General features: G+C 54.2%; 230 protein-coding genes, 3 tRNA genes, 6 pseudogenes and 1 riboswitch (2 of these 240 only partly in view). Of the genes and pseudogenes, 100 read left to right on the forward strand and 139 right to left on the reverse strand.

What is annotated here, in order from left to right:
- The 4 genes from EBC_RS14985 to EBC_RS15000 form a co-directional block, all read right to left on the reverse strand.
- A protein-coding gene (locus EBC_RS14985) for a hypothetical protein (RefSeq protein WP_013202665.1) crosses the window boundary here: on the reverse strand, positions 1-216 show its 5' portion. The gene continues 81 nt to the left of window position 1, outside the view; only the first 216 of its 297 coding nucleotides appear in the window; its start codon is at positions 214-216; its stop codon lies off the left edge, out of view.
- Entirely contained in the window at positions 213-557 is a 345-nt protein-coding gene (locus tag EBC_RS14990) for a DUF7940 domain-containing protein (protein WP_013202666.1), read from the reverse strand. Before EBC_RS14990 ends, EBC_RS14985 begins: the two co-directional genes overlap by 4 nt.
- Entirely contained in the window at positions 554-1021 is a 468-nt protein-coding gene (locus EBC_RS14995) for a glycoside hydrolase family protein (RefSeq protein WP_013202667.1), read from the reverse strand. Before EBC_RS14995 ends, EBC_RS14990 begins: the two co-directional genes overlap by 4 nt.
- Before the next feature lie 152 nt (positions 1022-1173).
- Entirely contained in the window at positions 1174-1539 is a 366-nt protein-coding gene (locus EBC_RS15000; RefSeq protein WP_013202668.1) for an antiterminator Q family protein, read from the reverse strand.
- A 199-nt stretch (positions 1540-1738) separates the two neighbouring features.
- Here EBC_RS15000 and EBC_RS15005 point away from each other — a divergent pair, with 199 nt between their 5' ends.
- Complete coding sequence (locus EBC_RS15005; protein WP_231853665.1) at positions 1739-2458, forward strand: LexA family transcriptional regulator; 720 nt, start codon at positions 1739-1741, stop codon at positions 2456-2458.
- Positions 2459-2849: 391 nt separating this feature from the next.
- Positions 2850-3029 carry a hypothetical protein gene (locus EBC_RS25800; RefSeq protein ID WP_157868025.1) on the forward strand — a complete coding sequence of 60 codons (180 nt, stop codon included), beginning with the start codon at positions 2850-2852 and terminating at the stop codon, positions 3027-3029.
- A 234-nt stretch (positions 3030-3263) separates the two neighbouring features.
- On the opposite strand, the gene ymcF is transcribed toward EBC_RS25800, so the two are convergent.
- Both ymcF and fliE read right to left on the reverse strand, forming a co-directional pair.
- A complete protein-coding gene (gene ymcF, locus EBC_RS26405; protein ID WP_422570432.1) occupies positions 3264-3425 on the reverse strand; it encodes a cold shock small protein YmcF in 162 nt (53 codons plus the stop codon).
- 158 nt (positions 3426-3583) lie between these two features.
- Positions 3584-3895 (reverse strand): flagellar hook-basal body complex protein FliE, encoded by a 312-nt coding sequence (fliE, locus tag EBC_RS15010; protein WP_013202671.1) that lies wholly within the window; start codon positions 3893-3895, stop codon positions 3584-3586.
- 238 nt (positions 3896-4133) lie between these two features.
- On the opposite strand from fliE, the gene fliF reads away from it, so the two are divergent.
- The 15 genes from fliF (at position 4134) to EBC_RS15085 (ending at position 18149) form a co-directional block, all read left to right on the forward strand.
- The gene (fliF, locus tag EBC_RS15015; protein ID WP_013202673.1) at positions 4134-5864 is read left to right on the forward strand and encodes a flagellar basal-body MS-ring/collar protein FliF; all 1731 of its coding nucleotides are present in this window, start codon (positions 4134-4136) and stop codon (positions 5862-5864) included.
- Positions 5861-6853, forward strand: coding sequence for a flagellar motor switch protein FliG (fliG, locus tag EBC_RS15020; protein WP_013202674.1), 993 nt, complete (start codon positions 5861-5863; stop codon positions 6851-6853). The genes fliF and fliG overlap by 4 nt, the downstream gene beginning before the upstream one ends.
- Positions 6846-7535: a flagellar assembly protein FliH gene (fliH, locus tag EBC_RS15025; protein WP_013202675.1), complete on the forward strand. Its 690-nt coding sequence runs from the start codon at positions 6846-6848 to the stop codon at positions 7533-7535. The genes fliG and fliH overlap by 8 nt, the downstream gene beginning before the upstream one ends.
- A complete protein-coding gene (gene fliI / locus EBC_RS15030; RefSeq protein WP_013202676.1) occupies positions 7535-8893 on the forward strand; it encodes a flagellar protein export ATPase FliI in 1359 nt (452 codons plus the stop codon). Before fliH ends, fliI begins: the two co-directional genes overlap by 1 nt.
- Positions 8894-8935: 42 nt before the next feature.
- Positions 8936-9382: a flagellar export protein FliJ gene (fliJ, locus tag EBC_RS15035; protein ID WP_013202677.1), complete on the forward strand. Its 447-nt coding sequence runs from the start codon at positions 8936-8938 to the stop codon at positions 9380-9382.
- The gene (locus EBC_RS15040) at positions 9379-10686 is read left to right on the forward strand and encodes a flagellar hook-length control protein FliK (RefSeq protein ID WP_013202678.1); all 1308 of its coding nucleotides are present in this window, start codon (positions 9379-9381) and stop codon (positions 10684-10686) included. The genes fliJ and EBC_RS15040 overlap by 4 nt, the downstream gene beginning before the upstream one ends.
- Before the next feature lie 150 nt (positions 10687-10836).
- Positions 10837-11316, forward strand: a complete 480-nt coding sequence (fliL, locus tag EBC_RS15045) for a flagellar basal body-associated protein FliL (protein ID WP_013202679.1) — start codon at positions 10837-10839, stop codon at positions 11314-11316.
- 5 nt (positions 11317-11321) lie between these two features.
- Complete coding sequence (gene fliM, locus EBC_RS15050; RefSeq protein WP_013202680.1) at positions 11322-12329, forward strand: flagellar motor switch protein FliM; 1008 nt, start codon at positions 11322-11324, stop codon at positions 12327-12329.
- Complete coding sequence (fliN, locus tag EBC_RS15055; protein WP_013202681.1) at positions 12322-12723, forward strand: flagellar motor switch protein FliN; 402 nt, start codon at positions 12322-12324, stop codon at positions 12721-12723. The genes fliM and fliN overlap by 8 nt, the downstream gene beginning before the upstream one ends.
- Positions 12724-13119, forward strand: a complete 396-nt coding sequence (fliO, locus tag EBC_RS15060) for a flagellar biosynthetic protein FliO (RefSeq protein ID WP_013202682.1) — start codon at positions 12724-12726, stop codon at positions 13117-13119. It abuts the gene before it with no gap.
- The gene (gene fliP, locus EBC_RS15065) at positions 13119-13853 is read left to right on the forward strand and encodes a flagellar type III secretion system pore protein FliP (RefSeq protein WP_013202683.1); all 735 of its coding nucleotides are present in this window, start codon (positions 13119-13121) and stop codon (positions 13851-13853) included. The genes fliO and fliP overlap by 1 nt, the downstream gene beginning before the upstream one ends.
- Before the next feature lie 81 nt (positions 13854-13934).
- On the forward strand, positions 13935-14204 hold the full coding sequence (gene fliQ / locus EBC_RS15070; RefSeq protein WP_013202684.1) for a flagellar biosynthesis protein FliQ: 270 nt from the start codon (positions 13935-13937) through the stop codon (positions 14202-14204).
- A complete protein-coding gene (gene fliR, locus EBC_RS15075; RefSeq protein WP_013202685.1) occupies positions 14204-14989 on the forward strand; it encodes a flagellar biosynthetic protein FliR in 786 nt (261 codons plus the stop codon). The genes fliQ and fliR overlap by 1 nt, the downstream gene beginning before the upstream one ends.
- Before the next feature lie 652 nt (positions 14990-15641).
- On the forward strand, positions 15642-16277 hold the full coding sequence (rcsA, locus tag EBC_RS15080; protein WP_013202686.1) for a transcriptional regulator RcsA: 636 nt from the start codon (positions 15642-15644) through the stop codon (positions 16275-16277).
- Positions 16278-16445: 168 nt separating this feature from the next.
- A complete protein-coding gene (locus EBC_RS15085; RefSeq protein WP_013202687.1) occupies positions 16446-18149 on the forward strand; it encodes a methyl-accepting chemotaxis protein in 1704 nt (567 codons plus the stop codon).
- A gap of 91 nt (positions 18150-18240) precedes the next feature.
- Here the strand turns inward: EBC_RS15085 and dsrB are convergent, their stop codons facing one another.
- Both dsrB and EBC_RS24825 read right to left on the reverse strand, forming a co-directional pair.
- Positions 18241-18435 (reverse strand): protein DsrB, encoded by a 195-nt coding sequence (dsrB, locus tag EBC_RS15090; protein ID WP_013202688.1) that lies wholly within the window; start codon positions 18433-18435, stop codon positions 18241-18243.
- Between the two features lie 65 nt (positions 18436-18500).
- Entirely contained in the window at positions 18501-18659 is a 159-nt protein-coding gene (locus EBC_RS24825) for a YqaE/Pmp3 family membrane protein (RefSeq protein ID WP_013202689.1), read from the reverse strand.
- Between the two features lie 330 nt (positions 18660-18989).
- On the opposite strand from EBC_RS24825, the gene yodD reads away from it, so the two are divergent.
- The 3 genes from yodD (at position 18990) to EBC_RS15110 (ending at position 21656) form a co-directional block, all read left to right on the forward strand.
- Positions 18990-19223 carry a YodD family peroxide/acid resistance protein gene (yodD, locus tag EBC_RS15100; protein ID WP_013202690.1) on the forward strand — a complete coding sequence of 78 codons (234 nt, stop codon included), beginning with the start codon at positions 18990-18992 and terminating at the stop codon, positions 19221-19223.
- Between the two features lie 366 nt (positions 19224-19589).
- Entirely contained in the window at positions 19590-20393 is an 804-nt protein-coding gene (locus EBC_RS15105) for a mannosyl-3-phosphoglycerate phosphatase-related protein (RefSeq protein ID WP_013202691.1), read from the forward strand.
- Positions 20394-20435: 42 nt separating this feature from the next.
- Positions 20436-21656 (forward strand): glycosyltransferase family protein, encoded by a 1221-nt coding sequence (locus tag EBC_RS15110; protein WP_013202692.1) that lies wholly within the window; start codon positions 20436-20438, stop codon positions 21654-21656.
- Between the two features lie 74 nt (positions 21657-21730).
- On the opposite strand, the gene EBC_RS15115 is transcribed toward EBC_RS15110, so the two are convergent.
- From EBC_RS15115 to EBC_RS15125, 4 genes are all read right to left on the reverse strand, one after another.
- Positions 21731-21910 carry a YodC family protein gene (locus tag EBC_RS15115; RefSeq protein WP_013202693.1) on the reverse strand — a complete coding sequence of 60 codons (180 nt, stop codon included), beginning with the start codon at positions 21908-21910 and terminating at the stop codon, positions 21731-21733.
- Between the two features lie 186 nt (positions 21911-22096).
- The gene (locus tag EBC_RS26245) at positions 22097-22228 is read right to left on the reverse strand and encodes a hypothetical protein (RefSeq protein WP_013202694.1); all 132 of its coding nucleotides are present in this window, start codon (positions 22226-22228) and stop codon (positions 22097-22099) included.
- A gap of 37 nt (positions 22229-22265) precedes the next feature.
- Positions 22266-23177, reverse strand: coding sequence for a DUF808 domain-containing protein (locus EBC_RS15120; RefSeq protein WP_013202695.1), 912 nt, complete (start codon positions 23175-23177; stop codon positions 22266-22268).
- A gap of 14 nt (positions 23178-23191) precedes the next feature.
- The gene (locus EBC_RS15125; RefSeq protein ID WP_013202696.1) at positions 23192-23464 is read right to left on the reverse strand and encodes a hypothetical protein; all 273 of its coding nucleotides are present in this window, start codon (positions 23462-23464) and stop codon (positions 23192-23194) included.
- A 172-nt stretch (positions 23465-23636) separates the two neighbouring features.
- On the opposite strand from EBC_RS15125, the gene yedA reads away from it, so the two are divergent.
- On the forward strand, positions 23637-24554 hold the full coding sequence (gene yedA / locus EBC_RS15130) for a drug/metabolite exporter YedA (protein WP_013202697.1): 918 nt from the start codon (positions 23637-23639) through the stop codon (positions 24552-24554).
- 8 nt (positions 24555-24562) lie between these two features.
- On the opposite strand, the gene EBC_RS15135 is transcribed toward yedA, so the two are convergent.
- The 4 genes from EBC_RS15135 to EBC_RS15150 all read right to left on the reverse strand — a co-directional run bounded on the left by EBC_RS15135 (position 24563) and on the right by EBC_RS15150 (position 27730).
- On the reverse strand, positions 24563-25030 hold the full coding sequence (locus EBC_RS15135) for a very short patch repair endonuclease (RefSeq protein ID WP_013202698.1): 468 nt from the start codon (positions 25028-25030) through the stop codon (positions 24563-24565).
- Positions 25031-25083: 53 nt separating this feature from the next.
- The gene (locus tag EBC_RS15140) at positions 25084-26484 is read right to left on the reverse strand and encodes a DNA cytosine methyltransferase (protein WP_013202699.1); all 1401 of its coding nucleotides are present in this window, start codon (positions 26482-26484) and stop codon (positions 25084-25086) included.
- A 219-nt stretch (positions 26485-26703) separates the two neighbouring features.
- Positions 26704-26952 (reverse strand): hypothetical protein, encoded by a 249-nt coding sequence (locus EBC_RS15145; protein WP_013202700.1) that lies wholly within the window; start codon positions 26950-26952, stop codon positions 26704-26706.
- An 82-nt stretch (positions 26953-27034) separates the two neighbouring features.
- Positions 27035-27730: a phosphohydrolase gene (locus EBC_RS15150; protein ID WP_013202701.1), complete on the reverse strand. Its 696-nt coding sequence runs from the start codon at positions 27728-27730 to the stop codon at positions 27035-27037.
- 606 nt (positions 27731-28336) lie between these two features.
- Here EBC_RS15150 and EBC_RS15155 point away from each other — a divergent pair.
- The 3 genes from EBC_RS15155 (at position 28337) to EBC_RS15165 (ending at position 30154) form a co-directional block, all read left to right on the forward strand.
- Positions 28337-28999, forward strand: coding sequence for a hypothetical protein (locus EBC_RS15155; RefSeq protein ID WP_013202703.1), 663 nt, complete (start codon positions 28337-28339; stop codon positions 28997-28999).
- A gap of 186 nt (positions 29000-29185) precedes the next feature.
- Entirely contained in the window at positions 29186-29977 is a 792-nt protein-coding gene (mtfA, locus tag EBC_RS15160; protein ID WP_013202704.1) for a DgsA anti-repressor MtfA, read from the forward strand.
- 101 nt (positions 29978-30078) lie between these two features.
- A tRNA-Asn gene (locus EBC_RS15165) sits at positions 30079-30154 on the forward strand.
- 83 nt (positions 30155-30237) lie between these two features.
- On the opposite strand, the pseudogene EBC_RS26335 reads toward EBC_RS15165, so the two are convergent.
- The 6 genes and pseudogenes from EBC_RS26335 to EBC_RS15190 all read right to left on the reverse strand — a co-directional run.
- Positions 30238-30504 (reverse strand): annotated as a pseudogene (locus EBC_RS26335) (zincin-like metallopeptidase domain-containing protein); the annotation flags it as partial.
- Between the two features lie 129 nt (positions 30505-30633).
- Positions 30634-31794: pseudogene (locus EBC_RS15175) on the reverse strand (IS30 family transposase).
- Between the two features lie 118 nt (positions 31795-31912).
- Positions 31913-32070: pseudogene (locus EBC_RS25150) on the reverse strand (transposase); the annotation flags it as partial.
- 102 nt (positions 32071-32172) lie between these two features.
- Entirely contained in the window at positions 32173-32988 is an 816-nt protein-coding gene (locus EBC_RS26165; protein ID WP_013202707.1) for an HD domain-containing protein, read from the reverse strand.
- 138 nt (positions 32989-33126) lie between these two features.
- The gene (locus EBC_RS26170; RefSeq protein WP_013202708.1) at positions 33127-33723 is read right to left on the reverse strand and encodes an HD domain-containing protein; all 597 of its coding nucleotides are present in this window, start codon (positions 33721-33723) and stop codon (positions 33127-33129) included.
- Positions 33724-34152: 429 nt separating this feature from the next.
- Positions 34153-40029: a DUF3320 domain-containing protein gene (locus EBC_RS15190; RefSeq protein WP_013202709.1), complete on the reverse strand. Its 5877-nt coding sequence runs from the start codon at positions 40027-40029 to the stop codon at positions 34153-34155.
- Between the two features lie 656 nt (positions 40030-40685).
- Here EBC_RS15190 and EBC_RS25490 point away from each other — a divergent pair.
- A pseudogene (locus EBC_RS25490) lies at positions 40686-41798 on the forward strand (IS3 family transposase).
- Positions 41799-41937: 139 nt separating this feature from the next.
- Here EBC_RS25490 and EBC_RS15205 read toward each other — a convergent pair.
- The 3 genes from EBC_RS15205 to EBC_RS15215 form a co-directional block, all read right to left on the reverse strand.
- The gene (locus EBC_RS15205; RefSeq protein WP_041692038.1) at positions 41938-42759 is read right to left on the reverse strand and encodes a hypothetical protein; all 822 of its coding nucleotides are present in this window, start codon (positions 42757-42759) and stop codon (positions 41938-41940) included.
- A gap of 483 nt (positions 42760-43242) precedes the next feature.
- A complete protein-coding gene (locus tag EBC_RS15210) occupies positions 43243-43488 on the reverse strand; it encodes a DUF2543 family protein (RefSeq protein WP_013202714.1) in 246 nt (81 codons plus the stop codon).
- 103 nt (positions 43489-43591) lie between these two features.
- Positions 43592-44074: a cold-shock protein gene (locus tag EBC_RS15215; protein WP_013202715.1), complete on the reverse strand. Its 483-nt coding sequence runs from the start codon at positions 44072-44074 to the stop codon at positions 43592-43594.
- 201 nt (positions 44075-44275) lie between these two features.
- Between EBC_RS15215 and EBC_RS15220 the strand changes: the two are divergent.
- Positions 44276-44973 (forward strand): annotated as a pseudogene (locus tag EBC_RS15220) (RluA family pseudouridine synthase).
- Positions 44974-45195: 222 nt separating this feature from the next.
- Positions 45196-45624 carry a putative T6SS immunity periplasmic lipoprotein gene (locus EBC_RS15225; protein ID WP_041692344.1) on the forward strand — a complete coding sequence of 143 codons (429 nt, stop codon included), beginning with the start codon at positions 45196-45198 and terminating at the stop codon, positions 45622-45624.
- Positions 45625-45740: 116 nt separating this feature from the next.
- Here EBC_RS15225 and EBC_RS15230 read toward each other — a convergent pair whose 3' ends face one another.
- The 3 genes from EBC_RS15230 to EBC_RS15240 form a co-directional block, all read right to left on the reverse strand.
- Positions 45741-46280 carry a DUF2058 domain-containing protein gene (locus tag EBC_RS15230; RefSeq protein ID WP_013202717.1) on the reverse strand — a complete coding sequence of 180 codons (540 nt, stop codon included), beginning with the start codon at positions 46278-46280 and terminating at the stop codon, positions 45741-45743.
- Positions 46281-46415: 135 nt separating this feature from the next.
- Entirely contained in the window at positions 46416-47282 is an 867-nt protein-coding gene (locus tag EBC_RS15235) for a hypothetical protein (protein WP_041692039.1), read from the reverse strand.
- Positions 47283-47299: 17 nt separating this feature from the next.
- Positions 47300-47782, reverse strand: coding sequence for an Hcp family type VI secretion system effector (locus EBC_RS15240; protein ID WP_013202719.1), 483 nt, complete (start codon positions 47780-47782; stop codon positions 47300-47302).
- Between the two features lie 302 nt (positions 47783-48084).
- Between EBC_RS15240 and yajD the strand changes: the two genes are divergently transcribed.
- The 3 genes from yajD (at position 48085) to EBC_RS15255 (ending at position 50762) form a co-directional block, all read left to right on the forward strand.
- Complete coding sequence (gene yajD / locus EBC_RS15245) at positions 48085-48432, forward strand: HNH nuclease YajD (RefSeq protein WP_013202720.1); 348 nt, start codon at positions 48085-48087, stop codon at positions 48430-48432.
- Positions 48433-48726: 294 nt separating this feature from the next.
- Positions 48727-49704: a DUF1852 domain-containing protein gene (locus EBC_RS15250; RefSeq protein ID WP_013202721.1), complete on the forward strand. Its 978-nt coding sequence runs from the start codon at positions 48727-48729 to the stop codon at positions 49702-49704.
- Between the two features lie 29 nt (positions 49705-49733).
- Positions 49734-50762 carry a methionine synthase gene (locus EBC_RS15255; protein ID WP_013202722.1) on the forward strand — a complete coding sequence of 343 codons (1029 nt, stop codon included), beginning with the start codon at positions 49734-49736 and terminating at the stop codon, positions 50760-50762.
- A 137-nt stretch (positions 50763-50899) separates the two neighbouring features.
- Here EBC_RS15255 and EBC_RS15260 read toward each other — a convergent pair whose 3' ends face one another.
- From EBC_RS15260 to EBC_RS15275, 4 genes are all read right to left on the reverse strand, one after another.
- A complete protein-coding gene (locus EBC_RS15260) occupies positions 50900-51880 on the reverse strand; it encodes an isopenicillin N synthase family dioxygenase (RefSeq protein WP_013202723.1) in 981 nt (326 codons plus the stop codon).
- 27 nt (positions 51881-51907) lie between these two features.
- Positions 51908-53335, reverse strand: coding sequence for an amidohydrolase family protein (locus EBC_RS15265; RefSeq protein WP_013202724.1), 1428 nt, complete (start codon positions 53333-53335; stop codon positions 51908-51910).
- Between the two features lie 11 nt (positions 53336-53346).
- Positions 53347-54285 carry an ABC transporter substrate-binding protein gene (locus EBC_RS15270; RefSeq protein ID WP_013202725.1) on the reverse strand — a complete coding sequence of 313 codons (939 nt, stop codon included), beginning with the start codon at positions 54283-54285 and terminating at the stop codon, positions 53347-53349.
- 302 nt (positions 54286-54587) lie between these two features.
- Positions 54588-55508 (reverse strand): LysR family transcriptional regulator, encoded by a 921-nt coding sequence (locus tag EBC_RS15275; RefSeq protein WP_013202726.1) that lies wholly within the window; start codon positions 55506-55508, stop codon positions 54588-54590.
- A gap of 146 nt (positions 55509-55654) precedes the next feature.
- Between EBC_RS15275 and EBC_RS15280 the strand changes: the two genes are divergently transcribed.
- The 18 genes from EBC_RS15280 (at position 55655) to EBC_RS15370 (ending at position 73447) form a co-directional block, all read left to right on the forward strand.
- A complete protein-coding gene (locus EBC_RS15280; protein ID WP_013202727.1) occupies positions 55655-56623 on the forward strand; it encodes a PDR/VanB family oxidoreductase in 969 nt (322 codons plus the stop codon).
- Positions 56620-57909 carry an amidohydrolase family protein gene (locus EBC_RS15285; RefSeq protein ID WP_013202728.1) on the forward strand — a complete coding sequence of 430 codons (1290 nt, stop codon included), beginning with the start codon at positions 56620-56622 and terminating at the stop codon, positions 57907-57909. The genes EBC_RS15280 and EBC_RS15285 overlap by 4 nt, the downstream gene beginning before the upstream one ends.
- Positions 57899-58369, forward strand: coding sequence for a RidA family protein (locus tag EBC_RS15290; protein WP_013202729.1), 471 nt, complete (start codon positions 57899-57901; stop codon positions 58367-58369). The genes EBC_RS15285 and EBC_RS15290 overlap by 11 nt, the downstream gene beginning before the upstream one ends.
- A gap of 21 nt (positions 58370-58390) precedes the next feature.
- Complete coding sequence (locus EBC_RS15295) at positions 58391-59272, forward strand: creatininase family protein (protein ID WP_013202730.1); 882 nt, start codon at positions 58391-58393, stop codon at positions 59270-59272.
- A 13-nt stretch (positions 59273-59285) separates the two neighbouring features.
- A complete protein-coding gene (locus tag EBC_RS15300) occupies positions 59286-60269 on the forward strand; it encodes an ABC transporter substrate-binding protein (protein WP_013202731.1) in 984 nt (327 codons plus the stop codon).
- Positions 60266-61093 carry an ABC transporter ATP-binding protein gene (locus EBC_RS15305; protein ID WP_013202732.1) on the forward strand — a complete coding sequence of 276 codons (828 nt, stop codon included), beginning with the start codon at positions 60266-60268 and terminating at the stop codon, positions 61091-61093. Before EBC_RS15300 ends, EBC_RS15305 begins: the two co-directional genes overlap by 4 nt.
- Before the next feature lie 3 nt (positions 61094-61096).
- Entirely contained in the window at positions 61097-61912 is an 816-nt protein-coding gene (locus tag EBC_RS15310; protein ID WP_013202733.1) for an ABC transporter permease, read from the forward strand.
- 30 nt (positions 61913-61942) lie between these two features.
- Entirely contained in the window at positions 61943-63343 is a 1401-nt protein-coding gene (locus EBC_RS15315; RefSeq protein ID WP_013202734.1) for an FAD-binding oxidoreductase, read from the forward strand.
- Between the two features lie 153 nt (positions 63344-63496).
- Entirely contained in the window at positions 63497-64771 is a 1275-nt protein-coding gene (locus EBC_RS15320) for an OprD family porin (protein WP_013202735.1), read from the forward strand.
- 118 nt (positions 64772-64889) lie between these two features.
- Positions 64890-64994, forward strand: a riboswitch (TPP riboswitch).
- A gap of 65 nt (positions 64995-65059) precedes the next feature.
- Positions 65060-65755, forward strand: a complete 696-nt coding sequence (tenA, locus tag EBC_RS15325; protein ID WP_013202736.1) for a thiaminase II — start codon at positions 65060-65062, stop codon at positions 65753-65755.
- Complete coding sequence (locus EBC_RS15330; RefSeq protein WP_013202737.1) at positions 65752-66501, forward strand: ABC transporter ATP-binding protein; 750 nt, start codon at positions 65752-65754, stop codon at positions 66499-66501. The genes tenA and EBC_RS15330 overlap by 4 nt, the downstream gene beginning before the upstream one ends.
- Complete coding sequence (locus EBC_RS15335; protein ID WP_013202738.1) at positions 66498-67265, forward strand: ABC transporter permease; 768 nt, start codon at positions 66498-66500, stop codon at positions 67263-67265. The genes EBC_RS15330 and EBC_RS15335 overlap by 4 nt, the downstream gene beginning before the upstream one ends.
- Before the next feature lie 25 nt (positions 67266-67290).
- On the forward strand, positions 67291-68226 hold the full coding sequence (locus EBC_RS15340; protein WP_013202739.1) for an ABC transporter substrate-binding protein: 936 nt from the start codon (positions 67291-67293) through the stop codon (positions 68224-68226).
- Between the two features lie 200 nt (positions 68227-68426).
- Positions 68427-69188: a hypothetical protein gene (locus tag EBC_RS15345; RefSeq protein ID WP_013202740.1), complete on the forward strand. Its 762-nt coding sequence runs from the start codon at positions 68427-68429 to the stop codon at positions 69186-69188.
- Between the two features lie 230 nt (positions 69189-69418).
- Positions 69419-70054 (forward strand): TetR/AcrR family transcriptional regulator, encoded by a 636-nt coding sequence (locus EBC_RS15350; protein WP_013202741.1) that lies wholly within the window; start codon positions 69419-69421, stop codon positions 70052-70054.
- Positions 70055-70223: 169 nt separating this feature from the next.
- Complete coding sequence (locus tag EBC_RS15355; protein WP_013202742.1) at positions 70224-71603, forward strand: D-arabinono-1,4-lactone oxidase; 1380 nt, start codon at positions 70224-70226, stop codon at positions 71601-71603.
- Between the two features lie 17 nt (positions 71604-71620).
- Entirely contained in the window at positions 71621-72442 is an 822-nt protein-coding gene (locus EBC_RS15360) for a glycosyltransferase family 8 protein (protein WP_013202743.1), read from the forward strand.
- A gap of 522 nt (positions 72443-72964) precedes the next feature.
- Positions 72965-73447 carry a glutathione peroxidase gene (locus EBC_RS15370; protein WP_041692042.1) on the forward strand — a complete coding sequence of 161 codons (483 nt, stop codon included), beginning with the start codon at positions 72965-72967 and terminating at the stop codon, positions 73445-73447.
- A gap of 113 nt (positions 73448-73560) precedes the next feature.
- Here EBC_RS15370 and EBC_RS15375 read toward each other — a convergent pair whose 3' ends face one another.
- Entirely contained in the window at positions 73561-74496 is a 936-nt protein-coding gene (locus tag EBC_RS15375) for an aromatic alcohol reductase (RefSeq protein ID WP_013202745.1), read from the reverse strand.
- 85 nt (positions 74497-74581) lie between these two features.
- On the opposite strand from EBC_RS15375, the gene EBC_RS15380 reads away from it, so the two are divergent.
- On the forward strand, positions 74582-74983 hold the full coding sequence (locus EBC_RS15380) for a winged helix-turn-helix transcriptional regulator (RefSeq protein WP_013202746.1): 402 nt from the start codon (positions 74582-74584) through the stop codon (positions 74981-74983).
- A 186-nt stretch (positions 74984-75169) separates the two neighbouring features.
- Here the strand turns inward: EBC_RS15380 and EBC_RS15385 are convergent, their stop codons facing one another.
- Positions 75170-75682 carry an NUDIX hydrolase gene (locus tag EBC_RS15385; RefSeq protein WP_081461040.1) on the reverse strand — a complete coding sequence of 171 codons (513 nt, stop codon included), beginning with the start codon at positions 75680-75682 and terminating at the stop codon, positions 75170-75172.
- Positions 75683-75911: 229 nt separating this feature from the next.
- On the opposite strand from EBC_RS15385, the gene EBC_RS15390 reads away from it, so the two are divergent.
- Both EBC_RS15390 and EBC_RS26175 read left to right on the forward strand, forming a co-directional pair.
- Positions 75912-77144, forward strand: a complete 1233-nt coding sequence (locus tag EBC_RS15390) for an MFS transporter (RefSeq protein WP_013202748.1) — start codon at positions 75912-75914, stop codon at positions 77142-77144.
- Position 77145: 1 nt separating this feature from the next.
- Positions 77146-77355 carry a DUF6434 domain-containing protein gene (locus tag EBC_RS26175; protein WP_071822120.1) on the forward strand — a complete coding sequence of 70 codons (210 nt, stop codon included), beginning with the start codon at positions 77146-77148 and terminating at the stop codon, positions 77353-77355.
- 75 nt (positions 77356-77430) lie between these two features.
- Here EBC_RS26175 and EBC_RS15400 read toward each other — a convergent pair whose 3' ends face one another.
- The gene (locus EBC_RS15400) at positions 77431-78342 is read right to left on the reverse strand and encodes an alpha/beta fold hydrolase (RefSeq protein ID WP_013202749.1); all 912 of its coding nucleotides are present in this window, start codon (positions 78340-78342) and stop codon (positions 77431-77433) included.
- 284 nt (positions 78343-78626) lie between these two features.
- On the opposite strand from EBC_RS15400, the gene EBC_RS25165 reads away from it, so the two are divergent.
- Both EBC_RS25165 and EBC_RS15405 read left to right on the forward strand, forming a co-directional pair.
- The gene (locus tag EBC_RS25165; protein WP_071822121.1) at positions 78627-78836 is read left to right on the forward strand and encodes a DUF6434 domain-containing protein; all 210 of its coding nucleotides are present in this window, start codon (positions 78627-78629) and stop codon (positions 78834-78836) included.
- A 144-nt stretch (positions 78837-78980) separates the two neighbouring features.
- Positions 78981-79898: an arginase family protein gene (locus EBC_RS15405; protein ID WP_013202750.1), complete on the forward strand. Its 918-nt coding sequence runs from the start codon at positions 78981-78983 to the stop codon at positions 79896-79898.
- Between the two features lie 173 nt (positions 79899-80071).
- Here the strand turns inward: EBC_RS15405 and EBC_RS15410 are convergent, their stop codons facing one another.
- Complete coding sequence (locus EBC_RS15410; protein WP_013202751.1) at positions 80072-80275, reverse strand: hypothetical protein; 204 nt, start codon at positions 80273-80275, stop codon at positions 80072-80074.
- 533 nt (positions 80276-80808) lie between these two features.
- Here EBC_RS15410 and EBC_RS15415 point away from each other — a divergent pair.
- A complete protein-coding gene (locus EBC_RS15415) occupies positions 80809-81204 on the forward strand; it encodes a hypothetical protein (RefSeq protein ID WP_157868026.1) in 396 nt (131 codons plus the stop codon).
- A 120-nt stretch (positions 81205-81324) separates the two neighbouring features.
- On the opposite strand, the gene EBC_RS15420 is transcribed toward EBC_RS15415, so the two are convergent.
- A complete protein-coding gene (locus EBC_RS15420; protein ID WP_013202753.1) occupies positions 81325-81954 on the reverse strand; it encodes a LysE family translocator in 630 nt (209 codons plus the stop codon).
- A gap of 130 nt (positions 81955-82084) precedes the next feature.
- Here EBC_RS15420 and vapB point away from each other — a divergent pair, with 130 nt between their 5' ends.
- Together vapB and EBC_RS15430 are read left to right on the forward strand one after the other, a co-directional pair.
- Positions 82085-82303, forward strand: coding sequence for a type II toxin-antitoxin system VapB family antitoxin (gene vapB / locus EBC_RS15425; protein ID WP_013202754.1), 219 nt, complete (start codon positions 82085-82087; stop codon positions 82301-82303).
- A 384-nt stretch (positions 82304-82687) separates the two neighbouring features.
- Positions 82688-83305, forward strand: coding sequence for a dTMP kinase (locus EBC_RS15430; protein ID WP_013202756.1), 618 nt, complete (start codon positions 82688-82690; stop codon positions 83303-83305).
- 25 nt (positions 83306-83330) lie between these two features.
- On the opposite strand, the gene EBC_RS15435 is transcribed toward EBC_RS15430, so the two are convergent.
- Entirely contained in the window at positions 83331-83801 is a 471-nt protein-coding gene (locus EBC_RS15435; protein WP_041692348.1) for a winged helix-turn-helix transcriptional regulator, read from the reverse strand.
- A 125-nt stretch (positions 83802-83926) separates the two neighbouring features.
- Here EBC_RS15435 and EBC_RS15440 point away from each other — a divergent pair, with 125 nt between their 5' ends.
- Positions 83927-85138, forward strand: a complete 1212-nt coding sequence (locus EBC_RS15440) for an MFS transporter (RefSeq protein ID WP_041692045.1) — start codon at positions 83927-83929, stop codon at positions 85136-85138.
- Positions 85135-86043, forward strand: coding sequence for an EamA family transporter (locus EBC_RS15445; protein ID WP_013202759.1), 909 nt, complete (start codon positions 85135-85137; stop codon positions 86041-86043). Before EBC_RS15440 ends, EBC_RS15445 begins: the two co-directional genes overlap by 4 nt.
- A 20-nt stretch (positions 86044-86063) precedes the next feature.
- On the opposite strand, the gene EBC_RS15450 is transcribed toward EBC_RS15445, so the two are convergent.
- Positions 86064-87248, reverse strand: a complete 1185-nt coding sequence (locus tag EBC_RS15450; RefSeq protein ID WP_013202760.1) for an MFS transporter — start codon at positions 87246-87248, stop codon at positions 86064-86066.
- Positions 87245-87379, reverse strand: a complete 135-nt coding sequence (locus EBC_RS26250) for a hypothetical protein (protein WP_269446429.1) — start codon at positions 87377-87379, stop codon at positions 87245-87247. Before EBC_RS26250 ends, EBC_RS15450 begins: the two co-directional genes overlap by 4 nt.
- Before the next feature lie 114 nt (positions 87380-87493).
- Here EBC_RS26250 and EBC_RS15455 point away from each other — a divergent pair, with 114 nt between their 5' ends.
- Positions 87494-88396, forward strand: coding sequence for a LysR family transcriptional regulator (locus EBC_RS15455; protein WP_013202761.1), 903 nt, complete (start codon positions 87494-87496; stop codon positions 88394-88396).
- 90 nt (positions 88397-88486) lie between these two features.
- Here EBC_RS15455 and phnE (EBC_RS15460) read toward each other — a convergent pair whose 3' ends face one another.
- The 13 genes from phnE (EBC_RS15460) to phnF form a co-directional block, all read right to left on the reverse strand.
- Positions 88487-89368 (reverse strand): phosphonate ABC transporter, permease protein PhnE, encoded by an 882-nt coding sequence (phnE, locus tag EBC_RS15460; protein ID WP_013202762.1) that lies wholly within the window; start codon positions 89366-89368, stop codon positions 88487-88489.
- Positions 89365-90234: a phosphonate ABC transporter, permease protein PhnE gene (gene phnE / locus EBC_RS15465; RefSeq protein ID WP_013202763.1), complete on the reverse strand. Its 870-nt coding sequence runs from the start codon at positions 90232-90234 to the stop codon at positions 89365-89367. Before phnE (EBC_RS15465) ends, phnE (EBC_RS15460) begins: the two co-directional genes overlap by 4 nt.
- Before the next feature lie 60 nt (positions 90235-90294).
- On the reverse strand, positions 90295-91221 hold the full coding sequence (gene phnD, locus EBC_RS15470) for a phosphonate ABC transporter substrate-binding protein (RefSeq protein ID WP_013202764.1): 927 nt from the start codon (positions 91219-91221) through the stop codon (positions 90295-90297).
- A 26-nt stretch (positions 91222-91247) separates the two neighbouring features.
- Positions 91248-92081 (reverse strand): phosphonate ABC transporter ATP-binding protein, encoded by an 834-nt coding sequence (gene phnC / locus EBC_RS15475; RefSeq protein ID WP_013202765.1) that lies wholly within the window; start codon positions 92079-92081, stop codon positions 91248-91250.
- Positions 92082-92219: 138 nt separating this feature from the next.
- Positions 92220-92759 carry a ribose 1,5-bisphosphokinase gene (gene phnN, locus EBC_RS15480; RefSeq protein ID WP_013202766.1) on the reverse strand — a complete coding sequence of 180 codons (540 nt, stop codon included), beginning with the start codon at positions 92757-92759 and terminating at the stop codon, positions 92220-92222.
- Positions 92759-93895, reverse strand: a complete 1137-nt coding sequence (gene phnM, locus EBC_RS15485) for an alpha-D-ribose 1-methylphosphonate 5-triphosphate diphosphatase (RefSeq protein ID WP_013202767.1) — start codon at positions 93893-93895, stop codon at positions 92759-92761. Before phnM ends, phnN begins: the two co-directional genes overlap by 1 nt.
- On the reverse strand, positions 93892-94593 hold the full coding sequence (gene phnL, locus EBC_RS15490) for a phosphonate C-P lyase system protein PhnL (protein ID WP_013202768.1): 702 nt from the start codon (positions 94591-94593) through the stop codon (positions 93892-93894). The genes phnM and phnL overlap by 4 nt, the downstream gene beginning before the upstream one ends.
- Positions 94594-94607: 14 nt before the next feature.
- The gene (phnK, locus tag EBC_RS15495) at positions 94608-95369 is read right to left on the reverse strand and encodes a phosphonate C-P lyase system protein PhnK (protein ID WP_013202769.1); all 762 of its coding nucleotides are present in this window, start codon (positions 95367-95369) and stop codon (positions 94608-94610) included.
- Positions 95366-96211 (reverse strand): alpha-D-ribose 1-methylphosphonate 5-phosphate C-P-lyase PhnJ, encoded by an 846-nt coding sequence (locus tag EBC_RS15500; protein ID WP_013202770.1) that lies wholly within the window; start codon positions 96209-96211, stop codon positions 95366-95368. The genes phnK and EBC_RS15500 overlap by 4 nt, the downstream gene beginning before the upstream one ends.
- Positions 96204-97277: a carbon-phosphorus lyase complex subunit PhnI gene (locus EBC_RS15505; protein WP_013202771.1), complete on the reverse strand. Its 1074-nt coding sequence runs from the start codon at positions 97275-97277 to the stop codon at positions 96204-96206. Before EBC_RS15505 ends, EBC_RS15500 begins: the two co-directional genes overlap by 8 nt.
- Positions 97277-97852: a phosphonate C-P lyase system protein PhnH gene (phnH, locus tag EBC_RS15510; protein ID WP_013202772.1), complete on the reverse strand. Its 576-nt coding sequence runs from the start codon at positions 97850-97852 to the stop codon at positions 97277-97279. Before phnH ends, EBC_RS15505 begins: the two co-directional genes overlap by 1 nt.
- On the reverse strand, positions 97852-98298 hold the full coding sequence (phnG, locus tag EBC_RS15515) for a phosphonate C-P lyase system protein PhnG (protein WP_013202773.1): 447 nt from the start codon (positions 98296-98298) through the stop codon (positions 97852-97854). Before phnG ends, phnH begins: the two co-directional genes overlap by 1 nt.
- A complete protein-coding gene (gene phnF / locus EBC_RS15520) occupies positions 98299-99015 on the reverse strand; it encodes a phosphonate metabolism transcriptional regulator PhnF (protein ID WP_013202774.1) in 717 nt (238 codons plus the stop codon).
- 573 nt (positions 99016-99588) lie between these two features.
- Here phnF and EBC_RS15525 point away from each other — a divergent pair.
- Positions 99589-100119 (forward strand): hypothetical protein, encoded by a 531-nt coding sequence (locus EBC_RS15525; protein WP_013202775.1) that lies wholly within the window; start codon positions 99589-99591, stop codon positions 100117-100119.
- A 69-nt stretch (positions 100120-100188) separates the two neighbouring features.
- Here EBC_RS15525 and EBC_RS15530 read toward each other — a convergent pair whose 3' ends face one another.
- Positions 100189-101142: a GlxA family transcriptional regulator gene (locus EBC_RS15530; protein WP_013202776.1), complete on the reverse strand. Its 954-nt coding sequence runs from the start codon at positions 101140-101142 to the stop codon at positions 100189-100191.
- Between the two features lie 142 nt (positions 101143-101284).
- Here EBC_RS15530 and EBC_RS15535 point away from each other — a divergent pair, with 142 nt between their 5' ends.
- The 3 genes from EBC_RS15535 to EBC_RS15545 all read left to right on the forward strand — a co-directional run bounded on the left by EBC_RS15535 (position 101285) and on the right by EBC_RS15545 (position 103221).
- Positions 101285-101974: a cysteine hydrolase family protein gene (locus EBC_RS15535; protein ID WP_013202777.1), complete on the forward strand. Its 690-nt coding sequence runs from the start codon at positions 101285-101287 to the stop codon at positions 101972-101974.
- A 275-nt stretch (positions 101975-102249) separates the two neighbouring features.
- Positions 102250-102726 (forward strand): YciE/YciF ferroxidase family protein, encoded by a 477-nt coding sequence (locus tag EBC_RS15540; RefSeq protein WP_013202778.1) that lies wholly within the window; start codon positions 102250-102252, stop codon positions 102724-102726.
- Between the two features lie 195 nt (positions 102727-102921).
- Entirely contained in the window at positions 102922-103221 is a 300-nt protein-coding gene (locus EBC_RS15545) for a HigA family addiction module antitoxin (protein WP_013202779.1), read from the forward strand.
- Positions 103222-103290: 69 nt separating this feature from the next.
- Here EBC_RS15545 and EBC_RS15550 read toward each other — a convergent pair whose 3' ends face one another.
- Positions 103291-103890, reverse strand: a complete 600-nt coding sequence (locus EBC_RS15550) for a hypothetical protein (RefSeq protein ID WP_013202780.1) — start codon at positions 103888-103890, stop codon at positions 103291-103293.
- 255 nt (positions 103891-104145) lie between these two features.
- Positions 104146-104271 (reverse strand): hypothetical protein, encoded by a 126-nt coding sequence (locus EBC_RS26255; protein WP_013202782.1) that lies wholly within the window; start codon positions 104269-104271, stop codon positions 104146-104148.
- 569 nt (positions 104272-104840) lie between these two features.
- Here EBC_RS26255 and EBC_RS15555 point away from each other — a divergent pair.
- From EBC_RS15555 to EBC_RS15570, 4 genes are all read left to right on the forward strand, one after another.
- Positions 104841-105155: a hypothetical protein gene (locus EBC_RS15555; protein WP_041692047.1), complete on the forward strand. Its 315-nt coding sequence runs from the start codon at positions 104841-104843 to the stop codon at positions 105153-105155.
- Between the two features lie 277 nt (positions 105156-105432).
- A complete protein-coding gene (gene ycgZ / locus EBC_RS15560) occupies positions 105433-105678 on the forward strand; it encodes a regulatory protein YcgZ (RefSeq protein ID WP_013202784.1) in 246 nt (81 codons plus the stop codon).
- Positions 105679-105858: 180 nt separating this feature from the next.
- A complete protein-coding gene (locus EBC_RS15565) occupies positions 105859-106155 on the forward strand; it encodes a hypothetical protein (RefSeq protein ID WP_013202785.1) in 297 nt (98 codons plus the stop codon).
- A 69-nt stretch (positions 106156-106224) separates the two neighbouring features.
- Complete coding sequence (locus tag EBC_RS15570; protein ID WP_013202786.1) at positions 106225-106473, forward strand: biofilm/acid-resistance regulator YmgB/AriR; 249 nt, start codon at positions 106225-106227, stop codon at positions 106471-106473.
- 200 nt (positions 106474-106673) lie between these two features.
- On the opposite strand, the gene EBC_RS15575 is transcribed toward EBC_RS15570, so the two are convergent.
- The 4 genes from EBC_RS15575 to EBC_RS15590 form a co-directional block, all read right to left on the reverse strand.
- Entirely contained in the window at positions 106674-106877 is a 204-nt protein-coding gene (locus EBC_RS15575; RefSeq protein WP_134824454.1) for a hypothetical protein, read from the reverse strand.
- 259 nt (positions 106878-107136) lie between these two features.
- Positions 107137-107367, reverse strand: coding sequence for a hypothetical protein (locus tag EBC_RS15580; protein WP_013202788.1), 231 nt, complete (start codon positions 107365-107367; stop codon positions 107137-107139).
- 164 nt (positions 107368-107531) lie between these two features.
- The gene (locus tag EBC_RS15585; RefSeq protein WP_013202789.1) at positions 107532-107867 is read right to left on the reverse strand and encodes a nuclear transport factor 2 family protein; all 336 of its coding nucleotides are present in this window, start codon (positions 107865-107867) and stop codon (positions 107532-107534) included.
- Positions 107868-107955: 88 nt separating this feature from the next.
- Entirely contained in the window at positions 107956-110643 is a 2688-nt protein-coding gene (locus EBC_RS15590) for a cation-transporting P-type ATPase (protein ID WP_013202790.1), read from the reverse strand.
- A gap of 831 nt (positions 110644-111474) precedes the next feature.
- Here EBC_RS15590 and EBC_RS15595 point away from each other — a divergent pair.
- From EBC_RS15595 to EBC_RS15605, 3 genes are read left to right on the forward strand one after another with little or no spacing between them, the layout of a single operon-like run.
- Positions 111475-112470: an efflux RND transporter periplasmic adaptor subunit gene (locus EBC_RS15595; RefSeq protein ID WP_013202792.1), complete on the forward strand. Its 996-nt coding sequence runs from the start codon at positions 111475-111477 to the stop codon at positions 112468-112470.
- Positions 112470-115532 carry an efflux RND transporter permease subunit gene (locus EBC_RS15600; protein ID WP_013202793.1) on the forward strand — a complete coding sequence of 1021 codons (3063 nt, stop codon included), beginning with the start codon at positions 112470-112472 and terminating at the stop codon, positions 115530-115532. Before EBC_RS15595 ends, EBC_RS15600 begins: the two co-directional genes overlap by 1 nt.
- On the forward strand, positions 115529-116494 hold the full coding sequence (locus tag EBC_RS15605; protein ID WP_013202794.1) for an acyltransferase: 966 nt from the start codon (positions 115529-115531) through the stop codon (positions 116492-116494). Before EBC_RS15600 ends, EBC_RS15605 begins: the two co-directional genes overlap by 4 nt.
- Positions 116495-116496: 2 nt before the next feature.
- On the opposite strand, the gene pagP is transcribed toward EBC_RS15605, so the two are convergent.
- Entirely contained in the window at positions 116497-117054 is a 558-nt protein-coding gene (pagP, locus tag EBC_RS15610; RefSeq protein WP_013202795.1) for a lipid IV(A) palmitoyltransferase PagP, read from the reverse strand.
- 151 nt (positions 117055-117205) lie between these two features.
- On the opposite strand from pagP, the gene EBC_RS15615 reads away from it, so the two are divergent.
- The gene (locus EBC_RS15615; RefSeq protein WP_013202796.1) at positions 117206-118216 is read left to right on the forward strand and encodes an AI-2E family transporter; all 1011 of its coding nucleotides are present in this window, start codon (positions 117206-117208) and stop codon (positions 118214-118216) included.
- A gap of 76 nt (positions 118217-118292) precedes the next feature.
- Here EBC_RS15615 and EBC_RS15620 read toward each other — a convergent pair whose 3' ends face one another.
- Together EBC_RS15620 and EBC_RS15625 are read right to left on the reverse strand one after the other, a co-directional pair.
- On the reverse strand, positions 118293-119384 hold the full coding sequence (locus EBC_RS15620; RefSeq protein WP_013202797.1) for a mechanosensitive ion channel family protein: 1092 nt from the start codon (positions 119382-119384) through the stop codon (positions 118293-118295).
- A gap of 149 nt (positions 119385-119533) precedes the next feature.
- A complete protein-coding gene (locus EBC_RS15625; protein WP_013202798.1) occupies positions 119534-120442 on the reverse strand; it encodes a LysR family transcriptional regulator in 909 nt (302 codons plus the stop codon).
- Between the two features lie 111 nt (positions 120443-120553).
- Between EBC_RS15625 and EBC_RS15630 the strand changes: the two genes are divergently transcribed.
- On the forward strand, positions 120554-121768 hold the full coding sequence (locus EBC_RS15630) for an MFS transporter (protein ID WP_013202799.1): 1215 nt from the start codon (positions 120554-120556) through the stop codon (positions 121766-121768).
- A gap of 68 nt (positions 121769-121836) precedes the next feature.
- Here EBC_RS15630 and EBC_RS15635 read toward each other — a convergent pair whose 3' ends face one another.
- Entirely contained in the window at positions 121837-122772 is a 936-nt protein-coding gene (locus EBC_RS15635; RefSeq protein ID WP_013202800.1) for a LysR family transcriptional regulator, read from the reverse strand.
- A gap of 97 nt (positions 122773-122869) precedes the next feature.
- On the opposite strand from EBC_RS15635, the gene EBC_RS15640 reads away from it, so the two are divergent.
- Complete coding sequence (locus tag EBC_RS15640) at positions 122870-123304, forward strand: DMT family transporter (protein WP_013202801.1); 435 nt, start codon at positions 122870-122872, stop codon at positions 123302-123304.
- A 9-nt stretch (positions 123305-123313) separates the two neighbouring features.
- Complete coding sequence (locus tag EBC_RS15645; protein ID WP_013202802.1) at positions 123314-123805, forward strand: DMT family transporter; 492 nt, start codon at positions 123314-123316, stop codon at positions 123803-123805.
- A 117-nt stretch (positions 123806-123922) separates the two neighbouring features.
- On the opposite strand, the gene EBC_RS15650 is transcribed toward EBC_RS15645, so the two are convergent.
- A complete protein-coding gene (locus EBC_RS15650; protein WP_013202803.1) occupies positions 123923-124561 on the reverse strand; it encodes an NAD(P)H-dependent oxidoreductase in 639 nt (212 codons plus the stop codon).
- A gap of 128 nt (positions 124562-124689) precedes the next feature.
- On the opposite strand from EBC_RS15650, the pseudogene EBC_RS26180 reads away from it, so the two are divergent.
- A pseudogene (locus EBC_RS26180) lies at positions 124690-124950 on the forward strand (ISNCY family transposase); the annotation flags it as partial.
- A 181-nt stretch (positions 124951-125131) separates the two neighbouring features.
- On the opposite strand, the gene EBC_RS15655 reads toward EBC_RS26180, so the two are convergent.
- From EBC_RS15655 to EBC_RS15670, 3 genes are all read right to left on the reverse strand, one after another.
- Positions 125132-126306 (reverse strand): IS3 family transposase gene (locus EBC_RS15655; protein ID WP_157868027.1). Its coding sequence is split into 2 segments (ribosomal slippage): positions 125132-126048 and positions 126048-126306, totalling 1176 coding nucleotides; the frame shifts between segments, so codons are not numbered across the junction.
- Positions 126307-126427: 121 nt separating this feature from the next.
- Positions 126428-126829: a nuclear transport factor 2 family protein gene (locus EBC_RS15665; protein ID WP_331426419.1), complete on the reverse strand. Its 402-nt coding sequence runs from the start codon at positions 126827-126829 to the stop codon at positions 126428-126430.
- A gap of 131 nt (positions 126830-126960) precedes the next feature.
- Complete coding sequence (locus EBC_RS15670) at positions 126961-127575, reverse strand: TetR/AcrR family transcriptional regulator (protein WP_013202806.1); 615 nt, start codon at positions 127573-127575, stop codon at positions 126961-126963.
- 54 nt (positions 127576-127629) lie between these two features.
- Between EBC_RS15670 and EBC_RS15675 the strand changes: the two genes are divergently transcribed.
- Both EBC_RS15675 and EBC_RS15680 read left to right on the forward strand, forming a co-directional pair.
- On the forward strand, positions 127630-128526 hold the full coding sequence (locus tag EBC_RS15675; RefSeq protein WP_013202807.1) for a DMT family transporter: 897 nt from the start codon (positions 127630-127632) through the stop codon (positions 128524-128526).
- Between the two features lie 917 nt (positions 128527-129443).
- Positions 129444-129896 (forward strand): GNAT family N-acetyltransferase, encoded by a 453-nt coding sequence (locus EBC_RS15680; protein ID WP_013202809.1) that lies wholly within the window; start codon positions 129444-129446, stop codon positions 129894-129896.
- A 220-nt stretch (positions 129897-130116) separates the two neighbouring features.
- On the opposite strand, the gene EBC_RS15685 is transcribed toward EBC_RS15680, so the two are convergent.
- From EBC_RS15685 to EBC_RS15700, 4 genes are all read right to left on the reverse strand, one after another.
- The gene (locus EBC_RS15685) at positions 130117-131070 is read right to left on the reverse strand and encodes a nuclear transport factor 2 family protein (protein ID WP_013202810.1); all 954 of its coding nucleotides are present in this window, start codon (positions 131068-131070) and stop codon (positions 130117-130119) included.
- Between the two features lie 108 nt (positions 131071-131178).
- Complete coding sequence (locus EBC_RS15690; protein ID WP_013202811.1) at positions 131179-131505, reverse strand: EthD family reductase; 327 nt, start codon at positions 131503-131505, stop codon at positions 131179-131181.
- Between the two features lie 152 nt (positions 131506-131657).
- Positions 131658-132746: an alkene reductase gene (locus EBC_RS15695; protein WP_013202812.1), complete on the reverse strand. Its 1089-nt coding sequence runs from the start codon at positions 132744-132746 to the stop codon at positions 131658-131660.
- 5 nt (positions 132747-132751) lie between these two features.
- Positions 132752-133747: an LLM class flavin-dependent oxidoreductase gene (locus tag EBC_RS15700; RefSeq protein ID WP_041692051.1), complete on the reverse strand. Its 996-nt coding sequence runs from the start codon at positions 133745-133747 to the stop codon at positions 132752-132754.
- A gap of 228 nt (positions 133748-133975) precedes the next feature.
- Between EBC_RS15700 and EBC_RS15705 the strand changes: the two genes are divergently transcribed.
- Together EBC_RS15705 and EBC_RS15710 are read left to right on the forward strand one after the other, a co-directional pair.
- A complete protein-coding gene (locus EBC_RS15705; RefSeq protein WP_041692052.1) occupies positions 133976-134710 on the forward strand; it encodes a hypothetical protein in 735 nt (244 codons plus the stop codon).
- A 22-nt stretch (positions 134711-134732) separates the two neighbouring features.
- Positions 134733-135644, forward strand: coding sequence for a LysR family transcriptional regulator (locus EBC_RS15710; RefSeq protein WP_013202815.1), 912 nt, complete (start codon positions 134733-134735; stop codon positions 135642-135644).
- An 8-nt stretch (positions 135645-135652) separates the two neighbouring features.
- Here the strand turns inward: EBC_RS15710 and EBC_RS15715 are convergent, their stop codons facing one another.
- The 14 genes from EBC_RS15715 to EBC_RS15780 all read right to left on the reverse strand — a co-directional run bounded on the left by EBC_RS15715 (position 135653) and on the right by EBC_RS15780 (position 150009).
- The gene (locus tag EBC_RS15715) at positions 135653-136762 is read right to left on the reverse strand and encodes an alkene reductase (RefSeq protein ID WP_013202816.1); all 1110 of its coding nucleotides are present in this window, start codon (positions 136760-136762) and stop codon (positions 135653-135655) included.
- Positions 136763-136886: 124 nt separating this feature from the next.
- A complete protein-coding gene (locus EBC_RS15720; protein WP_013202817.1) occupies positions 136887-138065 on the reverse strand; it encodes an MFS transporter in 1179 nt (392 codons plus the stop codon).
- A 234-nt stretch (positions 138066-138299) separates the two neighbouring features.
- Positions 138300-139460 (reverse strand): IS30 family transposase, encoded by a 1161-nt coding sequence (locus tag EBC_RS15725; protein ID WP_013199948.1) that lies wholly within the window; start codon positions 139458-139460, stop codon positions 138300-138302.
- A gap of 273 nt (positions 139461-139733) precedes the next feature.
- Complete coding sequence (locus EBC_RS15730; RefSeq protein WP_013202818.1) at positions 139734-140225, reverse strand: GNAT family N-acetyltransferase; 492 nt, start codon at positions 140223-140225, stop codon at positions 139734-139736.
- A complete protein-coding gene (locus EBC_RS15735) occupies positions 140213-140479 on the reverse strand; it encodes a type II toxin-antitoxin system TacA family antitoxin (protein WP_013202819.1) in 267 nt (88 codons plus the stop codon). Before EBC_RS15735 ends, EBC_RS15730 begins: the two co-directional genes overlap by 13 nt.
- 204 nt (positions 140480-140683) lie before the next feature.
- The gene (locus EBC_RS15740; protein ID WP_013202820.1) at positions 140684-141754 is read right to left on the reverse strand and encodes an iron-containing alcohol dehydrogenase family protein; all 1071 of its coding nucleotides are present in this window, start codon (positions 141752-141754) and stop codon (positions 140684-140686) included.
- Positions 141755-141772: 18 nt separating this feature from the next.
- Positions 141773-142441: a methionine ABC transporter permease gene (locus EBC_RS15745; protein ID WP_041692053.1), complete on the reverse strand. Its 669-nt coding sequence runs from the start codon at positions 142439-142441 to the stop codon at positions 141773-141775.
- Positions 142429-143217 carry a methionine ABC transporter ATP-binding protein gene (locus tag EBC_RS15750; protein ID WP_013202822.1) on the reverse strand — a complete coding sequence of 263 codons (789 nt, stop codon included), beginning with the start codon at positions 143215-143217 and terminating at the stop codon, positions 142429-142431. The genes EBC_RS15745 and EBC_RS15750 overlap by 13 nt, the downstream gene beginning before the upstream one ends.
- A complete protein-coding gene (locus EBC_RS15755) occupies positions 143210-144013 on the reverse strand; it encodes a MetQ/NlpA family ABC transporter substrate-binding protein (RefSeq protein WP_013202823.1) in 804 nt (267 codons plus the stop codon). Before EBC_RS15755 ends, EBC_RS15750 begins: the two co-directional genes overlap by 8 nt.
- Before the next feature lie 16 nt (positions 144014-144029).
- Complete coding sequence (locus tag EBC_RS15760) at positions 144030-145052, reverse strand: isopenicillin N synthase family dioxygenase (RefSeq protein ID WP_013202824.1); 1023 nt, start codon at positions 145050-145052, stop codon at positions 144030-144032.
- A 135-nt stretch (positions 145053-145187) separates the two neighbouring features.
- The gene (locus tag EBC_RS15765) at positions 145188-147503 is read right to left on the reverse strand and encodes a molybdopterin-dependent oxidoreductase (RefSeq protein ID WP_013202825.1); all 2316 of its coding nucleotides are present in this window, start codon (positions 147501-147503) and stop codon (positions 145188-145190) included.
- A gap of 7 nt (positions 147504-147510) precedes the next feature.
- Complete coding sequence (locus EBC_RS15770; RefSeq protein WP_013202826.1) at positions 147511-148179, reverse strand: methionine ABC transporter permease; 669 nt, start codon at positions 148177-148179, stop codon at positions 147511-147513.
- Positions 148172-149197: a methionine ABC transporter ATP-binding protein gene (locus EBC_RS15775; RefSeq protein WP_013202827.1), complete on the reverse strand. Its 1026-nt coding sequence runs from the start codon at positions 149195-149197 to the stop codon at positions 148172-148174. Before EBC_RS15775 ends, EBC_RS15770 begins: the two co-directional genes overlap by 8 nt.
- Entirely contained in the window at positions 149194-150009 is an 816-nt protein-coding gene (locus EBC_RS15780) for a MetQ/NlpA family ABC transporter substrate-binding protein (RefSeq protein ID WP_013202828.1), read from the reverse strand. Before EBC_RS15780 ends, EBC_RS15775 begins: the two co-directional genes overlap by 4 nt.
- Positions 150010-150249: 240 nt before the next feature.
- Here EBC_RS15780 and EBC_RS15785 point away from each other — a divergent pair, with 240 nt between their 5' ends.
- The gene (locus EBC_RS15785) at positions 150250-151431 is read left to right on the forward strand and encodes an aminotransferase class I/II-fold pyridoxal phosphate-dependent enzyme (RefSeq protein WP_013202829.1); all 1182 of its coding nucleotides are present in this window, start codon (positions 150250-150252) and stop codon (positions 151429-151431) included.
- 63 nt (positions 151432-151494) lie between these two features.
- On the opposite strand, the gene EBC_RS15790 is transcribed toward EBC_RS15785, so the two are convergent.
- The 8 genes from EBC_RS15790 to EBC_RS15825 form a co-directional block, all read right to left on the reverse strand.
- Positions 151495-152340, reverse strand: a complete 846-nt coding sequence (locus EBC_RS15790; protein WP_013202830.1) for an oxidoreductase — start codon at positions 152338-152340, stop codon at positions 151495-151497.
- A 201-nt stretch (positions 152341-152541) separates the two neighbouring features.
- Positions 152542-153468, reverse strand: a complete 927-nt coding sequence (locus EBC_RS15795) for a 2-hydroxyacid dehydrogenase (RefSeq protein WP_013202831.1) — start codon at positions 153466-153468, stop codon at positions 152542-152544.
- Positions 153468-154310, reverse strand: a complete 843-nt coding sequence (locus tag EBC_RS15800) for a GNAT family N-acetyltransferase (RefSeq protein WP_013202832.1) — start codon at positions 154308-154310, stop codon at positions 153468-153470. Before EBC_RS15800 ends, EBC_RS15795 begins: the two co-directional genes overlap by 1 nt.
- A 109-nt stretch (positions 154311-154419) precedes the next feature.
- The gene (gene cbl / locus EBC_RS15805) at positions 154420-155376 is read right to left on the reverse strand and encodes an HTH-type transcriptional regulator Cbl (RefSeq protein ID WP_013202833.1); all 957 of its coding nucleotides are present in this window, start codon (positions 155374-155376) and stop codon (positions 154420-154422) included.
- Between the two features lie 139 nt (positions 155377-155515).
- The gene (gene nac / locus EBC_RS15810; RefSeq protein ID WP_013202834.1) at positions 155516-156433 is read right to left on the reverse strand and encodes a nitrogen assimilation transcriptional regulator NAC; all 918 of its coding nucleotides are present in this window, start codon (positions 156431-156433) and stop codon (positions 155516-155518) included.
- Between the two features lie 335 nt (positions 156434-156768).
- The gene (locus EBC_RS15815; protein ID WP_041692054.1) at positions 156769-157800 is read right to left on the reverse strand and encodes an ABC transporter permease; all 1032 of its coding nucleotides are present in this window, start codon (positions 157798-157800) and stop codon (positions 156769-156771) included.
- A 17-nt stretch (positions 157801-157817) separates the two neighbouring features.
- On the reverse strand, positions 157818-159302 hold the full coding sequence (locus EBC_RS15820; RefSeq protein WP_013202836.1) for a sugar ABC transporter ATP-binding protein: 1485 nt from the start codon (positions 159300-159302) through the stop codon (positions 157818-157820).
- Between the two features lie 22 nt (positions 159303-159324).
- On the reverse strand, positions 159325-160248 hold the full coding sequence (locus EBC_RS15825; RefSeq protein ID WP_013202837.1) for a sugar ABC transporter substrate-binding protein: 924 nt from the start codon (positions 160246-160248) through the stop codon (positions 159325-159327).
- A 507-nt stretch (positions 160249-160755) separates the two neighbouring features.
- Here EBC_RS15825 and EBC_RS15830 point away from each other — a divergent pair.
- Positions 160756-160831, forward strand: a tRNA-Asn gene (locus EBC_RS15830).
- Positions 160832-160947: 116 nt separating this feature from the next.
- Here EBC_RS15830 and EBC_RS15835 read toward each other — a convergent pair.
- The 16 genes from EBC_RS15835 to EBC_RS15910 form a co-directional block, all read right to left on the reverse strand.
- Positions 160948-162930 (reverse strand): hydantoinase B/oxoprolinase family protein, encoded by a 1983-nt coding sequence (locus EBC_RS15835; protein ID WP_013202838.1) that lies wholly within the window; start codon positions 162928-162930, stop codon positions 160948-160950.
- A complete protein-coding gene (locus EBC_RS15840; RefSeq protein WP_013202839.1) occupies positions 162920-164980 on the reverse strand; it encodes a hydantoinase/oxoprolinase family protein in 2061 nt (686 codons plus the stop codon). The genes EBC_RS15835 and EBC_RS15840 overlap by 11 nt, the downstream gene beginning before the upstream one ends.
- Positions 164977-165447 carry a GNAT family N-acetyltransferase gene (locus EBC_RS15845; protein WP_013202840.1) on the reverse strand — a complete coding sequence of 157 codons (471 nt, stop codon included), beginning with the start codon at positions 165445-165447 and terminating at the stop codon, positions 164977-164979. The genes EBC_RS15840 and EBC_RS15845 overlap by 4 nt, the downstream gene beginning before the upstream one ends.
- A gap of 245 nt (positions 165448-165692) precedes the next feature.
- Positions 165693-166199: an Lrp/AsnC family transcriptional regulator gene (locus tag EBC_RS15850; RefSeq protein ID WP_013202841.1), complete on the reverse strand. Its 507-nt coding sequence runs from the start codon at positions 166197-166199 to the stop codon at positions 165693-165695.
- Between the two features lie 131 nt (positions 166200-166330).
- Positions 166331-167647, reverse strand: a complete 1317-nt coding sequence (gene gabT, locus EBC_RS15855; RefSeq protein WP_013202842.1) for a 4-aminobutyrate--2-oxoglutarate transaminase — start codon at positions 167645-167647, stop codon at positions 166331-166333.
- A 239-nt stretch (positions 167648-167886) separates the two neighbouring features.
- A complete protein-coding gene (locus tag EBC_RS15860) occupies positions 167887-168813 on the reverse strand; it encodes a 2-hydroxyacid dehydrogenase (protein WP_013202843.1) in 927 nt (308 codons plus the stop codon).
- On the reverse strand, positions 168813-169661 hold the full coding sequence (locus tag EBC_RS15865) for a GNAT family N-acetyltransferase (protein ID WP_013202844.1): 849 nt from the start codon (positions 169659-169661) through the stop codon (positions 168813-168815). Before EBC_RS15865 ends, EBC_RS15860 begins: the two co-directional genes overlap by 1 nt.
- Before the next feature lie 9 nt (positions 169662-169670).
- The gene (locus EBC_RS15870) at positions 169671-171002 is read right to left on the reverse strand and encodes an NAD(P)/FAD-dependent oxidoreductase (RefSeq protein WP_013202845.1); all 1332 of its coding nucleotides are present in this window, start codon (positions 171000-171002) and stop codon (positions 169671-169673) included.
- A gap of 107 nt (positions 171003-171109) precedes the next feature.
- Positions 171110-172774 (reverse strand): ABC transporter ATP-binding protein, encoded by a 1665-nt coding sequence (locus EBC_RS15875; RefSeq protein ID WP_013202846.1) that lies wholly within the window; start codon positions 172772-172774, stop codon positions 171110-171112.
- Positions 172771-173625 (reverse strand): ABC transporter permease, encoded by an 855-nt coding sequence (locus EBC_RS15880; protein ID WP_013202847.1) that lies wholly within the window; start codon positions 173623-173625, stop codon positions 172771-172773. Before EBC_RS15880 ends, EBC_RS15875 begins: the two co-directional genes overlap by 4 nt.
- The gene (locus EBC_RS15885; protein ID WP_013202848.1) at positions 173625-174578 is read right to left on the reverse strand and encodes an ABC transporter permease; all 954 of its coding nucleotides are present in this window, start codon (positions 174576-174578) and stop codon (positions 173625-173627) included. The genes EBC_RS15880 and EBC_RS15885 overlap by 1 nt, the downstream gene beginning before the upstream one ends.
- A gap of 28 nt (positions 174579-174606) precedes the next feature.
- Entirely contained in the window at positions 174607-176211 is a 1605-nt protein-coding gene (locus tag EBC_RS15890; RefSeq protein WP_013202849.1) for an ABC transporter substrate-binding protein, read from the reverse strand.
- Between the two features lie 157 nt (positions 176212-176368).
- The gene (locus tag EBC_RS15895; RefSeq protein ID WP_013202850.1) at positions 176369-177646 is read right to left on the reverse strand and encodes an NAD(P)/FAD-dependent oxidoreductase; all 1278 of its coding nucleotides are present in this window, start codon (positions 177644-177646) and stop codon (positions 176369-176371) included.
- A 19-nt stretch (positions 177647-177665) separates the two neighbouring features.
- Positions 177666-178334, reverse strand: a complete 669-nt coding sequence (locus tag EBC_RS15900; RefSeq protein ID WP_013202851.1) for a haloacid dehalogenase type II — start codon at positions 178332-178334, stop codon at positions 177666-177668.
- A 44-nt stretch (positions 178335-178378) separates the two neighbouring features.
- Positions 178379-179848 carry an aldehyde dehydrogenase family protein gene (locus EBC_RS15905; RefSeq protein ID WP_013202852.1) on the reverse strand — a complete coding sequence of 490 codons (1470 nt, stop codon included), beginning with the start codon at positions 179846-179848 and terminating at the stop codon, positions 178379-178381.
- A 356-nt stretch (positions 179849-180204) separates the two neighbouring features.
- A complete protein-coding gene (locus EBC_RS15910; RefSeq protein ID WP_013202853.1) occupies positions 180205-181662 on the reverse strand; it encodes an NAD-dependent succinate-semialdehyde dehydrogenase in 1458 nt (485 codons plus the stop codon).
- Positions 181663-181829: 167 nt separating this feature from the next.
- Here EBC_RS15910 and EBC_RS15915 point away from each other — a divergent pair, with 167 nt between their 5' ends.
- On the forward strand, positions 181830-182333 hold the full coding sequence (locus EBC_RS15915) for a GNAT family N-acetyltransferase (RefSeq protein ID WP_013202854.1): 504 nt from the start codon (positions 181830-181832) through the stop codon (positions 182331-182333).
- A gap of 168 nt (positions 182334-182501) precedes the next feature.
- Positions 182502-183239, forward strand: a complete 738-nt coding sequence (locus EBC_RS15920) for a metallophosphoesterase (RefSeq protein ID WP_041692055.1) — start codon at positions 182502-182504, stop codon at positions 183237-183239.
- 246 nt (positions 183240-183485) lie between these two features.
- On the opposite strand, the gene EBC_RS15925 is transcribed toward EBC_RS15920, so the two are convergent.
- Both EBC_RS15925 and EBC_RS15930 read right to left on the reverse strand, forming a co-directional pair.
- Positions 183486-183953: a GNAT family N-acetyltransferase gene (locus EBC_RS15925; protein WP_013202855.1), complete on the reverse strand. Its 468-nt coding sequence runs from the start codon at positions 183951-183953 to the stop codon at positions 183486-183488.
- 152 nt (positions 183954-184105) lie between these two features.
- Positions 184106-185020: a LysR family transcriptional regulator gene (locus EBC_RS15930; RefSeq protein WP_013202856.1), complete on the reverse strand. Its 915-nt coding sequence runs from the start codon at positions 185018-185020 to the stop codon at positions 184106-184108.
- 121 nt (positions 185021-185141) lie between these two features.
- On the opposite strand from EBC_RS15930, the gene EBC_RS15935 reads away from it, so the two are divergent.
- Together EBC_RS15935 and EBC_RS15940 are read left to right on the forward strand one after the other, a co-directional pair.
- Positions 185142-186071 (forward strand): alpha/beta hydrolase, encoded by a 930-nt coding sequence (locus EBC_RS15935; protein WP_013202857.1) that lies wholly within the window; start codon positions 185142-185144, stop codon positions 186069-186071.
- A 233-nt stretch (positions 186072-186304) separates the two neighbouring features.
- Positions 186305-186901, forward strand: a complete 597-nt coding sequence (locus EBC_RS15940) for a DUF1349 domain-containing protein (RefSeq protein WP_013202858.1) — start codon at positions 186305-186307, stop codon at positions 186899-186901.
- Positions 186902-187060: 159 nt separating this feature from the next.
- Here the strand turns inward: EBC_RS15940 and EBC_RS15945 are convergent, their stop codons facing one another.
- The 6 genes from EBC_RS15945 to EBC_RS15970 form a co-directional block, all read right to left on the reverse strand.
- Positions 187061-187537: a nuclear transport factor 2 family protein gene (locus EBC_RS15945; RefSeq protein WP_013202859.1), complete on the reverse strand. Its 477-nt coding sequence runs from the start codon at positions 187535-187537 to the stop codon at positions 187061-187063.
- Between the two features lie 59 nt (positions 187538-187596).
- A complete protein-coding gene (locus tag EBC_RS15950; RefSeq protein WP_041692354.1) occupies positions 187597-188166 on the reverse strand; it encodes a TetR/AcrR family transcriptional regulator in 570 nt (189 codons plus the stop codon).
- Positions 188167-188251: 85 nt separating this feature from the next.
- Positions 188252-188995, reverse strand: a complete 744-nt coding sequence (locus tag EBC_RS15955) for an SDR family oxidoreductase (RefSeq protein ID WP_013202861.1) — start codon at positions 188993-188995, stop codon at positions 188252-188254.
- A gap of 57 nt (positions 188996-189052) precedes the next feature.
- Positions 189053-190156 (reverse strand): alkene reductase, encoded by a 1104-nt coding sequence (locus EBC_RS15960; RefSeq protein ID WP_013202862.1) that lies wholly within the window; start codon positions 190154-190156, stop codon positions 189053-189055.
- Positions 190157-190209: 53 nt separating this feature from the next.
- Positions 190210-190791, reverse strand: coding sequence for a TetR/AcrR family transcriptional regulator (locus tag EBC_RS15965; RefSeq protein WP_013202863.1), 582 nt, complete (start codon positions 190789-190791; stop codon positions 190210-190212).
- Between the two features lie 64 nt (positions 190792-190855).
- Positions 190856-191497: a TetR/AcrR family transcriptional regulator gene (locus EBC_RS15970; protein ID WP_013202864.1), complete on the reverse strand. Its 642-nt coding sequence runs from the start codon at positions 191495-191497 to the stop codon at positions 190856-190858.
- A gap of 233 nt (positions 191498-191730) precedes the next feature.
- Here EBC_RS15970 and EBC_RS15975 point away from each other — a divergent pair, with 233 nt between their 5' ends.
- Positions 191731-192114, forward strand: coding sequence for a nuclear transport factor 2 family protein (locus EBC_RS15975; RefSeq protein WP_013202866.1), 384 nt, complete (start codon positions 191731-191733; stop codon positions 192112-192114).
- Between the two features lie 291 nt (positions 192115-192405).
- Here EBC_RS15975 and EBC_RS15980 read toward each other — a convergent pair whose 3' ends face one another.
- Entirely contained in the window at positions 192406-193293 is an 888-nt protein-coding gene (locus EBC_RS15980; protein ID WP_041692356.1) for a LysR family transcriptional regulator, read from the reverse strand.
- 158 nt (positions 193294-193451) lie between these two features.
- On the opposite strand from EBC_RS15980, the gene EBC_RS15985 reads away from it, so the two are divergent.
- On the forward strand, positions 193452-194549 hold the full coding sequence (locus tag EBC_RS15985; protein ID WP_013202868.1) for an NADH:flavin oxidoreductase: 1098 nt from the start codon (positions 193452-193454) through the stop codon (positions 194547-194549).
- A 229-nt stretch (positions 194550-194778) separates the two neighbouring features.
- Positions 194779-195231 carry a GNAT family N-acetyltransferase gene (locus EBC_RS15990; protein ID WP_013202869.1) on the forward strand — a complete coding sequence of 151 codons (453 nt, stop codon included), beginning with the start codon at positions 194779-194781 and terminating at the stop codon, positions 195229-195231.
- Positions 195232-195301: 70 nt separating this feature from the next.
- On the opposite strand, the gene EBC_RS15995 is transcribed toward EBC_RS15990, so the two are convergent.
- On the reverse strand, positions 195302-196318 hold the full coding sequence (locus EBC_RS15995) for an NADP-dependent oxidoreductase (protein WP_041692057.1): 1017 nt from the start codon (positions 196316-196318) through the stop codon (positions 195302-195304).
- 89 nt (positions 196319-196407) lie between these two features.
- Between EBC_RS15995 and EBC_RS16000 the strand changes: the two genes are divergently transcribed.
- Entirely contained in the window at positions 196408-197310 is a 903-nt protein-coding gene (locus EBC_RS16000; RefSeq protein ID WP_013202871.1) for a LysR family transcriptional regulator, read from the forward strand.
- A gap of 111 nt (positions 197311-197421) precedes the next feature.
- Here the strand turns inward: EBC_RS16000 and EBC_RS16005 are convergent, their stop codons facing one another.
- The 4 genes from EBC_RS16005 to EBC_RS16020 all read right to left on the reverse strand — a co-directional run bounded on the left by EBC_RS16005 (position 197422) and on the right by EBC_RS16020 (position 199981).
- The gene (locus EBC_RS16005; protein ID WP_013202872.1) at positions 197422-198162 is read right to left on the reverse strand and encodes an SDR family oxidoreductase; all 741 of its coding nucleotides are present in this window, start codon (positions 198160-198162) and stop codon (positions 197422-197424) included.
- 168 nt (positions 198163-198330) lie between these two features.
- Complete coding sequence (locus EBC_RS16010; protein ID WP_013202873.1) at positions 198331-198819, reverse strand: type II toxin-antitoxin system YhaV family toxin; 489 nt, start codon at positions 198817-198819, stop codon at positions 198331-198333.
- A gap of 25 nt (positions 198820-198844) precedes the next feature.
- Positions 198845-199183 (reverse strand): type II toxin-antitoxin system PrlF family antitoxin, encoded by a 339-nt coding sequence (locus EBC_RS16015; protein ID WP_013202874.1) that lies wholly within the window; start codon positions 199181-199183, stop codon positions 198845-198847.
- A gap of 150 nt (positions 199184-199333) precedes the next feature.
- Complete coding sequence (locus EBC_RS16020) at positions 199334-199981, reverse strand: DUF1028 domain-containing protein (RefSeq protein ID WP_013202875.1); 648 nt, start codon at positions 199979-199981, stop codon at positions 199334-199336.
- Between the two features lie 121 nt (positions 199982-200102).
- On the opposite strand from EBC_RS16020, the gene EBC_RS16025 reads away from it, so the two are divergent.
- The 6 genes from EBC_RS16025 to EBC_RS16050 all read left to right on the forward strand — a co-directional run bounded on the left by EBC_RS16025 (position 200103) and on the right by EBC_RS16050 (position 207568).
- On the forward strand, positions 200103-201689 hold the full coding sequence (locus EBC_RS16025; protein WP_013202876.1) for an ABC transporter substrate-binding protein: 1587 nt from the start codon (positions 200103-200105) through the stop codon (positions 201687-201689).
- A gap of 20 nt (positions 201690-201709) precedes the next feature.
- Positions 201710-202657 (forward strand): ABC transporter permease, encoded by a 948-nt coding sequence (locus EBC_RS16030; protein ID WP_013202877.1) that lies wholly within the window; start codon positions 201710-201712, stop codon positions 202655-202657.
- Positions 202654-204435 (forward strand): dipeptide/oligopeptide/nickel ABC transporter permease/ATP-binding protein, encoded by a 1782-nt coding sequence (locus tag EBC_RS16035; RefSeq protein WP_013202878.1) that lies wholly within the window; start codon positions 202654-202656, stop codon positions 204433-204435. Before EBC_RS16030 ends, EBC_RS16035 begins: the two co-directional genes overlap by 4 nt.
- Positions 204435-205208, forward strand: coding sequence for an ATP-binding cassette domain-containing protein (locus EBC_RS16040; protein ID WP_013202879.1), 774 nt, complete (start codon positions 204435-204437; stop codon positions 205206-205208). Before EBC_RS16035 ends, EBC_RS16040 begins: the two co-directional genes overlap by 1 nt.
- Before the next feature lie 13 nt (positions 205209-205221).
- The gene (locus EBC_RS16045) at positions 205222-206007 is read left to right on the forward strand and encodes a FadR/GntR family transcriptional regulator (RefSeq protein ID WP_013202880.1); all 786 of its coding nucleotides are present in this window, start codon (positions 205222-205224) and stop codon (positions 206005-206007) included.
- 100 nt (positions 206008-206107) lie between these two features.
- The gene (locus EBC_RS16050; protein WP_013202881.1) at positions 206108-207568 is read left to right on the forward strand and encodes an AMP nucleosidase; all 1461 of its coding nucleotides are present in this window, start codon (positions 206108-206110) and stop codon (positions 207566-207568) included.
- Positions 207569-207699: 131 nt separating this feature from the next.
- On the opposite strand, the gene EBC_RS16055 is transcribed toward EBC_RS16050, so the two are convergent.
- The 6 genes from EBC_RS16055 to fusA form a co-directional block, all read right to left on the reverse strand.
- The gene (locus EBC_RS16055; RefSeq protein WP_013202883.1) at positions 207700-208416 is read right to left on the reverse strand and encodes an ABC transporter ATP-binding protein; all 717 of its coding nucleotides are present in this window, start codon (positions 208414-208416) and stop codon (positions 207700-207702) included.
- Positions 208413-209288 (reverse strand): ATP-binding cassette domain-containing protein, encoded by an 876-nt coding sequence (locus tag EBC_RS16060; RefSeq protein WP_013202884.1) that lies wholly within the window; start codon positions 209286-209288, stop codon positions 208413-208415. The genes EBC_RS16055 and EBC_RS16060 overlap by 4 nt, the downstream gene beginning before the upstream one ends.
- A complete protein-coding gene (gene livM, locus EBC_RS16065) occupies positions 209285-210571 on the reverse strand; it encodes a high-affinity branched-chain amino acid ABC transporter permease LivM (RefSeq protein ID WP_041692058.1) in 1287 nt (428 codons plus the stop codon). Before livM ends, EBC_RS16060 begins: the two co-directional genes overlap by 4 nt.
- 10 nt (positions 210572-210581) lie before the next feature.
- On the reverse strand, positions 210582-211496 hold the full coding sequence (locus tag EBC_RS16070) for an ABC transporter permease subunit (RefSeq protein WP_013202886.1): 915 nt from the start codon (positions 211494-211496) through the stop codon (positions 210582-210584).
- A gap of 103 nt (positions 211497-211599) precedes the next feature.
- Complete coding sequence (locus EBC_RS16075) at positions 211600-212715, reverse strand: branched-chain amino acid ABC transporter substrate-binding protein (RefSeq protein WP_013202887.1); 1116 nt, start codon at positions 212713-212715, stop codon at positions 211600-211602.
- 433 nt (positions 212716-213148) lie between these two features.
- Positions 213149-215254, reverse strand: a complete 2106-nt coding sequence (fusA, locus tag EBC_RS16080; protein WP_013202888.1) for an elongation factor G — start codon at positions 215252-215254, stop codon at positions 213149-213151.
- A 221-nt stretch (positions 215255-215475) separates the two neighbouring features.
- Between fusA and EBC_RS16085 the strand changes: the two genes are divergently transcribed.
- Complete coding sequence (locus EBC_RS16085) at positions 215476-215784, forward strand: ArsR/SmtB family transcription factor (RefSeq protein WP_013202889.1); 309 nt, start codon at positions 215476-215478, stop codon at positions 215782-215784.
- A gap of 189 nt (positions 215785-215973) precedes the next feature.
- On the opposite strand, the gene EBC_RS16090 is transcribed toward EBC_RS16085, so the two are convergent.
- Complete coding sequence (locus EBC_RS16090; protein WP_013202890.1) at positions 215974-217095, reverse strand: Gfo/Idh/MocA family protein; 1122 nt, start codon at positions 217093-217095, stop codon at positions 215974-215976.
- 291 nt (positions 217096-217386) lie between these two features.
- Between EBC_RS16090 and EBC_RS16095 the strand changes: the two genes are divergently transcribed.
- Positions 217387-217462, forward strand: a tRNA-Asn gene (locus tag EBC_RS16095).
- A 54-nt stretch (positions 217463-217516) separates the two neighbouring features.
- Here EBC_RS16095 and EBC_RS16100 read toward each other — a convergent pair.
- From EBC_RS16100 to EBC_RS16125, 6 genes are all read right to left on the reverse strand, one after another.
- On the reverse strand, positions 217517-217849 hold the full coding sequence (locus tag EBC_RS16100; protein ID WP_013202891.1) for a type II toxin-antitoxin system PemK/MazF family toxin: 333 nt from the start codon (positions 217847-217849) through the stop codon (positions 217517-217519).
- Complete coding sequence (locus tag EBC_RS16105) at positions 217850-218107, reverse strand: AbrB/MazE/SpoVT family DNA-binding domain-containing protein (RefSeq protein WP_013202892.1); 258 nt, start codon at positions 218105-218107, stop codon at positions 217850-217852.
- 260 nt (positions 218108-218367) lie between these two features.
- Positions 218368-219024, reverse strand: a complete 657-nt coding sequence (locus EBC_RS16110) for a DUF998 domain-containing protein (protein WP_013202894.1) — start codon at positions 219022-219024, stop codon at positions 218368-218370.
- 13 nt (positions 219025-219037) lie between these two features.
- Positions 219038-219919, reverse strand: coding sequence for a siderophore-interacting protein (locus EBC_RS16115; protein WP_013202895.1), 882 nt, complete (start codon positions 219917-219919; stop codon positions 219038-219040).
- Between the two features lie 152 nt (positions 219920-220071).
- Entirely contained in the window at positions 220072-221301 is a 1230-nt protein-coding gene (locus EBC_RS16120; RefSeq protein ID WP_013202896.1) for an MFS transporter, read from the reverse strand.
- Positions 221302-221329: 28 nt separating this feature from the next.
- Positions 221330-222766 (reverse strand): EmmdR/YeeO family multidrug/toxin efflux MATE transporter, encoded by a 1437-nt coding sequence (locus EBC_RS16125; protein ID WP_013202897.1) that lies wholly within the window; start codon positions 222764-222766, stop codon positions 221330-221332.
- 173 nt (positions 222767-222939) lie between these two features.
- Between EBC_RS16125 and EBC_RS16130 the strand changes: the two genes are divergently transcribed.
- Positions 222940-224010 (forward strand): LacI family DNA-binding transcriptional regulator, encoded by a 1071-nt coding sequence (locus EBC_RS16130; protein WP_013202898.1) that lies wholly within the window; start codon positions 222940-222942, stop codon positions 224008-224010.
- A 28-nt stretch (positions 224011-224038) separates the two neighbouring features.
- On the opposite strand, the gene EBC_RS16135 is transcribed toward EBC_RS16130, so the two are convergent.
- Positions 224039-224359: a DUF496 family protein gene (locus tag EBC_RS16135; RefSeq protein ID WP_013202899.1), complete on the reverse strand. Its 321-nt coding sequence runs from the start codon at positions 224357-224359 to the stop codon at positions 224039-224041.
- 155 nt (positions 224360-224514) lie between these two features.
- Positions 224515-225573 carry an FUSC family protein gene (locus EBC_RS16140; RefSeq protein ID WP_013202900.1) on the reverse strand — a complete coding sequence of 353 codons (1059 nt, stop codon included), beginning with the start codon at positions 225571-225573 and terminating at the stop codon, positions 224515-224517.
- A 218-nt stretch (positions 225574-225791) separates the two neighbouring features.
- Here EBC_RS16140 and EBC_RS16145 point away from each other — a divergent pair, with 218 nt between their 5' ends.
- Both EBC_RS16145 and EBC_RS16150 read left to right on the forward strand, forming a co-directional pair.
- Positions 225792-226547, forward strand: coding sequence for a gluconate 2-dehydrogenase subunit 3 family protein (locus tag EBC_RS16145; RefSeq protein WP_013202901.1), 756 nt, complete (start codon positions 225792-225794; stop codon positions 226545-226547).
- Position 226548: 1 nt separating this feature from the next.
- Positions 226549-227949: the 5' portion of a GMC family oxidoreductase gene (locus tag EBC_RS16150; protein ID WP_013202902.1), read on the forward strand. The gene runs 366 nt beyond the window's last position; 1401 of the gene's 1767 nt are visible here — the first part of the coding sequence; the start codon lies at positions 226549-226551; its stop codon lies beyond the right edge, outside the window.

The following is a 227949-nucleotide window of genomic DNA, read 5'->3' on the forward strand; positions in this document are numbered from 1 at the left end:
ATTTTTAACCTCCTTAATATCCATAGCCTGTTTATTGGCGACGATAGCCACGCGATCGGCTTCCTGCTTTGCCGCCGTGACGTCAGAGGTAGCTTTTTGCTGCACCTTGCCGATTTTTTTGCCGCCAAACCAGCTGGCGATTAACGCGGCAAACACCACCCCGATTGCAGCCAGCCCATGCCAGCTGCCGGTAAAAAGCGCAAGAAGTGTGCTCATGCTTTACCCTCCGTTGCCTGGCGCTGTATGGCTAAGGTTTTCTGCCGAACAAACTGGGCGATAACCGCCATCGCGACCATAAAAGAGGCGACAAATCCGAGATAATGCTGCGGCATAAAGGTCTTCACATCTTCCGGTAATGCGGTCCAGGCATTCATCGCGGAATCCGGGAATGACTGGGCCCAGGCGCCGATGGCGGAACCGGCTGACGCCAGCCAGACCGACCAGGTCTTAAACAGCAGTTTGGTATGGGAGACCAACTCGATTTTGCCGTGCTTGCTTACCCACCAGACCAGGAAAATCACCGCCAGCACAATCAGTAAAAACAGAATGAATTTCATATAACCCCCTGATAAGCATCATACGTACCGCTGCGCATCACCTGCGCCAGTCGTTTTGCCCGCTGCGGCGTTTGCCGTGCCCACAAGCTGCTGAGCATGCCTTCCGCCGCGCCATCGAAATGACCGTTTGAGATCATCACCAGCGTATTTTTGAAGGCTGCCAGACCATCAACACCCAGCTGATAGGCCATGCTGTACAGCACATCGGCACGCGCTGGATTACATTGCTTCAATGCAGCGACAATAGAAGGACGCGTATTCATCAGCTGAATTTTGTCATCCAGCATTTTTTGCATCCAAATATCGCCCACCGTTTTTGGTACGGTAAATTGATAATTAACCAGCGAAGCGTCTTTGGGACCGATAACGATCCCACAGGCAACGGTTGGATAACCTTCAGTGTCAATATAAGGCCGATCCTTATATCCTTCTTCATAGGTTAATATCTGTATTATCTTACTCATTCCCCACCTCCTCATGCGAAAACAGGCACCAGCCTGAATTCATGTAACGTGAATTCCCCGGTATTGAAAGTGCTTCAAGGGTGAAGATTAAATTGCCTTTTTAACATCATGGATCGGTAATTGCGTACGCAACCACTTTTTCTGAAAATAAATTAATTTTCACATTCAAGCGTTATATCCAGCGCGGATAACACCCCTTCGACAAAACCTTCTGCGGTCTGGAGTTGCTTGCGAATGGTGCCGTCAGCGCAACGGCGTCGGCGGGCAATGGAGCGAAGTGAAACTCTGAACAGATAGTGAGCAACCAGCAGCGCATGTTCATCAGGATGATTTTTTTTCAGACGGCTGATGCAGCTGTCGAGCAGAATGCCGTCGTTGTCACTGCAGACAGGACGGGGAACCGGTGAGGAGGTAATCAGACCACGGAAACCGGCCGCAACGGAAGAGTAACCGATACCATTGCGATCGGTGGCCGCCCAGCCGCCCCAGCTTTCCAGTAATAGCTTGATGTCTCGCATAATGACTCCTTAAATCAGCATTCAGGCAGGTAACGAGCCGATCTATTCGGCACTTTTCGTAAACACCTGCTAAGTTCAAGTCGGCAGATCTGACCCAAATATCGGGATAAATCTGCGTCATACGAAGACGTCGGATGCGTTGCCAGCGATTAGGCTGGGCGGCCAGATTGTGAAAGAGCAGTAAATCCGATAGCATTCCGTGGCGCTGAATATCCTCCTTGCTATTGCTTATGATAAATTAATAGCAATAGCTATTAACTTCGTCAATAGCAAAGCGTGTTTGACGAAAAATAGCCTTCGCTATAAATTCTGGTATATGAAACCGAATACACTCGCTTACCGACTGAACATGGCTATGTCCATGATGGGAATTACCCAGGGTGCTTTAGCTAAAGCCTCCGGCGTATCGCAGCCTACAATCTGGCGTCTGACCAAAGGGGAAGCAGAAGGCTCCCGCAAACTGGTCGACATTGCCCGCGCCCTCGACGTGAACGTACAGTGGCTGGCTAACGGCGAAGGAGAGATGCGCGGCGCCTCCGCCATTAGCGCCATTGACAAAGTAAAGAGTGGTACTACTATTTCCGTTTGGGGGCCAGATGGAAAAACAGGAGAAGTGGTCTCAGCCCCTAATGGCGCAAAGGCGAAGAAGAGCTGGCGAGCCTATATTCTTGACCGCAACAGCGGTTGCTCAGAAGCCACCGCCGGCAGCATCGTCATCATCGACACTGAAGTACCAGCAGAATCTGGAGATTTGGTGATTGCAAAGGTCAATTCCCGCCTCTCCGTATACCGTTATCTTGAGGGCCCCTCTAATGGTTTTTTGACCGTAGATGATCCCAGATTGCCCGCTGTAGAGCTCTCTGACGAGTCAGAACTGACGGGTGTTGCAATCTTCCTGATCCGTGATTTAAGACGGTAAGTACTGACATCCTGCCCTTGCAGAATGGTTTCCTTGTATCGCCCTCCGGATACTCTGTGCAGTACAGATATCATCAGTTACTCCTCGCAAATTCCCCCCTCTGTGACAGTTAACCTGCACAGGGGTTTTGACGCATTGATTCAACTGAATAGATTAGTAAAGCTTTCTATAACATCGCCAGAATAAAGCGTAAAAAAAGCGATAAAAAAACATTTTTGCGTTTAAATTCAATGACGTAAATCTATAAGTACAGTTATTTTCATCATAACCATTGATATTAATAATAACTATGGCTATCGTTTTTAGGAGGGGATATATTTATGCTGTTAACTGATTTAATGGTCATATTTTCCCTGAATGAATACCAGCCAGCCGTAAAAATCAGGAGGTTATGATGACCACGATCATCTGGAAAGCGTGCCAGCAACATGGCACCAGCAAAAGTCGTTACAAAGCCCGCCGTGCAGAAGCCCTGGCGCGGCGACAGCGCGATCGTCGGTTGGCCAGTAAGATTGCTGAAGCGCTGAGTGGGTGCAGCCAACGCGTGGTGAAATCGGTCAGGGATAAGTGAGTGATTGTTGAGGTAAAAGAGTGATTTGAGGTAAGCGATTGATTTCTGGAATAGAAAATTGATTGTCGGGGTAAGCGATTGATTTCTTAAATAGAAGATTGATTGTCGGGGTAAGCGAGGGGTAAGAGAGGGGTAAGAGCAGTTTTACACCCTGATTGCAGCGCTGAAGTGCTGGGTTAGTGACTCACCCGATTTTCATTCGCGGCAATCAAGAGTTTTTACGGTCGAAGTGTGTTAGTGAGTAAGAGTCTGAGCGCTGGCCTGCATTCCGGCTTTGCAGAAAATACAGTTAGCACCGTGGGGATTTTTTGGCGTGATGTTATGGGGCGATAAACGGAACTGACATCCATGACATGACGGGCATTTGAATCTGATAATAGGAATAGTAACCTTCATAAACTGTGAACAAGAAGAAATTACAATATCACTCCCCGACGCTTCTGTCCGAATTATCTGGGGGGTATTAGTCTTAAAAGTAACATTTATGCAACAAGACCTGAGCACATGCCCGCCGCCATGCGGGCTTTTTTGTGCCGTCACGTCTCTTACACCCGCTAAACCTGCATATTCATGATGTCAGTGTACGCACTCACCAGCTTGTTACGCACCTGAATCCCCATCTGCATCGACACCGACGACTTCTGCATATCCACCATCACATCGTTCAGGTTGATGCCTGGCTTACCCAGCTCAAAGTCCTGCGCTTGCGTGCGGGCTTCATTCTGCGTGTCGCTGATCTTGTTCAGTGCGGCTTTCAGCTCACCGGCAAAATCCGCATGGCTGGAGGCATCGGTACTCTTGCCGCTGGCCTGAATCGCTGCGGTTTGCAGCTGCTGCATAACACTTTCGATACCCTGAATTGACATGTTTTACCTTGCTAAGTGGACGGTGATTTTTTTGATGGGTGAAAACTTAACACAATGTCAATAAGACAAAGCCGCTAAATAAGCGCATAAAACACGGCTTATCCAGCCATCGAATTTCCTGATTCAGAAAATAATGGCAGCCATTAGAAGTGAAAATTTTTCGCCAGCGCATCAGGGAGTCAGTTTTGTTACGACACTACACGAAACAGTCCGGTCAACTGTCAGCCAGGAAAGAGTCATGAATGCAACTGTCACGCAGGATCAACCCGAGAAGAAAGGTCTGAACGACCTTTTTACTCGTTTACGCGCTAATCCTCGCATCCCAATCATCATTGCGGCGGCGGCGGTGATCGCCATCGTTATCGCCATGGCGCTCTGGGCTAAACAGCCTGAGTACCGTGTGCTGTACAACAACCTCAGTGATGAAGACGGCGGAGCAATCATTACTCAGCTCACCCAAATGAACATCCCTTATCAGTTTGATGATAAAGGCGGTGCATTAATGGTGCCGGCTGAAAAAGTGCATGAGCTGCGCCTGCGTTTAGCCCAACAGGGTCTGCCGAAAGGCGGAGCCGTGGGCTTTGAGCTGTTGGATCAGGAAAAATTCGGCATCAGCCAGTTCAGCGAGCAGGTTAACTATCAGCGCGCGCTGGAAGGTGAACTCGCGCGGACCATCGAAACGCTGGGCCCGGTTAAAAATGTTCGTGTCCACCTCGCGATGCCAAAACCGTCCCTGTTTGTCCGCGAGCAGAAATCCCCGACCGCTTCAGTCACCTTAACGCTGCAACCGGGTCGTGCGCTCGATCAGGGGCAAATCAGTGCCATCGTGCATATGGTTTCCAGCAGCGTCGCCGGACTGCCACCGGGCAATGTGACCGTTGTTGACCAGGCCGGTCACCTGCTGACCCAATCAGATAATGCTGGCCGCGATCTGAATGATGCTCAGCTGAAATACGCCACCGATGTTGAAAACCGCTTCCAGTCTCGCATCGAAGCCATCCTTAATCCTATTGTCGGAACCGGCAACGTTCATGCTCAGGTGACTGCGCAGATCGACTTTAATGCCCGTGAGCAGACCGACGAGAAATATCAGCCAAACAGCGACCCGTCTACTCAGGCTGTCCGCTCTCGCCAGACCAGCGACAGCGAACAGATTGGCGGACAGTATCCTGGCGGCGTTCCGGGTGCCCTTTCCAACCAGCCTGCTCCGGCGAATACCGCACCGGTGACCACGCCTGCGGCAAACAACCAGAACGGCCAAAACGGTCAGAATGGACAGAACGGCAACGCGGCAGCGGCGAATCAGGGTTCCAGCGCCAGCACCGCCAAGGCCGGTCCGTCGAATACCCGCACCGACAACACCACCAACTATGAAGTGGACCGCACCATCCTTCACACCAAGATGAACGTCGGTGAAGTCCAGCGCCTGTCGGTCGCGGTGGTGGTGAACTACAAAGCAGACGCAGCCGGTAAGCCAATTGCCCTGACCGATGCACAGTTGAAACAGATTGAAAACCTGACCCGTGAGGCGATGGGCTATTCGGACAAACGCGGAGACAGTCTGAACGTGGTTAACTCACCGTTCACCGTAACTGAAGACACCAGTGATGACGTACCGTTCTGGAAACAGCCGGCCTTCATCGACCAGATGATGGAACTGGGACGCTGGTTACTGGTACTGATTGTTGCCTGGATCCTTTACCGCAAGCTGGTTCGCCCACAGCTGCGCCGCAAGGCAGAGCTGGAGAAGGCTGCTGTTGAAGCCGCGGCCGTTGCTAAGCAGGCTCGGGAAGAATCCGGTGACGATGCCGTGGCCGTCAGCCTGTCGAAAGACGAGCAGGATCAGGAACGTAAATCTCAGCACCGCATGAGTGCTGAGGTCATGAGCCAGCGTATTCGCGATATGTCAGAAAATGACCCGCGTGTGGTGGCTCTGGTTATTCGCCAGTGGATGAAGGACGAGCTATGAGTCTCACCGGTACTGAAAAAAGCGCCATCCTGATGATGACGATTGGTGAAGACCGCGCTGCTGAGGTGTTCAAACACCTCGACAGCCGCGAAGTCCAGCACCTGAGTTCTGCCATTTCTAATATGCGTCAGGTGTCCCACAAGCAGCTGACCGATGTGCTGCGCGAGTTCGAAATCGATGCCGAGCAGTTTGCGGCACTGAGCGTCAACTCGAATGATTATCTGCGTACGGTGCTGGTTAAAGCGCTGGGCGAGGAGAAGGCCGCCACCCTGCTGGAAGATATTCTCGAAACGCGGGAAACCACCAGCGGCATGGACACCCTCAACTTTATGGAGCCACAAGCGGCGGCCGATCTTATCCGCGACGAACACCCGCAGATTATCGCCACCATCCTTGTGCACCTCAAACGTGCTCAGGCGGCGGATATTGTTGCTCAGTTCGACGAACGTTTGCGCCACGATGTGATGCTGCGTATTGCCACCTTCGGCGGCGTACAGCCGGCGGCGTTGGCAGAACTGACCGAAGTGCTGAACGGCCTGCTCGATGGCCAGAACCTCAAGCGCGCGAAGATGGGCGGCGTGAGAACGGCGGCGGAAATCATCAACCTGATGAAGACCCAGCAGGAAGAAGCGGTTATCGAAGCGGTTCGCGAGTTCGACGGCGAGCTGGCACAGAAAATTATCGACGAGATGTTCCTGTTCGAAAACCTTATCCAGGTCGACGATCGCAGCATCCAGCGCCTGTTGCAGGAAGTGGAATCCGAATCGCTGCTGGTGGCTCTGAAAGGTTCCGAGCAGCCGTTGCGCGAGAAGTTCCTGAAAAACATGTCCTCGCGTGCGGCAGATATCCTGCGCGACGACCTGTCCAACCGTGGCCCAATGCGTATGTCTGCGGTGGAAAGCGAACAGAAAGCCATCCTGCTTATCGTTCGTCGTCTGGCAGAAAGTGGCGAGATGGTGATTGGTGGTGGCGAGGAACAGTATGTCTGATAAATCTTCCTTACCGTGGCAGCGCTGGCAGCCCAACGATCTCGGGCAGTTGAACAAGCCCAAGATCGAAGAAATCGTCGAGGAAGAGCAGCCGGAAGAACCCTTCAACCGGCAGCAGTTTGAGCTGGAGCAGCTCCAGACCCAGGTGCGCAGTGAAGCCCAGGGTCTGGGCTATGCCGAAGGTCAGCAGAAAGGTTTTGCCGAAGGCCAGAAAGCAGGATACGACGCCGGTTTTCAGCAGGGTCTGGCGGAAGCACAGCAGCAGCAGGCGCCGCTTCAGGCGCGTATGCAGCAGCTGGTATCAGAATTCAACCATACGCTGGAAGCGCTGGACAGCGTGATTGCCGCCCGACTGATGCAGCTGGCGCTGGAAGCCGCGCGTCAGGTCATCGGTCAGGCGCCGCACGTCGATGGCACCGCCCTGCTTCGTCAGATTCAGGGCATGATCCAGCAGGAACCGATGTTAAGCGGCAAACCGACGCTGCGGGTACATCCGGACGATTTACAGCGCGTAGAACAAACGCTGGGTGCCACGCTCAGCCTGCACGGCTGGCGTCTGATGGCTGACAGCACGATCCATCCTGGCGGTTGCAAAGTCAGCGCCGAAGATGGCGATCTGGATGCCAGCCTCGCCACCCGCTGGCATGAACTTTGCCGCCTTGCAGCACCGGGAGAACTGTAATGACCACTCGCCTTTCACGCTGGCTTGGCGCCATGGAATCGTTCGAACAACGTTTGAACCAGTTACCCGAAGTGCGCCGCTACGGACGGTTAACCCGTGCGACCGGCCTGGTGCTGGAGGCGACCGGCTTGCAGCTGCCGCTCGGTGCCACCTGCGTGATTGAACGCGCGGACAATAATGGCGTGGCGGAAGTTGAGGCCGAAGTGGTTGGCTTCAATGGCCAGCGGCTGTTCCTGATGCCGCTGGAAGAAGTGGAAGGCATCTTACCCGGCGCACGCGTTTACGCCCGTCTGTCTGGCGATAAGCACAGCGGCAAGCAGCTGATGCTCGGCCCGGAATTATTGGGCCGCGTGCTGGATGGCAGCGGTCGTCCGCTGGATGGTTTGCCGGCACCGGAAACCGGTTATCGCGCACCGTTAATCACCCCACCATTCAACCCGTTGCAGAGAACGCCGATAACCGACGTACTGGATACCGGCGTGCGCGCCATCAACGCCCTGCTGACGGTCGGACGTGGACAGCGTATGGGCCTGTTTGCCGGCTCGGGCGTCGGTAAAAGCGTGCTGCTAGGCATGATGGCCCGCTACACCAAAGCGGACGTGATTGTGGTTGGCCTGATCGGCGAACGTGGTCGCGAAGTAAAAGACTTTATCGAAAATATTCTCGGCACCGAAGGCCGTGCGCGTGCGGTAGTGATTGCGGCGCCGGCTGACGTTTCCCCCCTGCTGCGTATGCAGGGCGCATCTTATGCTACCCGTATCGCCGAAGATTTCCGTGACCGTGGCCAGCACGTGCTGCTGATTATGGATTCACTGACCCGTTACGCGATGGCACAGCGTGAAATCGCGCTGGCGATTGGCGAGCCGCCGGCAACCAAAGGCTATCCGCCATCGGTTTTCGCCAAGCTGCCGGCGCTGGTTGAACGTGCCGGTAACGGCATTGATGGCGGCGGCTCGATTACCGCTTTCTATACCGTTCTCACCGAAGGCGACGATCAGCAGGATCCGATTGCGGACTCCGCCCGCGCCATTCTGGACGGACACATTGTGCTGTCCCGCCGTCTGGCGGAGTCCGGTCACTATCCGGCCATCGATATCGAAGCCTCAATCAGCCGCGTGATGGCGCACCTGATTGATGAGCCGCACTACGCGCGGGTTCGCCAGTTCAAGCAGTTGCTGTCGAGCTATCAGCGTAACCGTGATCTGGTCAGCGTCGGCGCTTACGCCGCAGGCAGCGATCCGACACTGGATAAAGCAATCAAACTCTACCCCGAGCTGGAAACCTTCCTGCAACAGGGCATGTTTGAGCGCAGCACATTTGACGATGCCTGTTTGCACCTACAGGCAATCTTTGGCTAACGGGCGGCCCGAGCGGAGAAGTCCGACCCTGGCGGAGGAAGCATGGCAAAACAAGCATCACCCATCGAAACCCTGTGCGGTCTGGCACAGAAAGATCTTGAGAAGGCGGCCATCCAGTTGGGTGACGTCCGGCGCGCGCACAAGCAGGCCGACGAACAGTTATCCATGCTGCTGAACTACCAGGACGAATACCGTAAAACGCTGAACAACACCATGGCGGAAGGCATTGCCAGCACCCGCTGGTACAACTACCACCAGTTTATCGAAACGCTGGAAAAAGCCATCGAACAGCATCGTCAGCAGCTTCTGCACTGGAGCAGCCGGGTGGAAAACGCCCTGACCTTCTGGCGCGATAAGCAGCAGCGGCTCCATGCCTACGAAACGCTGCATGCGCGTGCGCAGGCCAACGAATTATTACAGGAAAACCGTCTCGATCAGAAACGGATGGATGAATTTGCCCAACGGGCATCATTGAGGAAAGGCGAATGATCACTTTGCCACTTGTTGTTACTTCCGGGACCAAAACCACGACGTCCAGTCATTCCGCCTCTGCGTCAGCGTCAGCAGACGTGGGGACCGATACCACCACCGCCGCAGCCGGCGAAGCGTCCGCTGCGGGTGAAGGCACCGCTAAAGGCTTTTTGACCCTGTTGGGAAACAAGCTGCTGACCCTGGCGCAACAGAGCGAAAAAGGCCAGGCCACCACCGCCGCAGCCACCACCGCGGCTGCCGGTGAAACGGCTGACGCGGGCCAGTCTTCCAAAGCCAGGCTGAATGCTCTGCTGGCGGCGCTGGACAAGCCTGAAACCCTGAGTGCCCTGCTGCAGCCCGAGAAAACCGGCAAAGACATCAAGACCGACGATAAAACCACGGACGAAAGTCAGGCCGCCGCGCCAACGCTGAATCAGAGCGATATGCAAACGCTGCAGGCGCTGTTCGCCATGCTGCCACCCACCACCGCCCAGCCGGTGACGACACAGGCCAAAGGCACCGAATCGCTGTCTGACGAACAAAGCATTAAGGGCGCGAAGCAGTCGACCCTCGCTTCGCTGCTCGGCGCGGACACCACGGAAGAGAGTGATAAAGGCAACGTCAGCGGCAAGGCTGATACGGCCACCACCACCGCATCCACTGCCGGCGCGTCTCAGAAAGCCACGGTGGATACCAGCGTGCTGAACACCGCTTTCCAGCAGGCCATGGGCCACACGGGCAAAGAGACAGATAAAGAAAATTCAAGTTCTGCCCCCGCGTCGACGATAACCAATAATGTTATCAGTGCGGCTTCTTCACTGACCACGCCGGTCACCACTTCACTGGTGACGGCGCCGGCCAGCGCGCAGCTAAGTTCACAGCTTGGCAGCCAGGAGTGGCAGCAGGCGTTAGGTCAGCAGATCCTGATGTTCAGCAAAAACGGTCAGCAAACGGCTGAACTGCATTTGCATCCACAGGATTTGGGCAGCATTCAGATCAGTCTGAAGCTGGATAACGACCAGGCGCAGTTGAATATGGTGTCGGGCCACAGCCAGGTTCGTGCGGCGTTGGAAGCGGCTATTCCGCAGCTGCGTACCGCACTGGCAGAAAACGGCATCAACCTCGGCCAGAGTAACGTTAGCAGCGATGCGTTCCAGCAGGGTCAGAGCTCTGGCAACCAGCAGGATCCGCAGCGTAATAACTCACGTGGTAACACATTTAGTCTTGCAGCAGAAAACGACAGTGATGTCACCGCGATTGCCGTTCCAGCCTCATTACAGGCGCGTGCAGCCGGTTCCAACGCTGTTGATATTTTCGCCTGACGGTGACAAACGCATAAGCTAGTGGCAAAACGCGCGTCTTATCTGCCTATTGTTTAGCGCAAGACGCGCCATAATCTGCCCATAACACCGTGGGATAGCGGATTAAGTGGCACCGCACCTCGAAGATAATCACAGGAAGTTATAGCTCATATGACTGATAAGAAAGCCAAAAGCGGCAAACGTAAGCTCCTGATACCCCTGTTACTGCTCGTAACAGTGGTTGCTTGCAGCGTGGCGGGCTATATGGTCTGGCACATGATGAAGTCCCCTGCTGACAGTGCGAAGGCTGAAAAACCTGCCGTGCCTGTCGCACCGGTCTTCTATGCGCTGGACACCTTCACCGTTAACTTAATCAATCCAGACAACGATCCCGATCGGGTGCTGTATGTTGGCTTTACGCTGCGTCTGCCTGACGAAGACACCCGTCGTCGCATTAACGACTATCTGCCGGAAGTTCGCAGCCGTCTGCTTTTGTTGCTCTCCCGCCAGGACGCTTCCGCGTTGAGCAGCGAGCAGGGCAAACAGGAACTGATGAAACAAATCAAAGCTGTACTGGCACCACCGCTGGTACAAGGTGAACCTCAGCAGGTTGTGAACGATGTTCTGTTCACTGCCTTTATCCTGAGGTAGACATTATGGGCGACAGCATTCTCTCACAAGCGGAAATCGACGCACTGCTCAATGGCGACAGCGACAGTGCGGCAGAAGAAACCACCACCAGCAAGGGCGATAACGACATTCGTCCGTATGATCCTAATACCCAGCGTCGCATGGTTCGCGAACGTCTGCAGGCGCTGGAGATCATCAACGAACGTTTTGCCCGCTCTTATCGCATGGCGTTGTTTAACCTGCTGCGCCGCAGCCCGGACATCACGGTAGGGGCGATTAAAATTCAGCCTTACCATGAGTTTGCCCGTAACCTGCCGGTGCCGACCAACCTGAACTTGATCCACCTGAAGCCGCTGCGCGGTACGGCGTTGGTGGTGTTCTCGCCAAGCCTGGTGTTTATCGCCGTGGATAACCTGTTTGGCGGTGACGGTCGTTTCCCGACAAAAGTGGAAGGCCGCGAGTTTACCGCGACCGAACAGCGGGTGATCCGCCGCATGCTGAAACTGGCCCTTGAAGGCTACAGCGAAGCGTGGAAGCCGATTTATCCGCTGGACGTAGAGTATGTGCGCTCAGAAATGCAGGTGAAGTTCACCAACATCACCACCTCGCCGAACGATATCGTGATCACCACGCCGTTCCAGGTCGAGATTGGTAACCTGGTCGGCGAGTTCAATATCTGTATCCCGTTCAGCATGATTGAGCCACTGCGTGAAACGCTGGTCAATCCACCGCTGGAGAACTCCCGTCAGGAAGACCAGAACTGGCGCGACACGCTGGTGAAGCAGGTTCAGCACTCCGAACTGGAGCTGATTGCCAACTTTGGTGAAGTGTCGATGCGCATTTCCCGTCTGCTGGCGCTGAAGCCAGGTGACGTTTTACCGATTGAAAAGCCGGACCGCATCATCGCCCATGTCGACGGCGTGCCGGTGTTAACCAGCCAGTACGGCACCCTTAACGGGCAGTACGCGCTGCGTGTGGAACATCTGATTAACCCGATTTTGAATTCGATGAACGAGGAACAGCCCGATGAGTGATACGAATAAGCCGTCCGAAGACGACATCTCCGCGGACGACCTGTGGGCTGACGCGATGAATGAGCAAGCTAGCACGCCGTCTTCTGAAGGGGTGTTTAAATCTCTGGAGAGCAACGATATCACCGGTTCGCTGCAGGATATCGATCTGATTATGGACATCCCGGTCAAACTGACCGTGGAGCTCGGCCGCACCAAAATGACCATTAAAGAGCTGCTGCGTCTGACTCAGGGTTCCGTGGTCTCACTGGAAGGCCTGGCGGGCGAGCCGCTGGATATCCTGATCAACGGCTATCTGATTGCGCAGGGTGAAGTGGTGGTGGTGGCCGATAAATACGGCGTGCGTATCACCGACATCATCACCCCGACCGAACGTATGCGTCGTCTGAGCCGCTAAATGAAGACCGGTTCACTCCAGCCAATACCAGCAGGTCAGCCTGCTGTGTCCACCGGTTCGATGCTGACGCAGGTCAGCAGCGTGCTGGCGGTGATTATCCTGCTGATCCTGGCCTGTGCCTGGATAGCAAAACGCTTTGGCTTTACGCCGAAACGCGGCATTCGCGGGCAAAGCAGCCTGACCGTCAGCGCCAGTTGCCAGGTTGGCCAGCGCGAACGCGTGGTGATTGTCGACGTGGAAGATGCCCGTTTGGTGCTGGGTGTGACCGGTCAACAGATTACCCATTTACATACCCTGCCGCCTAAACCGCAGCAGGAAAATCCGGAGCCTCCGGCTGCGACGGCAGACTTCCGTCAGGTGTTACAGTCCCTACTCAAACGCCCCGGTAAGCCATAATGAAACGCTTTCTTCCTCTGCTGGCGCTGTTTTTACTGATCGCGCCTGATGTGCACGCGCAGCTGCCTGGCCTGATGAGCCACCCAACCGCCAACGGCGGCCAGAGTTGGTCATTACCGGTACAGACGCTGGTCTTCATCACCTCGCTGACCTTCCTGCCCGCCATCCTGCTGATGATGACCAGCTTCACCCGCATCATTATCGTGTTTGGCCTGCTGCGTAACGCACTGGGCACGCCGTCCGCACCGCCGAACCAGGTGCTGCTCGGTCTGGCGCTGTTCCTGACCTTCTTTATTATGGGTCCAGTGTTCGACAAAATTTACCAGGATGCTTATCTGCCGTTCAGTCAGGACAAGATCAGCATGCAGGATGCGATTGATAAAGGGGCACAGCCGCTGCGTGAGTTTATGCTGCGCCAGACCCGTGAAGCCGACCTTGCGCTGTTTGCCCGTCTCTCCAACTCCCCGCCATTGCAGGGACCGGAAGCCGTGCCGATGCGTATTCTGTTACCCGCCTATGTCACCAGCGAATTGAAAACGGCTTTCCAGATTGGTTTTACCGTGTTTATCCCGTTTTTGATTATCGACCTGGTGGTTGCCAGCGTACTGATGGCGCTGGGGATGATGATGGTGCCACCGGCCACTATCTCACTGCCCTTTAAGCTGATGCTGTTTGTATTAGTTGACGGCTGGTCGCTGTTGGTCAGCTCGCTGGCGCAAAGTTTTTACAGTTAACCGTTTATTTGCCAAAAAAATTGAGGGCGGAGCCACTTCGCCCCGAAAAATGCACTTCCCTTTTATTTCTCCGGAGTCTCTATGACACCTGAATCGGTTATGGTTATCGGGCACGATGCAATGCAGGTTGCCCTGGCGGTTGCTGCCCCACTGCTGCTGGCCGCGTTGGTCAGCGGTCTGATTATCAGCCTGCTGCAGGCGGCGACCCAGATCAACGAACAGACCCTCTCTTTTATCCCGAAAATCCTCGCGGTTGTCGCCACTATGGTGATCGCCGGGCCGTGGATGCTGAATCTGGTACTCGACTATATGCGTACCCTGTTCACTAACCTCCCGTATATGATCGGTTAATGATTAACATCGACAGCAGTCAGCTGGTGTTCTGGATCAGCCAACTCTTCTGGCCGCTGGCGCGTGTACTGGCGTTGATCATGACCGCGCCACTGCTGAGCGAGAAATCCATCAGCAAGAAAGTGAAAATCGGCCTCGGCGTGATGATCACTTACGTTTTGCTGCCTTCTTTACCGCCGACAAACGTGACGCTGTTCTCAGTTGGCGGATTCTGGCTGTTGATTCAGCAAATTCTGATTGGTGTGGCGATAGGTTTTACGATGCAATTCGCCTTCGCTGCGGTGCGGACGGCGGGAGAAGTGATTGGTTTGCAAATGGGACTGTCCTTTGCCACGTTCTTCGATCCGGCCAGCCGTTTGAACATGCCGGTACTGGCACGATTTCTCGATATGCTGGCCATGCTGCTGTTTTTGTCCTTCAACGGACACCTCTGGCTGATCTCGATGGTTGCCGACAGTTTTCACACCTTGCCAATCGGCGGCGATCCGATCAACGGCAATGCTTTCCTTGCCCTGACCAAAGCGGCCAGTCTAATTTTCCTTAACGGTCTGCGATTAGCGCTACCGTTGATAACTCTGCTCCTCACCCTTAACCTGGCACTGGGTTTGTTAAACCGTGTTGCACCTCAACTGTCGGTTTTCGCTATTGGCTTCCCGGTCACCTTATCTATAGGGATCATCTTCATTAGCCTGATGATGCCCCTCCTCGCCCCATTCTGTGAGCATTTGTTCAGTGAAGTGTTTGATTTACTCGCCAGTGTACTCAGCGAGATGCCCGCCAGATAAATTAATGTATCCATAGATCATAATGTCGCTACTGTTAAGTATGTGAAATGTGTTTGTGCATTTTTCGAACCAAAATTATCAGAATTTCATTAAGGAAATTCTGATAAGTTAATTCGGACAATGAAAATTATTCTTATTAAATCCCAGTTAGCGTATTTTGATTTTCGAAACGGGTAGATTGTTACGGGAACGTTAACGTTCATAAAACAAACAACTGCCTGTTTTTACTGGAAATTTTATTTTTGGTGGTTTATCTTGTGTCAAACCGCATTTTGCGGCATTGTCAACACACCACACAGCGTCACACATTCGCATGACGAATGTTTTTTAGGAATCGTCCTATCAGACTTTTCTGTGTTTTGCGCGATAGTGGCGTGGCTCACAAAAAACATGCTGCATGCTGTGCTAAGAAAATTTGCCAGTCACTCATTCTGAACGTGGATTTTCAGCGTCGAAAGACTGGTTTTATCTGCTGACTAAACCTAAATATTACCTCGGGCATGGACAGATCTGACCAGTGGGCGCTCGCTCACACAGATTTACTGCCGGGTAAATAATAAGATCGTCATAAGAACAATTTACTCTTGTAACTACACAAACGCGTAATTCATCGTTGATTTAAACGGATAACAATTTGGTGAGGGTCGCTACAATGCCAACAATTATAATGGATTCATGCAGCTATACACGGCTAGGGCTTACCGATTATATGACTGTGAAGGGTGTTAAAAAGAAAAACATTACTTCCGTCACTGACATTGATCAATTACAAGCAAAATGCCAACAGTATCAGCCAGGCGTGGTTTTTATTAACGAAGATTGTTTCATTCATGAAGCAGATGCCAGTCAGCGCATAAGAAATATTATTATGCAGCATCCTGACACGCTGTTCTTTATCTTCATGGCCATATCTAACATCCATTTTGAGGAATATCTCTACGTTCGTAAGAACCTGATTATTACATCAAAATCGATTAAGCCGGCCACTCTGGATAATTTATTGCTTTCTTATTTTCAAAAGAAACTCAATGTTTCCCCGCGGTATTCCGCAGGTTTCGACGTGCATCCACTGACGCTGAGCCAAACAGAATCAAATATGCTTAAAATGTGGATGTCTGGCCACGATACAATTCAAATATCGGATAAAATGCAAATTAAGGCCAAGACGGTTTCCTCCCATAAAGGAAATATTAAACGCAAAATTAAAACACACAACAAACAAGTTATTTATCATGTGGTCCGTTTGACGGACAATGTCACCAGTGGCATTTATGTTAATGTGAGATAATCACATCCTGCACAGTAAAAATGCCGGCGTTTGCCGGCTTTTTCTTTTTTTGAGCAAAGTGTTAACCAGATCTCATTTCCCCGCTAAGCCTTTTCCGCCTGTTGCCGATGTTCTGTAGACAGACCGAAGCTCCCCGCTTCGCTTACCCCTTACAGAGAGCAAAAGGACATGAAATCATCACACCTCAATGCCGAACAAAACGGGATCAGTTTCTGGCAACATCTGCGACTGGTACCTTTATTTTCCGCGATCCTGGGTGGCATCCTGCTGTTGTTTGCCCTGTGTATTGCGCTGGCAAGCTATTTTCTTATCCAGAGTAATCAGTCACTGAAGGACGTCACGGAAGAAATTCAGGTCCGAATGGCGATTTCGAACAGTTCTAACCATTTACGTACCGCCCGCCTGAATATCATCCATGCCGGTGCCTCCGCCCGAATCGGCGAGATGGATGCCTTTAACGATAATGTTAAGCAAACCGAAAAGCGTATTCAGCAAGCGACGGAAAGCTTTAATGCTTACCTGAATCGTCGGGTGAAAACCCCGGAAGATATGGCGCTGGATGGCGAGCTGAAAACCAAATTCGATGCTTATGTCACTCAGGGCCTGTTGCCGATGGTGAAAAGCGCCAAAGACGGCAGTTTCGAAGGGGTGATTGCGCAGGAAACGGATTACACCCGTAAGTTTGATGATGCGTATAACGCCGTATTATTAAAAGCCATTGCCATTCGTACTCAACGCGCCGACGCCATTAATAAACAGGCCGAAGCACAAACCCGGCTGGGCTTTATTATGATGGCCGCCGCGTTTGCTGCCGCGCTGTTACTCACCCTGGCGACCTTTATCTTCCTGCGTCGTGTGGTGATCACGCCACTGCGTCAGGCGGTTGAGCGAATTGAACATATTTCCCGTGGCGATTTGACCGCGCCGCTGCAAAACTGGGGAAGAAGTGAAATCGGCACGCTGGGCAGCAATCTGCAAAATATGCAGCAGTCGCTGGTGAAAACCGTCGGCACCGTCCGTGAAGGTGCGGTGGCGATTTATCAGGGTTCCAGCGAAATCTCCGCCGGCAACACCGACCTCTCCTCGCGCACCGAACAGCAGGCCGCCGCGCTGGAACAGACCGCAGCCAGTATGGAACAGCTGACCGCCACGGTGAAACAGAATGCCGAGAACGCGCATCATGCCAGCCAGCTGGCCGCCGATGCCTCAGGTAAAGCCAGTCAGGGCGGCGAAATTGTCTCTGGCGTGATCAGCACCATGAACAATATCTCCACCAGCTCGAAGAAAATTGCCGAAATCACCACGGTGATCAACAGCATCGCCTTCCAGACCAATATTCTGGCGCTGAATGCGGCGGTCGAAGCCGCCAGGGCGGGAGAACAGGGTCGCGGTTTTGCCGTGGTCGCCAGCGAAGTGCGTAACCTGGCCCAACGCAGTGCGGGCGCGGCGAAAGAGATTGAAGGATTGATTTCTGAATCGGTGGAGTTGATTGGTAAAGGGTCTTCGCAGGTCAGCCATGCCGGCGACACCATGACCGACATTGTCGGTGCGGTGCGCCGTGTTACCGACATTATGGCCGAGATTGCCGCCGCCTCTGATGAACAGAGTCGCGGTATCCAGCAGGTCAGCCTGGCGGTGACCGAAATGGATAACGTGACGCAGCAGAACGCCTCGCTGGTTGAGGAAGCCTCAGCGGCCGCCTCTTCTCTGGAAGAACAGGCTTCACGCCTGACCCAGGCCGTTGCCGCCTTCCATCTGAGTGACAGCGCGCCACGCCGCGTAGCGCAGCCGGTTCACGCGGTTCAGCCTAAAGCCGCGCTGGCCACCGGCCGCCCTGCGCTGGCGAACAGCGACAACTGGGAAACCTTCTGATCGAAAAGGGGCGAACTTTTCAGTTCGCCCCTTCACTTCAATAACGCGCTGCCGGGTCAGAGGCAGCAGGATCGCAACACCGTTCCAGCCGTCAGGCTTCCGGATGTGGCTCCACAAAGATGCCATCGCTATGCCCAATCTCATTGAAGAACCAAATCCCCAGCGGATAGTCTTCCAGCGCAACCAGAAACATCGTTCCCTCACTGAAATCTTCTACAGCCAGCACTTTGCCCGGTCGGCGTGGGCCTCCGTCGGTTTTGACCGTGACCCGATCGTTCACTTTCATTGCGTTCCTCCCTTGATAGATGCGCTAAGTTTAACCGAAATTAACGCCTCTGGCAGTGGAGTCATTTAACGACGTGCAATTACCCACACCGCGTGGATAATTCCCGGGATATAGCCGCAAAGCGTTAACAGGATATTCAGCCAGAACGCGCCGCCGAAACCGACCTGCATGAACACCCCAACTGGCGGTAAAATAATCGCAATAATGATACGTAAAAGGTCCATGTCGCCTCCATAGCGTGGATTGAAACTTATTATTGTCTAATCGACTGATAAGTATAGCCGTTATGCATAATGCCGCCCGGTGGCAGCGTGTAAAACAACGTAATGTCTGGCGCAACGCCTCTTTTCACTTTCTTAACGTTTCGCGGTGGGACTTCTGACAGGGAGATTGCATACACTCTCCCCACTGCACCATCCCCAAAGGCGCAGTCAACCTAAAAGTAACAAGGATTTTTGCCCGCGCAGCGCGGGCTTTTTTTTGCCTGTTTCCCGCCTCCCCTTTCCTTCCCGCCATCTATACTCAGTTGATACGATCGGCTGAGGAACTCCGTGATGACTATTGCAAAAGAGTACAGCGACAACGTTCAGCGTGAAGTCAATATTGACGTTGAGGCGTTACTGGAAGCGATCCAGGATCGTTCCAGCGGCGAGGTCAAAGAGTTTATGGATAATGACCGCGCGCACAAAATCAGGGTGGATGGTCGGGAGTACCGTTCGTACACCGAACTGGCCGACGCCTTCGAACTCGATATCCGCGATTTTACGGTTTCGGAAGTGAACAGATAAAAAAAATCCCGGCCATCTGGCCGGGAATGAAAAATTCATTTGAAATTCGTTACAGAGGAAATTCTCTGACTGCAGCAGAGTACCTGACTTCTCTACTAAGACAAGTCCCAAGTTTCGCCAAAGTTGTACAGGATTGTGAAAATTGTACATGGCGTAAATCGGTCAACCCAATGCTGCCGCGTGTTGAGACGGCATTCTCATTTTATTTTGCCCTTGTACAACCCCCGCTATTTTTTAGGATAATTCTCATCACTTCTCCGGCCTTAACGGACAGTATTTCTGCGCTTCAGCCTTCGGAGTCTCCAGCCGGAGTTATACTCTCTGATTATCCTGCATTTTTATCGTTGTGAACGAGGAGGATGGCTTATGCCCACGCTGAATGATCCCCTGATGATTGTGACGGATTTAGATGGCTCCCTGCTCGATCATCATACCTACAGTTGGCAGCCTGCTCAGCCCTGGCTGGATCGCCTTAATGAGCAGCAGATCCCGGTGGTCATTTGTTCCAGTAAAACCGCCGCCGAAATCCTGCCGCTTCAGCGCCAGCTGGGTCTGACCGGCGCACCCTATATTGCGGAAAATGGCGCCATTATCCATTGGGAAGGGTTTAAGGACGCCCTGGCTCAACCGACACAAAAGGGTTACACCGAGATTTGCCAGACCCTGCACGCGCTGCGCGACCGCTATCACTTCAAGTTCACCGGTTTTGCCGATGTGACCGAACAGGAAGTGGCTGACTGGACCGGGTTGACGCTGCATAACGCCTCGCTGGCGCGCATGCGTGAAGGATCGGAAAGCCTGATCTGGCGGGACACCGAACAACAGTTCACGGCCTTTAAGCAGGCGCTGGCCGCCGAGCAGCTGGGCCTGTTGCAGGGAGGACGTTTCTGGAGTGTCACCAATCAGGGTGCGGGAAAAGGCGCGGCGCTGGACTTTTTGCTCAGCCACTACCCGAATCCATCCGGCCAACACTGGCTGACGGTGGGCTTAGGCGACGGTCCCAATGATGCGCCGATGCTGGATAAAGTCGATTTTGCCGTCATTATTAAGGGTTACAGTAAAACACCCGTCACGCTGCAGCGTGAAGATAACGAGCACGTTTTCCACAGTGCGTATTTCGGCCCTGAAGGCTGGAGTGAAGGTCTTACGCACTTTTTAAACCAGGGGTGAGGATCGGCCTGCTGCCGATAACCCGCCATTAAGGGGAATGCGATGAGTGATTTTTTCCAGAACGGCGTAATTACCAACTTCCATAACCTCACCGGCCGGCCGGTTGAGGAACTTGAGAAGGATTTGGTGCGTTTCTCCAAAAAGCGCAAAATGGCGTTAATCCTGCCTTCTTTATTCTCTGAACTGGAAGGACCGGCGTTAAGCAACATCGTTGACGAGCTGGCGAAAGTCCCCTATCTCGAAGAGATTGTGATTGGCCTCGACAAGGCTGACCGTGAGCAGTTTCTGTTTGCCCGTGAGTTCTTCTCGCGGTTGCCACAACGGCACCGTATTTTGTGGAACGATGGACCGCGTCTGAAAGCGCTGGATGCGGAACTGGATAAAGAAGGCCTGTCGCCGTCACAGCCGGGTAAAGGACGCAACGTCTGGTTCTGTACCGGCTACACGCTGGCCTCAGACAAGTCCTCCTGCGTTGCGCTGCATGACTGCGACATTGTCACCTACGAGCGCGGCATGCTGGCACGTCTGCTCTATCCGCTGGCCAATCCCTCGTTCCAGTATGAGTTCTGCAAAGGTTTCTATGCCCGCGTGGCGGATAACAAGCTGAATGGCCGCGTGGGCCGCCTGCTGGTTGGCCCGCTGCTGCGCTCACTGCAAAAAGTGTATGGCCATTCTGAGTATCTGGATTACCTCTCCAGCTTCCGTTATCCGCTCTCCGGTGAATTCGCCATGCGCACGCACGTGCTCAACGGCATCAAGATCCCTGGCGACTGGGGACTGGAAATCGGCGTGCTGTCAGAAATTTACCGCAACTACACCACCCGACAGAGTTGTCAGGTCGAGATTGCCGATAATTATGACCACAAGCATCAGCCATTATCGGAAGAGGATGGCACCGGTGGCTTGCGCAGGATGAGCAATGACATTGTGCAGTCGCTGCTGCGTAAGATGGCGACGATGGGCGTGAACATCACCAGCGACTCGTTCCGCGTGCTGAAAGCGACCTATTACCGCAATGCGCTGGATATGATGGAAGTTTATAACCACGAAGCGACGATGAACGGGCTGAAGTTCGATCAGCATGCCGAGGAAGCGGCGGTTGAGATGTTTACCCAGTCGATTCTGGATGCTGGTCAGTCGTTTATTGAACGGCCAAACGAGAAGCCTTTTATCCCGAGCTGGAGTCGGGTTCAGTCAGCGTTCCCGGATATTCTGCATCGGATTTATGACGCGGTAGAAGAGGATAACGCCGGCAACGTGTAATTATCGCGCCTGACGGCAGTGCAATTCAGGAAAGAAAAAGCAGGACGAGAGCGACTTCGTCCTGCTTTTTGGTGCTAGCTGGCAAGTTGGCTCTCGCCAGTGAGCAAAGGTGAGAGTTCTTCCTCCCTGAAGGCTTCGCGACGAACGCTGTGACCGTCATACCAGCGACACTCAACCATGCCACTGGCATAGCCTGTCACCACCATCGCCGGACCACCACTTTTAAGCTGCACTTCCTGACTGACCATGATCATAACTGACCCTCATGTTTGCAGACCTGACACCGGGAACTTCAGGTATAGCAGGCGGGCCAGTATTATTCTGTTAATGGGGAGTAAAACTTATGTTAAATCCCGATAAACCGCTCAATTTAAGGCAAATAAAAAAGGCGAATAAGCTAAGTTATTCGCCTTTTAAGGGAAAGTACTGGCGCTCTGGCGTCAGATTTTACAACCTTCACAATCCGCTTCATCACCTAAGTCGGCAGGCACTTCACTGGCCTTTTTTTCCGCATTGGCTTCGGCTTGTTCCAGCTCGGCATCAATATCAAATTCAAAAATGTCGTCTTTCATCATCACTCCAGAGTTCTTGCTCGCGAATAAGCTGCCTTTATACTGATTTACCCCGCATCCTGGCAACCAAATTCACCACCAACAGCACGATTGACCCCACAATCAGGCCCAGTACCAGGTGCGCCAGATTGCTCATTACCGAGGCAAGTAGCCCGGCAAAATCAGCGGTGTAATGCTCGATAAAGTGATGAATGGCCGGCACGCCATGGGCAATGATGCCACCGCCAACCAGGAACATGGCAATGGTGCCCACCACGGTCAGGATCTTCATCATCCACGGCGCCATCGCCAGCAGTGCACCGCCAATGGCTTTCGCCACCGCCGAGGATTTCTCCTGCAGCCACATGCCCAGATCGTCAATTTTCACGATGCCGGCCACAATCCCGTACACGCCCACCGTCACCAAAATGGCCACGCCCGCCAGTATTAACACCTGGTTCATTAACGGTGCTTCAGAGACGATGCCCAGAGTAATGGCGACAATTTCTGCCGACAGAATGAAGTCGGTCCGAATCGCGCCTTTGACCTTCTTCTTCTCAAACTCTGCCGCATTTTGCTGGGAGAGTTTTTTGATGCGCGCTTCTCTCGCCTCCGGGGTGTTCGCCGACTTGTCCTTGTGCAGACTGTGCAGCACCTTCTCGAAGCCTTCGTAACACAGGTAAGCCCCGCCAACCATCAGCAAAGGGGTGATTGCCCAGGGCGCAAACGCACTGATCACCAACGCCAGCGGCACCAGGATCAGCTTATTGAGGAAAGATCCTTTGGCGACGCCCCAGACCACGGGAAGTTCGCGATTGGCCTTAACGCCGCTAACCTGCTGCGCGTTCAGCGAAAGATCGTCCCCAAGCACGCCAGCGGTCTTCTTTACCGCCACCTTCCCCATTACCGAAATATCATCCAGCAGCGTGGCAATATCGTCCAAAAGTGTCAGTAAGCTCGTTCCTGCCAAAATTACGTTCCTTATTAGTGTTCATCGTGCTGACAACAGGGACAAACCTGTATTTCGGCCACTGCCATATCGGCAATACCGTCGCAATCCCACTCAACGCGGATCGGTTGCCCTTCGGCCTGATGGTGATGTAGGTATTTACTCACCGGGCTTTCGGTCATTCCGCTTATCTCTTCGGTTGCCACCAGGTGTTCACCGACAAATATCCGTGCGGTCGCATGGGTATTCACCATGCGCTCGCCGCTGATTTTATACAGCCGTCTTACCGTGAGTTTGATACTGGCCATGGTTTACCCTGCCGAGAGATGTTAAAGAGTGTGATCTAAACAATTATGAACGAGGGATGCAACTTGTGTGACGCTAATCGTCCTTCTGCCGGAAAAAAAGTGTTTTATCATCTGGTTGAAACGTTTTTTTAGCGTTAAGTTAACCCTCCTTTAACAGGCCGAGAAAAATATCATGTTACGCCGTGCTCCTGCCCTGCTGCCGCTGTTGGCCGCGCTGTTCGCCCTCTACTTTATCTGGGGATCGACCTACTTCGTGATTAAAGTGGGCGTTGCCAGCTGGCCGCCGATGATGCTGGCAGGTCTGCGTTTTCTGCTGGCCGGTGTCGTGTTGCTGGTGTTCCTGCTGCTGCGTGGCGAAAAACTGCCAGGCTGGCGTCCTGCGCTAAACGCCGCCCTGGTCGGCATCATGCTGCTGGCGATTGGTAACGGTGCGGTGACGGTGGCTGAGCACCAGAATGTCCCTTCCGGCATTGCAGCGGTGATGGTGGCGACGGTGCCGCTGTTTGCGATGTGCTTTAGCCGACTGTTCGGCATTCAGACCCGCTGGATTGAGTGGTTGGGGATTGCCGTTGGGCTGGTTGGCATCGTGCTGCTGAATAGCGGCGGCCATCTGGGGGGAAATCCCTGGGGCGCGCTGATGATCCTACTGGGCTCATTAAGCTGGGCGTTTGGATCCGTCTGGGGCTCACGCATCAATCTGCCACACGGCATGATGGCAGGTGCGGTGGAAATGCTGACCGCTGGTATCGTCCTGCTGATCGCCAGCACCGTAAGCGGTGAGCATCTGACCACCCGTCCGGGGATTGAAGGATTGCTGGCACTGGGTTATCTGAGCTTGTTTGGCTCGGTGATCGCCATTAACGCCTATATGTACCTGATCCGCAATGTGCCGCCGGCCATCGCCACCAGCTACGCCTATGTGAATCCGGTGGTGGCCGTGCTGCTGGGGATTGGATTTGGCGGTGAGAGCCTGACGTCAAGAGAGTGGCTGGCATTAGGGATTATTGTGCTGGCGGTCATTCTGGTGACGCTGGGCAAGTATCTGTTCCCGGCCAAGCCCACCGTAAAGCCTTGCGTATTGGGCGAGTAACGCGGCCCTTAAATCTGCCGGATCCCCTGGGAATCGATCTCTCCGTTTCCCTTTCCGGCACAGATCCACTCTTCCAGCCGGCTGGTCATCGCGTCTTCTTCCAGCCGCGTTTTGCCCCGCAACGCGCATTCCCACACCAGCAACACCTTCCAGCCCGCCGCGCTCAATTCGGCAATATAGCGCTTATCTCGCGCGACATTGCTGTCGATTTTCCCCAGCCAAAATGCCGTCCGCGTCGCCGGGACCTTAAACAGATGGCAATGGTGTTTGTGCCAGAAACAGCCGTGGACGAAGATAATGGTGTGATACTCATCCAGCACAAAATCGGGCCGGCCCGGCAGCGCCTTGTCCTGCACCCGATAGTGCAAGCCAAGGCCGGTCAGCAACTCTGCCAGCCGGGTTTCAATCGCCGTATCGCGCGTGCGGATCGCGCGCATGTTTTTGCTGCGGATTTCAGAGGAGTGAACGTCGGCCATTGTTATCATCCTTATGCTTTGGCTAAGTATAGCCCAGCTTAGGATCAGGCCAGTTAACGCTGCTTCACCGCCAACGCTATCCACGGCTGGAGCAGCTTAGCCACCGCCGCAAACGCCGGCACGACCACCGAATTACCGAACTGGCGGTAAGACTGGGTATCTGAAACCGGAATGCGGAAGCGGTAACTGCCCGGCGCTTCGAAGCCCATCAGCCTGGCGCACTCTCTTGGCGTCAGACGGCGCGGACGGCGCAGCTGATTTTCGGGCTGGTCAAAATCGACTTCACCCAGCTGACGATCCCATCCGCGATCGATAAGAATTTCAGAGCCGTCTTTGTAATAGCGCGCGGAGAGCGTACGCACCACGCCGGTTTCCACCTGCGGATCGACCAGGCCATAGCCAAAGCCGTTACCCTTTGCCTGATGCTTTTTGGCGTAGTTATAAAGGTATTTCCATAAGGTCGGCGTCAGAATGTATTTGGAGTCAACCTCGGGCTCCATTAAGGCCCGTAGCGGGATGCGCTGTTTGGGATAAAGCGTGGACAGCGCCTTCAGGGTGAATTCCGGCAGTTTCAGATCGCGACGCATCCCGACCAGCACAATACGTTCGCGATGCTGCGGCAGGAAATGTTTGCCATCAATGATCTTGGGATCCCCGGCGCCGCTGGCGTCGGCATCTGCCACGTCATAGCCCAGCTCATCCAGCGTGTCCATGATGATGCGGAAGGTTTTACCCTTATCGTGGCTCTTCAGATTTTTGACGTTTTCCAGCACGAAGATCGCCGGCTTTTTGGCGGTGATAATCCTCGCCACGTCGAAAAACAGCGTGCCCTGCGCTTCACATTCAAATCCATGGGCGCGGCCCAGCGCATTTTTCTTCGACACGCCGGCCAGTGAAAACGGCTGGCAGGGGAATCCGGCCAGCAGCACATCATGGTCAGGCACCTGCTTATCGATATGTTGATAAGCCTGCTGCTCACTCACCGCCGGATTGCCGCTCAGGGTGACGTCGCGGATATCCTGATTAAAGCGGTGTGCGTCAGGATCGCAATACCAGTTGGCTTTATAGGTTCTGACCGAATATTTGTTCCACTCGCTGGTGAACACGCACTGGCCGCCAATGGCCTCAAAGCCACTGCGAATGCCGCCGATGCCGGCAAACAGATCGATAAAGCGGAAGGCATAATGCGGATGATGAGCGGGAGGTGTCGGCAGCAGCTGGCTTAGCGCCTGATGTTCGGCTTCAGTCAGCGGCGTTGCGGCGCTTTTACCGCTCATCCAGCGACTCAGGCTGTCGCGCGTCCAGCCATGCTGGCTGGCTTGCTGTAATTCCGCCAGGACCCGTTTTTGGTCATAAATCGCCAGCACGCTGTGCAGTAACTCGCAGTCCTGATCAAATTTCTGCTGGCTTGCCTGTTCGGCTAACGGCAGCGCCACGCTGTCAAACTCGCTCATAATCACCCGACATCAATAAGTAAACGCCTGCAGTCTATCACTTCGCTGCGCCCGCGCCAGGCGGAAAAAAGATCGGGCAAGCTGGCGGCGCATTAAATCTGATAAAGGACGTTAAGACCGGGAGGATGGACATCGGCAAAAGGAGGCGTAACGAGTTGATGATGTAGATTGTGGCAGGAAGGAAGCCCCTCGCCAAAGTGAGGGGCACAAACAGGCGACCTACTTCTTCTTTTTAGATTTTTTCAGTAACGCGCGAATTTGTTTAAGCTCGCTGGCATTCAGCTGCTCATCGGTCTCTTCAGCTGTGCCCTGATTATCGACGGCGGTGTGTTCCACGGCGGTCAGGCTGTTTTGCAGACGCTGGCAAACTTCCTGACTCAGGGAGATTTGGTTTTCCAACGCCAGTGATTTAAGGGTTTCTTTTAAAGTGGGGTCAATCTTGATCGTAAGGCTTACGTTATCGGTCATCACTGATTCTCCTGAAAAATGTCCCAGATAACGTAGCCTGTATTGTGCGATTTAACTATACAGTCATAAAAATTTAATATTTCTATGAAACCGGACTAAATTCTCGTAACACGTCTTCATCGAGGGCGCAGAAATCCCCTTTCAATTCCGCACACAGCTTGGCCATGTAGGTCACCAGAAAACGGGCATTGTGTTCAGCCAGACGTTTACCTTCGACGGTTTGCATGGTGTCAGGCAGGCGCAACAATTTCTTCTGGAAATGGTCCAGCGCCCATTCGGTATCATTTAGCTGTCGTTCACGTCCCAGCGGATCGGCACTGTCGAACAGTGAACGCCCCAGCGCGCCAGAAACATAAAACACCCGCGCTAATCCAATCGCGCCTAATGATTCCAGACGGTCGGCATCCTGCACGATCTTTGCTTCCAGCGTTTCAGCGGTTACGCCGGCACTGAAGCTGTGAGCATGAACCGCGTGGGCCACCGCTTCGTATTTGTCTTTGGGGAAATCAGGAAAGACCTCGCGCAATACGCGGCGGGTCTCGACCGCGGCCTGCGCAGACGCCAGATGACGTTCCGGGTGATTTTTCGGCAGGTTCACAATATCGTGGAAATAACAGCCGGTAAGCACAACCAGCTCATCTGCCTCGGTGCCATTCATAATACGCTGTGCTGTCTGCCAGACCCGGCGCAAATGGGCCACGTCGTGGGCTTTATCATCCTGTGGCCAGGTCTCATGGAGCCAGCTTTCAAAACGCAGTTGCCAGTTAATAAGCGACATAGACTTCTCCTTATTGTTTGGACTTGTAGAGATGTCAGTGGGTGAAGGCCAGTCCACTGCTGGAAACCCGCCTGTACCAATTGGTCAAAAACGAGATCCACATCATGTTTATAACGCTAATTTTAACGGAATCACAACATATTTCGTCTTTTCAGCCTTTTGCCATAGGAAAATTTATTGATTAATTTTCAGGCAAATGGTTAAACAGACATAATGAACGCCGTGAAATTAACTGTCGGCTTTTATGCAAAGAGTGAGATAGAATTAACGCTACCCGACAATCTCTTATTTTGGGGCATTTTTACCTCGCGACGGTACGCTGTTTCAGCATCTGCACTGTAAGAGATTGTAAAGACGACATATGTCAAATTTGTTACCCCGCCTTTATTTTAGGGGATCATCTTGGGTAAGACCGGGTAGGACGACCTGATCATTCAGCAGGTGCGATGGCCCTAACCTGGCAGTGAAATCAACAAGCACAGCTAATGTTTACCTAAATTTTTGATTCTGGTATTTTTCTTCAGGCTAATGTTCAGATTATTCTGTCTTGTCTTTTTAGCGTTGCTGTGTTCATCGGTTCAACATGTAAGTAACAGAGGTCAAACCATGAAAGAACGCCCGATTTTGTTTAGCGATCAACGGGTGCGAGCGCTGCTCTCAGGCCAACAGAGCCAAACTCGGCGCATTATGAAGTCACAACTCTTTGGTCCCGGACAGGATAACCATGAGGGGTGCTATGGTATTGATGTGCTGAATAATCACCTGCAAGGCAACCGGGTTATGGGCATGGAAAACTTAAGTTACCACTGCCCTTACGGACAACCCGGCGACAGGCTTTGGGTCCGTGAAACCTGGCGCGGCCCGGTTATCGAGCCTGACGAAATGGCGGAATATCAGCGTTCGCCAGCGGCATTTAAAAGCGCGCGTTATTGCCAGTACCGTGCCGATACCAGCCAGTTCGCAACCGCCGAGCTGGATGAACAAGAGCAGTTTGGCTGGCAGGCCGGCATTCATATGCCCCGCTGGGCAAGCCGTATCGATCTGGTGGTCACCGGCATTCGTGTCGAGAAAATTCAGGATATCAGCGATGACGATGTGATCGCCGAGGGTGTGCAAACCGACTCCCATTTCCTGAATAACTTTTTCACCATGCACAGCGAAGCGGTTTCCAGCAAAGATGCCTATCGTAAACAATGGGCGTTACAGTATGGTGGCACCAGCTGGGAAGTTAACCCCTGGGTCTGGGTGATTGAGTTCGAACGCGTCTGAGGCGAAAGGCCGCTTTTTTGTACTTCATCACAGACACTGCTGGTTTTAAGTGATTGAATATGCGCCTTAAAGCCAGCGCATCCCACATTCAGCTTTCTTTCTTATGCACTGTTGCTGCCACGCAGCAGTTGCGTAAGACGGTGCGCTACGGCATGGTAAAGATCCCTTCAGCGAACCGGGTGCATCATGATCAAATGGCCGTGGAAAACCGACGAAGATGCCAGAAACGCCCTGCCCTGGCAGCAGGCAATGGCGATCCCCTTACTTGGCGCGCTAACCGATGCTGAACAGACATCGCTAATCTCATTAGCGAAACGCTTTCTACAGCAAAAACGCCTGGTCCCGCTGCAAGACTTCCAGCTTGATGAACTGAAAAGCACCCGCCTGGCACTGATCTTCTGCCTGCCCGTGTTGAATCTGGGTTATGACTGGCTGGACGGTTTTCACGAAGTGCTGCTCTACCCTTCCCCTTTTATGGTCGACGATGAATGGCAGGATGAATTTGGTCTGGTTCACCATGAAAAAATGGTGCATTCGGGTCAGAGCTGGCAGCAAGGTCCGGTGGTGCTGAACTGGCTGGATGTGCAGGACTCCTGGGATCTTTCCGGTTATAACCTGATTATTCACGAAGTGGCGCACAAGCTCGACAGCCGCGGTAGCGGTCATGCCAATGGCGTGCCGTCGATTGCGTTGCGTGATGTGGCGGGTTGGGAGCAGGATTTGCAGGCGGCGATGAAGGATATTCAGGATGAGATTGATACCGTCGGTGAGAACGCTGCCAGCATTGATGCCTATGCCGCCAGCGATGCCGCCGAATGCTTCGCCGTATTATCGGAGTACTTCTTCACTGCGCCGGACATTGTGCAGGATCGTTTCCCCAGCCTCTATCAACGCTTTAGCCAGTTTTACCGCCAGGATCCGGCAAAACGCTATTCAGACGCGCAATCCCGTCAAAATGACCGTGGAATTGTTCACTAATACGTCGGGTTGATTTAATCCTAGCCAGTTGAAAGCTAGCGTGTTTTTTGCTGTTGACACACCTGGGCTACCCCGCTAATATGCGCCCCATCGAAACCGATTCCTCTGTAGTTCAGTCGGTAGAACGGCGGACTGTTAATCCGTATGTCACTGGTTCGAGTCCAGTCAGAGGAGCCATATTAGAAAAGCCCGCTTAAGGAAACTTAAGCGGGCTTTTTGTTTTTGCGCGTATCAATCGTGGCGGGATCAGACGTCCTTCATCAAAAGCGATGTGCTTTCGATGCTGCGCTTGGTGGCTTTGAAAAATATAGCGTTTATCGTTATTCAGGGCTTTCAGCCAAGAAGCGATATTGCTATCGTGCTGGACCTCTCCGGTAATATTCAGATCCGCCATCAGGAACGTGCTTCCCAGCCAGGCGATCCACTCCTCAAACGCCCCCCCTCACTGGCGAGCATCCCTTTTATTTCAGTGTTCTGGCGGTTTTTACCGCGCTATCGATAACCCGCTCATGCAGGCTGGTGGCGTAGCGTAGTAGTTGGCGGCATCAGCATAAAATATCGTTGTGGTAACTACTAATTTAGCAATGCACGCTTCTCGCTCTAAGCCAATCACACTAGTGTCAGACAAGGTCCGCTGTCCGTTATGAGCTGTGAGTTCAACCGATGGATGCAACACGCAGATTGAACCGCTCTGCGGGTGATTCATAGTCTAGCGTTTTTCCCGGCCTTTCATTTAGCTGTCTGGCAACACTGTTAAGTCTTTGCTGGCTGTGAACCGATAAGTCAGTTCCTTTTGGAAAATATTGTCTGAGCAGCCTGTTCGTATTTTCATTTGAGCCACGTTGCCAGGGAGATCGAGGATCACAGAAATAAATCTGAATGTCTGTCGCTACAGTAAACCGAGTGAGGCTTGTCATTTCAGCGCCTAGATCCCATGTTAGTGTTTTATAAAGCTCAACAGGTAATTCCCGGGCTTGTTTGATGAGTGCAGATATAACAATTATGGTTTTGTTGTCCCTGATTTTGACCATCATAACAAAGCGGGAATGGCGTTCAACGAGGGTGACGATATAGGAGTTTTTCGAGCCCTGGATCAGGTCACCTTCTCATTGACCTGGTATGGCTCTTTCTGCGGCTTCAGGTGGCCTTTCGCTGATAGGTATCGCATTCGGGATTGGCCCTAATCCTTTCCCTTTAAGTGATGACGTTCTGGATCTACGCACTGCTCTTCCGCTTCTGAAGCATTGCTGCAGTTCTTTTTTTAATGCTCCCCGGGTTTGTATAAAAAGCGTTTTATAAATCGCTTCGTGTGACACATGCATTTCCTAATTATCCGGATAACAGCGTTTCAGACAACCGGCGATTTGTTCCGGCGACCAGTCCTGATGCATCTTCTCTGCAATGATTTTAGACAATGTGGGGCTTTCAATTAGCTTGCAAGGTTTTGGTCTCAGAGCACTTTCCCACGCAGCAGTATCCGCTTTTGCTGCACGGTATTGTTTTGCACCTCCGTGCCTCTTGATCTCGCGGCTAATCGTTGAGGGGGCTCTTGATAATTTGTCTGCGATGTCCCTGATGCTACGTTTTGCTACCAGTCCTCTGGATATATCCTCTCTTTCATCAAGCGAAAGCGCTAACCGGTGCCGCTTACGTACAGGAGGACGATATCCACCAGTCTGGTGGATAGTGGGCATGATAGAAGAATGATATCTGTCGAACATTCTGGCGATATCATGCAGGGAATCACCCTGCTTATACCTGTCCCAGATAATCGCTTTCTGTTCAGGCGTGTAGTTAATTCGCGTTCTTCGTTTCATGGCAACGCCCCCCTTTGATTAAGGATAGCGTTGCATCGACCCGTTGAACTCACAGCGAGGAGCGGACATCTCCCTCGGTTACGGGGTTCGCAGTGTATGAATCAGCGAGGAACAGGTCAGCACGTTTACTGACGCAAGAATAATCCGGACAGCGAAACTATACCCCATGAGGGTGAAAATGGAATCAATGAATCCCTGTGCAGCACGTAATATAAGCCTGAAAATGCATTTAACGGTGAGTAAAGTGGAAATAACGAGGTCAGAGTAACACTGCGGACCAACCGTTAAATATGAGCACCGTTAGCTACTGGGGATAACTAACGATGATGTGGCTTTAGCATTAGGGAATATGTTACAAGAAGTCTAGGGTTCTATTATTTACTTTTCACTTTCAACATTATTTATTTTATCTTTAACAATTTCTTCAATATCTTTAATCAGCCCTTCACATATTCCGAGAATTTCAGTTTGAGTGGCCTTTGATACAAAAACACGAATAAAGAATTTAACATAGTGATATGGTTGAAGCACTTCGTTACAATCACGCAATTCATTTATTTTATACTTTCCATTTATTTCTTTTTTAATTATTTTGGCTTGGCTTTCCTCAATGTCTTTGAAGTTATCTTCAATCTGAAAATCAAGGACCCATTCATTTCCACTTATAGCATTTCCGAGAATGACTTTGATCTTTTCAGATATTTCCTTTTTGCACTCCTTGAATGTATTATTTGAAAGTCTAACATTGGAAAATGTGTGTTTTTTTTCATATATTTTTTTCCACACATTTCTACTAACAATATCATCGATTATTTTTATTGAATCTTCATTTAATTTACTTTTAAGCGTATGCTCTAAAAACTTCTTGTCTGGATTGCTTAGATAAAAATTTTTGATCAAATCAATGATTTTATCTTCAGTCTCTAAAGATATAACACTAACAGCACCTGAGCCAGAACACGCTTTGTTAAGCATGGCAGATAACGCGCGATTGGTTTTATGAAAATAAACTTGACTATAAAGACCGCTTCTTGCATTGGCAAACTCTAGAATTGAATCCATACCACTTTCTTTATATGCCAAGTAAATATTATTTTCAACCTCAACAGGGATAAACGACATTAGCAATCGTCCATAATCATAAATCCCGTACTTAACACCTGAGAAGTAGCTATCTCTCAGTAAGTAGTCCATTCTATCTGCATCTATAGGTGAAGATGATATGATTGAGCCCAACAAAGGATATATATTCTTGCCTTTTATTTCACCTGTAAAGTCATATTTTTTCTCAACGATTTTTATAATACTATCTGCGTTGATTTTCTTTATATTCTATTTATAAACATCGTCACCATCAGATTCACTTTCAGCTTTATTTTTCAATTCATAAATTATTTCCTTGATAAAAATACATGACACTTGTTCGTGACTTAATTTTCCGTCTTCATTATCAGCTAGTGATATAATCTTATCGTATTCCTGAGTGTCTTCAGTCTTGCATTTTTCTTTGAATTTTTTTATATCTATTGCAAAACTATCGAATTGATGGGCTAGAGGACCATGTCCAACATCATGTAACAAAGCTGCAATACGCAGTTCCTGAATAAGACTTACTGGCATTTCTTTAATCTCCAAATAGAGATCAACGTCCTTACTTTTACGATTAAAGATCAATGCATTCAAATCTAAATTTTTCAATATTTCATACGATAAATGCATAACTCCAACTGAGTGTTCAAAACGAGAGTGCATTGCAGAAGGAAACACTTTATATAAAAACGTATTCTGCCTAATATCCCTCAGCCTTTGAAATAAAGGATGGTCAATTATTTTTTTTTCGAGCTTAGTTATTCGAATGACTCCATGTATAGGATCTAGAAATTTCCCCAGAAGCAGGTCTTCAAAGTTATCAGTTTTTTTTTGCGTCATGATGCTTTCCTTTTCATGTAGTTATAACACTTAATTTAAATAATATTAATGCTTATGTTTTCTATTCGTTATTTAATAGTCAACATATTCTCGAAAGAGCATATCAATATGGATTCATATATTAAATTGGCCTGTGCACTTGGGTTATGATCTGGATTGATAGGATAAAGCACCACTGATACACGCCAGGGTTTAAACTGCGGCCACGATCCGTGATGTTAAAACCAGTATGGAATCATGGTTGTGCAATTGTGTTTTCTTGACTTGCTTTACGTAAACTAACATACCATGATACAAGCAACGTCCGCTTCTGGCACAGAACTGCCCTCAATCAGATCGTCCCCTATCCAAAAAAACCAGCTCATATACTAATCAATACAATCTAATAAAGGCCATCAAAGGCTCTGACACCCTAAATGGCCATTTAATTTAGAGTACTAACTCTAGTCTTTGTCTCGCCTGACTGGTTAGTCGTTTAATTCCCAGTGAGCTAGCCATTTCCGAAATCTTATTTGTTCCTTCAAAACTCAGAGCCAATGCTCGCAACTCTTCACTTGGAATAGCATCAACCTGACGAACATCATAGTCCGTTGCAGGCAAACGGAATGAATTCCAATCAGTTTTTTGTGCTTCTGACAGCCAGACAAAATCTTCACCAGAATGATCGGTCGCGACATAATAGTGATCATCTACTATCTCCATAACACGCTCACGAATCAGTCTTCCCGCACGGTTAAAACCATGAGCACGTGATACCCGCTGCACCAGTGTAGTATCCAAGAGAGGTGACTCACCATTAACCACCTCTGCAATAAGAGCTTTTAGCGTCTCATCGTACTCCACGACATAAAACTTCTCTGGGTCAGTTTTGCCCTGCCATGCCTTCAAATCATTCACGACATATTTTCCCGCAGTTGCAGGTTGAGCGGCTTCAGATACCGCTGAGGACGCATACTTCAGTTCCTGCAACAAACCCTCTGACTCATATTCTGCTACTGGTGAGTGAGCAACCGGTTTAATGCTCTCAACAGGCGCTGATATTTCTTCATCATTAGCCACAAGCTTAAAATCTTGTTCTTCGTTTACTTCTTCATTGCTGTTTTCTGCAGTAACTATCTCTACCTCTTCTTGTGTTTGAGCAATGGCGACTTCAACTGCTCTGGATTCTTCCAACAGAGCATTAATCGCTATATCCAACCTTTCTAGTGCGCCTTCCTTATCCACCCACCATTCTGTTGACCACAGGCGGAGAAGTTTCCAGCCCAGCCCCTGCAGAATCGCGCTGCGAACCTTATCACGATCACGTGCAGTGGCTGCGCTGTGATAAGTGGCACCGTCGCATTCCACCCCCACAAGATAGTCGCCGGGTTTGTCTGGATGCACGATCCCTAAATCAATACGGAAACGCGATACTCCGATCTGCGGAATAACTTGCCACCCTCTCCTTCTTAAGCCATTTGCTACGGCCTCTTCGAATGGAGAGTCATAACCGCCTACTGAACCACGAACCGCCTGTGCCAGAGCCATCGGTCCGCGCTGGGCGAACTCGATAAAGTGTTTAAGGTCAGCAACCGCGCGTGCACTTGTGCGATTGAGATCGATTATTGAGGGATCAAAAGAGCTGAATACCATCATTTCCTGCCGCGCGCGGGTGACAGCAACATTGAGACGTCGCCAACCACCTTCACGGTTCAAGGGTCCGAAGTTCATCGACATAGTATTCGCACCAGGCTCTGTCGGACCATACCCAATGCAAAGTATGATCAAATCTCTCTCATCCCCCTGAACAGTTTCCAGATTTTTAACCACAACAGGTTCCTCCAACTCCGACTGGAAGAATGGCTCAATTTCGGGATGTTGTTGCCGGGCACGATCCATCAGGTCATTAATCAGTTTTTGCTGTTCCGTATTCAGCGTAATAATGCCAATGGATTTACCGGACGCTATAAACGTTTTATCCTTCAGGCGTTTTACGGTTTCAGCAACTATTGCTTCGGCTTCTGCCTGATTATGGCGTCCCTTACCTTTTGAATAGATCCCCGCAACCTTGCACCACTTAACAGCACTTTGCTTTGTTTCCGATGCAGGGAAAGTGATCAGATTGCTGTCGTAGTACCGATGATTAGAGAACGTTATCAGGCTTTCATGGCGGCTACGGTAATGCCAGCTAAGACTGTGGTTATACAGGCCGGCAGCCAGGCACTCATCAAGAATGCTTTCCATATCCTCTTCAGTATCATCCGTCTCATTTGCCGCGCGGTTGAAGAAACTGGTGGGCGGCATCTGTCGTGGATCGCCAGCAATAACAACCTGTTTACCGCGCGCCATTACACCAATAGCATCCCAGGGGGATATTTGTGATGCTTCATCGAAAATCACCAGATCAAACAGCGGCTGTTCCGAAGGAAGGAATTGTGCAACTGAAAGTGGGCTCATCAGCATGCATGGCGCAAGCTTAGACATAGCATCACCCATTTCAGCCGCCATCTGGCGGACAGGCTTATGACGCCGGGATTTCTGCAACTCATGTTTGAGCGAGGCAAAACCACCCTGCTTACTGATCTCATTTTTTGCGGGTATCACACCGCACAATCGAGCACGAATATAACGAACCGTAAGTCTGGCGAGACGGTCAGTCTGGGTGCGATAGGCCTCAATATCACTAAAATGTTCAGCTGGTACAAAATTATGTAACAAAGGCTCTGAGTCAATCATCCACGACGCAAACCAGCGGCAATAGGCTGTTTCAAACAACTCAGCTGCGCTGATATCACCTGAATCAAGTTGCACCAGGACGTTGATCAGTGGCAATAAGCCCTGGTCAATGGCTTCTTCACGTACCCGGCGCCAGTCACTCCAGGCTTTTAAAGCCGATTGATGATGCACGATACCCATGGCGCATTCGCGTAAAATGGGTATCGACATGTCGCGTTCTGGAACTTTGATAAGATTGCAGAATCTTGCTTTAGCTTCATTGAAACCCGATACAGAAGCACGCAGGTTGTGGGATAGAGCAGCAATAATACCCTGCGAGCCGAGCAAGTCATTGGCATTAATAACCAATGTTTTAACCGCTGAGCGGATCTCTGCAAGCTGCTGAGGGGATGAGGCAAAACCACCCAACGCACTGCGAAGAGTGTCAGCTAAATCCAGAGTGTTCTGTAAGTCAGAAAGATTGGTGTCAAGGCCATTCCATGCCGGCATCGTCGCCGTGCGTGGAGTTAGCTCAGACAGCTTGTGATGTAATGCCTGAAGCTTATCAATAATGGGAAGATCGACAGTCAGGTCGGGAGTCGCGCTCAGTAAAAATTGTCGAACCACCTCGCCAATGACTTTCTTACGGGCATTTGTTGCGAAGAACCAGAATTTTTTGTCCGCCTCTTCAAGTGAGGTTTTAAACTGCTGAACATTGAGGTTCAGCCAGCTGTTTCCGGGATAAGCAATGGACAGTCGTGCTTTAAATGATTCAATTTCGCTCAGAAGATTGATTGCCGCTTTTGCAGCTTCAATGCGAGCCGCAGCATCCGGGGCAAACATAAAACTCAGATCAATACCGGCCACACTAGACATTAGCTCGCAGAGTGATGTCAGTTGAATCAGCTTATCTGGCTCGGTTGAATTAAGAGTAATTCCCGTCGCTTTAAGCAATTCCCCTGTGGCGTTTTCCAGATGCTGTATTTTTCCCGGAATTGCCTGTGCTTCAGCAACCAGCGACGATTGCCAGCCATTCGTCCATTCAGTCTGGTTAATGATTCCAAAATGAGAGTCGTGTTGTTTAAAAGCATTACGATTAAGTTCAAGACGTTTGGCAACTTCACGGAACGCTGTCATTTGTAGAGAGGAATGGAAAGTGCCAGCTGCCCATGTGAATTCAGGCGTTAAAGAACTGGCATCTCTGATAACGCGGCCCATCGCCTGATGGAGCGTCAGGCCATTTGGCCAGCGCAAATGCAGTAAACGGACAACCTCATTCAACTTGTCACGCAGGCGTTGCACCTTGCCAGCTTCCTCCTCCCACTCACTGGTGGTGAGCATATCGCGAGCATCCCATGCCCGTTCAAGTTGCTTGAGGAAATCCATTTTTGACGTTTTACTGGAATGTAACTCCAGACAAAACTCGCCGAGTCCCTGGGCTTCCAGCCTGCGATAAACCACATCAAGTGCCGCTTTCTTTTCGGCAACAAATAATACACGCCTTCCCAGCGCCAGATTGTGTGCGATCATGTTGGCAATGGTCTGTGATTTACCCGTGCCAGGCGGTCCATCTAGGACAAAATCACGGCCTTTGGCAGAAGCCACTACAGCGGCAATTTGCGAGGAGTCTGCAGGTAATGGCAGGAACAGATCCCGTGTGTCTACAGCATCATCAAGTTTGTCGACCTCAACTATTTCTCCACTTTTCTCGAGAACAGCATTTTCCTGACCACGCTCAATAAGATATTTCACCAGAGGGCTTTGCATCAGTTGTGGTGCTCTGTCGATCAGGTCCTTCCACATCAGATACTTGGCAAATGAGAAGGTGCCTATCACGACATCACGTGTGACCTCAAAACCTGGCATATCGCGCACAGCGCGGCGCACCATATTCCAGATACCATCCACATCAATGCCACTTTCATCTGTGGGCAACTCACCATCAAGACCGTTGATCGTTAATGCGAAGTCATTGTGCAGCAACTCAAGTAAGGTGAGATTGAAACGGGGTTCCTCTTCCAGCAAGCGCATGGTCACGCCAGAAAGTGCACTTTTGCGGTCAAGTTGAATCGGTAGAAGAATAAGAGGAGCGGAATAACTCTTTGGGTCTTCAGCTGATTTTTTCCACTTAAGGAAACCCACTGCAAGAAAGAGGGTGTTGGCACCGCCCTCATCCAGATCGCTTTTTGATTTACGATAAAGATCAATCAACGCTGATTCCAGACGTTCTTTTTCAAGCGGCGAAACAACTTCGCCACGATCCAAAGCCTGTTGGGCATATTCCTCACGGAGATTTTCATTTGTCTGCTGACGATATAATTCAGCATCACGTCCGCCCATCTCAAGGTCAGGTAATGAGACAATGCGAATTCGTTTACCTTCTGCCAGTTTGTCTTCGAGGTAGGCGGGATTAGAACATATCAGCCGGATACCTTTGGCACTCTCTGGCAGATGCAGTAAACGGTTGCGGGTCGTCAAATCAAGCAGTTTACGCTGCCACTGCACCAGACGACCCGTTGCTTCTTTTTCCCCTTCAATCTCGATATCAAGCTCAAATGAAGGGAGTACTGGTGCATCTTCAAAACCATGCCGAACATCCAGTTCTGATTCTGACTGGCTTTCCAGGCGGGTGATTCCAAGCGCCAGGGGGCGAATTTTTTGCATCCGCGCACGGCGAGTATCAATGGCTGCGTGAAACTCGTCTTCCGTAAGGTGCTTTAACGCTTCTTCAAAAGCCTGAGTGAATGAAGGTGGGTGAGCTTTAGTGACCAGTGTCGTTTCAAACACCACCATTTCTTTCAAATCGATGCGCTTACGAACCGAAGATACGTCTTCAGTGACTAATTGCGCAAACTCGTGCGGTTGAAGCCAGAAACCAACAAAGGCATGTCCTTCGCTAAGGAATACCAGAGAGTTGAGTCCAATTTGTTCCAGTGCGGAGGCAAATAATAACGTTGTATCCAGGCAGGTGGCGACTTTGCCTTCCAGAATAACGCCCGGAGTACGAATTTTCTGACCGTTACGTTCAAAGCTGGCGGGAGGTAGTGCATAACTGACACTCAGGTTACAGACTGCAGTCCATAGCGCAGAAACAATCTCCCATACGCGAGTTCTGGACTGGCTTTCATAACCATCCAACGCATGGTTTTTGCCGGCACTGCGCAAAACGTCCGATGTCGCTTTGAGGAGACGGTCTACGGCAGGATCATTCGGCATAATGAAAGAAGGAAGCAATTCTAACATTGCATTGCCCCCCCACTCATTTTTAGCCAACGCTTCGAGGGGATAATTGATAGTGAAAAGTTCTTCATCTCCCTGCCGCAAACTTAGTGTGACTTCACACATCACACTTTCAGTCAGTTCAGCCAGCCATTTGGCATTGAGCTTTATATCACGCTCACGAATATCAAGAGATGTACCTGGAAGCAGGCGATCAATATTCCATTGCTTCGCTTCGAGCACTGCTGGTGCTGTCTGCAAATGTAACGTTAAATCCTGAAAGTTTTGATCTGATTCGTTATGCAAGACAAGTTCACGTAACAGCGGAACTGCATTCTGGTGAGAAGTGAATCCCAGTTTCCGCGCGATACTCACCTGCGCCCTAATGCTCATAAAAATACGTCTCCCAGGAAAAAAATCCCTATATCATTCAGATGGTTTGACAATTTTGAGTTCTAAAGCAGGCACAAGAGACAGTTCGATGAGTTGCGATGACAAAAAAGTCAAAAATTGCAATGCCAAGTTGCACTGTCCAATCAATGGGCATGAGTACAAAAGGCAACAAATGAGAAGCAACAACATGCAAAACCTACCGCTAGTGGGGCATCCTCAGAATAGTCTTAGTTTTTTTATACCTTAAAGGATCAAGCGCAGCTAATCTATAGACGCCATAATTTTTAGGATTAAGAAATAAATCCCACAATTAATAACATTAAATCATTGATTAAATAGGGTTTTATACAAAAGCAAAAGCATTAGAACAGCTTAAAAACGATAAGAAATATTATAAATTCAGCTTTATTCCAAACAATCTTTGGCAATCAGATTGGATAACATGCGAAATTAGAGCATAGAAATATTCAGAAAAAGTGCTGAGGTAGCCACGCTACAGAAAAGCATAATCAATTCTCTTCATTCCAGACGCGTGATAAGACGAAATCCTACATATAACCTCCAAGAGCAGTGTTAATGTAAGTATCCCACCAAAACGGCCCATTCATTTTTAGAGATCTTCCGACATACTGATTATGTCACCTGAGGAGATCGCTTTGCGTAAGATCCGATTCACCGAGCACCAGATCATTGTCGTTCTGAAATCTGTAGAAGCTGGTCGAGCCGTCAAAGATGTGTGTCGTGAGGCTGCTATTTCTGAAGCCAGTTATTACAACTGGAAGGCGAAATATGGCGGTAAGGAAGCCGCTGATATCAAAAAGATCAAAGATCTTGAAGACGAAAATCGTCGTCTGAAGCAGATGTTTGCCGATCTGAGTCTGGAATGCCGGGCGCGGAAAGACGTCATAGAAAAAAAGCTTTAAAACCAGCGAGAAAGCGTGAACTCGTCAGCTATCTGACCACGCAATTTACGATGAGCATACGCAAGGCATGCAGGACGTTATCGCTAAGCAGGACGGTGTTTCGTTATCAACCGGATACGCGACGTGATGAAGCGGTGATCCAGAGGCTGACCGAGGTCGCCGAGCGCTTTCCCCGCTACGGTTTTAAGAGCCTTTTTCAGGTACTTCCGCAGGCAGGGGCACGTCTGGAACCACAAATGTGTCCACCGGATTTACTGTCTTCTCAAACTGAATTTTCGTCGTAAGGGTAAACAACGCCTGCCGGTGCGCAATCCGGTTCCGCTGGCAACGACGGAAGCACTCAACCAAAGTTGGTCGATTGATTTTATGCACGGCGCGCTGATATGTGGCCGACGTTTTCGGACTTTCAATGTTGTCGATGATTTTAACCGTGAAGCTCTGGGGATAGAAATTGACCTAAATATCCCCGCGCAGCGTGTCGTCCGGGTGCTGGACAGAATAGTAGCTAACCGTGGATATCCGCTGAAGATGCGGATGGATAATGGGCCGGAACTAATATCACTGGCGCTGGCGCAATGAGCTGAAGACCATGGTGTGATGCTGGAATTTATCAAGCCGGTTAAGCCAACACAGAACGCGTTTATAGTACGGTTTAACCGAATATACCGGACAGAAATACTCGATTTTTACCTGTTCAGAACACTGCATGAAGTACGAGAAATAACGGAGTGCTGGCTGAATGAGTACAACAGTGAGCGACCTCATAAGTCCCTGAATAACCTGACACCGGAAGAATACCGGCTGATGGCTGAGAAACCGGAAATCTCAAAAAGTGCCTGGAACTAAAGCTGGGATACTTACAATAGCCTCAGCCTATTCCGTTCTCGCTCTGACTTCGCCTCCCTTTTAGCGGAAATCTTAACAACGATGGGGCACAACCTGTATCTATTAGTTTCAGTCATTCTAGTGGTCCTAACAGGGTAAATTACACACCCATTGATTGCGCCGTTTTTTTAATCAAGTTTTCCCGACAACGATAACAAACTAATAATAACAAAAATGATAATATTGCACTGGCCATCTTACGATATTTTTCATTTTCATCTGAATAATTCTGATAAGCATCTGCAAGTGTACTATAAGTTCTCGATAGCTGTTCTACCGAAGAGAAATATAACACCATTGCATTGTCACATATCTCTGATGAAGAATGCTCAGATTGAGAAAGATTACGTATTAACACCCGAGTCTGAGCAACAAACGTATCAGCTAGCTTACCCTCAGATGATACAGACAGTCCCGAAACCAATGCCTGATAATCTTTAGTCGCATTTGCATGACATTCAGCAAGTTTAGGATAAATCCTGTGCAAATTATCTGTCGTCTCTCTAACCGATTTGCGAGTTTCTGAAGGAAGGTTTACATACCAGATCACATATTTTGACTCTTCAAATGGCTTTAACATGCCGATGACAATCGGCTTTTCTGTTAACCAAAAATCCAGATAACGGGATTCCGAAATATTCACTTTTAGTGCAATTTGTGCAGCCTCTGAGAATGTATGCTTCCGAGATGTCAATTCCGCCCTCATTTCATTACGCTGCTTTTGATACTCGTTGCGTAAATTAATAAGTGATTGTGCATGCTCACTGACGATATTTTCATAATATCCTGGTGGAGTTTCAGGAATCGTTTTTAAACTTAACCATCCGAAGTTAAACAATCCAATGCAAATCATGAGCAGCACAGCAACTATTTCATATTTATTTCTTCTGATACTTTTAAAAAAAACAATCATCGTCGCCATTCTCTTATTGATGTCATTAGTATATGGGTTTCCTCGTTCAACCTCTGTTTTTGTTTGTCACAACAGGCCGTAACTGATGATCATCGGTGCCCCCTTCCCGTCACACTGTACCACCCAATTGATAGAGTGAATGTTGGATACACCTGCTAATGTATGATACATGTAAAGTTTCAAAAAACATGTGAATCTTAATTATTGCCATTGCCGTCACCTGATCACACATTCTGCAAGGGCAGCTCAAATCATCCTTGATGTAAACTTCACTTATTGGTGGACATTCTGGTGGTCTTGACAGAAACAGAACTCAGGTTTAGCCTATTTATTAGCCAGTTACTGGCAAAGGCGATCCCAGTCAGAGGAGCCATATTAGAAAAGCCCGCTTAAGGAAACTTAAGCGGCCTTTTTGCTGTTAATTTTCGGCGCAACCCGAAGCGGATATAAAGCGCGTTACCTTATATCCACTTCACGTGTTTCGGGCAAACGCTACTCGTTGCCCCATTCATTCAGGTAGTTCGCAATGCCATCAATCTGCTGCTCGTCGATACCCGCTTCGCGGGCCATCTCGTTCTGCGTGTCTTCGCTGATTTCTTGATTATCCGACAGGCGGGTCAGCAGCAGCTGGAAATAATGAGCCAGCGCATCACGCTGTGGCTCGCTCACCGGCTTGGCAGATTCCGCCACATAATCATCGGCGATGTCATAATATTTAAGCGCTATTTCGTTATTCATAAAGAGTCCAAATTTACTGTCTTGATCGGTCATCAATGATGGGGATGTTTCCCTGCTGAACACCGGCGTATTTGCACGACGCTGTTCAGCGCGGGAGCGAAAATCAGACCTTCAGCATTTTCACCGTGGTATCCACGTCGATCTCATCTTCCGAGAAGATTAAGGTCGTTCCCTGGAAGGTAGTGATCGCCAGTTTTTTCACCGAGCGCATTTCGCCCGCGGTGGTCGCGGACTTTGGCTTGATGCTGCTCATCAGAATGCCGACGGAAAGCACGGCATTTTCTTTATCGATGCGGGTATCAGCTGGCATTTCTTCGCTGAACACCACGTAAGACTTGATCGAGGTAAGCTTAATGCGTTCACCCGCGATATAAATGTATTTGCTTTCCGGTGCGACCTTGACCGCATAGGCTGACAACCCTTTGCTGTTGGTGGTGGGTTCGAAAGTCACCGCCGCATCTTTCTTGATCAGATCAGGGTTGGCGACCTTAACCTCATGAAAATACCGGTTATCACCGTTTTCATCTTTGATAAATCCAAAGCCTTTATCTTTAAACCAGGTTGTGATCGTTCCGTTCATCGCCATTACCGCCTACTTAATCGTTTATTTGCTCAATTTTTGCAGCGCGCAGTGTAAATCACAATGCCTGCGCAGACCATTTCTTTAAGCCTGGACGATAATTTGCCGACTTGCGAGGAGGCGGTGATCTGACGCGCCCTTCGCCAGAGTCGTCAGTCGGCGTAAAATTCGCTATCATCCGCTGCCACTCTTGCTGCTGGTCACCTGATGTCCAAGATTATCGATACCTTTATTGCCCCGCCGTGCCATGAGCAGATTGAGATCCTTTATCAGGACGCGTATCTGGTGCTGATCAATAAGCCCACCGGACTGCTCAGCCTGTCGGGCAAAAATCCGCAAAATCTCGATTCGGTGCATCACCGGCTGGTGCAGCTATTCCCCGGCTGCACGCTGATCCACCGGCTGGATTTCGGCACCTCCGGGCTGATGGTGATTGCGCGCAATAAGGCGATCAATGCCGCTCTGTGTCATCAGTTCAGCCAGCGCACGGTGACCAAGGTGTATAGCGCCCTGCTGTGCGGGCATCTGGCGGAAGATGACGGGGTTATCGACGCCGCAATAGCGAAAGATCCGGCGCTGTTCCCGTTGATGTCGATTTGCGCGGTTAACGGCAAGCCGGCTCGCTCGCGCTATCAGGTCGTTGAGCGTTTTTATCGTAAGAGTGAAGACGGGACGTCACTGCCAGTAACGCGGGTGCAGCTCATCCCGAGACCGGGCGCACCCACCAGCTGCGCATCCACTGCCAGCAGTTGGGCCACCCGATTTTGGGCTGTGACCTGTATGGCGGCCTGTTGCTGCCCGGCACCGAACGGACCCCAAGGCTGATGTTGCATGCCAGCGAGCTGCATTTTATGCATCCTATCAGCCTGGACCCGATCAAAGCCTGTCATCCCGGCCCGTTCTGACAAACCTTTAAAACGCTGCTAATTGCCTGTCTGACCTTCCGACTTTACCTTATCTGAGAGCGCGGTTAGCAGTGGAAAGGTTGACGTGATATCAGGCTGAAATATCAGTTGGCAGCCTGAAAGAGGTATAAATGTTATCGCGCCAGGACTGATTAGCTTTGCTGTCAGCAAGCGCTACTGACTTGATGGACGATTTTGAGGAGCTATGGCATGGGGATGATAATGAATAACTTAATTAAAATACGCTCCTCTATCTTAGCGACCTCAGTTATTTTCCTGAGTGGATGCCCAGGTTCAGGTGACAGGCTAAAAGCTGACGAAACGACTACGGTCAGTAAAGTTGGGGCTGAAGTATGCTTTGATATTCCAGATGCCAGTGACTACCAACCTTCTCTCATCGCAATAAACCCGAGAGGAACGCCTCCACAAAAGCTGTCCATAAAGGACTCACCTGATTTGACTGTCGCAAATGGAAAACTTTGTCTCCCTCCCACATTTTATCAATTCTCTGAGAAACGCCAGTACATCGTACAATACATTCTTCAGAAACCTGACGATCAGCAGTCTCAACGAAGCGTCGTGATTGGGGTTGAGTTCACCGGCGACGATGTTGAAACCTTTACATTAAACGCGAACGAAACCACGCGCTGAGCGGAATGGCAAAGAATGCCGCTGATAGAGAGGTTATTTGTTGGCAAAACCGCCTGCTGTTTGCAGGCGGCAAGCACCCGGTCATTTAACCGGGAATAAAGTCAGCGTCCAGCGAATCACCACATCAAATCATCGGGCACTTTAAAGTCCGCGTACGGATCGTCTTCATCCTGCTCTTCCTGACTCAATGCACTGTTCAGGACAATGCTGTTCGCATCACGTTGGGCAATCTTGTCGGCGACGCTGGCAGGAATAATGGCGTAAGTATTTTCACCGTTGTTATCCGCACTCAGGCGGGCAATGGCCAGACGGCCGCTGATCAGCTGGGATTGCGTGGTTTTATCCACGGCAATTTTCTTGATCAGATTATTGTCGGTGAAGTTGAAATCGATGGTGCCTTTGGCAATGGCGATCCGGTTCATTTCAATCAGCTGCTTCACCTGCGCCTTGTGCTCTTTCGATAACGCGGCCTGCTTTTGTTGTTCACTCAGCTGCTTATCACGCTCGGCCTGCGCTTTTTTATTCTCTTCAACCGCTTCTCTGGCTTCACGCGCCTGAACGCGTGATTTCTTGGCCGTCTTCTGCACTTTGGCCAATTTCTTGCTCGACACTAATCCCGCTTTTAGCATCTGCTCTTGTAAGGTGAGTTTTGTCATGCTGATCTCTAACTGGTTACCTGATTTTGGGGGATTATACCTGTTTTTTCAGGCCGAATCAGGTGGCAAGGCAGGAACAGGCCATGAACGAAGTCGGCGCGCGTCCCTCATCGCTCATGGCCGGGTGGAAGGTGGTTAAGCCATTCTTTCCAGAATCTCAATATCGTTCTTACTGAAGGTCATCGTTTGATCAAAATTGATCACCCAACCGTTGTCCACAATCTTTATTTCGGGATTAGAATCGCCCGAAATATTCATAAAGCCGCCGTGAATGAAGGTTTTCATCCCCTCACTCGCGCCCCAAATATTAAGATCGCTATTGAGATTAGCAAGAGTATCTTCCTTCTTGTCCTCTTTCACATGCGGGCCTAAATCATTCCTTAGCTTTGAAATAACCTTCAAGTACGATTTCTTTAATTCAATTTTCGACTTGGCAAGAGACTTAAACGCGTTCATTAAGTCTTTATTATCTTTGAGCTGATGTTCTTTATTCCGTGATCTCAGCACCAATAATAAAGACACCAGGGCCGAGGTTGAGCCTGCGGAGTACAGCGCTACCCTGACGCTGACTTCCCTCAAGATAGCGGCAACAGTACTCCCGGAGGTCAGAAAGGTGCCGATGGGCGCCAGAATCTCCCATAAAAAATCCCGATTAGACTTATTGTAAACATCCCGGACCTTCAGGGGATTCCACCACCCGGAATTTCCCGCGGTGTGTTTATTGAAGAAATTCTGGTTATTGGGCGTCACCATCACAGCATGAGCGCGGTTGGATAACAGCCCCATCTCAACATCATCCTCACTCATCGCCGTACGGCCACTGGTGTTGTTCAGCAGAGCTGTGTAGGTTTTCATCGCCTGTTCGACATCATCATTGGCAAAACTGTATAAATCATCATCATGCGTATGGTTGATGATATCCACTAACAGTTTCATCTCAGTAAGATCGTATGACCCACCATTAAAAATAGCGTTGGTTATCGCAGATGCTATTCCAGCCATTGTAATACCCCAGACAATTAGATTTCTTTATTCAGTTTGACGTCCCATCCTGATTTCGTTTCCGCGCCTTTGGTACCCTGATCGCTTTGCTCCCAGTAATGAAGATTCACTTTTGCTGCCTGGAAGTAATAGCTGACCATGATTTTATCGGTGCTGCCCACGCCGGTGAATTTGCATCCTGTGACCAGCACGTCTTCAAGGACGATACGCGTGTACTCAACTTTCTGCCCACCGGCCTTACAAACGGAAAGCTCAACGCTGTTAACATGTTTGCCTGACGCACAAAACTTCATGATCGCCGGTGTGCCTTTATCGATAAACGCCTGCACCGCCAGGTCGCTAAACTGGACCTTACCGGCACCGCCGCCGCCACCGACTGCCATGTTACCCGGCTGGCTGGCTCCCCAGTTGAAGGACTGAATATCAATCCAGTTCTTATGATTCGAATCAGCGGACTCACCGGTTACACCATCAACTTTCAGATACATATCAACAGACATTCGCTTGTTCCTTTTAAAGAGATAAAAAATGAGCAACCTAATTATTAAATAAACTTAATAGACTTTTTTTACAAGAAGATGAAACGCCAGCCCCCGATTCCAGGAACTATCCTGGAAAACAGGTCCACTGATAAGGAGAATGGCACCGACGTTGTGCGATGAACGGGGGTTGGATGGGCGCTGCATCAGGTGAGCAACGGGTTGAAGAGTATTGGTTTCAGGCGAGATAGGAATGACCCGGGCTTTGGGATATATTGGCAGCACTATCGTGAATTGATTTCTTGTTAACAGGTAACATCGGCATGGCTCTGATCCCCAAAAACTACACCCGTCTGGAAAGCGGCTACCGCGAGAAAGCCCTGAAAATCTATCCGTGGGTGTGTGGACGCTGCTCGCGTGAGTTTGTTTACTCCAACCTGCGTGAACTTACGGTTCACCATATCGATCATGACCATACCAATAACCCGGAAGACGGCAGTAACTGGGAGCTGTTGTGTCTGTATTGCCATGATCACGAGCATTCGAAGTACACCGAAGCTGACCAGTACGGCACCTCGGTGGTGGCGGGCGAAGACGCGCAGAATGACGTGGATGCCGCGACCTACAATCCGTTTGCCGATTTAAAGTCGATGCTCAACAAGAAGAAGTAGGCGTTAACCTGTCCGCTTCAGACACCAGGCTGGCCTTAACCTCCAGCCCGGGTTCCCCCGGTTAAGCGGCCTTCCTCGTGAAATCCCCTCAAAATTGATCCAGATCATGAAATTGCTTCATGTTCGGTGAATTTATATCACTTTTCCTCACTCAGTGACTATGGCATAAATTAGACACTGCTTTTCGCCCAAGACAATTTGACAACAGCTGAATAAGAAACCAGAAAGTAAATTCTGGAACTGCTTAAAATAAACGCATTCAGTGTCACATCTGAGATTAGGATAGCCATCAAAATGAATAACGAATTCGCCTTTACCATTAAAAGTCTTTCTTTTGATGAAAATTATAATCCTTCAAAAAATACGCGTATTACCACCAATTTTGCCAATCTGGCACGTGGTGAAAAACGCCAGGATAACCTGCGCAACACCTTGAAAATGATCGACGATCGTTTCAACTCGCTGGCGCGGCAGGATAATGCCAATGGCGATCGTTATTCCGTCGAGCTGGAAATCATTTCCGTTGAGATGGATGTCGAAGGCAAGGGAAATACCTTCCCGGTTATCGAAATTCTGAAAACCCACATCGTTGATAAAAAGACCAACCAGCGCACGGAAGGGATTGTTGGCAATAACTTCTCCTCTTACGTGCGGGATTATGATTTTAGCGTGGTGCTGTTAGAGCATAACAAGAACAAAACGGCCTTCACCACGCCGGATAATTTCGGCGATTTACATGGCAACCTGTTCAAATATTTCGTTAACTCTGCCGCGTACAAAGCGCATTTCAATAAAGCGCCGGTGATCTGTTTGAGCGTGTCCAGCAAAAACACCTATCACCGCACTGAAAATCAGCATCCGGTGTTAGGTGTCGAATACCTGCAGGATGAACTGTCCATGACCGATCACTACTTCAATAAAATGGGCCTGCAGGCACGCTACTTTATGCCGCCAAACGGCGTTGCGCCGCTGGCGTTTTATTTCTCCGGTGATTTGCTGAACGATTACACCGATCTTGAGTTAATCAGCACCATCAGCACGATGGAGACGTTCCAACGGATTTATCGTCCTGAGATTTACAATGCGAATTCTGCGGCGGGTAAGAAATATCAGCCGACCCTGAGTCACAAAGATTATGCATTAACGAAGATTGTTTATGATCGAGAAGAACGCAGCCAGTTAGCGATTGAACAAGGAAAGTTTACTGAAGAGCGCTTTATCAAACCCTATCGGGCGATCCTTGAGCAGCTCTCAGCTAATCCCGTTCTTTGATTAACCATAAAAATATAAGGTCACCTGTTATGAAAATTTTATTACCTACGTCCACGGCGGGCAGCCTGCCTAAACCTTCCTGGCTGGCTCAACCTGAAACATTATGGTCACCGTGGAAATTGCAGGATCAGGAACTGATTGATGGCAAACATGATGCGCTGCGCCTGTGCCTGGAAGATCAACGTCAGGCCGATATCGATATCGTCAGTGATGGCGAGCAGACCCGCCAACACTTTGTCACCACCTTTATTGAGCACCTTAACGGCGTTGATTTTGAGAAGCGTGAGATCGTTAAGATTCGTAATCGCTACGATGCGAGCGTGCCAACCGTGGTCGGCGCGGTAGAGCGTCAGAAGCCGGTGTTTGTGGAAGATGCCAAATTCCTGCGCAAGCTGACCGACAAACCGATTAAATGGGCGCTGCCTGGCCCGATGACGATGATCGACACGCTGTATGACAGCCACTATAAAAGCCGCGAAAAGCTGGCGTGGGAATTCGCCAAAATCCTGAATCAGGAAGCGAAAGACTTAGAGGCAGCCGGTGTCGATATCATCCAGTTTGATGAGCCTGCCTTTAATGTGTTCTTCGATGAAGTGAATGACTGGGGTATTGCCGCATTAGAAAGAGCGGTTGAAGGCCTGAAGTGCGAAACGGCAGTGCATATCTGCTACGGCTATGGCATCAAAGCCAATACCGACTGGAAGAAGACGCTGGGTACCGAATGGCGTCAATATGAAGAAATTTTCCCGAAACTGCAAAAATCCAGCATTGATATCGTCTCACTGGAATGTCAGAACTCCCGTGTGCCGATGGATCTGATTGAACTGATCCGCGGTAAAAAGGTAATGGTTGGTGCGATTGATGTGGCAACCAATGCCATTGAAACGCCAGAAGAAGTGGCTGATACCCTGCGTAAAGCCCTGCAGTTCGTCGATGCCGACAAGCTGTATCCTTCGACCAACTGCGGCATGACGCCGCTGTCTCGTGACGTCGCCCGTGGCAAGCTGAGCGCGTTAAGTGCCGGTGCCGCCATTATTCGCGGTGAACTGACCCGATAGTCTTATCGATGGGGATGACGCGAGGATAAATCCGGGCCAGCCCGCACCGCGAAGAAGAGCCCCTTAAAAAAAGCCCGCTTATTGATATAAGCGGGCTTTTGTCTTTTCTGCATCACTGAGCGCGTCGCCCTTCCCCACTATCCTTTAGCGAAGTTCGCCTGGATACGCTGTTGCAGATAGTCTGCGGCGGTGATCGGCGGATATTTCTTCTGCGGCCCAAGAATTTCGACCTCTTTATTGGCCTGACAAAAAAACGCCAGGCTGTAGCGCGGCCCCTGATACTCACCCGGCAGCGGACTTCTGACCCGATGGAAATTCGACGGCAACTGGTCGTCGCTCCAGCGCATCAGCATGTCGCCGATATTGCAGGTGATCACCTCTTCCCGCGGTTCGATGCTGGTCCACTGCTGACTTTCATGGTCCTTGCCCGGACAAACCTGTAAGCCACCCTGGCCAGGGCGCTGGAACAACAGCGTCAGGCAATCAAAGTCGGTATGCGCACCGGCACGCCACATCCCCTGCTCGGACTGCTCGGTGGCATAGTAATGCAGCATACGCAGCGTGCTCTGATAGGTTTTTTCATCAGGATTGTGCGCCTGCGCGAAGAAGTGCTCCGGGAAGCCCAGCTTCAGTGCAAAGCAGGACAGCAGCTTCATTCCCAGCGCCCAGCACTGCGACTCAAAGGTCAGCATGGTCTGTTTAAACGCCGGCAGTTCGTTCTCGCCCGGCCACAGGCCATCCATCAGCGGACGGGTGATCTGATAGGACTCTTTCTGATCGGGGGTTTTGGTAGAAGGACGTACCTGGGATTTATTTTCCCAACCGGCGTTTCTCGCCAGCGGATACTGCGCTTTTACTGCATCCGGCAGCGCGAAGAACGACTCGGTGGTGCTGAAGGCATGACGGATATCATCCAGCGCAATGCCGTGATTGCTTACCTGGAAGAAGCCAATTTCAACCGCAGCCTGCCAGAGTTGGTCGGCGATCTCGCTTTTGCGTTGGTCGAAGTTCGACAGGTCAATGCAGCGCACTTCGCGGGTAAAGGTCTCTTCGCCCATCGCGCCCATCAGCGCCTCTTTTTCCAGTTCCTGCAAACCGTAACCTTGGGACTGTGACATGTTGTTTTCCTTCTTTATGGAATGAGGTTAACCCGCAACGCGCTGTTGCAGAGTACGCACCGCAGACATCGCCTGATGGCGCAGTGCGTCAAGATCGAGACCGGGAACCACATCGTTTTCCACGATGGTGCGGCCATTAATCATTAAGGCTTTCAGTGCGGCACGACCGCCGCAGGCAACCGGACCGATGGCCATGTCATGCAGGCCGAAGTAACGCGGGTCGTCGAGCCGGTAGATGGCGATATCCGCCAGCATGCCTGGCTGCAGGGAACCGCTTTTTTGCAGACCGAGGATCTGCGCTCCGCCGGCGGTGCCCCAGCGCACCACGTCTTCTATGGTTGCCGCGTCACCGCCGCCCTCGAAGGTGCCGCCGTCATAGCGGGGTTTGGCCGCCATCCCCTTACGGGCGCGCTGTAACAGCCAGGCCGCGTGGGTTTCACTCTGCATATCCGCCGCCTCATTTGACGCCGCGCCGTCCACGCCCAGCGAAATCGGCACGCCGGCTTTTTCCAGCGCCAGCAGATCGGCAATGCCGCTGCCCAACCGCCCGTTGCTCTGCGGACAGTGCGCAATCCCGGTACGGGTTTTCCCCAGCATGGCGATCTCTTCCGGCAGCAGCTTCACCAGATGCGCAAACCACACATCGTCACCCAGCCAGTCATGCTCGGCGCAGAACTGCACCGGCGTCATGGCAAACTTGTCGCGTGCCACATCGAGATAGTCCACCGTTTCCGACAGATGGCTGTGCAGACGAATATTCAGGCTGCGCGCCAGTTTGGCCATTTCCCGCAGCTGCGATCCCGGCGCGGAATGTAACAGCGTGGTCGGTGCCATCACCACGCGGCGTAAAGATTCCGGCCGTGGATCATGATAGCGACCGACCAGGCGTTCCATATCGGCCATATACGCCTCATAGTTTTCCGGTCGCAACGCCTGAGGTAAGTCTTTCTCAATCGACCGTCCCTGCGTTGCTCCGCCACGGCACAGTACAATGCGCATCCCCAACGCTTCGCCTTCGCTGAAGACGATCGCCGAGGTATCGAACGGCATATCCGGCCAGTAGAGATAGTTATGGTCGGCAACGGTGGCGCAGCCGGAACGCAGCAGTTCGATCAGCCCAATGCGCACCGCCAGACGGAAAGTCTGTTCATCAAAGGTGGCGCGAAAGCGGTAAGGCGTGGCGCTTAACCACCCGGTCAGGCTTTTGTTCAGTCCCTGCGGCTCACCTTTAAGTAACGACTGGAACAGATGATGATGGGTATTCACCCAGGCCGGATAGACCACGCAGTCGCGGGCATCGATTTGCCGCTCGTCGGGTTCCGCCACCAGCGTGCCCATCGCCTCGATAATCCCATTACGCACGCGAATATCCGGCCCGTTATGGCGCGCGGCTTCACCGGGTAATCCCGTCAGAATGGCGTGCGCGTTTTTTATCAGCAGTGAATCAGACAGCATCGCAGCGCTCCTCAGGGTTTAACCTGTATATGGTCAACAAACTCGGTGGTATAGGCCTGCTGCCAGTCGGTATCGGCGTTCAGCAGTTTGGCATTGACCATAAAATCACGGGTTTTCTGCCAGCGAGCCTCGGTCATGGTGCCCCAGCCTTTTGTTGCCGCATCGCCACCATCAATCAGATGATGCTGGCTGATTTGCTCAACCGCCCACGCCAACAGATCGTCGGTCATTTTCGGGTTGTCTTTTTTGATCAGCGCATTGCCAGGTGCCGGGTTTTTCAGGTAACTCACCCAGCCTTCCATCGAGGCCTGCACAAATTTCGCCATCGCCTCTTTGCGGCCGCCGATCTCATCCGGACGGGTAATTAAGATGCCGCCATAAGGCGGGTAGCCATGCTCGGAGAACAGGAAGAAGTTGGATTTCACCCCGGCTTTTTGCGCCTGAAAAACTTCAGAACTGACGTAAGCCTGCTGCGCGACGTTATCATCGGCGACAAAGGGTTGGATATTGAAGGTATAAGGGCGGACCTGAGAATCTTTCAGGTGATAGCGTTCTTTCAGCCAGGGCCACCAGGTTGACTGGCCGGAGCTGGAAACCAGAATGGTTTTGTCCTGCAGCCCGTCAAGGGAGGTCACCGAGGCGTGGGTCAGCAAACCCTGCGGATCATACTGGAAAGGCGCGGCGATGGCCTTAGCCTGAAACCCACGCTGGACCGCTTCCAGCAGCTGCAGGTCGTAACCGATGATCACGTCCGCGCGTTTCGACAGCAGCAGCTGCATACCGTTGATCTGCGGGCCGCCAGACTGAATGCTGACATCCAGGCCGTAGCGTTTATAGATGCCGGTGGCCAGCGCCTGGTAATAACCGCCCTGCTCGGCCTGCGCGTACCAGGAGGTCAGTAAGGCGATTTTCTCTTCCGCGCTGGCGGTAGACGACAGCGCCCCAAACATCAACGTGCTCAGCACGCAGTAAGACAGGGAAATGCGGGATGGTAACTTCATTGCTCCTCTCCTTATTGTTGCCGGAGAGAGGACAAGCAGACGCGGCTCAGCCTCCCAATCCGGCGCAAAATGAACCGCGAAATGGTTGCTGAGCAATGTCCCGCGCACTGAGCTGCACTGACCGCTTCTACTCACGTTTAGCTATACAAAAACGGTGCCAACTTCACCGATCGCCATTCCACAGGGTTTGTCGGGGAATGGCGTTGCAACATTTGATTCAAAGGAGAGCATCACGCACTAAACTGGTGCGATTATTCCTCGCGGCCTGGTGCATCAATCTGGCTGAACAACACTTCCAGCTGTTTCAACATCATCGATGCCGCCAGTGAAAGCTGTCGTGAAGGCGCCAGGCACAGCGACAAGGTGAAGGATTTTAACTGCGGATCGGTCAGCGGAATAAAGGCCAGCTCTTCGCGGTCCACCTCATCCATGATGTCCAGCCAGCAGAGGATGCCAATGCCGATCTTCTCTTTGATCAACGAACGGATCATATGGATGTTATTGGACACCGCCACTTCTTTCACCATGCCGCCGTTATTATTCAGCAGCGCCTCGACCGGCCCGTAAAGCATCAGCGGGGCTGAGGGAATAATAAATGGATATTCAAGGCATTGATTAAAGCGCACCCCGCTTCTGCCCTCCAGAGGATGCCCTTTGGGCACCACAATCCCCAGGTTGATCTCGGCAAAAGCCTGCACCATCAGCTCCTTCGAGCTTTGTGGGTTGAGCATAATGCCAAAGTCCGCATCCCCTGAAATCAGCGCCTGCTGAATATCGATATTGTTCATGGTGGTCAGCGTGAAGGAGATGTTGGGATAGTCCTGATGCACTTTCTTCAGCATCGACGAGAAGAAATGTCGGTTAATGGCATCGATGGTGGCAATCCGCACGTGCCCGCGCCGTAAGCCGCGCAGGTCGTCGAGCTGTTCACGCACCCGGGAAAAGTCCTTCTTCCAGTTTTTGGCGGCATGCAGCAACAGCTCCCCCGCCGCCGTCAGCCGCAGCCCGGTGGGATGCCGTTCAAACAGCGGCATCGCCAGCTCTTTTTCCACCCGCAGGATTTGCCGGTCGATAGAGGACGCCGCAACGTGCAGGGTTTCTGACGCCTTACGGAAGGATCCCAGACGCGCCACTTCGGTGAAATACAGCAGGAACTTTGAGAAGGCGAACATAGGTGAGGTGCTCTCTTTTATGCAACGGGACGTGCGAATCAAAGCTCTCGACGCAACGCAGTTATAGCAATAACGTAGCTTTCATTGCAACGGGAACAATCGTTTCATCACTCAAACAGAGTCCAGACTCGCTACGGTAAAAGAACATGAAAGACGCCGAAATAATCCCTGTCACGATCAAAGCAATTACTGAAAATGGCGCAGGAAACCGGTCATTGCAGTTAATTGCCCAGCGGGATTATGCGTTGCCAGGCTGGTTACCCGGCGCACATATCGACCTGTTTATTCCGGAGATTGGCCCGCGCCAGTATTCTCTTTGTGGCGAACACGGTGACGCGGAATATTATGAAATCTGCGTCAAGCTGGCCGAACTGTCCTCTGGCGGCTCGCAGCATATTCACCACCATTTTAAGCCTGGCGACAGCCTGACGATTTCCGCACCGCGCAATCATTTTCCGTTACTGGACGCGCCGCGTTACCTGCTGATGGCAGGCGGCATTGGCATTACGCCGTTGCTGGCGATGGCGGAAGCCATCGCGCGTCAGGGCGGCGAATGTGAGCTGCATTACTATGTTTCGAACCCCGAACAAACCGCCTTCCTGCCGCGTCTGAGCGCGCAACCTCTCGCGGAGCGGGTGTTTTTTCATTATAGCGACGCAAACGATTCCCTGCGCCACAACACGCCGCTCGCCCTGACGCAATCCGACCCGCATACCCGAGTGATGGCCTGCGGACCGGATGGCTTTATTCAGCGGCTGCAGGACATTATGCAGCAGCATCACTGGCAGCCCGACCAGTTACATTTTGAGCGTTTCAGCAACCCGGAATTAGCGCGACAAGGTGGCAATACGGCATTTCATATTGAGCTGAGTTCCACCGGACAACGTTATCTGGTCAGTCCGGAGCAGACCATTGCTGAAGTCTTACTCAGTGCCAAAGTCGATATTATGCTTTCCTGCGAACAGGGTATTTGTGGCTCCTGTATTACCGACGTGATCGACGGCATTCCGGATCACCGGGATTGTGTGCTGACCAATGAAGAAAAGGCCGACAACAGCCAGATAACGGTGTGCTGTTCCCGCGCCAAATCCCCTGTTCTGGTCCTCGACCTGTGAGGCTGACGACGCGCCCGACTCCACCCGGCTCGCTACTGGCCGGCGTTGCCAACGTCCGTTTACCGGCGTGGCTGCTGCCCGCCGACTGGCCGCAGCTGCAGGGTGAACCCGTCACGGCGGATATCCGTTTTGCCGACGGCAGGATCGCCTCGCTAACCCCTGCACAGCCCGACCAGCCAGATTTGTGGGACCTTCAGGGCACGCTGGCCCTACCGGGCCTGATTGAACCGCACGCGCATCTGGATAAAACCTTCACCATTGGCCGCAGTCGCCCAGCCCGACCGGGTCTGTTAGCGGCGATTGAAACCCTGCACCAGGATCGCCAGCACTGGACCGCTGCGGATCTGCACCAGCGCGCGGCGCAGGGCCTGGCCTGGGCGGCGTCCCACGGCGTCAGCCTGTTACGCAGCCATATCGACTGGTTTGAACCGACGCCACCGCTTGCCTGGCATGAACTGGCGACCCTTCACCAGCCTGGCGTCACGCTGCAACGCGTGGCGCTGGCCCCGCTCGGCTTTTTCGCCGATGCGGATGCCGCAGACCGTATTGCCCGCGCGGTGGCGCAAAGCGGTGAACACTGCCTGTTAGGCGGATTCGTTCACTCCTCCAACTGGGATCCGGCCGCGATGGCCAACCTGATGCACAGCGCCGCCCGCTGGGGGCTGGATGTGGATTTGCATATCGACGAAGAGCTGAGCGAGACCGCCAACGGGCTGGTCTGGCTGACTGACTTCCTCAGCGAAAACGCCTTTAGCGGGCATATCTGCTGCAGCCACGGCTGCGCGCTGGCGTCCGGCAGTGAGCAGCAGGCTAAAGCCGTGCTCAGCGAATTAGCTAAACATCGCGTCACCCTGATCGCCCTCCCGATGACCAACCTGCTGTTGCAGGACGCTGTTGTCGGCCAGACGCCGCGCCAGCGCGGGATCACCCTGGTGAAAGAGGCGCAGGCCGCCGGCATTCCGGTGATGCTCGGGTGCGACAACGTGCAGGATGCCTTTTGCCCCGCGGGCAGCTATGACCCGCTGGATACCCTGAGCTGCGGGCTGTTTGCCCTGCAGCTGGATAGAGTGTTTGACCAGCAGTCCCAGCTGATCTGTTCTGCTGCTGCGCTGACCGGTACGGCAAACGACTTACCGCTGGCGGTGGGTAGCCCCGCCAGCCTGGTGCTTTTCCCGGGAAGCGATAGCGTAACCTGGCCTTTAAACAGTGCGGCTCGCGTGGTGATCCACCACGGCAAGCTGACCTTTCAACGAACGTGGAATGCGGAGTGCTGTTATGAGTCTTGAAGCCGGAGCGGGCAAGCCGCTCGCCAAATATGCCGCCTGGCGTCGCGCGGGAGATTTTATCTTTCTGTCCGGCATTATTCCGGTCAATCCGCAGAGCGCCACCATCGTGCGCGGCTTTCAGGATATTCCGGCCGATGCCCGCCTGTTGCTCGGTGAAACCGGCGAATTCTCGACCGATGCCAAACAAGGCCCGATTCTTGCACAGAGTTGGTACGTGCTGGAAAGCATCCGCCGCACCATTGAAGAGGCCGGTGGCGAGATGAGTGACGTGATCAAGCTGGTGCAGTATTTCCGCAACCTCGATCACTTCCCGTATTACAGCCAGGTGCGAAAACTGTTTTATCCCGGTCAGCCGCCCGTTTCCACCGTGGTGCAGGTCAGCGAGATGCTGCCAGGTGCCGAGGTACTGATTGAAGTTGAGGCCACCGCGTGGCTACCCCAATCCCGCTTAACGCAATAATGTCGGACAACGAGGCACAGTATGATTAACGGTTATATTCCCGCAGCCCGCTTCCTCCCTTTCCTTAGCTGGCCGGCGATTGCTGCCCTGCCGGACAAAGCCAATACCGTGATCGTATTGCCGACTGGCGCCATAGAGCAACATGGCCCGCATCTGCCCTGCTCCGTGGACAGCGTGATCTCGTCCGGCGTGGCAGGCCACGCGCTGGCCCGTTTGCCAAAAGCGATCCCGGCGTTCGCCATTCCGCCGATCACCTACGGCAAGTCGGACGAGCATCTGAATTTCCCCGGCACCCTGACCTTAACCGGCGACACGCTGCTGCAAACCATTCTGGAAATTGCCGAATCGGTGTATCGCGCAGGCTTCCGCAAGCTGTTGATGATTAACGGCCACGGCGGACAGCCGCAGGTATTGCAGATGGCCTCACGCGAGATGCGTCTGCGCCATGGCGACATGATTATGATCCCGCATGACGTGTTCCGCGTGCCGAACGTGGAGAACCAGTATCTCAGCGCGCAGGAGCAAAAAATGGCGATGCACGCGGGCCACAGTGAAACGGCGGTGATGCTGGCGCTGGCCCCGGAGTGCGTCCATATGGAGCATGCGGTGGTGAACTATCCTCCTGAATTCCCCTGCCCGACGCTGTCCAGCAGCCGTCCGGCGGCCGCCTGGGCCTCATACGACTTTGGTCCCAGCGGCGTGATTGGCGACCCGACGCAGGCCACCGTTGAGCAGGGCCACGCCATCCTCGACTCGCTCGCCGCCAGCTGGGCGCAGGCCATTACCGAAATCCATCAAATGGAATGGAAAGCACGCAGTGAACCCACCTGGGGAAAACACCACTGGAATGGCTTTGTGCAGACCTCTTTTACGCCACCTTCGTCTTCTTTTGCCTCTGAATAAAGGATTTCCCGTGATGAATAACATGCGCAAAACCACCCATAGCCTGATTGCCCTGATGCTGGCCGGAACCTCTTTTTCCACCCTGGCAGAAGAAAAATTCACCTTCCTTACCAACTGGTACGCTCAGGCAGAACACGGCGGCTTTTATCAGGCGCAGGCCAAAGGGTTGTACAAAAATGCCGGGCTGGACGTCAGCATCAAGATGGGCGGCCCGCAGGTCAATGTGATGCAGCTGATGGCCGCCGGCCAGGCGGACTGTACGCTGGGCGACAACGGTCAGGCGCTGGAGACCTGGCAGGCCGGTGTGCATGCGATGACCGTCGCGACGGTGTTCCAGCACTCGCCAACGGTGTTTATCAGCCATGACAAGGTCAGCAAAGGCGAGGAATTAAAAGATAAAACCTTCCTGCTGGCCACCGAGGCCTATACCTCGTTCTGGCCATGGGCTAAAAGCAATCTGGGCCTGGCCAACGCCAAAATTCGTCCTTACACCTTCAGCGTGCAGCCTTTCCTCGCGGACAATAATTTAGTCCAGCAGGGCTACGTCACCTCCGAGCCGTTCTCGGTGCAAAAAGGCGGCAAGCCATTCTACGTCTACCCGCTCAGCGACTGGGGCTACCCGCCGTACGGCAACTCGATTATCTGTATGGCCGACACGGTGAAAAATCACCCGACGGCGGTCGCGGCCTTTATTAAGGCGTCGATGGAAGGCTGGAAAGAGTATCTGCAGGACCCGACCGCCGGCAACGTGCTGATCACCAAGGCCAACCCGCGAATGGGTGCCGATCAAATTGCCTTTGGCATCGCGCAGATGAAGAAATATGAGCTGGTGACCGGCGGCGACGCACAAACCGGCGGCATTGGCATCATCACCGAACCGCGTCTGAAAGAGACCTGGGATATGTTGGTGAAAAACAAACTGATCGCCGCCGATAAAGTGCCGTTTGAACAGACCTATACCCTCGACCTGATTAAAGACGCGAAGGTTATGCCATGAATTCAGCCCCTAAACTGACCGTGATGAGTGAGGTGCGCGCGCCCAGCGCGCCGCCGCAGCCCGCCATTGAGGTGCTGTCGGCGGAGAAGATCTACAGCAACGGCACCCGCGCGTTATTGCCGGTCAATCTGACCATCAACCAGGGTGAATTTATCACCCTGCTTGGCCCCTCTGGCTGCGGCAAAAGTACGCTGCTGAAGATGGTGGCCGGGCTGATTGAACCGACCGACGGCAAGCTGATGTTGTGGCGGCGTGACAGCCGTGAAAAGGCGCAGGAGCCGCTGTCGTTTGTCTTCCAGGAAGCGACGCTGATGCCGTGGTGCAACGTGCATAACAACGTGCGCCTGCCGCTCGATCTGGCCGGCGTGCCGCGCGCAGAAGCCAACACCCGCGTCAGTGAAGCGCTGGAGCTGGTGGGGCTGGGCAAGTTTGCCAAAGTCCTGCCGCGAGAGCTGTCCGGCGGCATGCAGATGCGCGTGTCGATTGCGCGCGGGCTGGTCACACGGCCTAAGCTGCTGCTGATGGACGAACCGTTCGGCGCACTCGACGAAATCACCCGTAACAAGCTGGACAGCGATCTGCTGCGTCTGTGGCGCGAACAGGGCCTGACGGTGGTGTTCGTCACCCACTCCATTCACGAAGCGGTGTTTCTGTCGCAGCGGGTGATCATGATGGCGGCACGGCCTGGCCGTGTGGTGGAGGATATCGCGATTACCGAACCCTTCCCGCGCAGTGAAGACTTCCGCGTCAGCCCGGCATTTTCGGTTTATGCCAAACGCCTGCAGGACAGCCTTCTGCAAGCCAGCCAGTCAGGAAAGGAGTAAGCCATGCAGACGCAACGATCAACGCCCTGGGCCAGCAACCCGACCTTCCGTAAAATCCTCTACCCGGCGGTGGTCGCCGTAGTGGTGATCCTGCTGTGGCAGGGCTGGGTCAGCTATTTCAAAATCCCGCAGTTCCTCGTGCCGTCGCCGGTGGTGATGCTGCAAAGCCTGTGGACCAACTTTGGTTCGCTGATGATGTCGCTGCTGTTCACGCTGAAAATCACCCTGATCTCCTTTGTGCTGTCGATCGTCATCGGCTGCGCGGTGGCCTTTGTGCTGGTGCAGAACCGCTTTGTTGAAACGGCGCTGTTCCCGTACATCGTGTTTCTGCAGGTGACGCCGATTGTGGCGATCGCGCCGCTGATCATCATCTGGGTGAAAGACACCACGCTGTCGTTAGTGGTCTGCTCGACGCTGATGGCGGTGTTCCCGATCATTTCCAACACCACCCAGGGGTTACGCAGCGTGTCGCCGGGCCTGCTGAGCTATTTCCAGCTGAGCCATGCCAGCCGCCTGCAAATCCTGGTGCGCCTGCGCATTCCCTCTGCCCTGCCGTACTTTTTCGGCGCGCTGCGCATCTCCAGCGGACTGTCGCTGATCGGCGCGGTAGTGGCCGAGTTTGTGGCGGGCACCGGTGGCAACAACACCGGGCTGGCCTATCAGATTTTACAGGCAGGTTATCAGCTGGATATTCCGCTGATGTTTGCCGCGCTGCTGTTGATTTCGTTAACCGGGATCGCGCTGTTTGGCGTGATGTCGTGGATTTCCCGGCGCGCCCTCAGCGCCTGGCATGAAAGCGAAGCCGTGCAATCTCACTAATTTAATGACCCTTTTGCCGACAGGATGAGTATGGACAGTGAACAACGTAAGAACGCCGTAGAGCAGATGCTGCTGGCGCTTCCCGACCTCGAGTGGACGCTTCAGGCCCCCAAGGTCAAACGTCTTTCGCGCGATTTTCACTGGTTCAGCCCGGTGCTGAAGCAGCAGCTGGAAAACAAGCAGGCCGATGCGGTGGTTCGCCCGCGCAATGAAGAAGAGCTCAGCCTGCTGGTCAAGGCCTGCGTGCAGCACGGCCTGCCGCTGATATTACGCGGTGGCGCAACCGGCAACTACGGTCAGCTGGTGCCGCTACAGGGCGGCATTCTGGTCGATATGACCGCGTTTAATCAGGTGGTGGAACTAGGTGAAGGCCGCGTGCGGGCGCAGGCGGGGATCCGTCTGGCCGAGATTGAAACGGTGACCCGTCCTGAGGGCTGGGAGCTGCGCTGTATGCCGTCGACCTATCGGCTGGCGACGCTGGGTGGACTGTATGGCGGCGGCTTTGGCGGCATCGGCTCAATCAACTATGGCCCGCTGGGCGCACCCGGCAACGTGCTGAGCGTGAAAGTGATGACCATGGAAGCCGAGCCGCGCATCCTCAGCGTTCCCGCGCCGCAGGCCTTGCTGCTGCATCATGCTTACGGCAGCAACGGCATCGTGCTGGAAGTCGAGCTGGCGCTGGCGCCGGTGCATCAGTGGATTGAGCGGCTGGATGTGTTCGACGACTTTACCGATGCGCTGGACTATGCCAATGCCTTTGCCCGCTCGCCAGGGCTGGTGAAACGCCAGCTTGCCCTGTTCGCCGCACCAATCCCGAGCTATTTCACCCATCTGAACGGCAACTACCGGGCCACGCAACATGCGGTGATCAGCGTGATTGCGGAGCAAAGTGAAGGCCTGTGCAGCGGACTGTTAGAAAAGTATCGCGGCCAGAATGCCGTGCGCCAGACGGCGAACGAGGCGCGTGAAGCCAACGCCTCGCTGATGGAATATTGCTGGAACCACACCACGCTGCATGCGCTGAAAGTGGACAGCACCCTGACCTATTTGCAGACGGCGTTCAATTATTCCACCTATCGCCAACAAATTATTGCGATGGCGGAATTGTTCGGCGATGAAGTTATTTCCCATATTGAATTCCTGCGTGACAACGATAGCAATATCACTGCCAGCGGATTACAATTAATTCGCTATTCCAGTGAAGAAAGATTGAACGAAATAATGCAGATATTCCGCGATAATGATGTAAAAATAAACAATCCGCATGTCTTTACCATTGAAGAAGGTAAGCAAGGGGAAATTAAGGCCGAGGTGGTTTCAGTTAAAAAGGCGCTGGACCCGGCAGGACTGCTCAACCCAGGCAAGCTGCAGGGTTGGGACGTGCGCGACACGCTGGAATTACCAAGCGATCCGCTGTCACTGAATAAATGAAATCAGCATAAAATTAATTACAGTGAGTAAATAAAGCACGTATCTAAAATAACGCGCTCGCCACTGGACGGTTTTACCGGATACCCAAAAACAATTACTCAGCAAATTTTGCTGCGGGCAGATCATTTTCAAATTTTTGACAGGAAGCTATTGATGAAAACAAAGAAGGTCAACTTTGCGCTAAAGTTGGGTGCACTCGTCGTCTCTCAGGCTTTATTAATGGGTCACGCGCTGGCCGCGGCACCGGTTTCGGATTGTGATGCCGGCGTGGCCGATTCACTGACCGAAATGTTTACCTGCGGCTCGGTCCATGGCAGCCTGCGCAGCCTCTATTATTCCACCCACAACGCCTATTTCTCACCGGGCTATTCGCAGGACACCGTCAGCTACGGTGGCAGCGTGAAGTACGCCACGGCGGAATATTATGGCCTGAGCCTCGGCGTCAGCGGCATTTTGCAACGCGGCATCTCGCATAACGATGACCACTTGATCGGTGAACTGGGGCCAAACGAGACCGGCGTCGGCGAAGCCTATCTGAGCTGGCACTATCAGGACTTCCGTATCACCGCCGGTGACCAGCGTATCAATATCCCGTTTATCGGCGACTACGACTGGCGCATCACCCCGATCCTGTTCCGGGGTGTGGACGCCAATTATGGCGACAGCGACAACTTCCTGCACGCCACCAAAATTACCCGCTATAAACCCTGGGGTGACGATCAGTTCCTCGACACCACCGCCTACACCGACGCCGATGGCCGCACCAACGGCATGTGGGGCATCGGCGGCGGACGTGCCCTGAAGCTGGATGATAAAAAGCTGACCGGCCAGCTGTGGTACGAGGAATACAATAACTACACCAAGATGGTTTACGCCGACAGCTTCCTGTCGTGGTCGGAAAATCCGTTGCAGCCCAAAATTGGCGTGCAGTTTATTCGCGGCCTGAGTCAGGGCGATGCGCTGGCCGGCGAAGTAAACAGCACCAGCTACGGCGCGCAGTATGCGATGAATTTTGTACCTTCATTGCGCTGGTCACTGAACTGGGACCATATCGCCGCCAGTGAGAATGCCTATGGCAACGGCGCGCTGGTGACGCCTTATGCCCATAACACCTCGTCCGGCCAGTATTTTGCCCAACCGTTCTTCACCAGTACCCAGGATTTGGGGAGCGGCAACGCCTACTCCACCGATCTGAACTGGACCGCCAACAGCAATATTTCCCTCGGCAGCCGCTACTCGTTTATGGATTTGACCGCCAGCGCCGGCGCGTCCAGCAGCAATCAGTCGGAGTACCTGATTTACGGCACCTACAGCTTTGATGGCGTGCTGAAAGGGCTGAGCCTGACCGACTTTGTCGGCGTGCAAACCACCTCGACCTCTGACAAGAACTTCTGGCAGAACCGCTTAGCGTTAGAATATGATTTCTAAGCCAAAACAGGCTTAGTGGCGCTTAAACAACGGCTTTCGCAAGAAGGCCGTTTTTCATTATGACGCCAACTCGGCTGCCAGCCATCGATTGTAATCAAAAAGTAAATATCGTATAACAAGCCTCTCCGAGGGGTGTCCTTTATGGGCTGAGATGGCGACGTTAGCCGGACCCTTTGAACCTGATCTGGGTCATGCCAGCGAAGGGACGGGTTGGCAATAGCACCACTTTCGATCGTTGCCTGTTCATACCTCTGCACGCCCGGATCTCCACTCACTTTTGGAGGTCCCATGTCTGACAACATGTTTTCCCGTGGTCTTTATGGCCAGCTTCGCCAGCAGGCCGCGGCTGACTGGCAGCACTACGTTAACCACCCTTTTCTTCAGCAGTTGGCCCAGGGCACGCTGCCTGAAAGCGCGTTTCGGCTTTATCTGACCCAGGACTACCTGTTCCTGATCCATTTCGCCCGCGCCTATGCCCTGCTGGTCAGCAAGTTCCGAACCTTGCCAGAAATGCGTGCCGCCACCGCCTCGCTGAACGCCATCGTCGCCGAGCTGCCGCTGCATGTCGGTTACTGCACGCAGTGGGGCATCAGCGAAAGCCAGATGCGCAATGAACAGGAAGCGCCCGAAACCCTCAACTACACCCGCTATGTGCTGGATATCGGCCAGTCCGGCGATGCGCTGGATCTGCTGGCCGCGCTGCTTCCCTGCGTGGCGGGCTATGCCGAAATAGGCCTCGGCTTGCTGCACAATCCCGCCACCGTCACCGAAGGCAATCCCTACCGCTCGTGGATCGCCAACTACGGCGATGAAAACTATCTGGCCAGCGTACAGCGGGCGATTGACCTGCTGGAAACGGTCGGGGTTCAGCGCGGCGCACAGAGCCGTCTGCCGGAGCTTTCAACCATCTTCACCACCGCCACCCGTCTGGAAAGCGCCTTCTGGCAGATGGGCCTGAATGCCAGTTTGAGTAACGTGGTATGAACAGTCATGACATTGCCCGCGGCGTGATCCCGCCGGGGATTCAGGTTCGCGATCTGACCCTGCGCTACGGCGCACGGACGGTGTTTGAGCAGTTGAACATTGATATCCGCGGTGGGCAGTTTGCTGCGATGCTCGGTGCCAGCGGCGTCGGCAAAACCAGTCTGCTGAAGATCATTGCCGGGCTGGCGCAGCCGACGGCAGGCACGGTCACCGGCAGCGACGGTCTGCCGGTTCCGGGACGCGTGGCTTATATGGGGCAGAAAGATCTGCTCTATCCATGGCTAACCGTCCGCGAGAATATCAGCCTCGCCTCACGCCTGCGTGGCGAGAAGCCCGACCGCGAATGGGCTGACGAACTGACGGATCGCGTCGGCTTAAGCGGCTATGGCGACAGCCTGCCTGCCGCGCTGTCCGGCGGCATGCGGCAGCGTGCCGCGCTGGCCCGCACGCTTTATCAGCGTCAGCCGATGGTGCTGATGGATGAGCCCTTTTCAGCGCTGGATGCCATTACCCGCACCAGTATCCAGACGCTGGCCTCAATGTTACTGACCGGCCACACGGTGTTACTGATCACCCACGATCCGCTGGAAGCCTGCCGCCTTAGCCACCAGCTGTTGGTGCTGTCTGCCGCCGGGATTGATGATTCCCATCAGATTGCCGGACTGCCGCCCCGGGCCCCTGACGATCGGCACCTGTTGCAGAGCCAGGGTGAATTACTGCAACAGCTGACCCGGGCGGCAGGATGATATCCGCAAAAGAATCGGCCTTTGGCCGCTGGCGGCGTGGCCTGACGGTATTTATCGGCCTGATTGCCGTCTGGTGGGCAATCACCCGCAGCGGCGTTCCTGCCTTCCTGCTGCCCACGCCGATGTCGGTTGCCGACGTCCTGTGGACCAGTCGCGCGTATCTGGCGGCGCACACGCTGGTGACCGCGGCAGAAATCGTCAGCGGGCTGGTCGCCGGCGTGTTGCTCGGCGCCATCCTTGCACTGTGCATGATGTTCTCTCCCCGCTTACAGCGCTGGCTGATGCCGCTGGTGTTGACCAGCCAGGCCATACCGGTCTTTGCGCTGGCACCCTTGCTGGTGCTGTGGTTCGGCTTCGGCATCAGCGCCAAGGTGGCGATGGCGGTGCTGGTGATTTTCTTCCCGGTCACCTCGGCTTTCTTCGACGGGTTGCGCCGGGTCAATAACGATTTTCTCGACCTCGCCCGCACCATGGGCGCGTCCCGCTGGGCGTTATTACGCCATGTGCGGCTGATGGCGGCGCTGCCCGCGTTTGGCTCCGGGCTGAGGATGGCGGCTGCAGTGGCGCCGATTGGTGCCATTATCGGCGAATGGGTCGGCGCAGGAGAAGGTCTGGGCTACGTGATGCTGAACGCCAATGCGCGGATGCAAACCGAACTCTGCTTTGCGGCACTTTTTATTCTGGTGCTGATGACCCTGCTGCTGTGGCTGGCAGTGGACAGTGCACTGCGTCGCCTGATCCGCTGGGCACCGGAAAATGACTGATCGATACCTCACTCAAGGGAAACACATGTTTAAGAAAACTCTCTGCGGCCTGCTGCTGACTGCCGCCTGTGCCCACGCCGCCTGTGCCAACGACAAGCTGACGCTGGTGCTGGACTGGTATATCAACCCCGATCACGCGCCGATCATGGTCGCGGAACAGATTGGCGCGTTTAAGGAACAGGGGCTGGAGGTGAAGATTGTGCCGCCTTCCGATCCGGCATTGCCGCCACGGCTGGTGGCAGCCAAACAGGCCGACCTGGCGATCACCTATCAGCCACAGCTGCATTTCTTTGCCGATCAGGGCTTACCGCTGATGCGCGTCGGCACGCTGATCAACTCGCCGTTAAATACGGTGATTACGCTGGATAAAAGCATCACCTCGCCGGCCGGGCTGAAAGGCAAAAAAATTGGCTACTCGGTCAGCGGGATTGAACAGGCGACGCTGGGCACCATGCTGAACCATGAAAAGGTCAGTCTGGATCAGGTGAAGATGGTCAACGTCAATTTCCAGCTCAACAGCGCGCTGATGGCGGGCCAGGTCGATGCGGTGATAGGCGGCTATCGCAATATCGAAGCGCTGGAGCTGAAGCAGCACGGTCAGTATCCGCAGGTATTCAACGTTGAGGACTACGGCGTTCCGGCCTATGACGAGCTGATTATCGTGGCGAATCGCGATGAGGTGAACGCGCCGAAAATCAAAAAATTCCTGATTGCGCTGAAGAAAGGCAGCGACTACCTGCATGCCCATCCGCAGGAGAGTTGGGATGCGTTCGCCAGTGCGCACCCGGACCTTAATAATGCCTTAAACAAAGCCGCGTGGATGAAAACCCTGCCGATGTTTGCCCGCGATCCGGCCCATCTGGACAGAGCCCGTTATGACGCTTACGAACGGTTCCTTTTTGACCATAAGCTGATCAAAAAAATAACGACGGTTAACAATTACGCGATGGAATTACGTTAAGAAATCGTAAAGCCCGCCAGTCGATGCTGGCGGGCGAACAGATGTTACAGGCCATTTCAAGCTGCTGATTACCCTCGGCTATCTGGCATTATCCTGAAAAGCTTTTCCCCCAGGCTTTCTTAGCAAGAACTTATGCCATACTGGAACCTACTGTACAGGTTCTCTGATGCCTGTCCCCCCTCCGACCCCGGGTAAACTCCATGAGCAACTTCCTCAGTCCTGCCGCCGCCTACCTTAATCGCCGCAACGAATTGCTGGCGCAGCGTTCTGTGGTGGAGTCGCCCGTGGTGATTCAGACGATCAATAAGGCGTTGTTAGCCAGCGAGATCGCCATGGCTACCTTCCACGATTTGGAAGCGTTAAAAACCCTGCAACTGCGTAAAGCCAGGCTGATTGACTGGCATGAAGCTGAGAGTCAGCAAGAGCTGCAAAACTTCGAGCTGGCCAGCAATGCGCTGACGCTGGCGGACGATGACAATGAGCAGGCATTCCTGAGCTATCAGCGTGATTTTGCCTTAATGGCCGCCTCATTCTCCTGGCAGCATGCCAGCCTGCAGATCGTGCAGAATGAACTGTTCGCCACTACCTTCAACCTGTGGCTGGAGACGCTGGAAGAGCTGTTTGCGTTACCGGACAGAAAGTTGCTGTTTACCCGCATCAGCAAAATTCTGGCGTTCTCAATCGGTAAAATCCCGGTGCTGGGCGAGGCGATAGACGTTTACCGTATGCTGGTGTCGGTGATGTCCGCCAGTCTGGAAAAAGCCAAAAGCAGCGATGCGTATTTCTCGACGCTTGAAAGCTACACCGAGGCCGCCAACATTTGCAGTCGGGGCATTTTGATTTTCTGCTTCACCACCGAAGCGGTGCTGCGCGGGCGGCCTCTGCCGAACGAGGCGCAGCTGAATGAGAAAATCAAAGGTCATTACGCCAGCGTGATAGACGGAACGCATCCTTATTTTTGACTCACTTTGCCGCGAACAGCGTCCTGAACATGTTCGTGGCAACCCAATCCCCCACCCTTACCCTTCCCTTGTACAGGGTTGAATCTCCGTCAGATGATTCCATACCTTATTATTGACCAACAGGATCACACCGCCCGCCCTGCTCACGAGGCCTTAGGCTTTCTGTGGTAATATGGTGGATGTAAACCCTGTCAGGGTCCTCTTACAGACGACGGATTTAACGAGTTGCTATGTCAGTCACAGCCAAAAGAAAAAACGACCCGGAAGGGTTGAAGAAACGCATCCTTGCCGGTGCGCTTGCCACTTTTGCCGAATTCGGCCTGCAGGGCGCCCGCATGGAACAGATTGCTGAACATGCCCAGACCACCAAACGGATGGTGGTGTACCACTTCAGCAACAAAGAGAACCTGTACGTGGAAGTTTTGGAGCAGGTGTATCAGGAAATTCGCCAGCATGAAACCGGCCTCAATCTGGCTGAAATGCCGCCGGTGATTGCCATGGCGCGCCTCGCCGAAGCCAGCTTTGACTATCACATCACCCACCCGGATTTTATGCGCTTAGTCTGCACCGAAAATCTGATGCGCGGGCGCTATATCAGCCAGTCGGAGCGCATCAAAACGCTGAACCAGAGTGCCCTCGACGTGCTGGAAGATATTCTGGCGCGCGGTAAAGCGGCAGGTGTGTTCGACAGCAAAGCGGACACGGTCGACGTTCACCGTCTGATCAGCAGCATCTGTACGCATAACGTGTCGAACCGCTACACCTTCAACACGCTGTTTGGCGGCGGCGAGAGCGAACAGCAGAGCATCTCGCGTAATCGTCAGCTGGTGGTTGATGCCACCCTGCGCTATCTGCGTCCGATTTGATCGGCAATCTGTACAACGAAAAACATTCTGTACAACTTTTCACGCCCCGGAACCTGTCGTTCTGGGGCTTTTCAGCTATGCTTACCGGTAATGTACGGCGCCTCGAAAGCTTATTCCTGCGCTTTTCCCCCTTACTGATTTGTTATTGTCCTTATGAAAGGAGTAGTCGATGACGAGCGAAAATCGCGGATATCCCCTTCGCAACCCCCATCCTGCCGCTGATGGCAAAGTATGGAACTGGGCCCAAAACTCCACGCTGGGCGATAAAAACGCGGTGTGCGCACCGGAGTCCGAGTCCGAATTGCAGCAGCTGGTTGCTGCCAGCCGGGGTAAAATCCGCGTAATGGGCAGCAAAATGTCGCCCGGCCGGATGCTCAAGCTGGTGGAGCAAGGCGATACGCTGGTAGACCTCAGCAAGCTGCGCGGCTTGATTGCGATCACCGATGACAGTGCCACCTTTGCCGGCGGTACGCCGCTGCACGAGGTTTACGAGATCCTGTCCGGCATTGGCAGAATGCTGCCGGCTTCCCCTGGCGTGATTGCCTCGCAGTCCCTTGCCGGTGCTCTGTCGACCGGCACCCATGGCCAGGGATTGCAGCAAAGTTCGATTGCCGATGAGGCGCTGAGCATCCGTCTGGTGCTGGCCGACGGCAGCATTGCCGAGTATGACCGCGACCATAAGTGGTTCCCGGCGGTGCAACTGGGGTTAGGCTCGTTAGGCGTGCTGACTCAGGTGACATTACGCACCACGCCTTCTGTGGTTTACACCTGTTTCAAAAATGCGGTCAGTGCCGACACGCTGGAAGAGGATCTGCTCGACTGGAACCACAACTATGCGCTGAGCAAAGCCTGGTGGTTCCCGAACGAGAACCAGGTTCACGTGTGGGCTGCACGAGAAGCGAATGCAGAAGAGATCGCGCTTTATCAGGATAACAACGAAGATCTGGTGAAGCAGGAAGAGACCAGTGATGCGATGAACGAGACCATCGATCAGACGCTGGAGCATATGCGCAGCGACACCAAAATTCTTGATGAGAATGGCAAACCGTTCCGCACCGTCACGCGCTTTAAGGATTTCTCGGACGTGACCGGCGATGTGTATCAGGTGTTCTGTCGCGGGATCGCCACGCCGCAGATCAACGTTGAGATCGGCATTCCGCTGGCGCGTGCCGGCGAGGTGATCCGCAAGATTAAAGCCTGGCATGCCGATACCCAGCCGCACATGCATTACCCGATTATCCTGCGCTGCACCGGCCCGTCCTCGTCCTGGCTCAGCCCGGCCTATCAGCAGGACACCTGCTTCTTTGGTTTTGTGGTGTATTACTCCGAGGACGGTTCACTGTCTGAAGAAGGGGTGAATTTCCTGCGCGCCGTCGAAGAAGTATTGGCTGAAGAAGGTGGTCGCCCGCATTGGGGCAAATACTTTGAGGCGCCGTTGTACGATTGGGCAGCGCTCTATCCGCAGTGGCATGAGTTTGCCAGCGTGCGTGAAGCGCTGGATCCCCAGCATAAATTTGAGAATGCGTTTACCGCCGCATTATTAGACTGATTATCCAGGAGAAGCCAATGAAGGCATGGACTACCCTTTTGACGCAGCCAGGCTATCTGGTTGGCGTGCAGGCCTTGCAGAAATCGTTAGTGAAGTCAGGCAGCGCCTTTCCACTGGTGGTGATGGTCACGGAAAATATCGATGCCGATGCGCGTAAGGCGCTGGAAGCAGCCGGTTGTTTGCTGCGCGATGTGCAGCCGATCAGCCCGAACAGCAGCCTGCAAAACAACTACGCTAACGCGCGTTTTTCCGAGGTATGGACCAAGCTGGCGGTCTGGAAGCTGACCGAATTTGAACGCATTGTGTTCCTTGATGCGGACATGTTAGTGACGCAAAACATGGATGAGCTGTTTGAGCTGCCATTGGAAGAGGATCAGATTGCGGCCTGTCACGCCTGTCGTTGCAATCCAAACAAGATCCCAAGCTATCCGAAAAGCTGGCGTCCCGAGAACTGTTTCTACAGTTTTTGCCGTGGCATAGAGCACACGGAAGAGTTGGAAGAAGTGGATAATTACCTGAACGGCGGTTTCCTGGTGTTGCGCCCGGATCAGGCGATATTTGAAGATATGTTGCATCAGTTGGCGGAGTTGGACGATCTTTCCCGCTATCTGTTTGCCGAGCAGGACTTCCTCAATGACTATTTCCACGAGCGTTGGAAGCCCTTGCCGTACATTTACAACGCGTTGAAAACGCTACCGTTCCAGCACTCCGCGATGTGGGATCTGGATGAGGTGAAGAACATTCACTTTATCATTGATAAGCCATGGGAGAAGGCGCTGGACAAGGGCGACCGCTATTACGCATTGAATAAGATGTGGTGGGATATCGCGGAAGCCTGATTTGGATTGGTGGGTTCAGGGGCGTCGTCTGCGGGTTTGGGTGACGGGTCTGGGAGGGTGCTTTGAAAGCAAAGTCCCCGTGAGTTCGTCTCTGGCGATTGCTGGGCTTTAGGGCGTCGTCTGGGGGTTCGGGTGATGGGTCAGGGAGGGCGCGTTGAACGCAAAGTCGCCGTGAATCCATCCCTGGAGGCTCAGCTGCGACATCCCTGTCGCAGATGCTTTGCTTATCAACGCGTCCTCCCCTCCCTGAGCTTCAGTGTTGACTGGTTGATTGGGGTTACACAGGTCAAAATCTAAAACCACCTATGTCCTGTCAATCTTGCCATCTTGCCATCTTGCCATCTTGCCATTCTTGCCAATCTTGCAGATAAGAATTTTCATTATGATGTGCTAGCGCGATTTTAAGCGGACTCTCGATGCTTACACGTCCGCTTTTCGCTGATTAAAACCCTTCTGCATCGGTATACTGGCGGCTTCGTTCCAGATGTTGACGTCAAACTGATTTTCTCTGAGGTTTCCGCTATGACCACCTTTCATCAACTTTCCGCCACCCGTCTGGATGGCAAGCCTGTTTCGATGGCCGACTATGCGGGCAAGCTGGTGCTGGTAGTGAATACCGCCAGTCACTGCGGCTTCACGCCGCAATACGCAGGGCTTGAGGCGCTAAACAAGAAGTACACCGCCCAGGGACTGGTGGTGCTGGGTTTCCCCTGCAACCAGTTCGGTAAACAGGAACCCGGCGGTGCCGACGAAATCGCGCAGACCTGTCACATCAACTATGGCGTGAGCTTCCCGATGTTCGGGAAAGTGGAGGTCAACGGCGCCAATAGTCACCCTGTATTTCGCTACCTGAAAGACGCATTGCCCGGCGTGCTGGGTGGACGGATCAAGTGGAACTTCACCAAGTTCCTGATTGGACGCGACGGCAAACCGCTCAAGCGTTTCGCCCCGTTCACCAAACCCGAGAAAATGGAATCCGTCATTGTGGCTGCGCTTGAACTTTAAGGGCGCGTGTTAATCGAATCGACCGCATCTGGAGGGCTTCCCGCAAGCTGAATATATCCTAGTGAGATAAACCGCCGCTTATCGCATATAACGATCTCTTCCACTCCATAACGCTAGAGGCTTTGCTGTTTTGCAAGCCATTGTTCGGCCGTTGTCGTGGCAATTCCCTGACGGTGATTGAAGGTATTTTCTTTATGCCAGGCCACACCATCAGGCCGTGCAAAAGCAAGCCGGTATTTAGCTCCGACATCTTGCGGATTCTGCTGCACGTCATTCTCAAGCTTTTGCCCGTCCAGTAATTTTCTGGTTACTTCACTGCCCCAGTGGGTATGCATGACGTCAGCAAGCTCGCGATAAGTCAGCGTATCCCCGGCAATAAAGACAATCTCATTACGGAAAGCAGGCTGACAGAAGAATATATCTGCCGTCAGCCGACCAATATCTTCAGGTGTGGTTAATGTCACCGCATGATCCCAGTTACCCAGGCCATAAACGGTTTTATTCTGTGCATCAACGACACCAAAGCCGGGTTCGAACAGGTAGCTGGTAAAAATCCCCGTAGAGACAATGACCCACTCTGTCGCGTTCTGCGCACGCAAAAGATGGCGAACATCAAGCTGTTCATCCCACACTTGTTGCCCGCTGCCTTTACCGATAACGTCATAATCAACACCGAACTGCCACGGGAAGTAACGGGCTACAGCCGCTTTTAATACCGCCTGCGTAATCTTTATCTGCGTGCCCGGGCCCCCGACAAAACCGCTGCAGTTGATGACGGCGTCGAAAGAACCAAATATCTCACTCAGCTCGTCAATACTGTTTTGGTGCAGATCGCCCTCGACTACACTGATGCCGAGTTTCATCAGCTCATCCAGCCGTGCCTTTCGTGAGCCAGAAATAGCATGAGCGGCTTCGCTTCTGAGTAGCACGCTGATTTTCAAATGGCTATGTTCCTGCGTTTTATTAGCCAACGCTCTTAGCACCTGAATCCCAAGCTCTCCCGCACCCAGTACAAGTAACGTTTCAATCGGTTTTTTTTCAACTTTCATTCTTGCTTCCTGTCACTTAAAAACGTCATCCTGACAGCTGAGATTGGCTGGTTCAATTAGGCACACGCATGATACCGGAGGGGATATGGAGTCTGAACGGGAAGCGCTTTTGCAATTTTCCAAAGAATTTTGTGCGGAGTTAAGCAACGACGATGAGGGTTTGAAACGAGAGATCCTGGCACATGCAGGTAATCGTTGGTCGCTGGGCGTGCTGCATATTCTCGGTACTCATGGGCCACTTCGCTATGGCGAAATACGCCGCACCCTCACGGGTGTCACGCAAAGAATGCTGACGCGAACATTGCGCCACCTGGAACGGGACGGGTTAATTTCCCGTTTTGATTATGAGGAAAAACTGCCTCATGTTGTTTATACAATTACAGCAACGGGAAAGGAAATGCTGTTGAAAATGCTGCCATTATGGTCGTGGATTATCACATCAGCCGAAGATTTCCGCTCAGCAAGAGAACGATACGACGGTGATTGAGTCGTCTAAATGCGAATGTCCTTTCACAAAGGTAGATACTCTATAAATCAGCTTGTTAGTATCGGATGGCATCAGAGGACTTTGTGCGTTATAGCATCAACCTATGAATTTCGAGAGTTATGTCGGGCGCCTGCCCGCTCCCCGCTCACAGCGTCATTTAATCTGACATATAGCAGCGCAGACGCCTCAAGAGTGTCCAGGCCAGGCTTTTCGATTTCCTGAATTCTCATGTTCCAGGCTCATGAATAACTGCTGTGATGACCTTTCAAGTATGTTGATTAATAAATCGCGTGGAAAGATTGTTTCATTGTTCTGTTTCAGCTCTTCGACTGCCCACCAATAGTGATCACGAATGACATTTTTTTCGTTGCGACTCCAGCCGGAGCAGTCGATCTCTGATTTCTCGGTATTAATAATAAAAAAGCGCTCTTCAGCGAAAACTTTCTCCCCGCTTGGCAGCATCATGGTGAAGGTTCTGGTTGCTATCTGCGGTCCTGTTGCTGTTCTTGTCAGACCGGTTTCTTCAAATAATTCGCGTAAGGCAGCCTGTTCATAGGATTCATTGTGTTCAAGTCCTCCACCTGGAGTTGCCCAGTATGTATTTCCACTTAAAGCATCCTCTGTATGGCAGAAACTAAAAAGCAGGACGCGATTTTCAGGCGAAAGGACAATCAATCGGGAAGATGGACGAGTGCGCATAAGACCCCTTTAATAACGTTAAATCCTGATTTTTGAAATTATGTATCCCGCCATCTTATGCTGGCAATGACGTTGACGAAGCGGGAGATGCGCACTATTTTTGAGCCAGGTTCCCGGACATAAGCACCAGGGCTATTCAGGCACTGAACAATCAAAAGATAAATAAATCAATCCCGGCCACAGTGCCAGGGCATTTTCATGATGATAAAACTTTCCGGGGCGGGTGTTGATGAGATTACGTTCACTGCAGGTTCTCTGTCTGCTCAACTTCTTTATCGCTGATGTCCGCGACGGACTTGGGCCGTTTTTAGGCATCTTTCTGGTGTCCCATCACTGGCGGGCGGAAGAAATTGGTCTGGTGATGACGCTGGGCGGTCTGGCGGGACTGTTGGCCACGTTCCCCGCGGGGATGATCGTCGATGCCACCCGTTATAAACGTCTGTTAATTATCACTGCCTCCCTGCTCATTACCTTGAGCGCGCTGGCCCTCTGGTTTTTCCCGACGTCCGCCGTGGTGATTTTATCGCAAATTATTACCGGTATCGCGGCAGCAATCGTCGCGCCCACCATTGCCGGTATCACCTTAGGCATCACCGGTCAGAAAGGGTTTTTGTCACAGATGGGCCGAAACGAAGCCTTCAACCACAGCGGCAATATGGCGGTTGCGGTGCTGGCGGCGTTCACCTGCTGGATCTGGGGCACCGGGTCGGTATTTTTACTGATGACCACCATGGCGGTCTGCGCCGTGGTCTGCACATTAGCGATTAATAAAAACGATATCGATCATGATGTGGCGCGTGGGATTGAAAAGCACGAAGGCCCTGCCGTTTCTGTCTCAGTTCTGGCATTGCTCAAGCGACCTGAACTGGCGGTAACGGGGATAACCCTGCTCCTCTTCCACCTGGCCAATGCGGCACAGCTGCCGATGTTAAGCATGCAGGCCGCCTCTTCTCCCGCAGGTTCTCTGTTCACGCCTGGCACCTATGCCGCTCTCACGGTCGCGATTTCTCAGGCGGTGATGATCCCCGTGGCACTGCTTACGGCGAGGTACGCCTCACAGTATGGCTACGCCAGGCTTATCGTCATTGCGCTGCTCGTGTTGCCTTTTCGGGCAGCAATTGCGTCGTTCTGGAGCAATGAATTCGTTTTATTTCCCGTGCAGGCGCTGGACGGTGTCGCTGCCGGTATTTTGGGCGTGGCCGTCCCCGGACTGATTGCCGCACTGTTTAATGGCTCAGGGCATATCAACGCGGCGCTTGGGCTCGTAATGTTACTGCAGGGACTGGGCGCCTCACTCAGCCCGGCGTTGGCTGGCACCATTGTCAGCCACACCTCATGGAGCTTCGCTTATCTTATTTTGGCGGCCATCGCGCTCTGCGCCCTTTGCATCTGGCTGCTATTCAGCAGGCACGTGTTTAAATCACTTCAACCTGAGCAAAAGACGTTGATGGGGGATAAGTGAGTTGAAAATCGATTGGCATAGCGCATTACTGACACGAACCACACGCGTCGATAAAAACTACAAAAATACCCAGAACGTTCGTCGTTTTATGGTTAAAGAGTGTGGGGAAGACTTTCGATTCGATCGGGAATTCATGATGTGGATACGTAATGAAGATGCCAAAACATTGGGGGACGTGGCAGACGAGTGGAAGCGCAGACATCTGTCCTGATGATGGATCGGGGCTTGTGCGAGTGACGGACAACAGATACTGCTCCATCGTCAGCTTGATGTGCATCAGCATCCTTTATTGATTTAAGAAAGACTCTACCGCGCTGGAAAACCGTTCTGGCTGATCAAGCATGACAAAGTGAAAACTGTCATCGATCCGCGTGAAATGGATATCGGGTGCAGAAGCATAGGCTTGACGGTACATTGCATCCACGCTGGCGGAAGGGATCCCGAATAAAGGGTCATACGCGTAGACGATTTCTATCGGCGCTTTGATGCGGGCGAGTTCGGGACGCAGATCGGTAATCATCAATTCATACACGGCATCCGCAACCGTTTTGCGATCGGAATTGATCCCCGCAGCCACTAAAGCTGGCCTCGCCGCCTCGGTCTTAGCCAATCGGATGATGGATGTTCTCTGAGACTCTTTGATTTGCTCCGGCGACTGCCCCAGTAGCCAATCCCGCGTAGTTGTAGCGTGCCGGACAGCAGTTTCGGTGGTCGCCGCAGGGTCAATCATCAATGTATAGAACGGCAAGGCATCGACGTTCATCAAACGACCGATCTGGTCGGGATGACGGGCCCCCAGCATCAATGCAATCTCCCCGCCAAGAGAATGGCCAACGATCGCCGGTGCTTTGATGTGCTGGGTTTGAATGTAATCAGCGATGGCCTCTACTGCCGGAGCGACGACCTTTCCCTGTGGATTGGAAATAGCAGGCGTACTTGCAAAGCCCGCAAGCTCAACAAGATGAATACGGTGGCTCATACGTAAAGTTGATGCTAAATCGGCCCAAACTTCGCGGGACGACGCCAGCCCCGGAATCAATATGACATCAGGGCCAGATCCTTGCGTCTGCACAGAGATACGCTGCGAACTCGGATGCTCTGAAGGTTTCGACATAGACTGCGTTGCGGATGCTGTGACCAAGACTGACATCAATAAAACAGCCCCTCCGATGGTGGCACGAATATATGCGGCAGGCATGAGTTAAGTCCTTGTTATTTATCCCTGATAAACCGGGGCAGCTGACAGAAGGGTTTATCATAAAAGATAAAATCATTGAGGGATGGATACAAGGGCTTTGGAATGTACCGGTTACCGTTCTTCACTGACAGCGATAAACGTTAGCCGGCTCCTCGCTCATAGCGGACCTTTCCTAACCAGAGGTCCGCTGTGTGCCAAAAGCGGACCTTGAGAAATTTCAGCTTCTCTGACTAAAGTGGAGTACTAATTTATATTTAAAACCACTCATTACGGGAGCTGGAAAGATGGAAACCGATTGGCATAGCTCATCACTAACACGTTCTACCATCGCTGATAAAAATTACAAAAACACACAAAACGTTCGCCGTTTTATGATCAAAGAGTGTGGAGAGAATTTCCGATTCAATCGTGAATTTATGATATGGATAAGTAATGCTACCCCTAAGAATTTGGGTGATGTCGTGGATGAGTGGAAACGGCGATATAAACGTTAAAATATGGATGTCAGCCTCTAACTTATAGCGAACCTTGTGCGTTCTGGCACAGGTTAGCACCTCGAATTTTATCTCGGCGACAAAGCAGTTTCGTAAGAAAGCTTAGTTTCTGTGGTGCTCAAACCAGTTAATATCAGGATTTTCATGGAAAAAATAATTCTTGTGCCGTCTAGTCTTGGTCTCAACCCTCTTTATGAAGGGCACATACCGGGCACATTCCGCGCGCCAGCAGTTCTCATGCACCACGGACTCGATAAAATATTTTCCTTTTGTAACTTTGTTACTGTTCCCTGCCCTGAATACAGTCCTGAATGTGAGTCAGGTACTGATATCCTGAACGGTCACAAGCTCAGACAACTTAATCTACAATTGGCTGATGAAGTTGAGGCGGCGCATCATCGCAACTTAAAGCCCGTTGTTATCGGAGGCGACTGCGCCATACTGCCCGGAGCCTTACTGGGCAGCAGGCGTCATTTAGGGCAACTTGCACTTGTGCATATTGACGGCCACAGCGATTTCCGTCATCCCGGAAACTGGAAGCGAGAACCAGGAGCACGACCAGGCGCTGCGGCCGGAATGGATTTGGCACTCGTTACCGGTCGGGGAGAGCCATTGCTGACTGCATGGCCCGGTATCGAAGGATCACTGATTCAGGATGACGCAGTGATTCAGCTGGGAGAGCGTGAGTCGCTCCTTGAAGATTATGAATGGCCTGACATTGTTGGCACTGATATCCGACGTATAACTATCTTTGACGCGCTTAAGTTGCCTGATCATCATCTCATCAATGTGATATTCGAGCGGCTCAACCTTTTTCCTGAAATGCCCTACTGGATTCATCTTGATATGGATGTCCTGGACAGTTCTGAAATGTCTGCAGTTGATTGTCCCGGCAATCCCGGTTTGTCTTCTGAAACACTTGTAAATGTCTGTCGCGAACTTTTCAGAAATATGCGCTGCTGTGGCATCACAGTGACCATTTATGATCCAGATTTAGATCATGAAGGTACAGCAGCAAAGCTCATTTTGGACATGCTCAGAAGCATAACTAACGATATCTGACCCACTTACAATCAACGCGGTTACTACGTCCGCTGTTCGCTCATAGCGGAAATCCTGCCTCGGTAGCCTGTCCGCTTCGTTTCAAAAGCGGATATCCCTAGACCAGGAGAGTGAATCAACGACAACCGGGCCCTACAGGCAGAAGATCACGACTGGCGGGAAAAATGCCGGCATTAATTTTCAAAACCGTTTCTGATCAACTGCGCTGTCCCCTTAAGCAGCAGTTTATGCAGCACGTCGTCAACCTCAGCCCGTTTATGTTCCAGCAGAGAGGAGATATTATCTTGGGTGATAGCGTCACCTTTTTTTATAATTTTCAGCACGGCATACCCTATTTCGCAGGCAATCACCCGGGCCTTTTCTTCATCCAGAATCATTATTTACCCCATTGAGAATAATCGGGGATTCTAACATGAAAAAATAAGATATAGCAGGGTCGAAAAGAAACCCTTAACGCGACCGCACCGGATCACCGAAAATGTGCGTTCTGACTGAAGATGAGTTAAAAATACGAACGCAGGATACCGCACGATTAAATTCATTTATCTGATGATTATTACTTAGCCCGTTCTAATGCGTTTACGTCTTAATAATCAACACACTAGCCCATACTCTGTGCAAGGGCATGTTGTTGTACAAAGCTCATGATAATGAATTTAATGGATTATTATCGAATGCTCGTCTCAAGCTGCCCTGTGATGTAAAAGAAAAAACAGAACATGCATTTTATATATAAAAAACCCCTTCTTATTTATTAAGTTTAATTTATATGGCAGGGAGTCGTTTTATATCGCCGTGTAATAAAATTGAAACAATTCATGCTCACAGTTAACGGCAGGAATAAATCAGACAGCGCAACATGCCAGGCAAACCGTGCTCTGGTAATAAACGGGAAGACAGGTTAACAGACATGATCAGCCAAAACGTAACGGTGGGTCCGCTGGACAGCCATATTTTCATATTATCACCCGCCGGTGAATTGTCTTCACCCGCCTTGAGGGACGACCGCTCTGTGGCCGATCTCTGTATCAGAAAAGGACCGGCGATCGTTGTGGTCAGTGCCCCAGAGGGCATAACTGCAGACCAAAAATTAGCTGGGATCCTGCGGTATTTTGAAGAGGATGAAAAGCGGCCGCTCATGATATTCCCGCAGACACGCCCTGAAGACGATGAAAAATTCAGGGCAATATGCAGCGGGCTAAAGGCCGGTCACTGGGTGTTTGTCACCCTGTCCGGGCCGGTTACGGGTCATCCCGATACCGTCATCCACAGGTTACGGTCCTGCTTACGCGATGCACGGCCTTAATAATCAAAACGGCCCCGGATAAGCCACGGCGGAATTCTGCCCTGGCCGTATGACTGCACTGTGCCGACCGCCGACGTGGCAAACACCCGTGCGAGTAATGAATAAAACAGGGAGCTACCTTTAGCTACGACTGAAAACCAGCTTCAGGCCAGCAATAGCAAAGCAGCAGGCTAACAACGCATCAAGCCCGCGACGGATTCGACGATAAAATGCGCTCATTAATGCCGTTGAGAACAGCAGCGCGTAACCGCAGAACACCGCCACGCAAATAGCTGCACAGCCGAAGATGATCATGGGCAAAGTATAAGCTGCCGCACCTGGTTTGAGTGCTATAGACATGATCGCCACCCAGGTGAGGATCGCTTTAGGATTGCCAACGTGCATCAGGATACCCTGACGGAAAAGTTCGCCATACGCGAAGCTTTTATCATGGGTCTTAAACACCGTGGGATCAGAAGGCGAAAGTGCCGATTTACTCGCTTTGAACGCCAGCCATAACAGGTATAAACCGCCGCCGATTTTTAACACGATCAGCAATTGCGCGAAGGTCGACAGCACGGTTAGCACGCCACAGGCCGCCAGAAGTGCCCACATCATCGACCCACCTATCACGCCACCAGCCAGAGCCAACGCCGCCCCACGGCCCTTATTCATTGCCGTAGCCATAATAGCCATGTTGCTCGGTCCGGGGCTGGCAGTTGCGATAAAGTAAGTGGAATAAATCAGAATTAATTCATGGGATAGCGCCATGTTTTCCTCAGCGGTAAGGTTGTCCTTTGCGTCTGTTATATCTATTCGCGCAAATATTTACTATATCCTGTCGCTGATTTCTTCACCTGACAGGGAACAATCCTGCCGACCCGATAAAAGAGGAAAAACCATGCGGACAGTTTCTATTTTTAAAAACGGTGCTAACCGCGCGAACCTTCTGCCGCGCGATCTGGACTTTGAGGGCGTCAGCGAACTGGAGATTGTTCGCGAAGGCGACAGCATTATCCTGCGTCCCGTCCGGCCGACCTGGGGCTCGTTTACGCAGCAGGAGAAAGCTGATGAGGACTTTATGGCCAAGCGTGAGAACGATGTCATCGATGAAAGATGATTTCAACCACGAACAAAACCGATATGCTTGATACCAATATCTGCTCGTTCATTATGCGCGGGCAGCCGGAAACCGTAATCCGCGCCATCGCAGCCGGTGCAATCCTGGTGACAAACAATACGAGAGAGTTTTAGCGGGTGCCCGGTCTGGTTTTAGAAGACTGGGTTAACTAACGATGCCTGAGTGGCCTGTCATCGCTGGAACTGGCGACAGAGGTTCAGGACCCGCTCAGGAGTGGAAGCTCAGCATAGGTGATTCATTACGATAAATTTGTTACGAGACCGGCAATCTGCCGCTACTTCTCTAATCTCTTTGGTATGGAAATAAGATGCTTTTACCCGTTTTAATTTTTACACAAACCCTCTACCCATCGTCATTTCAACTATGAATCGTCCGCTGTTTGTCTCTCTGGACGGCCCCAAGGGGGTCGGTAAAACCACACTGTTGGAGGCCGTTACCCAAGTACTCAGGGCTGATAACAAAAAGGTGATCCGGCTGTGCGAGAAAAAAAGCGATCCCTGGCGGAAAGAGACCATGGCCCTGGTAAACAGATTTGCCAGAGATCCCGCCATGGATTTGGAACGGGAAATTTGTCAGCGCTTTGCTGATAGCCGTGCATGGATTTCCCGGCATGTGCTGGCTAAACAGCCAGCGGGCAGCATCATCCTGATGGATCGCTGGTACCCGTCGGATGCCGCGTTTCGCCGGATGGTTCCGTTTGCAGAGATTTTACAGCTTAACCTCGAGAGAAACGTGCGCACGCCAGATCTGCATGTCGGGGTGGCCACAGCGCCGGAGATTTCATGGGCCAGGGCCGCAGCCAGAACGCGTGGGCTAAGCAGTACGGTGATCCACAAGCTGGACGATCATGTCGCGTGTACCGAGGCGTTCGAGCGAGAAGTTGCAGATAACGGCTGGGTTTTATGCCGTAATGACGGACCGCTCGAGGTCGCAACGATGCACGTGGTTTCTGAGATCACCAGGGTGCATGGGTGCCTGTAAGCATCGATTTTGCGGGCAGATCATCTCAAACAAGATCTTCCTCCTCGCCTGTCCTCACCCGTCGACGATGGCAGTCGCCAGGCGCCAGTTTATTGCCGTCAGATGAGCGGACCTCCAGCGACTGAACCGGTTCTCCAAGCGCGTTATCAACAAGGACGGAATGTATTTCGCCCTTCTCAAACACATTGCGCTCGCCCCACTGGCGGATTGCCACCACGATGGGGAAAATACTCCGCCCTTTATCGGTAAGAACATACTCTGAATACGCGCTACCGTCTGAGGCCGGACAGATCTCAAATACCCCGATATCAACCAGCTGTTTCAACCGCGAAGACAGAATATTTCGGGCCAGCCCTAAATTCTTCTGGAACTCACTAAAACGGCGCACATCATCAAATGCCTCACGAATAATCATCAGGCACCAACGTTCACCAATCGACTCTAAGGTCCTTGCAACGGGACATTCGCTGGTCCGAAGTGATTCCTGCTTTGCCATCCGTTTTATCTCTTCGTTTGCGAAAACAGGTGCCAGCATACCTCCCCGGAAAAGAGGTTGCAAAAAAAAACCACTCAGGTAAGTTCTTGGCAATGTAGTTTCAAAAAGAAACCAGAGAGGGTGGTATGGACGGTAAGGCAGAGACGCATTCTGACGTTGTAAAACAGACATCTGTCGCAGGTGACAGGGAGATTTCACCGTGGATAACCTTTTTGTTCTCACTCACCTGCGCCCTGGCGGTGGCAAATGTCTATTCTGCTCAGCCTCTACTTGAATCTATGGCAAGCAGCCTGAATGTTGAACCCGGTCTGATTGGCAGCGTCATCACCCTCACCCAGACAGGCTACCTGGCCGGCCTGCTCTTTCTGGTTCCACTTGGGGATTGGCTGAACAGAAAAATCCTTGTTATCACTTTGCTGGGATTTTCAGTACTGGCCCTGATCGCGGCCGGATTAGCTAAGAATCTGCCGATCCTGCTGTGTGCGATGCTTTTGATCGGCTTGATGGCGGTCGTGGTTCAGCTGATGGTTGCCTGGGCAGCAATACTGGCAACGCCCCACAAACGTGGCGCGGTGGTAGGTCAGGTGACCAGCGGCATTGTGTTGGGGATCCTGCTGGCCCGCTTTATTTCGGGAACCATTGCCGATCTTGCCGGTTGGCGGGCGGTGTATCTGGTCGCAGCCTGCCTGATGATGATCATTGCATTCGTGCTGGCGAAAGTGATGCCAGCCTCCCCACCGCCGGCGACCAAACCCCGCTGGTCCGCTCTGATGCTGTCTGTCTTTCGCCTGTACAGGACGGAACCTCAACTCAGGACGCGTGGCGTTTTGGCGCTGCTTATCTTTGCGGCTTTCAGCATGCTGTGGACCACCATGGTTATGCCGCTCAGTGCCATGTCGCTTTCACATACGCATATAGGCATGTTTGGTTTAGCGGGTATTGCGGGCGCGCTGGCCGCCTCGAAAGCGGGGTTGTGGGCAGACCAGGGTAAGGGACGGCGCGCCAGCGGCGTCGCTCTGGCCTTGCTGACACTCTCATGGCTCCCCATCGCCTGGGCCGAAACATCACTGTTATGGCTGATTATTGGCGTCATCATGCTCGACTTTGCGGTACAGACGGTACATGTGATTAATCAGAGCATTATCATTTCAGCCAGGCCCGCTGAGGCAAGCCGCCTTGTGGCCGCTTATATGTGTTTTTATTCGATCGGTAGCGCCATGGGCGCTCTTGCCGCCACTCAGCTCTATGCGCTCTGGGGATGGCCATCCGTTTGTATCGCGGGTGCATTGGTCAGTGCCTTTGCGTTTATCTTATGGTCAGGAATATCTAAATCATGAAATTATCTCATCTACTGCTCGCGATCCTGATAACCGCCATCTGGGGTATTAACTTTTCAGTGATTAAGATCGGACTGAGTTCGGTCGATCCCTTTATTCTGGCAGGAATACGTTTCACGCTGTGCGCCTTGACGGCATTATTCTTTATTAAAAAACCGGATGTCCCATGGCGCTATATCATCGGCTATGGTCTGGTTTTTGGGATCGGTTTATGGGGACTGGTTAATCTGGGAATTAAAGCCGGGCTTTCTGCCGGAATAGCTTCACTGCTGCTGCAATTCAGCGCCTTCTTTACCATCTTACTTGGAAGTGTGGTGTTTAAAGAAAGCCTCACCCGCTATCAAATTGCGGGCTTCGCTCTGGCCTGTACGGGTTTGCTGAGTATTGTTTTCATCACTGATGGTTCCGTGACGTTCGCAGGGACGCTGCTGGTACTGGCCGGCGCGATAGCCTGGAGCATCGCCAATATTATTATCAAGCGTTCCGCGACCAAACAGATTTTTGCCTTCCTGGTCTGGTCGAGCGCCTTTTCACCCCTCCCCCTTTTCCTGCTGGACTGGCTGGTCAACGGTAGCAACGGATACACTGCGCTCGTCAGCCACGTTGATTATCGCGCTGTGCTGTCAATATTATTCCAGGTTTATCCTAATACGCTGTTTGGCTATTGGGTGTGGAATTCCCTGCTGAAGCAATACCCGATTTCTACCGTGGCCCCCTTGTCGCTGTTAGTTCCTGTGTTCGGCATTCTGGGATCGATGGCGATATTTGGGGAAGCTATCTCGTCGCTGAAGATTCTTGCACTGCTGCTGATTATTTCCGGGTTGGTTGTGGGTCTGTATGGTTATCGGCTCAGGTGTTTGTTACCTAAAAAGCCAGTCATTTCTCAGCGACGAGGACGAAGATAAAATCAACCCTTTGGGGTTATTCAGGTCCCTGGGTGTGAAGAAAAGCCAGACCGCCGCGCTGACCAGATAATCAGCCAGGTAAAGAACAATAAGAGGATCAACAGGGATGAAAACCCTCTTACTCCTGTTAAGTTCAACAGCCCCGCGCCCACCAGTCCGCCTCCGGCAATGGCGAGATTCCAGGCGGTTACCAGCATCGACTGGGCGACATCGGCGGCTTCACCGGCCGTTTTTGCTACCGCGGTCTGGAACAGCGTTGCCGCGCCACCAAATGCCAGCCCCCAACCGGCGGTGGCGATGAATACCAGGGCTGGTGTTCCCATTGCCAGTATCAGCATAGCGAACGCAAACAGCGCCGTGGCGGCCAGCGTTAATTGACCGAGCCACCGGTCAATCATCAGCCCAACACCCCAAATGCCGATGATCGAAGCGAGACCAAACACCAAGAGAATCGCGCTGATATTGTTGCCCATGTTCAGCTTTTGTAGCAGGGGAGCGATGTAGGTATAAATAATGTTGTGCGCAAGAACAAATATCAGCGTGGCGGCAAGAACAGGTCGGATGCCCGGTGCCAAAAAAACACGCCTTAACGACAACCGTTTTGTCGCGGCCTGACCGGGAAAGTCCGGCACGCTGAACTGGATCCATCCCATCAAAAAGAGCGTCATGCCGCTGATGATATAAAAACAATTACGCCATCCAATGTATTCACTGAGCCAGCTCCCCAATGGAATGCCCACTGACAGAGCGAGAGGTGTGCCAACCATCGCCAGCGCGATGGCCCGGCCTTTAAGCGCATCCTGCACCAGACGGGCGGCATAACCGGCTATCAATGCCCACAGCAGCCCTGCCGAGACGCCTGCAATAAACCTGGCGGTCAGCGTCAGCCAGTAACTCGCTGAAAATGCAGTGACCGTATTGGCCAACGCGAAGCCGCCAACCGCAAAAAGAAGTAACGGCCTTCGACGCAGCCTTTGCGTGGCAAGCATCAGTGGAATGGCCGCCAGCAGAGAACCCAGCGCATAGACTGAAACCAATTGCCCGGCGAGTGAATTTGAAATAGCCAGACTGTGGCCAATCTGAGGCAGCATCCCGGCAGGTAATGCCTCGGTTAGAATAGTAATAAAACCGGCAAGGGCCAGTGCGCAGAGGGGAGAGACGGGCAGTTTGTCAGCCCTGTTTTGTTGAATCGCGTAAGTTTTCATCCCGCATACACCGCGGTTTTTTTGCGAGAAATAAGTAACATAATCCCCGTCAAATGCTGCCGTTCAATTGCCTGTTTAACGACATTTGCTATCGCATCACCACCGTTTAGCCGGTGAGTAATCATATTCATAAGGTTTTTCCACGCGTTGCCAAAGAGACCATTACCTTATCCGTGCCTTTATTAAAGAAAAACCAGGGTATAGTTCCCTTTACTCCGGAATATATTTCTTGAATGGATGGCGTAATGGAAAGTCTGAGTGGCATCGACGTATTTGTGCAGGTAGCGGAAACGCGGAGCTTTGTCAGTGCCGGGCGCCTGCTTGGACTTTCGGCCTCGGCAGTGGGAAAAAATGTAGCCCGGCTTGAGGAAAAACTGGGCGTGCGGTTGTTCCACAGAAGCACCCGAAGTATCACGCTGACCGCTGAAGGACTGCTCTTCCTGGCGCGATGCAGGCGTATTATCGCGGAAATTGAAGCGGCGCATCTGGAGTTATCACAGGCCAGAAGCAACCCTTCCGGCAGGCTGCGCATCAGTCTGCCACTGGTCAGCTCATTAATGCTGCCCGTGCTCGGTGATTTTATGCGCCAGTATCCGGAAATCAGCCTCGATCTGGACTTCACTGATAATTTGGTAGACGTCATCCAGGAAGGTTTTGATGCGGTGATCCGCATGGGAGAACCCGCAGATTCGCGCCTGTCCGCCAGGCGGCTTGGGTATTTTGGCAGTGTGCTGGTTGCGTCTCCGGCTTATCTGTTGGAGAAAGGCCTGCCGCAATCTCCCGACGATCTCTTACAGCACAGTTGTCTGCACTACCGTTTTTCACATACCGGCAAGTTAGAAAATTGGCCATTGCGTCTGGCCGGACATCTGACCCTGCCGGTGTCGATGGTGTGCAATAACATCGAAACACGTGTCTGTTTCGCCCTGCGTGGGCTTGGGATTGCCTGGCTGCCGGATTTTGCCGTACGGGCGTTAATTGCAGAGGGAGAACTGGTTTCAGTACTTGATGAGTTTATCGACTGGCAGGGCACTTTTCATATCTTATGGCCTGCGAGTCAACATGCTTCACCTAAGATCCGGGTATTAGTCGATTTCCTCACTGCACATTTCAGAAAAAACGCGCTGAGCCTGCTCAAGGTTAAATAACTATCCAGCACCGAAGCCTGAGGGGTGGCAGCACAGGGCGCGTTGGCCGGGTGGATGCCGCAGGGTTGCGGCATCCCTTTTATCCCGACCCTATTCCTGACCAAACAACGGAATCGCTTTGCCGGTGATATAGCGCTTACGCAATTTGGCAGACACGTAATCCATCGCCATCACGATCACCACCAGAATCAGGGTGATAAACATCACCACATCCCAGTTCCATAAACGCATATTCTCGGCATACACCAGACCCACGCCGCCTGCGCCGACAAACCCCAATACCGCCGCTGAACGGGTGTTCGACTCAATCTGATACAGACTCAATGCCAGAAACGCCGGGAAAGACTGGGTGAAAATCGCGTAGCGGTGCTTCTGCAACGCGTTCGCGCCCACCGCATTCAATCCCCTGCCCGGCGAGCGCTCGACCGCTTCGTGCCCTTCCGCATACAGCTTGCCCAACAACCCGACATCCTGCATCACAATCGCCAGCACCCCAGCCAACGGCCCCATCCCGACGGCGCGGACAAAAATCAGTCCCCAAATCGCCATATCAATGCCGCGCATAATATCCAGTAAACGCCGGACCACCAGCGCCACCGGCCGCAGCGGCTTCGATGACATCACATTGCGCGCCGCAAGGAAAGACACCGGTAACGCCACCAGCGTGGCGGTGAGGGTGCCGGCAAACACGATCGCCAGGGTGATGAAAATCTGGTTGAAGTAATAGGCGAACGGCCAGTTGGCCACGTCATGCCAGACAAACATCCGCAGGAAATAACGGCTGATTTGCAGCGAACCGGTGGCGATCTGCGCCCAGCTAATGCCAAACATGTTAAAAAAGAAAATGTAGTAAGCCAGAATGCACGCCGCCACCATTCCTGTCCGGCGCAAATAACGGCGCTGAACAGAAAACAGCTCGCTGTGCTGCGCTTTCAGGCGGTGCAATGTCTCTGAACCGGCTAGTGCAATCATGCTGCTTTCCCCTCAACCACCCAGCGGCGTAACCGCCCGGAGAGCGTATCCAGTAACGACACCACCACGATAATCAACAGCATGGTCATGCTCACCTGATCGTAACGATCCAGTTTGATATTGGTCATCAGCTCCTGACCTATCCCACCGGCACCCACCAGCCCGAGAATGGTCGACTGACGGAAATTCACCTCAAGACGCATAAAGCTGTATGACAGAAACACCGGTTTCACCTGCGGCCACAGGGCAAAGCGCATTCTCTGCAACGGCCCGGCACCACAGGACGCCAGCCCGCGCCCCGGCTTGTCGGACGCACTCTCAATCGCTTCATAAAACAGCTTGGTCAGACTGCCGATGGTGTGCAATGCCAGCGCCATAAAGCCGGGGATCACCCCAATGCCAAAGGCCATCACAAACATCACCGCCCACGCCAGCTCGGGCATGGTGCGTAAAAAGGCCACCGCCGTGCGGATGGCATAGCGCACCGCAACCGGCGACTGGGTATTATCCGCCGCCAGAAACGCCAGGATCACCGCGACAATCACCGACAGGATGGTCGCCGCTAACGCCAGATTCAGCGTCTCCCAGATTAACGGCAGCTGAATATGCAGACGGTAACCCCAGTACGCCAGCGACCCTTCCGTGTGCCCATCGGCAAACAGCATCTTCCAGTGCAGAACAGGGACGGTTTCGGCCAGGTAATCGAAGAAATGCGGAAGGGATGACCAGACGGTGGTCAGGCTGAACTCAGAAATAGTGCCGGAAGCCAGATACAGTGCCAACAGAACCAGTGACCAGAGCACCGTATCGCGTTTTTGCCTGCCACGGATCTGCTGATAATAGCGCTCGAACTCAGTGTTTTGCATACGGAACTCTCTTCTGGCAACGCCCTGCTCACAGCACAGGGCGTTGCCCGCAGTGACAGCTTAACGCGCGCCCTTGGTCAGCTCGCGTTTCATATCGATGATGTTTTTGTAGTCAGCCACGGTGGCTGGCGCAATGTGCTGCGTGCCGCCCATCGCCTTGATAAAGCAGCTGTGGTTGCTGGTATCCAGCTTCTTAATGGCGGTAATCAGTTTGGCTTTGAACTCCGGATCCAGCTTGTTGCTCACCAGGATTGGGCCGTTAGGAATCAACGGCGATTCCCAGATAATGCGGATTTGCTTCATCAGGTCCGGGTGATCCATGCGGATCATACGGGTGAACGCGCCGCTGGTGTAACCGGTGTTGTAATCACCGATCATTGACGCCCAGGTCACCGCGCCTTCGAACTGGCCGTTCAGCACGCCTAACACGTCCTGCTCATGGCCACCGGAGAAGGTCACGCTTTTGAAGAAGCCGTTGTACTTATCATCCACGCTGCCGCCAAACTCTTTCTTGAACGCCTGGTTCGGGATCAGGAAGCCAGACGTCGAATCCGGATCGGCCATGCCGAATGATTTGCCCTTCAGGTCGGACAGTTTTTTGTACGGGCTGTCGGCCTTGACGATCACCACCGAGTGGTAACCGGTTGACTTGTCGGTGTCGTCCGCCGCGATGCCGACCACGTCCACCGCTTTCGGATCGTTGATGTACACCGAAGCGTAAGACGACGGTGACATGCTAAACACCATATCCACTTTGCCGCCCAGCAGGCCCTGGATCACGCCAGAGTAGTCGGAAGAGTTGCGCAGCCTGGTATCGGTACCCAGCTCTTTATCAAAGAAATCCTTCACGCACTGGTTATCACCAATCTGCTGCGTGGCGTTCTGACCACCCAAAATGCCTAAGTTCAGTTCCTTTGGCGTGGCAGCCTGAGCAACGCCAGACGCCATCACGCTGGCCAGTACTGCCGATAAAAATAATTTTTTCATTGCTGAGTCCGTATCCCAAAAAGGTCTTAGTTAAGTTGCGTCATCTCTTCGCCATACAGCGTATGGAGAAGATCTTCTGTTAACTGCGACGGATGCCCGTCAAACACAATGCGCCCCTTGGCAATGCCAATGGCGCGGGTGCAGTACTCTTTCACCAGCTCAACCGAATGCAGGTTGACCATCACGCTGATGCCGTTGTCGCTCACCTGACGCAACACATCCATAATGCGGCGGGTGTTTTTTGGATCGAGGGAAGCGACCGGTTCGTCGGCCAGCAGAATCTTTGGGTTTTGCATCAGCGCACGGCAAATCGCCACGCGCTGCATCTGTCCGCCGGACAGGTTCTCGGCGCGTTGCAGCGCCTGCGGCAGCATATTCAGCCACTCCAGCAGGCCAATCGCACGGGCACGATCCGCATCCGGGAACACTTTGAAGAAGGATTTCAGGGTAGAGGTCTGGCTGAGACGGCCAAGCAGGACATTGGTGAGCACATCGAGGCGCGGAACCAGGCAGAAGTCCTGGAAAATCATCCCGCATTCGCTGCGCCATTCGCGCATCTGGCGCGCATTCAGCTCAACGATGTTCTGCTGTTGACCGCCGTCGCGGTAATTAACAATTTCACCGTCCGTGGCCGGTAAGGTGCCGTTCAGCACGTGCAGCAAGGTGGATTTCCCCGCGCCGGAACGGCCAACCACCGCCACCAGCTCACCGGCGTGCAGATCGAAATTGATGTCGTGCAACACGCGTTCCTGCGCGTTATAGGCTTTGCCGAGGCCCTTCACTGCCAGAACTTTTTTCTGTGCTGCCCGTAGCGGTGTGACGTCAGGAGCGGGAGCCGGTTTTAAAAGTGCCTGTGCCATAATATTTCCCGTAGTGAGTCAGGCGTTACGCCTTGTGCGCCCTATTAAGGGTGAGCGGGGTGACGTTTTAATGACAACAGGATGATGAAAGCGTGACGCCGGAAGGTGAAAGAGAAAACCCCAGCGCCATCAGGCCGTTTACGCCGCGGGCTCGGACAGCAGCGTCAGAAAATGGTCCAGCGTCTGGCTGAGCGGACCGTCGTTATTCAGCATCGTGCAGCATGCGGGCGCTCCTTCCTCTGCGCGGCGCAGCCGAAGGGCAATCTGCTCTTCGCTCTCCCTGCCCCGCTGACGCAGCCGCTGCGCCAGCACGTCAGGCGAGACCTGCAAACAGACCGGCAGCAGCTGCGCGCCATAACGCCGTTCAACGGCCGGCAGATGCAGCCGTGAACCGTTCACCACCACATCCAGCCCTTGCGATAGCCAGAAGTCGATCTCGATGCCCAGCGCGTAGCTGTGCTGATGCGCCTGCCAGTCAATGGCAAACAGCCCGCTCTCTCGCCGCCGGCTGAACTCGGCCTCGCTGAGGGCGACATGGTTTTCGCCCCCGGCGTCGGCAGCGCGGGTAATGTAGCGATGGGCCACCAGCACCCCGGCAGGAGCCGTTTCCCGCAGCGCGTCAAGCAGGCTGTCCTTGCCCGATCCTGATGCGCCCATCAGCCAGATCAGCCTGGCCATCAGTAAACGGCCTTGCCTTTCGCCCACACCGACCGCACGTAAACCTGCTGGTTATGCTGCTTAACCAGCACCAGATCGGCGCGCTTCCCTTCGGCAATTACCCCGCGATCGTGAAGGCCAATCGAACGGGCCGGATTGCGGGTCACCAGCGCAATGGCCGCCGGCAGGTCGTAGCCATTATCTGCATCGTTGGCGATACGGAAGGCCGCATCCAGTAGGCTGGCCGGATAGTAATCGGAGGAGAGAATATCCAGCAGACCCAGCGCCGCCAGCTGATGCGCGGCCACGTTGCCGGAATGCGATCCGCCGCGCACGATGTTCGGCGCGCCCATCAGCACCTGCAATCCCTGCTCGCGGGAGGCTCTCGCCGCCTCTTCGGTGGTTGGGAATTCCGCAATCACGCTGCCCACCTGCTTTGACTCTTCAACGTGGGCCAGCGTGGCGTCGTCATGACTGGCCAGCGGAATATTGTATTTGCGGCACCAGGCGGAAATCCCTTCGCGGTTCGGCTTTGACCAGCGATCGGCATAGCGCAGCTGGCTGGATTCAAACTCATCCATTTCCGTATCGCTCAGGTTGTATTTGCCCTGGAAATAGACGCGGTACTTCTCCAGCGAGGTGTACTGACGCTGGCCCGGCGAGTGGTCCATCAACGACACCAGCGACAGTTCCGGCGTGCACATCAGCTGCTCAAACAGCGGCTGGGTGGAGTCATGCGGCAGTTCGCAGCGCAGGTGCAGGCGGTGCTCGGCGCGATTCAGGCCGTGCTTTTCGCTGTAGCGAATGGCGTTGATCATCTTCTCCAGATTATCCAGCCGGTGGCCGCCGTCACGCACGTCGCCGACCCCAATCGCATCCAGCACGGTAGTAATGCCGTTGGCGACCATCAGCGCATCGTGGCTGCTCATCGCCGAGTGGGCCGGCCAGTCCACCTTCGGACGCGGGGTAAAGAATTTGTCGAGGTTATCGGTGTGCAGCTCGACCATCCCCGGCATCAACCAGCCGCCTTCGCCGTCGATTGCGCCCGGCAGCTGGCTTGCGGTGTCCGAAAAAGCCCGGATCACGCCGTTTTCACCGGCCAGCGATCCGTTGACCACTTCATTTTCCAGAATCAGTTTGACGTTATTGATGATCATAAGGCGCTCCCGGTCACAGGGTTCATCACATGCAGACGGTTGGCAATACGGTCGCGCACCGCGCTATCGTGGAAGATGCCCACGATGGCGGCACCGCGATCGCGGGCTTGTTCAATCAGGCTGACCACCGCGGCGCTGTTGGTGCTGTCCAGCGAGGCGGTCGGTTCATCCAGCAGCAACACCGGATAATCGGCGATAAAGCCACGGGCGATGTTTACCCGCTGCTGCTCACCGCCCGAGAAGGTTGACGGTGCCAGTCCCCACAGGCCGGAAGGCACATTCAGACGGCTGAGCAGGGCTTTGGCGCGCTCCTCGCTCTCCTGACGATCCACTCCCCGTTCCCGCAGCGGCTGCGCCACCACGTCCAGAGTGGTGATGCGCGGGATCACCCGCAAAAACTGGCTGACCCAACCAATGGTGTCGCGGCGCAGTGCGAGGATCTGTCGCGCCGGCGCGCTGACCAGATCGATCCATTCCTGCTGATGCCTGACCCAGATATGACCGCTGTCCGGCAAATAGTTGGCGTACAGCGAACGCAGCAGCGTGGATTTCCCGCTGCCCGAATGGCCGTGCAGCACCACGCATTCCCCCGCCCCCACCTCCAGGCTGGCATGCTGTAAAACCGGAAGCTCGGCACCGTGCTGATTATGCAGCACGAAGGTTTTCGACAAATTTTCGACGCGAAGTTGAAGAGTCATGTTTTATTCCAGAGTTAACCCAACACCGAAGAGACCAGCAGCTGCGTGTAAGGATGATGCGGATCGTCCAGCACCCGATCGGTCAGCCCGCTTTCCACCACCTCACCCTCTTTCATTACCAGCAGGCGATGGGCCAGCAGACGCGCGACGCCCAGATCGTGGGTGACAATCACCACCGCCAGATTCAGATCCCGCACCAGGCTGCGCAGCAGATCGAGCAGGCGCGCCTGCACCGACACGTCCAGCCCGCCGGTTGGCTCATCCATAAACACCAGCTTCGGATGCGTTACCAGGTTGCGGGCAATCTGCAGACGCTGCTGCATGCCGCCGGAGAAGGTGCCCGGCAGATCGTCGATGCGCGACAGCGGGATTTCGACATCTTCCAGCCACTGGCCGGCCGTCTCGCGGATGTTGCCGTAATGGCGCTGGCCGACGGCCATCAGCCGCTCGCCGATATTGCCCCCGGCAGACACCTGCGGACGCAGGCCATCCATCGGATACTGATGGACCACGCCCCATTCGGTGCGCAGCAGCCGGCGGCGATCGCTTTCGTTTAAGGCGTACAGATCCTGTCCCTGATAAATAATGTTGCCCTGCTGCGGTGCCAGGCGCGCGGAAATGGCCTTCAGCAGCGTGGTTTTACCGGAGCCGGACTCGCCGACAATGCCCAGCACTTCACCGGGATACAGCTCGAACGACACGTCGCGGAAGCCTTTGCCTGGCGCATAAAGGTGGGTTAACTGGTTAACGGCCAGCAGGGGGTGTTCGCTGATCATGCTTGGTGTGCCTCTTGTTGCTGGTGGCAGTAATCGGTGTCGGAGCAGACAAACAGCCGGGTCCCCTGATCGTCGAGCACCACTTCGTCCAGATAGCTGTGCCGTGAACCGCAAATCGCGCAGGGTTCTTCCCACTTCTGCACGGTGAACGGGTGATCGTCAAAGTCCAGGCTTTCCACCTTGGTGTACGGCGGCAAGGCGTAGATGCGCTTTTCACGCCCGGCACCAAACAGCTGCAGCGCGGGCATCATGTCCATCTTCGGGTTGTCGAATTTCGGGATTGGCGACGGGTCCATCACATAGCGATCGTTGACCTTCACTGGATAGGCGTAGGTGGTGGCGATATGGCCGTAGCGGGCGATATCTTCATACAGCTTCACCTGCATAATTCCGTACTCTTCCAGGGCGTGCATGGTGCGGGTTTCGGTTTCGCGCGGCTCGATAAAGCGCAGCGGTTCCGGGATTGGCACCTGGAAAATCAGGATCTGATCTTCGGTCAGCGGCGTTTCAGGTATACGGTGACGGGTCTGAATCAGGGTGGCATCCACCGTGCGCTCGGTGGTCGCCGCGCCGCTCACCCGCTGGAAGAAGCGACGGATCGAGACGGCGTTGGTGGTGTCGTCCGCGCCCTGATCAATCACCTTCAGCACATCATGTTCGCCAATGATGCTGGCGGTCAGCTGGATGCCGCCGGTGCCCCAGCCATAGGGCATCGGCATTTCGCGGCCGCCGAACGGCACCTGATAGCCCGGAATGGCCACCGCTTTCAGGATCGCCCGACGAATAGTGCGTTTGCTCTGTTCATCAAGGTAGCCGGGGTTATAACCGCTCAGTTCAGTCACGGTGCTTCTCCTGGTATTCGGCACGCAGGCGGTTGAGCAGCTCAAGCTCGGCCTGGAAATCAACATAGTGCGGAAGCTTAAGGTGCGAGACGAAGCCCGCCGCCTCCACGTTATCGGCGTGGGACAGCACAAACTCTTCGTCCTGCGCCGGGCTGGTCACGCGCTCGCCGTGTTCGCCGGTTTGCAGCGCGCGATCCACCAGCGCCATCGCCATTGCTTTGCGTTCGGCGCGGCCAAACACCAGGCCATAGCCGCGCGTCAGGTGCGGTGCCTTATCGGCAGGCGTGGTGAAGCCGTTGACCATCTCGCATTCGGTCAGCAGGATCTCGCCGATATCCAGCGAAAAGCCCAGCTCTTCCGGCGCAATCTCCACCGTCAGATAGCCGGTGCGGATTTCCGCGGCAAACGGGTGATTACGTCCGTAGCCGCGCTGGGTCGAGTAACCCAGCGACAGCAGGAAACCTTCATCGCCGCGCACCAGCTGTTGCAGACGGGCGGAACGCGGCGACGGATAGGACGGCGGATCGCGGGTGATATCCACCGGTTCGCTGCCGTCATCCTCTTCCCGCAGGGCCAGCCCTTCGCGCGTCATCAGGTCAAAGGTATGCGCGCAGCGTTCATCCAGCGGCTGTTCGGCACGCGGCGCAGCGGGCGCTTTACCTTCTGCCAGCAGGGTGAAATCCAGCAGGCGATGGGTGTAGTCATAGGTCGGGCCGAGCACCTGTCCGCCGGGCAAATCTTTGTAGACGGCGGAGATGCGACGTTCCAGCCGCATATTCTCGGTGGCCAGCGGCAGGCTGTCGGCCAGGCGTGGCAAGGTGGTGCGATAGGCGCGCAGCAGGAAGATGGCTTCCACCAAATCGCCTGAGGCCTGCTTGATCGCCAGCGCCGCCAGTTCACGATCGTGGATGCCGCCTTCGGTCATCACCCGATCGACCGCCAGCCCGAGCTGCTGGTCGATCTGCTGGCACTGCAGTTCATCCTTGCCTTCGCCACGGCGCAGGTTTTCCTGCAGCTGATGGGCGGCTTCAATCGCCTTCTCGCCCCCTTTAACGGCAACGTACATCAGCAGACCCTCACGTCAGTGGTGCGTGGCAACGCCATCATGTTTTCGCCACAGGTGAAAATCAGATCGATGCCCTGCGGGAAGCAGTGCGGGCGCTCGCGCAGATATTGCAGCACGCCTTCCGACAGCTGCGGTGCAATCGCCCGCGTTTCCAGCAGGCCGGGACCGCTGAGGCGCAGCGTCAGCCCGCCGTTGAGGCCTGGCACTTCGATAATCACCGTGGTGCTTTTCTCCGGCGAAACGTTATTGCCTGCCGAAAACTGCCCAATCGCGGTATCGGATTTGGCATGCAGCAGCGCAAACGGCGCGTCGGTCTGTTCGGTTACCGGCGCGCCGGTGTGGAAGCGCAGATTGGTCAGCAGCGCCTCGTCATTCAGGGTGCTGTCGAGGTAAACCGGCGTTTCCCGGTCGACCAGCGTCATCAGTACCGCGGTGGCGGCGGAAGATACCCGTCCCCAGGCCGGCAGCTGCGGCAACGAGACCATCACGCCCGGCTCGCTCATGGCTTTCAGGATGCGGCGAAAGGCCCGCTGGGAATCGGCAACCGGATGGGTAAAGCTGGCAAGTAAGGTCATTAATTATCTCCCCGGACAAGGGTAAAGAAGTCGACGCGGCTGCTGGCGATTTCGCGGGCACGCTGGGTCAGAAGCTCCTGGCGGGCGGCGGCCAGAGGCGCGATGATCTGTTGCTGTATCCGTTCGGCGCTGCTGCTCTGTTGCAACAGGGCATCCAGTACCGCGCACAGTTCGGCATGCGCTTTATTACGGCCTATCACGTAGCTGTAACCACAGATGCCGTCATCCAGCCGCACCACGGCGCGGGTGACGGTGGTATCGCCCACAATAAAGCGGCGACCGGTGCCGCCCATTCTGGCCTGCAGGCGGGTCAAACCGGTTTCCGGCACCCTCAGTTGTTCGTAATGCGGATGAAGATTCAGCGGCTGCCAGTGGGCCAGCAGCTGCGCGGGCTGACAATGAGCCAGCACCGACAGCCAGCGCTGTCTTGCCTTGATCGGATCCATTTAGTGCTCCAGCGTCAGTTCAATCATGTCGGCGCGCGTCAGGCTGACGGAGTATTCCGCCAGTTGCTGCTCGCCGGTGGTGTTAAGCGTGCGGACGCACAGCAAAGGCGAGTGCAGCGCGACTTCCAGCAGCTTGCTCTCCTTAGCCTGGGCGCGCCGTGCGGTAATGCGGGTCTGCTTGCGGGACAACGCCAGCGACAGGTTCTGTTGCATATAGTCATGCAGCGATCCGCTGTTGAACTGCTGCAGGCTCGGCCACCAGCGCAGGTCGGGAAGATAGTGATTAATCACGCACACCGGCACGCCGTTCACCCGACGCAGGGTGCGCAGATGGATCACCGTGTCGCCCTCAACGAGGCCGAGCGCCGTGGCGATTTCCGCATTGCAGGGACGCAGCACCGCCAGCAGACGTTCGCTGGTGGGATGGCTGCCTTGCTCCAGCAGGTTCTGGCTGAAGCGCGCCTGAGAATGCAGCGGATAGTTGTACGGGCGCATCAGCACCAGGATGCCAACGCCCTGCCGCCGTTGCACCAGGCCTTTATTGACCAGCTCATCCACCGCGCGGCGTAGCGTATGGCGATTAACGGCATAGCGCTCCGCCAGCTGTTTTTCGGAAGGCAGGTATTCCCCGCAGCGGTAGGTGTTGCTGAGTTCCGTTTCAAGCTGGGCGGCAATCGCCTGATATACAGTGGTCGGATGTCTGGACAGGTTCAGCATGGAAAAATCCTCAATCACAGGGAGGAGGCGGTGTCGCGAGACGGCAATGCTCTGGCGACCTGACTTTTTCAATGCAGGTATGGTGCGTGCGCAATGTGACAGCGGGGTTAAGGCTAAGTGTCGGGCAGATGAATTTGAGGCTCAGGACAGAGTCAGGCAGTGAGCGTGCGCATTTGCAGAACCGGTTTTCGGAAAACAAGGAAGATTAGCAGCAGATATCAGGTCAGGATTATTGGCGCGTAGCCCGAAAGGTATGATGAATAATAAAAACCATTACATCTCTTATTAACATTTTATTATTATGCGCAACACCAATACTCTTCTGGCGTCCGCACTAATCCTGCAACAAAAACCCGCGTTTAATTATTTTTGCGAGCCGCCTCGAAGAAAATAAACGACATTCTCCCGCGTCAGTATTTACCGTCGTTTTAGCATTGACTCCTATATATCCATACAGGAGAATAGTTTCTGTTACGCACAACCCCTTATTTCCGCGTAACAAAAAGCAACGCCCCGAAAGTGCTTGGAACCACAATCAGGGCGTCTGACCACACACGTTAAGGACCAACGAATATGGCTATCGCGAATAGTAACACAGACGTTCGACATGATTTCACTTCCACACCGTCTATTTTTGATCTTGAAATCACGGCACTGCTGGAATTACCGGTAAGTCCTGCGCTGGATCTGTTCCAGATATTGGATCGGTGCCAATGCTACGTCGACGCATTAATTGAGAATGACAGTACCACCGAACGCATGGCGCTCTGTGGCCGGTTGTTCGCCGGGCTGGAAGTGCTGAAGCTGGTATTAGAGCAGCCCTTGCCGGATTATCTGGTTGCGCAGTTAACGGTCGATGAGGGTCAGCCCTGCGGCGCTGTCAATCCGCTGACGGCCGATTCGGATACGCTCTGCGGATATTGTTCGGCCCTGACGCTGGTGTTGCTTAGCCAGCAGCAGCCGACAGATCTGTCAGACCAGCTGATCGAAATGCTCTACGATATGCTGCACGTACTGGCTGACGATCTTAAGGCCCCGCGCTTTATCCGCACCCGTCATGGTTTAGCCATGATTGACGGCGAAGCGCTGTTGCAGGTTCACTAAGCCACTGTCATTCAGCCCGAGAAATCGGGCTGTTCTGGCGAATGCGTTGGGGGATGTCCGACAGCGTGTTTACCTTGCCCCGAACTCCCGGCGGTATCGGCCTGGCGAAGTGTTGAACTGCTTTTTGAAATGACGGCGCAACACCACTGCGGAGGTAAAGCCCGCATGGCAGGCGACCTGCTCCACCGACTGGTCGGTTTTTTCCAGGAAGCGCTGTGCCACCGCCAGCCTTTGGTTTAACAGCCACTGCGTAAAAGTGGTACCGGTGGTTTGCTGGAAGCGTCGGGTGAAGCTGCGGCGGCTCATAAAGGCACGTTCGGCCAGCGACTCCAGTGAAATTGGCTGCTGCAAATTTTCCGTTGCCCAGTTAAGCGATGCCAGAAAGTGATCGCCGCTTTTGGTGTTATACACCGGCTGCTCGACGTACTGCGCCTGCCCGCCCTGTCGATGCGGCGGCACCACCAGCAGTCGCGCCACGCTATTTGCCACATCGGCCCCGCGCAGTTTCCTCACCAGATGCAGGCAGCAGTCAATACTGGCGGCCGTTCCTGCTGACGTCACAATGTCGCCCTCGTCGATATACAGCACATCCCTATCGATGTTGACCTGCGGATAGAGGCGGATAAATTCCGGCGTCCAGTGCCAGTGCGTCGTCGCCCGCCGTCCATCCAGCAATCCCGCCGCCGCCAGCACAAAGGCGCCCATACACAACCCCACTATCGTCGCGCCGAGCTGATGCGCTTCCCGCAGCGACGTTAACAGCGTTGGGCAAGGCGACCGGGCCGGATCCGTCCAGCTCGGCACAATCACCATCTCAGCTTCCTGCAACGCCTCCAGCCCGTGTTCGGCCACGATAGAAAAACCGGCGTTGGTGCGCAGCACGCCCGGTTCGGGCGCGCAGATGGTCATCTGATAGGCGGGCGTTCCGTCAGGATTAAGCGCCTTTTCAAACACCGCGCACGGCACGGAAAGATGAAAAGGGATGATGTCATCAAATACCACTATCGCTACGCGGGTTATCACCGGTGTTCTCCCTGAGGTTGGCCCAATCTGCTCGCTTTTGGTTATCCAGGCTACTGCTGGACATCGACGAAAATCGTCATACTTCTCGCCGTTAACAAGGGTGCCAGCGGCACCGCTACCTTAAACTGAGAAGGACAATACCATGAAGAAATTGTTTATCTGTTCTACCCTGGCGCTGTCAATGATGGCGTCTTCCGCCGCCTTCGCCGACGGTCGCCAGGCTAACGCGCCAACCATCCGCACCCTGAGTGGCGCCACGCCCATCACTTCGCTGACCGCGAAAAAAACCGCGCTGATTGTGGTCGATTTCCAGTACGAATACTTTGATGGAAAAATGAAAATCCCTGATGGCCTGAAAGCGCTGAAAGAGGCGAAAAAGCTGGTGGATTTTGCCCATAAAAAAGGCATGACGGTGGTCTTCGTGCGTCATGAAGGCCCGGCAGACGGCCCGCTGTTTGCCAAAGGCAGCCACTTTGCCGATTTTCACAAGGATCTGAGCCCGGCGAACGGTGACATTGTGATCACCAAAGCCACCCCGAGCTCATTCGTGGGCACCGACCTGGATGCGCAGTTGAAGAAGTTAGGGATCAGCGATCTGATTGTGACCGGTCTGATGACCCATATGTGCGTCTCCTCCACCGCGCGTGATGCGGTGCCGCTCGGCTACCAGGTGATTATCCCGGAAGATGCCACCGCCACCCGCGATCTGGCCACCTGGGATGGCAAGGTGATTCACCATAACGATTTACAGCGTGCTGCCCTGGCCGGTGTGGCTGATGTGTTTGCTGAGATTAAGACCACGCAGCAAGTGCTGGCACTGCCGGTGAATTAACCATTGAAATAACCGCTGCAGGCATCATAAATCTGCTGCCTGCCAAACATTAATTCATGCTGTTAATCAGCTAACGCTTTATTTCTTCCTTTAATTCATCACACTGCGCGCTTACCACTCATCATTTATTTTTTATTTTACACAGGATTATTTTTATCCCACCGTGTTATTTGACGCAATAATGAAAAATAAACAGTCACCGTCCGGGTAAACTTTTTTCTTCGGCTACGCTTGAGGTGTACATCCTGTTTAATTTATTTATTACTGGAATCAATATGACAATTAAAACGCTTGAAGATCTGTTTATTCATGATTTATCGGATATTTATAGTGCTGAAAAACAGATTACCCGTGCACTGCCAAAAATGGCGCGTGCCGCCACCGATGAGAAACTTGTTGCTGCTTTTAAACAACATTTGGAAGAAACACGCGGTCAAATTGAACGCATCGATCAGCTGGTTGAAGCCACAGACGGCGTGCATATCAAAAGGATGAAATGCCATGCCCTGGAAGGCCTGGCCGAAGAAGCTCAGGAAATTATCGACTCCGTGGAAGCCGGCCCGGTTCGCGATGCCGGCCTGATTGGTGCCGCTCAAAAGGTTGAGCATTATGAAATGGCAGCTTATGGCACATTACAGGCCCTTGCCCTCAAGCTGGGCTATAAAGATGCCGCGAAATTATTGGGTGAAACGCTGGCAGAAGAACGGGCTACCGATGAAAAGCTGACCGAGATTGCTGTGCAGCAAGCCTGATTAGGGCCAGGGATGACTGATAAGTGCTGCCACCTGTCGCCAAATGGGCCTGACAAAAAGAAGTGAATTGAAAGGATTGAAGAGTGTTGCACAGTAAGGAACACGTAGCTAAAGTGTTCCACACCAGGGAGCATTAACGAAGATGCCTGGATATTAATGAAGATGCCTGGATATTAATTAAGAGGATTATCAAGGATGAAAATGTTTAACCCGCCTCATGCCGGAGAAGTCATCGCCGGCATTATGGAAGACCTCAACATTGGTATTCGGGAACTCGCCCGTGCACTGGCAATTGCCCCGTCAACCGCTTCACGCATGGTCTCCGGAACGACGACAATCACGCCTGAAATGGCCATCAAGTTGGCTGCCGTTCTGGGGAGTACGCCGGAAATGTGGCTGAGAATTCAGGCGACTTACAGCCTTGAAAAAGCACAAAAAAATGTCGATTTAAGCAAACTCAATACTTCTTACAAGCCACAGCCCTTAAATAGCTGAGCGTGATCGCTATAGGGTTCGAAGCAGGTTCAGGGCGCCATATTGACGAAAATATAACGCCCCGGCGGGTTAAATAACCTGCCTGCCGCTGGCCTGCATCACCCTTCCGCTCAACCCAACTTCTTCTGCCAGTGAATCCCTGAGGTGCTGTTGATAGGCATCCAGCAGTTGCCGCTGTTTTCTCAGCGACTCTGTAAAGGCGCGGATTTCGCTGACCGTCCGTCCAGCCGCTAATGACTCCATCGCGCGTCCGGGTTCCGGCGTAAGAAAGAAGGTCGACACGTCCAGCTGCAGGGAAAGGATGTGAATTTGCCATGCCAGCCATTCATCCGGGAAATGCTCGCTCAGCAGGAATTCACATCTGCCGATCTGCTCATCAGATAATTTGACCGGGCTCTCATCCACCCGCTTCAGCCAGTGCTGCAGTTCAGCGGCGTTTACCAGCCCTTGCGACGTGACTGGCGGGCAACGAGACTCAAGCGTAACAATCAACGCATCAATGTAGCCGATCACGCCCTTCAGGATTTGCCTGCACTCTGATGTCATGCTTTCAACTTCGGCCACGCGCAGATCACTTTCGCTGATGCCTGGACGGCGTATGGCAAAACTCACGCTGAACAGAATTGCCATTACCACTGCCGTAAGAATTAACAGATCCTGCGTAGTCATAAAATTTTCCTTATTCACGCTCTGTCGGAGACAGAACACTGAAGACCCGCTGATAGTGCCTGTTACAGAGAACAGACTGACTTTTTAAAAATAGATGAAGATGCGGAATTGGATATTGCGGCAGGAAAATATTTTTGCGGGACGTGGCAGTAACGGTGAATTACGACAGGGCCTTACTCATGCGGCATCTTACGAAGCGCACCAGCCGGATGAGAAGACCGTTAATAAAAGCTATATTAAATGATGAAGTTAAGATTAATCGCCAGTCTCAGACCCGGTACACAGGCGGCAATAATCCGCAGCGGGTAGACGTTGTCTGGCCACCATCAGTGCCTGATGATCGGTATAGAGGGTGCCGAGGAAAATCCGGGTTTTGGGCATAATCCTTTCGCAGTTTCTGCGGTGAATTTCCCACTGTGATAAGTCCCCGGAACTGGCATAGTAATATTTGGCTGTGAACATAAAATCATCCCTAAAAAAGAGTGCGAATTATACTGAATCCACCCTAATGTCTTTCAAGCATAAAGTGGCATTTTGATTGCAACTTAGACAACAGACTGAAATTGCTAGCAATTTAGTTTCCTTAGGCAACTACCTTTTTAGGGAATATTCGCCAACCTGGTCAATTAACCCCCATAACGGGCGATTAACTGAGCAAAAACAGTGCGCAGAATATTCTTAAAACAACGGATTAATAGGTTTAATTAATCCTTGCCTGATAATAATCACCAACGTCATTAAATCGATATCAGGATAGAAAATGGCTATAAATCATCGCCATGCAAGCCTGTTATAAAGTTCAATATATTTTACCTTTCAATATAACAGGCTGCATTACAGTCCCTGCGTTGGATTTATTTGGCCCTGGCTTCTATATTTAAATTGCTTCACTAAGTAGTTAGCTTGACTAAATAGTTGGCTTGCAATTTATATTTATCCCGGAGGTAATTTTGTCTATTTCCAATGAAGATGAAACGCATGAACTTATGATTGGCGAAGCTGCAGTAAGCCTTCTCTTCAACCGGAAAGATATTACGACCACTGCCCTGCTCGACGAGCTAAATGTGATGGGCAACGTTGAAGAGGATGATGACCGGTTACTTGCCATCTGGTCTGCTCGCCGCTGGCTGCTGAGCCGCAGGAGAAGCAGTTATCCAGACAATAATCATCAGGACTGGCTGGCAGAGGCCACCGGACAGGCAAATACTCGCCATCCGCACCGTGAAGACGCCATCCGTCTCACGCAGTATCAGGACGAAGACTAGTTTCTGACGGCTGAATCCCGCCCGGCCGCCTGGCCGGGCATCCGGTACAACTTCCCCCCGTTGTACAATCTCTCTGAGCCCCCCCAGCGCGCTAAACGCCCTCAAACGCCCTTTGCTTATCGCTAGCAACCCTATGAAAAATAAAGGCTAGCACTTTTTGCAAAAAAAACCGAAGTGCTGTTTATCACAATTGCTGTACACATACTGAAAACTTGTATAACTTCAGCGTCATAAAAGCTGCACATATTTTAAACTTAACAGATACAGGACTCTTCATATGCGTCAGCACGGCCAAAATCCTCAGAATGATGCCGATATCAGCCGCTACTTTACCGAGGCGTCGCTGCCCTCACAGCAAGAGACCCTCGGACAGGTTGTCGTGGAGATCCTTCGCGCAGGCGCAACGTTAAATCGCAAAGCGATTTGCTCAAAGCTGTTGAGACGCCTTGAGCTGGCTTCTGGTGCGGAGCAGGAAAAGCACTACCATGACCTGATTGGCCTGCTGTTTGGCCGCAATGATTAAAATTCAGTGATGAGGCCGGCGGAAGCTTTTAGATTTCGCCCGGTTCTTTTATTATCAGCGCGGCGCGTAAGCCGCTGACAGGGAATGATAACAAGAGGTGGCGGTCGCGTAAGACGGTCCCACAGCGTTAATGTCCGGATCGATACGCTTTTGCCCGTATCGCTGTTTCAGAGAAGTTGTATGCAAAAAGATGATGAAGAACAAAAACTGACAGATATCCTGATTGGCGAAGCGGTGTTAACGCTCCTCCGGCAGGATGCGGTAATGAATACGTCGGCGCTTATCGACCGACTGCAGGCTATGGCTTCAGGTGAGCATGACACGCTCAGGCAACGCGCTTGCCGACGTGCTATCAGTGAGGTCAGAGCAAGTCGTCAGAGCGATAACAACAGCGTTACCCAGGAAATCCGTGACCATGAGAACGTCATGCATATGTTTAATAATGACGGTCCGTCGGACGATTCTAAAAAACACTGAGTGCAAAGTTCACACACTGAAGCCATTAATCCGGGCGGCTTAAGGCCGTCATTCCTGTGAGGTAACCGCATGAACCAGCAGTCCACCGAAAATGCCATCCTTGCGTATTTTCAAAGCGAGGGTGACCTACTCTCTGATGAAACCGCGGTTATTGGCACCGTCATCCGCGAAGTTGTCGCGATGAAAGGTACCGTCAGCAACAAGGACATCATTCTTAGCCTGATTAACCGGCTGGAATCCACCACCGACGTGACGCAGCTGGATATTTATCGCCAGGCGCTTGAAGTTGTGGTTGGCCGCACGCCAGACGACGTCTGAGCCTGTGGTACTCAGGCGGCTCCGCTGTGGGCCGTCTTGCCTTTTGTTCTCCCCTCCCAGCCTGACCCTTTCCTGTCTTCTAATGTGTTCACTTCAGTAGGTTTCCCAGCCATCACAGACCCTGCCGGGTTCTTAAACGGTGGATTGAATGCGTTTGGGGAAGATACCGGCGCACCTCTACAGAGGATACGATCGCGGATTTAATGGAAGCGTTCGAGGATGGCACGGAAAGCCAGCAGGTAAACCGATTTAAGCGCTTCATCGTTGGTCTGCTCGCTGTGTTCATGGAGGACCAGAAGTACGCTGTGCTTATTGATGGCTTCGTTGGTGCTGATGAGCTGGGCCACTGCTCTGCCAACCACTGCACAGATGTCTGATGGATATTCTGAGTCTTTGTCGGGCACGTTCACCCCTGAATAGTTCTGGATATGCATACAGTTTACCATCTGGAAAAGCGCAATGCATCTCCGTTAATGCTCCTATCCCCTTGCTGGGTCGTTGAAAAAGCCCAACCCTGCAGGCCATCCGGGCACAATGCTGCACAGATCGCTAGCGCTTGTAGTGCAAAAATCTGAGGCAGGATACCGTGGTCGGTTTGGGATTTGGGGGAAGGGTCTGGCGGGGAAGCAGCACAGCCCGTAAGGGCTGCACCACCTGGTGATATTATTTAGTCTGTTGCTGCTGCTGTTGCTGCTTGTCAGCCTCTTTGTCTTTTTTGTTCGCCATATGATGGCCAACGGCACAACCCGCCGCAGCACCCGCTACGCCATGGTGAGCAACATGCCCTGCAACGCCGCCAACAACGGCACCTTTGATACATCCCTTCGCTTCAGCCTGAGAAGTCACAGACAGTAACAGCCCTGCAATCACAACAAACGTAGAAAGTTTAAACATTGAATTCATCCTTTTTTATTAAAATAACGCTTTGCGTCCGATGAAAGCATAGTAACTCCTGTATAACCCGTTGTTAATTATTGTAAAATGATGTTCCAAAATGACACTTTTCTCTCCTTGTCTCATCTGGATACGCGGGAATTACCCTGAGTCCCCCTGAAGCCTCAGGCGAAATAGAACCAGGCAGTGGCAATAAGGTCATTTTGGACATGAAAAACAGCCATGCTTTCCAACGGGGTTGGAGACAGGCCATAAATTAATTCGTGGTCAAATACCTTATCGCCTATTACCACCCGGGAGATAAGTTCAGCGCGGAGATCGGGATTGTTGAAACGATGGTTAACGTAAAACTCGCGTAATGCGTGTTTTCCCTGAGTTGAAGGGCTCTCGGTTGGCATCCGGTAGCCTTTGAACTCTTCGGAAAAACACGCCATAAACGCGTCGATATTGTGGGAATTATACGCTTCAAACTGTGCCTGAACGGGTGACTCTGCCGACATGCTAACCTCGCTTTCATTTCAGATAATTATGCAAATTATTAACATATAAATTCACACATTGAAAGCAAGATAGCCTTGACCATGACGGTCAGGCTGTTCTGAACTTGCGGGTAAGCGGCTTCTCTATTTCCACAATCAGGAACATCACAAAACCGATAATCAGGGTGATTACCCAGTAGCGGAATGGCAGTGCCGCTGTGCCAAACAGCACCTGCATAAAGGGCGCATAGATAATCAGTAGCTGCAAGACCAGCAGCACCGCACTCACCACCCAGATTCCCTTGTTCAATAGCAACCCTTTACTCAATGAGAATCCGTTCGAGACGCGACAGTTGAGCATATAGAACCATTGCGCGGTCACCAGAGTTTGCAGTAAGACGGTACGAATGAATTCGGCAGAATAGCCGCGCGGCTGCAGCCAGGACTCCAGTACAAATGCGCTGATGGCAATCATCGATCCGACAAAGATCACCCGCCAGATGGCAAAACCATCCATCACATGCAGCTTCGGATCGCGCGGCGGTCGTCGCATAATGTTTTTCTCGCCTTCTTCAAACGCCAGACCGAAAGAGAGGGTTGCGGAGGTGGCCATATTCATCCACAGGATCAATACCGGCGTCAGCGGAATTAAATTTCCCGCCAACAGCGCAATAATGATTAATAACCCCTGAGCCAGGTTGGTCGGCATGATAAACAGAATGGTTTTTTTCAGATTGTCGTAAACCCGACGCCCTTCCCTGACTGCGCTGGCAATGGTGGCAAAGTTATCATCCGTCAGCACCATGTCTGCCGCTTCTTTTGTCACCTCGGTCCCTTTAATGCCCATCGCGATGCCGACATCGGCCTGCTTCAACGCCGGGGCGTCATTCACGCCGTCTCCGGTCATCCCGACCACTTCTTTTTTGCTCTGCAACGCCTGCACCAGACGGAATTTATCCTCCGGGCTGGTTCGCGCAAAAATGTCGTACGCTTGCGCCGCTTCACTCAGCTGCCGGTCATCCATTACCTCCAGCTCACCGCCGGTGATGGCAACACTGGCATTACTGATACCCAGCATCTGACCGATGCTCATGGCGGTTTGCGGATGGTCACCGGTAATCATCTTGACGCGGATCCCTGCCTGCAGACAGTCGCGGATGGCGGTGATGGCTTCCGGTCGCGGCGGATCCATCATTCCGGCGATGCCTAACAGGATCATCCCCTGCTGCAGATCCTGATGCGTTAATTCGCTCTGGCCTGGCGAGGCCGGTTTCCATGCCGCCGCGACCATGCGCAGCCCTTCCTTCGCATACTCTTCTATCTTCGCTTCCCACCAGGCCACGTCGAGCGGCTGCAGTCCGCTTTCCGTTTGCTGCTGCTGGCAATGCCTGAACAATACGTCCGGCGCACCGGTAAGCAGAACGCACTCCTCTTCACCAATCAGATAGTGGGTCGACATGTATTTATATTGCGAATCAAACGGAATTTTATTGCGCAGTTCGGTGGTAACTGTCGGAAGTTTCCCTTTTGCGGCGAGCACCTTCAGCGCCCCTTCAGTCGGGCCGCCGGTGATTTTCCACAGGCCGCTCTCATCTTTGATCAGCTGGCTGTCATTACACAAATCAATGGTTCGCAGATAACGTTCCAGCAGCGAACCCGGCGTGATGGCGACGGGCGACGCGTCATCGGCCCGGTGAAATGTGCCCACCGGCTCATAGCTTGCACCATCGACGCGGTAGATTTGATCGGCGGTAATAATGGCTTTTACCGTCATCTCATTCATGGTCAGGGTGCCGGTTTTATCCGAGCAGATAACGGTCATCGCCCCGAGCGTTTCAACCGTCGGCAGTTTGCGGATAATCGCCTTCTGCCTGGCCATGGTTTGTACGCCCAAAGAAAGGATGATCGAGATGATTGCGGGTAGCCCTTCCGGGACCGAGGCCACGGCGAGGCTGATCAGTGACAGCATCAGCTCAGAGAGCGCCATATCGCGGAACAGCAAACTGAAGACAAACAGCGCGGCCATCATCGCCAGAATGATCAGGAAAATGGCTTTGCCCAGCTTGTCCATCTGCACCAGCAACGGGGTGCGCTGGGGTTCAATATCGGACATCATCTGGTTGATGTGCCCCAATTCGGTGGCACCGCCGGTCGCCACCACCAGCCCTTTCCCTCCGCCAGAACTGACGGTGGTGCCGGAAAACAGCAGATTCGTCCGGTCGCCCAGCGGCAGGTCGCCGGTCAGCGCGTCGGTCCCCTTTTCCACCACGGTGGATTCCCCGGTCAGGATCGCTTCTTCAACACGCAGGTTATGGGCTTCGATTACCCGCAGATCGGCCGGGATGCGGTCCCCGGCGCGGATAACCACCACATCGCCCGGGACCAGTGCGGTGGTGGGAAGCGTTTCGTGATTGCCGCCGCGGATCACCACCGTTTCACTGGAGAGCATATTACGGATACTTTGCAGCGATTTTTCCGCATTACTTTCCTGAATATGACCGATCAGCGCATTGATCACCGCCACGCCGAGGATAACCAGGGTATCGATCCAGTGTCCCATCACCGCAGTCAGCAGGGCAGCAGCAAGCAAGACGTAGATTAAAACATCGTTGAAGTGGGCCAGAAAGCGCAGCCAAACAGGTTTACCGGGCTTTTGCGGAAGGGCATTTTCCCCGTATTGTTTTAACCGCTCTGACGCTTCAGAGCTGCTTATCCCATCGGGTGAACTGCGGGTACTGGCCAGCGTTTCATCAACAGAAAGCTGATAGTACGCACTTTCCGGTTTAGCTGTTTTCATCGCTTTCTCCTCAAGTCCTGTTTCGGAAATCAAGGCGGTGATATCCGTTTATTAACAGATCGGCATTTACGCAAATGCTAAGGCCTCTGGCCGTGAACAGGTTCGCGTCAGATGACGATATATGTCATTAATGGCTACTCACAGGGAGCTGATTAGTGAAAAACCTTAATGTTTCACAGATAATTCGGGAAATTAACGCTTTAAACGTAGCACAGCGAAAATAATTTCACTCAACTCGCCATATTGGGTATTCGCCCGAGCCTGAATCTCTCACCCTTCACGCCGTCTCATTCAGCCAAATATAAATTCCAGATAAAATTCATAAGGCTGCCATTATTTCCCCTGCCGTTTAATTAAAATCCACACCGTGCATTACACTGCAATAGCAGGCTTTAACACTGAATATTTAATCTTTTAAGGATTTATGTATCGGTAATTGCATCAAAAATATTACAAACTACAAATCTTTACTTTTTTGATTTACCCACCTAGTCTCATCTCAGACCCAACAGGCTTATTAGCCGCACTCATATTTTTCGCTATGCCGTAATTTTCATATAGCCATGATTAATGGAGGTAATGATGTATGGCTTAAGCCTGTTCCGCCTCAGCCTGTATGTTATCTTTGCGATCATCACCTGCTCGGCCGTAGGACTATTCACTTTCGTGGTGGTTTCTATGCTTGGCAATTAAATAATTCGACGCGTTTGCGATTAAATCGTTGTTGCTGAGGGTGAAACAGTGACTAAATATTTTTTCGTGGTTGCCATTATTATTTTTATAACAACCGCTTGCGATCAGAAAAAACCGCAACCTGCCCCACTGCCACGCATGGTTAAAGTTGTCGAGGTTATTGCGTCCGGCGAAACGCAACAACGCCTCTTTCCGGCGCGGATCGAGTCCGGCGACTCGACCGAACTGTCGTTTAAACGTGCCGGGCAGATTGAATCACTCGAACTTCGTCAGGGGGCACGCGTTGAGCAGGGCCAGACACTTGCGAGGCTGACCGCGCGTGAAGCGCAGCAGCGCGTCAATGAACGGCAAACTGCCGCAACCCTTGCTCAGCGCCAGTTTGCCCGTTACCAAACGCTTTCTGGCCAACAGGCGGTTTCCCAGGCGGATATGGACATTCAGCGTGCAAACCGGGATGCGGCGAATGCCGCGTTGCAGATCGCCCGCGAAGAGTTAAGTCAGATGACGCTGACCGCGCCGTTTAGTGGGGTGGCTGCCATGGTTAACGTGCGAAATCATCAGGTCGTCGCTGCGGGTCAGGTGGTGGCCATTCTGACCCGCAGCGACCTGCTCGACGTGGTGTTCAACGTTCCTGAAAACCTGTTTACCGCGCTGGATATGCGCAATATGACTTATCGCCCGCGGGTGCGCATCAATAGCCTGCCCGACCGGGAGTTTCAGGCCGATTATAAAGAACACACCGGCAGCAGTAGCAGCGGTTCCCTGACCTGGCAGGTTATTTTGACGATGCCGCGCCCTGCTGATTTCCCTGCCGTGGGCGGCGTCAGTGGCACGGTCAGCATTAATCTCTCCAATCTGCCGGCCAACGTCGGTCACGCATCGTTAGTGGTGCCGGTCGAAGCGGTATTCAATCCGGATAACAGCCAGCGTAATGACGCCCATGTCTGGGTGGTACAGGAAGCCGGTAACCAGCTGGTGCTGGCAGATCGTAAAGTCAGCGTCGGTGAGGTTACCACTCAGGGCGTGGTGATCACCGCCGGACTCCATGCGGGAGAACGTGTGGTCGCCGCCGGAGTAAATGAGTTGCATGCCCGCCAGCCGGTGCGTATCTGGACGCGTGAGCGGGGGCTGTAATGGATCTCTCCCGGCAGTTTATCGACAACCCCATTCGCGTCTGGCTGGCCATTCTGTTATTGGGCATCGGCGGCATTTTCGCCCTGCTCAATATTGGCCGTCTTGAGGATCCCGCCTTTACCATTAAAACCGCGGTTGTCCTGACGCAATACCCCGGTGCCTCCGCCCAGCAGGTGGAAGAAGAAGTCACCTTGCCGCTGGAGAATGCGCTACAGCAACTGCCCTATCTGGACAATGTCAGTTCAATCTCCTCCAACGGCCTGTCGCAAATTACGGTGAATATTGCCTCGCGCTACCACTCGAATGAATTGCCCCAAATCTGGGATGAAATGCGCCGCCGGGTCGGTGATGCATCGCGCTTCTTTCCTTCCGGCGTCGCCCCGCCTTTTGTAAATGATGATTTTGGGGACGTGTTTGGTTTTTTCTTTGCCATTTCTGGCGACAGCTTCAGTAATCCGGAGCTGGTTCAGTACGCCGAACAGTTACGCCGCGAGCTGGTGCTGGTGCCGGGGGTTGGCAAAGTGGCGATTGGCGGAGCGATCCCGCAGCAAATTAATGTCGATGTTTCCCTGACGATGATGGCCGCACGCGGCATCACCCTCACTCAGCTTTCGGGCGTGCTCAGCCGCCTGAATGTGGTCTCCAGCGCAGGGGAAATCACCTCCGGAACGGAAAGCATTCGCCTGCATCCGACCGGCGAGTTTCAGAATATCGACGAACTGGGCGAGTTGCTGGTCAGTCCGGTCGGTGCGCCGGCCACCACCCGATTGCGCGATATCGCCACGCTGTCGCGCGGACTCAGTGAATCGCCCTCCAGCATTTATCACACTAACGGACGCCAGGCGGTGACTATGGGGGTGTCGTTTATCCCCGGCGTCAACGTCATCGATGTGGGCAAAGCGCTGGAAGCCCGGCTGCAGCAAATGTCTGCGGAAAAACCGGCGGGTATTCAGCTTAACGTGTTTTATGACCAGGCGGCGGAAGTAGCGCATTCGGTCAATGGCTTCATTACCAATTTCCTGATGGCGCTGGCGATTGTGGTCGGCGTGCTGCTGATTTTTATGGGCGTGCGCAGCGGCATTATCATCGCGCTTTCACTGGCGCTTAATGTGCTCGGCACGCTGCTGATCATGTACCTGTGCGGCATCGAGTTGCAGCGTATCTCATTGGGCGCGCTGATCATCGCCCTCAGCATGCTGGTCGATAATGCCATTGTGATTGTTGAAGGGGTGCTGCTCGCCCGCCAGCAAAATACGTCCCTCGCATCGACCCTGAATTTCGTTATCCGCCGCACGGCTTTCCCGCTGTTGGGCGCAACCATTATCGCCATTCTGGCTTTTGCCCCTATCGGGCTATCGCAGGATTCCACCGGCGAATACTGCAAATCGCTGTTCCAGGTGCTGTTAATTTCCCTGCTGCTGAGCTGGGTTTCTGCCCTGACCATTACGCCAGTGCTGATCAAGTGGTGGTTGTTTAGCGCGAAGGCGACGGCAAAGGCATCAGCAGAGGTTACTCCCCATACTGGCGGTTTTTACCGTCTTTATCAGCGCGCCCTGCGCGCCCTGTTAACGCAAAAGACGCTCACGCTGTCGCTGATGGTGGTGCTGCTGGCGGGCGCGGTTTGGGGATTCGGTTCCGTACGGCAGAACTTCTTTCCGTCGGCGAATACGCCCATTTTCTTTGTCGATCTGTGGATGCCCTACGGCACTGACATCAACGCGACTGAGAACATAACCGGCGATATTGAAAAATCGATCGCCGGACAGAAAGGCGTGATCTCAACGGTGACCACCATTGGTCAGGGCAGTATGCGCTTTATCCTTACCTACAATGGGCAGCGTCAGTACAGTAACTACGCGCAGATTATGGTGCGTATGGACGATCAACGCAGTATTACCGCCCTGTCGCGGCGTATTGATGCCTATATCTCCCAACAGTATCCGCAGGTCAATGCCAGCACCAAACGGGTGATGTTTGGTCCGTCCGGTGGCAGCGCCATTGAAGTGCGAATCAAAGGCACCGATCCCGACAAAATGCGCCTGATTGCCAGCCAGGTGAGCGACGCCCTGGCCAACGACCCGGCAACCGACAGCGTGCGCAATGACTGGCAGAACCGCAGCAAAGTTATTCGCCCGCAATATAATCCGGCGCTCGGACGCGAGCTGGGCGTGGACAAACAGGAAATTGATAGCGCACTGCAGATGAATTTTTCCGGCAGTCGCGTCGGGCTGTATCGTGAAGGGGCCGATCTGCTGCCGGTGATTGTCCGCCCGCCCACCCGCGAACGTCAGGACGCGAACCATCTCAACAATGTGCTGGTCTGGAGCCAAAGCCAGCAACACTATATTCCGCTCAGTAACGTGGTGAGCGCGTTCAGGTTGGAATGGGAAGATCCGCTGATTTTGCGGCGCGATCGCAGCCGGGTGCTCACCGTCCAGACCGACCCGAATCCGCTCAGTCAGGACACGTCCGGTGATATCCTGGCGCGCGTGAAGCCGAAAATCGATCGCATTCCGCTGCCGCAGGGCTACCAGATTGAATGGGGTGGCGATGCCGAAAGCTCCAGTGAAGCGCAGCAAGGGGTGTTTACCTCATTGCCGCTGGGTTATCTGGTGATGTTCGTGATTACCGTGCTGATGTTCAGTTCGTTGAAAAATGCCATTGCTATCTGGCTGACGGTGCCGCTGGCGCTGATCGGCGTGACGCCAGGATTCTTAATCACCGGTATCCCGTTCGGCTTTATGGCCTTAATCGGCCTGCTCAGCCTGAGCGGGATGTTGATCCGCAACGGCATTGTGCTTATCGACGAGATTGAACAGCAGAAGCAGGTAAAAGCGCAGGAGGAGGCGATTATCAGCGCGGCCACCTCGCGTCTGCGCCCGATATTGCTGACGGCCTTCACCACCGTGCTGGGGCTGGCTCCGCTGCTGCGCGATGTCTTTTTCCAGAGCATGGCGGTGGTGATTATGTTTGGTCTGGGCTTTGCGACCATACTGACCCTGCTGGTGCTGCCGGTGATTTACGCCTGCTTCCATCGCCAGCGTGCCGCGAACGCCCCATGAATATCACCGGGCTGAACGTGATTAAAACGCTGGGATGTATGACGGCGGTGACCTTTTTCACCCTGTATAACACCTGGGACCGTTACGATTACGATTACCACTGGATCCTGCCCTTTCTGACGTTTATTTCCACCATCGCCACGCCGCTATTTTTTGTGGTTGCCGGCATTATGGATGCGCAATCAAAACAGGATTTACGCTGGCAATTGGGCAAGATTCGAAATGTGGTGATCGTGTTTCTGTTCTGGATGACGGTTTACTATCTGTGGGAGCCCTATCAGCGGGGTTACCTTATTCAGCCGTGGTTTATCTGCTCTTTTATTATCATCTACAGTTTCCACCCGCTGTTAAACTGGCTCAGCCAGCACCGGTTAATATTCCTGGTGCTGGTGATGGCGCTGCTGCTGTTTTCGTATGGCTATGACCTGATGTATGTTCTGACGCCCAACCCGCGATTCTTCAGTCTGGAACCGCAATACCGGCTGTGGACCTGGCTGCTTTTTTATTTAACCGGCCAGCTATTGTGCGATCCGTTCATTGCCGACTGGATGGAACGTAAAAAGGCGGCACGTGGCGCGGCAATCGCCTTGCCCTTTGTTTACCTCTTTACCTGGTTCTATGAGCAGCACTTTTTCTTTGCCTTATTTAAAGCCGACCGCAATGCCTTTATTCTCACCGGCTCACAAATTTATCTGCTGGTGGTGGTACTGGTCATCGCCGCCAGTCAGGTGCGTTTTCAGCGCAATGCCGCGGTAAAAGAATCCTTTCTGGCGGCGATCAGCAAAACCATGACCGGGGTGTATATCCTGCACTACTCCGTCTTCCATCTGTTAAGCGTGCTTATTCCGATTACCTCACTGGCTACCAAACTGATGCTTATGGTGGTGACCTTTATCGCCTCGGTCCTGCTGTCGAGGTTAATGCTCTCTATCGCGTGGGTTAAAAACGTCATCACGCTGTAAGGTCAGAAGCCATAACGCAGCCAGGCGAAAAGCACGTTGCCATTATTATAGGTGCCGGGAATGTAGGTGAATTGCAGGGTTAACCGTTTATAGCCGGCGGAGAAAAGCGGAAGAACCAGCGGCAGCGGCACATAATTGGCGAAATCATCGCGCGCGGTGATCCCGGCGGTTAAGCCTAAACCCAGGCGAAAATCCTGCTGCTGATCCAGATACCAGCCCTTTTCCCAGCCGTAACCCACCATCGGCTGCCACTTATTATGGGAATCCTTAAACGCCATGGCATAGAGCGCACTCCAGTTACCTTCTGCGGTATAGCGCGATACGCCGATGCCGCCGCCCCATGGCGTTTCGTTATAGTTGTCAGTTTTGTGTTTGTCGTAAGCAAACCGGGCGTGCCAGCTAATAAAAGGCAAATAGAGATCGTGGTATTGAGGCTGTTCCCATGTCTGGGAAACATCATCCTTCAACCATTCCCAGCCGTCGCTGACGCTATTACTGGCGAAGGCGGGATCGATAAATAACATCAGGCACACAGACAACGCCACAGTAAGACTGCGCATAGTTTTTCCTCTGTTAAATTAACTGATGCATAAACAGGTGTAACGCGAGAGTTGACCGTCCGTGAGCCGCTGGTAAGTATTATAGTTGTATATCCGGGGCGGCATTTACTGGCCTGCCCTGTTCCATTTGTGTCGAGGAGAATGGGTACCGATGTTCACAGGTTGGTTAGACTCTTTCACGCCCTTTGCCCGGGGATTATTTCTGCTGGCTTGCCTGACGCTGGTGTTAATTGGCTTGCATCTCGCCGCACCGCTGATCAATCAGGTGCTGCTGGCGCTGTTTCTGGCAATCATGCTGGATCCACTTATTAGCCGCCTCGAAAAGCGCCGCGTTCCGCGTATTATCTCCTCCCTGCTGGTAATTATGATCCTGCTGCTGCTGATCGTGATTATCATTATGTCACTGAGTGCCGCCACGCCAGACTTGCTTCAGCTTAGCCGCCAGATGCCCGCGCTGGTGGCGGAAAGGTTACAAACGCTGGCGCATTTGCCTGGCCAGATGGGCATTGTCTTTACCTACGAAGAAATGCTGAATTTGATTGATGGCAGCGCCATTGTGCGTTTTATCGCTACCCAGCTTTCGCTGATCCCCGGCATGCTTTCATGGTGGCTGATGGTCTTTCTGATGCTGCTGTTTATGCTGTATGAGCTGCCGATGTTTAAAACCTTCCTGCGCGCCAAAGAACGTCATTCGCGCCTGTTTACCGCGCTGGAAGAAGGCATTCAAAGCGTAATTGTTTACGCGCAGGTGAAAACCCTGACCGGCCTGCTCGGCGGATTGATTGTCTGGGCCGCCGCCCATCTGCTGGGGTTGAAGTTAGCCTTCCTGTGGGGTCTGCTGATGTTTATCTTCAACTACGTGCCGGTCCTCGGCTCGTTTCTCGCCGCCATCCCGCCGGTAGTGCAGATCTTTATCCTGTCCGATACGCAAACCAGCCTGCTCACCGTGGGATTCTTTGTAGTGTTGAATCTGTTTTTGAGTTCCGTCCTGGAGCCGCTGATGCTCGGCAGGCGGCTGAATTTGTCACTCACCGTTCAACTGCTGTCATTTTTATTCTGGCAGTCGTTGCTCGGGATCACCGGGGCGATTCTGGCGATCCCCCTGACCTTTTTACTCACCAGAGTCTGGCTGGCGTTGCGACAAGCGCCTGACAGCGCCTGATTGCCGGAGCGTGATGGCGTCCTCCGCTGATGGCTTCTGAACCCGCTTACCGCCCGATCTGTCACCCGGTTAATCTTCAGAGTGACGGCTGATCCTTCGGCTTCTCAATCCCCGAATCGGTCAGCGTTGCTCTCACCTGCGGCAGGCTTTGCGGATAATTCTGCTGCACAAACTCAATCATTCTTTCCCGCACGTAGCAGCGTAAATCGAAGGCCGTGGGGGAATTCTGTGCGGTCATCAACATTCTGATGGTCATGGTTTTGTCGGTGGTATCGGTCACCTGCAGCACCTTGGTTTCCTGATCCCACAGTTTGGTTTCGCCGAGGATTTTTTCAAAATGCTGACGCAGTGGCTCTAAGGGCATGGAATAGTCGAGATACAGGAACACCGAGCCTAATATCTGCGCGTTATTACGCGTCCAGTTCTGGAAAGGATTTTCGGTAAAGTAGGTAATCGGCAGCACCAGTCGGCGCAAATCCCAGATGCGCACCACCACATAGGTCAGGTTTATCTCCTCAATCCAGCCCCATTCATTTTCCACCACCACCGCATCATCAATTTTAATCGGTTGGGTAAAGGCGATCTGAATGCCGGCAAACAGATTGATTAGCGACTTCTGCAGGGCAAAACCAATGATGATACCCGCGACGCCGGCACCCGCCAGGATGGTGGTGCCGAATTTTCGCACGGCAGGGAAACTGAGCAAAATCAGGGTCAGACAGAATGACACCAGCAGGACCATCGCGACTTTTTTGACATACATAATCTGCGTGCGAATTTTACGGGCACGAAGATTATTCGAAAGATTAATGTCGTAGCGGATAAAAAGCATGTCCTGCGCCACGTTGGTCAGTCGAATTAAAATGGAACAAAAAGACAGGATAATGAAGACGTTAAGGGTGGAGGTGATAAAGCCCAGTGATTCCGGCTGGATGGTAATGTAGTTCACCCCGACATTGATCATCAGCAGGGGAATAAACAGAAACATCGATCCACGAAGATGCTTTTCCAGTGATTTGAACAGCTTCCGATCGCGGCTTTGCCAGTAGCGGATGAACCGGAGAAGGATAAAGCGGGCCAGAAATCCCAGCGCGAGTGAAAGAATGACGAGCAATACCGCAGGCACCCATACTGGCGCACCAGATAACTCACCGAAAATCGTTAGCATTCAGTTCCCTTACCCTGTGAAAAAATGTCGTTAACGGGCTTTTCAAAAAAAGCCAAAAGTAACCGATAATTTAAGGTTAGCATAAATGCAAATCACTGAAATTTAAGATGACGTTTAATCGGATTAGTCCACCAGCGGGTTGACGATGCTCAGGTCACGCTGGCGTCCGCCGCCGGAGCCATCGCTAATTCCTCAGCGATAACATCAATCAGCTTTGTCACCCGGCGCGGCTGCACGCGGGAGGGAGGATAAACGATATGCAATGCAGTCGGCGGAAGCGCGTAATCGGCCAGAACCTCGACCAGTCGGCCCGCGACAAGGTCGGCCTCAACATCCCAGATGGACTTTTTGCACAGCCCCTGCCCCTGTAGCGCCCACTGTTTAATTAACTGGCCGTTATTGGTGGTGCGCTGCCCGTTGACCGAAACGGCATAGGGCGCGCCATCGACCTGAAAAGACCAGACTCGATCAATCCCCTGCATAAAGCGCATCATGATGCAGTCATGCTGGTTCAGGTCGTCGGGATGCAGTGGGGTTCCCCGCCGCTGCAAATACTCAGGTGAACCACAGACCAGGCGTCGGTTATCGCCAATCGCTCTGGCCTTCAGCGTGGAGTTAGAAAACTTACCATAGCGGATGGCAAAATCTATTCCCTGACTCGCCAGATCGACAAAGCTATCGGTGAGATTCAGATCGATGGTGACAGCGGGATGCTGAACAAGGAAACGGTCGAGGATCGGCACTACGCGGGTTTGCCCCAGATCCACCGGTGCCGTAATTTTGATCGGCCCGGATATTTTTTGCGTGCCCGATCTGATGCGGCTTTCAAGCTCATCAGCTTCGGCCAGCAGCCGTCGTGCCCCCTCGGCAAACATCCTTCCTTCGTCAGTCAGACTCAGTGAGCGTGTGGTTCGCGTCAGAAAAGTGGCCTTGTAATACGACTCGAGCATCATCAGACGTTCAGAAACGGATGCCGGTGAAAGTCCCAGCTCACGACCGGCGGCTGACAAACTGCCCTTTTCCAGGATCATCAAAAACAATTTAAGGTTTTCTAGCATTCTTCGACATTCCCGAAAGATATATTCGTTATTGCATCACTTATCAATAATTTCCACAAGGCGTAAACTCCCCCTTCTCGCTAAACACCTTCGCTGAACCAGGGATACATTTTGACCACACAACCGCCGCAGAACCGAAACGCCGCGCCTGAGATAGCCAGCCTGACGACAGCCAACGTTATCCTGTTTGCTTTTGCCTGCGGTGCCACCACGGCCAATGTGTACTATTCGCAGTCGATTGCGGGTCTGATAGCCAGCAGCCTGCATCTGCCGGCAAGCCTGGCCGGGCTGATTGTCACCACCACCCAGTTGGGTTATGGCATCGGCCTGTTTTTTTTGGTTTGCCTGGCCGACCTGGTGGAAAACCGCCGACTGGTATTGATCACCACGGCGGGCACCATTCTCAGCCTGATTGGCGTTGCGGCCAGTTCAAGCGCCACGGCGGTGGTGATCGCCTCATTCTTACTGGGAATTTCTACCGTAGGCAGCCAGGTTCTGGTGCCGCTTGCCGTTCATCTTTCTCCTGAAGGTCAGCGCGGTAAAATCATCGGTAACATCATGTTCGGGCTGGTGTCCGGCATTATGCTCTCTCGTCCGCTGGCCAGCTTTTTGGCCGGGCATTGGGGATGGCGGGCGATATTTATCTTCTCGGCGGCGGTGATGCTGAGCACCTTTATCCTTATGGCGCGCGCATTACCGCAGTGGCATCCTCAACCGAAGCGGAATTATCTGGCCACGCTGCGCTCGATGCTTACCCTGCTGGCAACGTCGCGAACGCTGCAACGTCGGGCGGCCTATCAGGGGACGATGTTCGGCATATTTAATATGTTCTGGACCGCCGCGCCGGCGATGCTGCACCTGCGCTTTGGTCTTGGACAGTCGGGGATTGCCGCCTTTGCCCTGGCCGGCGCAGCAGGTGCACTTTCGGCACCGGTAGCCGGTAAAATCGCCGACCGGGGAGGTTCAAAAATCGGCACCGGCGTAGTGATTGGCTGCGCAGGGTTGGCGCTGCTTATCAGCGGTTGGGGACAGGCGATAGCGTCATTGATGATCCTGATCTTCGCCGCGATTATTCTCGACGCTGCCACCCAGGCCAATCAGGTATTCGGTCAGCGCGCCATCCAGAGCCTGGATGCCGAAGCGCGGGGTCGGTTAAACGCGGTCTATATGACGGTTATCTTTATCTGCGGTGCGGCGGGTTCGGCGTTGGGTTCATTGACCTATTTTCATGGCGGATGGGTCACCACCGCCACGGTGGGAGCCGGTTTAGCCCTGGTGATGCTGCTGGTGTTTTTGACCGAATTGCGCGTAAAAAAAACGGGGTGAACGCCGTTTGCAGGCTGAAAATTCCGACCGTGATCTGAATCCGGGCAGAAGTTGAGTAGTTATCCGCCTCATTCAAACTGCCAGTAAAGCGGCGTGCCGAAAACCTCAACGTAGTAATCAATCACCGCCCGCACATTTAACGGTGGATGCCGCACGTTGGGATAGATGGCGGCAACATGCTGCGGCTCGGTTTTACTCGCGCCCTGATATTTTTCCATCACCCGGACCAGCGCCCCTTTTTTCAGGCTGTCACCGATGAGCCAGTCGGGAAACAGCACCATCCCCATCCCGCCAAGCGCGCTGGTCAGCAAGGATTCGGCGTTATTGGACGTCAGCAAGCCGTTAACGGGAAAGTGCGTCCAGCGGCCTCCGGGTTTTCTGAATAACCAGCGATTGGGGCCAGAGAAGCCGCGGTACACAAGGCATTTGTGCTCACTCAACTCCGCAGGCGAAGCCGGCTGTCCGTGCTTTTCTACATACTCCGGCGAGGCAACCAGATGATAATGCTGGGTGCCAAACACGCGCGCATGGAAAGAGGAATCGGTCAGGGTGCCAATCCTGAAAATCACGTCCGCCGCATCCCGGTGAGGATCGATATAGTCATCGGTCTGGGTCAGCTCAATTTGCAGGCGCGGATAGCGGTTCGACAGTTCTGTCAGCCAGGGCGCGATATGACGCTGGCCAAAAAATACCGGCGCATTAATCCTGATCAGGCCGGAAGGTTCCAACGAACGATCGAGCATCTCGGTACGGGCTTCACTCAGCTGCTCGGTCATCGCCCTGGCATAGTCAATGAACAGCCTTCCCGCTTCGGTGGGGATCACCGCGCGGGTATTGCGATAGAAAAGCTGCTGCCCGAGCGTGTCCTCCAGTTGCAGGATCACACGGGAGATCATCGATGCAGAGACTCCTTCCCGCCTGGCGACAGCCGAAAAACTCTGCTCATCGAACACACCGATAAAAAAGAGCAGCGTGCGGAAATTTATCGCGCCTGGGTCGTACATTATCCTGATTCCTGCAAAGGTGTTTCCTGAATTATACCGTTTTTCATTATGCCGCGCTGCTATAGGATGCTCCCCCTACACCACTGGAGACTGTTCAATGCCGCTTTTATTTATATTACTCGTCGTCGCTGGCGGGATGGGATTATCCGTTGAGGCCGGCTTATTAGGGCCGCTGGGGAGCGAAGTCGGTGACTTATGGGCCACCTTCAGCATTTTTGGCGTCGGTGCGGCGCTGACCTTCCTGTTGATGCTGTTCTTTAGTCCCCGCAACAGCCCGTCATTCTTTACTCAGCCATCATGGACGCTGGTGGGGGGTATCCTCGGGCCAATCTATGTGGTCATTCTGACGGTTGCCGTGCCCATTATCGGCATTGCGATGACCATGATTGGCATTCTCGCCGGACAGGTGTTCAAAAGCCTGGTGATTGACCATTACGGTCTGTTTGGCACCGCCCACCGTAAAATTGACAGCAAGCGCATTATCGCGCTGATTTTTATTGTTGCGGCATTGTTCCTTGTGGCAAAAGGCTAAGGTGATTTTATGCATATTTTAATGATTATTCTGGCGGTCGTCGGTGGCGCAGTCCTCAGCATGCAGGCGGCGATTGGCGGCAAGCTGGGCAGCAACGTCGGCGTATTTCGCAGCGCGTTTCTGACCTTCTCGATTGGCGCACTGGTCACCGCACTGCTGATTTTCTTCTTTGAACCTAAACAAGCCCTGACCTTGATGGACGTGCCGAAATGGCAACTGCTGGGCGCACTCTGTGGCGTTCCGTACATCGTGATTATGGTGCTGGCGGTGCAGCGAATTGGTTCGGCGGTTGCCACGGTGGCGGTGATCTTTGGTCAGCTGGCGATGAGCATGCTGATTGATAACTTCGGCTGGTTAGGCAATGAGGCGATTCACTTCTCCGTGACGCGTCTTGGTGCAGTGGTTTGCCTGGGGATCGCGCTGTTCTTTATTTACTCCAGCAGTAAGACCAAAACCACACCGGCGGAAAAAAACGTCAAGCAGGCCTCGGCGCGCAGCTGAATGCTGGCTGGCTGTCTGGCTGTCTGGCCAAGGTTAAACCGGCTCAAACCACATCGGTCGAAAAACAAAAAGGCTCCTTTCGGAGCCTTAGTCAGTCCAGCGCAATCGCTGTTAAACCTACTTAATCTCGGTAATAAAGTTCTCGCGAGCACGGCGGACTTTCTTCAGGTTAACCAGCCAGTCACCTTCGTCGGAACGGTAGCCCAGCGGTAAAATGATCACGCTGCGCAGATTTTTGGCGCTCAGGCCCAGAATCTCATCCACTGCCGCCGGATCAAATCCTTCCATCGGGGTGGCATCTACCTGCTGTTCAGCGGCGGCAATCAGTGCGGAACCCAGACCAATATAGGCCTGGCGGGCCGCGGCCTGATAGTTGGCTTCCTGACCGCGTTCCGCCACGATGCCCAGCAGCATCTGACGATAGTTTTCCCAGCCTTCGTTGGTCGAGTTGCGCACGTCATTGGTCAGATCGAACATCATATTGACGCGATCGGCGGTGATGTCGTCCCAGGCAGCGAAGACCAGCAGATGCGAGCAGTCAGTAACCTGCGCCTGATTCCAGCTGACCGCTTTGATTTTTTCGCGAATTTCCGCGTTGGTCACCACCAGTAATTCAAAAGGTTGCAGGCCGCTGGAGGTCGCGGTTAAGCGCACGGCTTCAAGAATATGTTCCAGCTTGTCGGCCGGGATTTTCTTCGCCGGATCGTATTTTTTGGTTGCGTAACGCCAGTTAAGAAACTCGGTAATCTTAGTCATTAATCTTATCCATCGCGATAGAGTTGAGGGTGGTGTGCAGCTTATAAGCCTTTATATCGCCCCCAGTCTAACGACAATTCAGGCGGAAGGCGTAGAGCAAATCGAGGCATATTAAGACTATGCGGAATTACATTCTCTCCTGTCAGGCCCGCCTTATGTTGTCCAGGAATCTGACGTTCCAGTACAAAACGTGCGTATATCAAATCCGCGCAGAAGGGCTGGGTTACCGACTCAGGAATCCGCTCGTCACGGTTTGAGAGAATTTTCAGGGAGAGATTACGGTGTTGCACGATAGCCGGGAACCTGGCTGTGAGAAATATGTCGATGGGCCTGAGCCCTTACCTCTTGATGACGAGAAGAGTGTTCATGAGTGGGTTGAGAATGTGCGTTTCTGGCGGGTTTTCGGGTGGTTTGTTACCCTTTTTACCGGTTATTCGTCAGAAACACCGCCAGCTTGTTTTAGCGGTACGTACAATTAGAAAGTTATGGGTAAATCTCATTTGTAATGGCCAATGGCTTCTAAGAGCGAGGGACGGACATTGGCTTTTCGTGCCAATAAGAGTGTAGCGGTCAACAAAAACTGGCCACAGCTTTAGAGTTTTTCCAGAACAATCGTTCTGATTCATTCGGCGTCAAACCACCATTATATTGATGAGGTCTGAGCTGGCTGTAATATCCTGTGATGTAATTCGTTATTGCCGTGCTGGCTTCGCTAAAATTCGCGTAGCCATTATCCGGTACCCACTCTGTTTTCAGGCTTCTGAAGAATCGTTCCATTGGGCTGTTATCCCAGCAATTTCCCCGGCGACTCAGGCTTTGCTTTATCTGATATCTCCACAGTAACTGCCTGAAATTCCTGCTGGTATAGTGGCTGCCTTGGTCCGAGTGATACAGTAAATTAGCCGGCTTTCCTCGCGCTTCCCAGGCCATGGACAGCGCTTTAGCTGTCAGTGCAGAATCCGGGAAAAATGACATCGCCCAGCCAACCGGTTTACGGGAAAACAAATCGAGTACAACAGCCAGATAAGCCCAGCGTTTTCCCGTCCAGATATAAGTCACATCACCGCACCAGGCCTGATTAGGCTCGGTAACAGCAAACTGGCGATCCAGATAATTAGGGATCTCAATGTGCTCCTTAGACGCCTTCTTATAACGATGGCCAGGTTGCTGACAGCTGATAATATTGAGCGCTTTCATTAGCTTTGTTGCCCGCCAGCGGCTCAGTTTTATACCTTTGGTGGTGACCATCGCGGCAATGCTTCGCGCTCCTGCTGAGCCGTTACTTTCGCGATAAACTTCACGCACAAGGCTCAGTAATGCCACTCTCGTGGCGTCAGGCTTCCTGGGCTGCCGCCAGTATTTATAACTGCTGCGATGAACCCCAAACACGTTGCACACAACGGCAACAGGAAACCGCGCCCTGAATTTCTCAACTAATGAGAATTGTTCAGGGAGTCTGACATCAAGAGCGCGGTAGCCTTTTTTAATATATCCCTTTCCATTTCAACGCGTTGAAGTCTTTTCTTTAGCTCGCGTATTTCAATCTGCTCAGGTGTCATGGGTGAAGCAGTGGGTGATTTTCCCGCTCGCTCTTCTTTCAGTTGTCGAACCCATTTGTCCATTGTGGATTTGCCGACGTTCATTGCCGTAGCAGCGGCGGCAACGGTGTAATGCTGATCGAGTACAAGCTGGGCAGCTTCGAGGCGAAACTCGGGGCTAAAATTGCGTCTGTTACGTCCGGTCATAATGTCACCTGTTTTGACTATGAGGTGATGATATCACCTCTATTCAGGTGGCCAAATTCAGTGTGCCACTACAGAGATACCCACCGGGTGGGTAGGCTTTTTCACTATGTCATTGCCAAACTTATACCGCACCTGCCTCTGGTGTTCCCTGATGGAATGCCAGCTCCCATCGCTCCCTGTCAGAATACATCCAGCAGGAAGAACGCAGGGATGCTCGGCTGCCGTCCGAATTGTACGTCTTGTAGTGCAAAATGGCGCAGTACTCCCCCATGCTGATCAGCCGGAAATCACTGCTAAGAATGATCGTAGGACTTAATTCGCCAGTCAGAGATGCTATCGTCTCCGCGCGGTCAACTATTACGCCTGACCGTGTAATTTCCCGAAATTCCGGATGCAAAATCTGTTCAAGCCATTTCCGATCATTCCTCCGGGCACCGTGAAGACTGCATTCAAGTGCTTTTAGCTTTTCCAGGAGCATTCTGCTCACCCTAATTGAACCCTGACAGTTGAAGGAATTTATCATAACATCCCAAGGCTAATCTTTAATGGCCCCGAGGGGTAACCTACGCTTTTGGCACAGGACTACCCACGACAATACCAAAGGGCATCTATGAGCAAGGAGCGGACTCTGTTGCTTTGGATTAAATCATCTTCTCAGCATGGTTTAAAATCACAACCAGAGGGGGGTTCTGCAAAAAGAATGTCTGGTAAAGTCTGCGTCAGAAAGTCATAAGAATTCGTGCACCCTTCTATGCGTATACGTACCATCACTCCTTCATAACTATGAATGAGCAGCTTTGCCGCGCTTTCCGGTGACATCACCGGCGATAAAGTCTGAGCATGCTGAGCGTCATTAAATACGTTTATCAGATCGCGCTCCCAGCAGGAAAAAAACGACAGCAGTTTTTGCCGAATTTTTTCACTGTTTACCGAACTTGTGTGTCCAATAATACCCGCCAGGCAGCCTGTTGCTTCAGGTTCTCGCTCAATATATTCCCTGTGCCCGTTAAGCCAGCTCATCAGGCGCATGCGAGGAATCATGGTACTGTCCAGCAATGTATCCGTCCGTAGTTGAGCAAAAGTCTCGATATAAGCGTCAAGCGTGGCACAGGCAAATTCTTCTTTACTCGGAAAGAGATTATAAAAAGACCCTTTAGGCATGCCTGCCTCGCTCAGAATCGTCGTGATCCCCCCGCCTTCATAACCCTCCCTCATGAAAACTCGTATACCAGCGTTCAAAAGACGTTTGCGCGTATCACTTTTCGCCATAATAATTAGACCATTCTACTTTTTTTATAAGACTAACACAGGCAGGGATTAAAGATGCCACTTATTAAAACCCTCAGCAGGCACACTCTGGGGCTGATTATGGTGTGCCTTTCGGCCATCCTGTGGAGCTCAGCGGGATTTTTCGTGAGAATGATCGATATGAACACATGGGCTATGGTCGCATGGCGCTCACTGTTTGCTTTCCTGTCGCTGATTCTTCTGCTTGCATGGGGCGGGTATCTACGCCGCTTTTCATTCCGTAATGATGTGGGCTTAAAAGGGCTGATAACGGCTGCTGTAATGGCAATTTCCATGTTCTGCTACGTAGCGGCACTGAAACTCACCAGCGTCGCAGGCGTGATGACCGTCTATGCCACAATCCCTTTTTTTGCTATGGGGTTGGGCTGGCTGATACAGAGTAAAAAAATTACGAAACGCGCGCTTATCTCCGCAGCAGTTAGCCTCGTCGGCGTTGTAGTTATGGCTGCCTCCGCATCGGGTTCAGGCGATACGGCAGGTAACGCTCTGGCTCTGATAATGACTGCCGGGTTTGCCGCCAGCATAGTTATGTCCGGAAAGTGGCCGGAAATGAACCTGCCTGCAGTCACAGCTCTGGCTTGCGCCCTCTGCGGAGTGTTCTGCTTTGCGATGATGCCGCAGGGTCTCCCTGTTCCAGGTACGCATGACATCTTATGGTTAATTGCTTTTGCGCTGTCCACGCAGAGTATGAGCTATCTATTGTTCATGGCAGGAAGCCGGCATCTTGACCCTGCAGAGGCCAGTCTGATTGCACAAGCTGACATCGTATTGGGGCCCATGTGGGTCTGGGTGTTCTTCAGTGAATTGCCAGCCAATAATACGTTGTTGGGTGGGGCAATAACCTTTGTTGCAGTCACAGGTTACCTTGCAGGTGAGTATTACCTGAAAAGAAATTCGGCACGGAAAAACTGATCGCTTTCGTTGTGTAAGGATATACCTGATCTTTTACAAATCACTCGCTTACAACTTCCGCTTCTGGCACAAATCGGACATTGCTGACAGGCATACCCGGGCGGGACAAATACAGTAATGGACACAACCGTAATTCTGTCCGGTTCTTGTACCTTGCTGGCATTACGACAGCTGCAGCTGCGCGGCCAGCCTGAAATCTGCTGGCATACTTTGCGCTCGATGCGCCGGTGAACACGGCCCGCTGCTGGCATCTTCACACATAACCAGTACTGTAAAAGTCCCGTAATACCGTGTCGCCCGGACATTTTATGTACCGTTTGGCCGCTACCATTCAGTACTTTCACTGTTTTTATTTATTTTATTCCCAGGAATCGCAGAAAAAACCCCGCCACACCTGTCCTATTTCGTCGATATCATGGCAAAATACCCCAATATCGCCCATCGTCGGCCATCTTTGCCAAACCTCGCACCCGACATCCCAGAGTGTGAATGTGTAAAATATTATCTATTTATCAATAACTTAATGCGTCATTGTTCTAAGTATAAATCCATATGGCGGCGAGATACTTGCCCTGAAACAAAATCCGGTATTCGGATGGATTTGGGGCCATCTGCCCGCCATATAGTTTTATAAGCTGATACATATACATTTCCTCATTATCAGTACTGTAAAAGTCCCGTAATACCGTGTCGCCCGGTCATTTTCAAACCACCGTTTGGCCGCTACCATTCAGTACTTTTCGTCCTGCTGACAGATGCGCCATCGCACCTGCGCGGCCAGCCTGAAATCTACTGGCATACTCTGCGCCCGTGCGGTCGCAGGACTGCTGGCAGACCGTCCTTTCTTCATTTTCCCGCTACCTGGACACAATGGGTATTCTGTCCAGACTATGCAGACTGAAATCACTGGAACAATCATGAAAATCCAACTCACAAACATCACCCCGGACTGCCCTGGATTTGCTGAGTTAAGATCGCAGAGCATGGCTGAAGGATTTAACATGCTGCGCAGACTGGAAGAAAACTGGCTTAGCGGGCAGAACCGCTTTGACAGGCCCGGAGAAAAAGTAATTGGGGCTTCTGTCGATGGATTAATCGTCGGCGTGTGTGGACTCAACATCGATCCATTTACGCTAAAAACTGGCATTGGCCGTCTACGCCATCTCTATGTAGATTCAGGATGGAGAAAAAGGCAGATTGGCAGCGCCCTTCTCAATGAAATTATTAAGGATTCTGGTCGCTGGTTTGATTTCATCAACACAAACGCTCCTCCATCGGCTTTCACCTTCTATGAACGAGCTGGCTTTGTTGCTTTAACTGGCATAGAAAAAGTCACGCACCGCCTATGCCTCAGAGACACAGCGCGATAATACAGTCACGTCTTGGACACACTGCATATTCTGTCCAAATATGCAGAACGGCGTTTTAAACATCTTCAGAATTCAAAGTAACTAACTGGCAGCTTTGAGCGAAAAGCGGACCTTGTTTATGGATTGTATGGTGTTGAGGGGGGACCTCATACAAACAACTACTCAGCAATTAAGCCTTCATAACCAGAAAGCTTAATTGCCAGAGAATGCGCGAAGAGTTTCAGTTCAGAAAAGGAGGATTCTCTTCAGAGAACCAGCCGGGAACGTACTCGCTCCAGCTGAACTTCCACAAAGCCTCTTCTTTGCGAAGCTCAATTCGATAATGAGCACCGTACATCCACTCACCATTCTTATTTTTTATCTGTCCTGGTATTAAGCGCCCCGTCCACATTTCAGCTGTTTTACCGTCTGTTCTGAGGGTGATTTTTAGTGGGACACCATAATGCTGCATCCAGGGCCAGTGACGACGAAACTCTTTAAGCGATCCTACAATACTGTGCAGACCTTTTAATGGTCCCAGTGGAGGGAATTGTCCGCAAGCATCTAAGGTGTAACAGGTCCGGAACTGGCTAAAATCATTCTGGTCAATCCCCCACGAATAACGTGAATACGACTCCTCAATTTGCTCTTCCTCAGTCGCCTTTATCTGGTTCTGCGCAATGCAATGCCAGGGGGAATCCAGCTCACTGACCAGAACAGGTGGCGCATCTCCCGGACGCCACCCCTGTTGCCCAGGAGGCAGACGCCAGTTAACCAGATAATCAGTATCACCTTCCGCCCAGCCGATGTTTATAAGCACTTCGGTCAGCTTCCAGCCATCAGACTCTGCTTTCAGCGTCAGTCGCAACACTGCGCCAAACAGGGCAACGGGATTATATTTTGCGCCTGGTGCTACCTCACCATACAGATAGGCGCTTACCATGGCGGTCCCTTCTCCGTCCGCAGCCGCGTAAAAATTAGAGGTCACCAGATTTAGATGCTTTTCAGAGGATGTATCTTCACGTAACGCTGCGATTAATGCTGATTTACCATGAAGTATGCCTTTGTGGCTGCTTCTGAGTTTGACCGTTTCAGCCACAGAGCAATCCGTATCGGCCCAGTGGCCGGATTCCCAGTTTTTTCGAAGTGTTTCCATAAAACTGAGTGCATCTGAGCGGCTAAGAGGGGTAATCATTGAATATCTCCTGTCTGTACAGCGCCTGTTTTCGATATTTCTCTGTCTGATGTGTGCATTTTGACGGTCCGGAAGTAACCAACGCGATCGCAGGCTAAGAGTGATGTCTTAACGCTTTCTGATTTCGGTGATGTAGGTAATGGCGGCGCTATCGACAAAGTTCGGCACATCCCGGAAGGCTTCCTGACCAACCGGCGAATCAAATGCAGCCACGGCATCTTCGATGGAGTCGAACCATAATTCAGAAAACCCATCTACCGGGGCATCCGGGTATTTTTCCCGATCGACGGGATTTAAAACGTAGCCCCGTAATCCCGGCAAACGCAGAGCAATTTCCGTGTGTACTTCATCCCAGTGCTTTACAAAGTCTTCAAAACTCTGTCCTTTTTTACGAATAAGAAAGCCCACATGCTTGAAGCCGTTTAAAGTTGTCATCGTATTCTCCTGTGTGCAGTGTCCTGCAATTTATTGTTTGGAAAGGCGTTATTAATTAATCTGGTGCAACTGGACCCAATGCCATTTACATGACCAGTAGCAGGTTAGTGCTGCCTGATGTGCCCGCGCCTGGACGGTTCACTGGCTGCGCCTCAGTCATGATCTTCACCATGGAAGGGATAATCGGTATAGCCTTCTTCCCCACCGCCGTAATAGGAACTTCGCCTGGCCATAGTCAGTGGCCAGCCCTTGCGCACCCGCTCAACAAAATCTGGATTGGCGATAAACGGACTGCCAAAAGCCGCAAGATCGGTCAGTCCATCGTCGATAAGTGCCGCGGCCTGAGCGGGAGTAAGACCACCTGCGAGGATAAGCGTGCCACGCCATACCTGTCGGAAATCGCGCAACAGGCCGTTAAACATCACGGGCCCCTGGGCCATCAGGTGGACATAAGCTATCCCTCTGCGGCTAAGCTCCTTACCGATATAAAGATAGGTTTCCGAGGTATCGGCGTAATGAGCCATGTCCTGAAGTTGATTACAGGGGGAAAGGCGCACGCCCGTCCGGCTTGTACCAATTTCATCTGAAATGGCGTCAACAATTTCAAGAAGAAGGCGCGTACGGTTTGCCAGGCTTCCGCCGCCGTAGCCGTCATCGCGCGTATTCAGTACAGGATTAATGAATTGTTCAATGAGATAGCCATTGGCACCATGCACCTCCACGCCATCAAACCCCGCCGAAATGGCGTTGGCAGCGGCATTGCGAAAATCAGCCACTATCTGCTTAATCTCTTCAGTCAGCAGGGCGCGGGGCGGGCTTGCAGTAACCGTTGCAGGTTCACCATTTTCATCCCAGGCAAAGGCGCTCCCACCCTGAACGGAGACGGAACTGACAGGGTGCTGCCCCTCAGGCTGGAGGCTGGTATGAGATACCCGTCCAACATGCCAGAGCTGAGCAAATATTTTTCCTCCTTTCTTATGCACGGCCTGTGTGACTGGCAGCCAGGCTTCAACATGACTGTCGAGATAGATCCCCGGATTAAAGAGATAGCCAGTGCCTTCGCGAGAGACCGGTAAACCTTCTGAAATAATTAATCCGGCGCTGGCACGTTGTGCGTAATAAAGTGCCGTTAAGGCATCAGCATGCTCGTCCCGTGCGCGGGAGCGCGTCATGGGCGCCATGATAAAGCGGTTTTTCAGCGTGATATCGCCGAGCCTGTAGCCGGTAAATAGCTTTTTCATAGCCATCAGTTCCAGGCTTCAGCGATGAGCTGATGTGACCTGATCCTTGCATCGGCATCATGTATCCACGAATTCACCATAATTTCATCCGCACCGGTACGGCGGACCAGGTCATTCAGGCCGGTCCGGACGGTCTCTTTTGTGCCCCACACCGATTCACGCAGCTGAGTCAGTACGCGCTGAGCCTCTACCGGATGCCAGAGCGCATTCATATCGTCTACCGGCTTCGGTAATTTCACCTCAACGCCCCGCCCAAGATTTACAAACTTCTGCAGTTCGGTAGTCGCCAGATAGTCTGCTTCGCTCTGGTTTTCAGCGGCGACGACGTTGACGCAAATCATCACATACGGTTCGGCAAGCGATTCTGATGGGCGGAAGCCTGAACGATAGGTATCAATGGCAGCGAGCATGGCATCGGGCGCAAAGTGAGAGGCAAAAACAAGGGGCAAACCTTTCTGCGCCGCCAGCTGTGCACTGAAGGTACTCGAACCCAGCAACCACAACGGAATATCGAGTCCCGCACCTGGCACGGCCGTAATACGCTGTCCGCGTTGTGCAGGCGCAAGAAAATGCTGTAGTTCATCCAGCATGTCGGGGAAGTCGAGTCCCTTGGCGCGGGTTTCACGGCGCAGCGCCTGCAATGTTTCCTGGTCAGTGCCCGGCGCACGGCCCAGTCCTAAATCAACGCGGCCCGGATACATAATCTCAAGCGTGCCAAACTGCTCAGCGACAACAAGCGGTGCATGGTTTGGCAGCATAATGCCACCCGAGCCAATACGAATTTTTTCAGTTTTTGCGCCGATATGGCTGAGTATCACCGCCGTCGCCGCGCTGGCGATATCGACCATATTGTGATGCTCTGCCATCCAGAAACGGTGATACCCGGCTTTTTCGGCCGCCTGCGCCAGCCGCACGCTGTTGGTAATGGCGTCAGAAAGGGTATTGCCTTCGGTAATGGGTGCCAGGTCAAGCAGTGACAGGGGGATTGTTTTCTCTTTCATCATTATCTCCACATCGCCGGAACAGTCGTCCGGAGGTAAATTAATCATTTCGGAAATTACTATGATTGTTTTTACACGGATGATAAATCGGGTTTCGGTCGCATCTATGCGGACTTAGATTCTACAATCCTGTTTCTTCTTTAGGGGTATCTTTGATGTCTTACTCTGCGTCAACAAACCAAAACCACCTGCGACACGACACGACAGACAGACAGACAAGGAAAAACCATGACTGAAGAGCAGATTTGGAAAGCCCGGTATTACTCGGCATGTGATATTGCCCATCGCTGGTTTGCTTTTTTTGAGGGACAAACAGAGGAGGTCAGCCGGCATCTGGATATTTTTACTCCGTACGTCAGGCTGGTTCATGCCGGCACGCATCTTCTGGCCGAGGGAAAAGACGGAATGGATAGCTGGTTGAAAAGCCTGCCATACGAAAAGGGCTCGCACTTTATCCGGCGCTTTGAATTTATTCCCGGCCAGGAAAACGAGGCAACCGTTAATATGGATATTGGCTACCAGAGGGTCGAAAGTGATTTGACGGTGGGAGGGGCACTTTCGGAATACCGGACAACGCTCTTATTCGGTGAGGGAGAGGACGCTTTTTTTACTTTCATGCAGAAAACTCCCGTATATCAAAACCCTGATAAGGTATTCCGTGAGTCATTCAGTGAAAACCGGGTACATTCGTTTATAGCCCGTTTCTTTCAGCTTATGCTGACCGCAAGGTCTGGGGCTGTTTCAACGATCGTTTCCGGGAAAGCCGATGAGAATACACGGCAGAATTTACCCGCATTTTTACGCAGTGCCGATCCCGACGGGATAAGTATTGAAGAGACAGACATTCTGGCGATGAAGAGCACCCTGTTACTTCCTGTAGATGGTACTGAACGGAGACTCTGCCTGGAACTGGCTGAAGAGGGAGGCCGCTACCTCGTCATTCGTCACGCAGACTGGTCCTGAAGCACTTAACGGAATATTCAACATGCGAAATACCGATCACCTGGGCGGAATTACCGCCTTTGTCACTACTGCACAGCAGGGAGGTTTTACCGCGGCGGCTGAGAGACTCGGGCTGACAAAATCAGCCGTGGGTAAAAGTGTGGGTCGCCTTGAAGCCAGGCTGGGACTTAAATTGTTTCTGCGATCCACGCGGCGTCTGAGCCTGACGCCGGATGGTGAGCGTTTCCTGATAAGTTGTCAAAATGCCATGGATATTCTTGAGCAGGCAGAAGCCGAGTTGACCTCTCATATCTGCCAGCCTTCAGGGCGGCTTCGGGTGGACTTACCCGCAGCCTTTGGCAGACAGCGTATTTTGCCGATCCTGCTGCAGATTACACGCCGTTATCCCGAACTCGCATTGACCGTCACTTTCAGCGAACGATTTGTCGACCTCATTGAGGAGGGTATTGACCTTGTCATCCGCATTGGTGAACTTGCCGACAGCAGTGGGCTGGTTGCCAGAAGGCTGACCACGCAGAAACTGGTTATCTGCGCTTCTCCTGACTATTTACTGTACGGTGGAGAACCCGTTTCATCTGAAGAACTGAGCCAGCATCAGTGTGTGGTGGGGTTTCGCCGGAATCAGCCGATCTCCTGGCTACTCAAAGAAAATGATGGTCAGATTTCGCGGTATACGCCGCCACCGACCCATGAGTTTGCGGACGGAGATGCGATGTTATCGGCCACGCTGGCGGGCTGTGGGCTTTCACAACTGCCGTTATGGCTGGTTGGAAAATATCTTGAATCAGGGGAGCTGAAAGAGGTTCTGGTCGGACATTCCGGTGGAGAAATGCCCATCAGTGCGCTCTGGCCTAAAAACCGCCAACTGTTACCTAAAATTCGTTATGTTGTGGACACGTTGATAAAGGCAGCAGAAGACGGCTTACTTGACTGATGGGACGACTATGCCGTTGTATCTGGCCAGAACGGATAATCGGTATAGCCTTCCTCAGCCCCACCATACATTGTTGCCCGGTTAACTTCATTCAGCGGCCAGTTGTTTTTCATCCGCTCTGTGAGGTCAGGATTGGCAATATAGGGTCTGCCAAAAGCAATGAGATCCGCTTTTCCTTCCTGCAGGTAAATTTCGGCTCGTTGCTTATCGAATCCCCCTGCAATAATGAGCGAGCCGCTGTAGGCCTTTCGGAATTTCTCAATGAATCCTTCAGGAATAGCCTGTTCACCTAAAGTCTGTTGATCGCTCAGGTGAACATAGGCCAGCCGGCGTGTCGTGAGCTCTTCTGCCAGCGTCAGCCAGGTTTGTTCTTCACCGCTGAATGCATGCATATCAAACAGACGACCAAATGGCGCAAGTCGTATGCCGGTTTTTCCTCCACCGATCGCCCGTGATACAGCGTCAGTCACTTCAAGCACGAATCGCAGTCGGTTCTCAATTCTCTCACCACCGTATTCATCGCTGCGCGTGTTCAGAGCGCCATTAATAAACTGTTCAAGCAGATAGCCGTTTGCCGCGTGGATTTCGACGCCGTCAAAACCCGCTTCAATAGCATTTTCAGCGGCCTGTACATAATCCTGAATGACCAAACCGATCTCTTTGGCTGAAAGAGCGCGCGGGAATGAAACCGGAACAGGTCCAGCAATGCCATTTTCATCACGGGCATAACACGTCGAGTTTTCAGCCCTGACGGCAACTGAGCTGACGGGGGCGGCGCCATTCTTTTGCAGACTGACATGCGAAATTCGCCCAACATGCCAGAGCTGGATGAATATTTTGCCGCCTGCCTGATGAACAGCCTGAGTCGTTTTCTTCCATCCCTCTACCTGTGCAGCAGAGTAGATACCAGGCGTAAAAAGATACCCCTGCCCCTGAACGGAAATTTGAGAGCCTTCGCTGACGATAAGGCCTGCTGATGCGCGCTGACGATAATATTTAGCGGTGAGGTTATCGGCAATATCCCCTTCTCTGGCCCGGGAACGGGTCATCGGTGCCATGACAATACGGGTTTGAATTGTCGTGTCGCCGACGGTGTATGAAGTAAACAACTTTTCCATTACAGGCTCCTTTTAATCACTGAACTCCATAATGCGGTGCTGAAAGAGGGAATAAAACCCCCGTTCTGTTCCGAACAGAGGTTCCATAGATTCTACTTAGAGCAGCGATCCGTCTTTATTTTTTTCAGGCCATCTCTTCCTGAACCGGTACTGATTTAGTATCAGAGCGGTGTTTAATCAGAATGCTGACAAATGCCAGCAGAGTGAAGAGCACGCTGCTCAGTACCACCGAGTGCGTCCCCAGGCGGGCGATAAACCATCCACCCGTCAGTGAACCGAGGGTAATTCCCAGATTGGAGAACGACATATAAAGGCTGTTGGCAAACTCGGGCGCTTCGCTGGCTTCACGCATCAGCCAGGTCTGACTGACCACCAGGCCGGATGAGTGGAATGCGCCCCAGAACACGGTCAGCAGGCACATCACCAACGGTGAAAAGCCAAAGAACCATACCAAAAGCAGAAGCAAGGTGAACAGCAGCGGGTAAACCAGAGTGGTTTTAACTACGTTCTTTTGCAGGAAACTGCTGAACACGAAGTTGCCAGCAAAACCACAGACACCAAAGAGGATTAGCATGGCGCTGATGTAATTGTTATTCAGGTGAGTAACGCGTGAAAGATAATCTGCAACATAGCTAAAGCTGGAAAACATTGCGGCGAAAATTAACGTTACCGTTGAGATGGTCAGCCACAGCTTACCGTTCCGCAGAACGGAAAGCTGGCTGGCAAAGGAAACCTTATGCAGGGTCGGCATTGATGGCATCAGGAACAGGACGCCCAGGAAGGCCACCACGCACGCTGCAGCACCAAAGTAAAACGCTGCGGATAAAGAGAAATGCTCGGCAATCAGAGAGCTGAGGGGGACACCCAGCACCAGCCCAATGGCCACTCCGGCAAACACTTTTGCTGCAGCGCCTGCGGCTTTTTCTTTCGGTACGGAATTAGCGGCCACAACCAGCGCAACGGCAAAGAAGACGGCATGAGCCAGCGCAGGCAGAATGCGAAACACCAACATCAGGTTGAACACGTCAGTGGTGGCATAAATCAGGTTCGACACAATAAAGACGACAAGAATGCTCAGCAGAACCGTTTTCTTGTTAAAGCCAGACAGCATCAGCGTGATAAAAGGCCCGGTAACGGCCACGATAATGGCATAGATGCTGACCAGAAAACCGACCTGGGTGGGCGTGACGTGGAGCTGAGAAACCAGTTTTGGCAGTAAGCCGATGATGGCAATTTCGGTGGTGATTACCCCGAAAACAGCCACAGACAGCGCCAGTAAAAGCAGAGTGCTTTTATTTTGCATGGAATACCCTTAGAAACATTGCAGATGAAATTCACAAAGTTAAATAGCGAAACGTAACTTTTATGCGTTGTTGCCCGGATGATTTTCCGGAGAAAGGATCATCGCTGAGTTTGATAAGGGGGGAAATACGTATTCAGGCGTTTCTATGTAGACATAAATTCTTCAATGCAACAGACCTGATCTTCGTTGGTTGGTATAACTGACCATGAGCAATGTCCGCTATTGGCTGTGAGTTCAACTAATGGATGCAACACACCGGTTAAATCGCTCTGCGGGTGACTCAAAGTCTAGTGTTTTTCTCGGCCTCTCGTTAAGTTGCCTGGCAACACTATTTAATCTTTGCTGGCTGTGAACTGAAAGGTCTGTCCCTTTTGGAAAATACTCTCTGAGCAATCTGTTCGTATTTTCATTTGAACCACGCTGCCAGGGGGATTGAGGATCACAAAAATAGACCTGTATATCAGTGGCTACGGTAAACATGATGTGGTTGGTCATTTCAGCACCCCGGTCCCAGGTTAATGTTTTATACAGTTCTGCAGGTAAACTTTGGGCTTGTCTGATAAGTGCTGATATTACTGTGGAGGTCTTGTTATCACTGATTTTTGCCAGCATAACAAAGCGGGAATGGCGTTCTACCAGTGTGACGATATAAGAGTTTTTCGAGCCCTGGATCAGGTCACCTTCCCAGTGACCCGGTATGGCTCTGTCTGCGGCTTCAGGTGGCCTTTCGCTGATGGGTATCGCGCCCGGGATTGACCCTAATCCTTTCCCTTTAAGCGATGTTGTTCTGGATTTACGCACTGTTCTTCCGCTTCTGAGGCACTGTTGTAGTTCTTTTTTTAATGCTCCCCGGGTTTGTATAAAAAGCGTTTTATAAATCGTTTCATGTGACACATGCATTTCCTGATTATCGGGATAACAGCGTTTCAACCAACCGGCGATTTGTTCTGGTGCCCAGCCCTGATGCATTTTTTCCGCAATGATTTTACACAATGCGGAGCATTCAATTAGCTTACAAGGTTTAGGTCTGAGGGTACTGTTCCACGCTTCCTTATCAGCTTTTGCTGCACGGTATTGATTTGCACCTCCGTGCCTCTGTATCTCGCGGCTAATAGTCGAGGGGGCTCTTGATAATTTATCAGCTATTTCCCTGATACTGCGTTTTGCTACCAGCCCTCTGGATATCTCCTCTCTTTCATCAAGCGAAAGAGATAACCGGTGCCGTTTTCGAGTTGGAGGACGGTACCCACCCGTTTGGTAAATCGTGGGCATAATAGAAGAGTGATATCTGTCGAACATTCTGGCGATTTCATGCAAAGAATCACCTTGCTTATACCTGTCCCAGATAATCGCTTTCTGTTCTGGCGTGTAGTAAATACGGGATCTTTGTTTCATGGTAACGCCCTCCTTGTTTAAGGATAGCGTTGCATCGACCAATTGAACTCACAGCACAGAGCGTACCTTCATCATCTGGCGTTCTGTCCGCGGTCAGCGAACCCAGTCTTTCTGCAACAGACCCGGCATTCGCGCAAACTCTCTCACATTATTAATCACAAGAATGGCTACAGCCGCTATGGCTTGATCCCCATTGATTAACACAACGTGTTGTTAAAAATATCCGCTTCTGGCTGTGAGTTGCCCCCAGAGGAAATTAGGGCTGACGTACGGTTAAATGGCAGTAGGTAACCGGAGAAAAAGTGTTTTTCCCTGTGTCATTGAGGGCTGGAATCCATGATGCAGGTAAAACTGTTTTGCCACATCAGACAAGGCATGCACCATAATGGCCCGGACGCCGATATTCTCCGCAACCCGGCAAATACGGAGTATTGCATCGTGCAGTAAATCCGCACCAAGACCCTGGCCCTGGCAACTCGAACCAACTGCCAGCCGGGCCAAAATTATGATGGGAAGGGGGTCAGGCATGTTTCGTCTGAGCCCACCGGGTGCAATGGCATGAGTGACACTGCCGGTGGCCAGAGAGTAAAAACCAACCACGTGTGAAGAATCTTCCCGGCATACCACAAACGTTCTGGCGGCGCCGGTCGACTGGTTCTTTAACCCCCTGAGCCTGATCCATTCATCCAGTGCAGCTTCCCCGGAGTGAAACTCTGAAAGAATGTGAGTCGTATTTAGCGGTGCTGGAGCGGTTACTTTTCCCACTGCGGTTTTCTCGCCAGGAGCGTATCCAGTGCCGGATTCGCTTTAACGGGTGCATCCAGCATATTGATAAACTCGGCGTACTGTTCATCATCGAGATTAAACATCCGACGATCAAGGATAACGTTTTCAGCAGCCTGGCAAGCGATGTCTAGTATAAAGTCGGTGCGTGATTTATGAAGAATAGCGGCAGCGGTATCGATCAACACGCGCTGGGCTTCTTTAGCCCGAATGTTAAGCTGAACATCAGATTTCATGATGAGCTCCTGTATAGCAAATGATATACATAGCTTACATCTGCCGTATAGAGAATGCTATACACATTGACAGCGAATTTTTTGTGACGGGATAGCGTTGAAACAATCAACCTCTACCTTAGCCTGAGGAAAGAACACTTGTGTCTTGCAACAAAAAGGCCTTTTCTGCTTTGCGTTGACAAGAGCACATCGAGGCATATTTCCTTAGTCAGCCAGGGTACTCAACAACGCCTGCTCCAGCTTATCGGCGGTAATCGTAAACGGCAGATGCTGCAGGCTGTCCGCCGGGAAGCGGATGGATTCAGCCAGCGCTCTGACCCGCGCTTTGCGGTCATCACCAACAAACGGCAGGGTCAGCGGCGTATTGAAGCGCTGCAACAGCCCCATCAACCGGCTGTCCGCCCGATCGCTGTTTTGCTCGATAATCGATTGCACCCGCAGGCTGAAACCAACCTTCTCGCCGTGCAGCCAGTGATGTAATTCGGGCTGATGGGTCAGGCGATCGTGGATCACGTGGGCAAATCCCGGCGTGGCAAGCCGATCCTGAATGCTGTTTGCCAGCCCGGCCAGCACGATATTGGCCTCAATCACCTTTTCCAGCGCCGGCGTCACCCGCTGTTGCGCATTGTCGGCAACGGCCTGCTCGCCCCACTTCTCAAACGCGGCCACCGCCTGCCAGGCCGCATAGACTTTCAGATCCAGCGCCAGACGGTCGGGGTTTTGCCGCTGATAGGGCTCAAACTCGTACCATTTGGCCAGCGCATCGACGATGCCGGACTTCAGATAACGCACGTCGCTGCGGGCAATGACCTCGCTGTCCACCAGCACCAGCGCCGGCATTTTATTGAGCGGATCGCTGCGCAGATGCCCGCCCTGCTGATTATAAACAATCGCCAGCGGCGACCAGGCGGCACAGGTGGCGGCCAGCGTGGAGAAATTGATCAGCACCCGATCCGGCAGCGCGTCGTTGACCGCCTTGGCGGTGTCCAGCACCCTTCCTCCGCCAATCGCCAGCACCACCTTGACGTCCTGCTCCTGCACGCTGTTTTGCAGCGTTTCTATCGCCGCATCGGTGCACTCGCCGTGCAGAAAATTGAGCTGCCAGCGGATGCCCGCGCGTTCCAGGCTTTCGCTCAGCTGCGGGTTAACCGCTTCCCAGGCCTGCGGCGAGGTGAGGATATGAATACGCAGGCCAAACGGCGCAACAATCTCGCCCACTTCGGCCCGCAGCCCCGCCTTTTGCAGGTAGGCTTTCGGCGATTTAATGGCAAACATGGGAAGTCCTCTTTTCGGTTAGCGACGGTAGGCCAGCGATCGGACAATGCGGTCGCCGATCTTTTGAATGACCTGCACCATCACCAGCAGCACCACAATCGTTGCCGCCATAATCTGATTGTCAAAACGTTGATAGCCGTAGCGGATCGCCAGGTCCCCTAACCCACCGCCGCCGACCACACCGGCCATGGCGGAAAAGCCAATCAGCATCACGATGGTCAGGGTAATGCCGGCGATCAGCGCGGGCAGCGCCTCGGGCAGTAATACCCGGCTGACGATGTGCCACAGATTGCCGCCCATCGACACCACAGCTTCAATGCGGCCGCGATCGACCTCATCCAGCGCGTTTTCGACAATACGGGCAAAAAACGGAAAGGCGCCCAGCGTGATCGGCACAATGGCCGCCGTACTGCCCAGCGTGGTGCCAACCAGCAAACGGGTGAACGGGATCAGCGCAATCAGCAGCACCACGAAAGGTAAGGCGCGGCCGACGTTGACGACGGTATTCAGCACGGTGGCAAGCGTGCGGTTGGGCAAAATGCCGTTCTTGCGGGTTAAAAACAGCAACACGCCCACCGGCAGGCCCAGCGCCACGGTAAACACCGCCGCCAGCAGTACCATATAGGCGGTTTCACAGGTGGCATTCAGCAGCAGATCCTGAAAGCGGTCCCAGTTTACGCTACGCATCTGGCCTGCTCCTCACGCTGGTAGCGGGTAATAAAGGCTCGATCGGCTTCGCCATCTTTCAGCAGCATCTGGCGCAGGCGTCCGTCGGCGCGAGCCATAATTTCGGTCACGCTGCCGCTCTCCACCAGTCGGCCATTTTCCAGCAGCGCCGCGCCGTCACAGATACGCTTCACCACGCCCATTTCATGGGTGATCAGCACGATGGTAATGTTGAGCTGCTGCTGAATATCGGCCAGCAGATCGAGGATCGAGGCGGTGGTTTCGGGGTCCAGCGCGCTGGTGGCTTCATCGCACAGCAGGTAACGGGGTTTGGCGGCCAGCGCCCGGGCGATGCCGACCCGCTGTTTTTGCCCACCGGAAAGTTGTGATGGCCAGGCGTTGGCAAAGTTTTCCAGACCAACCAGCTGTAGCAAGGCGTTGACGCGCTCGCGCCGCTGTTTCGCGGGAACACCGGCAATTTCCAGCGGCAAATCGATGTTGTCGTGAACGGTGCGGGAATGCAGCAGATTGAAGTGCTGGAATATCATGCCCATCTGCTGCCGCTGACGGCGCAGCTGCGGCAGGCTGAGCTTGCCAATGTCTTCGCCATCAATCTCAATCTGCCCGGCGCTGGGCTGTTCAAGCAGGTTCAGGCAGCGTAACAGGGTGCTTTTTCCCGCGCCGCTGCGCCCGAGAATGCCGAAGATCGAACCATCCTCAATGGTCAGCGAGACCTGATCTAACGCCGGCACCTCCGTGCCGGCATAATGTTTAGTGATTTGGCTGAGTTTAATCATGCTTCTCGTCCGCAACCGGGATCACCGAACCGTTGTAGTTCTTGCGGATAAATTCGGCAACCTGCGGTGAAGTCAGGTCTTTTGCCAGTTGCAATACGCGCGGATCTTTCGCCAGTTCAGGCGTGGTCACCAGCAGGTTGGCATACGGATTATGCTCGGCGGATTCCAGCCCCAACGCATCCTTCGCCGGGGTTAAGCCCGCTTCCAGCGCGTAGTTACCGTTGATAATCGCGGCATCGACGTCATCCAGCGAGCGCGGCAGCTGCGGCGATTCAATTTCGATGATTCTGATTTTTTTCGGGTTGTCGCTGATGTCTTTCGGCGTCACCAGCGTCGATCCGGCCTCACCCTGCGCATTCAGCTTGATCACCCCTTTCTGCTGAAGCAACCACAGCGCGCGGCTCAGGTTGGTGGTGTTATTTGGCACCGCGATGGTCGCCCCCTGCGGCAGCGCCTGAAGGCTTTTCACCTTGCGGGAATAAATCCCCAGCGGCTCAATATGCACGCTGGCCACCACGCTGAAGGTTTTCCCGAGCGCTTTTTCCTGATCCTTCAGATACGGCAGATGCTGGAAGTAGTTGGCATCCACATCGCCTGCCGACAGCAGTTCGTTCGCATTCACCCCACCGTTCAGTTCGACAATATTCAGATCCAGCTTCGGATCGATTTTCTTCACATACTCCAGGATCTCGGCATGTGGCACCGGATCCGCTGCCACGCGTAACGGCGCCGCATATAAGCTCTGTGCAACCAGTAATGACAGCCCTGCCAGGGTAAATACGGTCTTTTTAATCATCATCATTCTCTTGTTGTTATTGACTGTTGGTATGTTCGGGATAGAAGCGTCGGGCCACTTCGGGATGGGAGCGCAGGCGGCCTTTCAGGTAATTCCAGCCCACTTCGCGTAATAAGGGATTGAGCGGATCGCTGGCCGGACCCAGCGCCAGACGGGCAAGCGAGTCCGGCAGCTGATAGACCGGCACCACCGCATCGAGCTGGGCACCGAGGAAAAACGCCACCGACAGACGTTCCTTTTCGGCCTTCGGTGACACCACGCGATGGATGGTGGCGCGCAGGTAGCCGTTGCTGGCGAGTTCCAGCAGTTCACCAATATTGACCACAAACGAGCCAGGCAGTGGCGAGGCGGCAATCCAGTTATCGGGCGTAACCTCAACCTGCAAACCCGGCTGGTCGTCCTGCAACAGCAGCGTCAGGAAACCGGAATCTTTATGCGCGCCGACGCCCTGCGAAGACTCGGACTCACTGCGGCCAGGATAGCGGATCAGCTTGATATGTTCGTTCGGATACTTGCCATACAGGTTATCGAAGGCGTTGCGCGGCAGTTGCAGCGCTTCGGCAAAGCCGCGCAGCAGCTCAAGCGCCACCTGGGTCATATCCTGCTGCCAGCCGGTCAGCACGGTTTTTAATTCGGGCAACGCCTCCGGCCACTGATTCGGTCCCTGCATCCGCTGCCAGGTGGGTACTTCCGGGGTGTTTACTACCGCGTCACGATCGGCACCAATATCGAATTGTTCGCGGTAATCCGGCTGGCTGCGGGTTATTTCCACACCAGCCAGGTTATATCCGCGAAAATGCGGCGAGTTCTCCATTTTAACTTTCAGCTTTTCTTCTTGTGAAAGCGAAAAAAAAGAACGGGCCACGTTCTGTACGTTATCTAATACGGTTTTTTCAACGCCGTGATTAATCAGATAAAAGAAGCCGACATCGCGCGCGGCCTGGCCGAGTTTCTCAATGGTGTGTTTTCTTTGCTGCTCATCGCCGGTTAACTGGGCGAAATCAATTACCGGCAGCGCGAGCGTTTCTGTCTGGCTCATAAGTCTTATCCCGTTGGCATGTCATAGAACAACAATGCCATTTCCGCCGGGGCTTAACTACGAAGTAATCCTGCAATCAATATGCAATCGGCAGCATTTCATGAATAACAGTGAAATGGCTGAAATAACAGCGGATTACTCGCCGGGATATTTCACAAATTGCGGTGGGTTGTAGGCGGTAATTTCCGGCAGCGGCTGGTCAAACAGCTGAATATCGACAAAGCAGGTTTGCGCACTGCAGCCCTGGCCCAACCGTGAACTGCCGCGATCCTCGGTCAGCACGTTGGGATTGCCGTGCTTGTCCATTGGCGCGGCCTGATGCGTATTCAGCGGATCGTACCAGGCGCCCGTCGACATCTGCACCACGCCCGGCAGAATATCCCGCGTCAGATGGACGCCCGCCAGCAGGGCTCCGCGTGAATTGAACACTTTGACGATGCTGTTTTCGCCGATGCCGCGCGGCTGCGCATCGTCCGGATGCATCCAGAGCGGTTCGCGCCCGGCGATTTTGGTCTGCTGGCTGACTTTGCCATGATCGTACTGGCTGTGCAGACGCGTGCGCGGCTGGCTGGAGAGCAAATGCAGCGGCCAGTGCTGCTTCACCGCCTGCTGAGCCTCGTACTCCGGCTGATGCCAGTAAGCATGGCCCGGCGCTTCCTGATAATCGAAGCCGGCGACCGTGGCGGAAAACAGTTCAATCTTGCCGGACGGCGTCGAAAGCGGTGCCGCGTCGGGATCGTCCCGAAAATCCTGCAACATAATCTGCGGCTGCGCCGGTCGGGCGTATTCCAGCTTGCCGGTTTCCCAGAATTCGCTGAATGAAGGCAGCGTGATCCCCTGCTCTTCCGCACGCGCTCGCGATCCCTCGTACATCGCCTGCAGCCATTCGCGCTCGTTCCGGCCTTCGGTGAACGCCGGGGCAAAACCGAGCCGTTCCGCAAGCGCGGCGAAAATCGCGTAGTCAGACTTCGCTTCGGCAAACGGCGCAATATGCTGCTGCATAGCGATCATAAAGCCGTCATTGCTGGCGCTGCCGATATCTTCCCGTTCCAGCGAGGTGCTGGCGGGTAACACGATATCGGCGAATTTCGCCTGCGCGGTCCAGAACTGCTCATGCACGATAATGGTGTCCGGGCGCTGCCAGGCGCTGACCAGCTTGTTGAGATCCTGATGATGGTGGAAGGTGTTGCCGCCGGCCCAGTAGATCAGCCGGATGTCGGGATAGCTCAGCGACTGGCCGTCAAACTCGAAGGGTTCACCCGGCTGCAACAGCATGTCGGCAATGCGCGCCACCGGGATGCGACGGCTGACCGGGTTCTTTCCGACCGGCAGGCGCGGCCCGGAGAACATCCGCCGATCGGCACCGGCCAGATTGGTCGAGGCATAGCCGAAGCCCAGTCCGCCGCCGGCGGTGCCGATCTGCCCCAGTAAGGCGGTGGTGGCGACCACTGCCCAGAACGCCTGTTCGCCCTGCCGCGCGCGCTGCACGGACCAGGCAATATTGATCATCGTTTTGCGGCTGGCCATCCGCCGCGCCAGCTGACGAATATCGTCGGCCGCCAGCCCGGTAATCTCAGCCGCCCATTCCGGGCTTTTCACCACGCCGTCGCTTTCACCCAACAAATAGGCTGAATACGGGGCAAAGCCGGTGGTGTAGCGTGCCACGAACGCGCGATCGACCAACTGTTCAGCAATCAGTACCTGACACACCGCCAGCAGCAAGGCGGTATCCGTGCCGGGCTGGATCGCCAGCCACCGGGCATCGGGCACCGCAGAGAGATCGTTTTTTACCGGGCTGACGTTGATAAATTCGGTGCCGTTGTCGCGCATTTTATCCAGCCAGAACGCCAGCGCATGGTCGTTGGCTCCGCCGCCGTTCACCTGGGCGTTACGCAGCGGCAGGCCGCCAATCGCCACAAACAGCTCGCAGTGTTCCGCCAGGACCGGCCAGTGGGTGTGGCGGCGTTGCAGCTCATCCAGATCGCCGAGAATATGCGGCAGCGTGCGCTCACCGGCGGCGATGCTGTAGGTGTTGCTGCTGGCGGTATAGCCGCCAAACTGGTTCAGAAAACGGTGCAGCTGGCTTTGCGCATGGTGAAAGCGCCCGGCACTGGACCAGCCATAGGAGCCGCCGTAAATCGCCTGATTGCCGTGCTGCTGCTTCACCCGCGCCAGTTCATCCGCCACCAGCGTTAACGCCACGTCCCAGCTGACTTCGACAAACGGCTCTTTGCCGCGCGCGCTACGTGATGCCGCCTTGCCCTGAAGATAGCCCAGCCGCACCGCCGGGCGTTGAACGCGGGTATTTCCCTGCACCGCGCCAGGCAGCGATTCGCCTATCTTTGACGGCTGACGATCCCAGGCCACCGGCGCAACCTTTGTAAGCACGCCCTGCTGCGTGGTCACCCGATAGGTGCCCCAGTGCATCACAGCCAAATCTTTATTGTTCATCAGGCGGTTACTCGCGGCGAAGTCGGCGCGCCAGACGCGTGCCAAAGGTCTGTAATAACTGGACGATAACAATCAGCACCAGCGCGGTAGACAGGGTGGCAAAGACGTCAAAGCGTTGATAGCCGTAGGTAATGGCTAAATCGCCGATGCCGCCGCCGCCCACCGTGCCCGCCATTGCGGTTGCCCCCAGCAGGCCGATGGTGGCGGTGGTCAGCGCCAGCACCAGCGAGGACGCGACTTCCGGCAGCATAAAGTACCAGATGGTCTGGAAGGTGGTGGCCCCCATCGCGTTGGCGGACTCGAGAATACCTTCATCCACTTCCAGCAGCGCGCTCTCGACCAGTCGGGAAATGTACGGCGCGATAAAGATCACCAGCGGCACAATCGCGCCCGGCGTCCCGATGGTGGTATGCACCAGCAGGCGGGTAAACGGCAGGATGGTGATCAGCAAAATGATAAAGGGCAGCGAGCGGATGACGTTAACAATCGGGTTCAGCACCTGATGCACAAAGCGGTTGGGCAGAATGCCGCCCGGACGGCAGATCACCAGCACGATCCCCAACGGGATGCCGAGCAGCGAGCCAAACCCCAGAGAAACGGCAATCATCACCGCCGTATCATGCAGCGCCAGCAGAAACTGATCGCCGGTAATGGCGGTATCAAAGAGATCAAACATCGGTGATTTTCACTCCTGACTGGCGAAGAAAATGAATAGCCGCCTCGGTGTGTGCCGCGTCGCCTTTGAGCTGCACGATCATAAAACCGAGAATGGTGCTCTGCACTTCCGACATATTGGCAAACAGGATATTGACCTCCACCGGAAAGTCGCGGATCAAGCGGTTAATGATCGGCTGCTGCGCGGTGACGCCGATAAATTCCAGCCGTAACGAGCGCGCGGTTTCCTGTTCCGCCAGCAACGCCAGCGTTTGTTCCGGCAGGCGATCGTGGATCACCGACTGCACAAAGCTGGCGCTGACCGCGTGCTGCGGATTACCGAACAGGCTCAGCACATCGCCCTGCTCGACAATGCGCCCCTGTGCCATCACCGCCACCCGGTTGCAGATCTTCTGCACCACCGACATTTCGTGGGTAATCAGCACGATGGTGATGCCATAACGCTGATTGATCTCTTTTAACAGCAGCAGAATTTGCACCGTGGTTTGCGGATCCAGCGCGGAGGTCGCCTCGTCACACAGCAACACCGAGGGATTGGTTGCCAGCGCGCGGGCAATGCCGACCCGTTGCTTCTGACCGCCGGAGAGTTCGTTGGGAAAGCTGTTGGCCTTGTCGCTCAGACTGACAAACGCCAGCAGTTCTTCCACCCGCGTGCGGATAAACGCCTTATCCCGCCCCTGCAAAATCAGCGGGATCGCCACGTTATGAAACACGGTTTTGGCATTCAGCAGGTTGAAGTGCTGAAAGATCATGCCGATGTCTTTCTTCACCTCATTGAGTCGTGGCTTGCTGACTCCCTGCAGGGATTCGCCATTGACCCGCACCTCGCCCTGGCTTGGCGTTTCCAGATGATTGATCAGCCGCAGCAGCGTGCTTTTACCCGCGCCGCTGGTGCCAATCACGCCAAAGATATCGCCCTTTTCGATGGTGAGATCGATACGGTCGAGGGCCAGAAACGCCACGTTGTTACGTGAAAACGTTTTGCTGACGTTGCGAAACGCGATGGTTGGCTGACTCATTTGAAATAGTCTGGCAGCAGGTAGCCCTGATACTCAGCGTGGCTCTGGATGTACTGTTTGAATTCGGCAGAGTGATAGCCGGCAATAATATCTTTGGCGAACGGCGCGTCTTTGTTTTTGCCCGCCACGGTGACGATGTTGATAAAGTTGCTGGTGGGATCTTCCAGCTTCAGCGCCGAACTGAGCTTCATGCCGCTGGACACCGCAAAGTTGCCCTGGATCACGCCGTAATCGACATCAGGCAGTGCCCGGACCTGCTGGGCGTTATCCATCTCTTTCAGCACAATTTTGTACGGATTTTCGGTGACGTTTTTCTGCGAAAAAGTAGCGGGATCGCTTTTCGGGCTGATTTTCAGCCAGCCGATGCTTTGCAATAACAGCGCCGCGCGATACTCATTGGACGCCTGATTCGGCACCGACACCGTTGCGCCTTCAGCCGGCTTAGTCAGCGAGGTGATTTTGCCGGAATACAGTCCCATTGGTGGGGTTGGCACCTGCACAATGCCGACGTTATCAATGCCTAAGCGATCGTTGACCGACTTCAGATAGACCGGGTGCTGCATAATATTGGCTTCGATATTGCCACGGCTGACCGCATCGTTAACCTGAATGCCGTCACTGAAATCTTTATATTCGACCTTATAGCCCTTTTTAATTAACGAGGGCGCGACGCCTTTCTCGAACTGCTCTTTATACGGACCCGGATTAAAGCCCACCCGGATCAGTTTATTGTCGTCAGCATGGGCGGTGGCCAGAACGGCGGCGGAAGATAACAGGCCAAAAACGATCCCTTGCAATACAAACTTGCTCATCAGTAAATCCTTAATGCGGATAATGAAAGAACGTAATTAAATCACAGCTAAAGTTTGATCCTGAAGGTAAAAAGCCGTTGCCGTTGGGCTTAATTCTGCTAAAGATAGTCATCATTTGAATTAACGCTTTCTGGCAATGGATAGCGTTATTTCTGCTAACGTCCGCGTGGGTTTTCCGTATTCACTGTTCAGGCGATATGCCATTATTTCCCGCTTAACCGTTTTATTTCCGGGGGGAATATGCCTGACTTTGCCGCATCGCAATTAGTGGAAGACTTAGAAGAAAATTTATTTGGCGTGCTGGAAAAGCTGGCGGCAAACGTCGACGGCACGCAGCTGCCGCTGATCGACCTGTCATCCGGCAGCCCGCGCCAGCCGACGCCGCCGGAAATCATCGCCAGCCTGCAGAGCGCGGCGGAAAACCCCGGCAATCACGAATATTCCTCATTCTGGGGAAAACCGCAGATCCGCACGGCCATCGCCGCATTTTATCTGCGCGAATACGGCGTGGAACTCGATCCCGATCGCGAGATCGCCGTTTTTCAGGGATCGCATATTGCGGTCAGCGGCATACCGCGCGCGTTGCTTAATCCCGGCCAGGTGCTGATTTCCACCGATCCCTGCTATCCCCTTTACCGCTCTGCGGCCAGGCAGTCGCAGGCCGATTTTTACGGCATTCCACTGGATGAAAGCACCGGTTTCCTGCCGGACTTCAGCCGGGTTCCCGAGGATATCGCCCGTCGCGGCGGCCTGCTGGTGCTTAACTATCCGCACAATCCTACCGGCGCGATGGCGACGCCGGCCCTGTTCCAGGCCGCGCTGGAATTTGCCGAAAACTATCACCTGCCGCTACTGCATGACTTTGCCTACGCCTCGATTGGCAGCCACCGCCAGGATCGGCCGATCAGCCTGCTGTCGCAGCCCGGCGCTAAACAGTGGGGCGTCGAGGTGTATACCATGTCGAAAAGCTTCCTGATGGCCGGCTGGCGCTTTGGCTTTGCGGTGGGCAATGCCTCGATTATCAGCGCTTTTAAGAAGCTGCACACCCACAGTTACAGTACCGTGTATGGCGCCGTTCAGGATGCCGCGGTCACCGCGCTGGAGCTGCCGAGCGAACGCATTGACGCGCTGGCCGATATCTATCATCAGCGACGCGAGCAGGTTTTTACCAGGCTGGCGGAGATGAACTGGCCGGTGAGGAAACAGCAAGGCACCTTCTTCCTGTGGCTGCCGGTGCCGGAGGGCTTTAGCGGCGAGGATTTTGTCGGCAAGCTTCTGCACGAGGCCCATGTGCTGGTTGCACCGGGTGATGGATTTGGTGAGCACGCCAGTCAGTATATTCGCATCAGCCTGACGGTGCAGACTGAGCTGCTGATGGCCGCGCTGGATCGCATTGCGGCGTTGGAATTTTTTGCGGGATGAAGGTGCTGAGGAGTTGACTCCTCAGCAGTGCGGCAAGCTGCTAGCGAACCCGCCGCGCGTTAATCATTTCGGAAAATCAGTGCCGACCGAGGTATCTTTCCAGGCTTCAACCTGGGAAAGACGCGCTTTGAGTTTCGCCGTTACCGCATCGTGACCCCAGGCGCCCATCACCAGATGCCGCGGCGCATCGTCGGTGTGGGTGATGGCAATCATTGCCTGCGCGGCGCGCACCGGATCGCCCGCCTGCTTGCCGCTGTTTTCGGCGGTGCCTTTCATCCTGGCGGCGGCGGTTTCCTCGTAATCATTAATTTTGCTTGGCGTCTGATGCAATGAACGACCGGCCCAGTCGGTGCGGAACGGTCCCGGCTCGACGCAGGTGACGTGAATGCCTAACGGACCCACTTCCGCCAGCAGGGAATCTGACCAGCCTTCTACCGCATGTTTGCTGGCAGAGTAATAGCCCGAGCCTGGGAAGCCAATAATGCCCGCCACCGAGGTGATATTGATAATGTGTCCGCTGCCCGCTTTACGCATGGTCGGCAGCACTTCGCGGGTCATGGCAAACAGGCCAAAGACGTTGGCATCAAACTGGGCGCGGATTTCCTGCTCTTCACCCTCTTCCACCGAGGTCTGATAGCCATAGCCGGCGTTATTGACCAGCACATCGATGGTGCCGAATTTCGCCAGCGCCGCCTCAACCCCTTTTTTAATGGTGCTGCTGTCGGTCACGTCCAGCGCCAGTGCCAGCGCGCGATCTTCCACGCCGGTCACCAAATCCTCAATTTTTGATTTATCCCGCGCGGTGACCACTACGCGGTAATTCTGTTTCAACAGCTCTTTTACCAGTTCGCGCCCAAAACCTGTTGAGCAGCCGGTAATAAACCAGACGGGATTCTTGTCAGTAGCCATGTTGTTATCCTCAGTTCTGCAGTGTTGAAAATGAGAACCCCACCACGAACGCAGTGGGGAAAAGCATGACCCAAAGCGTAGTTGCTGAAACGCCTCGCTGCCTGGTTGCTTTGTGCGAAAGTATGTCCCGACCGACGCGGAGCCGCGGCAGTCGGGCCGATGAAGGCATTAGCGAAGATTCCGTGGCGGCCCTATTTCTGCTTAATAGCCGCGCGACCGGTCAACCAGGCCGATCATCGTTTCGCCCCGTTCAAAGCGGCGAATATTCTCCAGCAGCGCGCGCACCGCACTTTCGGGCTGGGTCTGGCTGGCGATATGCGGCGTCAGCCAGATGGCCGGATGGGTCCAGAACGGATGATCTTGCGGCAGCGGTTCTGGCGAAGAGACGTCAATCACCGCCGCCAGCAGCTGACCACTTTCCAGCGCGTCCAGCAGGTGTTGATGATGAAGGTGCTTGCCGCGCCCCACCTGCACCAGCGACGCGCCCGGCGGCAGCTGGCTGAACAGCGAAGCATTCAGGATGCCTTCGGTGGCGGGCGTCAGCGGCAGCAGGCAAATCAGGATATCGCTGCGTGCCAGAAACGCGCCAAGCTCGGCGTCACCGACAAAGCTGCTGACGCCGGGGATGGCTTTGGCCGAGCGGCTCCAGCCGGCGCAGTCGAAGCCCAGTTGCACCAGCGGCGCTAAGGCCGCCTCGCCCAGTTCACCCACGCCCATCACCCCCACCCGACAGTGTGCCGCGGGTTTGCTGCCATGGCCGAGCCACAGCTGCTGACGCTGCTGATGCAGATAGCGCGGCATATTGCGGTGCAAACCGAGCACGGCGAAGGTGACGTATTCCACCATCCCCTGGGTCAGGCCCGGTTCGATCATCCGCACCACCGGCAGTTCTGGCGGCAGGCGGGAATAATCAAACTGGTCGGCCCCGGCACCCACCGAGAACAGCACCTTCAGATTCGGGAACTGCTGCAAGATCTCCTCCGGCGGCTGCCAGGCCACCAGATAGTCGATGCTTGCAGAATCGCCGATGTCTGGCCACTGGCGGAAGCTGGCGTCCGGGGCCAGTTGCGCCAGCAGATCCGCCCACAGATCGCCGCGTTCAGAGGCGGATTTATAGAGGATATTCATCAGGCCATCGCCTGCGACATCAAGCCAAACGCCAGCATTCCTTGCGGCTGCCAGGGCTTGCCGTGGATCATCGCCACCGGGCGGTCAACTTCCAGCAAACCCAAAGTATTAAGCCAGTCGCCGAGGCCGGTTTCGCTGCTGGTATCCAGGCGAACAAACTGCCCCTGCAATCCCGCCAGCAGCGCGCTAATCAGCACCTTTGCACGCGGAAGATCGCGGCAGATAACCGGGCCAACGCTATAGCCGTGACCAAAACGCCGCAGGCAGGCAAAACCTTGCACCGTGCCCTGCTCTTCCAGCAGTAAAATTCGCTCTGCGCTGTCGAACAGGGTGTCGATAAGCTGCGGCCGGTATTGACCGTGCGCCTGACGATCCAAAGTGGTCATCAGCGCCAAATCGTCACGGCAGGCAGGCCGCAGCAGCTGCCCCTGTTCAGGTAACAGCGGGATCACTTCGGCCAGTTCACGGCACTGATGCTGTTCTATGTGCCCACAGGCGACAAACCCCAGCTTCTCGTACAGCGGTTGCCCCATCTCCGTGGCGTGCAGGCGCGCGTTGCGCCCTTCCAGCTTTTGCAGCGCGGTTTGCATCAGCTGCTTGCCAATCCCTTTGCCCTGCGCCTGGTCGGCGACAATCACCAGTCCAATCGAGGCGTAATCCTCGCCCCAGCGCCAGAAAATTGTCGTGCCCAGCAGTTCACCGTCCTGTTCCACGGCGATCCCCTCGCCCAGCTGCAGCGCCTGTTGCCAGTCCGCCAGCCGGTGCGGCCACTTGAGGTGTTGGGTCAGAGCAAAGGCCTGTTGAAGATGCCGGTCCTGCAGTGCGCAAATCGGGTAACTCATGCTTATTCCTTTACGGCTGAAGGCAAAAAAAACGCCCATCTCGGGTGATGAGAATGGGCGTATTTGCGCTTCTTTTTCAACTGTTTTTGCTTCAGGCGAGCCTGAACGGTCAGATCTGGAAGTCGAGTACCGGCTCCTCGGTGGTGACCGCCAACGCCTGACGCTTGATCTCTTCCAGCGACAGATTGGCATTGCACAACTCAAGGAATTGCCAGACAAAGTTGCGCTGCAGCTGGCCGCGCTTCAACCCCAGCCAGACGGTGTTGGACTCGAACAGATGCTTGGCTTCCAGTCGGGTCAGCGACGAATGCTCGTCCAGCTGGCAGGCCTGATCGGCCAGCACGCCGACACCTAAGCCTAATTCGACATAGGTTTTCACCACGTCGGAATCCTGCGCGCTTAACACGATGTCCGGCTTCAGGCTGGCAGAATGGAAGGCGCGGTCAACGCGCGAACGTCCGGTGATGCCCTGGCGGTAGGTGATTAACGGATAGCGGCTCAGCGCTTCCAGCGAGACCGGCTGCTGCTGCTCCAGCTCATGCCCTTTCGGCACCAGCAGCGCATGATGCCAGTTAAACCACGGGAAAGCGGCCAGCGCCGGGTTATTCACTACCTGCTCGCTGGCGATCCCGACATCGGCTTCGCCTGCAGCCAGCATGGTAACGATCTCCTGCGGAGATCCCTGGTTCAGTTCAACGCGGACATTAGGATAGAGCGCACGGAAGGCTTTGATCACCTTCGGCAGAGAATAGCGTGCCTGAGTGTGGGTGGTGGCGATGGTCAGCACGCCGCTGGATTCATTGGTGAAGACGTCCGCCAGGCGGCGCACCTTGCCCGCTTCATCGAGGATGCGTTCAGCAATGGTCAACAGCGCTTTACCGGGTTCGGTCATGCCGAGCAGACGTTTGCCACGACGGATAAACAGCTCCACGCCCAGTTCATCTTCCAGATCCCGGATATGGCGACTGACGCCCGATTGCGAAGTGAATAACGTATTGGCAACTTCGGTAAGATTAAAGTCGCAGCGTGCGGCTTCCCTGATGATTTTAAGCTGTTGAAAATTCACGCGCGCGCCCCTTTCTGTTTTCTGTTGGATAACGACATGTTAAGGAGGCTAATCGATATCAACAAATAATAAAAAAAGGTTTTATATGCTTTTTAGTGCTAAGAAGTGAGGCGCGCAACCGCGCGCCCGACAGAGGGGATTAGCTCACTAACATCAGTTCGCGGTCTTCGACCACCGGCTTGTTCAGCAGCGATAACAGAATATTTTTCACCGCCTGCGCCGATGGCGACAGCGGCACGCGGGCAGAGACGTTCAGCGACAGCGGCAGATTCAGCGTTGGGCTGTTAATTCGCGCCATCCACGCATTGGTCGAACTGACCAGCGCACGGGCAGCAGATTCTGGCAATACGGTGACACCCATTCCGCTGGAAACAGCGGCGGTCAGCGTGGCGATAGATTCGATTTCACCGATAATGCGGGCGCTGAGGCGACGCAGTGAGAAGGCTTCATCAACGCGTTTACGCACGGCGCTGTAATCACGCGGCAGGAACAGGTTCATCAGCGCCACGTCGGCCAGGTCAATGGTCTGTCCAGGACAGTCCGTTGCGCCAACCAGATACAATTCTTCTTTCATCAGCGGCATGCTGGTGATGCCAGCCGTAGGCGCACGATCGTAGAGCACCGCCATGTCAAGCTGCCCATTCATCACTTTTTCGTTTAATGACGAGCCGCTGTTCTCATGCAGATAAACCAGCACATCCGGGAATTGCTCACGCACGGTTTGCAGTAAAGGCATGGTCAGCGATGACGCTGCGGTGCCCGGTGCAAGTCCGATAGAGACCTGACCATTCAGTGACTGACCGGCATTGATCACCGCGGTCTGGGCCTGCTCACATTGGCGCAAAATGGTGCGGGCATGGGAATACAGGATCTTGCCCGCTTCGGTTGGCGTCACGCCACGCTTGGTGCGGATCAACAATTGCTGGTCCAGTTCATTCTCAAGCATCGCGACCTGCTGGCTGAGGGCAGGCTGTGCAATATGCAGGACTTCTGCGGCCTGAGTCAGGCTGCCGATGTCGACGATTTTTACGAAATATTTGAGTCGTCGTAAGTTCATGTTGCCTCCGTCACGGATCCCCGAATGCCATTTTCACTGGCGTAAGAAATAAGTTTTCACTCTGGTGCACGGAGATAATTGCAATCACCGTGCCAGAATTTTCTTAAGGGGAGAGTTCAGGGCCAGCTTATGGCTAACAGGCGGTAAAATAAGAGAATCTGATTACCCCTTTAGGGTTAATCATAATTATTTATACCTTGGTGGGGGAGACAGACAGGATTGGCGCACTGCATTGGTGCAAAAATTGCTGTCCAGGCGTGCATGTAACCGTTACCACGTCGTCGAAAGGGCCAGAACAGTGATGTTCTGGCCCTTAGCGTGTGTTGCAGAATGACTTAACGTTTCTTGCGGTTGCGGTACATATCGATGGAAACCGCGGCCACGATGATGATGCCTTTAATGATGTCCTGCACGTAAGCATCGACGCCGACGAAGGTGAAGCCGCTCTTGATCAGCCCGAGAATCACCGCACCAATCAGCGTACCGGTGATGCGACCGACGCCGCCCATCAGGCTGCTGCCGCCGATAACCGCTGCGGCGATGGCATCCAGCTCGTACGACATCCCCATGCTTGACTGGCCGCTACTGACGCGCGCCGCCAGCACCACACCGGCCAGACCGGACAGGCCACCGGCGATGGTATAAACGATGATCAGGTATTTGTTAACGTTAATCCCGGACACCTTCGCCGAGGTCATGTTGCCGCCAATGGCGTAAACATATTTACCGTAACGAGTGTGCTTCAGGGCAATGTGGAAGATCACCGCCACCACCAGGAAGATGATAACCGGCATCGCGCCCTGACCAATCGAGGTGAAGCCATCAGACAGGAAGCTGATAGGGTTACCCTGAGTGTAATACTGCGCCAGACCGCGCGCCGATACCATCATCCCCAGTGTGGCAATAAAAGGAGGGATGCCGGTACGGGTGATCAGCACGCCGTTGATCACCCCGGCGAGGAACCCGACCCCCACCCCGGCGACAATCGGTACCACCGCAGGCAGGTTCACCAGCGACGGATACATTGGCGTCAGGCTGTCGGAGGTTTGTGCCAGACTGGCCGCCACCACCGCAGTTAACGCAATCACCGACCCGGACGACAGGTCGATCCCCGTGGTAATAATGACCTGCGTCACCCCCACGGCAATGATCCCGATAATCGCCACCTGCAGCACAATCAGCACCAGGCGATTTGGGTTCATCAGAAACGACTGGTCACGCACATACCAACCGAAGGCTTCAAAGATCAGCGCAATGCCGACCATCACGATAAAGATACCGGTGTCTTTCGGCAATTTGCCTTTCAGACTGGAGAATACAGAAGCCGAGGGGGCCGGCTGTTGAGTTGTCATTTTTACATCACTCATAGGGTTACCTTACGTCCTTACTCGGACGCCAACGACAAAATGGTTTCCTGGTCAGCCTCTTCTTTATCGAGGATGCCGGTAATACGACCGCCGTGCATCACCATCACCCGGTCACTCATGCCCAGAATTTCAGGCAGTTCAGAAGAGACCATAATGATGGCGACGCCACGGTTCGCCAGTTCGCTTATCAGGCGGTAAATTTCCGCCTTGGCGCCCACATCGATGCCGCGTGTTGGCTCATCGAGGATCAGGACTTTTGGCTGCGCCAGCAGCCAGCGCGCAATCAGCACCTTCTGCTGGTTACCGCCACTCAGGTTGTTGATGATTTGGTCCATGGTCGGCGTTTTGATGTTCAGTCGCCGGATTTGCTCCATGCAGTCCTTCGCCATCTGCACATGACTGACGAAACCGCCCTTGCTGCTGTATTCCGGCATGTTGACGATGCTCATGTTCTCCATCACCGACAGCACCAGGAACAGCCCGGACTTTTTGCGATCCTCGGTCAGGAACGCCAGCCCTTTTTCAATTGCCGTGGAAGGCGAATCGATTTTGGTGGGCACGCCGTCAATCAGGATTTCGCCGCCGTCGATGCTGGTCATGCCAAACAGGCTTTCCATCACCTCACTGCGGCCGGCACCCACCAGCCCGGCCACGCCGAGGATTTCACCGCGACGCACGCTGAAGCTGATGTCATGGAACACGTCCTTGCGATACAGATTGCGTACCGTCAGCACGTCCTGGCCAATATCATTGTTGAATTTCGGGAACAGCTGGGTCAGTTCGCGCCCCACCATCTGGGTAATCAGTGACTGGCGGGAATAGCTGGCGGTACTGTCGCTGCCCACCCACGCGCCATCACGGAACACGCTGACTTCATCGGTAATGGCAAAGATCTCATCCATTTTGTGGCTGATATAGATGATGGCTTTGCCCTGCTCACGCAGGTCACGAATGATGGCAAACAGGTGCGAGACTTCCGTTTCGGTCAGCGCCGAGGTCGGTTCGTCCATGATCACCACGTCGGCATTCCACGACACCGCTTTGGCAATCTCCACCATCTGCTGGGAAGCGATGCTTAACTCCCCGACCATCCGCTCCGGCGTCAGGCGAATATTCAGTTTCGCCAGCAGCTCTTTGGTCATCTTGTTGAGTTTGCCGTGGTCGACAAAGCCATACTTCATCGGCTCACGACCCAGCCAGATATTTTCGGCAACGGTCATATGAGGGACTAAGTTGAGTTCCTGATGGATCATCGAGATACCTGAACGCAGCGCGTCCATGGTGTCGACAAACTGCACCGGCTCCCCTTTAACTTTTATTTGTCCCTCATCGGGACGGTAAATCCCGATGAGGCACTTCATTAAAGTGGATTTGCCCGCGCCATTTTCGCCCATCAGCGCATGGACAGTTCCTGCCTTCACGCGTAAAGAGACATTACTTAATGCTTTTACGCCCGGAAAAAACTTGCTGATGCCTTCGGCTTCAAGCGCATATGCGGCCATTCTTCACCTCCGTACGGCGGGGTTATTTTTGGTTCATGCTGGTGAATTTTTCGTAGTTGTCTTTGGTGATCAGCTGGAATGGGATATCCACGATCTTCTGCACTTTTTCACCATTGGCCAACTTCACCGCAGTTTTCACTGCACCCTCGCCTTGACCCTTGGCATCCTGGAACACGGTCGCGACCATCTTGCCGTTTTTAATCATCTGCAATGCATCTGGCGTACCATCGACACCGGCAACCAGGATGTGAGAATCGTTTTTACCGAGCGCCTGCAGGGCACCGATCGCCATTTCATCGTTGTTAGCGGCAATCGCGTTGATGTCATCACCGGCGGTTAACCAGTTGCTGACCACATCGACGGCATCGTTACGGGTGAATTTAGCGGTTTGTTCTTTGGTGACTTTCATACCTGGGTATTTGGCGATGATCGCTTTCACGCCGGCGGTACGTTTACGGGTGGATTCGTTGGCAAGGTCACCCAGCAGGATGGCGACGTTACCTTTATAGTTCATGTTTTTTGCCAGCGCTTCCATCTGCAGACGACCGGCCAGCTCAGAATCCGAGCCAACATAGGCCATTTTGTCCACCAGCGGCTGAGCCGGTTCGCGGTTCACGAAGATCAGCGGGATGCTGGCTTTCGCCGCCAGGTCCATAATCGGCTTCACGGCGTTGGTATCCACCGGGTTGACGATGATGGCGTCAACGCCCTGGCCGATAAAGTTCTGCACCTGGGAAAGCTGCTGTGCGACATCACCCTTAGCGTCTTCAACCTGCCCTTTCACGCCCTCTTTCTGCATCTCTTTCTGCATGGAGGTACGCAGAATGGTCAGAAAGTTGTCATCAAACAGCGCCATAGAAACACCGACCTGCAAATCTTTTGCGAAGACGGAAACGGGTAACATACACACTAACAGCGACGCTAAAATCGTTTTTTTCACGTTCATGGCTAAGCCCTTTTTATCGTTAGTATGCGCAGGCTGGTTGTTACATCGAATGAAAATTTCTTTTACATTCACTCAACTTCACCGACGGCTTCAGTAAAATGTAGGGTAAATCATGCTTAAGGTAAGACCCGACTGCTGTAAACGCTCCTTTCAATTACTCGTAGTAAATCATCATGTTAAACCTGCTATTTCGATCTTAATCTGGCCGCCCGTTACCATCAGCCTGCGAACCAGTTCATTTGTTTCATAATAACGTCATATGAAATTTTCAATATGAAACCACCGAAACGCCTGTTTTAAAATCGACAAATAACAAAAATTTGACACACCTCTAACATCGGCAAAGGATTCCGATCAAAGTGAGATCTGGCGCATGAGATTGCATTTTGAGCAGGTGGGTGGCAAAAACGACGATTCGCTGTTTTTGCCAGCAAACGCACGCGATTTTTGCATTCGCCCTTTGACAAGCGACGGTGCTGCCGATAACATGCGCCCCGTTGAAACAATTCCTCTGTAGTTCAGTCGGTAGAACGGCGGACTGTTAATCCGTATGTCACTGGTTCGAGTCCAGTCAGAGGAGCCATACATTGAAAAGCCCGCTCAGGGAAACCTGAGCGGGCTTTTTGCTTTTCTGAATCTGAACGAATCTTGGTATAAGCGGATTGCAAAACTCATCCGGGCCAATCATCAGCGTTACATTTATAAGGCGGCGTTTAACGCAGGAAAGCGTTTGAGTAATTTCGCGAACAGCTCAGACATCTGCTGTTCCAACGCTAATTCGCTACCCTCGCCTGCCTGCACCGCCGCAAATACCTGATGCTTAAGGAAGTGACGCCAAACCACCGGGCGCTGCGCGAGGAAGAGGGTCAGCAGATGGTAGCGTTGCGGCGTCCACAGTGTTTCAAACTCACGGCGGGCGCTACCCACGTCAAAGTGCTCCCCGTTACTTTCCGGCATCTGGCTGCGTAAACCCGCAGTACCAACTTCATCAATCTCGCCCTGCTCCAGCATCACGCCGTACTGCTCTCGCGCTGCCTGTTCGCTGAGAAAACCGCACTGCACATCCTGTAATACCGCCTGCGCGCTGCGATTTTTCGCCAGGCCGTAGCCGCCAGCGCCGGGGCCTTTAATGGCGACGACATCCCCCGGTCCGCAGTGGATCACGTCGGTATTGCCGTGCTCGGTGACGCGTCCGTCGGCGTGTTCAGTGCGGAACCACGAGGTGCTGCCCGCCCTGCCGCCCGCCGCGCCCGCCGAGGAGAACACCGAGCGATTGCGATTGCGGGCGGTAATTGTCGTATTCGGCACGAACACCTCAAACGCCATCTCCGTTGCCAGCCCGCCGCGATACTCCCCTGCCCCGGCGCTGTCGGGCGCCAGCCCGTAGCGGTGGAAACGCACCGGCACTTCCGTTTCATTAATCTCAATCGGCGTATTCTTCAGAAACGCCGACAGGCCGCCGGAGCCATCGGGGCCATCGTGCTTCGGCGTGCCGCCCGCACCGCCGCCAACCGGACCGAGCGAGGCAACCACGCTGCGATTCTGCCCGTCAACAGTGCGGATATTGATGATGGAATTGCCGCCCGGCGAGTTAGCCGGCAGGCGCTCCGGCATTGCCAGAGAAAACGCGCCGACGGTGGCGATCTGCGACATCGCGCAGGTCAGCGAACGCATTCCCACCGCCGCCGGAGCTTCGCAGTTCATAATGGTGCCCGGCGGCAATATTGCCCGCGTCGGGCGCAGCGTTCCGGCATTTAGTAGCAGTGAACTGTCAAGGGTGGAGAGCACATAGGTGACGCCAACCAGCGCCAGCGGATGGCGTTCGCGCCCGCCGGTTGGCATATTCAACGACGACATAAGTTGCGGATCGCTGCCGGTGTAATCCAGCTCCAGCACCTCGCCTTTGACGCGCAGCGTGACGGCGATGCGGCAAGGATAGCCGCCCTCACCGTCTTCATCTGCATAGTCGGCGTAGAAATAGTCGCCGTCGGGAATGGTCCTGATAATACTGCGCGCCTGCTGCTCGGCGTAGTCGAGAATGCCTTCAATGCCACTGAGGAAGTCGTCGACACCGAAGCGGGCGATGATCTCCTGCACCTTACGCTCGCCGATATTTACCGAAGCGATCTGTGCGTTGAAGTCGCCCCAGTTCTGCTCAGGCGCTCGCACGTTGAGGCGCATAATGCACGCCACCTCTTCGTTCAGCACCCCGCCGCTGATGATTTTCAGCGGCGGAATGCGGATACCCTCCTGCACGATTTCGGTTAGCGAGCGCGACAGCGAGGCCGGAACCGCGCCGCCAACGTCGGTGTTATGGATATGCCCGACTACAAAGCACACCACCTCACCATGATGGAACACGGGTTTCCAGATATGGATATCCGGCGAGTGAGTGGCCACATTACCGGCGTAGGAGTCGTTGGTGATGCAGATATCCCCTTCCTGATAGCCGTCGATCAGTTCCAGTACCGGACCGTAGTCAATGCCGCTGTACCACGGCGCGCCGAAGCTGCGCGGTGAGGCGAACGCCATACCGCTGCGATTGACAATCTGGCAGGAGAAATCCTCCGTCTCTTTAACGAAGGTGGAGTGCGCGGTGCGCATCAGGGTAAAGGCCATCGCATCAGCGGCGGCGGCGCAGTAGTTGGCGAGTATTTGCAGGTTACGACCATCAATTGCCATGATGCGCTCCGGTTTGCGGGGTAATAATCAGATTGCCGAAGCGGTCGACATCGACCTGCATTTGCGGCGGAACACAGGTGGTGCAGTCATCCTGAGTGATAATCACCGGGCCGCTCAACTGGTGCCCGGCCAGCAGCGCGCCACGCGATACCACACCAACCTGCCACCACTGGCCGTCAATCCACGCGTCCACTTCACTCAGTACCGTCACCGGCCCGCTGGCCTGCGCCAGGGTGATGAGGCGCGGTTTCGGCGTTGGCGAAGAGAGCACCAGCCGCAGGTTGATCAATTGCACTGCCGCGCGCTCATCATGGTGACCGAAAAGGCGGGTGTGATGGGCGTCAAACGCGGCGCGCACGGCAGCGAGATCTCCCGCCAGCAGCCACGATTCCTGCAGCGCCACATCGATTTCAAACGATTGGCCGCGATAGCGCATATCGGCGGAGAAACTCAGTTGATACGGCAAATCGGCACCGTATTCGCGCGCCAGCCAGCCTTCGGCTTCGGTGCGCAAATCCTGCGAGTTGTCCTTCAGGTCTTCAGCCACCGCCGCCGTCAGGTCGCAGTAAACCGTGCGAATAAAGTCATTTTTCACATCCGCCACCAGCCCGCCCAGCGCTGACAGTACGCCCGGCGTTGGCGGCACCACCACGCCTTTTAGTTTCAGCTCACGGGCCAGGAAGCAGCCCATCATTGGGCCGGCACCGCCAAAGGCGAGGAAGTAGAACTCACGCGGGTCGAGGCCGAAGCGCGATATCAATCCGCTGGTGTCGCTGTACATGCTGGAGATCGCCAGTGCGATGATGTTTTCAGCCGTTTCTTCAACACTGATACCGAGCGGTGCGGCCAGTTTTTCTACCGCCGCACGCGCCCCGGCCACATCAACCTGCACCGCGTTATAGCCCAGATCGCCGTGCCCGATCAGCCCGCAGGCGGCAAAGGCATCGGTGGCGGTGGCTTCGGTGCCACCACGCCGGAAACACACCGGGCCAGGCAGTGAACCGGCGCTGTCCGGCCCGACCTGAAGGACGCCAAGGCTGTCCAGCCAGGCGATTGATCCGCCGCCCTGACCGACCGAGGTGACCGATACCGATGGGATGTAGATCGGGAAATCACCGATAATTTCCCCGCTGCCGTACTCCGGGCGGCCGTCGATAATGACCGCCACATCGGCGCTGGTGCCGCCTATATCAAGGCTCAGCAGGCGATCAAAACCGCAGATTTCGGCAATGTAGCTGGCGCCCATCACGCCGGAAGCGGTGCCGGACAGCACCATCTGCACGCACTCGGCTTTGGCCTGTGCCAGCCCCATTACTCCGCCGTTGGATTTGGTAATGCGCGGCAGTACCGGCACGCCCATCTCTTTCAGCGCGCGCTCGAACGAGTCCAGATAATGGATCACTTTCGGCTGCACGTAAGCGTTGATCACCGCAGTAATAGTGCGTTCGTATTCGCGAATAATCGGCCAGATCTCGGCCGAGCAGGAGGTCAGCAGGTCGGGGGCGATTTCAGCGACGATCTCGCGCACCTGCGCTTCGTTGCTGCCGTTGCGATAGCTGTGCAGCAGCGAGACGACAATGCCCTGGCAGCCGGCGGCCCGTGCGGCATCCACCGCCTCGCTCACGCTCTGACGGTCAACCGGCAGCAGTACGTTACCGTCACGGTCGCTGCGTTCTTTGATGGCGAACACGCGGTCGCGGGTGATCAGCGGTGCCGGGCGGCGCGAGAACAGGTCGTGGATATGCGGGATTTTCAGGCGCGCCAGTTCCAGCACGTCGCAGAAGCCCTCGGTGGCAAACAGCGCCAGCTTAACGCCCTTGCGCTGGATCACCGCATTCACCCCGACGGTGGTGCCATGGGTGAAGTAGTGAATATCGGCAGGGTTAATGCCGTCGCGCTGCTGGAATGCCGCCAGCCCGGTGGTGATTTCATTGCCGGGGCTGTCGGGCCGCGACAAGACTTTCAGGGTGCGGATGCTGTTATCGCGCTCGTCGAGCAGCGCAAAGTCAGTAAACGAGCCGCCGATATCGACGCCAACGCGGTAAGTCATGGAGTACGGTCCTCTGGTGGGGTGGGAATAAATTCCATCAATCGTTCTGGCTGTGCCACTGGCTTCCAGCCCGCGCGGCGATAGACGTCATGCGCGTCGTCGGTCGCCAGCATCCAGCGTTTTATGGTTTTCAATTCAGGGTGATGGATAATCGAGGCAGCAAACCAGCGCCCTAAGCCTTTGCCACGATGCGCTGCGTCAATCATCACGTCGCTAAGATAGGCAAAGCGGCTGTAGTCGGTGATCAGGCGGCCAAATCCCACCTGCTGCTGCTGGTAATAGATGCCGAAGGTCATCGATGCGGCGAGGGAGCGTTCGGTCATCTCCAGCGTCTGCCCCTGCGCCCAGTAACTGTGTTCGGAGATCTGCCCGTGAACCCAGGCAATATCTATTTTTTGCGGGTCGCTGCTTAACAGATACTCATCGCGCTGCCATTCAGCAACGGCAGGCACAAACGGCTTTAGCATAGGGAGCCCTGACTGTTTTCTGATGTTAAAAACAGTGTAGAGCCATTAACGGTGAGAGTTTTTTTGTTGATAAGGGTAAGGACAGCGTTTTGTGGGGAATTGCGGGCGGGTGGGGAAATATTCTGCCGGTGCGATGTTGCATCACGGGCGGACCGAAAAAGAGGTCCGCCCCTACTTCTTCCGGGTATGCATAACCTGACAGTCCAGGCGCGGCCATACAACAACTAGCCTGACCAGGTAAAAAATTAAAACTCAACCTGCGTATGACGAGCGATCAGCGAGCGTAGCGGGACGCTGCTTTTCATAATCGGTGATTTAATCACGATATAACTGAAGTACTTATCGATGCCCACTTTGGCGTCCAGCAGCCCTTCAATCACTTCCTGGTAATGCTCAATACTGCGGGTGATAAAACGCAGCAGATAGTCGTAGCCGCCGGTGATCAGGTGGCACTCCATCAGTTCGTCCACTTCACGGATCGCATTCTCGAACTTGAGGAAATCTTCGCGTCGGTGTCCGGATAGCGTCACTTCGGTAAACACCGTCACCGAATCGGTGATTTTGGTGAGGTTAATGTGCGCTTCGTAACCAGTAATAAAACCCGCAGTTTCCAGACGCTTTACGCGTTGCAGGCAGGGGCTGGGCGAAAGCCCGACTGTATCGGCAAGATTGACATTGCTGATACGACCATCTTTCTGTAGCTGTACCAGAATGTTGATGTCGATACGGTCCAGTTTCATTAAGCCGTTCATAAAACCCCTCATTGGTTCACATCACCCAAATGGTATAGCACGCTTAATCACTGATACGCCAGTGATTTAACATCGCGTGCTATCCGAGCGTAATTATCAATAAATGCAATAATATCAATGAGGAAGAATTATCAGCCCAGGCGTCCCGTGGCGCGCGCCAGTGCGATATCAAAGATATGCAGCGCTTCTTCCAGTTGCGAATCGCTGGTCACCAGCGGTGCGAGGAAGCGCACGGTATTACGGTGCAGGCCGCATTTGATCAACAGCAACCCTTCCTGACAGGCACTGTCGAGGATCTTCTGCGTCAGCGCCGCGTCAGGATGTTTGGTTTCGAAGTCGATAATCTCTACCGCCTGCATAAAGCCGATGCCGCGCACTTCGCCGATGCAGGCATATTTATCCGCCAGCTGCTGCAAGCGTGCATTCATCTGCTCGCCGAGCTGGTTGGAGCGCTCCAGCAGATTGCCATGCTCCAGCAGATCCAGCACTGCCAGCGATGACGCGCAGGCCAGCGCATTCCCGCCGTAGGTGCCACCAAGACCGCCAGGTGTTGGCGCATCCATAATCGCCGCTTTACCGACCACACCGGAAATCGGCAGGCCGCCGCCGAGGCTTTTCGCCACGGTCACCAGGTCCGGCACAATCCCGCTATGCTGGAAGGCAAACATCTTGCCGGTCCGTCCAAAGCCGGTCTGCACTTCATCGCAGATCAGTAGAATGCCATGACGCGTGGTGATCTCACGCAGCGCCTGCATAAACGCCGGGGAAGCTGGCAGGAAGCCGCCGTCGCCCTGCACCGGTTCGATAATAATCGCCGCCACGCGCTCCGGCAGGATCTGCACTGCAAACAGCGTATCCAGCGCTTTTAAGCAGTCCGCTTCTGAAATATCGTGGAACGCATTCGGGAACGGCACGCGGTAAATATCGCCGGGGAACGGGCCGAAATTCTGCTTATACGGCTGACTCATACCGGTTAAGGTTACGCCTAATAAGGTACGGCCATGGAACGCACCATCAAACGCAATAATGCCGGGGCGATTGGTGTGCGCACGGGCAATTTTTACCGCGTTTTCTACCGCTTCCGCACCGCTGGTGAAGAACACGCTTTTGAACTCTTCACCCGCACCAACCAGCTTATTCAGGCGCTTGGCCAGTTCGATATAGCCCGGATAGGCTGCCACCTGGAAGCAGGCATGGGACACTAACTGCAACTGCTCGGTCACGGCATTGATCACCGCCGGATGGCTGTGGCCGACGTTTAATACGCCGATGCCTCCAACGAAATCTAAATAACGATTGCCTTCCACGTCCCACACTTCAGAACCTTTACCTTTGGCAATCACAATCGGGTGTGCGGTGACGATGCCACGCGGCACGTTCTCGGCACGGGCGTCCAGTAACAGGGCGTTATCAGAAAATGTCTGCTGCTCAGCCAGTAAATTATGCATTGTATGCCTCATTGACGTGAAGATGATGAATTGCCCCAACGGGCATCTGCAAAGTATCGCAATAAGCCGGACCATTAAGCTGCCGTTCCGGGGGCGGCAGCGGCATTAGCTTTCGTAATTCGGGCCAATCTTTCGGTTAAATTTCAGACCCGAGCGTTTCCTGCACCAGCGCGTCAGGCAGCCCCTCTTCCGCGGGTTGGAAGATAAAATTCACCGTACCGTCGAACTGCACATCCATATCAATATCCTTTATCGCGATCGACCACGCCGACCATGCTTTCACCGCGCTCATAGCGGCGAATATTCTCCAGCAGTGCGTTGACCGCGCTCTCCGGCTGGGTCTGGCTGGCAATATGCGGCGTCAGCCAAAGGGCCGGATGCTGCCAGAAGGCATGCCCGGCGGGCAGCGGTTCCGGCGTGGTGACATCCACCACAGCCGCACTCAGCTGCTGGCTGTCGAGCGCCTGGATTAAATCGTCGTGATTGAGCTGCGCCCCGCGCCCGACCTGCACCAGCGCCGCACCGGGCGGCAGCTGGCTAAAGAGCGCGGTATTGAGCATCCCTTCGGTGCTGGCGGTGAGCGGCAGCAGGCAGATTAAGATATCGCTGCGTGCGAGGAATTCGCTAAGGCGATCGTTACCGGCAAAGCACTGCACGCCGGGCAGATCGCGCGGGGTGCGGCTCCAGCCGGCACAGTCAAACCCGAGCGCCACCAGCGGTTTCAGCACCGCTTCCCCCAGCGTGCCTAGGCCCATCACGCCGACGCGTCGTTTTCCGGCAGTGTGGACCGGATGCGTCTGCCACAGCCCCGCGCGCTGCTGCTGCAGGTAGCGCGGCATATCGCGATGCAGGCCGAGCACGGCAAAGGTCACATACTCCACCATGCCGCTGGTCAGCCCCGGCTCGATCATCCGCACCACCGGCAGTTCCGGCGGCAGGTTGGCGTAATCGAACTGGTCGGCACCCGCACCGACCGAAAACAGCACTTTCAGGTTAGGAAACTGCTGCATGATATTGTCCGGCGGCACCCATGCCACCAGATACTCCACCTCTTCCGGATTGCCGATCTCCGGCCACAGGCGGAAGCTGGCCGCCGGTGCCATCTGCGCCACCAGCGCGGCCCACTTCTGCCCGCGCTCGGGTTCTGATTTATAGACAATATTCATCAGGCCATCGCCTGGCTCATCAGCCCGAATGCCTGCATACCGCCGCTTTCCAGCTGCCACGGCTGCCCTTTCACCATGGTGGTCGGGGCGTCCACTTCCACCAACCCCAGCTCATTCAGCCATGGGCCAAGCCCGGCGGAACGGTCGGTATCAATACGCACAAACTGCCCGCTCATGCCGTTCAACAGTTCGCTGACCAGCAATCTGGCGTTGGCGAGGTTGCTTGCCACGACCGGCCCGATGGCATAGCCGTGGCCAAAGCGGCGCAGGCTGGCGAACCCGGCGGCGGTGCCGTTCTCTTCCAGCACCACAAAACGTTCGGCGCTGTCGAGCAGATGGGTGATTAACAGCGGGCGGTGCTGACCGTGCGCCTGGCGGTCGAACGCGGTCAGCATCGCAGCATCCTGCACGCCCGCGCTGCGAATGCGCTGCTGCGGCCCGCAGGGAATGGCGGGTACCGCCGCCAGCTCGCGACACTGGTGCTGCTCCACATGGCCGGTGGCGACAAAGCCGAGTTTTTCATACAACGGCTGCCCGGCAGCGGTGGCGTGCAGGCGCACATTGCTGCCTTCGAGTTTTGCCAGCGCCGCCTGCATCAGCTGTTTGCCAATGCCGCGCCCCTGCTGAGCGTCATCGACAATCACCAGGCCGAGGGTGGCGTACTCCTTGCCCCAGCGCCAGAACAGGATCGTGCCGACCAGCGCACCGTCCTCTTCCGCCACCAGCCCGTCGCCCAGCAGCAGCGCCTGCTGCCAGTCGGCGCGACGGTGCGGCCATTTGAGCCGCTGCGTGAGTGCGAAAGCCGCATCGAGATGGGTTTCATTCATTGCTTTGAGTTCAAGAGTCATCACTGTTCCTTACATCATGCCCGGCGCATCAAGGCCGGAACCGTCAATCAGGCGTTCATAGCGGAACGGCTTCGCATCGACAATCGGGGTATCGTGGGTGGCGAGATCGGCTGCGAGGCGCCCGGCACCGGGGCCGATGCCAAAACCGTGTGCGCTGTAACCCGCCGAGATAATCAACCCCGGCAGCTTGCCGACGGTGGAGATCACCGGCACCGCGTCCGGCGTGCTGTCGATCATTCCGCCCCACGCCTGCTCAAGCCGCACGCCCGCCATCGACGGGAACTCGTTGCGCATCGCGGCCAGCCCCTCCTCCACCATTGCAATATCCGGGCGCGGGTCGAGGATGCGCACTTTTTCAAACGGCGACACGCCATCCATCTGCCAGCGTGCCAGCGATTCCGGGCCACTGATAAAGGGACTGATACCGAGGTTAATCGTCAGATTTTTGCGCCGCGCTTTAAAAGTGGGATAGAACTGACGGGCGTAGCGCAGCCCCTGCGCACCCGGCTCCAGGCGACCACGGCCAGAGACGGAAACGGTGTAGCTGCCGTCAAGCTGCGGACGGCAGGCAAAGCCCGGCGTATACAGCGGCAGCGCAATTTTCTGTTCGATGGGTGCGGTGCGGAACGCGGTGCCGATCACGTTACCCAGCGGCAGATCGATGCCGTGACGGCGGCAGAACATGGAAGTCCACGCCCCACCCGCGCAGATCACACTGCTGGTTTTGATCAGGCCGCGCTCGGTCACTACGCCGCTGACTTTGCCGTTGGTGATATCCAGACCGCGCACCGCGCACTGCTGGAATACCAGGCCGCCGAGGCGCTGTGCGGCAATCGCCAGGCCCGGTGCCGCCAGTGACGGCTCCGCGTGACCGTCCGTAGGTGAAGAGACGCCGCCCAGCCAGCTGCTGGAGCTGCCCGGCGTCATCTCCTTCGCGCGTTCGGCGGTCAGGATTTCGCTATGGAAGTCATAGCCTTTCGCCATGGTGTTCCACGCTTCCCAGGCGTTGATCTCGGCCTGATTTTTGGTGGCATACACCAGACCGCTGCGGCGGAAGCCCAGCTCTTCGCCGGTCTCCTCGCCCAGTTCGGCCCAGCGTTGCAGGGCATATTTAATCAGCGGCAGTTCGCGCTCGTCGCGGTTCTGCTGACGGCACCAGCCCCAGTTGCGGCTCGACTGTTCGCCGCCGACAAGGCCTTTTTCAATCAGCACTACGCTGACCCCTTTTTTTGCCAGTTCATAGGCCGCAGCCGCCCCGGCAATTCCGGCACCAATCACCACCACATCCGCTGTCGGTGGAAAATGCGGGCTGTCCTGTACGTATCGAATCGGTGCTGGCATGTTGTTCCTTACCTGAAAATTTTTGTCTTTATTGCGGGCGGACCGAAAAAGAAGGTCCCCCCTACATATGACTCATCGTCGGGGTCAACCCGCGAAAATGTATCTGCTTACAACGCGATATCGCTTTCCTGGTGCTCGTCGAGCCAGCCCTGGCGCAGCTCCGGCACGGCGCGTTTCAGCCGCTCATAGTACAGCTCGGTCGATGGCTTGTCGTAATCGGCGCGCGCCACCTGAGTCACCATACGGCCATTTTTCACCACGATAATTTCGTCACACACCGAGCGCACCGCGTGCAGGTCGTGGCTGATAAACAGCACCGACAGGCCCAGCTCGCGGCGCAGTTCGGTGATCAGATCCAGCACTGCGGAGGCCACCACGGTATCCAGCGCCGAGGTCACTTCATCACAGAGGATCAGGTCCGGCTCGGCGGCCAGCGCACGTGCCAGGTTGACGCGCTGCTTCTGGCCGCCGGACAGCGACCACGGCTTGCGCCACAGCGCATTGCGCGGCAGGCGAACGAGGTCGAGCAGCTGTAGCATACGCTGTTCGAGCGCCGCGCCGCGCAGGCCGTGGAACAGCTTTAAAGGGCGTTTGAGAATGGTTTCGATGGTGTGCGCCGGATTCAGCGCGGTGTCCGCCATCTGGAACACGTACTGAATGCGGCGCAGCTCGTTTTCCGGGCGCTGATGCATATCCCCGGCAATATAGTGACCGTTAAACAGAATATGGCCGCCGCTCGGCTTGTTCATCCCGGCTATCGCGTGCGCCAGCGTGGTTTTGCCGGAGCCGGACTCGCCGATAATGCCAATTGCCTGGCCGCGATACAGCTTGAAGTTAATCTCTTCGAGGATCTTAATCTTCGGCTGCCCTGCCCTGTCGAGGGGGCCGTAACCGGCACAGAGATCGCGCACCTGCAGTAGCGGCTGCACTCTCTCATCCTGCTCCTGCCATGGGCTGGGGCGGGCTTTCTGCTTCGCCGCTTCCAGCAGCAGATGGCTGTACTCCGCCACCGGAGCGCGCAGCAGCTGCTCGGTGGTGCCGTATTCGGCGATGTTGCCCTTCAGCAGCACCAGGATCTTATCCGCCATCTGCGCCACCACCGCCAGATCGTGGCTGACGTAGATAGCGGTGGTGCCGCGCTGGCGCACCACGCGGCGGAACGCCTTGAGCACTTCTACCTGCGTGGTCACATCGAGCGCGGTGGTGGGTTCATCAAGGATCACCACTTCCGGGTCACTAATCAGCGCCATCGCGGTCATCAGGCGCTGCAGCTGCCCACCGGAGACCTGGTGCGAATAGCGGTCGCCGATGGTCTCGGGGTTGGGCAGCGCCAGCTCGCGGAACAGCTCAATCGCCTTGGTTTCGGCGTCGGCGCGGCTCATCACCCCATGGATCACCACCGGTTCGACCACCTGGTCCATGATCTTCATCGCCGGATTAAACGAGGCAGCGGCACTCTGGGCGATATAGGCCACTTTGTTGCCGCGGAACTGACACAGCTGCGACGGCGTTAACGAAGTGACGTCGGTCCCGGCAACGTGTACCGTGCCCCCGGCAATCTTACAGCCGTGGCGCGCATAGCCCATTAACGCCAGCGCAATGGTGGTTTTCCCGGAGCCGGACTCGCCGATCAGCGCCAGCACTTCGCCCTTCTGCACGGTAAAACGAATATCGGAAACCAGGCTGATTTCATGCCCGTCGTCGGCGCTGGCGGTGACGCGCAGATTCTCGACCGACACCATCGGTGTGGATGCGTGTGGCGTAATATTCATGCAACCCCCCTGGCGACCACGGTTAATGAACGCATGGACTGTAAGCTGTCGATAAACAGGTTGGCGCCGATAGTCAGGCTGGCAATCGCCACCGCCGGCATCAATACCGCCGGGGATCCGTCAAACAGCCCCTGCAGGTTTTCGCGCACCAGCGTGCCCCAGTCGGCATACGGCGGCTGTACGCCAAGGCCGAGGAAGCTCAGGCCGCTAAGCAGCAGCACGATGTAGACAAAACGCAGGCCGAAGTCGGTGAGCATCGGGTGCAACATATTCGGCAGAATGTCGTGGATAGCCACATACAGGCGGCTCTCACCGCGCAGACGCGAGGCCTGAACATAGTCCATCGAGCGCAGGTTCGACGCCATGGCATAGGCGATGCGATAAGCGCCCGGCCAGTAGGTAAACACCGCGGTAATAATCAGCATCGGCAGCGAAGACCCAAACACCGCGACGATCATCAGCGCCAGGATTTTGCCCGGCAGTACCAGCATCGCATCGTTGATTCGCCCGAGGATCTCCTCCAGCCAGCGCCCGGCGACCGCCGCCAGCAGCGCCAGCAGGGTACCCACCAGGCTGGCCAGCAGTGCGGCAGTCAGCGCCAGGCCGATAGAGTAGCGCGCGCCGAACAGAATGCGGCTGAAGATATCGCGCCCGAGGTAATCGGTGCCGAACCAGAACTCGCGGCTGAAGCCACCGAACAACGGACCGCCGCCGATATCTTCAAGATTGTGCGGTGCCAGCGCAGTGCCGAATACCGCCATAAAAATCCAGAACAGGGTGATCAGTAGGCCGATACGGCCGCTGACGGAGAGAGATTGAAAGAAGCGCCACGGCAGCGTGAGTGTGTTCATCAGCCCCTCCACTTAGGATTGAACGCAATAGTCAGAACATCAGCAATCAGCAGCAGCACCAGGTAGCAGACGGCGAAGAACATCACGCATAGCTGCACTACCGGCAGGTCGCGGTTGCTCACCGCATCGACCATCTGGCTGGCCAGCCCGGGATAGCTGAAGATACTTTCGATAATAATTACCCCGCCAAACAGGTAGGAGAGGCTGAGGGAGATGGCGTTGGCAATCGGCCCGACCGCGTTAGGCAGCGCATGCCGCAGCATGGCACGCAGCGGGGAGACGCCTTTCAACAACGTCATTTCCAGGTAAGGGCTGTCCATCTGGTTGACGATAGCGGCACGCGTCATGCGCGCCATCTGCGCGACCACCACGCAGCACAGGGTCATCACCGGCAGCGCGAAGGTGCGCAGGAAGCCGAGGAAGTCCTGATGCGTGGAGCCGAGCGACATCGCCGGCACCCAGTGCAGCTTGACGGCGAAGATGATCACCGCCACGGTCGCCACCAGAAACTCCGGCACCGCCACCACCGCCATGGTGCTGACCACCAGCGCCCGATCCAGCAGCGAGCCGCGCTTCATCGCGGCAGTAATGCCGATAATCAGCGCGACCGGCACGGAGACCAGCGTGGTGGTCGCTGCCAGCTGGAAAGTCGCAGGAATACGCTGTGCCACCAGCTGCGTAACCGGCAGGTTACTGGCAAACGAGGTACCGAAATTGCCCTGAAACATTCCGGCCAGCCAGCTGAAATAACGCACGATCAGCGGCTGGTCCAGCCCGAGATGCTGGCGCAGGGCCGCCACCGTTTCCGGGGTCGCCGACTGGCCAAGGATCATCTGCGCCGCATCGCCCGGCAGCATGCTGGTGATAAGAAACACCAGCGCCGAGACAATAAGCAGCGTAAGTAAACCCGACCCTATGCGCCGGAGTATCAGTGTCAGAATGTATCGGTTCATCGCCGTTCTCCTGCTCAGTATTTAGGGATTAAGCCGCCAGCCATGCGAACTCATGGAAGCGGTAACCCATCATCATGCCCGACGGCCAGGCCTCCACCCCTTTCACCTTGTTACTACAGCCATCCATGGTACTGATAAAGGCCGGGATCAATGTGCCGCAGTTGTCATACACCAGCTGCTGCATGTCGCCATACATCTGCTTGCGTTTCACCTGGTCGTTCTCGCCACGGGCGGCGGTGACCAACTGGTCGAACTGGGCATTTTTCCAGCCGGATTCGTTCCACGGCGCGGAGGACTGATAGAACTGGGAGAACAGCATATCCAGCGTCGGGCGCGGGTTTACCGAGCCGTAACCGACCGGATCTTTCATCCAGTGAGCTGACCAGTAGCCGTCGTACGGGACGCGGCGTACTGAGACGTTAAGCCCGGCGCTGCGCGCTATCTGCTGTAACAGCTGACCGCCTTCCACTGCCCCTTCGATATTGGGGGTGGTGATCACTTCCACTTTCGCGCCGACCATGTTGGCTTTTTTCAGGTGGAATTTGGCCTTGTCGAGATCCAGCGGACGCTGCGGGATATCTTTGTTGAACATCGGGTGCCATGGCGGAACCGGGGTGTCGTTACCGACGGTGCCGAAGCCCTGCAGCACGGTTTTAAGGATCATTTCACGCGGCTGCAGATACTTCATCGCCAGCACGAAATCGGGGTTGCTGCCGGGTGCCTTGTCGGTACGGATGATCAGGTCGCTGTACATGCCGGACTTGCTCTCCATAATGGTGAACTGGCCGTTCTGCTTCAGGCGTTTCACATCATTGGCGGAGAGCGTGGAGACGATATGCAGGTCGCCGGACATCAGGGCGTTAACGCGGGCCGCCGGGTCGGTGACGCCCATCAGCTCCACTTCGTCGAGGTGCGGCAGGCCCGGTTTCCAGTAGTTTTTATTCTTCGCGCCGGAAGTACGCACGCCCGGCTGGAACTCTTTCAACACAAACGGCCCGGTGCCGATGCCTTTACTGAAGTCTTTGGTGCCGTCCTGCACAATCAGGAAAGAGCTGGTGGAGAGGATCGACGGCAGGTCAACGTTGGCCTGTTCCAGCACGATGGAAACCTCCGTCGGGCTGACCGCTTTAATCTCTTTCATCTGGCTGGCGAGGGTGATCACCGTCGAGGCCACCGCCGGGTCTTTATGGCGGCTGAGCGAGTAAACCACATCGGCCGCGGTCAGGGCTTTACCGTCGTGGAAGGTAACGCCCGGGCGCAGTTTGATATTCCAGTTGATGCCGTCAGCGCTGTCGAAAGATTCCGCCAGCGCCGGCTGCGCCTTAAGGTTTTTATCCAGCTCGGTCAGGCCGCTGTAGAACATAAACTGGCGGCAGTAGTCGCCGCTGTTGCTGCCTTTGGCCGGGTCGAGGGTATCGCTGGCCGAGGCGTTAGCCACCGCCGCGCGCAGTTTGCCGCCCATCACCGGGGTTTCCGCTGCGAAGCTGAACGCCGGGAAACCGATCAGGCCGGTACTCATCACCGCGCCTGCGGACAGCAGCTTCATCATGCCACGTCGTGAAATCGCGACATCCGTAATCACCTGGGGCAAATTCGGGTTAACACGGCTAAATTCTTTGCGAAATTTACTCATCTGCACACCCTCAAAAAAATTAATAAAACGTTGGATCCCTAAATAATTCGCGTCGCAGGAAGGCGGCGACACAGCGAATCCCCGGGAGCTTACGCCAGTAAGTGACTGGGCCTCGCTGTGACAGCCAACGCATCTGCGGTTCGAAGTAAGACGGGGATCATGAAAAGCGATCCTTCGCTTTGTAGTACAGTCCAGCAACAGGCAGGAACCACGGTTTGCCAAAGTAGCCGGGGACCGCAGGCCAGGCGCTGCGCTGCCAGGGGTTGTTATTGGCTTTTTCTGCTACCAGGTCCGCCATGACCCGGCCCATCCACACCGACATCTGCGTACCGTGACCGCTGTAGCCGAGCGAGTAAAACACCCCTTCGTGCTCACCCGCGTGCGGCAGGCGGTCGGCGGTCATATCCACCAGTCCGCCCCAGCAGTAATCAATCGGTACGTCACCCAACGCCGGGAACATCTTCTGCATCCCGGCTTTCAGTACATCACCGCTTTTCGCGTCTGAGGTTGGGCTGCTGATGGCGAAACGCGCACGGCCACCAAATACCAGACGCCGATCGGCAGTGGTACGGATGTAATTGCCCAGATTGAGCGAGGTGACGTAGGTACGGTCACCCGGCAGGATCTGCTGCAGTAACGATTCGGACAGCGGCGCGGTCACGGTGACAAAACTGCCAACCGGAATAATGCGGCGCTGGAACCAGTCAAACGGGCCGATATTGGAGCAGCCGGTCGCCATCAGCACTTTCCCGGCGACAATATCGCCCTGGGCGGTGCTGACGCGGTGACGGTAGCCGTTGAGGCGCGTCAGCCCGGTCACGGCGCGCTGCGGATAAATGGCGGCACCCGCACGGGCAGCCGCTTCTGCCAGCCCAACGCCGAATTTGCCCATATGCATCTGCCCGCCGTGGCGCTGCAGCAGGCCGCCGTGGAATGACGGCGAATCGATTTCACGCTTCACATCCTGGCTACTGAGAATTTCAACATCCGGGTCAACATGGCGCTTCATCATCTCGCACGCCGCCACCAGCGACGGCATATGTGACGCCTTACTGGCCAGTTTCAGCTTGCCGCAGCGGCGGAAGTCACAGTCGATCTGCTCGTCAGCCACCACGCTCTGCACGTAGTCGACCGCATCGGCAAACGCCCGATAATAGCGGGTCGCCTGCTCAACGCCCTGGCTCTCCACCAGCGCCGAGAAGTTCTGCGCCACGCCGGTATTACAGTGGCCGCCGTTGCGGCCGGATGCCTGGCTCATCACCTCGCCCGCTTCCAGCACCACCACGTTCACCCCGCTGCGCGCCAGATTCAGCGCCGCCGAGATGCCGGTAAAGCCACCGCCAATCACCACCACATCGGCGGTCGCAGGCAGATCGCCGGTTTTTGCACCGGTGAATACGGGTGCTGTTGCCTGCCAGAATGATTCCAGTTTCATCGCCCTGCTCCTCTGAGGCCTACAGCCCTACCACGCCCGGAAGTCCGCCAATATCTTTAATCTCGGTGTACTCATATGCCGGGTTACCCGGACCGTGACCGCGATTAACAAACACTTTGTTTTTGATGCCGAGGTCATAAGCGGTCATCAGGTCGTAACGCAGGCTGCTGGAGACGTGCAGGATCTCGTCCGGCCCGCAGTTCAGCTTGTTGAGCATGTATTCGAAGCCCTTCATCTGCGGCTTATAGGCGCCAACTTCTTCGGCGGTAATGGTCATATGGATGGGGGCGCCAAGACGTGGCACGTGGTTTTTGATCAGCTCATCGGTGGAGTTGGTCAGCAGCACCAGCGGGAACTCTTTGGCGACAATCGCCAGGCCAGCCGGAACGTCCGGGTGCGGTCCCCAGGTCGCGCAGGCGGTCATCACCGCAGCACAGTCCTGATCGGTACACTCGACGCCCCATTTATTACAGGTGCGGTACAGCGCATTGGCCACCACCAGCGGATAAAGTTTGAATGCCCCCAGCACTTCGTCCATACGGTAGGTAGAGAAGTCAGTGGTGAAGGCCTCCATACGTTCCGGGCTGACGCGATCGGCGAAGATGGCGGCAGCAGCACCGGCCATATCGAAGTTGATCAGCGTGCCGTAACAGTCGAAGGTGATGAATTTCGGTTTAAACACAGCCATTACGCTACCTCTTCAGAGTTGGGTCTAAGGATGAAAAACAGTGACTAGAAGTCGATCAGTACGCTTTTATAACGCTGGCAGGCTTCAAACGCCTGCCGGCCCAGATCTTTACCGATGCCTGAGCCGTGGAAGCCGCCAGTCGGGATAATAAAGTCGCCGGAGCGGCCGTAACGGTTGATCCACACGGTGCCGGCGGCAATGCCGCGCATCGCCCGCAGCGCACGGTCAATATTTTTGGTGTGTACCCCGGCGCACAGGCCGTAGGTCGGGTGGGAAGCCAGCGCCAGCCCTTCGGCTTCCTCATCAAAGATTTGTACAGTCAGCACCGGGCCGAAGATCTCCTCCTGCACCGCCGGGTTGTCGTTAGCCACGCCCGCCAGCAGCGTCGGTTGCCAGAAGAACCCTTCGCCGGTATCGGCAAAGCGCTGCCCGCCTACCAGCACTTCCGCTCCCTGCTGGCGGGCGCTGTTGATCACCGAGGCCACCTTCGTGGCCTGGCGCCGATCAATCATCGGCGCATAGCGGCTGCTCTCGTCCCAGGTCACACCGGCCCGGAAACCCTGGCACAGCTCAATCAGTTTGCCGATCAGCGCATCGTGCACGCCGCGTTGTACAATCAGACGCGTCCCGGCGACGCAGGCCTGGCCGCCGTTGGCGGTAAAACCACGCAGGATACGCCCGGCCACCTCAGTGATATCGCCGCAGTCGTCGAACACCAGCTGCGGGCTTTTGCCACCCAGCTCCAGCGTCACCGGCTTCATACCGTTAAACGCCGCGTCGCTCATGATGCGTGCGCCGGTGGCCGTTGAGCCGGTAAAGGAGACTTTGCGCACCAGCGGATGCGCCACCAGCGCGCTACCGGTCACCGCGCCGCCGCCCTGAATAATGTTCAGCACTCCGGCAGGCAGGCCCGCCTGCACGGCCAGTTCGGCCATGCGCACGGTAGAGAACGGCGTCAGCTCTGAAGGCTTCAGCACCACGGCATTTCCTGCTGCCAGCGCCGGGCCACATTTCCACGAGGCCATCGACAGCGGGAAGTTCCACGGCGTAATCGCCCCGATCACCCCGTAAGGTTCCGGTACCAGCATGCCGAGACTGACATCGCGGGTCGGCAGCACGTCGCCGCTATATTTGTCGGCGCACTCGGCATAGAAGCGAATGGCGTCGGCAGTAAACGGGATCTCGTGATTGACCACGTCATAGATAGGGCGCGTGGAGCCAAGCGACTCCAGCTGTGCCAGCAGCGGATCGACCTCAATCATGTCCGCCCAGCGCTTCAGTACCGCGCCGCGCTGACGCGGCGGGCAGCTGGCCCAGCCGCTGTCACGGACGGCAGCATCCGCCACGCTCACCGCCTCATCCACCAGCGCCGCATCCGCCTGATACAGTTCACCCGCCAGCAGGCCATCGGAAGGACGCTTAACCGCCAGCTGCTCACCCTGCCCGCGAATATGCTTACCATTAATGAAATGTCCTGCGGGCAGTGCGATTTTATCCGGGTCAAAACTAAGCATGGAGTGTTCCTTATTTAGCCTGCTAACTAATGCTTTCTGGTACTTAGCAATACTGCATTTGTATTAAGTAATGCAGAAAGCATGCCAGCCCTGTGAAAAAATAATAATGCGTAATAACGGGGTGAAAAAAATTTTGTGCCGTAATGACGGTGTTTTTTTTCCTGTTAAGCCGATTATTTAAATAGATGATTTTCATCGTAAACGAATGCACCACCGTCGTGAATTCGATACTCACCTTGCACCGATTAAGCGCAGTATTTTTGTGGCGGTTTGGTTAACCCCAGGAATTGATTAAAAAAAAGGCCCGAACCTTTTCAGGGTGTGGGCCTCAGAGATGGCTTAATTTTATTTTTTATTTACAGACTGCCGAAATGAAATGCTTTCGATTCGAGATATTCTTCAATGCCGTAACGCGAGCCTTCACGCCCCACGCCGGAGAGCTTAATTCCGCCAAACGGCGCCACTTCTAAAGAAACAGAACCGGTATTAAAACCGACCATGCCAAATTCCAGTGACTCACCCACGCGCCATGCGCGTCGAATATCTTCGGTGAAGAAATAAGCCCCCAAACCGTAAGGGGTATCATTCGCCATATTTATCGCTTCATCTTCGGTATCGAAAATAAACAGCGGCGCTACCGGGCCAAAAGTCTCTTCATGAGCAATGCGCATCGCACTGGTGACGTAGCCGAGTACCGTCGGCGCCACGAAGGTGCCGTTGCCGTTACTGATACCGCCGGTTAACAGTTCGGCACCGTGGCTGAGCGCATCTTCAATATGACTGTTCACTTTGCTGACTGCCGCTGCGTTAATCAGTGGTCCGATGGTGCTGCCGTCGGCAAAACCATCGCCCACTTTCAGCTTCGCCACCTCTTCCAGCAGGCGAGCAACAAAGCGTGGGTAGATAGTGCGCTGCACCAGAATGCGGTTAGCGCAGACGCAGGTTTGCCCGGCGTTGCGAAATTTACTCATCATTACGCCGCTGATGGCAATGTCGAGATTCGCATCGTCAAAGACGATCAGAGGTGCGTTGCCCCCCAGCTCCAGGCTCAGGCGTTTAATACTGTCGGCGCTCTGCTGCATCAGCAACTGGCCTGTGCGCGTGGAACCGGTAAAGGAAATTTTGCGCACCGTGCGGCTGTTGGTCAGGGTTTCGCCAATCTCTTTCGGCAAACCGGTGACAATCTGCAGGACGCCAGACGGAATACCGGCACGCTGAGCCAGCTCAATCAGCGCCAGTGCCGACAGCGGGGTCAGCTCCGACGGTTTGACGATGATCGGGCAGCCCGCGGCCAACGCCGGGGCCACTTTGCGGGTGATCATCGCAATCGGGAAATTCCACGGGGTAATCGCGGCAGCCACACCTACAGGCTGCTTCAGTACCAGGATACGGCGATCATCGCTCGGTGCAGGAATGGTGTCGCCATAAATGCGGCGCGCTTCTTCCGCAAACCACTTCACAAAGCCCGCACCGTACAGCACTTCGCCCTTTGCTTCAGCCAGCGGCTTGCCCTGCTCGGCGGTCATGATGGCGGCGAGGTCGTCAGTATTGTCGAGGATCAGCTGATGCCATTTTTCCAGCAGCATCGCACGCTGCGCGTTCGGGGTTTTCGCCCAGCTTTTCCGTGCGGCATCGGCAAAGGCAATCGCCTGCTCGGTTTCTTTCGCCCCGAGCGCCGGAATGGTACAAAGCACTTCGCCCGTTGATGGGTTGGTGACCGGTAGCATTTCACCGTTAAGCGCGCCCTGCCAGTGACCGTTAAAAAAAGCCTGCTGGCGCAGCAGTGAAGCGTCCTGTAAACGTTGTGCGAGCATAGCGTCTCCTTAATAAGTTCATTTCACTTTAACGGAGGCGAGGCAATCAATGCTGCGTTATCAGGTAGAAGGAGAAGCGCGGAAAGAGGTTTTGCGTGGCGAAACGAAATTTTATGCCGTAGCATTCAAAGTGGCCGTAACAGGCAGCCGGGATTGAAGGAGTTTATATGAGCAAATCGCCAGACATCGTCGTTTTCATGCGCCGCGCGGAAGAAAGTGATGTGGAAATAGTTCGTGAAATAGTCCTTGCGGCCTATTCCAAGTGGATTTCGGTCATTGGTCGTGAACCGACTCCGATGACGGCCGATTTTAATAAAGCCCTACATGAGCATGACATTTACCTGGCCATTATCGCAGGGGATGTCGTCGGCCTCATCGAAATACGGCTTCATGCCGATCATCTTTGGATAGAAAATGTAGCGGTACATCCTCTTCGGCAAGGAATTGGAATCGGCCGGAGATTGCTTTCGTATGTTGAAGGTAAAGCAGCTCAGGCGGAAATCGGGGAAATTCGCCTGCAGACCAACGAAGCGTTCGAGGCGAACATTGCATTATATGTAGCGCTTGGATACGAAATCGACAAACGTGAACCATTCATGGGTGGAAAAACCATTTTTATGCGCAAAAATTGTAGCGGTTACAAAGCTGCCCCCGAAATAAAGATTTCTTGAATCTCTAAGGTACGTTGCTACTCAAACCTATCCATTAAAGGATCAAGAGCAATTACGAGCGAGGCGCTGAAATTACGTATTCATACTAACATTAGCTCTAGCAGTCGTAATTGAACTTAGTGCTTCATTGTGATCTTGTTCTCCACACAATAATTTTATGAGGTCTTTATGCTGATAGCGCAGGTTTCAGACATTCACGCCTCACCAGATAATGATCACCTGTTTCGGTTTGACCAGGTACTAAATTGGCTTACGCATCTGAAACCAGATGTGCTGGTACTTACCGGTGATCTAACGGATGGGCATTGGCAGGAAGGTTATAAACAGATAGCCGACCGCCTGAATCAGCAAAATTATCCTTCAATGATCCTGGCAGGTAACTCTGACGACCGCAGTATGATGCGTTCTGTTTGGGATGAGAACAGATGGGCGCACGATGCCCAAGGAGAGGCTCTGCACTTTGTCCATGATACTGGAAGCATTCGCCTGATTGGTCTGGATTCGACGATTGATTGTAAGGATTACGGCAGTGTGGCTGACCATCTGGAATGGTTGGATAATCAACTCAGCGACGCAGACAGCCCTCCGTCATTGCTGTTTTTGCACCATCATGTATTTGCATCCGGCATACCAACGCTAGACGAAACGATGTGCAGAGGTCTACCTGAGATGGAAGATTTGATAAGACGCGCCCCGGGCAGACTACCCGCCATTTCTACAGGCCATGTCCACAGACCCATAGCGGGTACGTTTGCGGACATACCTGCCTACATTTGTGGCTCCGTCTGCCCGGCTAATCCTGCCTGGTTTGGAACAATAAACGTTCCTCCTGCGAATGACCCACCAGCATTGGTGATTCACCGCTATGTCAGTAACTCTCTTACCAGTCACCACGTTTGCGTTTAACTGGCATTCGGAAAACGTATCGGTTTCATAGAGAACGACCTGATCCCCAGTGATTAACGCATAATGTTGCGAGAGAACAATATCTGCTGTTGGCAGAAAGCGGAATGACCTGGGCGCAAGATCCGCTGTGAGCGAAAAGCGGACGTTACCTGAGTTCTTTGATGGGCATAAATTACGGTAGCCAGCTTAAAAATATGGATGCCGATGCCGTGGAGATTTAAGCTCAATCGAGCTTAAAATAATTTATTATTTGCGCAAATTTAAGGCCATCACGGTAACAGTCTCTCCGGCTACAATCCGAATCTCTTTGTCCTCCCATCCCAGCTTGCGGTACAAAGACTGCATGTCCGGCGTGTAAAGCCACAGTTCAGCAATATTTTGCTCAGATGCATGTTTAATCAATTCTTTAACCAGCGCGGATCCTAATCCCTGACCGCGATGTGAAGGCGTGGTGATGACTTCTCCCAGCCAGTGCATACGCTGGGGGTTATCACTAAGCTCAAAGTGAATGAGACTACCTGCTGCGATAACATTGTTTTCTGCATCAATCACGATCAGGGTAACCTGGCGGTCATCACAAGAATTCCGCTCAATGAGCCGTGCTCGAATTTGTTCCTCGTCTGCCCATAAAGGCAGGCAAGACCACTCCCTAAAAAGTAAGCCTGAAGTTTGAGCAAGATAAACAGGGTGGTCCATAAGCTTTTTAATCTGCATTTTTCGCTCTTCTATTTTGACGTTTAGGGAATTTACCATGTTTATAAACTTAAATTTTTAGCACACTTTTCAAATTGCAAAGCCCGTTCCTGGCACACAGCGGAAGCGGACCTCTGGTCACTAAAGGTTCGCAATGAGCGAGGAGCGGACGTCTAACCCTGCTCCCAGGGGACTCCCGGCTCCCAGCGTTCAACCAGCAGGTCAATAAAGGCGCGGATCCGCGGAGATAAGTGTCGTTTACTGGGATAGATGATCCGCACAGGTTCCGGCGGGAAAGGATATTCCTCCAGCACAGGCACCAGCTTGCCGCTACGGACATCATCCGCCAGCAAATAGGTCGGCAGGTGAACGATACCAAACCCGGAAATTGCTGATGCCCGCATCGCTTCCGAACTGTCGAGGTTAAGCCGGCCGGGTCCTTCATAGACAAAAGTGCCTTCGGGAGTGGCAAAATGCCAGCTTCGCCTCTTCTCTGCACTCAGAAGAAAAATAGTGTCATGTCCGGTTAATTCCGCAGGGGTCTTTGGAGCACCCCGTAAGGACAGGTATTGGGGCGATGCACAGGTGACAATACGTTGAGAAGCAATTGTGCGGGTAAGAATTCGTGAGTCATCGCGGGGTTCACCGATGCGAATGGCAATATCAAACCCCTCTTCAATCAGATCGACAAACCTGTCCGTAAAGGAGACCTCCGCACGAAGTTCCGGCCACTTTTTCAGATAAGCATCGAGAACGGGAAGAATGTGTCGCTGACCAAATGAAAGCGGTGCGCTCAACCGGAGCGTCCCCGATGGCTTCCCCCTGCGCATGGCCATGGCGGCATCGACCTCTTCCAGGTCATCCAGTATCTGTCGGCAACGATCGTACATGACCCTCCCCTCATCGGTAAGACTCAGACTCCTGGTGGTACGGTTAAGAAGGCGAACCCCCATGCGCGTTTCCAGCCTGACAATACTTTTGCCAATGGCGGAGCGCGTCAGGCCAAGGGAACCGGCTGCATGGGTGTAACTCCCGGCTTTTACGGCTGCCACGAACGCCGCGATATCACCAATACTGTTGATTTCCATGCTTAATTTATCTCATTCAATACGGGCGTGACTGTACCCTGATATGGGAAGCATATTCCCCAAATGTTTATCTATCATAGACTCCTGTTCTCTTTCAACGCAAATACAAACAGGAATGACAATGCTGAATAAACACACCAGGCAAGCCGTAAAAGAATGGTCAGAAAGTCTGGTCGATCTGGGTCCAATTCTTACCGGTGAAGACACCGTCACGCCTATGCGCGAAGTGCGTGACGCGTACACGCGTATGCTGGCTAAAAACCCTGCGCCTGCGGGCGTCAGCTTTACGGATGTCGACATGGGTGGCGTACCGGGCACGCTGGTGACGCCTGATAACCTTGAAACAGACGCCATCGTGATGTACATCCACGGTGGCGCTTATATTGTCGGTGAACCGGCGGGCTATCACGGTATTGGTGGCAACTACGCCAGCATGCTGGGCGCACGGGTGTACATGCCGGATTATCGTCTGGCGCCGGAGTATCCATTCCCCACGCCGGTTACCGATACCGTTCGTGCCTATGAGTGGTTGATTGAGCAGGGTTTTGACGGCAGCAAAATTGTGCTGGCCGGCGAGTCCGCGGGCGGAGCGATGGTGGTTACCGTGATGGTGGCTGCACGCAACAAGGGCCTGCCGCTTCCGGCCGGCGGAGTTTCTATTTCCCCCTGGGCCAACCTTGAACACACCGGCGTCTCCATGACCAACAGAGAAGGCCTGGATCCCCTGAACACCAAAGCCGGTCTGGATTTCCTGGCCCGTACCTTCCTTGGCGATGCCCTGCCTAATCATCCCATGGCCTCGCCGGTGTTTGCCGATGTGACGGGCCTGCCGCCGGTGCTGGTTCAGATTGGCGAAAATGAACTGATGCTGAGCGACGCGATGCGGCTGGCAACTCATCTGGGTGATCACCGGGTTCGCGTAAATCTGGAGGTCTGGCCTGGTATGTTCCACGCCTGGCATTTCTTCTCCACGCTGCAGCCCGAAGCAGTGCAGGCGCTGGAGAGCTCGGTCGCCTTTATCAGACAGGCTTTGCGGGATGCCGCGAACTAATCATCAATGATGAACTCACTGACGGGCGCGACTGACTGCGCCCGTCAGCTGAGAAAACGCCTGATTTACAGACCCCGCTGACGTCAAATGACCGACAACTCAACGAGCGACCGGGAATAACGCTAGACTAGGTTTCACACCCTGAACGGGTTAAACCCTGTGTTGCGTCCATCGGTTTAACTCACGGCTGTATTCACATGAGATTCGTCAAACGTATTGCGAGGAGAACGTTTATGACAGCGATTGATTCACTCGGCGCCGAAGGCGGAGTCTGGATAAATCCACCTCAGGTATGGACGGTTGAAGAAGGAAAGTTGCAGTTTAAAACGGATCTCAACACTGACTTTTGGCAACAGACGTATTACGGATTCCAGCGTCATACCGGCCATGCATTTGGATTTTACCTGGAGGGTGATTTCACCGTGCAGGTTAAGGTGATGGCGGGTTTTTCTCATCTCTACGATCAGGCCGGCCTATTTCTGCTTGATGATGACCTGCACTGGGTTAAGGCTGGCATTGAATTTAATGACGGTCAGTCTTCTGTTGGCAGCGTGGTGACGCGCAAAATGTCTGACTGGGCCACCGGGATTTTCCCCGGCGATCCGGGGACATTCTGGATGCGTGCCACGCTGGAAAATGAGGCTCTGCGGATACAGTACTCAACGGATGGCAAAACCTGGCCGTTACTGAGATTGTGCCATTGGCCGGAAACGCGAAAGCGTTTTGTAGGCGTAATGAGTTGTACACCCGAAAGGCAGGGGCTCGACGTCATCTTCGACGAATTCACCCTCGGCCCACCTTCAAATAAGCCTCTACATGATCTGACCTGATCAAGCATGACGACTGATTAAGCTTCCAAAGACAATGCCGCTTCGTAATATGGCCTCCTCCCCGAAAAATTAACCTGCCGCAATAAGCGTGACGTCCGCTGTTGAAAAGGAGCGGACAGGCTAACGGGGAAAAGTCAGCGTCGAACTATAAACGACAAATTACAAACCCAGTTCCGACAGCCCCGGATGGTCATCCGGGCGACGGCCCAGAGGCCAGTGAAACTTGCGCTCACTTTCCTTAATAGGCATATCATTGATACAGGCGAAACGACGCTGCATCAGGCCATCTGCTTCAAATTCCCAATTTTCATTCCCGTAAGAGCGGAACCAGTTACCTGAATCATCACGCCATTCATAAGCGTAACGGACAGCGATTCTGTTGCTGTCGAACGCCCACAACTCTTTAATGAGACGGTACTCAAGTTCTTTATTCCACTTACGGGTGAGGAATGCTTTGGCTTCCTCTCGATTATTTGCAAACTCGGTTCGGTTGCGCCACTGGGTATCCAGTGAGTACGCCAACGAGACTTTTCCCGCATCGCGGCTGTTCCAGCCGTCTTCAGCAAGCCGAACTTTCTCAGTCGCCGATTCGCGAGTGAACGGAGGAAGTGGCGGGCGAGTGTGTGTATCAGACATGGTATAGCCTCCCGTAAATTAGGATATCTCAGTAGAAACAGTTTTATGTCACTCAGGCATTAAGGAGAGACAGACTCCAGCAAGTGTTTTGCAACGTCCCCTGCACTGTCGGCCGCGCTGCTATCGCCCATCACATAAGACATGGTGATCGCGCCCTCAATCAGAATAAATAACTGCCTGGCCAGAACTTCAGGGCGCTCAATGTTTAATTGCCCGGTGAGTTCACGCGTGTAATCCAGTAATTTTTGTTTATGCAGCTTCGCTATCTGCCGAACGGGGTCGGTATGATCACCCACTTCTCCCGCGGTATTGATAAATGCACAGCCACGAAAGCCTTCTGACTCAAACCAGCTTCTGAGCACGGTGAACATATTCAAAATGCGCGCCCGAGGCGTATCACCTTTATCAGATTCCGTTCTGAACCAGCACATCCAGCGCTCATCACGTTCTTTCAATGCGGCGGCGGCCACATCATCCTTGGTCGCGAAATAGCGATAAATACTTTTCCTGGCTACGCCCGAGGTTTTAACCAGAAGGTCCATGCCCGTTGCATGGATACCGTTCCGATAAATCAATTGCTCGGCGGTGGTGAGGATTTTTTCGCGGGTATCTGTTGGCTTTCTGTTCATGAATCGAATGGTAGAACGATCGTTCTCCATGATCAACCGTTTTCTCAAAAATAAGGTTAACAGCCAGCCGGCTGCCATGGGTGATTTACCAGTTCTGCTTCGTAGGGGATACGATAAGATCGTTGATCGTCACGTTCCTGGGCTGGTTGAGCGCGTAGACCACCGCATTTGCCACATCCTGCGGACTGATAGCAATTTTTGTCAGCTCCTGCGCCACCTTACGCCCTTCCGGATCGCTCACTTTATCAGCCCATCCCGTGTTAATAACGCCGGGGCTGATGGTATTGACTCGGATGCCTTTATTCACGCCCAGGTCTTTACGCATTGATTCCGTCATGGCGTGCACAAAAAATTTGGTCGAACTGTACACACCCGCGCCGGCGTCAACCTGGTGGCCTGCCACAGAAGCCATGTTCAGGATCTGGCCGTCACTTTTGCTGAGCATAACCGGGAGAACGGACGCAATGGCGTTCAGATAGCCCTTGATGTTGACGTCGACCATTTTGTTCCAGTCGTCCCACGCGATGTCACTCCAGGCTGAAAAGAGCATCAGCCCGGCGTTGTTAATCAGGATATCAACGGTACCGAAGGTATCGGTAGCATGCTTTACCAGCGCCTGTGTATCTTCAAGACGAGTCACATCCGTCACCAGACCGGAAGCATGGCCACCGGCTGACTCAATATCCTTTACCAGCTTATCGAGGCCGGTCTGATCCAGTGCTGCGGCTACGATATTCACACCATGACGTGCAAGTTCCAGCGCGGTCGCGGCGCCAATGCCCGATGACGCACCAGTAATTACAGCGGTTTTGTTCTGCAGATGATTCATATTATTATCCTTTTGGATGAGGTACAGGCGGCGGGAAGATCCCGCCGGTTGTATTTATCAGTAATTCGCTTCCGGCCAGTCGGTGTAACCTTTCGCGCCGCCGCCGTAGTAGGCTTCCTTAGGCGCGATGGTCAGCTCGGCGCCATAACGCAGACGCTTAACCAGATCCGGGTTGGAAATAAACAGGCGGCCAAGGGCAACGGCATCGATGATCCCTGCATTACGGCGGCTGATCGCCATTTCGAGGTCATAGTTGTTGTTACCGATGAACGGACCGCTGAACTGCGCGCTCAGCGCATCCATATCCACGTCGGCAGGCACGTCACGCGACGTTGCAGTGGCACCCTCAACGAAGTGCAGGTATGCCAGATTAAAACGGTTAAGTTGCTGGATGAGATAGCCATACATCGCCATCACGTTGCTGTCCGGCGGCGTGTTGCCTGCGTCAGGAGTTACCGGTGACAGGCGGATGCCTACGCGGTCATTGCCCCAGATGTTGACGATCGCTTCAGTGACTTCCAGCGTCAGGCGCGCGCGGTTTTCTATAGAGCCGCCGTAGGCGTCGGTACGATGATTGGTTGAGTCGCGCAGGAACTGATCGAGCAGATAGCTGTTTGCAGAGTGCACTTCCACGCCGTCAAAACCTGCGCGCAGGGCGTTTTCTGCGGCACGCTTATACTGCTCAATAATGCCCGGGATTTCGTCGGTTTCGAGCGCGCGCGGCGTCGATACCGGTACGAAGCCATTGACGGTATAGGTCTGCCCTTCGGCCTTGATTGCAGAGGGAGCGACAGGACGCTCACCGTTAGGCTGCAGTTCAACGCTTGAAAAACGGCCTACATGCCAGAGCTGACAGACGATTTTTCCGCCTTCGGCGTGAACGGCATCGGTGACTTTTTTCCAGCCGGTAACCTGATCCTCGCTCCAGATCCCCGGCGTGGCCGCATATCCACGGCCCTGAGCTGAGATATTCGTGGCTTCAGAAATATTCAGGCCGGCGCTGGCGCGCTGGGCGTAGTAGGTTGCATGTAGCTCACCAGGTACACCATCTTCGCCGTAACGGCTGCGGGTAACAGGCGCCATAACGATACGGTTGGCCAGCTGAAGGCTTCCCATTGCTACGGGGGAAAAGAGATCTGTACGGGTACTGTTATCAGTCATAGAAACTCCTAAATAGTTGACCGGTCGGCTAGTAAATTGGTAAAAAAATGCGGCTACCTGAGCAGCCGTTTAGTGGCATTCAATGCTTTATCAAATGACGTATCCGGGTCGTGAATTTTTGCCATCAGCGAAGCGCCAAGCCAGAGCTGATACAGTTCTTCACCAAGATCTTTGGCATCTTCATCGCCGGCTAACGAGCCATCCTGCTGACCCTGAAGGATGCACGCGGAGATCCTATCCACGATTTCACGTGTGCCTATGGCCAAAACGCTTCGCATGCTGTCGTACTGATCGCACACTTCCGCGCCAAGCTTGACCACAAGACACTTGCTCTCAGGGAGATCGGCACCTTGTGTGACTTTCCAGAACGAAAAGTATCGCAGCAGGCGCTCTCTGGCGGGTTCGGAACCACGCAGTTGCTCATCGACCTGAACCAGGTAGTTGCTGAAATAGTGCTCTAACAAGGCCTCAGCAAACTCTTCCTTGGACTGGAAGTAATAATAAAACGATCCTTTGGGGATCCCGGCGGCTTTGACAATCTCAGCCAGACCGACGGCGCTGTAGCCTTTATGTGTGATAAGCGTCCGGGCAACATCAATGATGTGCTGACGCACGTTAGCCGCTTGTTTTTTCATAGTCCGGATAGCATAGCGATAAAACTGACCGGTCGTCTAGTTTCTTGGGTGGCATTTTGTGCGGTCATAATTTTTCGCATGGCAGCAGACGTGACGCATACTGCCCGGTTGCTCTCAGGCTTTCCGGCGTGGCCCCATCTTTGGCCTCGATCGACATGCCCTCCAGAAGCGTATTCAAAACGGTAGCTAACGCGGCGGTAGCGGTATCAGAAGGCAGCTGCTTCTCGGTTACAGCCCTGCGCAGACGCTTTTCAAACAGGTCTTTTCCTTCCTGCCTGAGCACGCTGACTGCTTCGACGACGTCAGCGGACTCTTGAGAGACATTGATGGCCGCAAGCACCACCATGCAGCCGCAGGGTACGGAAGGAGAAAGCAGAATGCCTGCCGCTTCGCTGAAGAAATGATCAATCGCCTGCATGATATCGGGCTCTTCTTCAAGCCGCTCCCAAGTTGCCTTCCAGTAGACCCTTTCGTAATAGCTCACGGCCTCCAGGAAAAGTTTCGCCTTGTTACCGAAGGCGGAGTACAGGCTCGGCGGATTAATTTCCATCGCAGCGCAGAGCTCGGCAACCGAGGCGGGCTCAAAGCCTTTACGCCAGAAAATGTCCAGGGCCCTGATCAGGGCCCTGTCGCGATCAAAGCTGCGGGGCCGCCCTTTGGGCTTTTCGCTGGGTACTCCTGCAGTTTTCATTTTCACGTCGGGCATAAAATCATTCTCTTGACACATTACATAGCGATCACTATACAATAATAACATTACATAGTGACTACTACACAAAGATAAAATGCCTATGTCAGATCTTGCCTTCTCCCTCAGCCACTGTCTGCAATCCGCCGTTGCGGCGGGACTGATGCTGCTGTTCGTCTTAAAAATGATTTTCAACCGAATCACGGGCATCCCTGCGGATACCCACCACAACAAAACCGGAGACAGATGATATGACCAACGTAACTTATGTGCAGGAATACAACGCCATCGTGGAAGTGCTCAGCCAGTACAACGAAGGCGGAAAGCAGGCCAGGAGCGAAATAATGAAGCCCGCGTTCAGCGAGCAGGCCACCATCTTTGGCGTTGACGGTGATGCAAACCTCACCGGCGGTCCTATTCAGGGACTTTTCGACACCATCGATACCGTTTTCCGCCCATCCCCGGAAGCGAAGGCCGCAATCGTGCACGTTGATATCGTAGGCACCGCAGCAAGCGCCCGCGTTGATACCGACGATATTTCGGGCTTTCGCTTCACGGACTTTTTCAACCTGCTGAAGGTCAACGGGCGATGGACCGTAGTGAGCAAAATTTACCATACTCACACCGCTTCCTGACATCAGCCATTCCACCTTCATCCGTCGCGTCTGACCGCCAGACGCGGCGAAACCCAGTGAGGAAAAAAACATGAGTCATAATATCAAAACCGTTCATGTTTCTGCCTGTGAGGCCGTTCTTTACATGGCAGTGCGCCAACACGAAAACCGCTCGCATTGAACCCCACCGGGCACACCCGGCTCATTAACCCCCTAATCAACTTTGATGCCCCCGACGCTGACGCTCTGGAGTGGCGCGCTGATGCAGTTATCTGTGCGCTCGGCACCACAATTGAAAACCAAAGTCGTATTTCATGATGTAGCTGATAATGTCAGCGATGATTTTAATTTATCGATAAAAGTGCTGACCCGGAGAGGCAGGTAGCGTGTAGTTGGTAGAACAGCCCAGACGGATAAATCCTGAGGTCTGGCATCTGACAGCTCAATCTCAACAAGTGTGCCCTGGCGGATTTCTTTCATGACATCCCAGCGGGTAAGTTGTGCAAGTCCCATACCTTGAGCACAGAGTTCTCTTACGCCCTCAACGTTATCCGAAATAAAACGTCCCCCAACACGAATCCTGAAAACTTCACCACCACGTTCAAAAATCCATTGAGATACGCTGCTTAGTCTCAGGCAATGATGCTTCATTAAATCTTCTACCGATTTAGGCATGCCATTAACTTTTAAATAATCTGGTGAAGCACAGATTACGCGAGGGCTGTCAGCAATTTTGCGGGCTATAAGTGTGGAATCTTTTAACGGGGCAATACGTATTGCTACATCGATGCCTCTCCCGACAATATCAATCACATCTTCACTTAGCTGAAGATCGATACTCAGCTCTGGATTATCTGCCAGTAATTCAGAAATGAGAGGCAAAATATTTCGGCGCCCGAATCCTGATGGTGCAGTGATTCTGAGCAAACCTGCTGCGCCTTGTGTTGACGGAGAAAAAAGTGCTCGGGCTCCCTTCTCTGCCTCAATAAGTGCCTGGGCATAAGGCAGGAATTCCATGCCTTCCTGAGTTAATGAAACAGATCGAGTGGTTCTCTGTAACAGCCGTGTTCCTAACTCGCGTTCAAGCGATGCGAGGCGTCTTGAAACCGCCATTGCTGTAATACCCTGTCGTTTCGCCGCCTGAGTAAGGCTTCGTGTTTCTGTTATTACGAGAAACAGCGATACATCATGAAGATTCATGTTGACCCCGATAGATGAGACATTGCAACTGTCGTTGATTAAGCAAAAAGAAGCGTGATTATAACGAAAATCGTTATACGGCCTTATCATTTCGCCCTGTTTATGAGCCACTCAACAATGATTATATTGTATTCATGATTTAATATTAAGGATAACTCATGAATGCATTACCCCTTTTCACTCCCAGCAGTATTGGTAAAGTCACCCTAAAAAATCGTCTCGTGGTAGCGCCTATGACTCGTGTCACCGCCTCTGAAGAAGGGGTAGCAAGCGAACGTATGAAGGCATACTACGAAGACTTTACCCGTGGTGGATTTGCTCTGGTTATATCTGAAGGCATTTATATTGATAAGGAATGGTCTCAGGCCTATGCCTTTCAGGCGGGATTAACCAGCCCGCAACAGGTTGCAGGCTGGCGTGACGTCACGGATGCAGTTCATCAACAAGGCGGCCATATTTTTGCCCAAATTCAGCACTCAGGCGCGCTATCACAGGGTAACTCTTTCCGTGAAGGAACCGTTGCACCCAGTGCACTTCGGCCGGTTGGCAATCAAATGACATTTTATCGCGGAGAAGGTGAATATCCTGTTCCTCGGGCACTTAGCGAAGAAGAAATTCAGGGCATTATCAGCAGCTTTGCCGATGCCGCGTCCAACGCTGTAAACCAGGCTGGCTTTGATGGGGTAGAAATTCATGGTGCAAATGGATATTTACTCGATCAATTCTTCACGGATTACACTAATCTGCGCACTGACTGCTGGGGTGGTGATATCGCAGGCAGACTTCAGCTTATCCTTGAAGTAATTAAGTCTGTCCGACAACGCTTAGGTCAGGCTATCCCAGTAGGTATCAGAATATCTCAGGGGAAAGTAAATGACTTCTTCCATAAATGGGCTAATGGTGAAGACGATGCACGCATAGCGTTTACGCTACTCGCCGAATCCGGTATCGATTATCTTCATCTGACCGAATATGAAGCTTGGCAGCCGGCATTCCCCGGTAACTTACTCTCACTGATTGAACTGGGACGTAAATATGCCCCCAACCTCACCATTATGGCTAATGGTAGTCTTCATGATGAATGCCGGGCATTGCAGGTTATGGAAATGGGTGCAGATTTCATAGCTCTGGGTCGTGGTGCGCTGGCAAATCATGACTGGCCACAACGAGTTGCCAACGGCAAAAGCGTTCGGGAGTTTGATAACGCGATCCTCGGACCCACAGCGAATATTAAGGATTCTGAACTTTCTGTATAACTCTTCTCTCCCCGGGTAACTTCCCGGGGGGTAATGTCATCGTTGTCATAAGCCGTCCGCTCTTGGCACAAGGCAGCCTGGCGTGGACGCATAGTCCGCTATGATCGAAAAGCGGAGATGACACCCAAGGGACGGTTTGAATAAGTGTTGTCCTGTCACCCGGTTTAGGCTGATACTTTTTTTAGCATGATGCTTTATGTTGGTCACATTCTTCCTGCAGGGTATAACCATGATAACAGTAGAGAAATCAGATCCATTTTCTTCAGAATCCCTTCGCCTGATCGAATTGCTATCCGCAGAACTTGCCGCGATTACTGGTGATAACGGTAAAAGTAATTTCACCGCAGAAGCAATGAGTGGTGACAAAGCGTTATGGGCATTAGCAAAAAATTCTCAAGGCAAAGCTATAGGATGCGGTGCGATACGGCCATTGACGCAAAAGATAGCCGAGCTTAAAAGAATGTTTTCAGACCGAAGTGTGTCAGGGGTTGGCGGTGCCTTACTCACTTTTCTGGAAAAATCTGCAAAAGAGATGGGATATATCGAGCTCAGGCTGGAAACCCGACGCATCAACTATCGGGCCGTAAATTTCTACGAGAAAAATGGTTATACCCGTATTGAGAATTACGGCCCATATATCGGTAGGACAGACGCTGTCTGTTTCTCAAAGGCATTTCGCTGATTGAGTTAATTAGTTCTGACGTCAGCTTCTTGCTGTGAGTTCAACCGATGCAGTAACGGAAAAGTGATCATCAAAAGTTAGTGAGCACGATCTTGCCCTGAATGCTCCCCAGTGCAGCACGCTGATGAGCAGCCGACGCCATGGCTAATGGGTAAGTGCTGTCAATAACAACCCGGATCGTTCCGTCGTCCAGAAGGCTGCCGGCAGTAGCTAATTGCGCACCATTTGAGCGTACCTGCGTGATTGAAACCGTAATGTTCTTTCTGAGCGCCTCCTCCTGTCCGGCAAACCCCAGAGGGTTGACGAGAAACAACGCGCCTCCCGGTTTGATACACGTCAGGAAGCGCTCCATATTTGAACCACCAACGGCATCAATCACAAGATCGACATTTTTCACCGCGGTTTCGGCGGCAACTTTGGTGTAGTCAATAAACTCATCTGCCCCCAGCTCACGCATAAGCTCCTCATTTCGGGAGGAAGCCACGGCGATTACTCGCGCACCTTTCCACCTGGCTATCTGCACCGCAAGATGCCCAACGCCTCCACCGGCACCGTTTACCAGCACCGTCCGGCCTTCTAATGGGACAGGTGTATGCCTGAAGGACTGAAAAGGATTGGGAGCATCGTGACCCAGCTCGACAAGGAACTGCCAGGCAGTAAGAAGCGACATTGGCGCACCCGCAGCCTGAACATGTCCGATACGTTGGGGTTTCATTGCCAGCTCTGAGGAAGGTACGCTCACGTAGTCAGCATAGGCGCCGCTGCCCTGCATTACCCCCTGAGGAAAACGTACCATTGAGTAAACCTCGTTGCAGATGGTGAATTCCGAAACATCCTCACCGACGTCTACAACTACGCCTGATATGTCTGTTCCCAGAATGAGCGGAAAGGTCGGGTCAGGCCACCATTCAGGCGGGAGCGCCCGGTAACCTTCGCGCAGATACCAATCCGGTGGATTAATGCCGGCCGCATATACTTTAACAAGTACTTCATTGCTTCCCACCACTGGACGGGTTGTCTCGCCATACTGCAGGTTCTCAGGCCCACCAAATGCATAAAGCTGAACTGCTTTCATCATGTCAGTCATCACAATCTCACTTAAAGGTAATCAGATGACCGATGATAAGCCTGAAATCTGACATTGATAATCAGGCTGAATTTCGCTTTAATTGTGCCATGAAGGAACAAATAGGTTTTGAAAGACTCACAGGTTTAATTGCATTCGCTCGTGCTGGCGCTCTCGGCAGCTACACTGCTGCTGCCCGTTCCCTGTCAGTCTCACCTTCAGCAATCAGTAAGAGCATCCAGCGACTGGAGACGCAACTTGGCATTACCCTGTTTACCCGAACGACACGTTCGCTGGTGTTAACCGCAGAAGGCCGTGAGCTTCACGAGCGGGCTTTACGATTGCTTCAGGATGCAGACGAGATTGAGCAGATAGCGAAACGCTCGCGTGCGGAGCCCGCAGGGACACTGCGTATTGCGGCATCGTACCCGATCGGTCTGCATATGATTGCTCCTGTACTTCCGCAATTCTGCGCGCTGTATCCAAAAGTGAAAATTGACTTGCGGTTGAGCGATCGCGTTATCAGTATCGTGGATGAGAGCATTGATATTGCCGTCCGGCTTGGCGATCTTGACGATTCAAATCTTCTGTCGCGCCGTCTCTCGCCGTACCGGCTGGGGTGTTACGCCTCGCCTGAATATCTTGCCAGTTGCTCTGCCCCTGAAAATCCTAATGACCTCATGAGCCATAAAACGGTAAACCTGCGTTATCAACAAACAGGGCAGCTTTTTCGCTGGCCTTTTCAGGTTGGGGAACGGGAGACAGAGATTTTGCCATCATCAGATGTTGTTGTTGATGCCAGCGAAGCCGTACTGGCCTTAGTTGCTGCAGGAGGCGGAATAGGAATGGCGACGAGTTTTATGGCTGATTCATGGGTAGAGAATAAAAGACTGGTTCCGATCCTGACAGCTTTCGCTGTGGAGCGGCATAATATTACGGCACTCTGGCATGAAAGCCGGCGGTCTAACCCGGCCGTTCGTGCATTGCTGGATCATCTTATTGATCGCTGTTAGGCGGCCTTAGAGTATGGAATTAAAGCCCACGCGATTCATACATTGCTTCAGTAAATTATTGGCTATCACCAGCCTCCCCGGCCAATAACTTTTCAGAATTCTGATTGTTAATCAGTAATGAACCAACCCGCCGTCAACTGCATACTGACTGCCGGTCACGTAGGATGCATCGTCGGAAAGCAGGAAGAGTGCAACTGCAGCGGCTTCTTCGGCTGTTCCGACTCGGCCCAAAGGAACCTGGCTCACCACAAAATCCTCGAACTGCTGACGAGACTCCTCAGGCATAAAATGTCTGAAGTTGGTCTCAATGGGACCCGGTACCAGTGTATTGGCGCGAATGCCGCGTTCAGCCAACGCAGATGCCCAGCTTTTAACCATCGCCACAACGGCGCCTTTCGTTGCTGCGTAGAGACTGGTCATTGCCGCACCTTCATAAACAGATGAAGACGAGGTGACAAGAACCGAAGCGTTGGGGTTGAGTGAATCGGACAATGCTGCCAGCTGTAGCATCGGGCCACGGACATTCGCGTTCATCATGCGGTTAAACGCATCTGCCGTTACAGATTCCACAGAGCCTACCTCTGCGAAGCCAGCATTAAGCCACAAACCATCCAGCGAGCCCCAGCCGCTTATCGCTGTCTGCAGCGCGCTTATGTCTGCTTCGCTTGCCGCATCGCTTTTCAGAATAAGCGATGTCTCAGGCAGCAGGCTGCGGGCGCGTTCCAGCCTTTCTTCATTGAGCCCTGTAATGGCGACATGACCGCCTTCCCTGACAATGCGTTGAGCACCTGCCAACCCCATCCCGCTGGTACCGCCAGTAATCAGTATGCGTTTTCCCTCAAATCTGCTCACGTTTACCCCCTCATTTGGCTTTGAAATCATTAAATACCTTACGCAAAATGAATATCAGCCGTCATCTTTTTCAACATGAAACTATGAATTTCGGTTTCGACATCTGATTTTTACCTTGCAGAGAAATTTTTGAACACTCAAAACATAAAGCGAAGCGTATAAACCGGCTTAATATTTCCGAGAAATATCGCTGTTTATAACCCTGGCATCGGTTTGGCAATGCTTCAGCAGCGCATCCCAGTCATCAGGGGGTTCACCAGACTTCAGCATCCGTTCAAATACCCTATAGGCATCTGTTTTCGAACCATAAGCGCGAAGCATGCCGAAATCATTTACCCAACCAATAATGATGGTTCTGTGGGGCACGCTGAAGCGGAAGAATAACCGAAATTGCTGCAGGAATTTGACGCGGTACCAGTGCCGGTAATCCTGGCCTAAGGTATTGCCCTGCCGAAAGTGGCTGTCCAGTGGATTGGCCGGGATCACCCGAGTAATGATTTGCTCAATCGCCGCCAGCAGCTTGGTTTCTTTCTTTTTGTGATAGCCCTGAGGATCCTTTTTTTTCAGCGCCAGGACTTTATTTTGAAGTTCAGCCAGCTGCGTCAGAAAACAGGAATGAAAATAGAATTTCCATCCATTAATCTCCAAATACTCCATGTCGCCTCCTGCTCCATGTTGCCTGCTACTCATCGTCAGTCAGCGGCCCGTCTAAATCGACTTCAACGCCAGCAGTCAGTTGCTGGATCCCTGCCCAAAATTCTACTGGCACTGCATGGATATGATGCGGGTTGGTCATCATGTCGTTTTCGAGGAAAGCCAGAAACTGCGGGACCACCGGATCTTCCGCTTCTTCTTCTCGTCTAGACATAACGACTTTACCGCCGGGCAGCAGAGCGTATTCAATGAATTCTCCCGGCTTCAGTTGCAGCGCATCGCGAATCGCGGCGGGGATGGTGGTCTGGCTACGCTCAGTGAGTCGGGACTCCGCGCGCAAAGACACGTCTGCCATGTTTACATTCATTATTTTCTCCTCGACGCCAACCCACTATCGGGACGCGGATTATCAAACCGCTGGCGTCTTCAAGCCTGTAATGAGCGTAATGCATCTGCATTGTGCAATGCAAGTGCATTACTGGCTATTTTTTCAGCGCCCTGGTTGTGCACGCGTTGATTACGGCTGGCCCTTGGGCAGCGCGGCAAAGAAGTCCGCATGGCTGGGTTGGCGGGTTTGCTGCAGGATTTCTTTCAGTGCCACCAGCGGATCGTCGTTCCAGTCGGCACGAATATCGGTGCTGGCGTATTCACGGTCATGCCAGACCTGGAGCGCAGCCGATTTCAGTCCACGGCGATCGCCACCCGCCGCGGCTCCGGCGCACATCGCCGCCAGCAAGCGGTCGGCAAAGGGCAACGCAGACTGCTGCTGATAAACGCCCATCATCTCCTGCAGCGTGTCGGGCCCGGTCAGTAAATTTCCTCCGACCGTGCAGACCGTCGATTCAAGGCTGTCGGCAAATTCGCCACACTCGTCGCCCGTCCAGTGGGCAATGCCGCCAAGGCAATCGACGATCATCAGCTGCCTGCGCGCGGCCTCGGGATCGTCATCCAGCAAGGTGCGCATCACCTGCGCAGCACCCTCGCCTGCTTTAAGCAGTGCCAAACCGCGCACGCCATACAGCGGATTGGTCATCGCCTGGGTGGCGATGGCGCCGGTTTGCGCGCGGCCATGGATCACCAACGCCCCGACGGCGGGCCCGGCGGTCGCGGTTGCCACGCCCAGCGCGCCGGTCTGTGGATCGCGTGCGACGATTGAAAAAGTCATCCCGATTCCTCGCGGTCAGATCTAATTTATATGTATAAATTATTGCAATATTGTTTATTTATACGCATAAATAAAAAACACAACAACGCTTATTCTTTCACCTGTTGCTGAAGAGGCCGTGATGCTGAGTGCGATAACCGGAAATTTGTTAAGCAGAAAATGGCTGCCCGCTTCAGCGCTTCTGGCCCTGCTGTGGCTGCCCGCGTTGCAGGCGAAAACCCCTGCCGATGCGCTGTTAATCGGCCAGGTGGCGGAACCGCAGTCGCTGGACCCGCAGGTGGCGACGGCGGCGAATGACTCCCGCATTCTGGTCAATATTTATGATGGGCTGGTGCGCAATGGCGAAGGTAAACTGGATATCGAACCGGCGCTGGCCACCAGCTGGGAGATCGCCCCGGACGGCCTGACCTATCGCTTCCATTTACGGCAAAACGTCCGTTTTCAGGATGGCACGCCGTTCAACGCCGAAGCCGCCAAATTCACCTTCCAGCGCATGCTCGATGATAAAAATCCGTGGCACAACACCGGCCCCTTCCCGCTGTCGTTCTTTTTCTCCTCGATAAAATCGATAGAAACGCCCGATCAGCAGACGCTGGTATTTCACCTCAGCGAGCCTTTCGCGCCACTGCTGTCGAATCTGGCGACGCCGACCGGGTTGATCGTCTCGCCCACGGCGGTAAAAAAGTACGGCAAAGAGTTTGGACGCCATCCGGTCGGCACCGGCGCGTTCACCTTCAGCGAATGGCAGCCAAACCAGCGCGTGGTGATCAAAGCAAATGCCGGTTACTGGGATGGCAAACCGGCGGTAAACAACGTGGTGTTCCGCCCGATCACCGACGGCAATACGCGGGTGGCGGAAATGCTCTCCGGCGGCATCGATGCGATGGTCGAAGTGCCGCCCGACACGGTGAAATTGTTTAAGGAAAAAAGCAATCGCTTCCGTCTGTATGAAACCACCGGGCCGCACGTCTGGTACGTGATGCTCAACACCCAGGTTCCGCCGTTTAACGATCGCCGCGTGCGTCAGGCGGTTAACTACGCCATCAATAAACAGTCGCTGGTCGATAACATCCTGCAAGGCTCTGCCAGCGTGGCGGATGGCCCGATACCTTCCGCATTCGGTTGGGCAGCCAACAAGGCGGTACAGCCCTGGCCGTACGATCCGCAGAAAGCACGTCAGCTGCTGAAGGACGCCGGAGCCGAAGGCGCCACCCTGACCTTTTATGTCACCGAAGGCGGTTCGGGCATGCTGGATCCGCTGCCGATGGCCACCGCCATTCAGGCCGATCTAAAAGCCGTCGGGCTGAAGGTCAATATTCAGAGCTATGAGTGGAACACCTATCTGGCCAAGGTCAATGCCGGGCTGGATAACCACACCCAGATGGCCGAAATGGCATGGATGACCAACGATCCCGACACCCTGCCGTTCCTGACTTTGCGCACCGATGCCTGGCCGAAGAAAGGCGGATTTAACTCCGGCTATTACAGCAACCCTCAGGTCGATCGACTGCTGCAAGAGGCGCGACTGACCACCGACACGGCGACGAGGGCCACCCTCTACCGGCAGGTTCAGCAAATTGTGCATGACGATGCGCCGTGGATTTTCGTCGCCAACTGGAAGCAGAACGCCGTGACCTCCACGCGCATCGCGCACTTTGCTCTGCAACCCAACTTTAACCTGTTACTCAACCGGGTGACCAAACACTGATTTCAGAGCGGAGCGTGGTTATGTGGAGCTACCTGTTAAAAAGGCTGTTATCAACCGTGCCGGTGTTTATCGGCCTGTCGCTGATTGTGTTTGTGATTATGGCGATGATCCCCGGCAACCCGGCGCAGGCATTACTGGGCGCCTGGGCTACCCCGGAAAATGTCGCGCGCATCAATCAGGAGCTGGGGCTGAACAAGCCGCTGTGGCAGCAGTATCTGATTTGGGTCGGCAATATGCTGCATGGGGACTTTGGCCGATCCTATGTGCTCAATCGCCCGGTGATTGATGAAGTGATGCAGCGCCTCGGCAACACGCTGATCCTTGGCGGAAGCGCGCTGTTAATCAGCACGGTGTTGGGCTTGCTGGCGGGGATTGTCTCAGCGGTAAGGCAGTTCGGCTGGGGTGACCGGCTGATTACCCTGCTGGTGCTGATCGGCATTTCGCTGCCGTCATTCTGGATTGGCCTGGTGATGATTATGCTGTTTGCGGTCCAGCTGCAATGGTTCCCGGCCTCGGGTATGTATGCCATTTGGGGCGGTGGCGGCTGGCTGGATCTGTTGCAGCACCTGGCGATGCCCGCCGTGACGCTGGCGATTGTCGCCACCGGCGTGATTGCCCGCCTGACCCGCACCGCGATGCTGGAAGTGCTGCGTCAGGACTTTATCCGTACCGCGCGCGCCAAAGGATTGTCCGAGCGCAAGGTGATCTATGGCCACGCTTTCCGTATGGCGCTGGTGTCGGTGATCCCGGTGATCGGCATTCAGGCCGGATTTGTGCTGGGCGGCGCGGTGTATATCGAAACCGTCTTCCAGTGGCCGGGCCTTGGCGCCATGCTGGTCAACGCCGTTTCCACCCGCGATCTGCTGCTGGTGCAGGGCGGCGTACTGGTCGCGGCCTGCGCCTATGTGTTGATCAACCTGTGTGCCGATATCCTGCAGGCGCTTCTCGACCCGAGGTTAAAATCATGAGCGAGACACTCTCACCGACGCGTCAGCGCCGTTCGGCCTGGTCGCTGCTGCTGGCTAACCGGCTGGCAACCCTCGGGCTGATTATTCTGACCCTTTCCGCGCTGGCCGCACTCTGTGCCCCGCTGCTGCCGCTGGCGGATCCCGATGCGACCGATTTACTGAAGCGCCTGCTGCCGCCGTTGTCACCCGGCCACCTGTTAGGCACCGATCCGCTGGGCCGGGATGTGCTGTCCAGGCTGGTGTGGGGCACCCGGGTTTCGCTGGCGGTCGGCATCAGCGCCACCCTGCTGGCGGCCTTTTTCGGCACGCTGATTGGGCTGATTGCCGGCTACGCTGGCGGCAAAGCCGACAGCCTGCTGATGCGCTTTATCGATATGCTGATGGCGTTTCCCTACATCCTGTTGGCGCTGGTGATTGTGGCGGTGCTCGGCCCTGGTCTGCTTAACGCGCTGTACGCAATCGCCGTGGTCAACATTCCGTTCTTTGCCCGTAATATCCGTGGCCTGACCGTCGGCCTGCGCCAGCGTGATTTTGTGCAGGCGGCGCGGCTGTCCGGCAAAAACCATACGCAGATCCTGTTCACCGAGGTGCTGCCCAACGTGATGCCGGTGATTGTCATCACCCTGTCCACCACCGTCGGCTGGATGATCCTTGAAACCGCCGGCCTGTCCTTCCTTGGGCTGGGCACGCAACCCCCGGCGGCAGATTTAGGCTCGATGCTCGGCCAGGGCCGCGCGCAGATGTTTAGCGCGCCGCACGTTTCGGTGGTGCCAGGGGTGATGATTTTTCTGCTGGTGATGAGCTTTAACCTGTTGGGCGATGGCATCCGCGATGTGCTGGATCCGCGTCTGAAGTCCGGCGTCTTGCTCAGAGCCAGAGCGGTGACCCGCGTTACCCGCCCGGCCATCCCGGCCGCCACCCAGGGCGAGGCGGCGTTACTGGAAGTGGTCGACCTGGCGGTGAGCTTCCGTTCCGGCAGCCCGTTCCAGCCCGCCGTTCGCGGCATCAGCTTTCACGTTAAGCGCGGCGAATGCCTTGGCCTGATTGGTGAAAGTGGCTCCGGAAAAAGCGTGACCGCGCTGTCGGTGATGGGCCTGGTGGCTTCCCCGCCGGGCGAAATTACCGGCGGCGCAATTTATGTCGCGGGTGAAGAGATGCTGTCACTGCCGCAAAAAACGTTGCAGCAGCGTCGTGGCGCGCGGGTGGCCTATATCTTCCAGGATCCGCTGACCACGCTGCATCCGCAGATGAGCATTGGCAGCCAGCTGATTGAAGCCATTCAGGCCCACCAGCCGTTAACCTCCGCCGCTGCGAAGGCCAAAGCGCTGGAGTTGCTGACCAGCGTCGGCATCCAGGACGCGGCGCCGCGTTTTCATGCCTATCCGCATCAGCTTTCCGGCGGACAGCGTCAGCGGGTGGGAATTGCGATGGCGCTGGCTAACGATCCGGACATTATTATCGCCGATGAGCCCACCACCGCGCTGGACGTCACCGTACAGGCCCGCATTCTGGAGCTGCTGCAACGTTTACGCCGTGAACGGGGCCTGACGCTGCTGTTTATCACCCACGACTTTGGCGTTATTGCGCAGATTTGCGATCGGGTCGCGGTGATGCGTTTTGGTGAAATCGTCGAAACCGGCGATACGCAGCAGGTGCTGGATCATCCGCAGCACGACTACACCCGCCGGCTGATTGCCAGCGTGCCGAAACTGGGCCAGGGACGTCAATTTTTGCAGCAGGTCGCCGGGTTATATCCCGCCACCGTGAAGGAGGGATGATGAGCAACGTGATAGAAGTGAAAAATCTGGTGAAAACCTTTGGCCGTAAAGGCCGTTGGTTCGCGGCCGGTGACCACCAGGTGCACGCTGTTAAAGGGGTATCGCTGCACCTTGCCGCCGGGGAGACGCTGGCGGTGGTGGGTGAAAGCGGCTCGGGCAAAAGCACCCTGGCCAGAATGCTGGTCGGCCTGGAAACGCCGACCTCCGGCAGCATCGAATTGATGGGCCAGCCGCGCCCGCAGCAGGCGAAAGCATCGGGCCGCACCATTCAGTATGTGTTTCAGGATCCGGTGGCGTCGCTAAACCCGCGCAAAACCATTGCCGATATCCTGGCGATCCCGCTCAGCCATCTCTGCGGATATTCTGCCGCACGGCGCAAAACCCGCATGCTGGAACTGATGGAAGCGGTACAGATGCCCGCCGATGCCCTGCTCGGCTATCCGCATGAATTTTCAGGCGGCCAGGCACAGCGTCTGGCCATCGCCCGCGCGCTGGCGGCGGAAGCACGGATTCTGGTGCTCGACGAGCCGGTCAGCGCGCTGGACGTCTCGGTGCAGGCGCAGGTGTTGCTGCTGCTGGACCAGCTGAAAACGCAGTTCGGCCTCTCCTACCTGTTTATCAGCCACGACCTGGCCGTGGTGGAATCCATCGCCGATCGGGTGGCGGTGATGTATCGCGGAGATTTGGTAGAATGCGCACCGAACGAGGTGTTGTTTGCCTCTCCTCAGCACAGTTATACCCAAACGCTGCTGGCCAGCGCGCCCCGGCTGTAAAGGACATAATGCGATGAATGCCGAAAAAATCCCGCAGGCGGACCCCGTCCGTCGCAAGCGGACCGATGAAATTGTCGATGCGATCAAAGAGAGCATCGTGCGCGATAACCTGCTGCCCGGCGATCGCCTGCCGCAGGAAAAGGATCTCGCCAGCCGTTTTGCTGCCGGGAAAAGTACCGTGCGCGAAGCGTTAAAATCGCTGGAAGTTCAGGGGCTGATCCGCACCAAAACCGGCCCAGGCGGCGGTGCGTTTATTGAATCCATGAGCGACAACCGCGCGATGAGCCTGCTGTCGAACTACCTGTTCACCCGCGAGCTTTCCATCGCCAATATCTATGCCCTGCGCAAAGCCCTTGAGCCACTGGTGGCGGTCAGCGCCATCGACAATATTGACGCCGCCGGATTTGAGCAGCTGCATACGCTGATAAAAATCTACGATCATGAACCCGCTGACGAGCAGGAGCGCTGGAACCAGCGCATGGCCGAGCTGGATTTTCATGGCGTGGTGGCCAGTTATTCCGACAACGTGCTGCTGGCGTTTCTCTGTCACTTTTTGCAGCGGTTGCTGAAGGATCTGGCGGTGTGCAAAGACATTTATCAGCGCCCTGAGCCGGTCAACCGCCGCGCGGGCATTGAGTATCAGTATCGCCTGATTGAGGCCTTGCGCCGCAAGGATGCCGGTGAAGTCGACCGGATCATGACCGAGCATATGCAGCATGCGGAGAACGCCATGCTGACGCTGGAAGCGACGCTGGAAGAGCGGTTTTTGAGTGAAAAGCCTGCTGCCGATCGCGAATAATCTTAAGTTGCTCAGCAGATTAGCTTCTCCCGAGGCGGCCTGCGCTAATTTCAGCTACCATGCTGTGAAGTTAACGTGAAACACCGACCAGGGAGATACCATGACTCAGCCTTCTGCCCCCAAGGGGTTGTCCGTCGCCGAGGCGCTGGACAAACTTGATGCCCTGTATGAAGAGGCCGTAACCGCCCTGCGTACCGCGATCAACACCTATATCAGCAGCGGAAAATTGCCGGAAGAGTCGGCTCGCGCGAATGGACTGTTTGTCTATCCTGAACTGCGCGTCAGCTGGGCCGGCGATGAATCCGGTCACCGGCTGACCCGTGCCTTTGGCCGCTTCACCCGTCCGGGAAGCTATGCCACCACCGTGACCCGCCCGGCGCTGGCCCGTCACTACCTTTCGGAACAGCTGGAAATGCTTACCGGGGAATATCCGGTCACGCTGGAAGTGAAACCGTCAAAGCAAGAAATCCCCTTCCCGTACGTGATTGACGGTTCGAACCTCGGCCTCGATCGCACCATGAGCGCCGGGCTGGCCAAGCATTTCCCGACGACCGAGCTGGCGCAGATTGGCGATGAAAATGCCGATGGCCTGTATCAGCCGGGTGAAGAGTTCCCGCTGTCGCATTTCGATGCGCTGCGCACCGACTTCTCGCTGGCCAGGCTGCGTCACTATACCGGCACGCCGGTTGAGCATTTCCAGTCCTACGTGCTGTTCACCAACTACACCCGCTATGTCGACGAGTTTGTGCGTTGGGGCTGTGAGCAGATCGCCGATCCGGCGTCGCCATATGAAGCCCTGTCCTGCGCCGGCAGCATTTTTGTTACCGCCGAGACGCCAAACCCGCAGGAAGCGATTTCCGGCCTGGCCTGGAAGAACCACCAGATGCCTGCCTGGCATCTGATTGCTAAAAATGGTCAGGGCATTACGCTGATCAATATCGGCGTGGGCCCGTCGAATGCCAAAACCATTTGCGATCATCTGGCGGTGCTGCGTCCGCACACCTGGCTGATGATTGGTCACTGTGGCGGCCTGCGCGAAAGCCAGAGCATCGGCGATTACGTGCTGGCGCATGCGTACCTGCGTGATGACCATGTGCTGGACGCGGTGCTGCCGCCGGATATCCCGGTGCCCAGCATTGCCGAAGTGCAGCGCGCGCTGTATGACGCCACCAAGCATGTCAGCGGCATGCCGGGCGACCTGGTAAAACAGCGTCTGCGTACCGGCACCGTGGTCACTACCGACGATCGCAACTGGGAGTTACGCTACTCCGCCTCGGCGCTGCGCTTTAACCTCAGCCGCGCGGTTGCGGTGGATATGGAAAGCGCCACCATTGCCGCGCAGGGTTATCGCTTCCGCGTTCCTTACGGCACGCTGCTTTGCGTTTCCGATAAGCCGTTGCACGGCGAAATCAAGCTGCCGGGTCAGGCGAACCGCTTCTATGAAGGGGCGATTTCCGAGCACCTGCAAATTGGTATCTGTGCGATTGATTTACTGCGGGCGGAAGGCGACAAGCTGCACTCGCGTAAGTTACGGACCTTCAACGAGCCACCGTTCCGCTAGGTTTTGCCAGGCGGAAAGAAAACAGCCGTGGCAGACATGCCGCGGCTGAATGATGACTTCCGGCTAAAGCGCCGCGAATGCAGGTCAGCCAGACCGGTCCCCTCTCCCGTCATCGCCCCGTGATCTCCCCGTTATGTCCCACCCAGATAGGCGCTTCTGACCTCTGGATTGACCAACAGCTCCTGCCCGCTGCCGCTCAGGCGAATCTGCCCGTTGACCATCACATACGCCCGGTCCGACAGCTTAAGCGCATGGTTGGCGTTCTGCTCCACCAGAAACAGCGTCATGCCGCCTTGCGTCAACTCGCGCAGGATCTGGAAAATCTGCTTCACCACAATCGGTGCCAGTCCCAGGCTGGGTTCATCCAGCAGCAGTAATTTTGGCCGGCTCATCAGCGCGCGGGCGATAGCCAGCATCTGCTGTTCGCCGCCCGACAGCGTCATTGCACGCTGGCTGCGGCGTTCCTCCAGCCGGGGAAACAGGTCATACATCCGCGCTTTATCTTCATGCTGGTAACGGCTGCCGATCGGAATGGTGCCCATCAGCAGGTTCTCCTCCACCGTCATATCGGGGAAGATGCGTCGTCCTTCAGGCGCCTGCGCAATGCCGTTGCTGGCGATAAAGTGGGTGGATTTTTGGCTGATATCCTCGCCGCGATAGAGGATCTGTCCGGCGGCAATCCGCGGCTGGCCAAATATCGACATCAACAGCGTTGACTTGCCCGCGCCGTTGGCGCCGATCAGCGAGACGGTTTCGCCTTCGTTGACCGTCAGCGAAATCTCCTTCAGCGCCTGAATCGGGCCGTAAAACACGTTCACCTTGCGGAATTCCAACATCGGCTGACTCATCCGGCGATCTCCTCTTCGTCTGCACCCAGATACGCCGCGATGACGCTGACGTTGGTCTGGATCTCGCTGGGTGTGCCGCGCGCAATCACATCGCCGTGGTCCAGCACGATCACATGGTCGGATATCTCCATCACCATGCCCATATCATGCTCAATCAGTAGCACCGTCACGCCATGTTGCTGACGCAGGAAACGCACGATTTTGCTCAGCGCCTGCGTTTCCACCGGGTTGAGGCCGGCAGCGGGTTCGTCCAGACAGATCATCTCGGGCCCGGTGCACATCGCGCGGGCAATCTCCAGCCGCCGCTGCTGGCCATAGGAGAGCGTGCCCGCCAGCCGGTTGGCACAATCCACCAGGTTCACCACCTCCAGCCAGTAAAAGGCGCGGTCCAGCGCCTGATTTTCCGCCCGACGGTAGCCGGGCGTATTCAGGATCCCGGCCAGCAGATTGCGGTTGGCCTGCATGTGTTGCGCCACCAGCAGGTTCTCGACCACCGACATTTCGCGGAACAGGCGGATATTCTGGAAGGTACGCGCCAGTCCGGCCCGGTTGACCAGGTGCGTGCCGCCAAACATTTTGTAGTAGATGCGGGAACCGAGGCGCGCAGGATTAATGAAATCCGCCGGCCGGATCTTCTGCCCCAGCACCTGGATCACATCGGTCATCCGCGACTGCGCGTTCAGCACAATCGAGCCGCCGGTGGCCTGATAAAACCCGGTCAGGCAGTTAAACACCGTGGTTTTTCCCGCGCCGTTCGGCCCGATTAAGGCGGTTATTGAGCCGCGCCCGACGTCCAGATTGACATCATTCAGCGCCTTGATGCCGCCAAAGTGCATCATCAGATGTTCAACACGCAGGATGCTGTCGCTCATGGCGCCACTCCTTTTCGTGTTGGCACCCCGACCCGGCTGGTGCGAACCAGGCCTCGCGGCCGCCAGATCATCATCAGCACCATCAGCACGCCAAACAGCAGCACCCGGTATTCGGCAAAGCTGCGTAAAAGCTCGGGGGCCACGGTCAGCACAAAGGCCGCCAGCACCACGCCAAGGGTGGAACCCATGCCGCCCAGCACCACGATGGCGAGGATCAGCGCGGACTCAAAGAAGGTAAACGAGGTCGGGTTAACAAAGCCCTGATAGGTGGCGAAGAACACCCCGGCAATCCCGGCGGTGGATGCGCCCATCATAAACGCGGAGAGCTTGACCAAAACATGGTTCAGCCCCATCGCGCGGCAGGCAATCTCATCTTCACGCAGCGCTTCCCACGCCCGGCCAATCGGCATGCGGGTCAGGCGATGCTTGATAAACAGCACCAGCAGCACCACCAAAATCAGCACCGTGTAGATAAAAATAAACTTCAGGTTGGGGTCATAGGTGATATTCAGAAACTCGTGGATCGGTACGCCGCCGTCCTTCGCCCTGCGGCCAAACTCCAGGCCGAAGAAGGTCGGTGAAGGCACCGAGACGCCGTTTGGCCCACCGGTGAAGCTCACCCAGTTGGTGAGTACCAGCCGGATAATCTCGCCAAAGCCCAGCGTCACAATCGCCAGATAATCGCCGTGCATACGCAGCACCGGAAAACCCAGTAATGCCCCGGCCAGCGCCGCCATCACCGCCCCCAGCGGCAGCATCGCCCAGAAGCCCAGCCCAAGGTACTGATAGCCCAACGCCAGGCCATAGGCACCGATGGCGTAGAACGCCACATATCCCAGGTCCAGCAGGCCCGCCAGCCCCACCACAATATTCAGCCCGAGGCCGAGCAGCACGTAGATCAGGCCCAGAATCGCCACGGTTAGCAGATACTTTGTGGCAATAAACGGGAACAGTATGCCCAGCACCAGCAGCAGCGGAATGATCCAGCGCATCCGGCTGCGGTAATCCGCTGGCCGCACGTAGACGCCATCGTCAGCCCCTTCAAAACGGGCAACAAATTTACGGCCGGTGGTGCTTTGCAGCGTCAGGCTCAGCAGCAGCTTCCCCGCCATCACCACGCCCACCAGCACCGCCACCCGCTGCGGCGACAAATCGTAGCTGTAGCCCTTCAGCACAATGCCAACTATCGGACCAAACACCACCAGCGCACAGAGCCCGGCCAGGACCGTATCAATCAGGCTTTGTTTTATATTCAGGCCCGGCTTAAGAGAAGCATCCGTCATCATTAACTCCCTAAACCTTGGTTACCAGCGGACGACCCAGTAAACCCTGCGGGCGGAAAATCAAAATCACCACCAGCAGCCCAAAAGAGAACACGTCTTTGTAATCGGAGTTCACCATGCCGGCGAACTGCGCTTCCGCGATGCCCAACAGCAGGCCACCCAGCATCGCGCCAGGCAGAGAACCGATCCCGCCCAGCACCGCTGCGGTAAAGGCCTTGATGCCGATAATAAATCCGGCATAGAAATCGAAGGTGCCGTAGTTCATGGTCACCAGCACGCCCGCCAGTCCGGCCATCGCCGCGCCAATCACAAACACCAGCGAGATCACCCGATCGGTATTGATACCGAGGATAGAGGCCATGCGTCGATCCTGCTGCGTGGCGCGGCAGATGCGTCCCAGGCGCGTGTACTGGATGATCCAGGTGAGGATGGCCATGCCAAGGAACGCGGCGATCAGGATAAAGACTTTGGTCCAGGTGATTTGCACGATGCCGTCGCCGACGTCAAAACGCAGCACCCCGGTGAGCATGGTCGGAATGCCCTGCTGGTTTGGTCCCTGGCTGAGTTGCACGTAGTTTTGCAAAATCAGCGACATGCCGATGGCTGAGATTAACGGTGCCAGACGGGTTGAGTTGCGCAGTGGCCGGTAAGCCACCCGTTCAATCGCCCAGCCGTAAACGCCGGTGACCACGATGGTGAACACCAGCGTGCCGAAGATCAGCAGCGGGAAGGAGTGAATGCCGAAAGAGGCGAGCAGCGCCAGACCGATGGCGCAGAGGTAAGCGGAGATCATATACACTTCGCCGTGAGCAAAGTTAATCATACCGATAATGCCGTAAACCATGGTGTAGCCGATGGCGATCAGGCCGTACACGGCCCCCAGCGTCAGCCCATTAATCAGCTGTTGCAGAAAGAATGCTTCCATTGTGTCCCGTCTCGCCTGGGGTAAGCCGCCGCGGATCGCGTCCGCGCCGGCTTAGCTGTTGCGACGTCCTGCCGGTCAGGCAGGCTGGAGGTAGTGCAGCGAATCAGAGCTGGTGATATTTGCCTTTGTCATCCCACTTGTAGACCACGTAATCCGAGACTTTCAGGTCGCCTTTGCCATCCCAGGATTTCGGTCCCATGACCGTGTCGACGGTATGCGACTTCAGCCATTCGCTGGCTTTGGCATTGTCTTTACCCGCACCGTTATAGGCGGCGGCAATGGCCTGGATGGAGGCATAGGCATACAGGGTGTAGCCTTCCGGCTCGAAGCCGCCGGCGCGGAATTTATCAATCACCGGCTTGCCAGCCGGGATGGTGCGCGGATCGTTACCGAAGGTCATCAGCACGCCGTCAGTAAACTGCGGTCCACCGGCGGCAGTCACCAACTCTTCCGTCACGATGCAGTCGCCGGAGAAGAATTTGGCCTGCACGCCCTGCTCACGCATCTGACGAACCAGCGGACCCGCTTCCGGGTGACAGCCGCCGAAGTACACCACGTCGGGTTTCAGCGCGCCGATTTTGGTCACCAGCGCATTAAAGTCTTTCTCGCCACGGGTCAGACCTTCGTAAAGCACCTCTTTAGTACCGCGTTTTTCCAGCGCGGCTTTGGTGGCATCCGCCAGGCCCTGGCCGTAGGTATCTTTATCGTGGATCACCGCGATTTTCTTCGCTTTCAGCACGTCCAGCATATAGTTGGCGGCGACGGCACCTTGCTGATCGTCACGTCCGCACATGCGGAACATGTCTTTCTGGCCGCGTTCAGTGATTTGTGGGTTGGTGGAGCCTGGGGTGATGGTCAGCACGCCCGCATCGTCATACACCACCGAGGCTGGCATGGTGGAGGACGAGCAGAAGTGGCCAACCACCGCCGAGACTTTCGATTCGTCCACCAGACGGTTTGCGACCGCGACGGCCTGCTTCGGTTCGCAGGCGTCATCGCCCTGCACCAGTACGATTTTTTCACCCTTGATCCCGCCCGCCGCATTAATGTCGGCTGCGGCCTGCGAGGCCCCTTTCCAGTATTGCGCACCGTAAGTGGCGTTCGGGCCGGTGAACGGACCTGCCACCCCAATCATCACATCCGCATGCGCATACAGCGCGGTACTTAAACAAGCAGCAATCACAACCTGAAGCGATAACTTATTTAATTTCAAAGACATTCGGTATTCCTCAGCACGGTTCAGATCCATACGCCGTCGGGCGGCGTGGGAAACAGCAATGATGGGTCGATATCCTGATAAGCGAGTGGGCCGCGAGCGGCTAAGGTTGATTAAGCAATATTCCCGCCATTTCGCCATGAAACCGCTGATTTCTTTCAGATATGAGAGGTAACACGGTGCAATCCGATGTTACAGCCCGTTCATCAGCGGCGTTTAGGGGTTATCGGGAAAACTGTTTGCCATGACCAGGCAGACTGGGACGCGCGGTTTCCGGACCGGCCAGAAACGTAAACATAGCTGCACTGTTGGCACGCTGCGCACTGCGCTGGTGCAAAATTGCGGGGCCGATCAACTCGTGGCGGGAATTTTTGCTGTGAATGTGAGGAAGCTGGCAGAGTGAAGAAAAACGGGAGCTTACGCTCCCGTTCTCCGGTTACGCCTTACCGCCGCGTGCGGCGATAATGCCATCCGCCACATTGCGTGGCGCTTCTGCATAATGGTGGAACTCCATGCTGTAGGTGGCACGACCTTGCGACATCGATCGCAAGGTGGTCGAGTAGCCAAACATCTCCGACAGCGGCACTTCGGCGTGGATCACCCGGCTGCCCAGCAGTTCATCCATGCCCTGCACCAGCCCGCGACGGGACGACAGATCGCCCATCACGTTACCGGCGTAATCCTCCGGCGTTTCCACTTCCACCTTCATCACCGGCTCAAGGATCACCGGTTTGGCCTGACGGGCCGCCGCTTTAAAGGCAAATATCGCCGCCATGCGAAACGCCATCTCTGACGAATCCACTTCGTGATAAGAACCAAAGGTCAGCGTGGCCTTAATATCCACCAGCGGATAACCCGCCAGGATACCGTTATTCATCGCCTCACGAACGCCCTTCTCGACGGAAGGAATATATTCGCGCGGCACCACGCCACCCTTGGTCGCATCCTCAAAGGCAAAGCCTTTACCGGCTTCCTGCGGTTCCAGCGTCAGCACCACATGACCGTACTGGCCTTTACCGCCCGACTGGCGCACAAACTTGCCTTCCACCTCTTTCGCCGTGGCGCGGAGAGTTTCACGGTAGGTCACCTGCGGCCGGCCGATATTGGCGTCGACGCCGAACTCACGCTTCATGCGGTCAACGATGATTTCCAGATGTAGCTCACCCATCCCGGAGATAATGGTCTGGCCTGACTCTTCATCGGTGTGCAGACGGAACGAGGGATCTTCCGACGCCAGTCGCTGCAATGCCAGGCCCATTTTTTCCTGATCGCTTTTGGTTTTCGGTTCAATCGCCAGCGAAATAACCGGTTCAGGAAACTCCATTCGTTCAAGCGTAATCACCGCATCCGGATCGCTTAACGTTTCTCCGGTTGTCACCTCTTTCAGCCCGACGCAGGCGGCAATATCACCGGCGCGGATCTCGTCGACTTCATGCCGCGCGTTGGCATGCATCTGCACGATTCGGCCAATGCGCTCCTTTTTGCCCTTAATCGGGTTGTAGACGCTGTCGCCTTTGCGCAGTACGCCGGAATAGACGCGGACAAAGGTCAGCTGACCGACAAAGGGATCGGTCATCAGTTTGAACGCCAGCGCCGAGAATTTTTCCTCGTCATCAGCACGGCGTTCAACCTCGTTGCCCTTCTCGTCCAGCCCTTTCACCGGCGGAATATCCAGCGGCGAAGGCATCAGTTCAACCACCGCATCCAACATGCGCTGCACGCCTTTGTTCTTGAACGCGCTGCCGCACAGCATCGGCTGGATTTCGCCGTTAATGGTGCGCTGGCGCAGACCGGCTATCACCTCTTCTTCACTGAGGTCGCCGTCCTGCAGATACTTTTCCATCAGCGTATCGCTGGCTTCAGCGGCGGCGGCGACCATTTTTTCACGCCATAACTGCGCCGTGCTCAGAAGCTCTTCCGGGATCGGCTGATAGCTGAAGGTCATGCCCTGGCTTTCGTCATCCCAGAAGATGGCGCGCATTTTGTTCAGGTCGATCACCCCACGGAAGTTCTCTTCGCTGCCAATCGGAATGACGATCGGCACCGGATTGGCTTTCAGCCGGTCGATCATCATCTGCACCACGCGGAAGTAGTCCGCACCCTGGCGATCCATTTTATTGACGAACGCCAGCCGGGGAACGCGATACTTGTTCGCCTGCCGCCAGACCGTTTCCGACTGCGGCTGCACGCCACCCACCGAGTCATACACCATCACCGCGCCATCCAACACGCGCATTGATCGCTCCACTTCAATGGTGAAATCGACGTGACCGGGCGTATCAATAATGTTGATGCGGTGCGGTTCAAAGGTGCGATCCATGCCGGGCCAGAAACAGCTTACCGCAGCTGAAGTAATGGTAATTCCGCGTTCCTGCTCCTGCGCCATCCAGTCCGTCGTCGCAGCGCCATCATGCACTTCACCCAGCCGATGACTCATGCCGGTATAAAAGAGGATGCGCTCGGTGGTGGTGGTTTTACCGGCATCAATATGGGCTGAAATACCGATGTTACGGTAGCGAGCGAGAGGGATTGTTCGGGGCATAGGAGTTCCTTAGTCACAGGGACAGGCTTCAGGCTGGCAGCACCCGGCCAGCATTAAAGCGGGTTTATAGTGCGATAATAATAGTACAACTGTACGAGTATATTCGAACTATTAAAGCCATCGACTAAACTGATGATCGGCAGGTCGCGCAGGTTTTGGCCTTCAGGTATAGTAGCCGCCGCGTTCTCTGCGCGCCTTTCTCCCCGAACAAAAGGACAGTTATGATTGCCAACCACCCTGAACCTCAACAGATTCGCCTGGAAAACGTGCTTTTTGCGTTGGGCAATCCGCTCCGAATGGAAGTGGTGAGGATACTGGCTAATCAGGGTGAACAGGCCTGCGGCACCCTTCTGCAGGGGCTGGCGAAATCCACCATGACCCACCACTGGCGCGTGTTGCGGGAAAGTGGCGTGATTTGGCAACGGCCAAACGGGCGGGAGAATTTACTGTCGCTGCGCAGGGAAGATTTAGAAGCCCGTTTCCCTGGGCTGCTGGAGTCCTTGCTGGCCGCTATGGAGAGCCAGCGTTAGCAAAGCGTTGAGCCAGCGTCAGTGACGCGGTGATTCAGCAGTAGCTGAGCATTGCGTTAGCGTCGGTGAAGCGTGAATCCAACGTTATGTCAGCGCATCCCTGGGCAACTGCGGGCCTGGTTCAGCCCGCAGATTGATTGCTCAGACCGTCATCCAGCGGCGTTCCAGTGCGGAACTTGCCAGTCAGATTCAGACCGTCATCCAACGGCGTTCCAGCGCGGACACGGCGATCGCTTCCAGTACTTTCGACACCTGTAATCCCTCAGCAAAATCCGGCCACATGCGGTCGTTGGCGGCAATGCCGTTAATCAGGTCGCGGATCTCCACCGTTTTCTGATCGTTAAAGCCAATGCCATGCCCGGCCGAGATACAGAAGTTGGCATAATCCGGGTGTGCAGGACCGGTCAGAATGGTTTTGAAACCCTGACGGCCAGCCGGATCGTCATGGATATACAGCTCCAGTTCGGCCATGCGCTCCTGGGTATAGCGGATGGTCCCTTTGGTGCCGGTCACCACGTAGGTCAGCCCCATTTTGCTGCCGCAGGCAATGCGCGAAGTTTCAATCACCCCGTGCGCGCCATTGGCAAAACGCAACAGCGCGCTGGCCTGGTCTTCGTTCTCCACATCGCGCAGCTGCGACGGATCTTTCGGGTCAGGGCGCTGCTTGATCACCGTCAGCATGTCGCCGGACACCTCGCTGATGTTGCCCACCAGGAAATGCGCCATGTTGACGATATGCGCGGCAAGGTCGCCCAGTGCGCCCAGCCCGGCCAGCGCTTTCTGGCAGTGCCAGTCCAGCGGCGTATCAGGGTTAGCCAGGTAATCTTCGTTATGGGTGCCATAAAAATGGATAACGTCACCAATTTCGCCACGGGCAATGATTTCCTGCGCCAGCTGGCTGGTCGGGTTTTTCATATAGTTGAAGCCAACCAGCGTTTTCACGCCCGCCGCTTCGGCTGCCCGCACCATCTCTTCAGCGTCGGCCACATCCAGCGCCAACGGTTTTTCGGAATAAACATGCTTGCCGTGACGGATGGCTTCCAGCGCCATCTCTTTATGCAGGAAATTCGGCGCGCAGATGTCCACCACATCGATATTGGGATCGGCCACCAGCTCGCGCCAGTCACCCGTTGAACGCGTAAAGCCCAGTAACGCAGCCTGCTTCTTCGCCACCTCCGGATTCACCTCCGCCACCATCTCCCGCACTATCTCGCCTTTCAATGCGAAGACGGTTGATGCCTGTGCGTAGGCAATTGCGTGACAACGTCCGATATAACCGGTACCAATCAGTCCAATTCTGACCTTTTCCATACATGTTCCTTGCAGGTTAGCGATGCGAATGCATGGAATGTATATTTCATAATTACGCATCACAACGTGAAAATGAAATAAACGTGATCATTCTGACGAAACTGACTGCAACGGGTGCTGCAACAAAGAAAAGCCTTGCGGGGCGTTACGCAACCTTTGCACCGCGCTGAACGCCGCCAACCTGCGGAAATTTCGATAAAATGCTGCTTTATTCAGCAGTCAGAACAAAATCGCAAATCAGGCTTTGACATACCCCTGCCCGCTAGATATTATGCGCCCCGTTCCAACAATTCCTCTGTAGTTCAGTCGGTAGAACGGCGGACTGTTAATCCGTATGTCACTGGTTCGAGTCCAGTCAGAGGAGCCAAATTCGAGAAGCCCGCTCAGGGAAATCTGAGCGGGCTTTTTCATGCTTAAAAGCTTAATTAAGAATAGCTTCCAGTCTGGCCAGCACTTCATTAACAACATCATCGGGCAGACGTTCCAGTCTCTCACCGTGCCGGGCACTCATATCAATGGTTCTCGGCTGATCGCAGCGAATCACACCCGTTGTTGTAGTTCCTGCTCCATTCAGTGATACGGTAAACCCCGCTGTGCGGGCGAAGTTGCCACCTCGGGTAACGGGAAGGACGACAGGTAACTGAGTGAACCGGTTAAATGCGGCGGGAGACACAATGAGTACCGGACGAGTCCCACGTTGTTCATGTCCCGCTGTCGGATCCAGTGAAACGAGCCAGATTTCCCCTCTCTCCATTTACAGGACCTCCTTGCCTGCCACAGGCGTATCCATCCATTCCCGATCTTCTTCGCTCATTTCAGCCTGCGGATCGCACTGTGCCAGCAGCTCCTCAAGCGAATAACGGGGCCGTTTCTGCGGTTCAATAATCAGGCAGCCATTTTTAATGGTCATGCCCACTTCGCTTTCTGTCGACAACGCCAACGTTTTTAACACGGCGGGAGGAACCGCCAGCATGACGGATCCGCCAACCTTTTTCAGACGAGTGATATACATAGAGCGCCTCCTGATATTATATTTTAATATAACATTAATGGCAGGCGGTGCACAGTTTTCAGCCAGAATCATTGTGATTTCCTTAGTTGGACTCAGCGTGAAGGTTGTCGTGCAGGCAGGTACGGACTTCACGTCAGACAGGCTGATTAAAGAAGACTATTCAGGCAGCTCAAAGAATTATCTCGAATGAGATAAACAAAATGCGGCGCAGGTTCGGGATCTGGCCTGCGCCGGAGAGAGATCACCGCGCGGTTAAGTGCTTACCCCTTACCTCGCACGCCCCAGCTTTTCACCAGTAACATCACGCCGGTAAAAATCTGCCAGAAAGTAATGGGATACACAGAGGCCCTTTCGATAATGCCGGTTGGCAGCACGTTGAGGGGGATCAGAAACATGCTGAGCAGGCCGATACAGCCGAGCACCAGACTCAATACGCTGTAATCGCGCAGGTCCTTTTGCTGTCGCAGCAACCCGCCGACGGTGATCAAACAGAGATTTCCTCCGCCGATCGCCATGATCGCGCCAGCCTGATGTACGGTAAATCCACTGGCTTCTGAGCCGCTGTGAAAGAGCGCAATCACTACCCCGCCGATGCCATGCAACAAGCCGGTCAGCAAAAAGCCTTTTTGGCCCGCGCCAGTGAAGTTTGATCGGAGTAACAGACAGGCGAGAAAGAAAAGCAGGCCTTCCGCCGCGAAGCCACTGTTCATCACCGCGTGGAGCGGCGAGCAGACATCACGGCCATCAGGCAATACGCCGCACTGCGCAATGCCCAAATCGCTGATGTAGTTTTGACTGAAGAAGTACGGTGGCGTGGTCCAGGCGCGAGAGGCGACTTTTTCGGCCAACAGATATAACAGGCCACCCAGTGCAAAACTGAGTGCGCCCAATTTGGTTGCAAGCTGTCGTGAATTCATCTGCTTCCGGTGATTAGCGGCCCCGACCCAGCGTCCAGTATGCCATAAAGTTCACCACTTCACGGTCCAGCTGGAACTCATCAATCAGGCAGTGGCGCAGTTTTTTGACCACGCCCGATTCGGCGGCCACCCAGGCGTTAAATCCGTGCTTGCCTTCCGCACGCTCCCAGATGCCATCTTCAATCAGGCTTTTGTTTTCCAGCGACTGATCCGCGACGCGCGCGCCGTCTGGAAGGGTAAGATGATCGCGAATCGCCTTCATCAGCAAGGTGCCCTGTGGGTGATCCTCGCGCCCGAGCCAGTGAATTTCAGCAAAAGGAAAATCTTGCTGCTGAGCATCGGTGATATGCGGAACCTCAAAGAATGCCTGCACCTTTGGCGGCTCAGCCAGCGTTGCCAGCTGTTCCAGAATGCCCACCGCCGCAGGCACCGCGGTTTCATCGGCAATCAGCAACGCCTGTTGAATACCCTCGTGCCAAATCCATTCATAGCCGCCGCTGTCATCCGCAGAGGCCGCATTCGGTGCAACAATCTGCATCTTAGCGCCGGTGCCCGCATGCATCGCCCAGCGCGAAGCAGGACCGGTTTCGCCGTGCAGCACGAACTCCACGTCCATCTCTTTCTGCTCGCGGCGCAGTTCCCGCAGCGTATAGGTGCGCATGACCGGGCGCTGCGGCTTTGGCAATGCCAGATAATCCTGATACCAGCCTTCACTGACCGGCATCGCCGGACAGGTGCCATCCTCGCCCGCGAACAGCAGCTTGATACGCTGATCGGGGGATTCATGCTTCATCTCCAGCACATCGTCGCCGGTGAACACACAACGCAGTAAGGAAGGCGTAACCTGAATGCGTTGTTTGAGCGTAACGTTGAAAATCCGGTAACCCGCGGCCATTGTGCTGCTCCTTCAGGGAAGTTATTGCGATATTTCAGCCGTCTGACGGCGTTCAGTATCGCAATATAACGATAATCATTATCATTTAAAAGATGAAAATGATTTCAACCCTTAACATCCCTTTACCTCCCGTGCAGCACATTGCTAACAATTCAGTCGTTGTGCAGGCGCTGGCGGCGACGCAGGCCTGGGAACCACACCATCCACAGCCCCACCACGATCAGCGTACCAATCCCGCCGACCGCCGCCGCTGGCGCCGCACCAAGCCAGGCCGCTAGCATGCCGGACTCAAACTCGCCAAGCTGGTTTGAGGTGTTGATAAAGATCGAGTTAACCGCACTGACGCGCCCGCGCATCTCGTCAGGGGTATCCAGCTGCACCAGCGAGCCACGGATCACCACGCTGACCATATCAAATCCGCCCAACGCGAACAGCGCCAGAATCGACAGCCACAGCTCTTTCGACAGGGCAAAAATCAGCGTGGCGACGCCAAATCCGGCCACGGCAGCAAACATCGTCATGCCGACGTTGCGCTCTAAAGTGCGGCGGCTGAGCCAGAAGCCCACCAGCAATCCACCCACCGCTGGCGCACCGCGCAGTAATCCCAGCCCCCAGGGACCGGTATGCAGGATATCCTTGGCGAAGATCGGCAACAGCGCCGTTGCGCCACCCAGCAGCACCGCAAAAAGATCCAGCGAGATCACGCCCAGGACATCCGGCCGGTTGCGGATAAAGCGCACGCCCGCAAAGACGCTCTCAAAGGTCGCGGGCGTCCTTTTCGGTGGCGCATGCTCATAACGCAGACGGCTGACCATCACGATTGAAATCAGATAGAGCAGCCCGGCCGTGAGATACACCACGCCCGGACCAGCAACATACAGGAAGCCACCCAGCGCCGGGCCGAGCATCGAGGCGGTCTGCATCGAGGCGCCATTGGCAGCCGTTGCGCGGGCCAGCATCGCCGGCGGCACCAGCGCGGGCAGCATCGACTGTAACGACGGCGCTTCCAGCGTTCTGGCCACCGAGATAATGAACACCAGCCCGAGGATTATCACCTCATCGGTTTTGTGTGCCAGCGTCAGTCCCGCCAGCACCGCAATGGCAATCCACTCGGTGAGCTGGCCGAAAAGCACCACCCGGCGGCGATCGAACTGGTCGGCGACGTGGCCTGCGGGCAAGGCCAGCAGAACCGCCGGCAGAAACTGCACCAGGCCAATCAGGCCAAGATCCCAGGCGCGGCCGGTGATCGAATAGATCTGCCAGCCCACCGCAATGGAGAGCATCTGGAAACCGAAGCTGGAGGTGGTGCGAGCCAGCCAGAATGCGACGAAAGAACGGTGTTGAAACAGGGAATCCGCCCTGGCGGGTGCAGAAGAACGCATAGCGATTTTTTACCTGAATATTTTTATTTTACTGAGCAGATGACACTGCCGGCTTTTTGTATTTCCACAGCCAGCGGCCGCTGTTCAGACGGCGATAGAAGAAGAAGCCACGCACAATCCAGTCCATAAACATGCCGAGCCAGATACCCACCACGCCGAATCCCAATACCACACCGAGCGTGTAACCGGCCACGATGCGGGCGCCCCACATGCCCAACAGCGAGATCCACATGGTGAATCGCGCATCGCGCGCCCCTTTCAACCCGGCGGGCAAGACCCACGAGGCCGCCCAGAAAGGCATAAACGCCGCGTTCAGCCAGACCAGGATTTTCACCACGTGGATGACATCGGGATCCTTGGTGTAGAACGACGCGAGGATACCGGCGAACGGCACCGTTATCGCCGCCAGTAAACATAAGCCAATGGTGGATAGCCAGAAGATATGCCGGAGCTGACGTTCCGGCTGCAGCAGCTGGCCCCGGCCTAATCGCGTTCCGACAATGATGGTGGAGGCCGACCCCAGCGAGTTCCCCGGCAGGTTAATCATCGAGGCAATCGAGAAGGCGATAAAGTTACCGGCGATAACGTCGGTGCCCATCCCGGCGACAAAGATTTGCGTCAGCAGCTTGCCGCCGTTAAACAGCACCGATTCAATACTGGCCGGCACGCCAATTCCCAGCACTTCCATCAGGATGCTGGTATTGAGTCGCGTGAAGTAGCTTTTCAGGGTGATTTTTAAACGCGGGTTAAAGCCGATCATCAGCACGTAAATCACCGCCAGCGCGCCGATATAGCGCGAGATGGTTAAGCCGACGGCCGCGCCATCGAAGCCCAGCCCTTTCCAGCCAAAGCAGCCGTAAATCAGCGCGGTACTGATCACGATATTCAGAATGTTCATTCCGCCGTTGATCAGCATTGGAATTTTAGTGTTGCCTGCGCCGCGCAGTGCGCCACAGCCAATCAGCGCGATGGCCGCTGCGGGATAACTCCAGGCGCTGATGGTCAGGTAATCCAACGCCAGCGCTTTCACCGCCGGTTCGGCACTGCCGGCAATCACATCAATAATCTGTACGCCAAAGAACTCGATCAGCAGCGCGAGCAACACGGCAAATAGCGTCATCAGCACCAGCGACTGTCTGGCTGCCGCTTCCGCCCGTTCGCGATTGAGTTTTCCCAGACTGAAGGCCACCACCACGGTAGTACCAAGATCGATGGCGGCGAAGAAGGAGATAATCACCATATTGAAGCTGTCTGCCAGCCCCACTCCCGCCATCGCCTCTTTGCCCAGCCAGCTCACCAGGAAGGTGCTGAGCACCCCCATTAGCAGGACGCAAAGGTTCTCGAAGAAGATCGGCACGGCCAGCGGGGTGATTTCTCGCCAGAATAAAACTCGGTAGGAATGTCTTTTGGGATACCACGCCGTATTTTTGATCGCCTGCAGCAGAGAGACTCTGAAGTTTTGCAAGGTAGTTCCAGCCAGGAAGAGGTAAGTAGTCCTGATTGATGATGGTAAAAGGCTGACTATTATGCAAAGTCTTTTTTTTCGCGCTGCACAAAAAGGCGGTCAGCGGTCAAAGAAGTTTCCGCTGTCTTCAGGCTTTATTGCTAAACTGCCGCGACGATTTTCAGGAGAAAGCCATGAAGCCCCGTTCCGTTACGCTGGATGATGTTGCCGCTGCCGCAGGAGTCTCTTACCAGACGGTTTCCCGCGTGCTGAACCATTCTGCCAGCGTGGCGGAAAAGACCCGGCTGAAAGTGGAAGCGGCGATGGTGGCGCTGAACTATGTTCCCAACCGCGTGGCGCAGCAGCTGGCCGGGAAACACTCGCGCACGCTGGGTCTGGCCACCAGCGATCTGGCGCTGCTGGCCCCGGCGCAAATGGCGTCGGCGATTCAGCAGCGTGCCACCGCGTTGGGTTACCGACTGGTGATCGCCATGTCTGGCGCGAAAGGAGCCGACGTGGCGGTGCAGGAATTGCTGGCCCAGCGCGTGGATGCATTACTGGTTAACCTGCCGCTGGATAATGCCAGCGCCAGTCACATTGCCGCACTCACCCGCCCTCTTCCGGGCCTGTTTCTCGATGTCCCGGATGATGCGCCGGTGCCGGCCTGCCAGTACAGTGCAGAAACCGGCGCCCGCCAGGGCATTGAACACCTGCTGGCGTTGGGACATCGGGAGATTGCGCTGCTGAATGGGCCGAAAGCGTCGGTGGCGGCCGCCTCGCGTCATCAAACCTGGCTTAGGGTATTAGCAGAAAATCAGCTTACGCCGCACCGTGAACTGACCGGGGACTGGAGCGCCGAATCAGGCTATCAGGCCACCCTTTCTCTCCTTGGCAGTGCCCTGCCGACCGCCCTGCTGGTCGCTAACGATCAGATGGCGTTAGGTGCGCTGCGGGCGTTGCATCAGGCGGGATTGCAGATCCCTGCGGAGATTTCGGTGGTGGGCTACGACGACACGGCCGAGAGCGCATGGTATCAACCGCCGTTGACCACGGTCCGTCAGGATATCAAGCAGCTGGGTGAGCGCAGCGTGGACTGGTTGGTGCAGACGCTCAATGAGGAGCAGAGTCCGGCGCTGATGCGGCCGTTTGCCACCCGGTTAATGATCCGGGAAACCACCGCCGCGCCGCCGCAACAGCGGGTAAATGCACAGGCGATGAGCGGAAAGCGTCAACAACCTGCAGAAAAAACAAAGGGCGATCGATGATCGCCCCTGGAGTCTGAATCGCTAAACCTTACTGCGGTTTAGGCTCGCCCATCGCTTTCAATTTCTTCGACAGGTCACGACGCTCTTTCGACAGATCGGCATTTTTGATGATGTAGTCATCAACACGATCTTCGTAGTCGCTGCGCATGCTGCCAATGATTTCCTGGATGGCTTCAATGCTCATGCCCGGTTTGATGTATTCGCCAAGGTTATCGAGCAGCAAGACACGCTTCTGGTTATCACGAATTTTCTTTTCGTTATCGTGAATTTCGCGCTGCAGCTTGTTCTTACGACGGAACATCCGCACGAACTCCAGCACGTCCTGAAATGATTGCTTTGCATTTTCCATGAAGACACCTTTCATTTAGGCCTGTTCGCACAGGCGTCATTATCGTAGCACTCAGCTTAGCGGCTCACCGCGGCCGAAGGCAATTTTGAAATTGTAGAGTCGGGCCCTATCTTAGCGCGAACGACTGTTTCCCGCAGTAAGTTGTTGCATATCGCTTATTTACGCAAGACCAGCCGCATTAAATCAGACAGTCTTTCCAGCTGCCCCGCCATTTCCAGGCTCAGCCAGACGTAGCCGTGGATCGCCGTCTCCACCCGCTCGTCGCTGTCATATTCCTTAATCAGCTGTCGCAGTTCGCGGCTGACTTCCGCCAGCTCACCACTGTAAGCCGCAATTTTGTCCGTATTGCCTTCGACAATGGCTTTCGACAGTTTGCGTAGCGTGTTCTCGGTCATTTCCTGGGTATGACGCAGCGCCGGGGCGTTCAGCATGATCAGATGGCTCTCGCGCGAGTTCCACCAGGCATTCAGCTGCAGCTCAAGGGTACAAACCATATTGCGGTTCAGCGTCTGGATACCTTCAAACACCGATTTGGGAATTTTGGTTTCTTTGCTGGACGGCTCAATCAGCGAGCGCATTTTGACGACGCCGGTTAACAATCGCTGTAAAGGCCGCGTCAGCCGGGGCTTCTCCACCAGGTTCGGCGAGAAACCGGCGTGATAGATTTTGGCAGTTTCAAGCAGGGAATCTGAGAGCTTGATGCGCCAGTGGGTATAGGCTTTCTGCGGATAGATGCTGGTAAACAGCAGTGCCAGCAGCGAACCGAAGATCACATCGCCACCGCGCCATAACGCGGTAGTCAGATCGCCCGGCGGCGCGCCGCAAATCACCGCCAGCGTGATGCCGATCAGCAGCGCCATGTAAGGGTGTTTGCCCAGCGTCAGAAAGCCGCACAGGAACATCACGATGGTGCACCACACCAGCATTCCCGGCAGGGAAATCACTTCAAGCTTGAGGGCAATCAGTCCGGAGACCGAGCCAAAGATGGTGCCGCCGATACGCTGCAGCGCACGAGGAAAGACGTTTCCCCAGGATGAAATGGGGCCCATCACCACCACCAGCGTGATCAGCGGCCAGGTCCCTTCCGGGATCTCCAGCAGCCGCACCAGCAAAAAGGTCAGCACAAATGCCAGCGCAATTCGAATGCCATGCACGGTGCGATAGTTGCGGTAGAGCGTGAATTCGAAGGCCGATAACGGCTTGTCCGGGCGCACACAGTTCTCCTGATAACAGTTGAAGCTGGGCATCATACCCGATCGAAAAAAGCGCCGTAATTGATTCTGCACTATTTTTAGTGAGGAATTTCCTTACATCTTTTAAGGAATAACACTAATTAACAAAACGACAACATCTGTTATACATAATACTGTCGTCTTGCTCATATTTTTACACTTTAGATATAACTTTACAGACTGGAACAATAGGAAGCTCAATGCGCAAACCCACTTCAACGCAGCCTGGAGTCACCCGGCGGCAGGTTTTGACATGGTCGACCGGCGCGATAGCGGCTACCGCCACCGGCGTTGCCAAAGCCGTCACCCTTACCGGTGCCCCAGGCTGGACACCTTTTTCAAACAACCCACCCGAAACCTTTGATTCCACTGCCCTGCTGTTTTTCACCGAGGAAGAAGCCGCAACGATAGACGCCATCGTTGACCGCCTGATCCCGGCCGATGAGCTGAGCATGGGCGGTAAAGAAGCCGGGTGTACCGTGTTTATCGATCGCCAGCTGCACGGTTTTTACGGCACCTTTGAACGCCTGTATATGGAAGGCCCGTTTGAAAAAGGCGTTCCGGAACAGGGCGATCAGTCCCCGTTGGTGCCCCGTCAGCGTTATCGCCTGGGCATTGCCGCCCTCAACACGTATTGCCAGACCAGCCATCAGAAAGCCTTTAAAGACCTGACTGCCGAGCAGCAGGACGACATCCTGCATGGCCTGGAAAACGGCAAGATTGCGCTGGACGGTTACGACAGCGCCTCATTCTTTGCTCAAGTGCTGACCAACGCAATGGAAGGCTTCTTCGCCGATCCAATTTATGGCGGCAACAAAGACATGGTTTCCTGGAAGATGCTGGGCTTCCCCGGCGCACGTTATGATTATCGCGACTACATTGGCCGCCATAACCAGGACCTGAAGCTGCAACCGGTGAGCATTGCCGACCTGCCAACCCAGAAAAAAGGATCCTGATATGGCGACCAAACTACCAAAAACCGATGTGGTCATCATCGGCCTGGGCTGGGCTGGCTCGATCATCGCCAATGAACTGGCTGATGAAGGGTTAAACATTGTCGGCATTGAACGCGGCCCGTGGCGCGATACGGCGCGGGATTTCAACGTTGCCACCATTACCGATGAGTTGCGTTATGTGCAACGTGAAGAGCTGATGCTGCGCACCCGCCAGAACACCTGCACCATGCGTAACAATCCTTCGCAGACCGCGTTACCGATGCGCAGCTGGGGATCGTTCCATCCCGGTAACGGCACCGGCGGCGCGGGCAACCACTGGGCGGGAATTACCTTCCGTTTCCAGCCGGAAGAGTTTCGCCTGCGCAGTCATCTGACTGAACGTTACGGTGCAAATGCCATCTCTTCCGATCTGTCGCTGCAGGACTGGGGCATGGATTGGGACGAAATTGAAAAGCACTATATGCAGTTCGAACGTGTTGCCGGCACCTCTGGCAAAGCGGGCGTGATTAATGGCGTGAAGCAGGCAGGCGGCAACCAGTTTGAAGGCTCACGCTCCGGTGAATATCCGACGCCACCAATGAAACAGCCTTATGGCCCGACGCTGTTTGCTGAAGCCGCCCGCAATATGGGCTATAACGCCTTTGCCGTGCCTTCATCGCTGGTGTCCGAGGCCTACACCAACCCGTATGGCGTGACCATGGGGCCCTGTACCTTTTGTGGCTACTGCACCAACTACGGTTGCGCTAACTACTCCAAGGCCAGCGCCATCACCACCGTTCTGCCAGCCCTGATGCGCAAACCCAACTTCACCGCGCATACCAGCAGCGAAGTGTTGCAGGTCTTAACCGACTCCACCGGCAAAAAAGCCACTGGCGTGACCTTTATCGACTCCAGCGGCGATGAATGGGAACAGCCTGCGGATTTGGTGATCGTCGCGGCCTATACCTTCGAGAACGTGCGTCTGATGCTGCTCTCCAACATCGGCAAAGCCTACGATCCGGTGACCAACACCGGTACCACCGGCCGTAACTACGCCTACCAGACCGCGAACGGCGTGACCCTGTTCTTCGATGACAAGAACTTCAACCCGTTTATCGGTGCCGGTGCCGTCGGGATGGGCATTGATGATTTCAATAACGATAACTTCGACCACAGCGGGCTGGGCTTCTTCGGCGGCGGCAGTATTCGCGTGACGCCAATTGGCGCAGCGCCCATCAACAGCCGCCCGGTACCGCCAGGCACGCCAAAATGGGGATCCGACTGGAAGAAGGCCACGGTGAAGAACTACCTCAGCACCATGTCAATCGGGTGTGAGGCAAGCAGCTATACCCAACGCACTAACTATCTGTCGCTGGATCCGAACTACAAGGATCCGCACGGTCGTCCGTTGCTGCGTATCACC

The organism is Erwinia billingiae Eb661 (genome assembly GCF_000196615.1).
GTDB lineage: Bacteria > Pseudomonadota > Gammaproteobacteria > Enterobacterales > Enterobacteriaceae > Erwinia > Erwinia billingiae.

Coding starts and splice junctions, on each gene's coding strand:
- EBC_RS15290 (WP_013202729.1), top strand. CDS start 57,899: ATGAGTCTTGAAGCCGGAGCGGGCAAGCCGCTCGCCAAATATGCCGCC.
- yodD (WP_013202690.1), top strand. CDS start 18,990: ATGACTATTGCAAAAGAGTACAGCGACAACGTTCAGCGTGAAGTCAAT.
- EBC_RS15150 (WP_013202701.1), bottom strand. CDS start 27,730: ATGTCGCTTATTAACTGGCAACTGCGTTTTGAAAGCTGGCTCCATGAG.
- EBC_RS15450 (WP_013202760.1), bottom strand. CDS start 87,248: ATGAAAACTTACGCGATTCAACAAAACAGGGCTGACAAACTGCCCGTC.
- EBC_RS26255 (WP_013202782.1), bottom strand. CDS start 104,271: ATGCCCAAAACCCGGATTTTCCTCGGCACCCTCTATACCGATCATCAG.
- EBC_RS15000 (WP_013202668.1), bottom strand. CDS start 1,539: ATGCGAGACATCAAGCTATTACTGGAAAGCTGGGGCGGCTGGGCGGCC.
- dsrB (WP_013202688.1), bottom strand. CDS start 18,435: ATGAAAGTGAACGATCGGGTCACGGTCAAAACCGACGGAGGCCCACGC.
- phnC (WP_013202765.1), bottom strand. CDS start 92,081: ATGGCACAGGCACTTTTAAAACCGGCTCCCGCTCCTGACGTCACACCG.
- EBC_RS15970 (WP_013202864.1), bottom strand. CDS start 191,497: ATGCCCGACGTGAAAATGAAAACTGCAGGAGTACCCAGCGAAAAGCCC.
- tenA (WP_013202736.1), top strand. CDS start 65,060: ATGTCTGACAACATGTTTTCCCGTGGTCTTTATGGCCAGCTTCGCCAG.
- EBC_RS15905 (WP_013202852.1), bottom strand. CDS start 179,848: ATGCTTAGTTTTGACCCGGATAAAATCGCACTGCCCGCAGGACATTTC.
- EBC_RS15385 (WP_081461040.1), bottom strand. CDS start 75,682: ATGCGCACTCGTCCATCTTCCCGATTGATTGTCCTTTCGCCTGAAAAT.
- EBC_RS15415 (WP_157868026.1), top strand. CDS start 80,809: ATGATCAGCCAAAACGTAACGGTGGGTCCGCTGGACAGCCATATTTTC.
- ycgZ (WP_013202784.1), top strand. CDS start 105,433: ATGCGTCAGCACGGCCAAAATCCTCAGAATGATGCCGATATCAGCCGC.
- EBC_RS15125 (WP_013202696.1), bottom strand. CDS start 23,464: ATGGCCAGTATCAAACTCACGGTAAGACGGCTGTATAAAATCAGCGGC.
- EBC_RS16055 (WP_013202883.1), bottom strand. CDS start 208,416: ATGAGTCAGCCGATGTTGGAATTCCGCAAGGTGAACGTGTTTTACGGC.
- EBC_RS15885 (WP_013202848.1), bottom strand. CDS start 174,578: ATGAACCGATACATTCTGACACTGATACTCCGGCGCATAGGGTCGGGT.
- EBC_RS15115 (WP_013202693.1), bottom strand. CDS start 21,910: ATGATCATGGTCAGTCAGGAAGTGCAGCTTAAAAGTGGTGGTCCGGCG.
- EBC_RS15725 (WP_013199948.1), bottom strand. CDS start 139,460: ATGAAACAAAGATCCCGTATTTACTACACGCCAGAACAGAAAGCGATT.
- EBC_RS15615 (WP_013202796.1), top strand. CDS start 117,206: ATGTTCACAGGTTGGTTAGACTCTTTCACGCCCTTTGCCCGGGGATTA.
- EBC_RS15870 (WP_013202845.1), bottom strand. CDS start 171,002: ATGCCAGCACCGATTCGATACGTACAGGACAGCCCGCATTTTCCACCG.
- gabT (WP_013202842.1), bottom strand. CDS start 167,647: ATGCATAATTTACTGGCTGAGCAGCAGACATTTTCTGATAACGCCCTG.
- EBC_RS15360 (WP_013202743.1), top strand. CDS start 71,621: ATGAAGGCATGGACTACCCTTTTGACGCAGCCAGGCTATCTGGTTGGC.
- EBC_RS15845 (WP_013202840.1), bottom strand. CDS start 165,447: ATGCTAAAGCCGTTTGTGCCTGCCGTTGCTGAATGGCAGCGCGATGAG.
- EBC_RS15240 (WP_013202719.1), bottom strand. CDS start 47,782: ATGTCTGTTGATATGTATCTGAAAGTTGATGGTGTAACCGGTGAGTCC.
- EBC_RS15525 (WP_013202775.1), top strand. CDS start 99,589: ATGGCTATCGCGAATAGTAACACAGACGTTCGACATGATTTCACTTCC.
- fliQ (WP_013202684.1), top strand. CDS start 13,935: ATGACACCTGAATCGGTTATGGTTATCGGGCACGATGCAATGCAGGTT.
- EBC_RS15435 (WP_041692348.1), bottom strand. CDS start 83,801: ATGGCAAAGCAGGAATCACTTCGGACCAGCGAATGTCCCGTTGCAAGG.
- EBC_RS15565 (WP_013202785.1), top strand. CDS start 105,859: ATGCAAAAAGATGATGAAGAACAAAAACTGACAGATATCCTGATTGGC.
- EBC_RS15930 (WP_013202856.1), bottom strand. CDS start 185,020: ATGGAAATCAACAGTATTGGTGATATCGCGGCGTTCGTGGCAGCCGTA.
- phnH (WP_013202772.1), bottom strand. CDS start 97,852: ATGACCTTACTTGCCAGCTTTACCCATCCGGTTGCCGATTCCCAGCGG.
- EBC_RS15215 (WP_013202715.1), bottom strand. CDS start 44,074: ATGGCGATGAACGGAACGATCACAACCTGGTTTAAAGATAAAGGCTTT.
- livM (WP_041692058.1), bottom strand. CDS start 210,571: ATGACGGATGCTTCTCTTAAGCCGGGCCTGAATATAAAACAAAGCCTG.
- EBC_RS15935 (WP_013202857.1), top strand. CDS start 185,142: ATGCTGAATAAACACACCAGGCAAGCCGTAAAAGAATGGTCAGAAAGT.
- EBC_RS15800 (WP_013202832.1), bottom strand. CDS start 154,310: ATGAGTTACCCGATTTGCGCACTGCAGGACCGGCATCTTCAACAGGCC.
- fliF (WP_013202673.1), top strand. CDS start 4,134: ATGAATGCAACTGTCACGCAGGATCAACCCGAGAAGAAAGGTCTGAAC.
- phnM (WP_013202767.1), bottom strand. CDS start 93,895: ATGATCATCAATAACGTCAAACTGATTCTGGAAAATGAAGTGGTCAAC.
- EBC_RS15700 (WP_041692051.1), bottom strand. CDS start 133,747: ATGAAAGAGAAAACAATCCCCCTGTCACTGCTTGACCTGGCACCCATT.
- EBC_RS15585 (WP_013202789.1), bottom strand. CDS start 107,867: ATGTCGGCAGAGTCACCCGTTCAGGCACAGTTTGAAGCGTATAATTCC.
- EBC_RS16025 (WP_013202876.1), top strand. CDS start 200,103: ATGCTGAGTGCGATAACCGGAAATTTGTTAAGCAGAAAATGGCTGCCC.
- EBC_RS15745 (WP_041692053.1), bottom strand. CDS start 142,441: ATGCGTAGCGTAAACTGGGACCGCTTTCAGGATCTGCTGCTGAATGCC.
- EBC_RS15625 (WP_013202798.1), bottom strand. CDS start 120,442: ATGCTAGAAAACCTTAAATTGTTTTTGATGATCCTGGAAAAGGGCAGT.
- EBC_RS15145 (WP_013202700.1), bottom strand. CDS start 26,952: ATGACCGATAACGTAAGCCTTACGATCAAGATTGACCCCACTTTAAAA.
- EBC_RS15795 (WP_013202831.1), bottom strand. CDS start 153,468: ATGAATATCCTCTATAAATCCGCCTCTGAACGCGGCGATCTGTGGGCG.
- EBC_RS15225 (WP_041692344.1), top strand. CDS start 45,196: ATGAATAACTTAATTAAAATACGCTCCTCTATCTTAGCGACCTCAGTT.
- EBC_RS15265 (WP_013202724.1), bottom strand. CDS start 53,335: ATGCTGTCTGATTCACTGCTGATAAAAAACGCGCACGCCATTCTGACG.
- EBC_RS15340 (WP_013202739.1), top strand. CDS start 67,291: ATGTTTAAGAAAACTCTCTGCGGCCTGCTGCTGACTGCCGCCTGTGCC.
- fliE (WP_013202671.1), bottom strand. CDS start 3,895: ATGTCAATTCAGGGTATCGAAAGTGTTATGCAGCAGCTGCAAACCGCA.
- EBC_RS15785 (WP_013202829.1), top strand. CDS start 150,250: ATGCCTGACTTTGCCGCATCGCAATTAGTGGAAGACTTAGAAGAAAAT.
- vapB (WP_013202754.1), top strand. CDS start 82,085: ATGCGGACAGTTTCTATTTTTAAAAACGGTGCTAACCGCGCGAACCTT.
- EBC_RS15940 (WP_013202858.1), top strand. CDS start 186,305: ATGACAGCGATTGATTCACTCGGCGCCGAAGGCGGAGTCTGGATAAAT.
- EBC_RS15085 (WP_013202687.1), top strand. CDS start 16,446: ATGAAATCATCACACCTCAATGCCGAACAAAACGGGATCAGTTTCTGG.
- EBC_RS15915 (WP_013202854.1), top strand. CDS start 181,830: ATGAGCAAATCGCCAGACATCGTCGTTTTCATGCGCCGCGCGGAAGAA.
- EBC_RS15665 (WP_331426419.1), bottom strand. CDS start 126,829: ATGATAAATTCCTTCAACTGTCAGGGTTCAATTAGGGTGAGCAGAATG.
- EBC_RS15645 (WP_013202802.1), top strand. CDS start 123,314: ATGCATATTTTAATGATTATTCTGGCGGTCGTCGGTGGCGCAGTCCTC.
- EBC_RS15315 (WP_013202734.1), top strand. CDS start 61,943: ATGGACAGTGAACAACGTAAGAACGCCGTAGAGCAGATGCTGCTGGCG.
- EBC_RS15705 (WP_041692052.1), top strand. CDS start 133,976: ATGACTGAAGAGCAGATTTGGAAAGCCCGGTATTACTCGGCATGTGAT.
- EBC_RS15355 (WP_013202742.1), top strand. CDS start 70,224: ATGACGAGCGAAAATCGCGGATATCCCCTTCGCAACCCCCATCCTGCC.
- EBC_RS15545 (WP_013202779.1), top strand. CDS start 102,922: ATGAAAATGTTTAACCCGCCTCATGCCGGAGAAGTCATCGCCGGCATT.
- EBC_RS15670 (WP_013202806.1), bottom strand. CDS start 127,575: ATGGCGAAAAGTGATACGCGCAAACGTCTTTTGAACGCTGGTATACGA.
- EBC_RS15190 (WP_013202709.1), bottom strand. CDS start 40,029: ATGAGCATTAGGGCGCAGGTGAGTATCGCGCGGAAACTGGGATTCACT.
- EBC_RS15735 (WP_013202819.1), bottom strand. CDS start 140,479: ATGAAATCTGATGTTCAGCTTAACATTCGGGCTAAAGAAGCCCAGCGC.
- EBC_RS15210 (WP_013202714.1), bottom strand. CDS start 43,488: ATGAATAACGAAATAGCGCTTAAATATTATGACATCGCCGATGATTAT.
- EBC_RS15755 (WP_013202823.1), bottom strand. CDS start 144,013: ATGATTAAAAAGACCGTATTTACCCTGGCAGGGCTGTCATTACTGGTT.
- EBC_RS15790 (WP_013202830.1), bottom strand. CDS start 152,340: ATGGCTACTGACAAGAATCCCGTCTGGTTTATTACCGGCTGCTCAACA.
- EBC_RS15945 (WP_013202859.1), bottom strand. CDS start 187,537: ATGTCTGATACACACACTCGCCCGCCACTTCCTCCGTTCACTCGCGAA.
- EBC_RS15990 (WP_013202869.1), top strand. CDS start 194,779: ATGATAACAGTAGAGAAATCAGATCCATTTTCTTCAGAATCCCTTCGC.
- phnL (WP_013202768.1), bottom strand. CDS start 94,593: ATGACTCTTCAACTTCGCGTCGAAAATTTGTCGAAAACCTTCGTGCTG.
- EBC_RS15975 (WP_013202866.1), top strand. CDS start 191,731: ATGACCAACGTAACTTATGTGCAGGAATACAACGCCATCGTGGAAGTG.
- EBC_RS15770 (WP_013202826.1), bottom strand. CDS start 148,179: ATGTTTGATCTCTTTGATACCGCCATTACCGGCGATCAGTTTCTGCTG.
- EBC_RS15230 (WP_013202717.1), bottom strand. CDS start 46,280: ATGACAAAACTCACCTTACAAGAGCAGATGCTAAAAGCGGGATTAGTG.
- EBC_RS16115 (WP_013202895.1), bottom strand. CDS start 219,919: ATGGCCGCGGGTTACCGGATTTTCAACGTTACGCTCAAACAACGCATT.
- EBC_RS15255 (WP_013202722.1), top strand. CDS start 49,734: ATGAAAATTTTATTACCTACGTCCACGGCGGGCAGCCTGCCTAAACCT.
- EBC_RS15750 (WP_013202822.1), bottom strand. CDS start 143,217: ATGATTAAACTCAGCCAAATCACTAAACATTATGCCGGCACGGAGGTG.
- fliO (WP_013202682.1), top strand. CDS start 12,724: ATGAAGACCGGTTCACTCCAGCCAATACCAGCAGGTCAGCCTGCTGTG.
- EBC_RS15675 (WP_013202807.1), top strand. CDS start 127,630: ATGCCACTTATTAAAACCCTCAGCAGGCACACTCTGGGGCTGATTATG.
- EBC_RS15370 (WP_041692042.1), top strand. CDS start 72,965: ATGACCACCTTTCATCAACTTTCCGCCACCCGTCTGGATGGCAAGCCT.
- EBC_RS15105 (WP_013202691.1), top strand. CDS start 19,590: ATGCCCACGCTGAATGATCCCCTGATGATTGTGACGGATTTAGATGGC.
- EBC_RS16015 (WP_013202874.1), bottom strand. CDS start 199,183: ATGAATGTAAACATGGCAGACGTGTCTTTGCGCGCGGAGTCCCGACTC.
- EBC_RS15925 (WP_013202855.1), bottom strand. CDS start 183,953: ATGCAGATTAAAAAGCTTATGGACCACCCTGTTTATCTTGCTCAAACT.
- EBC_RS15135 (WP_013202698.1), bottom strand. CDS start 25,030: ATGGCCGACGTTCACTCCTCTGAAATCCGCAGCAAAAACATGCGCGCG.
- EBC_RS15955 (WP_013202861.1), bottom strand. CDS start 188,995: ATGAATCATCTGCAGAACAAAACCGCTGTAATTACTGGTGCGTCATCG.
- EBC_RS15920 (WP_041692055.1), top strand. CDS start 182,502: ATGCTGATAGCGCAGGTTTCAGACATTCACGCCTCACCAGATAATGAT.
- EBC_RS15860 (WP_013202843.1), bottom strand. CDS start 168,813: ATGAATATTGTCTATAAATCAGAACCCGAGCGCGGGCAGAAGTGGGCC.
- EBC_RS16000 (WP_013202871.1), top strand. CDS start 196,408: ATGAAGGAACAAATAGGTTTTGAAAGACTCACAGGTTTAATTGCATTC.
- EBC_RS15835 (WP_013202838.1), bottom strand. CDS start 162,930: ATGGCAATTGATGGTCGTAACCTGCAAATACTCGCCAACTACTGCGCC.
- EBC_RS15580 (WP_013202788.1), bottom strand. CDS start 107,367: ATGTTTAAACTTTCTACGTTTGTTGTGATTGCAGGGCTGTTACTGTCT.
- EBC_RS15890 (WP_013202849.1), bottom strand. CDS start 176,211: ATGAGTAAATTTCGCAAAGAATTTAGCCGTGTTAACCCGAATTTGCCC.
- EBC_RS15330 (WP_013202737.1), top strand. CDS start 65,752: ATGAACAGTCATGACATTGCCCGCGGCGTGATCCCGCCGGGGATTCAG.
- phnF (WP_013202774.1), bottom strand. CDS start 99,015: ATGCTGAACCTGTCCAGACATCCGACCACTGTATATCAGGCGATTGCC.
- EBC_RS15825 (WP_013202837.1), bottom strand. CDS start 160,248: ATGAACGTGAAAAAAACGATTTTAGCGTCGCTGTTAGTGTGTATGTTA.
- EBC_RS15590 (WP_013202790.1), bottom strand. CDS start 110,643: ATGAAAACAGCTAAACCGGAAAGTGCGTACTATCAGCTTTCTGTTGAT.
- EBC_RS15710 (WP_013202815.1), top strand. CDS start 134,733: ATGCGAAATACCGATCACCTGGGCGGAATTACCGCCTTTGTCACTACT.
- EBC_RS15410 (WP_013202751.1), bottom strand. CDS start 80,275: ATGATTCTGGATGAAGAAAAGGCCCGGGTGATTGCCTGCGAAATAGGG.
- EBC_RS15685 (WP_013202810.1), bottom strand. CDS start 131,070: ATGATTACCCCTCTTAGCCGCTCAGATGCACTCAGTTTTATGGAAACA.
- EBC_RS15350 (WP_013202741.1), top strand. CDS start 69,419: ATGTCAGTCACAGCCAAAAGAAAAAACGACCCGGAAGGGTTGAAGAAA.
- ymcF (WP_422570432.1), bottom strand. CDS start 3,425: ATGAAGGTTACTATTCCTATTATCAGATTCAAATGCCCGTCATGTCAT.
- EBC_RS15270 (WP_013202725.1), bottom strand. CDS start 54,285: ATGTTTGGGGCGCTGTCGTCTACCGCCAGCGCGGAAGAGAAAATCGCC.
- EBC_RS15260 (WP_013202723.1), bottom strand. CDS start 51,880: ATGTCACAGTCCCAAGGTTACGGTTTGCAGGAACTGGAAAAAGAGGCG.
- phnE (WP_013202763.1), bottom strand. CDS start 90,234: ATGCAAAACACTGAGTTCGAGCGCTATTATCAGCAGATCCGTGGCAGG.
- EBC_RS15950 (WP_041692354.1), bottom strand. CDS start 188,166: ATGAACAGAAAGCCAACAGATACCCGCGAAAAAATCCTCACCACCGCC.
- EBC_RS15740 (WP_013202820.1), bottom strand. CDS start 141,754: ATGTTTGCCATTAAATCGCCGAAAGCCTACCTGCAAAAGGCGGGGCTG.
- fliG (WP_013202674.1), top strand. CDS start 5,861: ATGAGTCTCACCGGTACTGAAAAAAGCGCCATCCTGATGATGACGATT.
- EBC_RS16135 (WP_013202899.1), bottom strand. CDS start 224,359: ATGGAAAATGCAAAGCAATCATTTCAGGACGTGCTGGAGTTCGTGCGG.
- EBC_RS15535 (WP_013202777.1), top strand. CDS start 101,285: ATGAAGAAATTGTTTATCTGTTCTACCCTGGCGCTGTCAATGATGGCG.
- EBC_RS14990 (WP_013202666.1), bottom strand. CDS start 557: ATGAAATTCATTCTGTTTTTACTGATTGTGCTGGCGGTGATTTTCCTG.
- EBC_RS15635 (WP_013202800.1), bottom strand. CDS start 122,772: ATGTACGACCCAGGCGCGATAAATTTCCGCACGCTGCTCTTTTTTATC.
- EBC_RS15110 (WP_013202692.1), top strand. CDS start 20,436: ATGAGTGATTTTTTCCAGAACGGCGTAATTACCAACTTCCATAACCTC.
- EBC_RS15720 (WP_013202817.1), bottom strand. CDS start 138,065: ATGCAAAATAAAAGCACTCTGCTTTTACTGGCGCTGTCTGTGGCTGTT.
- EBC_RS15320 (WP_013202735.1), top strand. CDS start 63,497: ATGAAAACAAAGAAGGTCAACTTTGCGCTAAAGTTGGGTGCACTCGTC.
- EBC_RS15405 (WP_013202750.1), top strand. CDS start 78,981: ATGGAAAAAATAATTCTTGTGCCGTCTAGTCTTGGTCTCAACCCTCTT.
- EBC_RS15850 (WP_013202841.1), bottom strand. CDS start 166,199: ATGAACGGCTTAATGAAACTGGACCGTATCGACATCAACATTCTGGTA.
- EBC_RS26170 (WP_013202708.1), bottom strand. CDS start 33,723: ATGACGCAAAAAAAAACTGATAACTTTGAAGACCTGCTTCTGGGGAAA.
- EBC_RS16020 (WP_013202875.1), bottom strand. CDS start 199,981: ATGACTTTTTCAATCGTCGCACGCGATCCACAGACCGGCGCGCTGGGC.
- phnG (WP_013202773.1), bottom strand. CDS start 98,298: ATGGATCCGATCAAGGCAAGACAGCGCTGGCTGTCGGTGCTGGCTCAT.
- EBC_RS15875 (WP_013202846.1), bottom strand. CDS start 172,774: ATGAATATTACGCCACACGCATCCACACCGATGGTGTCGGTCGAGAAT.
- EBC_RS15980 (WP_041692356.1), bottom strand. CDS start 193,293: ATGAATCTTCATGATGTATCGCTGTTTCTCGTAATAACAGAAACACGA.
- EBC_RS15140 (WP_013202699.1), bottom strand. CDS start 26,484: ATGAGCGAGTTTGACAGCGTGGCGCTGCCGTTAGCCGAACAGGCAAGC.
- EBC_RS15690 (WP_013202811.1), bottom strand. CDS start 131,505: ATGACAACTTTAAACGGCTTCAAGCATGTGGGCTTTCTTATTCGTAAA.
- EBC_RS15250 (WP_013202721.1), top strand. CDS start 48,727: ATGAATAACGAATTCGCCTTTACCATTAAAAGTCTTTCTTTTGATGAA.
- EBC_RS15820 (WP_013202836.1), bottom strand. CDS start 159,302: ATGGCCGCATATGCGCTTGAAGCCGAAGGCATCAGCAAGTTTTTTCCG.
- EBC_RS15595 (WP_013202792.1), top strand. CDS start 111,475: ATGGTTAAAGTTGTCGAGGTTATTGCGTCCGGCGAAACGCAACAACGC.
- EBC_RS15715 (WP_013202816.1), bottom strand. CDS start 136,762: ATGGAAAAGTTGTTTACTTCATACACCGTCGGCGACACGACAATTCAA.
- EBC_RS16045 (WP_013202880.1), top strand. CDS start 205,222: ATGAATGCCGAAAAAATCCCGCAGGCGGACCCCGTCCGTCGCAAGCGG.
- EBC_RS26165 (WP_013202707.1), bottom strand. CDS start 32,988: ATGGACTACTTACTGAGAGATAGCTACTTCTCAGGTGTTAAGTACGGG.
- EBC_RS15235 (WP_041692039.1), bottom strand. CDS start 47,282: ATGGCTGGAATAGCATCTGCGATAACCAACGCTATTTTTAATGGTGGG.
- EBC_RS15900 (WP_013202851.1), bottom strand. CDS start 178,334: ATGGCTGTGTTTAAACCGAAATTCATCACCTTCGACTGTTACGGCACG.
- EBC_RS15540 (WP_013202778.1), top strand. CDS start 102,250: ATGACAATTAAAACGCTTGAAGATCTGTTTATTCATGATTTATCGGAT.
- rcsA (WP_013202686.1), top strand. CDS start 15,642: ATGCCAACAATTATAATGGATTCATGCAGCTATACACGGCTAGGGCTT.
- EBC_RS16060 (WP_013202884.1), bottom strand. CDS start 209,288: ATGAGCGACAGCATCCTGCGTGTTGAACATCTGATGATGCACTTTGGC.
- EBC_RS15445 (WP_013202759.1), top strand. CDS start 85,135: ATGAAATTATCTCATCTACTGCTCGCGATCCTGATAACCGCCATCTGG.
- EBC_RS15620 (WP_013202797.1), bottom strand. CDS start 119,384: ATGCTAACGATTTTCGGTGAGTTATCTGGTGCGCCAGTATGGGTGCCT.
- EBC_RS15965 (WP_013202863.1), bottom strand. CDS start 190,791: ATGAAAAAACAAGCGGCTAACGTGCGTCAGCACATCATTGATGTTGCC.
- EBC_RS15400 (WP_013202749.1), bottom strand. CDS start 78,342: ATGCCTGCCGCATATATTCGTGCCACCATCGGAGGGGCTGTTTTATTG.
- EBC_RS15205 (WP_041692038.1), bottom strand. CDS start 42,759: ATGGCGACGATGATTGTTTTTTTTAAAAGTATCAGAAGAAATAAATAT.
- EBC_RS15335 (WP_013202738.1), top strand. CDS start 66,498: ATGATATCCGCAAAAGAATCGGCCTTTGGCCGCTGGCGGCGTGGCCTG.
- EBC_RS15505 (WP_013202771.1), bottom strand. CDS start 97,277: ATGTACGTTGCCGTTAAAGGGGGCGAGAAGGCGATTGAAGCCGCCCAT.
- EBC_RS15300 (WP_013202731.1), top strand. CDS start 59,286: ATGAATAACATGCGCAAAACCACCCATAGCCTGATTGCCCTGATGCTG.
- yedA (WP_013202697.1), top strand. CDS start 23,637: ATGTTACGCCGTGCTCCTGCCCTGCTGCCGCTGTTGGCCGCGCTGTTC.
- fliN (WP_013202681.1), top strand. CDS start 12,322: ATGAGTGATACGAATAAGCCGTCCGAAGACGACATCTCCGCGGACGAC.
- EBC_RS15155 (WP_013202703.1), top strand. CDS start 28,337: ATGAAAGAACGCCCGATTTTGTTTAGCGATCAACGGGTGCGAGCGCTG.
- phnK (WP_013202769.1), bottom strand. CDS start 95,369: ATGATCAGCGAACACCCCCTGCTGGCCGTTAACCAGTTAACCCACCTT.
- EBC_RS16090 (WP_013202890.1), bottom strand. CDS start 217,095: ATGGAAAAGGTCAGAATTGGACTGATTGGTACCGGTTATATCGGACGT.
- EBC_RS15430 (WP_013202756.1), top strand. CDS start 82,688: ATGAATCGTCCGCTGTTTGTCTCTCTGGACGGCCCCAAGGGGGTCGGT.
- EBC_RS15280 (WP_013202727.1), top strand. CDS start 55,655: ATGAAAGACGCCGAAATAATCCCTGTCACGATCAAAGCAATTACTGAA.
- EBC_RS26250 (WP_269446429.1), bottom strand. CDS start 87,379: ATGAATATGATTACTCACCGGCTAAACGGTGGTGATGCGATAGCAAAT.
- EBC_RS26245 (WP_013202694.1), bottom strand. CDS start 22,228: ATGAAAGACGACATTTTTGAATTTGATATTGATGCCGAGCTGGAACAA.
- fusA (WP_013202888.1), bottom strand. CDS start 215,254: ATGCCCCGAACAATCCCTCTCGCTCGCTACCGTAACATCGGTATTTCA.
- EBC_RS15295 (WP_013202730.1), top strand. CDS start 58,391: ATGATTAACGGTTATATTCCCGCAGCCCGCTTCCTCCCTTTCCTTAGC.
- fliR (WP_013202685.1), top strand. CDS start 14,204: ATGATTAACATCGACAGCAGTCAGCTGGTGTTCTGGATCAGCCAACTC.
- EBC_RS15910 (WP_013202853.1), bottom strand. CDS start 181,662: ATGCTCGCACAACGTTTACAGGACGCTTCACTGCTGCGCCAGCAGGCT.
- fliM (WP_013202680.1), top strand. CDS start 11,322: ATGGGCGACAGCATTCTCTCACAAGCGGAAATCGACGCACTGCTCAAT.
- EBC_RS15815 (WP_041692054.1), bottom strand. CDS start 157,800: ATGAGTGATGTAAAAATGACAACTCAACAGCCGGCCCCCTCGGCTTCT.
- EBC_RS15640 (WP_013202801.1), top strand. CDS start 122,870: ATGCCGCTTTTATTTATATTACTCGTCGTCGCTGGCGGGATGGGATTA.
- EBC_RS16050 (WP_013202881.1), top strand. CDS start 206,108: ATGACTCAGCCTTCTGCCCCCAAGGGGTTGTCCGTCGCCGAGGCGCTG.
- EBC_RS15390 (WP_013202748.1), top strand. CDS start 75,912: ATGAGATTACGTTCACTGCAGGTTCTCTGTCTGCTCAACTTCTTTATC.
- EBC_RS15305 (WP_013202732.1), top strand. CDS start 60,266: ATGAATTCAGCCCCTAAACTGACCGTGATGAGTGAGGTGCGCGCGCCC.
- EBC_RS15960 (WP_013202862.1), bottom strand. CDS start 190,156: ATGACTGATAACAGTACCCGTACAGATCTCTTTTCCCCCGTAGCAATG.
- EBC_RS15455 (WP_013202761.1), top strand. CDS start 87,494: ATGGAAAGTCTGAGTGGCATCGACGTATTTGTGCAGGTAGCGGAAACG.
- EBC_RS15760 (WP_013202824.1), bottom strand. CDS start 145,052: ATGAGCCAGACAGAAACGCTCGCGCTGCCGGTAATTGATTTCGCCCAG.
- EBC_RS15345 (WP_013202740.1), top strand. CDS start 68,427: ATGAGCAACTTCCTCAGTCCTGCCGCCGCCTACCTTAATCGCCGCAAC.
- fliH (WP_013202675.1), top strand. CDS start 6,846: ATGTCTGATAAATCTTCCTTACCGTGGCAGCGCTGGCAGCCCAACGAT.
- EBC_RS15780 (WP_013202828.1), bottom strand. CDS start 150,009: ATGAGCAAGTTTGTATTGCAAGGGATCGTTTTTGGCCTGTTATCTTCC.
- EBC_RS16105 (WP_013202892.1), bottom strand. CDS start 218,107: ATGTATATCACTCGTCTGAAAAAGGTTGGCGGATCCGTCATGCTGGCG.
- EBC_RS15765 (WP_013202825.1), bottom strand. CDS start 147,503: ATGAACAATAAAGATTTGGCTGTGATGCACTGGGGCACCTATCGGGTG.
- fliP (WP_013202683.1), top strand. CDS start 13,119: ATGAAACGCTTTCTTCCTCTGCTGGCGCTGTTTTTACTGATCGCGCCT.
- EBC_RS25165 (WP_071822121.1), top strand. CDS start 78,627: ATGGAAACCGATTGGCATAGCTCATCACTAACACGTTCTACCATCGCT.
- mtfA (WP_013202704.1), top strand. CDS start 29,186: ATGATCAAATGGCCGTGGAAAACCGACGAAGATGCCAGAAACGCCCTG.
- EBC_RS24825 (WP_013202689.1), bottom strand. CDS start 18,659: ATGGACCTTTTACGTATCATTATTGCGATTATTTTACCGCCAGTTGGG.
- EBC_RS16040 (WP_013202879.1), top strand. CDS start 204,435: ATGAGCAACGTGATAGAAGTGAAAAATCTGGTGAAAACCTTTGGCCGT.
- EBC_RS15605 (WP_013202794.1), top strand. CDS start 115,529: ATGAATATCACCGGGCTGAACGTGATTAAAACGCTGGGATGTATGACG.
- EBC_RS15550 (WP_013202780.1), bottom strand. CDS start 103,890: ATGACTACGCAGGATCTGTTAATTCTTACGGCAGTGGTAATGGCAATT.
- EBC_RS15775 (WP_013202827.1), bottom strand. CDS start 149,197: ATGAGTCAGCCAACCATCGCGTTTCGCAACGTCAGCAAAACGTTTTCA.
- EBC_RS16010 (WP_013202873.1), bottom strand. CDS start 198,819: ATGGAGTATTTGGAGATTAATGGATGGAAATTCTATTTTCATTCCTGT.
- EBC_RS16030 (WP_013202877.1), top strand. CDS start 201,710: ATGTGGAGCTACCTGTTAAAAAGGCTGTTATCAACCGTGCCGGTGTTT.
- EBC_RS15570 (WP_013202786.1), top strand. CDS start 106,225: ATGAACCAGCAGTCCACCGAAAATGCCATCCTTGCGTATTTTCAAAGC.
- phnE (WP_013202762.1), bottom strand. CDS start 89,368: ATGATTGCACTAGCCGGTTCAGAGACATTGCACCGCCTGAAAGCGCAG.
- EBC_RS15695 (WP_013202812.1), bottom strand. CDS start 132,746: ATGAAAAAGCTATTTACCGGCTACAGGCTCGGCGATATCACGCTGAAA.
- fliJ (WP_013202677.1), top strand. CDS start 8,936: ATGGCAAAACAAGCATCACCCATCGAAACCCTGTGCGGTCTGGCACAG.
- EBC_RS16130 (WP_013202898.1), top strand. CDS start 222,940: ATGAAGCCCCGTTCCGTTACGCTGGATGATGTTGCCGCTGCCGCAGGA.
- EBC_RS15650 (WP_013202803.1), bottom strand. CDS start 124,561: ATGACTAAGATTACCGAGTTTCTTAACTGGCGTTACGCAACCAAAAAA.
- EBC_RS15375 (WP_013202745.1), bottom strand. CDS start 74,496: ATGAAAGTTGAAAAAAAACCGATTGAAACGTTACTTGTACTGGGTGCG.
- fliL (WP_013202679.1), top strand. CDS start 10,837: ATGACTGATAAGAAAGCCAAAAGCGGCAAACGTAAGCTCCTGATACCC.
- EBC_RS25800 (WP_157868025.1), top strand. CDS start 2,850: ATGATGACCACGATCATCTGGAAAGCGTGCCAGCAACATGGCACCAGC.
- EBC_RS14995 (WP_013202667.1), bottom strand. CDS start 1,021: ATGAGTAAGATAATACAGATATTAACCTATGAAGAAGGATATAAGGAT.
- EBC_RS16145 (WP_013202901.1), top strand. CDS start 225,792: ATGCGCAAACCCACTTCAACGCAGCCTGGAGTCACCCGGCGGCAGGTT.
- EBC_RS16110 (WP_013202894.1), bottom strand. CDS start 219,024: ATGAATTCACGACAGCTTGCAACCAAATTGGGCGCACTCAGTTTTGCA.
- EBC_RS15680 (WP_013202809.1), top strand. CDS start 129,444: ATGAAAATCCAACTCACAAACATCACCCCGGACTGCCCTGGATTTGCT.
- EBC_RS15840 (WP_013202839.1), bottom strand. CDS start 164,980: ATGACTTACCGCGTTGGCGTCGATATCGGCGGCTCGTTTACTGACTTT.
- phnD (WP_013202764.1), bottom strand. CDS start 91,221: ATGAAAAAATTATTTTTATCGGCAGTACTGGCCAGCGTGATGGCGTCT.
- EBC_RS16120 (WP_013202896.1), bottom strand. CDS start 221,301: ATGCGTTCTTCTGCACCCGCCAGGGCGGATTCCCTGTTTCAACACCGT.
- EBC_RS15420 (WP_013202753.1), bottom strand. CDS start 81,954: ATGGCGCTATCCCATGAATTAATTCTGATTTATTCCACTTACTTTATC.
- EBC_RS16100 (WP_013202891.1), bottom strand. CDS start 217,849: ATGGAGAGAGGGGAAATCTGGCTCGTTTCACTGGATCCGACAGCGGGA.
- EBC_RS15275 (WP_013202726.1), bottom strand. CDS start 55,508: ATGTTCGCCTTCTCAAAGTTCCTGCTGTATTTCACCGAAGTGGCGCGT.
- phnN (WP_013202766.1), bottom strand. CDS start 92,759: ATGGCCAGGCTGATCTGGCTGATGGGCGCATCAGGATCGGGCAAGGAC.
- EBC_RS15040 (WP_013202678.1), top strand. CDS start 9,379: ATGATCACTTTGCCACTTGTTGTTACTTCCGGGACCAAAACCACGACG.
- EBC_RS16075 (WP_013202887.1), bottom strand. CDS start 212,715: ATGTCTTTGAAATTAAATAAGTTATCGCTTCAGGTTGTGATTGCTGCT.
- EBC_RS15310 (WP_013202733.1), top strand. CDS start 61,097: ATGCAGACGCAACGATCAACGCCCTGGGCCAGCAACCCGACCTTCCGT.
- EBC_RS15985 (WP_013202868.1), top strand. CDS start 193,452: ATGAATGCATTACCCCTTTTCACTCCCAGCAGTATTGGTAAAGTCACC.
- EBC_RS15865 (WP_013202844.1), bottom strand. CDS start 169,661: ATGACTCTTGAACTCAAAGCAATGAATGAAACCCATCTCGATGCGGCT.
- EBC_RS15380 (WP_013202746.1), top strand. CDS start 74,582: ATGGAGTCTGAACGGGAAGCGCTTTTGCAATTTTCCAAAGAATTTTGT.
- EBC_RS16035 (WP_013202878.1), top strand. CDS start 202,654: ATGAGCGAGACACTCTCACCGACGCGTCAGCGCCGTTCGGCCTGGTCG.
- EBC_RS15600 (WP_013202793.1), top strand. CDS start 112,470: ATGGATCTCTCCCGGCAGTTTATCGACAACCCCATTCGCGTCTGGCTG.
- EBC_RS15895 (WP_013202850.1), bottom strand. CDS start 177,646: ATGAAACTGGAATCATTCTGGCAGGCAACAGCACCCGTATTCACCGGT.
- EBC_RS16070 (WP_013202886.1), bottom strand. CDS start 211,496: ATGGAAGCATTCTTTCTGCAACAGCTGATTAATGGGCTGACGCTGGGG.
- EBC_RS15880 (WP_013202847.1), bottom strand. CDS start 173,625: ATGAACACACTCACGCTGCCGTGGCGCTTCTTTCAATCTCTCTCCGTC.
- nac (WP_013202834.1), bottom strand. CDS start 156,433: ATGAACTTACGACGACTCAAATATTTCGTAAAAATCGTCGACATCGGC.
- EBC_RS16085 (WP_013202889.1), top strand. CDS start 215,476: ATGATTGCCAACCACCCTGAACCTCAACAGATTCGCCTGGAAAACGTG.
- EBC_RS15995 (WP_041692057.1), bottom strand. CDS start 196,318: ATGACTGACATGATGAAAGCAGTTCAGCTTTATGCATTTGGTGGGCCT.
- EBC_RS15440 (WP_041692045.1), top strand. CDS start 83,927: ATGGACGGTAAGGCAGAGACGCATTCTGACGTTGTAAAACAGACATCT.
- yajD (WP_013202720.1), top strand. CDS start 48,085: ATGGCTCTGATCCCCAAAAACTACACCCGTCTGGAAAGCGGCTACCGC.
- fliI (WP_013202676.1), top strand. CDS start 7,535: ATGACCACTCGCCTTTCACGCTGGCTTGGCGCCATGGAATCGTTCGAA.
- pagP (WP_013202795.1), bottom strand. CDS start 117,054: ATGCGCAGTCTTACTGTGGCGTTGTCTGTGTGCCTGATGTTATTTATC.